Annotated in this window: 181 protein-coding genes, 8 tRNA genes, 2 pseudogenes and 1 riboswitch (2 of these 192 only partly in view); of the genes and pseudogenes, 86 read left to right on the top strand and 105 right to left on the bottom strand. The window is 67.4% G+C overall.

All coding sequences use genetic code 11. From position 1 onward, the window contains the following. The 9 genes from pafA to pyk form a co-directional block, all read left to right on the top strand. On the top strand, positions 1-800 hold the 3' portion of the coding sequence (gene pafA, locus RIV12_RS00250; protein ID WP_075417598.1) for a Pup--protein ligase. It extends 646 nt beyond the left edge of the window; 800 of the gene's 1446 nt are visible here — the last part of the coding sequence; its start codon lies beyond the left edge, outside the window; it ends in the stop codon at positions 798-800. A gap of 542 nt (positions 801-1342) precedes the next feature. Continuing rightward, positions 1343-2371: a hypothetical protein gene (locus tag RIV12_RS00255; RefSeq protein WP_309321508.1), complete on the top strand. Its 1029-nt coding sequence runs from the start codon at positions 1343-1345 to the stop codon at positions 2369-2371. Next, positions 2368-3138 carry an imidazole glycerol phosphate synthase subunit HisF gene (gene hisF / locus RIV12_RS00260; protein WP_075417596.1) on the top strand — a complete coding sequence of 257 codons (771 nt, stop codon included), beginning with the start codon at positions 2368-2370 and terminating at the stop codon, positions 3136-3138. Before RIV12_RS00255 ends, hisF begins: the two co-directional genes overlap by 4 nt. A 408-nt stretch (positions 3139-3546) precedes the next feature. Continuing rightward, positions 3547-4152 (top strand): DUF4190 domain-containing protein, encoded by a 606-nt coding sequence (locus RIV12_RS00265; protein WP_309321509.1) that lies wholly within the window; start codon positions 3547-3549, stop codon positions 4150-4152. Between the two features lie 91 nt (positions 4153-4243). Beyond that, on the top strand, positions 4244-4633 hold the full coding sequence (locus RIV12_RS00270) for a DUF2752 domain-containing protein (protein ID WP_075417594.1): 390 nt from the start codon (positions 4244-4246) through the stop codon (positions 4631-4633). Between the two features lie 27 nt (positions 4634-4660). Beyond that, positions 4661-5023, top strand: coding sequence for a phosphoribosyl-AMP cyclohydrolase (gene hisI / locus RIV12_RS00275; protein ID WP_309321634.1), 363 nt, complete (start codon positions 4661-4663; stop codon positions 5021-5023). A 115-nt stretch (positions 5024-5138) separates the two neighbouring features. Further along, on the top strand, positions 5139-5963 hold the full coding sequence (locus RIV12_RS00280) for an indole-3-glycerol phosphate synthase TrpC (RefSeq protein ID WP_075417592.1): 825 nt from the start codon (positions 5139-5141) through the stop codon (positions 5961-5963). 36 nt (positions 5964-5999) lie between these two features. After that, positions 6000-7001, top strand: coding sequence for a prolipoprotein diacylglyceryl transferase (gene lgt / locus RIV12_RS00285; protein WP_081380028.1), 1002 nt, complete (start codon positions 6000-6002; stop codon positions 6999-7001). A 125-nt stretch (positions 7002-7126) separates the two neighbouring features. Continuing rightward, positions 7127-8557, top strand: coding sequence for a pyruvate kinase (pyk, locus tag RIV12_RS00290; RefSeq protein ID WP_075417591.1), 1431 nt, complete (start codon positions 7127-7129; stop codon positions 8555-8557). A 58-nt stretch (positions 8558-8615) separates the two neighbouring features. On the opposite strand, the gene RIV12_RS00295 is transcribed toward pyk, so the two are convergent. Continuing rightward, positions 8616-8689: transfer RNA gene (locus RIV12_RS00295), tRNA-Leu, on the bottom strand. Positions 8690-8743: 54 nt separating this feature from the next. On the opposite strand from RIV12_RS00295, the gene RIV12_RS00300 reads away from it, so the two are divergent. Continuing rightward, on the top strand, positions 8744-9352 hold the full coding sequence (locus RIV12_RS00300) for an ANTAR domain-containing response regulator (protein WP_075417590.1): 609 nt from the start codon (positions 8744-8746) through the stop codon (positions 9350-9352). 22 nt (positions 9353-9374) lie between these two features. On the opposite strand, the gene RIV12_RS00305 is transcribed toward RIV12_RS00300, so the two are convergent. Next, entirely contained in the window at positions 9375-10013 is a 639-nt protein-coding gene (locus RIV12_RS00305; protein ID WP_256695469.1) for a PaaI family thioesterase, read from the bottom strand. A gap of 17 nt (positions 10014-10030) precedes the next feature. Between RIV12_RS00305 and polA the strand changes: the two genes are divergently transcribed. The 11 genes and pseudogenes from polA to RIV12_RS00360 all read left to right on the top strand — a co-directional run bounded on the left by polA (position 10031) and on the right by RIV12_RS00360 (position 27500). Further along, positions 10031-12868, top strand: a complete 2838-nt coding sequence (polA, locus tag RIV12_RS00310; protein ID WP_075417589.1) for a DNA polymerase I — start codon at positions 10031-10033, stop codon at positions 12866-12868. 311 nt (positions 12869-13179) lie between these two features. Further along, positions 13180-14634, top strand: coding sequence for a 30S ribosomal protein S1 (gene rpsA, locus RIV12_RS00315; RefSeq protein ID WP_004564961.1), 1455 nt, complete (start codon positions 13180-13182; stop codon positions 14632-14634). Between the two features lie 200 nt (positions 14635-14834). Beyond that, a complete protein-coding gene (locus tag RIV12_RS00320; protein ID WP_075417588.1) occupies positions 14835-16580 on the top strand; it encodes a hypothetical protein in 1746 nt (581 codons plus the stop codon). Between the two features lie 138 nt (positions 16581-16718). Continuing rightward, positions 16719-17312: a dephospho-CoA kinase gene (coaE, locus tag RIV12_RS00325; protein WP_075417587.1), complete on the top strand. Its 594-nt coding sequence runs from the start codon at positions 16719-16721 to the stop codon at positions 17310-17312. Between the two features lie 119 nt (positions 17313-17431). Continuing rightward, the gene (locus tag RIV12_RS00330) at positions 17432-18121 is read left to right on the top strand and encodes a transcriptional initiation protein Tat (protein WP_075417586.1); all 690 of its coding nucleotides are present in this window, start codon (positions 17432-17434) and stop codon (positions 18119-18121) included. A gap of 354 nt (positions 18122-18475) precedes the next feature. Beyond that, the gene (gene uvrB, locus RIV12_RS00335; RefSeq protein WP_309321512.1) at positions 18476-20572 is read left to right on the top strand and encodes an excinuclease ABC subunit UvrB; all 2097 of its coding nucleotides are present in this window, start codon (positions 18476-18478) and stop codon (positions 20570-20572) included. Between the two features lie 362 nt (positions 20573-20934). Next, positions 20935-21657, top strand: a pseudogene (locus RIV12_RS00340) (amino acid permease); the annotation flags it as partial. 37 nt (positions 21658-21694) lie between these two features. Continuing rightward, the gene (locus RIV12_RS00345) at positions 21695-22291 is read left to right on the top strand and encodes an amino acid permease (protein WP_256695467.1); all 597 of its coding nucleotides are present in this window, start codon (positions 21695-21697) and stop codon (positions 22289-22291) included. Positions 22292-22380: 89 nt separating this feature from the next. Next, a complete protein-coding gene (locus RIV12_RS00350) occupies positions 22381-23622 on the top strand; it encodes an arginine deiminase (protein ID WP_075417584.1) in 1242 nt (413 codons plus the stop codon). Between the two features lie 327 nt (positions 23623-23949). Beyond that, positions 23950-24954: a TerC family protein gene (locus RIV12_RS00355; protein ID WP_075417583.1), complete on the top strand. Its 1005-nt coding sequence runs from the start codon at positions 23950-23952 to the stop codon at positions 24952-24954. A 56-nt stretch (positions 24955-25010) separates the two neighbouring features. Beyond that, the gene (locus RIV12_RS00360; protein WP_075417582.1) at positions 25011-27500 is read left to right on the top strand and encodes an HAD-IC family P-type ATPase; all 2490 of its coding nucleotides are present in this window, start codon (positions 25011-25013) and stop codon (positions 27498-27500) included. Positions 27501-27508: 8 nt separating this feature from the next. Here RIV12_RS00360 and RIV12_RS00365 read toward each other — a convergent pair whose 3' ends face one another. Further along, positions 27509-28123, bottom strand: coding sequence for a class I SAM-dependent methyltransferase (locus RIV12_RS00365; RefSeq protein ID WP_075417581.1), 615 nt, complete (start codon positions 28121-28123; stop codon positions 27509-27511). A 69-nt stretch (positions 28124-28192) separates the two neighbouring features. Then, positions 28193-28477, bottom strand: a complete 285-nt coding sequence (locus tag RIV12_RS00370) for a YciI family protein (RefSeq protein ID WP_075417580.1) — start codon at positions 28475-28477, stop codon at positions 28193-28195. A 138-nt stretch (positions 28478-28615) separates the two neighbouring features. Here RIV12_RS00370 and uvrA point away from each other — a divergent pair, with 138 nt between their 5' ends. Then, positions 28616-31462 (top strand): excinuclease ABC subunit UvrA, encoded by a 2847-nt coding sequence (uvrA, locus tag RIV12_RS00375; protein WP_075417579.1) that lies wholly within the window; start codon positions 28616-28618, stop codon positions 31460-31462. A gap of 60 nt (positions 31463-31522) precedes the next feature. Here uvrA and RIV12_RS00380 read toward each other — a convergent pair whose 3' ends face one another. After that, positions 31523-34225, bottom strand: a complete 2703-nt coding sequence (locus RIV12_RS00380) for a DUF2339 domain-containing protein (RefSeq protein ID WP_309321517.1) — start codon at positions 34223-34225, stop codon at positions 31523-31525. Between the two features lie 208 nt (positions 34226-34433). On the opposite strand from RIV12_RS00380, the gene RIV12_RS00385 reads away from it, so the two are divergent. Then, on the top strand, positions 34434-35810 hold the full coding sequence (locus RIV12_RS00385; protein ID WP_309321520.1) for a UTP--glucose-1-phosphate uridylyltransferase: 1377 nt from the start codon (positions 34434-34436) through the stop codon (positions 35808-35810). Positions 35811-35828: 18 nt separating this feature from the next. Here RIV12_RS00385 and RIV12_RS00390 read toward each other — a convergent pair whose 3' ends face one another. The 3 genes from RIV12_RS00390 to RIV12_RS00400 form a co-directional block, all read right to left on the bottom strand. After that, entirely contained in the window at positions 35829-36725 is an 897-nt protein-coding gene (locus RIV12_RS00390; RefSeq protein ID WP_309321522.1) for a sigma-70 family RNA polymerase sigma factor, read from the bottom strand. Then, on the bottom strand, positions 36722-37816 hold the full coding sequence (locus tag RIV12_RS00395) for an NAD(P)/FAD-dependent oxidoreductase (protein ID WP_309321524.1): 1095 nt from the start codon (positions 37814-37816) through the stop codon (positions 36722-36724). The genes RIV12_RS00390 and RIV12_RS00395 overlap by 4 nt, the downstream gene beginning before the upstream one ends. Positions 37817-37989: 173 nt before the next feature. After that, a tRNA-Val gene (locus RIV12_RS00400) sits at positions 37990-38065 on the bottom strand. A 150-nt stretch (positions 38066-38215) separates the two neighbouring features. Here RIV12_RS00400 and RIV12_RS00405 point away from each other — a divergent pair. From RIV12_RS00405 to RIV12_RS00430, 6 genes are all read left to right on the top strand, one after another. Then, positions 38216-38288 (top strand) — tRNA-Gly (locus tag RIV12_RS00405). 36 nt (positions 38289-38324) lie between these two features. Beyond that, positions 38325-38395, top strand: a tRNA-Cys gene (locus RIV12_RS00410). A 1-nt stretch (position 38396) separates the two neighbouring features. Then, positions 38397-38471, top strand: a tRNA-Val gene (locus tag RIV12_RS00415). A gap of 128 nt (positions 38472-38599) precedes the next feature. Next, on the top strand, positions 38600-40756 hold the full coding sequence (uvrC, locus tag RIV12_RS00420) for an excinuclease ABC subunit UvrC (RefSeq protein ID WP_309321526.1): 2157 nt from the start codon (positions 38600-38602) through the stop codon (positions 40754-40756). A 50-nt stretch (positions 40757-40806) separates the two neighbouring features. Next, positions 40807-41019, top strand: a complete 213-nt coding sequence (locus RIV12_RS00425; protein WP_009393315.1) for a TOBE domain-containing protein — start codon at positions 40807-40809, stop codon at positions 41017-41019. Positions 41020-41141: 122 nt separating this feature from the next. Further along, on the top strand, positions 41142-42599 hold the full coding sequence (locus RIV12_RS00430) for a glycoside hydrolase family 1 protein (RefSeq protein WP_309321528.1): 1458 nt from the start codon (positions 41142-41144) through the stop codon (positions 42597-42599). Between the two features lie 31 nt (positions 42600-42630). On the opposite strand, the gene purT is transcribed toward RIV12_RS00430, so the two are convergent. Next, positions 42631-43917 carry a formate-dependent phosphoribosylglycinamide formyltransferase gene (gene purT, locus RIV12_RS00435; protein ID WP_309321530.1) on the bottom strand — a complete coding sequence of 429 codons (1287 nt, stop codon included), beginning with the start codon at positions 43915-43917 and terminating at the stop codon, positions 42631-42633. A 120-nt stretch (positions 43918-44037) separates the two neighbouring features. Between purT and rapZ the strand changes: the two genes are divergently transcribed. The 14 genes from rapZ (at position 44038) to der (ending at position 58990) form a co-directional block, all read left to right on the top strand. After that, on the top strand, positions 44038-45012 hold the full coding sequence (gene rapZ, locus RIV12_RS00440; RefSeq protein ID WP_075417572.1) for an RNase adapter RapZ: 975 nt from the start codon (positions 44038-44040) through the stop codon (positions 45010-45012). A gap of 3 nt (positions 45013-45015) precedes the next feature. Further along, positions 45016-46026, top strand: a complete 1011-nt coding sequence (locus RIV12_RS00445) for a gluconeogenesis factor YvcK family protein (RefSeq protein ID WP_075417571.1) — start codon at positions 45016-45018, stop codon at positions 46024-46026. Positions 46027-46302: 276 nt separating this feature from the next. Continuing rightward, positions 46303-47283, top strand: a complete 981-nt coding sequence (gene whiA, locus RIV12_RS00450) for a DNA-binding protein WhiA (RefSeq protein ID WP_075417570.1) — start codon at positions 46303-46305, stop codon at positions 47281-47283. A gap of 249 nt (positions 47284-47532) precedes the next feature. After that, positions 47533-48540 carry a type I glyceraldehyde-3-phosphate dehydrogenase gene (gene gap, locus RIV12_RS00455; protein WP_075417569.1) on the top strand — a complete coding sequence of 336 codons (1008 nt, stop codon included), beginning with the start codon at positions 47533-47535 and terminating at the stop codon, positions 48538-48540. 112 nt (positions 48541-48652) lie between these two features. Next, positions 48653-49846 (top strand): phosphoglycerate kinase, encoded by a 1194-nt coding sequence (locus tag RIV12_RS00460; RefSeq protein ID WP_075417568.1) that lies wholly within the window; start codon positions 48653-48655, stop codon positions 49844-49846. 15 nt (positions 49847-49861) lie between these two features. Next, a complete protein-coding gene (gene tpiA, locus RIV12_RS00465; protein ID WP_075417567.1) occupies positions 49862-50641 on the top strand; it encodes a triose-phosphate isomerase in 780 nt (259 codons plus the stop codon). 231 nt (positions 50642-50872) lie between these two features. After that, positions 50873-51115 (top strand): preprotein translocase subunit SecG, encoded by a 243-nt coding sequence (gene secG / locus RIV12_RS00470; protein WP_060957940.1) that lies wholly within the window; start codon positions 50873-50875, stop codon positions 51113-51115. A 79-nt stretch (positions 51116-51194) separates the two neighbouring features. Next, positions 51195-52130 (top strand): site-specific tyrosine recombinase XerD, encoded by a 936-nt coding sequence (locus RIV12_RS00475; RefSeq protein ID WP_081380026.1) that lies wholly within the window; start codon positions 51195-51197, stop codon positions 52128-52130. Positions 52131-52291: 161 nt separating this feature from the next. Next, entirely contained in the window at positions 52292-53164 is an 873-nt protein-coding gene (locus tag RIV12_RS00480) for a ParA family protein (protein ID WP_075417565.1), read from the top strand. Continuing rightward, the gene (locus RIV12_RS00485) at positions 53154-53975 is read left to right on the top strand and encodes a segregation and condensation protein A (RefSeq protein WP_075417564.1); all 822 of its coding nucleotides are present in this window, start codon (positions 53154-53156) and stop codon (positions 53973-53975) included. The genes RIV12_RS00480 and RIV12_RS00485 overlap by 11 nt, the downstream gene beginning before the upstream one ends. Continuing rightward, on the top strand, positions 53972-54571 hold the full coding sequence (gene scpB / locus RIV12_RS00490) for an SMC-Scp complex subunit ScpB (protein WP_075417563.1): 600 nt from the start codon (positions 53972-53974) through the stop codon (positions 54569-54571). Before RIV12_RS00485 ends, scpB begins: the two co-directional genes overlap by 4 nt. Beyond that, positions 54568-55542, top strand: coding sequence for a pseudouridine synthase (locus tag RIV12_RS00495; RefSeq protein ID WP_075417562.1), 975 nt, complete (start codon positions 54568-54570; stop codon positions 55540-55542). Before scpB ends, RIV12_RS00495 begins: the two co-directional genes overlap by 4 nt. Next, entirely contained in the window at positions 55539-56699 is a 1161-nt protein-coding gene (locus RIV12_RS00500; protein WP_075417561.1) for a prephenate dehydrogenase, read from the top strand. Before RIV12_RS00495 ends, RIV12_RS00500 begins: the two co-directional genes overlap by 4 nt. 131 nt (positions 56700-56830) lie before the next feature. After that, positions 56831-58990: a bifunctional cytidylate kinase/GTPase Der gene (gene der / locus RIV12_RS00505; protein WP_075417636.1), complete on the top strand. Its 2160-nt coding sequence runs from the start codon at positions 56831-56833 to the stop codon at positions 58988-58990. A gap of 13 nt (positions 58991-59003) precedes the next feature. On the opposite strand, the gene RIV12_RS00510 is transcribed toward der, so the two are convergent. Next, entirely contained in the window at positions 59004-59516 is a 513-nt protein-coding gene (locus RIV12_RS00510) for a VOC family protein (RefSeq protein WP_075417560.1), read from the bottom strand. A gap of 72 nt (positions 59517-59588) precedes the next feature. Here RIV12_RS00510 and RIV12_RS00515 point away from each other — a divergent pair, with 72 nt between their 5' ends. From RIV12_RS00515 to RIV12_RS00530, 4 genes are all read left to right on the top strand, one after another. Continuing rightward, positions 59589-60404 carry a helix-turn-helix domain-containing protein gene (locus tag RIV12_RS00515; RefSeq protein ID WP_010615181.1) on the top strand — a complete coding sequence of 272 codons (816 nt, stop codon included), beginning with the start codon at positions 59589-59591 and terminating at the stop codon, positions 60402-60404. A 120-nt stretch (positions 60405-60524) separates the two neighbouring features. Beyond that, the gene (pgi, locus tag RIV12_RS00520; RefSeq protein ID WP_075417559.1) at positions 60525-62180 is read left to right on the top strand and encodes a glucose-6-phosphate isomerase; all 1656 of its coding nucleotides are present in this window, start codon (positions 60525-60527) and stop codon (positions 62178-62180) included. 4 nt (positions 62181-62184) lie between these two features. After that, positions 62185-62724, top strand: coding sequence for a GNAT family N-acetyltransferase (locus RIV12_RS00525; RefSeq protein ID WP_075417558.1), 540 nt, complete (start codon positions 62185-62187; stop codon positions 62722-62724). Next, the gene (locus RIV12_RS00530; protein WP_256695465.1) at positions 62724-63020 is read left to right on the top strand and encodes a rhodanese-like domain-containing protein; all 297 of its coding nucleotides are present in this window, start codon (positions 62724-62726) and stop codon (positions 63018-63020) included. The genes RIV12_RS00525 and RIV12_RS00530 overlap by 1 nt, the downstream gene beginning before the upstream one ends. Positions 63021-63081: 61 nt before the next feature. On the opposite strand, the gene RIV12_RS00535 is transcribed toward RIV12_RS00530, so the two are convergent. The 8 genes from RIV12_RS00535 to zwf all read right to left on the bottom strand — a co-directional run bounded on the left by RIV12_RS00535 (position 63082) and on the right by zwf (position 70680). Then, entirely contained in the window at positions 63082-63951 is an 870-nt protein-coding gene (locus RIV12_RS00535) for an HAD family hydrolase (protein WP_075417556.1), read from the bottom strand. A 154-nt stretch (positions 63952-64105) separates the two neighbouring features. Continuing rightward, positions 64106-65080, bottom strand: coding sequence for a CAP domain-containing protein (locus RIV12_RS00540; protein WP_075417555.1), 975 nt, complete (start codon positions 65078-65080; stop codon positions 64106-64108). A gap of 474 nt (positions 65081-65554) precedes the next feature. Beyond that, positions 65555-65631: transfer RNA gene (locus RIV12_RS00545), tRNA-Pro, on the bottom strand. A gap of 100 nt (positions 65632-65731) precedes the next feature. Beyond that, the gene (locus RIV12_RS00550) at positions 65732-66169 is read right to left on the bottom strand and encodes an RNA-binding S4 domain-containing protein (RefSeq protein ID WP_075417554.1); all 438 of its coding nucleotides are present in this window, start codon (positions 66167-66169) and stop codon (positions 65732-65734) included. Between the two features lie 22 nt (positions 66170-66191). After that, positions 66192-67262 carry an HNH endonuclease family protein gene (locus RIV12_RS00555; RefSeq protein ID WP_075417553.1) on the bottom strand — a complete coding sequence of 357 codons (1071 nt, stop codon included), beginning with the start codon at positions 67260-67262 and terminating at the stop codon, positions 66192-66194. Between the two features lie 82 nt (positions 67263-67344). Next, positions 67345-68139, bottom strand: a complete 795-nt coding sequence (gene pgl, locus RIV12_RS00560) for a 6-phosphogluconolactonase (protein ID WP_075417552.1) — start codon at positions 68137-68139, stop codon at positions 67345-67347. Then, the gene (locus RIV12_RS00565) at positions 68132-69100 is read right to left on the bottom strand and encodes a glucose-6-phosphate dehydrogenase assembly protein OpcA (RefSeq protein WP_075417551.1); all 969 of its coding nucleotides are present in this window, start codon (positions 69098-69100) and stop codon (positions 68132-68134) included. Before RIV12_RS00565 ends, pgl begins: the two co-directional genes overlap by 8 nt. Continuing rightward, a complete protein-coding gene (gene zwf / locus RIV12_RS00570) occupies positions 69097-70680 on the bottom strand; it encodes a glucose-6-phosphate dehydrogenase (RefSeq protein WP_075417550.1) in 1584 nt (527 codons plus the stop codon). Before zwf ends, RIV12_RS00565 begins: the two co-directional genes overlap by 4 nt. A gap of 424 nt (positions 70681-71104) precedes the next feature. Here zwf and gndA point away from each other — a divergent pair, with 424 nt between their 5' ends. The 7 genes from gndA (at position 71105) to RIV12_RS00605 (ending at position 79382) form a co-directional block, all read left to right on the top strand. After that, on the top strand, positions 71105-72580 hold the full coding sequence (gene gndA / locus RIV12_RS00575; protein WP_075417549.1) for an NADP-dependent phosphogluconate dehydrogenase: 1476 nt from the start codon (positions 71105-71107) through the stop codon (positions 72578-72580). Between the two features lie 58 nt (positions 72581-72638). Further along, positions 72639-75338, top strand: a complete 2700-nt coding sequence (pepN, locus tag RIV12_RS00580; RefSeq protein ID WP_075417548.1) for an aminopeptidase N — start codon at positions 72639-72641, stop codon at positions 75336-75338. A 256-nt stretch (positions 75339-75594) separates the two neighbouring features. Further along, complete coding sequence (locus tag RIV12_RS00585) at positions 75595-76047, top strand: FHA domain-containing protein (protein ID WP_075417547.1); 453 nt, start codon at positions 75595-75597, stop codon at positions 76045-76047. After that, entirely contained in the window at positions 76044-76808 is a 765-nt protein-coding gene (gene ftsR, locus RIV12_RS00590) for a transcriptional regulator FtsR (protein WP_178388823.1), read from the top strand. The genes RIV12_RS00585 and ftsR overlap by 4 nt, the downstream gene beginning before the upstream one ends. Positions 76809-76940: 132 nt before the next feature. Then, positions 76941-77414 carry a DUF151 domain-containing protein gene (locus RIV12_RS00595; protein ID WP_075417546.1) on the top strand — a complete coding sequence of 158 codons (474 nt, stop codon included), beginning with the start codon at positions 76941-76943 and terminating at the stop codon, positions 77412-77414. 317 nt (positions 77415-77731) lie between these two features. Continuing rightward, positions 77732-78259 (top strand): MerR family transcriptional regulator, encoded by a 528-nt coding sequence (locus RIV12_RS00600; RefSeq protein ID WP_009397704.1) that lies wholly within the window; start codon positions 77732-77734, stop codon positions 78257-78259. 163 nt (positions 78260-78422) lie between these two features. Beyond that, positions 78423-79382, top strand: a complete 960-nt coding sequence (locus RIV12_RS00605) for an aldo/keto reductase (RefSeq protein ID WP_075417545.1) — start codon at positions 78423-78425, stop codon at positions 79380-79382. Positions 79383-79402: 20 nt separating this feature from the next. On the opposite strand, the gene RIV12_RS00610 is transcribed toward RIV12_RS00605, so the two are convergent. Continuing rightward, positions 79403-81004 (bottom strand): Hsp70 family protein, encoded by a 1602-nt coding sequence (locus RIV12_RS00610; protein WP_309321538.1) that lies wholly within the window; start codon positions 81002-81004, stop codon positions 79403-79405. Between the two features lie 308 nt (positions 81005-81312). On the opposite strand from RIV12_RS00610, the gene RIV12_RS00615 reads away from it, so the two are divergent. The 4 genes from RIV12_RS00615 to RIV12_RS00630 all read left to right on the top strand — a co-directional run bounded on the left by RIV12_RS00615 (position 81313) and on the right by RIV12_RS00630 (position 86716). Further along, a complete protein-coding gene (locus RIV12_RS00615; protein WP_075417543.1) occupies positions 81313-82551 on the top strand; it encodes an inorganic phosphate transporter in 1239 nt (412 codons plus the stop codon). After that, positions 82548-82793 (top strand): hypothetical protein, encoded by a 246-nt coding sequence (locus RIV12_RS00620; RefSeq protein WP_004564914.1) that lies wholly within the window; start codon positions 82548-82550, stop codon positions 82791-82793. Before RIV12_RS00615 ends, RIV12_RS00620 begins: the two co-directional genes overlap by 4 nt. 89 nt (positions 82794-82882) lie before the next feature. After that, positions 82883-84415: a glycoside hydrolase family 32 protein gene (locus RIV12_RS00625; RefSeq protein ID WP_075417542.1), complete on the top strand. Its 1533-nt coding sequence runs from the start codon at positions 82883-82885 to the stop codon at positions 84413-84415. A 231-nt stretch (positions 84416-84646) separates the two neighbouring features. Then, a complete protein-coding gene (locus tag RIV12_RS00630) occupies positions 84647-86716 on the top strand; it encodes a PTS sucrose transporter subunit IIABC (protein ID WP_178388822.1) in 2070 nt (689 codons plus the stop codon). 83 nt (positions 86717-86799) lie between these two features. Here the strand turns inward: RIV12_RS00630 and RIV12_RS00635 are convergent, their stop codons facing one another. The 4 genes from RIV12_RS00635 to RIV12_RS00650 all read right to left on the bottom strand — a co-directional run bounded on the left by RIV12_RS00635 (position 86800) and on the right by RIV12_RS00650 (position 90465). Continuing rightward, entirely contained in the window at positions 86800-87828 is a 1029-nt protein-coding gene (locus tag RIV12_RS00635; RefSeq protein ID WP_309321540.1) for a LacI family DNA-binding transcriptional regulator, read from the bottom strand. Between the two features lie 110 nt (positions 87829-87938). Further along, the gene (locus RIV12_RS00640; protein WP_309321542.1) at positions 87939-88562 is read right to left on the bottom strand and encodes an SGNH/GDSL hydrolase family protein; all 624 of its coding nucleotides are present in this window, start codon (positions 88560-88562) and stop codon (positions 87939-87941) included. 44 nt (positions 88563-88606) lie between these two features. Beyond that, positions 88607-89356 (bottom strand): ABC transporter ATP-binding protein, encoded by a 750-nt coding sequence (locus tag RIV12_RS00645; protein WP_309321544.1) that lies wholly within the window; start codon positions 89354-89356, stop codon positions 88607-88609. After that, positions 89353-90465 (bottom strand): ABC transporter permease, encoded by a 1113-nt coding sequence (locus RIV12_RS00650; RefSeq protein WP_309321545.1) that lies wholly within the window; start codon positions 90463-90465, stop codon positions 89353-89355. The genes RIV12_RS00645 and RIV12_RS00650 overlap by 4 nt, the downstream gene beginning before the upstream one ends. Before the next feature lie 310 nt (positions 90466-90775). Between RIV12_RS00650 and RIV12_RS00655 the strand changes: the two genes are divergently transcribed. Together RIV12_RS00655 and RIV12_RS00660 are read left to right on the top strand one after the other, a co-directional pair. Next, positions 90776-93190: an ATP-binding cassette domain-containing protein gene (locus tag RIV12_RS00655; RefSeq protein WP_309321547.1), complete on the top strand. Its 2415-nt coding sequence runs from the start codon at positions 90776-90778 to the stop codon at positions 93188-93190. After that, complete coding sequence (locus tag RIV12_RS00660) at positions 93174-94466, top strand: GNAT family N-acetyltransferase (RefSeq protein ID WP_309321549.1); 1293 nt, start codon at positions 93174-93176, stop codon at positions 94464-94466. The genes RIV12_RS00655 and RIV12_RS00660 overlap by 17 nt, the downstream gene beginning before the upstream one ends. 33 nt (positions 94467-94499) lie before the next feature. On the opposite strand, the gene RIV12_RS00665 is transcribed toward RIV12_RS00660, so the two are convergent. Then, on the bottom strand, positions 94500-95621 hold the full coding sequence (locus RIV12_RS00665) for a 6-phosphofructokinase (protein ID WP_309321638.1): 1122 nt from the start codon (positions 95619-95621) through the stop codon (positions 94500-94502). A gap of 281 nt (positions 95622-95902) precedes the next feature. Here RIV12_RS00665 and RIV12_RS00670 point away from each other — a divergent pair, with 281 nt between their 5' ends. Then, on the top strand, positions 95903-96262 hold the full coding sequence (locus tag RIV12_RS00670; RefSeq protein ID WP_034493112.1) for an RNA polymerase-binding protein RbpA: 360 nt from the start codon (positions 95903-95905) through the stop codon (positions 96260-96262). A gap of 7 nt (positions 96263-96269) precedes the next feature. Here RIV12_RS00670 and RIV12_RS00675 read toward each other — a convergent pair whose 3' ends face one another. From RIV12_RS00675 to RIV12_RS00715, 9 genes are all read right to left on the bottom strand, one after another. After that, positions 96270-97109 carry a polyprenol monophosphomannose synthase gene (locus RIV12_RS00675; RefSeq protein ID WP_075417535.1) on the bottom strand — a complete coding sequence of 280 codons (840 nt, stop codon included), beginning with the start codon at positions 97107-97109 and terminating at the stop codon, positions 96270-96272. A 35-nt stretch (positions 97110-97144) separates the two neighbouring features. Continuing rightward, positions 97145-98701, bottom strand: coding sequence for an apolipoprotein N-acyltransferase (lnt, locus tag RIV12_RS00680; protein ID WP_256695475.1), 1557 nt, complete (start codon positions 98699-98701; stop codon positions 97145-97147). Positions 98702-98820: 119 nt separating this feature from the next. Continuing rightward, entirely contained in the window at positions 98821-99738 is a 918-nt protein-coding gene (locus RIV12_RS00685) for a DUF808 domain-containing protein (protein WP_309321552.1), read from the bottom strand. A 58-nt stretch (positions 99739-99796) separates the two neighbouring features. After that, a complete protein-coding gene (locus tag RIV12_RS00690) occupies positions 99797-102784 on the bottom strand; it encodes a DEAD/DEAH box helicase (protein ID WP_309321554.1) in 2988 nt (995 codons plus the stop codon). A 22-nt stretch (positions 102785-102806) separates the two neighbouring features. After that, entirely contained in the window at positions 102807-103778 is a 972-nt protein-coding gene (locus RIV12_RS00695) for a diacylglycerol/lipid kinase family protein (protein ID WP_309321556.1), read from the bottom strand. A gap of 49 nt (positions 103779-103827) precedes the next feature. Then, complete coding sequence (tatC, locus tag RIV12_RS00700; RefSeq protein WP_075376836.1) at positions 103828-104649, bottom strand: twin-arginine translocase subunit TatC; 822 nt, start codon at positions 104647-104649, stop codon at positions 103828-103830. A gap of 45 nt (positions 104650-104694) precedes the next feature. Then, positions 104695-104955, bottom strand: a complete 261-nt coding sequence (gene tatA / locus RIV12_RS00705; RefSeq protein WP_075376835.1) for a Sec-independent protein translocase subunit TatA — start codon at positions 104953-104955, stop codon at positions 104695-104697. Between the two features lie 111 nt (positions 104956-105066). After that, on the bottom strand, positions 105067-106080 hold the full coding sequence (locus tag RIV12_RS00710) for a helix-turn-helix transcriptional regulator (RefSeq protein WP_309321559.1): 1014 nt from the start codon (positions 106078-106080) through the stop codon (positions 105067-105069). A gap of 2 nt (positions 106081-106082) precedes the next feature. Next, entirely contained in the window at positions 106083-107120 is a 1038-nt protein-coding gene (locus RIV12_RS00715) for a helix-turn-helix transcriptional regulator (RefSeq protein ID WP_309321561.1), read from the bottom strand. 68 nt (positions 107121-107188) lie between these two features. Between RIV12_RS00715 and RIV12_RS00720 the strand changes: the two genes are divergently transcribed. The 7 genes from RIV12_RS00720 to hisG all read left to right on the top strand — a co-directional run bounded on the left by RIV12_RS00720 (position 107189) and on the right by hisG (position 114383). Then, positions 107189-108361 (top strand): DUF3866 family protein, encoded by a 1173-nt coding sequence (locus RIV12_RS00720; RefSeq protein WP_309321563.1) that lies wholly within the window; start codon positions 107189-107191, stop codon positions 108359-108361. Further along, entirely contained in the window at positions 108354-109742 is a 1389-nt protein-coding gene (locus tag RIV12_RS00725) for a sensor histidine kinase (protein ID WP_309321565.1), read from the top strand. Before RIV12_RS00720 ends, RIV12_RS00725 begins: the two co-directional genes overlap by 8 nt. Beyond that, the gene (locus tag RIV12_RS00730; protein ID WP_309321566.1) at positions 109739-110494 is read left to right on the top strand and encodes a response regulator transcription factor; all 756 of its coding nucleotides are present in this window, start codon (positions 109739-109741) and stop codon (positions 110492-110494) included. The genes RIV12_RS00725 and RIV12_RS00730 overlap by 4 nt, the downstream gene beginning before the upstream one ends. A gap of 98 nt (positions 110495-110592) precedes the next feature. Further along, a complete protein-coding gene (locus tag RIV12_RS00735; protein WP_075417527.1) occupies positions 110593-111396 on the top strand; it encodes an ABC transporter ATP-binding protein in 804 nt (267 codons plus the stop codon). Then, positions 111393-113042, top strand: a complete 1650-nt coding sequence (locus RIV12_RS00740) for an ABC-2 family transporter permease (RefSeq protein WP_075417526.1) — start codon at positions 111393-111395, stop codon at positions 113040-113042. Before RIV12_RS00735 ends, RIV12_RS00740 begins: the two co-directional genes overlap by 4 nt. 176 nt (positions 113043-113218) lie before the next feature. After that, complete coding sequence (locus RIV12_RS00745) at positions 113219-113482, top strand: phosphoribosyl-ATP diphosphatase (protein ID WP_009232973.1); 264 nt, start codon at positions 113219-113221, stop codon at positions 113480-113482. A gap of 55 nt (positions 113483-113537) precedes the next feature. Then, positions 113538-114383: an ATP phosphoribosyltransferase gene (gene hisG / locus RIV12_RS00750; RefSeq protein WP_075417525.1), complete on the top strand. Its 846-nt coding sequence runs from the start codon at positions 113538-113540 to the stop codon at positions 114381-114383. Between the two features lie 222 nt (positions 114384-114605). Here the strand turns inward: hisG and RIV12_RS00755 are convergent, their stop codons facing one another. From RIV12_RS00755 to RIV12_RS00810, 12 genes are all read right to left on the bottom strand, one after another. Beyond that, positions 114606-115652: an ABC transporter substrate-binding protein gene (locus RIV12_RS00755; RefSeq protein ID WP_075417524.1), complete on the bottom strand. Its 1047-nt coding sequence runs from the start codon at positions 115650-115652 to the stop codon at positions 114606-114608. Between the two features lie 52 nt (positions 115653-115704). Continuing rightward, on the bottom strand, positions 115705-116700 hold the full coding sequence (locus RIV12_RS00760) for an ABC transporter permease (RefSeq protein WP_075417523.1): 996 nt from the start codon (positions 116698-116700) through the stop codon (positions 115705-115707). Between the two features lie 133 nt (positions 116701-116833). Beyond that, a riboswitch (FMN riboswitch) is annotated at positions 116834-116984 on the bottom strand. A gap of 83 nt (positions 116985-117067) precedes the next feature. Further along, entirely contained in the window at positions 117068-118213 is a 1146-nt protein-coding gene (locus RIV12_RS00765; RefSeq protein ID WP_075417522.1) for a glycerate kinase, read from the bottom strand. A 31-nt stretch (positions 118214-118244) separates the two neighbouring features. Then, positions 118245-119738 carry a sodium/proline symporter PutP gene (gene putP / locus RIV12_RS00770; protein WP_309321569.1) on the bottom strand — a complete coding sequence of 498 codons (1494 nt, stop codon included), beginning with the start codon at positions 119736-119738 and terminating at the stop codon, positions 118245-118247. 266 nt (positions 119739-120004) lie between these two features. After that, positions 120005-120511, bottom strand: a complete 507-nt coding sequence (gene acpS / locus RIV12_RS00775; RefSeq protein ID WP_309321571.1) for a holo-ACP synthase AcpS — start codon at positions 120509-120511, stop codon at positions 120005-120007. Positions 120512-120648: 137 nt separating this feature from the next. Next, positions 120649-130101, bottom strand: coding sequence for a polyketide synthase (locus tag RIV12_RS00780; protein WP_309321642.1), 9453 nt, complete (start codon positions 130099-130101; stop codon positions 120649-120651). A gap of 115 nt (positions 130102-130216) precedes the next feature. Then, entirely contained in the window at positions 130217-131785 is a 1569-nt protein-coding gene (locus RIV12_RS00785) for an acyl-CoA carboxylase subunit beta (RefSeq protein WP_178388796.1), read from the bottom strand. A 66-nt stretch (positions 131786-131851) separates the two neighbouring features. Then, positions 131852-133687, bottom strand: a complete 1836-nt coding sequence (locus RIV12_RS00790; protein WP_309321573.1) for an ATP-binding protein — start codon at positions 133685-133687, stop codon at positions 131852-131854. Positions 133688-134064: 377 nt separating this feature from the next. After that, complete coding sequence (rpe, locus tag RIV12_RS00795; protein WP_309321575.1) at positions 134065-134760, bottom strand: ribulose-phosphate 3-epimerase; 696 nt, start codon at positions 134758-134760, stop codon at positions 134065-134067. Positions 134761-134797: 37 nt separating this feature from the next. Continuing rightward, entirely contained in the window at positions 134798-136189 is a 1392-nt protein-coding gene (locus RIV12_RS00800) for an RsmB/NOP family class I SAM-dependent RNA methyltransferase (RefSeq protein ID WP_309321577.1), read from the bottom strand. Between the two features lie 218 nt (positions 136190-136407). After that, positions 136408-137382 carry a methionyl-tRNA formyltransferase gene (gene fmt / locus RIV12_RS00805; RefSeq protein ID WP_309321578.1) on the bottom strand — a complete coding sequence of 325 codons (975 nt, stop codon included), beginning with the start codon at positions 137380-137382 and terminating at the stop codon, positions 136408-136410. A gap of 39 nt (positions 137383-137421) precedes the next feature. Then, positions 137422-138102: an HAD family hydrolase gene (locus RIV12_RS00810; RefSeq protein ID WP_428978899.1), complete on the bottom strand. Its 681-nt coding sequence runs from the start codon at positions 138100-138102 to the stop codon at positions 137422-137424. Between the two features lie 345 nt (positions 138103-138447). On the opposite strand from RIV12_RS00810, the gene arcA reads away from it, so the two are divergent. The 7 genes from arcA to RIV12_RS00845 all read left to right on the top strand — a co-directional run bounded on the left by arcA (position 138448) and on the right by RIV12_RS00845 (position 146617). After that, a complete protein-coding gene (gene arcA, locus RIV12_RS00815; protein ID WP_075416953.1) occupies positions 138448-139671 on the top strand; it encodes an arginine deiminase in 1224 nt (407 codons plus the stop codon). A gap of 64 nt (positions 139672-139735) precedes the next feature. Then, entirely contained in the window at positions 139736-140743 is a 1008-nt protein-coding gene (argF, locus tag RIV12_RS00820) for an ornithine carbamoyltransferase (protein ID WP_075416954.1), read from the top strand. A gap of 3 nt (positions 140744-140746) precedes the next feature. After that, the gene (gene arcC / locus RIV12_RS00825) at positions 140747-141727 is read left to right on the top strand and encodes a carbamate kinase (RefSeq protein WP_075416955.1); all 981 of its coding nucleotides are present in this window, start codon (positions 140747-140749) and stop codon (positions 141725-141727) included. A gap of 210 nt (positions 141728-141937) precedes the next feature. Next, positions 141938-143065 carry a serine/threonine protein kinase gene (locus RIV12_RS00830; protein WP_075248172.1) on the top strand — a complete coding sequence of 376 codons (1128 nt, stop codon included), beginning with the start codon at positions 141938-141940 and terminating at the stop codon, positions 143063-143065. Positions 143066-143250: 185 nt separating this feature from the next. Then, complete coding sequence (locus RIV12_RS00835) at positions 143251-144264, top strand: DMT family transporter (RefSeq protein ID WP_075416956.1); 1014 nt, start codon at positions 143251-143253, stop codon at positions 144262-144264. A 129-nt stretch (positions 144265-144393) separates the two neighbouring features. Continuing rightward, complete coding sequence (locus RIV12_RS00840) at positions 144394-145752, top strand: MFS transporter (protein ID WP_075416957.1); 1359 nt, start codon at positions 144394-144396, stop codon at positions 145750-145752. A 118-nt stretch (positions 145753-145870) separates the two neighbouring features. Further along, the gene (locus RIV12_RS00845) at positions 145871-146617 is read left to right on the top strand and encodes a TetR/AcrR family transcriptional regulator (RefSeq protein WP_256695404.1); all 747 of its coding nucleotides are present in this window, start codon (positions 145871-145873) and stop codon (positions 146615-146617) included. 46 nt (positions 146618-146663) lie between these two features. On the opposite strand, the gene RIV12_RS00850 is transcribed toward RIV12_RS00845, so the two are convergent. From RIV12_RS00850 to pyrR, 12 genes are all read right to left on the bottom strand, one after another. Then, positions 146664-148811, bottom strand: coding sequence for a primosomal protein N' (locus RIV12_RS00850; protein ID WP_081379971.1), 2148 nt, complete (start codon positions 148809-148811; stop codon positions 146664-146666). A gap of 38 nt (positions 148812-148849) precedes the next feature. Further along, on the bottom strand, positions 148850-150055 hold the full coding sequence (gene metK, locus RIV12_RS00855; protein WP_075416958.1) for a methionine adenosyltransferase: 1206 nt from the start codon (positions 150053-150055) through the stop codon (positions 148850-148852). Between the two features lie 68 nt (positions 150056-150123). After that, entirely contained in the window at positions 150124-151461 is a 1338-nt protein-coding gene (gene coaBC, locus RIV12_RS00860) for a bifunctional phosphopantothenoylcysteine decarboxylase/phosphopantothenate--cysteine ligase CoaBC (protein ID WP_075416959.1), read from the bottom strand. Between the two features lie 12 nt (positions 151462-151473). Then, positions 151474-151872, bottom strand: coding sequence for a DNA-directed RNA polymerase subunit omega (gene rpoZ, locus RIV12_RS00865; RefSeq protein WP_075417015.1), 399 nt, complete (start codon positions 151870-151872; stop codon positions 151474-151476). A 45-nt stretch (positions 151873-151917) separates the two neighbouring features. Then, a complete protein-coding gene (gene gmk / locus RIV12_RS00870) occupies positions 151918-152511 on the bottom strand; it encodes a guanylate kinase (RefSeq protein WP_075416960.1) in 594 nt (197 codons plus the stop codon). 57 nt (positions 152512-152568) lie between these two features. Continuing rightward, positions 152569-152880, bottom strand: a complete 312-nt coding sequence (mihF, locus tag RIV12_RS00875; RefSeq protein WP_075416961.1) for an integration host factor, actinobacterial type — start codon at positions 152878-152880, stop codon at positions 152569-152571. A gap of 149 nt (positions 152881-153029) precedes the next feature. Next, positions 153030-153914, bottom strand: a complete 885-nt coding sequence (gene pyrF / locus RIV12_RS00880) for an orotidine-5'-phosphate decarboxylase (RefSeq protein WP_075416962.1) — start codon at positions 153912-153914, stop codon at positions 153030-153032. Then, positions 153911-157261, bottom strand: a complete 3351-nt coding sequence (gene carB, locus RIV12_RS00885; protein WP_075416963.1) for a carbamoyl-phosphate synthase large subunit — start codon at positions 157259-157261, stop codon at positions 153911-153913. The genes pyrF and carB overlap by 4 nt, the downstream gene beginning before the upstream one ends. Before the next feature lies 1 nt (position 157262). Then, positions 157263-158486 (bottom strand): glutamine-hydrolyzing carbamoyl-phosphate synthase small subunit, encoded by a 1224-nt coding sequence (carA, locus tag RIV12_RS00890; protein WP_075416964.1) that lies wholly within the window; start codon positions 158484-158486, stop codon positions 157263-157265. Then, positions 158479-159801 (bottom strand): dihydroorotase, encoded by a 1323-nt coding sequence (locus RIV12_RS00895; RefSeq protein WP_075416965.1) that lies wholly within the window; start codon positions 159799-159801, stop codon positions 158479-158481. Before RIV12_RS00895 ends, carA begins: the two co-directional genes overlap by 8 nt. Beyond that, complete coding sequence (locus RIV12_RS00900; protein ID WP_075416966.1) at positions 159798-160787, bottom strand: aspartate carbamoyltransferase catalytic subunit; 990 nt, start codon at positions 160785-160787, stop codon at positions 159798-159800. Before RIV12_RS00900 ends, RIV12_RS00895 begins: the two co-directional genes overlap by 4 nt. Further along, complete coding sequence (gene pyrR / locus RIV12_RS00905) at positions 160784-161452, bottom strand: bifunctional pyr operon transcriptional regulator/uracil phosphoribosyltransferase PyrR (RefSeq protein ID WP_075416967.1); 669 nt, start codon at positions 161450-161452, stop codon at positions 160784-160786. The genes RIV12_RS00900 and pyrR overlap by 4 nt, the downstream gene beginning before the upstream one ends. Positions 161453-161843: 391 nt before the next feature. Here pyrR and RIV12_RS00910 point away from each other — a divergent pair, with 391 nt between their 5' ends. Next, positions 161844-162707, top strand: a complete 864-nt coding sequence (locus RIV12_RS00910; protein ID WP_075416968.1) for a glycoside hydrolase family 16 protein — start codon at positions 161844-161846, stop codon at positions 162705-162707. 106 nt (positions 162708-162813) lie between these two features. Here the strand turns inward: RIV12_RS00910 and RIV12_RS00915 are convergent, their stop codons facing one another. From RIV12_RS00915 to RIV12_RS00980, 14 genes are all read right to left on the bottom strand, one after another. Further along, on the bottom strand, positions 162814-163452 hold the full coding sequence (locus tag RIV12_RS00915; protein WP_075416969.1) for a hypothetical protein: 639 nt from the start codon (positions 163450-163452) through the stop codon (positions 162814-162816). A 263-nt stretch (positions 163453-163715) separates the two neighbouring features. Continuing rightward, positions 163716-164207, bottom strand: a complete 492-nt coding sequence (gene nusB, locus RIV12_RS00920) for a transcription antitermination factor NusB (protein WP_075416970.1) — start codon at positions 164205-164207, stop codon at positions 163716-163718. Then, positions 164207-164770, bottom strand: a complete 564-nt coding sequence (gene efp, locus RIV12_RS00925) for an elongation factor P (protein WP_010615272.1) — start codon at positions 164768-164770, stop codon at positions 164207-164209. Before efp ends, nusB begins: the two co-directional genes overlap by 1 nt. Positions 164771-164860: 90 nt before the next feature. Further along, positions 164861-165427 (bottom strand): shikimate kinase, encoded by a 567-nt coding sequence (locus tag RIV12_RS00930; protein ID WP_075416971.1) that lies wholly within the window; start codon positions 165425-165427, stop codon positions 164861-164863. After that, positions 165424-167292 (bottom strand): 3-dehydroquinate synthase, encoded by a 1869-nt coding sequence (gene aroB, locus RIV12_RS00935; RefSeq protein WP_075416972.1) that lies wholly within the window; start codon positions 167290-167292, stop codon positions 165424-165426. The genes RIV12_RS00930 and aroB overlap by 4 nt, the downstream gene beginning before the upstream one ends. Positions 167293-167368: 76 nt before the next feature. Further along, the gene (gene aroC, locus RIV12_RS00940) at positions 167369-168601 is read right to left on the bottom strand and encodes a chorismate synthase (RefSeq protein WP_075416973.1); all 1233 of its coding nucleotides are present in this window, start codon (positions 168599-168601) and stop codon (positions 167369-167371) included. Positions 168602-168667: 66 nt separating this feature from the next. Then, positions 168668-169618 (bottom strand): shikimate dehydrogenase, encoded by a 951-nt coding sequence (locus RIV12_RS00945; RefSeq protein WP_075417017.1) that lies wholly within the window; start codon positions 169616-169618, stop codon positions 168668-168670. A 4-nt stretch (positions 169619-169622) separates the two neighbouring features. Continuing rightward, positions 169623-170834: an endolytic transglycosylase MltG gene (gene mltG / locus RIV12_RS00950; RefSeq protein ID WP_075416974.1), complete on the bottom strand. Its 1212-nt coding sequence runs from the start codon at positions 170832-170834 to the stop codon at positions 169623-169625. Then, a complete protein-coding gene (ruvX, locus tag RIV12_RS00955) occupies positions 170831-171346 on the bottom strand; it encodes a Holliday junction resolvase RuvX (RefSeq protein WP_075417016.1) in 516 nt (171 codons plus the stop codon). Before ruvX ends, mltG begins: the two co-directional genes overlap by 4 nt. Positions 171347-171386: 40 nt before the next feature. Further along, positions 171387-174098, bottom strand: a complete 2712-nt coding sequence (gene alaS, locus RIV12_RS00960) for an alanine--tRNA ligase (protein ID WP_075416975.1) — start codon at positions 174096-174098, stop codon at positions 171387-171389. 237 nt (positions 174099-174335) lie between these two features. Further along, on the bottom strand, positions 174336-174959 hold the full coding sequence (gene rpsD / locus RIV12_RS00965) for a 30S ribosomal protein S4 (protein WP_009747225.1): 624 nt from the start codon (positions 174957-174959) through the stop codon (positions 174336-174338). Between the two features lie 255 nt (positions 174960-175214). Then, the gene (locus tag RIV12_RS00970; RefSeq protein WP_075416976.1) at positions 175215-176615 is read right to left on the bottom strand and encodes a replication-associated recombination protein A; all 1401 of its coding nucleotides are present in this window, start codon (positions 176613-176615) and stop codon (positions 175215-175217) included. Between the two features lie 134 nt (positions 176616-176749). Then, a complete protein-coding gene (locus RIV12_RS00975; RefSeq protein WP_075416977.1) occupies positions 176750-177367 on the bottom strand; it encodes an L-threonylcarbamoyladenylate synthase in 618 nt (205 codons plus the stop codon). A 57-nt stretch (positions 177368-177424) separates the two neighbouring features. Next, on the bottom strand, positions 177425-178198 hold the full coding sequence (locus tag RIV12_RS00980) for a glycerophosphoryl diester phosphodiesterase (protein WP_075416978.1): 774 nt from the start codon (positions 178196-178198) through the stop codon (positions 177425-177427). Between the two features lie 84 nt (positions 178199-178282). On the opposite strand from RIV12_RS00980, the gene RIV12_RS00985 reads away from it, so the two are divergent. The 3 genes from RIV12_RS00985 to RIV12_RS00995 all read left to right on the top strand — a co-directional run bounded on the left by RIV12_RS00985 (position 178283) and on the right by RIV12_RS00995 (position 180697). Next, positions 178283-178612, top strand: coding sequence for an ArsR/SmtB family transcription factor (locus RIV12_RS00985; RefSeq protein WP_004564836.1), 330 nt, complete (start codon positions 178283-178285; stop codon positions 178610-178612). Then, positions 178596-178919, top strand: a complete 324-nt coding sequence (locus RIV12_RS00990; RefSeq protein WP_009405546.1) for a hypothetical protein — start codon at positions 178596-178598, stop codon at positions 178917-178919. Before RIV12_RS00985 ends, RIV12_RS00990 begins: the two co-directional genes overlap by 17 nt. Before the next feature lie 221 nt (positions 178920-179140). After that, a complete protein-coding gene (locus RIV12_RS00995; RefSeq protein ID WP_081379979.1) occupies positions 179141-180697 on the top strand; it encodes a serine/threonine-protein kinase in 1557 nt (518 codons plus the stop codon). Positions 180698-180956: 259 nt separating this feature from the next. Here RIV12_RS00995 and RIV12_RS01000 read toward each other — a convergent pair whose 3' ends face one another. From RIV12_RS01000 to RIV12_RS01020, 5 genes are all read right to left on the bottom strand, one after another. Then, positions 180957-181724, bottom strand: a complete 768-nt coding sequence (locus RIV12_RS01000) for an alpha/beta fold hydrolase (RefSeq protein ID WP_003779943.1) — start codon at positions 181722-181724, stop codon at positions 180957-180959. Positions 181725-181995: 271 nt separating this feature from the next. Continuing rightward, positions 181996-183768 carry an aspartate--tRNA ligase gene (gene aspS / locus RIV12_RS01005; RefSeq protein WP_075416979.1) on the bottom strand — a complete coding sequence of 591 codons (1773 nt, stop codon included), beginning with the start codon at positions 183766-183768 and terminating at the stop codon, positions 181996-181998. Positions 183769-183874: 106 nt separating this feature from the next. Next, on the bottom strand, positions 183875-184651 hold the full coding sequence (locus tag RIV12_RS01010) for a DNA-directed RNA polymerase II (protein WP_309321580.1): 777 nt from the start codon (positions 184649-184651) through the stop codon (positions 183875-183877). Between the two features lie 93 nt (positions 184652-184744). Continuing rightward, a complete protein-coding gene (locus RIV12_RS01015; protein WP_075416981.1) occupies positions 184745-187069 on the bottom strand; it encodes a hypothetical protein in 2325 nt (774 codons plus the stop codon). Positions 187070-187473: 404 nt separating this feature from the next. Then, positions 187474-188742 (bottom strand): enterochelin esterase domain-containing protein, encoded by a 1269-nt coding sequence (locus tag RIV12_RS01020; RefSeq protein ID WP_143224031.1) that lies wholly within the window; start codon positions 188740-188742, stop codon positions 187474-187476. Positions 188743-189397: 655 nt separating this feature from the next. On the opposite strand from RIV12_RS01020, the gene RIV12_RS01025 reads away from it, so the two are divergent. The 3 genes from RIV12_RS01025 (at position 189398) to RIV12_RS01035 (ending at position 193573) form a co-directional block, all read left to right on the top strand. Continuing rightward, a complete protein-coding gene (locus RIV12_RS01025; RefSeq protein ID WP_309321581.1) occupies positions 189398-191968 on the top strand; it encodes a DEAD/DEAH box helicase in 2571 nt (856 codons plus the stop codon). A gap of 123 nt (positions 191969-192091) precedes the next feature. Beyond that, a complete protein-coding gene (locus tag RIV12_RS01030) occupies positions 192092-192670 on the top strand; it encodes a PadR family transcriptional regulator (RefSeq protein WP_075416984.1) in 579 nt (192 codons plus the stop codon). A 60-nt stretch (positions 192671-192730) separates the two neighbouring features. Next, positions 192731-193573, top strand: coding sequence for a CPBP family intramembrane glutamic endopeptidase (locus RIV12_RS01035; RefSeq protein WP_309321583.1), 843 nt, complete (start codon positions 192731-192733; stop codon positions 193571-193573). Positions 193574-193592: 19 nt separating this feature from the next. On the opposite strand, the gene RIV12_RS01040 is transcribed toward RIV12_RS01035, so the two are convergent. The 5 genes from RIV12_RS01040 to RIV12_RS01060 form a co-directional block, all read right to left on the bottom strand. After that, a complete protein-coding gene (locus tag RIV12_RS01040) occupies positions 193593-195287 on the bottom strand; it encodes a GTPase family protein (protein ID WP_309321585.1) in 1695 nt (564 codons plus the stop codon). After that, the gene (locus RIV12_RS01045; protein WP_075416987.1) at positions 195284-197080 is read right to left on the bottom strand and encodes a dynamin family protein; all 1797 of its coding nucleotides are present in this window, start codon (positions 197078-197080) and stop codon (positions 195284-195286) included. Before RIV12_RS01045 ends, RIV12_RS01040 begins: the two co-directional genes overlap by 4 nt. Further along, positions 197077-198522 (bottom strand): histidine--tRNA ligase, encoded by a 1446-nt coding sequence (gene hisS / locus RIV12_RS01050; RefSeq protein ID WP_309321587.1) that lies wholly within the window; start codon positions 198520-198522, stop codon positions 197077-197079. The genes RIV12_RS01045 and hisS overlap by 4 nt, the downstream gene beginning before the upstream one ends. Before the next feature lie 35 nt (positions 198523-198557). Next, positions 198558-199373 (bottom strand): MBL fold metallo-hydrolase, encoded by an 816-nt coding sequence (locus tag RIV12_RS01055; protein WP_309321588.1) that lies wholly within the window; start codon positions 199371-199373, stop codon positions 198558-198560. 83 nt (positions 199374-199456) lie between these two features. After that, positions 199457-201070: an ATP-binding cassette domain-containing protein gene (locus RIV12_RS01060; RefSeq protein WP_428978898.1), complete on the bottom strand. Its 1614-nt coding sequence runs from the start codon at positions 201068-201070 to the stop codon at positions 199457-199459. 294 nt (positions 201071-201364) lie between these two features. Here RIV12_RS01060 and RIV12_RS01065 point away from each other — a divergent pair, with 294 nt between their 5' ends. After that, positions 201365-203050, top strand: coding sequence for a DUF349 domain-containing protein (locus RIV12_RS01065; RefSeq protein WP_309321591.1), 1686 nt, complete (start codon positions 201365-201367; stop codon positions 203048-203050). Between the two features lie 118 nt (positions 203051-203168). On the opposite strand, the pseudogene RIV12_RS01070 reads toward RIV12_RS01065, so the two are convergent. After that, a pseudogene (locus RIV12_RS01070) lies at positions 203169-204044 on the bottom strand (MerR family transcriptional regulator). Between the two features lie 169 nt (positions 204045-204213). Between RIV12_RS01070 and RIV12_RS01075 the strand changes: the two are divergent. Together RIV12_RS01075 and RIV12_RS01080 are read left to right on the top strand one after the other, a co-directional pair. Continuing rightward, entirely contained in the window at positions 204214-204807 is a 594-nt protein-coding gene (locus tag RIV12_RS01075) for a hypothetical protein (RefSeq protein ID WP_309321592.1), read from the top strand. Positions 204808-204929: 122 nt separating this feature from the next. Continuing rightward, positions 204930-205616 carry a hypothetical protein gene (locus RIV12_RS01080; protein ID WP_309321594.1) on the top strand — a complete coding sequence of 229 codons (687 nt, stop codon included), beginning with the start codon at positions 204930-204932 and terminating at the stop codon, positions 205614-205616. Between the two features lie 40 nt (positions 205617-205656). Here RIV12_RS01080 and RIV12_RS01085 read toward each other — a convergent pair whose 3' ends face one another. From RIV12_RS01085 to RIV12_RS01195, 23 genes are all read right to left on the bottom strand, one after another. After that, on the bottom strand, positions 205657-207981 hold the full coding sequence (locus tag RIV12_RS01085) for a RelA/SpoT family protein (protein ID WP_075416993.1): 2325 nt from the start codon (positions 207979-207981) through the stop codon (positions 205657-205659). Positions 207982-208129: 148 nt separating this feature from the next. Next, positions 208130-208687: an adenine phosphoribosyltransferase gene (locus RIV12_RS01090; protein ID WP_309321596.1), complete on the bottom strand. Its 558-nt coding sequence runs from the start codon at positions 208685-208687 to the stop codon at positions 208130-208132. Continuing rightward, positions 208684-209787 carry a protein translocase subunit SecF gene (gene secF / locus RIV12_RS01095; protein WP_309321597.1) on the bottom strand — a complete coding sequence of 368 codons (1104 nt, stop codon included), beginning with the start codon at positions 209785-209787 and terminating at the stop codon, positions 208684-208686. The genes RIV12_RS01090 and secF overlap by 4 nt, the downstream gene beginning before the upstream one ends. After that, positions 209784-211745 carry a protein translocase subunit SecD gene (secD, locus tag RIV12_RS01100; protein WP_309321599.1) on the bottom strand — a complete coding sequence of 654 codons (1962 nt, stop codon included), beginning with the start codon at positions 211743-211745 and terminating at the stop codon, positions 209784-209786. The genes secF and secD overlap by 4 nt, the downstream gene beginning before the upstream one ends. A 208-nt stretch (positions 211746-211953) precedes the next feature. Further along, positions 211954-212316 carry a preprotein translocase subunit YajC gene (yajC, locus tag RIV12_RS01105; protein WP_309321601.1) on the bottom strand — a complete coding sequence of 121 codons (363 nt, stop codon included), beginning with the start codon at positions 212314-212316 and terminating at the stop codon, positions 211954-211956. 174 nt (positions 212317-212490) lie between these two features. Continuing rightward, complete coding sequence (ruvB, locus tag RIV12_RS01110) at positions 212491-213531, bottom strand: Holliday junction branch migration DNA helicase RuvB (protein WP_075416997.1); 1041 nt, start codon at positions 213529-213531, stop codon at positions 212491-212493. Continuing rightward, positions 213524-214174, bottom strand: a complete 651-nt coding sequence (gene ruvA / locus RIV12_RS01115) for a Holliday junction branch migration protein RuvA (RefSeq protein WP_075416998.1) — start codon at positions 214172-214174, stop codon at positions 213524-213526. Before ruvA ends, ruvB begins: the two co-directional genes overlap by 8 nt. 114 nt (positions 214175-214288) lie before the next feature. After that, positions 214289-214894: a crossover junction endodeoxyribonuclease RuvC gene (locus RIV12_RS01120; protein WP_256277504.1), complete on the bottom strand. Its 606-nt coding sequence runs from the start codon at positions 214892-214894 to the stop codon at positions 214289-214291. 70 nt (positions 214895-214964) lie between these two features. Next, positions 214965-215729 (bottom strand): YebC/PmpR family DNA-binding transcriptional regulator, encoded by a 765-nt coding sequence (locus tag RIV12_RS01125; RefSeq protein WP_309321603.1) that lies wholly within the window; start codon positions 215727-215729, stop codon positions 214965-214967. Between the two features lie 44 nt (positions 215730-215773). Next, the gene (gene pdxT / locus RIV12_RS01130; RefSeq protein ID WP_218638017.1) at positions 215774-216472 is read right to left on the bottom strand and encodes a pyridoxal 5'-phosphate synthase glutaminase subunit PdxT; all 699 of its coding nucleotides are present in this window, start codon (positions 216470-216472) and stop codon (positions 215774-215776) included. A gap of 31 nt (positions 216473-216503) precedes the next feature. Then, on the bottom strand, positions 216504-217139 hold the full coding sequence (locus tag RIV12_RS01135) for an NUDIX hydrolase (RefSeq protein ID WP_309321651.1): 636 nt from the start codon (positions 217137-217139) through the stop codon (positions 216504-216506). A gap of 83 nt (positions 217140-217222) precedes the next feature. Then, on the bottom strand, positions 217223-218125 hold the full coding sequence (gene pdxS / locus RIV12_RS01140; protein WP_075417001.1) for a pyridoxal 5'-phosphate synthase lyase subunit PdxS: 903 nt from the start codon (positions 218123-218125) through the stop codon (positions 217223-217225). Positions 218126-218293: 168 nt separating this feature from the next. Then, the gene (locus RIV12_RS01145; protein ID WP_309321605.1) at positions 218294-219595 is read right to left on the bottom strand and encodes a PrsW family intramembrane metalloprotease; all 1302 of its coding nucleotides are present in this window, start codon (positions 219593-219595) and stop codon (positions 218294-218296) included. Between the two features lie 4 nt (positions 219596-219599). Beyond that, positions 219600-220364 (bottom strand): hypothetical protein, encoded by a 765-nt coding sequence (locus RIV12_RS01150; RefSeq protein ID WP_309321607.1) that lies wholly within the window; start codon positions 220362-220364, stop codon positions 219600-219602. 32 nt (positions 220365-220396) lie between these two features. Next, complete coding sequence (locus RIV12_RS01155) at positions 220397-221578, bottom strand: glycosyltransferase family 4 protein (protein ID WP_309321609.1); 1182 nt, start codon at positions 221576-221578, stop codon at positions 220397-220399. Continuing rightward, positions 221575-222573 (bottom strand): phosphatidylinositol mannoside acyltransferase, encoded by a 999-nt coding sequence (locus RIV12_RS01160; RefSeq protein WP_309321610.1) that lies wholly within the window; start codon positions 222571-222573, stop codon positions 221575-221577. Before RIV12_RS01160 ends, RIV12_RS01155 begins: the two co-directional genes overlap by 4 nt. Next, on the bottom strand, positions 222570-223202 hold the full coding sequence (pgsA, locus tag RIV12_RS01165; protein ID WP_075417005.1) for a phosphatidylinositol phosphate synthase: 633 nt from the start codon (positions 223200-223202) through the stop codon (positions 222570-222572). The genes RIV12_RS01160 and pgsA overlap by 4 nt, the downstream gene beginning before the upstream one ends. Before the next feature lie 117 nt (positions 223203-223319). Continuing rightward, positions 223320-223934, bottom strand: a complete 615-nt coding sequence (locus RIV12_RS01170) for an HIT family protein (RefSeq protein ID WP_309321611.1) — start codon at positions 223932-223934, stop codon at positions 223320-223322. Continuing rightward, the gene (gene thrS / locus RIV12_RS01175) at positions 223927-225978 is read right to left on the bottom strand and encodes a threonine--tRNA ligase (protein ID WP_309321612.1); all 2052 of its coding nucleotides are present in this window, start codon (positions 225976-225978) and stop codon (positions 223927-223929) included. Before thrS ends, RIV12_RS01170 begins: the two co-directional genes overlap by 8 nt. An 87-nt stretch (positions 225979-226065) precedes the next feature. Then, complete coding sequence (locus RIV12_RS01180; protein ID WP_309321614.1) at positions 226066-227349, bottom strand: lipid II:glycine glycyltransferase FemX; 1284 nt, start codon at positions 227347-227349, stop codon at positions 226066-226068. Next, positions 227350-228591 (bottom strand): carboxylate--amine ligase, encoded by a 1242-nt coding sequence (locus tag RIV12_RS01185; protein ID WP_309321615.1) that lies wholly within the window; start codon positions 228589-228591, stop codon positions 227350-227352. A 294-nt stretch (positions 228592-228885) separates the two neighbouring features. After that, a tRNA-Val gene (locus RIV12_RS01190) sits at positions 228886-228960 on the bottom strand. 1 nt (position 228961) lies between these two features. Next, positions 228962-229034, bottom strand: a tRNA-Gly gene (locus tag RIV12_RS01195). 217 nt (positions 229035-229251) lie between these two features. Here RIV12_RS01195 and glgX point away from each other — a divergent pair. Then, positions 229252-230686: the 5' portion of a glycogen debranching protein GlgX gene (glgX, locus tag RIV12_RS01200; RefSeq protein WP_309321616.1), read on the top strand. 773 nt of this gene lie beyond the right edge of the window; the window shows 1435 of its 2208 coding nt (coding positions 1-1435); its start codon is at positions 229252-229254; its stop codon lies off the right edge, out of view.

The raw sequence follows: 230686 nt of genomic DNA on the forward strand, positions 1-230686 counted from the left end.
ATGCCGAGCGCTACCGGCGCATGCATGTCATCGTCGGGGACTCCAATATCGCTCAGGGATCCACCCTGCTCAAGGTGGCAGCCATGGACCTGCTCCTGGACTACCTGGAGCACGGGGGAGACCTCGGTGACCTGGCCCTGGCCGACCCCATGAAGGCCATCCGCGACACCTGCCATGACATGAGTGCGGGCGTGCTCCTGGAACGAGCCGACGGACGGACCATCACACCGTTGGAGATGCAGGCCGAGCACCTCGGGCGTCTACGCGATCATGTCGCACGAGACATCGAGATCACTGCTCTCCACGAAGCCGCACTGGATCTGTGGGAACGGGGGCTCGAGGCCCTCCGCCTGCAGCAGCCCGAGCGCGTGGACACGGAGCTGGACTGGGCGGTCAAGCACCAGCTGCTGACTCGCTACTGCCGGCGGCACAACACCGATCTGGCCGACCCTCGGGCGACCCGGTTGGCCCTCGCCTACCACGACGTCTCTCCCGGCCAAGGACTGCGTCAACGGCTGGAGAGCGCCGGTCTCCTGCGCCGATTCGTTGACGATGAGACCTGCCGCCGGGCGGTGGACACCCCGCCCGCGACAACGCGTGCACGCCTGCGTGGCGCGGTCGTCGCCAAGGCCGAGGACCTGCGCTGCGACGTGAGTGTCGACTGGGTGGGCATTCGACTCGACGACGGAGTCTGCTCACCTGTTACCCTGAGTGATCCCTTCTGCGCCGTGGACGAGCGCATCGATGCACTCCTGGAGAGCATGGAGCGTTCGGCAACCGATCTTCCCATCGGGGTGTGAACGGTGAGGCTCACGGCACTGGCAGGGCGATTGACGGAAGACGCAACATGAGTACTACCTCCTCCCCGGATCCCGGAGCGGGCACGCCTCTGACACGGCGGCAGCGCCGTGCCCTCGAACGTGCTCAGCAGGCCCAGCAGGAGGCACTGACCCAGGACCTCCCGGCGCATTCCCAACCTGTTGCGCAGACACGACCCGCCGGTACTCCGTCCACCAGTGCCCACCCAGCCGGCACGCCGGCGCCTCATACCGAGGCGCAGCCGCAGTGGCAGCCGCAGTGGCAGCCGCAGGCAGCCGGCCGGGCGCCCGTGCCCACGCAGAACTCCTCCCATCGCGGGCGACCCGTGGCCAGCGCGCCTGCGTCAGCGGCACCGCGGGTCAGCAGCCATGATCTCCACAGCGCGTCCATGCCGCCTGCGCGAGCTGATCGACACGATCCGGCTGATGAGCCCGGGCACCCGCTGGATGAGGCGATCACCGGGACGCAGGAACCAGAACCGACGCAGCGGCGACGGACGACCCTGGGAGGCCCGCTGGGCCGCATGCCCAGGGGACCTCTGGCAGTCGGCCTGATCGGTGTCGTCGTCCTTGCCATGATCCTGGTGCCGCTGGCCGTCAACAAGCTCGTCTCCGGAAGGAACGGAGCGGGTACCAGCACCGCGGCCCAGTCGACCGTGCTGGACGGCAACGCCCCCCTCAGCCAGCTGCTGAAGGTCAACGGACGGGTCGGATCGGGGTCGGCTCCCTCCATCACCTTGAACGACGACGCCTCCCTGTCAGCCCCCAGCTCGGTACTGACCGACGTCGTCGAGACCGGGAAGGGGCGCGCGGTCTCCGAAGGGACGCCAGTGATCCTGCAGGTCTCGCAGTTCTCCGGTCTCGACGGGCGCAACACGACGGGTAATGAAGAGGGGTACAAGCTCTGGCAGGGCATGCTCGGTCCTGACGTGGGAGAATACATCAACGCGGCGGTCTCCGGCCAGCGCGAAGGCACCCGCGTCGTTCTTCGCGAACCGGCCGATGAGGAGGACGGCTCCAGGACGACGAAGATCACCGTCGTCGACCTCCTGCCCACCACGGCAACGGGGGAGGAGAAGCGGCCGGCGGCCGGCACCCCCTCCGTCAGTGAAGGAAAGGACGGCTCCATCACCGTCAGCAGCGCCGGACTTCCCGCACCAACTCGAGCATCCACGGAAATCCTCATCAAGGGCACCGGCCCTCAGATCGGTTCCCAGGACCGTCTCATCGCTCGTACCACAATGGTCAGCTGGGCCACGGGCCAGCCCCTCGAGAAATCGACCTTCGGTTACCAGGAACCGCCCAAGCAGCTCGACATGAGCAACGCGCTGGTGGGAGTCTCCCAGAACCTGGTTGATATCACGGTCGGCTCACGGGTGGTCCTCTCACTGCCTGCGGAACAGGCGCAGGGGAAGGAACCCGTCGTCGTGGTGATTGACGTCCTCGCCAAAGACCCTGCTCAGGCTCCCGGAGGGGCCGAGGGACATGCGGGTAGCGCTTCAAGCGCCACACCTCAGACCTCCACCGGCCCGACACCCAAGGACCTATCATGAGCGTTGCCATTCGCATCATTCCCTGCCTGGACGTCAAGGACGGTCGTGTCGTCAAAGGCGTCAACTTCCAGGGCCTCAAGGAAGCCGGAGACCCCGTGGAGCTGGCCTCCCGCTACGGCGCTCAGGGGGCTGATGAGATCACCTTCTTAGACGTCTCGGCCTCGCATGAGGGACGTTCCACCATGCTGGACGTGGTCTGCCGTACTGCCGAGCAGGTGTTCGTTCCGCTGACTGTCGGTGGTGGAGTACGTTCAGTCGACGATGTGGATCAGCTGCTGCGGGCGGGGGCGGACAAAGTCGGCATCAACACCGCGGCCATCAACCGTCCCGAGCTGTTGACGGAGGTGGCGCAGCGTTTCGGCAACCAGGTGGTCGTCCTGTCAGTGGATGCGCGTCGGTGTCCTTCCGGTGTCTCCACGGCCTCTGGCTTTGAGGTCACCACTCACGGAGGGCGGACCTCCACCGGGATCGACGCCGTCGCCTGGGCGGTTCGCGGTGCCGAGCTCGGCGCCGGGGAGATCCTCCTGAACTCCATGGACGCAGATGGGGTCACCCAAGGATTCGACACCGAGATGATCGACGCCGTTCGTCGACGGCTCCGGGTGCCGCTCATCGCCTCCGGTGGCGCCGGATGCCCGCAGGACTTCGTCACCGCGGCCAACCATGGTGCTGACGCCGTTCTGGCAGCCTCAGTGTTCCACTACGGAGTCATGACCATCGCCGAGGCCAAGAATGCTCTGCGAGACGCACACCATCCGGTGCGTTGAAAAGGTGGGAGACTGACTGTGGGTTGGTGGCGGTGTAGCCGGTGTAGCGGCACCACCTGATGTCCTGGTGACCGCCCATGTGGCCGAGTCCGAGGAGAGCTCGTGAGCCACGACTATGACAACGAGCCCAGCCACTCACGTGGCGGGAATCCTTGGAGGCATTCGGGCGGCGAGAAGAACTGCCTGGAGGGATGTGCCCTTGATCTGGCGGATGCCGGTGTTCTCCACTCCGGAATCATTTGCGTCATAGCAATATCAGCTGCTCGCGTGGTGGCGCGAAGGCCATGGAGGGTCATGAGCATCGAGGCTGGTGGGGCGTTGTCCCCATGGAGATGCGAAGTCATCCCTGGGGAGTGATATGCCTACTCATGTAGGCTACGTGCAGCACTTCATCCTCGGGGAGGAATAATGAGTGACTTGAATCCGTACCAAGCGGATCCTCATCGTCAAAGAACTGCCGGTTCTCAACCCTACTTTGCCGGATCTGACATGGCCTCCCATGTCGATTCCGGTGCGTCGTCGGCTCCGGGCGGCTACTACAGTACTGATTACCCCGGTGGGCAGTCGTACCCCTTCCCGGCGGTGTCGGGAAATCAGATGGCCCCTTATCCAGAGGCTGGCCGGCAGCCTGATAGTCAGGTTTACGGTCCGCCCTACCATCAGCAGTACCCCTATCCGTCATATCCGTCCGCTCCTTATGGACCGTACCCGCCATATGGTCCGGGTGCGTCCTGGGGGGCGTTCTACGATCCGCGTCGGCATGAGGCCAACACCCTGGGTGGATGGGCGCTCGGGCTCGGTATTGCGAGTATCTTCATGAACTGCTTGTATCTAGGCGCTGTCCCGGGTGTGCCGGCGATCATCGTGGGGATTAACGGGATGCGCGCGGCCGATGAGGGGCGTGCCTCCAATAAGGGACTTTCGATTGCCGGAGTGGTGATGGGGGCTATAGGCTCTGTTATCAGTGCCTGCTTCTTCATGCTGTTCGTGATGGTGATTTTCAATGATCTCTAGGTCTGAAGGCTGCTGTGAGAATGTATCGAAGACGAACCACCGCTCCGGTGGGAGCTCGAGACTCGGAAGGCAGATAGGACTGGGCCTTCTGATGGCTCTCCCCACCTTGCCGGGCGGCCTCATCGTGTTGCGCGCACTGACTCTGCCCCGCAGCTCCCCGGGGCTTCCCGACCTCTGCCCGTTTCACCGTGTCACGGGGCTGTGGTGCCCTCTGTGTGGAGGCACCAGGGCGACTCGGGAGCTCATTCACGGCGACCTGTGGGCAGCCATGGGCTACAACCCCTTTGCGCTCGTGCTGGAGGCGCTGGCGGTTCTTCTGGTGGTGCGCTGGTTGTTCGTATCTGCCCGAGGCCGTCGACGGCCGCTCGTCACCGGCGGGGAGGGCATTCTTCTGGGGGCAGCGCTGGTTGTCTTCGCATTCGTGCGCAACCTGCCCGGCATGTGGGTCTACCTCGGTCCGCTGCTCGGACCTCCGGGCTGAGGAGCACCTCGCGTGCATAATGCAGTCGTGGCTCTCGATTCTCAGATCTCTGCGCGTCTGAAGCGCAACGCCGACGGACTGGTCTGCGCCGTTGTCCAGCAGTACGACTCACGTGAGGTCCTCATGGTGGGGTGGATGGATGATGAAGCGCTTCGTCGCACCCTGGCAGAGGGGCGCGTGACATTCTGGTCACGGTCTCGCCGTGAGTACTGGCGCAAGGGGGACACGTCCGGACACGCGCAGTATGTCAAGTCCGTCCATCTGGACTGCGATGGCGACGCGCTCCTGATCGAGGTCGATCAGGTCGGAGTGGCCTGCCACACCGGTGAGCGCAGCTGTTTCCTCACCGGTGGTGATCTGGGGGCGCACGTGGGAGAGCGTCCCTGCTGACCGCTCCTCGGCCAGCAAGGTTTGGCGATTTGCAACAGACGGCCTCGGACCGTCACGATGGATACAGACAGGCGCCCTTCCGGAGCGCCGGCAGGCGAGATCGGGGAGGTGTGTGATGACCTCGTTCGAGGCGATGGTGGCCGAGGCCAAGGCGGCCGCCGACCGTCGCGCTTCTCTGGTTCCCCTGTCCAGCCTGCGAGAGGCCTCCCGCTTGGTCCCCGGTGCCATCAGTGCCCTGCCCAGCTTGCGCACCGATGACCGGGCGGTCACGGTGATTGCCGAGGTCAAGCGCTCAACGGCCACGTTCGCCGACCTCAGCGGCGTTGGGGATCCGGGGATGCTGGCCTGCTTCTACGCCGCCGGCGGTGCCGCCTGCGTCTCGGTGGTCACGGGGCCGAGCGCCACGCGAGGCTCTCTCAAGGACCTGGATGCCGTCAGGGCCTCGGTGGATCTTCCCGTCCTCGCCAACGACCTGGTGGTCACTCCCTACCAGGTGCACGAGGCCCGGGCTCACGGCGCCGATCTGCTCATGCTCGACGCCCGCCTCGAGACCCTGGTGCTCGAAGGGCTCATCGAGCGGGTCCACTCCCTGGGGATGGGTGCCGTCGTCGAGGCTCGCACCCGCCGTGAGGCGCTGACCGCTGTTGATGCAGGCGCCTGCATCGTCGCCATCGACACCCGGGATCCTGAGACCCTGGCCGTCGACTGCAGCATGTTCGATCAGGTCACTGACGTTCTACCGCCTCAGGTCGTGCGGATCGCAGCCGGAGGAGTCAGAGGGCCGCACGACGTCATGAGTTTCGCGCGCTGCGGCGCCGACGTCGTCCTCGTCGGTGAGGCCATCATCCGCTCCACCGACCCCCAGCAGTTCGTCGCCGAGCTGGTCGCCGCCGGCGCCCATCCGGCACTGATCCCCTCCGCCCATCGAGAGGTTCTCTGAGTGCCTGTCGCACCGCTTTCCGCCATGATGCCAACGATGTCAACAATGCTGACGATGCCGGTCGCGGCCGTGCTGCCCGCAGGCATACCGAGCCCGTCCTCGGCCGTCTGGTACCTCGGGCCCATCCCGGTCCGGGCCTACGCGTTGTGCATTCTCACCGGGGTCTTCGTGGCCGTGTGGTGGTCGGACCGACGCTACCGGGCCGGAGGAGGCAGGCCGGAGGTGGTCCTCGATGTCGCCATCGTGGCCGTCCCCGCTGGAATCGTGGGTGCTCGTCTTTACCACGTGATCTCCTCACCCGACGACTACTTCGGCCCCAACGGAGACCTGTCCCGTATCCCCCAGACATGGCAGGGGGGCCTGGGAATCTGGGGAGGCATCGCCGGTGGAGTCCTGGCCGGGGTACTCCTCCTGCGCCATCGTGGCCTGCGTGTGGCTCCGCTGGCCGACGCCGTCGCCCCGACGCTGCTGGTCGCTCAGGCGATCGGTCGACTGGGAAACTGGTTCAACCAGGAGCTCTACGGCGCCCCGACGACTCTGCCCTGGGGACTGCGGATCGACGACGCTCATCTTCCAGCAGGTTCCACCTACCCGCCCGGGACCCTGTTTCATCCGACCTTCCTCTATGAGGCCCTGTGGAACTTGGCCGGGGCCGTCCTTCTGGTGTGGATCGGGAGAAGGATGGTTGCCAGCAGCGGGGTCACGGGCGGGAGACTGCTGTGGATCTACCTCATGGTCTACACCGCCGGCCGGGTGTGGATCGAGATGCTGCGCATCGATGAGGCCGAGACGATCCTCGGTCTGCGACTGAACGTGTGGACCTCCATCGTCATCTTCCTCGTCGGCGCCATCGGGCTGGCCCTCACCTCCCGGCGTCCCCTCAGTGACGCCATCGACAGGCCGGGGCGCGGAGCGAGGAAGGGGCGCTCGGAGCGTGAGGAGGACGACTCCGCTGAGGACGACTCGCCTGAAGGCGTCTCGCCGTCAGAATCCGCGGCCGTGGCGTCGGCCGTTCCGGACCAGACGGATGTGTTGTAGGGACTGAATCATCGGGGACCGGCCCGTCACTGAGGCGGCGGAGAACCGGGTGAGGATGGTCGCAACCTGACGAGTGACGGGATTCGTCCTCGTGCACAGGGCCGGGAGTCCCGTATTCTGAACCCATGCGTAGAGCCAAGATCGTATGTACCCTCGGACCCGCTACTGACTCCCCCGAGCAGGTGCAAGCGCTCGTGGACGCCGGCATGAACGTGGCGCGCATCAACCGCTCCCACGGTCGCGCCGAGGACCAGGAGGAGGTCATTGCCCGCATCCGCGAGGCAGCCGCCGCCTCCGGTCGGGCCATCGCCATCCTGGTCGACCTCCAGGGCCCCAAGATCCGCCTGGGGCGTTTCGTCGATGACCAGAAGGTCATGCTCAACAAGGGCGACGAGTTCACGATCACCATCGACGACGTCCTCGGCACCGTCAAGCGCGCCTCCACCACCTTCAAGGGGCTTCCCGGCGACTGCCGCCCCGGCGACCGGCTCCTCATCGACGACGGCAACGTCGCGGTTCGCGTCGTGGCCGTCACCGACACCGACGTTGTCACCAAGGTCGAGGTGCCCGGCTACGTCTCCAACAACAAGGGCATCAACCTGCCCGGCGTCGCCGTCTCCGTCCCGGCCCTCAGCGAGAAGGACCGCGAGGACCTGCGCTGGGCCCTCAAGATCGGTGCCGATCTCATCGCCCTGTCCTTCGTGCGCGACGCCGACGACATCAAGGACGTCCACGAGATCATGGACGAGGTCGGTGTGCGTATTCCGGTCATCGCCAAGATCGAGAAGCCCCAGGCGGTGGAGAACCTCTTCGACATCGTCTCCACCTTTGACGGCATCATGGTGGCCCGCGGTGACCTCGGTGTGGAGATGCCCCTGGAGGCCGTTCCGCTGGTGCAGAAGCGTGCCATCGAGCTGGCTCGTCGCCAGGCCAAGCCGGTCATCGTGGCCACCCAGGTCCTGGAGTCCATGATTCAGAACCCGCGGCCGACTCGGGCTGAGGCCTCCGACTGCGCCAACGCGATTCTCGACGGCGCTGACGCCGTCATGCTCTCCGGTGAGACCTCCGTGGGTGCCTACCCCATCGAGGCCGTGCGCACCATGGCCAGCATTATCGAGAACGTCGAGGAGCACGGAGGGGAGCGCATCCCCGGCCTGGGCTCCTACCCGCAGACGCGCGGTGGGGCTCTGACCCGCGCTGCCGCCGAGATGGGTGAGCACCTCGATGTCACCTACCTGGTGACCTTCACCCAGTCCGGAGACACCGCCCGACGCCTGTCGCGTCTGCGCTCTCCGCTTCCGCTGCTGGCCTTCACCCCGCTGCATGAGACACGCAACCAGCTCGCCGTCTCCTGGGGCGTGCAGTGCTACGAGGTGCCCGAGGTCGAGCACACTGACGAGATGGTGGCCCAGGTCGATGAGATCCTTCAGGACAAGCACCTGGCCCAGCCCGGGGACACTGTCGTCATCGTGGCCGGCATGCCTCCGGGCACGCCTGGCTCGACCAACTCGATCCGCGTCCACACCGTCGGTGAGACGGGTGACTACAAGATCTGAGCATCACCGCTGAAAAGGGGGCTCCCACCAGATGGTGGGAGCCCCCTTCAGTCATGAGTACCTCCGGTGGGACTCGAACCCACAACACTCCGATTTTGAGTCGGATGCCTCTGCCAATTGGGCTACGGAGGCACGCCGCCGGCTCTGCGGGGGCGCTAACAGCGAGATCATACTAGGATCACAGCCGTGAGCAATGAGTCCAGCACCACCAAGTCCCGCCGGGTGCTCGTCGCTGAGGACGAGACCCTCATCCGCCTTGACATCGTCGAGACTCTCACCGACGCCGGGTACGAGATCCTCGCTGAGGCCGCAGACGGGGAGGAGGCTGTCCGTCTGGCTGACGAGCACACCCCTGACCTGTGCGTTCTCGACGTCAAGATGCCGGTGACCGACGGCATCACCGCAGCGGAGAGGATTCTTGAGAAGCACAACTGCGCCGTCGTCATGCTGACCGCCTTCTCCCAGACCGAGCTCGTCGAACGAGCCAGCGCCGCCGGCGCCATGGCCTACGTCGTCAAGCCCTTCACCCCGGCGGACCTCATTCCGGCACTTGAGATCGCCATGTCGCGACACGAGGAGATCCTGTCCCTCGAGAGTGAGATTTCTGACCTCACCGAGCGCTTCGAGACCCGTAAACGCGTCGACCGGGCCAAGGGGCTGCTCATGGAGCGCATGGGGCTGAGCGAGCCGGAGGCATTCCGGTGGCTGCAGAAGACCTCCATGAACCGGCGTCTGACCATGCGTGAGGTGGCCGACGCCGTCATCGAGCAGGTCGGTGCCGCCAAGAAGGACTGATCGTCTTCTGTCGCGCGGTGCGTCAGGTGAACAGACTGCGCAGCGTTCCGACGGCGATCGTCCGCTCGTCGTCATCAGTGACCGTGACCTGGTAGACCACGGTACGACGGCCGCGGTGCAGGGGAGTGGCGGTGGCCTTCACCCAGCCCTGGGACACGGATCGCAGGTGGCTGACCGTCAGTTCCGCCCCGACCGGGATGGCATCATCGGGCGCTGCCGCACGCGCTGCCACCGAGGCGGCCGTCTCGATGATCGCGGCAGTGGCACCGCCGTGCAGGATTCCGACGACCTGCCGTGCTCCATCGACCGGCATCCTGACTTCGGTCAGGTTCGCGTCGCGAGTCACCACCTCCATTCCGAGGGTGTCCATGAGTGTGCCCTCCTCACTGTCCTCCAGCACCGCGTGCAGTGCCGAGGAGGCGGAGACGGCGGAGCCCGCGGGACGAGGGTCGGGGTACGGGCGCCGGGAAGGGTCCGGGAAGGCCACGGCAGCGGCGCTCGCTCCCGAGTAGGAGGCTGCAGTGACGCGGCCCACGGGCCCCAGCGGCCCGACGACCGCCGGTGAGCCGGGGGAGTCGGCGGAGACAGGGGAGGCATGAGAGTCACAGGACTCTCCTACGCTGATGGGGGAGAGGGGCGAGTCGGACTGTGGATGGCTCATGGGCCTAGGCTGGCACGGTGAGCACCACTGCGACCAGCCCTGCGACGAGCCCAACACCTCAGCCCACCTCGGAACCGGTTCCCGAGAGGCTTCTTCTCATCGACGGACACTCGATGGCCTTCCGCGCCTTCTACGCGCTGCCCGTCGACAACTTCACGACGTCGACCGGTCAGTCGACCAACGCCGTCCACGGCTTCGTCTCCATGTTCCTCTCGCTGCTGGACAACGAGCAGCCGACGCACGTGGCGGTCGCCTTCGACCTGCCGGGAGGCACCTTCCGTACAGAGGAGTATGCCGAGTACAAGGGGACCCGCGATGAGACGCCGCAGCCCTTCCTCGGGCAGGTCGAGCTCATCCAGGAGGTCCTGGAGGCCATGGGCGTCAAGGCGATCACCGCACCGGGCTACGAGGCCGACGACATCCTGGCCACCCTGGCGACCTCGGCCCAGGCCGAGGGCATGGAGGTTCTCATCTGCTCCGGAGACCGCGACTCCTTCCAGATGGTCACTGAGCAGTGCACGGTGCTCTACCCGGTCAAGGGCGTCTCAACGCTGCGTCGCATGACGCCCCACGAAGTGGAGGAGCGTTACGGGGTGACGCCCGATCGCTACCCCCACCTCGCCGCCCTCGTGGGGGAGACCAGTGACAACCTTCCCGGAGTCCCGGGCGTGGGCCCCAAGACCGCCGCCAAGTGGCTCAACCTCTACGACGGGCTCGACGGCGTCATCGCTCATGCGGATCAGATCAAGGGCAAGGCCGGACAGGCCCTGCGCGATCACCTCGACGACGTCATGCGCAACCGCCGCCTCAACCACCTGCTCACCGACCTGGATCTCGGCGTCGTTCCCCGCACCGACCTGCGCCTCCCGGGCGCCGACCGCGCCGGCCTGGCACGCGTGTTCGAGACCCTGGAGTTCCGCACCCTGCACCAGCGGGCGCTGCGCATCCTGAGCTTCACCGACACCTCCGATCATGCCGAGCCGGGTGAGGGAGAGGGAACCGGCGCCCTGAGCGCGCTGAGCGATCTGGAGATCGTCTCGCTGGGGCATGATCTTGCCGCGGGTCACCTGTCACAGTGGTTGGAGGCCGGCCTGTCGTCGGCCGACGGAGACGGTTCCCGTCCCCTCGGTGTCGATGTTGTCGGCGTCCTCAGACCCGTCGAGGGTGATGCCGCGCTCGTCTCGTTGTCCGACGGCTCTCGGGCGGTCGTCATCGACCTCACCGAGATCCTGCCCGAGGACGAAGCGGCCCTGGCCCGGCTCCTGGCCGACGTGGACCGCCCCAAGCTGGTGGCCGATGCCAAGGGAAGCTGGCACGCACTGAACGCCCGGGGACTCACGCTGGACGGCGTCGTCGCCGATCCCTCCCTGGCCGGTTACCTGTGCCGTCCTGAGCAGCGCAGCTACGACGTCGATACTCTCACCCAGCGCTGGCTCGGCATCGATCTGGCCGCCGTCAATGAGGGCGGCGCCTCGGCCGACAGCGGTCCCGGTGACTCCCAGAGCGCCTTCGACCTCGAGGCCCTCGCCTCCGACGCCGTTCCCACGGCCCACCTGGCCAGTGCGCGTCGGGCCGCTGTCCTGCTCCCGCTCCAGGTCGTGCTCGATGAGCAGATGGCCGCTCGCGACGCCGTGGGACTGTTCACCGACCTGGAGATGCCCGTGGCCGCGACCCTGACCGTCATGGAGGACGCCGGCATCGCCGTCGACGACGCCGTGCTCGCAGCCCGCGAGACCGAGCTCGACGCCCGCGTGACCCACGCCGCCGAGGGTGCCTACGCCGCCGCAGGGCGAGAGCTCAACCTCTCCAGCCCCAAACAGCTCCAAGCCGTCCTGTTCGACGAGCTGAAGATGCCCAAGACCCGCAAGACCAAGACCGGCTACACCACCGACGCCGATGCCCTGGCCGGGCTGTACGCCAAGACCTCCCACCCCTTCCTGGAGCACCTTCTTGAGCACCGCGACGCCATCAAGCTGCGGCAGACGGTCGAGGGACTGCGCAAGGCGATCCAGGCCGACGGGCGCATCCACACCACCTTCCAGCAGACCATCGCCGCCACCGGGCGCCTGTCATCGACCGACCCCAACCTGCAGAACATCCCGGCCCGTCACGAGGAGGGGATGCGTATCCGTGAGGCCTTCGCCGTCGGTGAGGGCTACGAGTGCCTCATGACCGCCGACTACTCGCAGATCGAGATGCGCATCATGGCGCACCTGTCCGGAGACCAGGCGCTGATCGAGGCCTTCCGCAGCGGGGAGGACCTGCACCGCTACGTTGCCGCCCTGGTCCACGGCATCGAGGTCGAGGACGTGAGCGCCCAGCAGCGCAGCCACGTCAAGGCCATGAGCTATGGACTGGCCTACGGTCTGTCCACCTTCGGACTGGCTCGTCAGCTCGGTATCGACAACGCCGAGGCGGCGGACCTGAGGAACGCCTACTTCGCCAGGTTCGGAAAGGTTCACGACTACCTGGAGTCCGTGGTGGAGCAGGCGCGCCGGGACGGATACACCGAGACGATGTTCGGGCGCCGCCGCTACCTGCCCGATCTGACCAGCGACAACCGACAGCGCCGTGAGATGGCTGAGCGGGCCGCGCTCAATGCTCCTATTCAGGGCAGTGCCGCAGATATCGTCAAGAAGGCCATGATCGACGTCGACAGCGCGCTGACCGAGCGGGCACTGAGCAGTCGTATCCTCCTGCAGATCCACGACGAGCTCCTCATCGAGGTCGCGCCTGGAGAGGCCGAGACGGTCGAGAGCCTCCTCAAGGAGCAGATGGGCGGGGCGGCCGAACTCTCGGTCCCACTGGACGTCGCTGTCGGACGAGGGCGCACCTGGCGTGAGGCTGCCCACTAGAGACCCTCTCCAGGACCCTCGATCATCGCCCGAAGAAGCCGTTGATATGTGAATGAGATCGTCGCGTCATCCTTTCGACACCTAGTTGTCAGATGACGTGAGCGATTGCACGCACATACGGGATAATGCTTGAGCATCGTCTAGTTACGGATTCGTCACGTACTGCTAAGGTTCACTCGTGCGCTCCTGGGCGTCTCCTATGAGAGTAATCCAACCAGGATGATGAATTGGTCCGGGCTGATTCACGTCACTGGGGAGCGTGCGGTCCCTATCAACCCGATCCAACTATCCGCATTCGGAGCATCCACTCAATGACAACCACTACGCCCAGCCCCGCCCCGGTCGCCGTCAACGACATCGGTTCGACCGAGGAGATCCTCGCCGCTGTTGACGAGACCATCAAGTACTTCGATGACGGCGATATCGTCGAGGGCACTGTCGTCAAGGTCGACCGTGATGAGGTCCTCCTCGACATCGGCTACAAGACCGAAGGCGTCATCCTCGCTCGCGAGCTGTCCATCAAGCACGACGTCGACCCTGATGAGATCGTCTCCGTCGGTGATGAGATCGAGGCCCTCGTCCTGCAGAAGGAGGACAAGGAGGGGCGCCTGCTCCTGAGCAAGAAGCGTGCGCAGTACGAGCGCGCCTGGGGCACCATCGAGCGCATCAAGGAGGAGGACGGCGTCGTCACCGGCTCCGTCATCGAGGTCGTCAAGGGCGGTCTCATCCTGGACATCGGTCTGCGTGGATTCCTCCCCGCCTCCCTGGTGGAGATGCGCCGTGTTCGCGACCTCCAGCCCTACGTGGGCCGTGAGCTCGAGGCGAAGATCATTGAGCTGGACAAGAACCGCAACAACGTGGTCCTCTCCCGTCGCGCCTGGCTCGAGCAGACCCAGTCCGAGGTCCGCACCAACTTCCTGCAGACCCTGCAGAAGGGCCAGGTCCGCTCCGGTGTCGTGTCCTCCATCGTCAACTTCGGTGCCTTCGTGGACCTGGGTGGCGTCGACGGTCTGGTCCACGTCTCCGAGCTGTCCTGGAAGCACATCGACCACCCCTCCGAGGTCGTCGAGGTCGGCAACGAGGTCACGGTCGAGGTCCTGGACGTCGACTTCGACCGCGAGCGCGTCTCCCTGTCGCTCAAGGCGACCCAGGAGGACCCGTGGCAGGCCTTCGCCCGGACCCACGCCATCGGCCAGGTCGTTCCCGGCAAGGTCACCAAGCTGGTTCCCTTCGGCGCCTTCGTCCGCGTCGAGGACGGCATCGAGGGCCTGGTCCACATCTCCGAGCTGGCGCAGCGTCACGTCGAGGTTCCCGAGCAGGTGGCCAAGGTCGGCGACGAGGTCTTCGTCAAGGTCATCGACATCGACCTGGAGCGTCGTCGCATCTCCCTGTCGCTGAAGCAGGCCAACGAGGGTGTCGACCCCGCGTCGGAGGACTTCGACCCCAGCCTCTACGGAATGGCGGCCGAGTACGACGAGCAGGGCAACTACAAGTACCCCGAGGGCTTCGACCCGGAGACCAACGAGTGGCTCGAGGGCTACGACGCCCAGCGCGAGGCCTGGGAGGCCGAGTACGCGGCTGCTCACGCCCGCTGGGAGGCCCACAAGGCCCAGGTCGCCAAGGCCCTGGAGGAGGAGCAGGAGTCCGGTGCTCCGGCAGCCCCCGCGGGTGGCACCTCTTACTCCTCGGCTCCGTCGGAGGCATCTGGCACGTTGGCCTCCGATGAGGCCCTGGCTGCTCTGCGTGAGAAGCTCACCGGTAACTGAGCATCCGCACCTTTTCACTGGTCAGGACTGATTTCTGACATTATCTGAGGGTCTCTGCCTGTTCCGCAGGCAGAGACCCTCAGGTGTAGGTGCCTTCTCCCCATCGCCCGGGCACCTTGCCTGTGCGAGGCTGTGGCCGGGGCTGGCACTCCCCGCTTCCTAGGTGTAGGAACCTGTACGTGACGACCGTTGGAGACGATATGAGCTATTGGGGTGGCATTGCCCGTGCTCTGGAGGATGTCGACCCCGTCTGCCCCAGTCGTGTCGCTGCAGCGGCCCTGTGGAAGGCGATCGCCGCTGACGACGTCGAGGGGGCGGCTCCGGGGAACGCGCCCGACCAGGTGGTGCAGGCGGTCTGCGCCGTCGACCGGGCGTGGCTGGTTCAGCTGGGCCAGGACCCGGACATGAGCAAGGAGAGCCTCGACCAAGCGGTGGCCTTCTGCCAGGGGCTCCGGACGGCTCACGGCTGCTCGACGCTTCCACTGCGCTATGCCCAGGTGGAGCTCTCCGCCGTCCTCGGCCTCAGGGACGAGGCCCTCGAACAGTTCCGTGAGGCGAGACTCTTCTCCTTCGGCAAGACCGATACTGGCGCGGTCCTGGCCACCGCCCGCATGCATGACGACTACTCCGGCGTCATCAGTACCGCGACGGCGACTCCGAACCGTGCCGAGGTCGATCCCGTGGAGACCGCCCGGGGGCTGGGCGCAGTGCTGGTTCCCTACCTGGCTCACCAACGGCTCGTGGAGGCCGAGGACGCCTTCGCATCCTTGAGCCGGCTCCGGCTTCCGGACGTCGTTGAGCTCCAGTCCCTGGGGGACAGGTTCGAGTACCTGGGTCTGTCCTCCCAGTGGCAACGGGCCATCGCGCTCATGCGGCACAGTCCTATGAAGGCTGTGTCCGAGGCCTCGGCCTGGAAGCTGATGAACACCGCTATCGGACTGGCTCTCGTCATGAGGGAGGCCAACAGGGCCGACTACGGCAAGCATGCCTTGGGTGCCTCGCTGAGCTGGACAACGCCCTGGGGGGATCTGGAGCTCACGGCGTGGGACACCGTCGTGCGTGCCTATGACGTCATCACCGGCTTCGTGCGCGGCATCGCCCACCGCTTCGATGTCCGCAACGGCAACAACGGCGTGTCGTACCGGGTGGAGATGAGGATGGCCGCTGAGGCCGCTGGACTCGCCAGCCGGTCCTACGGCACGGTGACGAGCGCTATGCCGGCTGATCGTGCCCGGCTGCGTAACCAGGGGGCCCTGCTCAAGGAGGTCCGCGAGCTGCTCACGCTGTCTCGTGGCTATGGCATGGAGTCGGTGCGTCAGCGTGCCATGTCGACCGCTGAGACGGTCAGCGTTTCGCTGTCCGAGGTGGTGGACGACTCCGCTTTGGAGCTGGTCGTTGACCTCCGCCTGGCCTTCGGCCGGCTCCTGGCGGCACTGGGCGCCAATGAACGGGCGGAGAAGGAGCATCTCGACACGGCGGAGCTGAGCCTGAGCCAGGGATGGACGGAAACCGCCTGCGCCGCACTGGCCCTGGCCTCGCACGCCGCTCAGGCCCGTGGAGACCGCGCTGCCGGCGGCAGGGCATGGAGCCAGTGCCGGGAGTCGATGGAGTCCTGGCCGATGAACCGGCCGGGAGAACGCTGCGGGATGCTCGTCGACGCCGTCGGTGACCCTCTGGTTGCGGTGCAGGTTCTCTCCACACTGGCGGAGATCCTGGTTGAAGGGGTGGAGGAGGACCACTCTCGCGCGCCGATCGTCCGAGAGATCATCTCGCGGGCGTCGGAGCAGGCCTCCCGGTGCGTGAGTCCCCCGCAGAACGCGGTGGAGTCCCTGGCCCGGGTCGAGGAGCGCATCGCGCCTTACGGGCGGGGCCGGGGAGGAAGAAGACGACCCGGTTCGACCACCGCGATCACCACTGACGGTCAGGCGGCCTCAGGGAGCAACTGACAAGGCGCGGCCGCGCTCCCGTATCGCCCAGTATCGCCGGCACGCTGGCCCGGCTCGGGCCGGTCACGGCATGATGGGACCATGTGCCACACACCTGCAGCCCGTACCACTCGCCGCCCGACGGACCGAGCCCTACGCGTGGGGCTCACAGGTGGCATCGGAGCAGGTAAGTCAACGGTGGCCGCGCTGCTCGAGGAACGCGGCGCGGTCGTGACCAGCGCCGACGAGGTCGCTCGCGACGTCGTCAGCCCGGGCAGTGACGGTCTTGCGGCAGTAGTGGCCGAGTTCGGGGAGGAAGTCCTTGCCTCGGACGGCTCCCTGGACCGCAGCGCCCTGGGGCGGCTGGTCTTCTCCGACGACCTGCGTCGCGCGCGCCTGGAGGAGATCCTTCTGCCCCTCATCGCAGCAGAGGCGTGGGCCCGGATGGAGACGGTTCCGGCCGGGCAGGTGGCGGTCTACGACGTTCCTCTCCTCGTCGAGGGGCAGATGCAGGACATGTTCGATCTCGTTGTCGTCGTTGAGGCCGAGCTCGAACTGCGTCTGAAGCGGCTCGCCGAGCGGGGGATGAATCGCGATGAGGCGCTGGCCCGCATTGCCGTGCAGGCAACCGACGAGGAACGCCGCGGTGTCGCTGACGTCATCGTGTCCAACTCCGGGGCGCTGGAGGACCTGAGCGCCGAGGTCGACAGCCTCTGGAACACGCGGATCACGGAGCCGGGCACCGTCGCCTGACAACGGGGGAGTTCTTCCCATCGGCGGATGCCTCCTCCCGCTCCTACCGTGGGGTGAGGGGCCACGGTGCCTCGGACACCGTCCGGCCAGACCTATCAGTCGTACGAATAGGAACCGCCATGCCGCGATCTCCAATGGTCGCCTCCACTCGTCGAAGCCTTCTGCTGCTTGGGAGTCTCACGGGGCTGGGAATGCTGGCAGGCTGCGGGATGTGGCCGGAGGATCAGAAGGCCAAGAAACCAGTCCTGTATCTCTACCCCACGAGGACGATGCAGCTCTCGGTGTCGCTGGACTATGAGGGAAAGCTGACATACACCTATCCGACGCCGCAGACACAGGCGGAAGGCGGCGTCACATGGCATGTGACGGCATCTCCTGACGGGGACCTCACCGACGCCTCAGGGCGTCACTACCCGTCACTGTTCTGGGAGGGGGAGGGGACCATGGCTCTCACCCAGGACAAGGGCTTCGTCGTCGAGGCGGGTGCGGCTGCCGCCTTCCTGGAGGACAAGCTCTCCACCCTGGGGCTGAGTGAGCGCGAGGCGGCCGAGTTCATCACCTTCTGGGGGCCGCGGATCGCCGAGCGGGGCAGGGCCCTGGTCACCTTCGCCACCGATGAGTACGCTCGCAAGGCCGTCTACCGCTTGACTGACGTCTCCTCGGGTGCCGAGATCGTCCCGGAGACGTTCATTCGGGTCTACATCGTTATCGGGGACGTACCGCAGGCAGCGGTTCCCGAGCAGAAGCTGGTGCCTGCACCCGCACGGACCGGATTCACCGCCGTTGAATGGGGCGGAACCGAGAGGTAGAGCCGGTAGGCGGACTCAGCCCGAGCAGCTGCTGCGTCGAGAGTTTGTACGGGCAGGGCCGAGGGCGCCGACGATGGTCGCCGAGACAGCAACGATGAAGGCCATGGGAGATCCTTGAACTCGGAGGGTGAAGACAGGGTGCAGGGGAGGCCCCAATGAGCATCCACATGAATGTGGAACGGCACGATTCGGTGTCCTGCGGGGACCACCGTAATAGGTGAACTCGATCGGAAGGTTCCTTCTTGGATACAAAGACGTATCTGTGTGGTGACAGCCGGATCGCAGGATGATGAATGAGGCGACCGCGCGATCGGAGGTGTCAATGATGTCAGAGGGACCGCGTAGCCTGAGGGCATGCGTCCCGTCACCGAGCTCCAACGCGCAGCCAAGCCCTTCGAGGTCGTCAGTCCCTACTCGCCCAGCGGGGACCAGCCCGCGGCGATCGCCGAGCTGACCGAGCGTCTCAGGGCGGGGGAGAAGGACATCGTTCTGCTCGGTGCCACGGGAACCGGCAAGTCCGCGACGACCGCATGGCTCGTCGAGCAGGTCCAGCGCCCCACCCTCATCCTGGAGCCGAACAAGACCCTGGCCGCCCAGATGGCCGCCGAGTTCCGCGAGCTGCTCCCGAACAACGCGGTCGAGTACTTCGTCTCCTACTACGACTACTACCAGCCCGAGGCCTACGTCCCGCAGACGGACACCTTCATCGAGAAGGACTCCTCCATCAACGACGAGGTCGAGCGCCTGCGCCACAGCGCCACCAACTCCCTGCTCACCCGCCGGGACGTCGTCGTGGTCTCGTCCGTGTCCTGCATCTACGGACTGGGCACCCCTCAGGAGTACGTGGACCGGATGACGCCCCTGGAGGTGGGCCAGCAGATCGACAGGGACGATCTCCTGCGGCGCTTCGTGACGATGCAGTACACCCGTAACGACATCGACTTCACCCGCGGCACCTTCCGCGTTCGCGGCGACACGGTCGAGATCATCCCGATGTACGAGGAGCTCGCCATCCGCATCGAGTTCTTCGGTGACGAGATCGAGGCCCTGGCCACGCTGCACCCCGTGACCGGCGACGTCATCGACACCGTCGAGCAGGTCTTCGTCTTCCCCGCCTCCCACTACGTGGCCGGCCCCGAACGCATGCAGAAGGCCATTGAGGGCATTGAGGCCGAGCTCGCCGAGCGCCTGGCCCAGCTCGAGCACGACGGCCGGCTCCTGGAGGCCCAGCGCCTGCGCATGCGCACCACCTATGACCTGGAGATGCTGCAGCAGATCGGCATGTGCTCGGGCATCGAGAACTACTCCCTTCACATCGACGGACGTCAGACCGGCACTCCGCCCAACACTCTTCTGGACTACTTCCCCGAGGACTTCCTCCTCGTCATCGATGAGTCCCACGTGACCGTCCCCCAGATCGGCGCCATGCACGAAGGGGACGCCTCCCGCAAACGCACTCTGGTCGACCACGGGTTCCGCCTGCCCTCCGCGTTGGACAACCGCCCCCTGACCTTCGCCGAGTTCGAGGACCGTATCGGTCAGACCGTCTACCTGTCAGCCACGCCGGGCGACTACGAGACCCAGCGCTCCGACGGCGTCGTCGAGCAGATCATCCGGCCCACGGGACTGGTGGACCCCAAGGTCGTCGTCAAACCCACGGAGGGACAGATCGACGACCTGCTCGAGGAGGTGCGCATCCGTGTCCAGCGTCAGGAGCGGATCCTGGTGACCACCCTGACCAAGCGCATGGCCGAGGACCTGACCACCTATCTCGCCGAGAGAGGCGTGCGTGTGGAGTACCTCCACTCCGACGTCGATACGCTGCGGCGCGTCGAGCTCCTGCGAGAGCTGCGGCTGGGCCGCTTCGACGTCCTCGTGGGCATCAACCTGCTGCGCGAGGGGCTGGACCTGCCGGAGGTCTCGCTTGTCTCCATCCTGGACGCGGACAAGGAGGGCTTCCTGCGCTCGACCCGCTCCCTCGTGCAGACCATAGGGCGTGCCGCCCGCAACGTCTCCGGTGAGGTCCACATGTACGCCGACACCATCACTCCGGCCATGGCCGAGGCCATTGAGGAGACTGAGCGTCGCCGCACCAAGCAGCTGGCCTACAACACCGAGCACGGTATCGATCCGCAACCACTGCGCAAGAAGATCGCCGACGTCACCGACATGCTCGCCCGCGAGGACGTCGACACCGCCGACCTCCTGGCCGGCGGCTACAGGGGCCACGAAGAGTCCTCGGTGCGCAACCGGCGCAAGCACGCAGCCGAGGCCACGGTGCGCGAGAAGCTAGCCGGGGCGGCGCAGGGAGACCTCGTCGAGCTCATCAACGAGCTCACCCAGCAGATGCACGCCGCCGCCGAGGACCTCCATTTCGAGCTCGCAGCCCGGCTGCGTGACGAGATCCAGGACCTCAAGAAGGAGCTGCGCGCCATGCAAGCCGCCCAGTGACGGAGCGGGACACGCATAATTCGTGGTGCCGTTTCAGTGCTTTCGCCCCACAAGTGAAACCGGGGATCCTGCGATTTTCTCGGGCAAATGGCCAGTACTCACCTCAACGTCTTACGCGTCGACGCCGATCTGAGTGATTATGCAGGGTATTATGTACGCCGAAGAATTTCTATTGACATACAGTCGTCCTTGTCGCCTCCATTAAGTTACCGTATGGTAAGTACATGTTGTGCCAATGTGATTGCGAAGGGGCGTGAGTCGCTATGGCTGAACGTGACGTCGAGGTCGTTGAAGTGGGGGACCGGCAGGTCGCCTCCGGTAAGGTTTCATTGGCCGCACTGACGGCACTCGGGATCGGATCGATGATCGGAGGCGGGATCTTCGGTTTGCCGCAGCAGATGGCGAGTGCTGCAGCGCCTGGGCCGCTTATCATAGGGTGGCTCATTACAGGAGCCGGCATGCTCATGCTCGCCTTCGTCTATCAGCGGCTGGCTGTCAATCGGCCCGAGATCAACGCCGGTGTCTACGGTTACGCCCGCGCCGGCTTCGGTGACCTCGTCGGGTTCTCCTCCGCCTGGGGGTACTGGCTATCGGCCTGGATCGGCAATGTCGGTTACCTCGTGCTGCTCATGGCTTCGCTGGGGGTTTTCCTCCCCGGATTCGGCAGCGGCAATACTGCACTTGCCATCGGGGTCGCCTCGATTGTCATGTGGATGTACCACGTCCTGATCCTGCGCGGCATCCGCGAGGCCGCGATCATCAACTCGATTGTCACTGTCGGTAAGGTTCTACCGCTGGTCGTCTTCATTATCATCGGCCTGCTCGCTTTCAAGCTCGATGTCTTTACCCACGACTTCTGGGGGTCCGGTGCTGGTACGGGGATCAGTGGAGTGCTCTCCCAGGTCAAGAACATGATGCTGGTGACGGTGTGGGTGTTCATCGGCGTTGAAGGGGCGTCCGTGTTCTCCGAGCGGGCCAGGACGCGCGCCGATGTCGGCAGGGCGACGATCCTGGGGTTCCTCTCTGTTCTGGCCCTTCTGCTCGCCGTCAATGTCCTGTCCTACGGCATCGTTCCCCGCTCCGAGCTCGCCAGGCTGGGCGACCCATCCCTGGCCGGGGTGCTTGAGGCGGCGGTCGGTCCATGGGGGGGCGAAGTTCATTGCCCTGGGACTCGTCATCTCCCTGGTGGGGGCCCTCCTGTCCTGGTTCCTCATGCTGGCCGAGATCGTGCGCGTTCCCGCCCAGGAAGGTCTCATGCCCTCGTTCCTGGGCCGCGAGAACGCTCAAGCCGTGCCCGCCAACGCCCTGTGGCTGACCATGGGGCTGGTCCAGCTCTTCCTCATCTGGACCTACTTCAACGCCTCGACCTACACGCGTCTCATCAACCTGGCCTCAGCCCTCATCCTGCTGCCTTATCTCCTGTCCGCCCTGTTCCAGGTGCTCGTCGCCATCAAGGACGAAACCAAGGTGAAGGTATTCGATCTTGTCGTCGGCGTTCTGGGCTCGGTGTACGGACTATGGCTGCTCTATGCCGCAGGCTTGGTGTACCTCTTGTACACGGCCATCTTCTACCTGGTGGGCCTGCCCTTCTACATCTGGGCGCGGCGTGAGCAGAAGGTCAAGGTCTTCAATGGGGCCGAGTGGGGGCTCGTCGCGCTCTTCTCCGCCATGGCCGTCTATGCCATCTACGGGCTGGTCACTGGTGCACTGAGTCTTTGACCGCCGTTCTCAACCATCTTCCTGTCATCTACGACTGCACCGCTCTCGGCAGCACTTGATTGTGCTGTCACGACTTGGAATGAGGAACAATGACCGAACAGAAGCACGGAGTCTACTCCGAGGTCGGCAAGCTGCGCCGTGTCATGGTGTGCCGCCCCGGCCGCGCACACGATCGTCTCACGCCGTCCAACTGCCACGATCTGCTCTTCGACGATGTCCTGGACGTTCGCAAGGCTCAGCGCGACCACGACTTCTTCGTCGAACTCATGCGTGAGCGTGACATCGACGTCCTCGAACTGCGGGATCTGCTCGCCGATGTCCTGGACATCCCCGAGGCGCGCTCGTTCATCCTGGACCGACGCATCAACCACGCCACCATGGGCGTGGGCGTCGCTGAGGACCTGCTGGCTTGGTTGGAGGAGATGCCCTCGGCCGAGCTCGGTGAGCTCCTCATCGGCGGCCTCGTGTCCGACGAGGTGCCCACGGACGTGTTCGGCAGCTGCATCTCTCCTTACCACGTCAACAGCGACGACCCCGAGATGCTCATCGCCCCGCTGCCCAACACCTTGTTCACCCGTGACAACTCCGCCTGGATCTACGACGGCGTCGAGATGTCCCAGATGTTCTGGGGCGCCCGTCGACGTGAGGTCCTCCTGCTGACCGCCATCTACCGCTACCACCCGATGTTCGCGTACGACTACAACGTCTGGCTGGACACGGTCGACAAGGACATGGGGCACACCTTCATCGAAGGGGGCGACATCATGCCGATCGGCAAGGGCATCGTCCTGGTCGGCATGGGGGAGCGCTCCACCTTCCAAGCCGTCAGCCAGATCGCCAAGTCGCTGTTCGACGCGGGCTCGGCCGAGCGGGTCATCGCGGCCCGCATGCCCAAGGAGCGCGCCGCGATGCACCTGGACACCGTGTTCACGGTGTGCTCCGAGGACGTTGTCAACGTCTACGAGCCGGTTGTCCGGGCGATGGACACCTTCTCCCTGCGTCCTGACGAGACCGAGCGCGGCGGCATCAAGGTCACCTACGACGAGGGCTACTTCGTCGACGTCGTCTCCGAGGCCCTGGACGTCAAGCTCACCCCGGTCATGTCCACCGCAGGACGCTACGGGGCCGAGTGCGAGCAGTGGAACGACGGCAACAACGTCGTGGCGCTGTCGCCGGGAGTGGTCGTCGCCTACGACCGCAACTACTCGATCAACGCCAACCTGCGCGCCGCCGGCATCGAGGTTCTGGAGATCCCCTCCAGTGAGCTCGGGCGCGGCCGCGGAGGCGGACACTGCATGACCTGCCCGATCGATCGGGATCCGGTCTACTGACCGAACTCGCTTCAGGGCAGGGACGTTGCAGTCACGATGGTGATGTCGTTGCCGCCTCCGAGGATTCTCTGTGACGCGGCAACGTCATGCACCCCACACCTGCTCGACGGGACACTCCATGTGCCCACACCGGTGAGAACGTTAGACTCTCAGACGTTATACACGGAGGGGAGTACTCCCAACCAACGGCGACGTCGTCATCACGGTGGTGCGGGCACACACGATCCTGCGTTCCCGGCGTCGCGGCCAGAGTGGTATGCGCCTTGAGCGCCTGCACACGTGGCGGGAGGAGACCTCCGGTACCAGTTCCGTACCGGAGGAGAACACGTGGACGTCCACATCCTGGGGTGGATCGGCCTGGCGGCCATTATTCTGACCCTCATCGTGATCGACATCGTCGGTCACGTACGCACCCCCCACGAGCCCACCATGAAGGAGGCCGCCGTCTGGTCGGTGGCCTATATCGCCATGGCCCTGGTCTTCGGCGGCATCGTCTGGTTCGTGTGGGGCGGAGGCTTCGCCCAGGAGTACCTGGCCGGCTACATCACCGAGAAGGCGCTGAGCATCGACAACCTCTTCGTCTTCGTCATCATGATGTCCTCCTTCAAGGTACCTCGGAAGTACCAGCAGGAGGTCCTGCTCGCCGGCATCGTTATCGCCCTCATTCTGCGGCTCATCTTCATCCTCGCCGGTGCCGCGCTCATTGAGAACTTCTCCTGGGTGTTCTACTTCTTCGGGGCGTGGCTCCTGTGGACCGCCTTCTCCCAGGCGCGTGAGGGCGTCGAGGAGCCCGACGACGAGGATGAGGAGTACAAGCCCAGTGGCTTCGTCAAGCTCATCGCCCGCGTCATCCCCATGACTGACGGCTTCGTGGGCGGCAAGGTCATTCACCGCCATGCCGGGCGCACCATGATCACCCCCATGATGCTGTGCATCATCGCCATCGGCACCGCCGACGTCATGTTCGCCGTCGACTCCATCCCCGCGATCTACTCCCTGACCAGTGAGCCCTTCCTGGTGTTCTCCGCCAACGCCTTCTCCCTGCTGGGCCTGCGCCAGCTCTACTTCCTCATTGACGGGCTGCTCGACCGGCTCGTCTACCTCCACTACGGCCTGGCGGTCATCCTCGGCTTCATCGGCTTCAAGCTCATCGTTCACGCCCTGCACACCAACGAGGTGCCCTTCATCAACGGGGGCCAGGAGTGGCACGCCATCCCTGAGGCGTCGATCGGAGTGTCCCTGAGCGTCATCATCACCACTGTCCTGGTCACGGTCATCGCCTCAGTCCTCAAGTCGCGAGCAGATGCCCGGCGTGCCGAGGTCGCATCCTGATGTCTCGACCGCCAGGAGGAGGGGAACCCCTCGACCGATTCACTACTGTGTGACTCGTGAGCACCACGAATGCCTCTGAGTCCCCGGTGATCGGGCTCAGCGCCGCGCAGGTCGACGAGCGTGTCAGTGCCGGACGGATCAACGAGTACCGTGAGCGGACCTCCCGCAGCGCCGCACAGATCCTGCGGGCCAATGTCTTCACGATCTTCAACGGGATTCTCGGCGTCGCGCTGGCTCTCGTCCTGGCGTTAGGGCACTGGGCGGACGCACTGTTCGGATTCGTCCTGCTGCTCAACACCGCCACTGGCACCCTGGCGGAGATCCGCGCCAAGCGCGCCCTGGACCGTCTCGCTGTGCTGGAGACACCCCGCGCCGTCGTCCTGAGGGAGGGGGCCGAGACTGAGGTAGCGGTCGGAGAGGTCGTTATCGACGATGTCGTACGACTCCGGGCCGGCCAGCAGGTGCCTGCGGACGGGGACGTCCTGATCAGTGATGGCCTTGAGATCGATGAGTCGATCCTGACCGGTGAGTCCCGGCCCGTACGCCCTGTGAGCGGAGCGCAGGTCATGTCTGGGACCACGGTGACGGCCGGGACCGGACTGTTCCGCACCACAGCGGTCGGTGGGGACGCCTATGCCCACCGGTTGGCCCGGGAGGCCCGCAGGTACTCGCTCGTCGTCAGTGAGCTGCAGGCCGGAACCAACCGGGTGCTGCACTGGATCAGCTGGGTCATCGTGCCCGTGGCCCTGGTGCTGGTGTGGTCCCAGCTGCGGTTGAGCGGAAGCGTCGCCGAGGCCTGGAGCAGCGGAGCCTGGCGCCACGCGGTCGTCGCCGGCATCGCCGGCGTGGTCAGCATGGTGCCCCAGGGCCTGGTGCTCCTGACCTCCGTCAACTTCGCCACCGCCTCCCTGGCCCTGGCCAGGCGCAACGTCCTGGTTCAAGAGCTGCCGGCCGTCGAGGTCCTGGCCCGGGTCGACACCCTGTGCCTGGACAAGACCGGCACCATCACCACCGGCCGCATCCGCCTCGGGGAGATCCAGAACCCCGACGGCGAGCAGGCGTCCTCCGAGGTGCTCTCGGCGCTCGCCCTACTCAGTACGGTCGGGGAGGCCAACGCCACCGCCGACGCCATCAGGGAGGGGCTCAGCGATCTCAGAGGCCTTGGTGAGCAGGGCCTCGAGGAAGCCCGGGAACCCGGCAATACGGGCCCCTCGGCCGACGTGGAGTCGGTGCCGTTCTCCTCGCGCCGCAAGTGGTCCGCGGTTCGCGACCGGTCCGGCACCACCTGGGTGCTCGGCGCCCCAGAGATCGTCCTGGCGGGACACAGTGAGTCAGTGCTGGACCGTGCTCGTCAGATCGCCGCGCAGGGAGTACGCGTCGTGGCTCTGGCTCGATCAACCTCGCTCTGGAAGTCGGCTCGGGAAGAGGGCGACCCACGGCTTCCCGATCACCTTGAGGCCGCGGGGATCGTGATCCTCACCGAGGAGATACGCCCTGACGCTGCTGAGACCCTCGCCTACTTCCGCCTGCAGGGCGTCGATGCCAAGGTCATCTCCGGTGACAGCCCCGAGACGGTGGCCGCGGTCGCCCGCCAGGCCGGGGTCAGCGCCCCCGCCGGCGGAGAGCTCGTCGCTCTGGACGCACGTACGCTGCCTGCTGGTGCAGGTAGCGGGCATGAGGCGGATGAGGACTTGGAGCGCCTGGCCGACGCGGTTGAGGGCGCCAGCGTCCTGGGGCGCGTCACTCCCGAGCAGAAGCGGGCACTGGTGCGGGCACTGAAGTCCCGAGGGCACGTCGTCGCGATGACCGGGGACGGCGTCAATGACGCCCTGGCACTCAAAGACGCCGACCTCGGCATCGCCATGGGTAATGGAGCTCCGGCAACCAAGGCGGTGGCGCGTCTGGTGCTGCTCAAGGGAGAGTTCTCGGCCCTGCCCGGGGTCGTGGCTCAGGGACGCCGTGTCATGGCCAACACCGAGCGCATCGCCTCCCTGTTCCTGGCCAAGACCATCTACGCGTCCCTCATCGCCGTCGTCGTGTCGGCCATGGCGGTCGCCTACCCGTTCCTGCCTCGCCAGTTCACGGTCGTCTCCTCGCTGACGATCGGGATCCCCGCCTTCGTCCTGGCCCTGGCCCCCAGCAACCAGCGTTACCGGGAGGGTTTCCTCGGCCGGGTGCTCAGCCTGTGCGTGCCGGCGGGACTCATGGCGGGAACCGTGACCTTGTCCACGTACCTTTGGCTGACGCTCACCCATGCCCCGCGGGCCCAGGTGACGACGGCGACGACCCTGGTGCTCATTACCTGCGGGCTGTGGCTGCTCACGCTCACGGCCCGGCCTCTGACGAGTTGGCGTCTGGGGCTGGTTGTTCTCATGGGGATGATCGCAGTGCTCGGCGTCGTCGCCCCACCGGTACGCGCCTTCTTCCTGCTGGCCTGGCCCACGCCCGGCGTGTGGTGGGTCATTGCGCTCATGGCCGGCCTGGCCATTGGCGGAATCGAGCTGGTTCACCTGGTGCGGCGCCGGATCGTACGCGGTCGGGGATGAGTGCGCCTCTACTTCGCAGCGACGAGGCGCAGCCAGCCTTTGTGGGGATGGACGCTGACATCCACCATCAGGAAACCGGCCTCGTAGGCTGCGCCGGCTAGGGCTTCGCTGTCAGGGACGTGCATGTTCAGGCGATCCGCCCAGGCCCCCGCTGACGCCCGATCAGCGAACTCGTTTGCGATCACGAGCCTACCGCCGGGACTCAGGACGCGGCGGATCTCAGTAAGGCCGGCCTGCAGTTCCGGCCAGAAATAAGTGGTTTCGAAAGCCGTCACCACGTCGAAGAACCCGTCACGGAAGGGGAGGCTCTCCACTGAGCTCTCCACGATTCGCAGGCGTCCGGAGGAGACGGCGGCGCGGTTGACGCTCCGTGCGGTCTTGACCGCCTCAGGGGAGTGGTCAATGCCGGCCACCTCACGGCGCGTCTCCTCCAGGATCCGGGAGATGGCCTTGCCACCTCCGCAGCCGACGTCGAGTACCCTGTCAGTCAACTGGATACCCGCTGCCTTCAGGCCCCACTGGTGCAGGCGGCCGTGCCCGATGTTCATGCTGCGGAGCAGGATGCGGCCCATGAGCGAGGAAGGGCGGGAGAACTGGGACTCGGTCGGCGCAGAAGAAATCATGGGCCCATGCTCCCGGCCGGGTGGTGCGGGAGCAAGAGCCGTCAGCACATGAGACGGTGGGGAAGTAGTTCAGGCTAGGACCCCGATGACCGGGTTCCACTCGCGCGGGATGCGCTCAGAGATGAAACCGGCCTGCTGGAAGGGGTCGTCCTCAAGAAGGGACAGGGCTCCGGCCTCGTCCTCGGCGCGCACGACGATGAGGGCGTCGTGGGTGCCCACGTAGGGGCCGGCGGCCAGCAGCAGGCCCTCATCGGCCAGGCGACCGTTGAAGGCGCGGTGCGAGGGGCGAACGGCGGCCATCTCCTCGTCCTTGTCGGTGACGTAGCGGTACTCGACGGCGTAGATCTTGCTCATGGCCTCAGCATAGAGGCGAGGGCCCGGCCGTGGCCTGAACACAGGAGCGCTGGCATTCTTCCGGTGCCCTGGGTATGAGACGCGTCGAACACATGTGCGACGCGCAGGACGTGCAGTCAACCCTTAGACTCGAATCCCGTGAACGACTCTCTTATCATCCGTGGGGCCCGCGAGCACAATCTCAAGGGCGTGGACCTGGACCTGCCGCGCAACACGATGATTGTCTTCACCGGGCTGTCAGGATCGGGCAAGTCCTCTCTCGCCTTCGACACGATCTTCGCCGAGGGGCAGCGCCGCTACGTGGAGTCCCTGTCCTCCTACGCCCGTCAGTTCCTCGGCCAGATGGACAAGCCCGATGTCGAGCTCATCGAGGGCCTGAGCCCCGCCGTCTCCATCGACCAGAAGTCGACCTCGCGCAACCCCCGATCCACGGTGGGCACTGTGACGGAGATCTACGACTACCTGCGTCTGCTGTACTCACGGGCGGGTATCCAGCACTGCCCGGTCTGTGACGCCGTCATCTCCTCTCAGACCCCGCAGCAGATCGTCGACCAGGTCCGCGCCCTGCCCGAGGGCACTCGCTTCCAGGTTCTCGCCCCCGTGGTACGTGGACGCAAGGGCGAGTACTCCGAGCTCTTCGGCGAGCTGCGCGGTCGCGGCTTCAACCGTGTGCGCGTCGACGGCACCTCCGAGCGCCTCGACAACCCCCCGACACTCAACAAGCGTCTCAAGCACGACATCGAGGTCATCGTCGACCGGCTCGTTGTCCGCGAGGGCATCCGCCAGCGCCTCACCGACTCGGTGGAGACGGCGCTCGGCCTGGCAGAGGGCCTGGTCATCATCGAGCAGGTCGACCTGCCCGAGGACGACCCCGATCGGGAGCGGCGCTACTCCGAGAAGCGCGCCTGCCCCAACGAGCACCCCCTGGCCCTGGACGAGATGGAGCCGCGCACCTTCTCCTTCAACGCCCCCTACGGCGCCTGCCCCGCCTGCACCGGAATCGGTACCCGGCTCGAGGTGGACCCCGAGCTCGTCGTCCCCGACGAGGAGCTGACCTTGGCCGAGGGCGCCGTCGCCCCCTGGTCGAGCCACCAGAAGTACTTCACCCGCCAGCTCGAGGCCCTGGGCAAGGAGCTGTCCTTCGACGTCGATACCCCCTGGCGCGCCCTGCCGGCGCGTGCGAGGGAGGCGATCCTGCGCGGTAAGGACTACGAGGTCAAGGTCACCTACCGCAACCGTTGGGGGCGTGAGCGCATCTACTCCACCGGCTTCGAGGGGGTCCTCGACTACGTCATGCGCAAGCACGACGAGACCGAGTCCGACTGGTCCCGCGAGCGCTACCAGGCCTACATGCGTGAGATCCCCTGTCCCGTCTGTGCCGGGGCTCGGCTCAAGCCCGAGGTGCTGGCCGTGCGCGTGGGCGAGCTGTCCATCGCACAGCTGTGCGAGCTGCCGATCAGCGAGGCCCGAGACTTCCTGGCCGACCTCAACCTCAGCGGCCAGGCCGCCCAGATCGCCGGCAGCGTCCTGACCGAGATCAACGCGCGCCTGGGCTTCCTCGTGGACGTGGGTCTGGACTACCTCAGCCTGGCCCGTGGTGCGGCCACCCTCTCCGGAGGCGAGGCCCAGCGCATCCGCCTGGCCACACAGATCGGTTCTGGCCTGGTGGGTGTCCTCTACGTCCTGGACGAGCCCAGCATCGGTCTGCACCAGCGCGACAACACCCGACTCATCGAGACTCTTCAGCGGCTGCGGGACCTGGGCAACACACTCATCGTCGTCGAGCACGACGAGGACACCATCCGCTCGGCCGACTGGATCGTTGACATCGGTCCTGGAGCCGGCGAGCTGGGTGGTGAGGTCGTCTACTCCGGTGACATCGAGGGCCTGGCCGGAGCCGAGGGCTCGGTCACCGGCGACTACCTGGCCAGGCGCCGTCAGATCGAGATCCCCGTCACTCGGCGCAAGCGGGACAAGAGTCGTGAGGTCACCGTCGTCGGCGCCCGTGAGAACAACCTCAAGGACGTCACCGTCTCCTTCCCGCTCGGCGTGCTCACCGCTGTTACCGGCGTCTCCGGATCGGGAAAGTCCTCCTTGGTCAACTCCATCCTCTTCCAGGTGCTCGCCAACAGGCTCAACCGCGCCCGCGGCGTACCCGGCAGGCACAAGACGGTGCGGGGTGTGGAGCACCTGGACAAGGTGGTCCATGTCGACCAGTCGCCGATCGGGCGCACCCCCCGCTCCAATCCCGCCACCTACACCGGGGTGTGGGACCACATCCGCAAGATCTTCGCGGCCGTGCCCGAGTCGAAGGTGCGGGGCTATGGACCCGGGCGCTTCTCCTTCAACGTCAAGGGCGGACGCTGCGAGTCCTGCAAGGGTGACGGCACGCTCAAGATCGAGATGAACTTCCTACCTGACGTCTACGTGCCCTGCGAGGTCTGCCACGGCTCCCGCTACAACCGGGAAACCCTGGAGATCCGTTACAAGGACAAGACAGTCGCCGACGTCCTGGACATGACCATTCACCAGGCAGCCGAGTTCTTCTCCGCCTCCTCAGTCATCTCCCGTCACCTCAACACCCTGGTGGAGGTTGGGCTGGGTTATGTACGCCTGGGCCAGTCGGCCACCACGCTCTCCGGCGGTGAGGCCCAGCGCGTCAAGCTCGCCACCGAGCTTCAGCGCCGTTCCACCGGCCGGACCATCTACGTCCTGGATGAGCCGACCACTGGGCTGCACTTCGAGGACATCCGCAAGCTGCTCGGGGTGCTTCAGGGACTGGTGGACAAGGGCAACTCCGTGGTCGTCATCGAGCACAACCTCGACGTCATCGCCAACGCCGACTGGGTCATCGACATGGGGCCCGAGGGTGGCAAGGGCGGGGGAACCGTCGTTGTGGCCGGCACCCCGGAGAAGGTGGCGGCCACCGAGTCGTCCTACACCGGCCAGTTCCTGGCCCCGGTGCTGGAGGCCGCCCGCAGCTGACGCCTCTGCCCGCTCCGGTCCGGCTCTGCTGGATAGCTCGACGTCGGCTCCCCGCCGCACTCAAATGCTCCCAGGACCCATGGGGACCTGGTCGCTCTCGCGACGCTGGTCCTGCGCGAAGCGGTTGTAGAGCAGCGAGAGGACGAAGCAGACGACGCCTGCGGCCGCCAGCGAGATGACCCGAATGATCGAGTTCTGCGAGGCCACGTCCATAACGGCGAGCTTGAGCACGGACAGGAGCACCAGGGTCAGTCCGTAGTGGCGCAGGATCGTCAGACGCGCCCCGAACCCGAGGACGATGCAGGCTCCGCCCGTCAGCAGTACCAGTACTGACATGAGGACCGAACCCGGGCCGACGTCGGTGGCCACCATGACTGAGAGCCACATGAGCAGCGAGTTGCCGATCGCAAGGCTCAGGCACACCTCCGCAGACCGCCGCCAGGGAAGCAGGAGCCACGTGGCGCATGCCCCCACCCCCAGGGCGACGGCGACCAGCAGCAGCATCCAGATCGAAGAGGAGGCATCCTCGGCCCACGACAGCGTCAGCAGCGCCAGTACGGCCACTATCCCTGAGAGGATCCACGACGGTGCTGGTGCTCCTGACTGCTGTCCTGCTGGGTGGGGCAAGGCCTGACCGTGAGGACCCACCCGGTAGCGGGCGCCTCGGCACTGCCCAGTGAGCACTCGGAGAGGTGTGGCTCCGCTTGACAACGCCCCCAGAGCGATGAGTGCGATCGTCACCAGACCCGGAACCATGCGCAGGGCCGCCCAGGTGTTTTGGGAGTCCTCCACGAGGCCGGATCCCAGGAACGGGACGACGACGGCGATATTGAAGGCCATCGCCGCCAGTGCCGCCCGCAGGGCCAGCACCCGTGGCTGAACACGTGAAGCCGCGGGGTATGGGGTCGGGACCGGAGAGCTGTCTGCGACTCGGTCACCGAGACCCTCGGCCACGATCACCATGAGCGCAGAAAGCACCACGGAGATGATCAGCGACCAGGCGTCGCCGCGGGAGTAAACAGTGCCCGGGGGCGTGAGAATCGGTGCCGTCCCGAGGAGGGCCAGGATCGGGGGCGGCTCCACTCTTCCGTTCAAGACGGCAGGAAGGAGGCACAACATCGCGGCCACAATGACGAAGAGATAGGCCCTGGGGTCGCCAGTGATCGTCATCCCGACCAGTGCGAGGGGGAAGAATGCGACCTCGTGCCCGATCGCCATGGCGCGGCGCCAGCGAGCGGGGCAATAGACCGGGAGTATCGCGAGTGCCGCCGCGGCCAGCAGGAGGAGCTCGAGGAGGAAGGTGATGACGATGACGCTGTGCGCCAGGTGGAGACTCTTCTGCCCCATCAACAGGTTCCTGAACGCCAGCAGGAGGACCACCGCCGTTGGGCCCCAGTCCCAGCCGGAGGTCTCGACACCGATGCTCCACAGCCGTGTGCTGGCGTGCATCGTCTGACACACCAGTAGCAGGCACAGGATGAGAGTGATGCCGGTACCGCCGACGGTGGACAGCCGCAGCATTGGCTGCATCGGAGCGGCGATGAGGGCTGTCGCCGTCGCCACCATCGACGTCACCGGATACCACGCGGCCAGCCTCATCCGCCCTGTAGCGCGAGATAGGACGGTGCAGGTCAGTGCCAGCACCGTGACGTAGATAGTGATCATCAGCCACGTGATGAGCGCGGCCTGTGGCTGGCGCACCACGTGGCTGACTGCGAACCCGATGGTCACCAGGGCTCCGAGGGTGGAGATGACGGCGGTGAACAGCACTCGTGTCATGTGGGACACGGCCAGAAGCACGAGCCCCCAGCAGGCCATGAGTACCAGGGCGGGCTCCGGATTGAGCATTCCGTCGAGAAGAACGGCTCCCACGACGGCAACAAAGCCGAGTCCCCCACCGGTGCCCGTGATCGTGGCCGCGGCGACACGGTGACGGGGACGACTGATCCCCAGCCGGGCGCCGGCCGCTGTCATCGTGACAGCGATCAGTGCCAGCGCCAGGATCTTGATCGGGTTGGGAATGGAATCCCAGACGAGGGCCAGAAGACTGACCCCGGCAGACAGGACGAGTACTGCTGCGGCGCCGGAGAGCAGATAGCGTCCGAGGTTGCCCTCCCGCATTGCCCGCTGGGTCCAGCTGGGGACTTTCTCGGCCCCGGCGCTGCGTGTCTGGCCGGTCCCGGCCGGTCCCGCCTGATTGGTTCCCTGCATATGAGGGGCGTTGCCTGCGACGGGTGCATGACGCATCGGGTCCGGACTGGTCCAAGGAGCCGAGGCTGGCGCGGGCTCCATGGGGGTCGGCTCCGGATGACGCTGGACCGGCGGCGCCTCGTCCCGGGATGCTCGTGGGGTGTCCGAAGCCGTGGCCGTCGTGGGGTGGGCGGTCTGGTCATCGAGGAGGGCCCCGTTGACGGGGGTCTGAGCGATGGGATCGTTGAGGTGCTGCAGGGGGAGGTCGGTGGTCCGGCTCGCCTCCGGGGTGCTCGCGGGCGGTGTCGTCTCGGCCTGGAGCGGAGTGCGCGTGGGCGGGACTCCTGCACGGTGGTCCTCAGTGGTGTCGGTGGCCACAGTCTCCTTCGACGTGGCAACGGGGCTGCTGCTCCTCGCTGTGGCGGGAGAGCCGCTGCTGCCTTGCATCGGAGCGGCGGAGGAGTAAGTCAGCCAGGTGACGCGTTCTGCGAGCCAGTCGATCTTCCTCTCGATGAGGTCCAGTCGCTGCAGGACCACGGCGATATTCGGGCCGACAGGGGGCGGTACGGACATGACGGTTCTCCTCGTCACTCGGTGCTCGGCGGTAAGCACGTGTCACTCAACCGATTCTTCTGAGAGTAAGGGGGAGTCGTCGATGTCGTGAAGGGGGTACAAGTACCCTGTGGACAACTTGGGAACGAGGAGAAGACTGGTTGCGCGAGAACGAACAGAGTCGAACAAAGTTCCACAAGAACGGTCAGGCTGGGATAGGCTGCGCGTCATGAGCGAGAACGGACTCACTGCAGCCCAGCACAAGATGCGCGACGCCGGTGTCGCCGAGCAGGCCATCACGGTTTTCACCCACTACTACCAGTCCCTGGAGGCGGGAGCCACAGGTCTCATCCCCGAGGAGACTATCGAGCCCCTGACGCAGATCGACTCCCTTGCTGACGTCGAGGTCAGTGAGGAGGAGGCTCGCGAGGCGCTGAGTAAGACGGTCCTCATCCGGCTCAACGGGGGCCTGGGCACCTCGATGGGCCTGGATCGCGCCAAGTCCCTTCTGCCGGTACGTGACGGCAAGAACTTCCTGGACCTGTTGGTCGATCAGGTTCTGGCAGCGCGTCGGCGCTACGGTGTGAGCCTGCCGCTGATCCTCATGAACTCCTTCCGCACCCGCGAGGACTCCCTCGAGGTGCTGGCCGGGCACCCCGAGATCCAGGTTGACGGCCTGCCCCTGGACTTCCTGCAGAACCGCGAGCCCAAGCTCCGCGCTGATGATCTGACTCCCGTGGAGTGGGAGGCCGACCCCGAGCTCGAGTGGTGTCCTCCGGGGCACGGCGACATCTACACCGCCCTGCTCGCCTCCGGTCTGCTGGACGCCCTCCTGGAGCAGGGGTATCGGTACGCCATGACCGCCAACTCCGACAACCTCGGCGCGGCGCCCTCGGCCAGGATCGCCGGTTGGTTCGCCGCCTCCGGTGCTCCTTATGCCCCGGAGATGTGCCGCCGTACGCCGGCCGACGTCAAGGGCGGCCACTTGGCCGTGCGTAAGAGCGACGGACGCATCATCCTGCGCGACACGGCGCAGACGCCCGATGACCAGATGCACTACTTCACCGACCAGTTCCGCCACCCCTTCTTCCACACGAATAACCTCTGGTTCGACCTCAAGGTGCTACGCGACACCCTGGTCGAACGGGGAGGGATCCTCGGGCTGCCGCTCATCAAGAACAGCAAGACGGTGGACCCCGCCGACTCCTCCTCGACACCGGTCGTTCAGCTCGAGACCGCCATGGGGGCCGCCGTGGAGGCCTTCGAGGGGGCGACCGCCATCGAGGTACCACGTTCCCGGTTCCTGCCGGTCAAGACCACCAACGATCTGCTGCTGGTGCGCTCGGACGTCTACGAGCTGGACGACGACGGCCTGCTGCAGATGGTCCCGGAGCAGGCCTGTACCGTGAATCTCGACCCGCGGTTCTACAAGAAGATCCAGGACTTCGAGGCCCGGTTCCCCGAGGGCGTCCCCTCCATCAAGGATGCGCGGTCGTTGACCGTGGATGGCGACTGGACCTTCGGTTCCGGCGTCGTCGCCACCGGTGAGGCGCACGTGGAAGCGGAGGGCTCGCCCGGAAGGATCGCCGACGGCGTCCATATCTGACGACGGATCGTGCCGAGGTCAGCGGGACAGTCTCACAGGCTTGTCGATGCGCATGAGCTTATCGGGGTTGCGGACGATGAGAACCTGCTGAACACCAGTCTCCGAAGCAACCAGGAAGACCACGAACTCTACGTTCCTGGAACTGCTGACCACGGCTGCGAGCTCCCCGTTGAGCCGCGCCGGCGCCACATCGAACTGTGGCGTCTTCGCGGCGATGCCGATAAGGAAGCGGGCCACGGACTCTGCGCCTCGGACGGCACGGCGTGCCGCTGAGGCCCGGCCTCCACCGTCGGACACGAGTACCGCCTCAGGAGCCAGCAGGCGTATGGTGGCCGCCAAGTCTCCCGAGCGAATGGCGCTGGTCAGCTCGGTCCACAGCTCGGGAGAGGGGGTGGCGCGTCGGTGTGTTCGTCCTTCTTGCAGCCGGGTGCGTGCACGGTGCACCAGCTGGCGCACGGCGGTGTCGGATGCATCGATGATGCGACCGGTCTCCGCCGATGACAGGGAGAAGATCTCTACCAGGAGGAATGCTGCGCGTTCGGCGGGGGAGAGGGTCTCCAGTACCGTCAGCGTCGCCTCAGAGACCGTCTCCGCCAGGATCAGGTCGTCGGCCAGTTCTGCCTCGGTGGCGACCGGCTCGGGAAGCCACGGTCCCAGGTAGGACTCCTTCCGGTTGGCCTCGGAGCGCAGCGCGTTGAGTGCTAAGCGTGTGGCGATACGGCACAGCAGCGCGCGCTCCTGCCGGACCGGTTCTCTGACGCGTTGGCGGCGCAGCCATGTCTCCTGCACGATGTCCTCGGCCTCCGCCGCGCTACCGAGCATGCTGTAGGCGAGAGTAAACAGAACGGCGCGATGTTCCTCGAAATCCTGACCGGACCTGTCGTCCATATCTGTGGGTTGGTCGGAAGCAGTCATTGAGCTGGGCCTCTCACGATGCGGTATGAGCCGGAGCGCTGAGCCTCTTCGATCAACCACTGAGTAGTGCGGTCCATGACCCAGTCCTTGACTCGCCGGGCCATTCTCCCCGTCAGGACGGGACCGTTGGGAACGTCGTCCGGACTTACGTGCTCGACGAGGCCGTGGTCGCGTCCCAGCGAGACGCAGCGCATGACATAACCGACCCCCGTGTTGGACGGCGGTGGGGTCTTCAGTACGTCGGAGATGAGAATGTCAGCGGCTACGGCTCCCAGAGACAGGGCTGAGGCGCAGCTAGGGCGTAGATGCGGGGCCGGAGGCGCAGCGCAATCGCCGATCGCGGTAATCCTGGGGTCGTCGGGGGAGCGTAGGAACCTGTTGACCACGATGCGCCCGTCGGAAGAGGTCGACACTGGTGGATCGCATGGAACAGTGACCGGTGCAAAACCTGCGGTCCATATGGTGACCATACCGGGCTCGGGCTGGCACATCTGGTCGTCGGTCACCGTGCAGCCCAGCCGACGCAGTTGGCGAGAGGCATGCTTGCGGGCTCGTACGCCGAGGTGGGAGCCGACGGTACCGGAGTCGACGATCTCAACATCGAATCCTTGCTCAGCAAGTTCCGCGGCGGTCTCGATCCCGGTGAGACCACCTCCGACGACGCGAATGCGCGTGTGTGAAGAGCCGACGAGTTCATCTCGAAGCGGCTGCAGATCGGCGATTCCGGAGATCGGCAGTGCTCCAGCAGGTGCCCGGCTGGTGCTGCCGGTCGCCAAGACGACCTGGTTGAAGGGGACGGGGGCGCCGTCGGACAGATGGACGACACCCCGTTTGCGATCGATGCTCGTCGCGCGGTCGATGACGACGTCGATGGCTGGGTTGAGCAGCTCGGACAAGGGCCGTACCGGGTCTTCTTCAGCACGAAGAGCCTCGTGCAGACGAATACGCTCGACAAGGTGTGCCGAGGCACTGATGAGGCGAACACGTGTGAGGGCGGTGGCCATTGGGTGAGAAGCAATCCGGTTGGCTGCCATGATCCCGGCGTACCCGGCGCCGATGATGACGATGGTGGTGCGATGCGTTGGACTCATACCCATCAGACACATCGGCGCGTCGAATCGTGACAGTCGAGCGGAGACTGTGACGGTATCCATAGTGGGAGGCTGATTCTGAGCTCGCCTTTGCTCGTCTGCTTGCAGAGCGGGGTGATGTAAAAGTACCCGCCCTTGGGGGCGGGTACTGTCAACTTGGTGTCAGGGTGCTGTGGTGGGCGATACTGGAATCGAACCAGTGACCTCCTCGGTGTGAACGAGGCGCTCTAACCCCTGAGCCAATCGCCCGGTGCGGCGCTAACCATAGTCAGGCCTGCGTCCCCGGAGCAAATGGCTGCCCGGTGAGGTGAATCACCGCGATGCTGTTTGCCTGTCACTGTGATCGTGATGCTATGGTTTTCCAGCACCGAGCGGTTCGGCCGGACCGTGAGGAATCATGCGGATGTGGCTCAGTTGGTAGAGCATCACCTTGCCAAGGTGAGGGTCGCGGGTTCGAGTCCCGTCATCCGCTCCGAGGAGCCGGGAGCGCCCAGCCCCAGCATCTCATGGTGGGTTGGCCGAGAGGCTAGGCACCGGCCTGCAAAGCCGTTTACACCGGTTCGAATCCGGTACCCACCTCGGGCGATTGGCGCAGCGGGAGCGCGCTTCCCTGACACGGAAGAGGTCACTGGTTCGATCCCAGTATCGCCCACCACCATGATGGAGGCCCGAGCCGGCACGGCTCGGGCCTCCCGTTGTTCCGGGGTCCCTCTGGGACTGGCGGCGACCGGCTGCTGGGCCATGTGTCGTGGACGAGGATGATTGGCGTCTACCCTAACGGGCATGGCCGACCCCTCGACGTACCGTCCTGCCCCGGGCGAGATTCCCACATCCCCGGGGGTCTACCGGTTCCTGGACGGGCAGGGACGCGTCATCTACGTCGGCAAGGCCAAGAACCTGCGTCAGCGTCTGTCCAGCTACTTCCAGGACCTTGCCGCCCTGCATCCGCGCACCCAGAAGATGGTCACCACCGCATGTGCCGTGGAATGGACGGTCGTGTCCACCGAGGTGGAGTCCCTGGCCCTGGAGTACTCCTGGATCAAGGAGTTCAACCCCCGTTTCAACGTCATGTACAAGGACGACAAGTCCTATCCCTACCTGGCGGTGACGATGGGGGAGACCCACCCCCGCGTCCAGGTGGTCCGCGGGGCCCGCAAACCGGGAACCCGCTACTTCGGTCCCTTCGTCCAGGCTTGGTCCATCCGTGAGACCGTCGACCAGCTGCTGCGAGTCTTCCCGGTGCGCTCCTGCTCCGCCGGTGTCTTCCGCCGTGCCCAGGCCTCGGGGCGTCCCTGTCTGCTGGGGTACATCGATAAGTGCTCAGCCCCCTGCGTGGGCCGTATCAGCCCGCAGGACCATCGGGCGCTGGCCGAGGACTTCTGCGCCTTCATGGCCGGCCGCACCGGCCCCTACCTGCGTCAGGTCGAGGCTGAGATGAAAGCCGCAGCCGCCGCCCTCGACTTCGAGAAGGCCGCTCGTCTGCGTGACGACGCCACCGCCCTGCGCAAGGTCATCGAGGGCAACGCCGTCGTCCTGCCCGACGCCACCGATGCCGACGTCTTCGCCCTGGTCCGCGACGAGCTCGAGGCCGCCGTCCAGGTCTTCCACGTCCGTGGCGGCCGGGTGCGCGGGCAGCGCGGCTGGGTCGTCGATCTCATCGACGACGCCGGGGACGCCGAGCTCATCGAACGCCTTCTCGAGCAGGTCTACGCCTCCCTCGTCGATCCCGCCGACGCCGGTGCCGTCCACCAGAGGGGCGCTCCCGCCTCCTCGGGCACCACCACCTCCGTCGGGGTGGGTGAGCGCGCCCCCTCCAGCCCCCAGCCCCGCAGCGGTCCCAACGGTTCCAGCAGCGAGGCCCCCAGGCGCAACGGCGAGTCGGCGGCCACGAGCGTCGACGACGTCGCCCACACGGCCACCACCGCGGTGCCCCGGGAGATCCTGGTTCCCGAGATGCCCAGCAACGCCGCCACCGTGCGGGCCTGGTTGGCCGGCCTGCGCGGCGCGAAGGTAGACCTGCGCGTTCCGCAGCGCGGCGACAAGGCCGCCCTCATGGACACGGTGCGCAAGAACGCAGAGGAGGCTCTGCGGCTGCACAAGACCCGGCGGGCGGGGGATCTCACCCAACGTACCCTCGCCCTTGATGAGCTCGCCGAGGCCCTCGACCTGGCCGAGGCGCCCCTGCGCATCGAGTGCTACGACATCTCCCACACCCAGGGCACCTATCAGGTCGGCTCCATGGTCGTCTTCGAGGACGGTGCGCCGCGCAAGTCCGACTACCGCCGCTTCACCGTGCGCGGCCAGGACGGAAACGGTGCCACTGATGACACCGCAGCCATGCACGAGGTCCTCACCCGGAGGTTCAAACGGCTCATCGCTGAGCAGGGACAGGGCGAGGCGGCCGCCCGCGCTGCCGAGGAGATCGAGGACGCCGAGGGTATCGCCGTTGCCTCCGGTCCTATCGACCCTGAGACCGGCAAGGCCCGGCGCTTCTCCTACGCGCCCGGACTCGTCGTCGTCGACGGCGGTCTGCCGCAGGTCAACGCCGCGCGTGCCGTGCTCGACGAGCTCGGCATCGACGTCCCGCTCATCGGCCTGGCCAAGCGTCTGGAGGAGTTATGGGTGCCGGGGGAGGAGTTCCCCGTCATCCTGCCACGCACGTCGCCCGCCCTCTACCTACTCCAGCACCTCCGGGACGAGTCCCACCGCTTCGCCATCACCCACCACCGCAAGAAGCGCTCGGCCGGCATGACCCGCTCCGTGCTGGACGGGATCCCCGGCCTGGGACCGGCTCGTCAGGCCGCCCTGCTGCGTGAGTTCGGCTCGGTCAAACGCATTCGGCAGGCCGACGTGGACGACATCACCCGTGTCAAGGGCATCGGACCGGCTCTGGCAGGTACTATCTTGGCTCACCTCAACAGTCCAGATACTCAACAGTAGTGTGATTTCACGATGTGCTGGACTGACGTCAACTCGAAAGGAAACCCCGTATGAGGATCTCTGCCCGCAACCAGCTGCCCGGTACTGTCGTCTCCATTGAGAAGGGTGCCGTCAACGGCGTCGTCAAGATCGAGGTCGCCCCCGGCGTCATCATCACCTCCTCCATCACCAACACGGCCATCGAGGAGCTCGAGCTGGCAGAGGGTAAGAAGGCAGTCGCCGTCGTCAAGGCCTCCTCCGTCATGGTGGGCCTTCAGGACTGAGGCCAGACGCTGCCGTGAGGCGCGGATCGGCACAGCCGTCAGTGCGATCATGGTAGGGGCGGTCACGGACCCGGAGCCTTCTGAACTTGCCACCTGGCAGAAGACACAGAGGATGAGGAGCTATGACTGTGCCATCGCCTGACCCCGACCTGCGCTTCCCCGCCGGCTTCCTGTGGGGCGGGGCCACCGCCGCCAATCAGATCGAGGGCGCTTACAACGAGGACGGCAAGGGTCTGTCCGTCCAGGACGTCATGCCCCGGGGCATCATGGCCCCGCCCACCCAGGCCCCCACGCCGGACAACCTCAAGCTCGAGGCCATCGACTTCTATCACCGCTACGTCGAGGACATCGCCCTGCTGGCGGAGATGGGAATCAAGGTCTTCCGCTTCTCCATCGCCTGGAGCCGCATCTTCCCGCTCGGCGATGAGACTGAGCCCAACGAGGAGGGGCTTGCCTTCTACGACCGGGTCCTCGATGAGCTCGAGAAGCACGGCATCGAGCCGCTGGTCACCATCAGCCACTACGAGACCCCGCTCCACCTGGCGCGCACCTATAACGGCTGGACCGACCGGCGCCTCATCGGCTTCTTCGAGCGCTACGCCCGTACCCTGTTCGAGCGCTACGGCAAACGGGTCACGTACTGGCTGACCTTCAACGAGATCAACTCCGTCCTCCACGAGCCCTTCCTGTCCGGCGGCATCGCCACGCCGAAGGGCAGGCTCAGCGAGCAGGACCTCTACCAGGCCATCCACCACGAGCTCGTTGCCTCCGCGGCCGCAACCAGGATCGCCCACGAGACCAACCCCGATATCCGGATCGGCTGCATGATCCTGGCCGTGCCCACCTACCCGCTCACCCCCGATCCCCGGGACGTGTGGGCGGCCAAGCAGGCCGAGCGCGCCAACTACGCCTTCGGGGACCTGCACGTGCGCGGTGAGTACCCCGGTTACCTGTGGCGGACCCTGCGGGACAAGGGCATCGAGCTGGAGATCACCGAGGAGGACCGTGCGCTGCTGCGGGAGCACACCGTCGACTTCGTCTCCTTCTCCTACTACATGTCCGTGTGCGAGACCGTCACCCAGTCGGCCGAGGCCGGCCGGGGCAACCTCATGGGCGGCGTGACCAACCCCACCCTCGAAGCCTCCGAGTGGGGATGGCAGATCGACCCGGCGGGCCTGCGCACCATCCTGAACGACTACTGGGACCGCTGGGGCAAGCCCCTGTTCATCGTCGAGAACGGTTTGGGGGCCAAGGACGTCCTGGTTGCCGGTCCTGACGGCGCCACGGTCGAGGACGACTACCGCATCGCCTACATGAACGATCACCTGGTCCAGGTCGCCGAGGCCATCGCCGACGGCGTCGAGGTCCTGGGCTATACCTCCTGGGGCTGCATCGACCTGGTCTCGGCCTCCACCGCCCAGATGTCCAAGCGCTACGGGTTCATCTACGTCGACCGCGACGACGACGGCAACGGCACCCTGGCCCGCTACCGCAAGAAGTCCTTCGGCTGGTACCGCGACGTCATCGCCTCCAACGGCGCCTCCCTCGTGCCCCCGACGCAGGAACCGCCGCAGGAGTAGTCACTGAGATTCCGCAGCCCGGGCGACTGGCTCAGACGCTGGGACGGATCGCCCGGGCCGCGGCCTGGGCCCGGTCTCTAGCGGCCTGGACGTCATCGGCGTAGGCCACCACGACCCCCAGACGACGCCCCTCGTGGGCCACGGGTTTGCCGAAGAGCCTCAGATCCACGCCCTCCTGAGCGAGCGCCTCATCAAGACCCGAGAAGCTCACGCCCTCACCAGGGACGGACTCGCCCGTCGCCTTAATGGTCGCCGAGGCTCCGGGGGAGCGCAGCGAGGTGTCCACGGGCAGCCCCAGCAGGGCACGGGCGTGCAGCTCGAACTCGCTCAGGCGCTGGCTCGCCAGCGTCACCAGACCGGTGTCGTGCGGGCGCGGAGAGACCTCGGAGAAGAGAACCTCCTCCCCGCAGATGAACAGCTCCACCCCGAACAGGCCCCAACCGCCCAGTGCCGTGGTCACGTTCTCAGCCAGCTGCTGAGCCCGCTCCAGGGCAACCGGGCTCAGGTGCTGCGGCTGCCAGGACTCCACGTAGTCCCCATCGACCTGCCGGTGCCCGATCGGCTCGCAGAAGCCCGTCACCGTCTCCCCGGTGGCTGGATGACGCCAGCGCACTGTGAGCAGGGTGATCTCGGTATCGAAACGCACGAAGCCCTCGACAATGACCCGGCCCCTGTCGACCCGTCCGTCGGCCGCCGCATAGCGCCAGGCCGCCTCCAGGTCCTCAGGTCCGCGCACCACCGACTGGCCGTGACCCGACGAGGACATGACCGGCTTGACCACGCACGGAAAGCCCACACGCTGAGCCCCCGCCCGCAGCTCGTCCAAGGACGAGGCGAAGGCGTAGGGACTGGTTGCCAGTCCCAGTTCCTCAGCCGCCAGACGGCGGATTCCCTCACGATTCATCGTCAGCTGCACCGCACGGGCGGTCGGCACCACCCGCACCTCGCCGGTGCTCTCCAGCGCCGCCAGGGCATCGGTGGCCAGCGCCTCGATCTCGGGGACGACGATGGCGGCGCCGCTGGCGCGGATAGCGGCCGTCAGCGCCTCGGGGTCACTCATGTCAACCGTCAGGGCGTTGTGCGCCACCTGCTGCGCTGGAGCCCCCTCGTAGCGGTCGATCGCCGTGACCTCCACCCCCAGGCGGCTGAGTGCGATCGTCACCTCCTTGCCGATCTCGCCGGCGCCCAGGAGCGCCACCTTCGTCGCGCTGCTGGTCCAGGGTGTGCCCAGGACCGGAGCTGTGGGCTGCCGCATCGCGGTCTCCTGGGACTCGCACGGGAGCGAGTGCGCCTGGTCGGCAATGGGGGAGGGGCTCATGGGGCCTCCTGGTGTCGGGCGCCGGGAACCGGCGGCAGTGAGTACTGGCGATGATGAAACGCTACCGGCAAACCGGCGTCGGCGACGGGTGGACCGACCTGGACGTGCGATGCTTGGGGCATGCATGACGAGCGTCGCCCTCAGCCCTCCTCCGTCAAGCGCAAGCGGCTTCAGGACACGGTTCCCATCGAGATCCCCGCACTCGATGAGGCGACCCCTCCGGTTCCGCCGGCAGAACGTCCCGAGCTGATCATTGTCACAGGCATGTCCGGGGCGGGACGCTCGCGCGCGGCCAACGCGCTGGAGGACCTCGACTGGTACGTCGTGGACAACCTGCCGCCCCAGCTGCTGCCCGCCCTGTCCGGAATGATGACGACGGTCGGCGCCGGTGTGCACCGTCTGGCCGCAGTCGTCGACGTGCGCAGTCGCGAGTTCTTCTCCCACTTCATGGACTATCTGCGCAAGGTCCGTAACAACGGCACCGACGTCAGGCTCATCTTCCTGGACGCCTCCGACGCCGTCCTGGTCAGACGCTTCGAGTCCTCCCGCAGACCCCACCCGCTGCAGGGCAACGGCTCCGTCCTCGACGGGATCGAGCATGAACGCACTCTCCTGGGCGGCTTGAGGGGCGTGGCCGACAGCGTCATCGACACCTCCAACTACTCCGTCCACGACCTCGCCCGCCGGGTACGTGAGCTCGTGGCGCACGAGTCCGATCTGGCCCTGCGCATCAATGTCATGTCCTTCGGGTTCAAGTACGGCATCCCCCTGGATGCCGACCACGTCCTGGACGTGCGCTTCATCCCCAACCCCTACTGGGTCTCCGAGCTGCGACACCTCACCGGACGTGACGCACCAGTGGCCGACTACGTCTTCGCACAGAAGGGGGCGGCGGCCTTCGTCGACGGGTACGCCGACCTGCTCATCCCTGCGCTTCCGCAGTACATTGATGAGCTCAAGCCTCACGTTACTCTGGCTGTGGGCTGCACCGGCGGCAAGCACCGCTCCGTGGCCTCGGCGGAGAGGCTCGGGGCCAGGTTGAGGCGCGGAGGCTTCGAGGTCGTTGTTCAGCACCGTGACCTGGGACGGGAGTAGGCAGTGGGAACAACGATCGATGTGGCGGGCTGGCCCCGCCGCGGTGAGGAGGGACCGGCCATCGTCGCGTTGGGGGGCGGGCACGGTCTGTCCGCCACACTCCGCGCGCTGCGTCACGTCACCCACCGGCTCACCGCCGTCGTCACGGTCGCCGACGACGGCGGCTCGTCAGGACGCCTGCGCCGGGAGTTCGACTGCCTGCCGCCAGGAGACCTGAGAATGGCGCTGGCGTCGCTCTGCGAGGACTCCGAGTGGGGCCTCACCTGGCGAGACGTGCTCCAACACCGTTTCGAGGGACAGGGCGAGCTCGACAACCACGCTCTGGGGAACCTGCTCATCCTGGCGCTGTGGCAGCTGCTGGGGGACGAGGTCGCAGGGCTCGACTGGGTGGGGCGCCTGCTGACGATCCACGGTCGCGTCGTGCCCATGTCCTCCTCACCCCTGGTCATCGAGGCCGACATCGTCTCCGGAGGGAACCGGCGCCGGGTCAGTGGGCAGGTGGCGGTGGCCTCGGCCCGCGGACGTCTGGAGAACGTGGTGATGGTTCCCGAGGACGCCGACGCCCACCCAGAGGCGCTGCGCGCCATCGATGAGGCGGAATGGGTGGTCCTGGGGCCCGGCTCCTGGTACACCTCAGTGCTGCCGCACCTCATCCTGCCGTCCATGCGTCGTGCGCTGGTGAACACCTCGGCCCGCAAGGTCGTGGTCCTCAACCTCTCCGCTCAGCAGGGCGAGACCGACGGGATGACCATCGCCGATCACCTACGGGTCCTGCGCCAGTACGCGCCCGACCTGCGCCTGGACGTGGTGCTGGCCGACCCCTCCACCGTTGAGGACGTCGCTGATCTTGAAGCGGTGGCCACAGCCATGGGGGCCACCGTCGTCCTGCGCCAGGTGCGCACCGGCGAGGCCCTGTGCCACCACGACCCGCTGCGCCTGGCAGCCGCCTTCCGGGACGCCTTCGAAGGAGCGCTGGGGGACGTCACCGATCGCGGCGAGCATGATGAAACGTGACGCTCGACTCATTAAGGAGTTCTGCTGCTCACAATCGTTCATAATTCTCCGCGGCCGCGTCCAGCCGGCTGCCGGGTGCTGCGGCTAAGAATTCTCCATTGATACGCCTCGGGCGCCGTAAGACATCGCTCTGTCATCTCAGCCGTTTCGCCCGCTGCCTGGTCCGCGTCCGTTCGAGCAGCGAGTCGCCAGCACCTGGGATGCCCCGGCAACGGCCGCAGCGTCAACCATTCCACCCATACTGAATCACGAACCCCGACCACGAGGAGCCCGCCCATGTCGCTGACGGTCACCGTCAAGGATGAGCTTGCGCTCGTCGCTACTGAGAACGCCGCCCAACGACGGGCGGAGGTCTCCGCGATGCTGCGCTTCGCCGGAGGGCTCCATATCGTCTCCGGGCGCATCGTTGTCGAGGCCGAGCTCGACCACGGAGGAGCCGTGCGCCGACTGCACCAGCACCTCAAGGAGCTCTACGGGATGGAGCCCGAGGTCATGGTGGTCCAGGGCGGATCCCTGCACAGAGGATCCCGCTACGTGCTGCGAGTGACGCAGCGGGGCAAGGACCTGGCCCGGCTGTCTGGGCTGGTCGACGACCGAGGCCGACCAGTGCGAGGCATGCCGGTGGCCGTCATCCAGGGCGGGCGCAACGCCGCCGCTGCCGCCTGGCGCGGAGCCTTCCTGGCCCGCGGTTCCCTGACCGAGCCCGGCCGGTCCTCCTCCTTGGAGGTCACCTGCCCCGGTTCGGAGGCAGCACTGGCCCTTGTCGGGGCTGCGCGGCGCTTCGACATCTCCGCCAAGGCCCGAGAGGTACGTGGGGCCGACCGCGTCGTCGTTCGTGACGGCGAGGCCATTGGTGTCCTCCTGGAGCGGATGGGGGCGCCGGAGGCCTTCAAGGTGTGGGCCGAGCGTCGATCCCGGCGCGAGTCGCGGGGGACCGCCAACCGTCTGGCCAACTTCGACGACGCCAACCTGCGTCGTTCCGCCCGTGCCGCTGTGGCCTCGGGGGCCCGGGTCGAACGCGCCTTCGAGATCCTCGGGGACGATGTCCCCGCCCACCTGCTTCAGGCCGGCCGCTTGCGCATCGCACACAAGCAGGCGTCCCTGGAGGAGCTCGGGCAGCTCTCCGACCCGCAGCTGACCAAGGACGCCGTCGCCGGGCGTATCCGCCGGCTCCTCGCCATGGCGGACAAGCAGGCTCATGAGCTGGGCATCCCCGACACTGAGTCGGTTCTCACCCAGGAGATGCTCGAACCCTGAGCCAAGATGGGACCTCTGTCCTTGCCTCAGGGGTGGCCGATGGTCATTGGTCCCCGTGTGGGCTGGCTTGTGCATCACAGTGTTCGCCCGTGGCGTGGTCGGCGACTCCCAGCGCCTGCCCAGTGTGACTAGACTCGGCCGTGCCGGAGCTGAATCGGATCTGAGCTGAAGAAGTTCCGGAGCACACGCCATGTGTGAGAAGAGCCCAGCAACCGTGCGCCGCCAACCGGCGCACTAGGAGGACACAAAGTGACCACCCGCGTTGGTATTAACGGCTTCGGCCGGATCGGCCGCAACTTCTTCCGTGCCGCCCTCGAGCAGGGCGCTGACATCGAGGTTGTCGCCGTCAACGACCTGACGGACAACAAGACCCTGGCCCACCTGCTCAAGTACGACTCGATCCTCGGTCGTTTCAACGGCGAGGTCTCCTACGACGAGGATGGCATCACCGTCAACGGCAAGCACATCAAGGTGCTCGCTCAGCGCAACCCCGCCGACCTGCCCTGGGGCGACCTGGGCGTCGAGGTCGTCGTGGAGTCCACCGGCTTCTTCACCGACGGCGAGAAGGCCAAGGCCCACCTCGACGGTGGCGCCAAGAAGGTCGTCATCTCCGCTCCCGCCAAGAACGTCGACGGCACCTTTGTCATGGGTGTCAACGAGGGCGACTACGACAACGCCACGATGAACATCGTGTCCAACGCCTCGTGCACCACCAACTGCCTCGCCCCCCTGGCCAAGGTTCTCCACGAGAACTTCGGCATCGAGCGCGGCATCATGACCACCATCCACTCCTACACGGGTGACCAGCGCGTCCTCGACGCCCCGCACAGCGACCTGCGCCGTGCCCGCGCCGCCGCGCTGAACATGATCCCCACCAAGACCGGTGCCGCTCAGGCCGTGGCCCTCGTCCTTCCCGCACTCAAGGGCAAGTTCGACGGTCTGGCCGTGCGCGTCCCCACCCCGACCGGCTCGCTGACCGACCTGACCTTCATCGCCGAGAAGGAGGTCTCCGTCGAGGCCGTCAAGGCCGCCGTCAAGGCCGCCGCCGAGGGTGAGCTCAAGGGCGTTCTCGAGTACACCGAGGACCCGATCGTCTCCACCGACATCGTGGGCAACCCGCACACCTCGATCTTCGACGCCACCGAGACCAAGGTCATCGGCAACCTCGTCAAGGTCCTCTCCTGGTACGACAACGAGTGGGGCTACTCCAACGCCCTGGTCCGCCTGACCGCTCTGGTCGGCTCCAAGCTCGCCTGAGACCAGACCGAGAGCATGACTCTCTAGAAGACGGCGCCCGCGCCACGCTATGCGTGCGCGGGCGCCGTCCTTCCCACACCCACACCATCACCCACAACCGATGAGAGGCTTCATGAAGACCATCGAGTCCCTGGGCGACCTCAAGGGCAAGCGAGTCCTGGTCCGCTCCGACTTCAACGTGCCGCTGGACGCCGACAAGAACATCACCGACGACGGCCGTATCCAGGCCGCTCTGCCCACCCTGCGCACCCTGCTCGACGCCGGCGCCAAGGTGATCATCACCGCCCACCTGGGACGCCCCAAGGGGCAGGTCAACCCCGACTACTCCCTGGCTCCCGTCGCCAAGCGTCTCGCCGAGGTCACCGGCGTCAAGGTGACCCTCGCCGAGGACACCGTGGGCGAGTCCGCCAAGGCCGCCGTCGCAGCAGCCGGTGACGGTGAGATCGTCCTGCTGGAGAACGTGCGGTTCAACGCCGCCGAGACCTCCAAGGACGACACCGAGCGCGAGGCCTTCGCCGCCGAGCTCGCCGCTCTGGCCGACGTCTTCGTCTCCGACGGCTTCGGCGTCGTGCACCGCAAGCAGGCCTCCGTCTACGACGTCGCCAAGTTGTTGCCCTCCGCCGCCGGTCTGCTCGTCGTCAAGGAGATCGAGTCCCTGGGACGCGCCGTCAACAACCCCGAGCGCCCCTACACCGTGGTGCTCGGTGGCTCCAAGGTCTCCGACAAGCTCGGCGTCATCTCCAACCTGCTGGGCAAGGCCGACCGCCTCCTCATCGGCGGCGGCATGGCCTACACCTTCCTGGCCGCCCAGGGCCACGAGGTGGGCACCTCCCTGCTGGAGAAGGACCAGATCGACACCGTCAAGGGCTACCTGGAGATCGCCAAGGCCAACGGCGTCGAGCTGCTGCTGCCCGTTGACACCGTCGTGGCCCCCGCCTTCGCCTCGGACGCCCCGGCCACTGTGGTGCCCGCCGACGGGCTGCCCGCCGACCAGATGGGTCTGGACATCGGCCCTGAGACGCGACAGCTCTTCGCTGACGCCATCGCCACCTCCAAGACCGTGGTGTGGAACGGCCCCATGGGCGTCTTCGAGTTCCCGGCCTTCGCTGAGGGCACCAAGGCAGTGGCCAAGGCGATCTCCGAGTCCGACGCCTTCTCCGTCATCGGCGGTGGCGACTCCGCCGCCGCCGTGCGCACGCTCGGCTTCGATGAGGCCACGTTCTCCCACATCTCCACCGGTGGAGGCGCCTCCCTCGAGCTCCTCGAGGGCAAGACCCTGCCCGGTATCGCAGTGCTCAACGACTGAAGGAAGGCAACCCAGATGAGTAACCGCACCCCGCTCATGGCGGGCAACTGGAAGATGAACCTCGACCACCTCGAGGCCAACCATCTCGTCCAGGGCCTGGCCATGGAGCTCAAGGACCGCGATCACGACTACACCAAGTGCGAGGTCCTTGTGATCCCGCCCTTCACGGACATCCGCACCGTGCAGACCATCGTCGAGGCCGACTCCCTGAGCATCAAGTACGGCGCCCAGGACGTCTCCATCCACGACAACGGCGCCTACACCGGTGAGATCTCCACCGAGATGCTCACCAAGCTCGGCGTCAGCTACGTGGTCATGGGCCACTCCGAGCGCCGTGAGTACCACGGCGAGTCCGACGCCCTCGTGGGCGCTAAGGCCCGCAAAGTGCTCGACGCCGGTATGACCCCCATCCTGTGCTGCGGCGAGGCCCTCGAGATCCGCAAGGCGGGTACCCACGTCGACTTCGTCCTGGGGCAAATCCGCGCCGCCCTTGAAGGATGGAGCGGAGAGGACGTTGCCAAGATCGTCATCGCCTACGAGCCCATCTGGGCCATCGGCACCGGCGAGACCGCCACCGCCGAGGACGCCCAAGAGGTGTGCGGAGCGATCCGCGAGGCCCTGCGCGCCGACTACGGTGACGCCACCGCTGACGCCACCCGCATCCTCTACGGCGGTTCCGCCAAGCCCGACAACATCAAGGAGCTCATGGCCCAGCCCGACGTCGACGGCGCGCTCGTCGGCGGAGCCTCCCTCAAGGCGGACTCCTTCGCCGCCATGGCGAACTTCTACGCCTGAGCGGCCCGAGCCGCGACGGAGGAGGCGAGCGATCACGTCCCCGTAGCGTCTCACCGCTCACCGTCCGGGTCCCGGACACCTCACATCGCGAGGTGTCCGGGACCCTGCACGTTGCAGGTAGACTGCCAGGCGGACAGGTGGGGGCGCGGACCCTGTCGGGAGTCGCGCCGGACCCAGCCGGAGCGTGAGGCCCCCGCAGCAAGACGGAACCAACAACGAAGGGAACGTGACGTGAACGTAGTGCGTATCGTCCTTCAGGTGCTGCTCGTCCTCTCGAGCTTCTTCCTCATCATGTCGATCCTCCTGCACAAGGGTAAGGGCGGCGGTCTGTCGGATATGTTCGGAGGCGGTATCTCCTCCTCGGCCGGGTCCTCCGGCGTGGCCGAGCGCAACCTCGACCGCATCACGGTGGCCGTGGCCGTCATCTGGACGATCACGATCGTCGGGCTCGGCCTGGTCGCCAAGCTCGGCTGAGCGTCGGCGGATTCTGACGAGCACTGCGCACACGACGGATCCAGCCGTCGACACCACCCCCGATCCGCGTGGCGACGTCCTGGACCGGGGGCTACGCGGCTACCTCGCCCACCTGCGTGTCGAACGCGGGCTGAGCCCCCACACCCTGAGTGCCTACGAGCGCGACCTCGGCCGTTACCTGCGTTACCTGAGAAGCGCCGGCATCTCAGCCCCGCAGGAGGTGAGCCGCAATGACGTGGCTGGTTTCCTCGAGGTCCTGCGCACCGGATCCGACGGCGCCCGCCCGCTGGCGTCGTCGTCGGCATCCAGAACCGTGACCGCAGTGCGCGGCTGGCACAAGTTCCTCATGGCCGAGGGCACCACCTCCCAGGATCCCTCGGCCACCGTGCGCCCTCCCCAACCCGGAAGACGCCTGCCCAAGGCCCTGGGCATTGAGGAGGTCCGTCTCCTCCTGGAGGCCGCAGGCGTCGATGACTCTCCGGTGAGTCTGCGCGATCGGGCCCTGCTCGAGGTCCTCTATGCCACTGGCGCCCGCATCTCCGAGGCGGTGGGTCTCGTCGTCGACGACCTCGACACCGACTCCCGGCTGCTGCGGCTGTTCGGCAAAGGACGCAAGGAACGCGTGGTTCCCATGGGGGCCTACGCCTGGGAGGCGCTGGACGCCTACCTGGTGCGAGGCCGACCGGTCCTGGCCGAGAAGGGCAGGGGAGTGCCGCAGGTCTTCCTCAACACCCTGGGCAGGCCCCTGAGCCGGCAGAGTGCCTGGGCCGTCCTGCGGCAGGCCGCTGAACGGGCCGGGCTCATCGGGGTGGACTCCGCCGACGAGCGGCGCATCTCCCCCCACACCCTGCGCCACTCCTTCGCCACGCATCTGCTGGCAGGAGGGGCCGACGTCCGTGTCGTCCAGGAGATGCTCGGACACGCCTCGGTCACCACCACCCAGATCTACACGAAGGTCACCGTTGACCACCTGCGGGAGGTCTACGCCACCAGTCACCCGCGGGCGCTGGCCTGATCAACGAGCGCATCACCGCAGGTCGTGCTCCCGGTTCTCAGTGTGGGAAGCCTGGGTGCGCACCGGGCTACGCCTGAAAGCAGGGACCTGCCTGGGCTGTTCTCTGGCGTGTCCTGTCTGAACTGGGCGATGTCGGTCGGCTTTCGACTAGGCTGGATGACGTGAATGACTCCATCCAGCCAGGCCTGATCGACAACCCCGGCACCGAAGAGAGCGAGGAGAAGGACTTCCCCGTTCCCGCGCCGCTGGAGTCGCACGGACCCGCTCGGGTCATCTCCATGTGCAACCAGAAGGGCGGCGTCGGAAAGACCACGACGACGATCAACCTCGGAGCGGCTCTGGCCGAGCTGGGGCGCAGGGTCCTTATCGTCGACTTCGACCCCCAGGGAGCGGCATCGGCCGGCCTGGGCATCAACGCCCATGAGCTCGACTCCACCATCTATGACCTGCTCGTCGCCAGTCGTCCGGACATTCGCACGGTCATCCACGAGACCACGGTGGAGGGTCTGGACATCGTCCCGGCCAACATCGACCTGTCCGCCGCAGAGGTCCAGCTCGTCAACGAGGTCGCCCGCGAGCAGGCCCTCAAGCGGGTGCTGCGTCCAGTGCTCGACGAGTACGACGTGATCCTCGTGGACTGCCAGCCCTCGCTCGGGCTGCTGACCATCAACGCCCTGACGGCCTCCCACGGCGTCATCATCCCGCTGGAGACCGAGTTCTTCGCCCTGCGCGGGGTGGCGCTCCTGGTGGAGACCGTCGAGCGGGTCAAGGACCGTCTCAACGCCACCCTGGAGATCGACGGCATCCTCGCCACCATGGTGGACTCCCGTACCCTGCACTCACGAGAGGTGCTCGAGCGCCTGGAGCAGGCCTTCGGTGAGCAGCTCTTCGACACGCGCATCCGGCGCACGATCAAGTTCCCGGACGCCTCCGTGGCCAATGAGCCGATCACCAGCTACGCGCCCTCCCACCCCGGCGCGGACGCCTACCGCCGGCTTGCCCGCGAGGTCATCGCCCGCGGCGATGTCGCCTGAGCCGGAGGAGCAGGGGCCGCCCCGGCTGCCCGGATTCAGTGTCACGCTGCCCCAGTTCGAGGGGCCCTTCGACCTGCTTCTGAGCCTCATCGCCCGCAAAAGGCTGGACGTCACCGAGCTGGCGCTGGCCGAGGTGACCGATGACTTCATCGCCCACATGCGCTCGGACTGGGACCTGGGGCGCGCATCGGAGTTCATCGTCGTGGCCTCCACCCTCCTGGCTCTCAAGGCACACCGCCTTCTGCCTCATGACGAGGATGAGGAGGAGCCCGACCTCGAGCTGCTCGAGGCCCGTGACCTGCTCTTCGCCCGGCTCCTGCAGTACCGGGCCTTCAAAGAGGCCGCAGCGGCCTTCCGTCACCGGGCGGAGACCTCCGCACGCAGCCACCCTCGCATCGTCGCCCTGGAACCGCATCTGGCGGCGTTACTGCCCAGGCTCGTGGCCACCATCACTCCAGAGGAGCTGACGCGGCTGGCGGTCGGAGCCTTCACCCGTCCCACGGATCCAGGTGTCCAGACCGTCCACCTTCACGAGCGGGTACCGGTCGGGGAACAGCTGAACCTCATCGCCCTCAGGCTGCGCCGTCACGGAACCCTGACCTTCGCCCAGATCATTGAGGACGCCGAGCGTACCGCCGTCGTGGTGGCTCGGTTCCTGGCTCTGCTCATTCTCCACCGGCAGGGCAGCGCTGAGCTGGACCAGCCCGAGGCCATGGGCGAGATCACCGTGACCTGGTGCGGCGGCCAGGACGATCTGACCGGCATGATGACCTCCAAGAACCTCACTGAGCTCGAGGAGGAATTCGCATGAGCGAGGCCGCAGAGCCTCAGCTGCGCAGCGCCGCTGAGGCCATCCTCATTGTTGCCGATGAACCGGTGACCACCACTGCGATCGCCGAGGCCCTCGGCGTCGAGGAGAGCGTCTGCGAGGAGCTGCTCGAGGGCCTGGCTGCCGAGTACCGGGGAGAGGCGCCCGGCACCCGGCCTCACGGATTCCTTCTGCGACGTGCGGCGGGCGGGTGGCGCTTCGCCTCCGTGCCCGAGCACGCCGACCTCGTCGAGCAGTTCATCATCGGTGGCGCCACCGCACGGTTGAGCCAGGCCGCTCTGGAGACACTGGCCGTCGTCGCCTACCGGCAGCCGGTCACTCGGGGGCGCGTCGCGGAGATCCGTGGTGTCAATGTCGACGGTGTCATGCGCACCCTGCACGCCCGCGGCCTCATCGAGGAGGCCGGCGCCGAGACCTCCGGTGCGATCCTGTACCGGACCACGGGAGAGTTCCTGGAGTACCTGGGAATCGACTCCCTGGACGAGCTGCCACCCTTGGCTCCCTACCTTCCCCGTGCTGAGGCACTGGGGGAGATCGTCGAACAGGCCGATGAGATGGCCGGTAGGAGGACCCCATGACCCCGAGGAACCGCCACGCCCGAACCGAGTCCGTACCCCACAGCGACTTCGGGGCGCAGGAGTTCTACGACGAGGACGATCTCGAGGAACTGGACGAGAAGACCGACGCCGCCGACCTGGCCGCCTTCGACGCCGAGGCCATCGACGAGGACGAGGAGTCCCATCTGCTCGCCATGCGTGAGCGCGCCACCAAGGGCGGCCAGGACGACCCGCACGTCGCCTCCGGACAGCGGCTGCAGAAGGTCCTCGCCCACGCAGGAGTCGCCTCACGCCGCGCCTGCGAGCAGCTCATCGCCAACGGCCGCGTCAGCATCGACGGCATCACCGTCACCGAGGTTGGCGTCAGGGTGAACCCGCTGACACAGGAGATCCGTGTCGACGGCAGCCGGATCCTTACCAACCCCGAGCTCATCACTCTCATGCTCCACAAGCCGGCCGGGGTCGTCACCACTATGGAGGACCCCGAGGGCCGTCCGACCGTGGCCCAGTACGGACGCGACTACCTGGCCGAGCACCCCGAGCTTCCCGACTCACTGCGCCTGGTTCACGTCGGCCGCCTCGACACCGAGACCGAGGGGCTGCTTCTGCTGTCCAACGACGGCGAGCTCTCCCACAGGCTCATGCACCCCAGCTTCGAGATCGCCAAGACCTATGTTGCCATCGTCGAGGGACAGGTCGAGCCCTGGGTCCCACGCAAGCTGCGGCGGGGCATCGAGCTGGAGGACGGTGAGGCCAAGGCGGACCGAGTCACCGTCAAGGACTCCGGACCACGTGGCTCCATCGTCGAGATCACTCTCCACTCCGGCAAGAACCGTATCGTGCGGCGCATGCTGGACGCCGTTGGCCACCCTGTGACGCGTCTGGCGCGCACCAGGCTGGGACCTCTGCGGCTGGGTAACCTGCGCCCCGGTGAGACCCGCACCCTCACCGGCGAGGAGATCGCCGCGCTGCAGCAGGAGGTCGGTCTGTGAACACTCCCGAGCCGCTGACGTCGGTGTCCACGCGTGGGCCGGTACTCATCGTTGGTACAGGACTGCTGGGAACCTCGCTCGCCCTGGCGCTGCGGGCGGCGGGTGTCGAGGTGCAGCTCTCCGACACCTCACCCACGTCCCTGGCCCTGGCCCGAGACATGGGGGCGGGAACGCTCCACGGGAAGGACAGTTCCGAGCCGCGGGTCATCGTCGTGGCCACGCCCCCCGACGTGACCGCCGACGTCGTCGTCGCGCAGCTGAGTGCCCACCCGAATGCGGTGGTCACTGACGTCGCCTCGGTCAAGGAACGGGTCGTCGCCGAGGTTCGGGCCCGTGCGGGAGCGCAGGCGCGCAGGTACGTCGGCTCCCACCCGATGGCGGGTCGGGAGCGCTCGGGTGCCGGCGCCGCTGACTCCGACCTCTTCGCCGGGCGCCCCTGGGTGGTGGTTGGTCAGGACTCGGATCCGCAGGCGGAGCTGGTCATCAGGAATCTGGCGGTCGATGTGGGCGCCAGCCCGGTGCGCATGGGTGCGGTGGAGCACGATGCCGCCGTCGCCGCCGTGTCCCACATGCCCCAGCTCGTCTCCTCGCTCGTGGCCGCTCGCCTGGAGGAGCTGGGGGAGGGGGCCCTGGCCCTGTCGGGGCAAGGACTTCGTGACGTCACGCGGATCGCTGCCTCGGACCCCAGGTTGTGGTCCGCCATCATCGTGGGTAATGCGGGGCCCGTGACCGACCTGCTGCGCCGGATCAGTGATGATCTCAGTGCTCTGATCACGGGGATCGAGGCGGCCACCCGCGATCCGGACGGCCCGGAGCACACAGGCCCGGGAGCGGCGCGTGTTGCCGCTCCCGGGGCCGTCGGTGCGGTCACCGACCTCATGACCCGGGGAAACGTCGGCCGAGCGCGGATCCCCGGTAAGCACGGTGGGGCGCCGCGCCGCTACACCGAGGTCCAGGTGCTGGTACCCGACGCCGCCGGCGAGCTGGGCAGGCTCTTGTCCGACGTTGGAGCCGCCGGTGTCAACATCGAGGACTTCTCCCTGGAGCACTCGGCCGGGCAGAGCGCCGGCATCGCCCTCATCTCCGTCCTGCCGGCGGTCGCTCAACGGCTGGAGGAGGCGCTGGACACCCAGGGCTGGCGCGTCGTCGCTGGCTGAAGCCGGTTAATCCGTTGGTGGTGAGGCCTGCCTGTGTCAGTACTCATGGGGGTCTGATCCGCAGTATCGCGCTGGAGTGTGGGACGCTTGGCCCAGTTCATCACCGGAATCGGACCCTGATGGAGGGCACCATGGGAATCGTCGTTGCGATCGACGGACCAAGCGGATCGGGCAAGTCCACCGTCTCCCGGCGCGTCGCCGCCGAGCTGGGACTGGCCTACCTGGACACCGGTGCCATGTACCGGGCCGCCGCCTGGTGGTGCGAGCACGAGGGCGTCGACCTGGACGATGGGGCCGCCGCCGCCGAGGCCGTCGCCGCGATGCCGCTGCACATGGGTCTGGATCCCGAGCACCCCACCTTCACCGTGGACGGAACGGATGTATCGACCGCGATCCGCGACCCGCACATCGCCACAGTCGTCTCCAAGGTCGCCACCAACCTCGAGGTGCGCGCCGAGCTGGCGCGCCGCCAGCGCGAGATCATCCGCTTCGAGGCGACCGGGCACACTGGGGCCTTCTCCGAGGGCGCCGGCATCGTGGCCGAGGGGCGGGACATCACCACCGTCATAGCGCCGGACGCCGATGCCCGTCTGCTGGTGACCGCCTCGGAGGAGGCCCGTCTGGCACGCCGCGCCGGGGACCTGGAGGCCGCAGGCGAGCAGATCGACGCCGCAGCCCTGCGCGACCAGGTGGTGCGCCGCGACCGTGATGACGCCACGGTCTCCCAGTTCCTCACCGCACCCGAGGGCGTCACCCTGGTGGACACCTCGGAGATGACCCTGGAGCAGTCCGTCGAACGGGTCCTGGACCTGGTGGAGGAGGCCGCTGACGCCGCTGCCCAGCGGGACGCCGAGGAGGACCTGCGGGCCCAGGCCATGCGCGCCGGACTGGCCGACTACGAGCTCGATGAGGAGGACCTCGCCCTCCTGGAGGCCGACGGGGGCCTGCCCACCGGTGACAGCGTCGAGCCCGGACTGCCGGTCCTGGCCGTCGTCGGCCGGCCCAACGTGGGCAAGTCGACGCTGGTCAACCGGGTCCTGGGGCGTCGCGAGGCCGTCGTCCAGGACACCCCCGGTGTCACCCGCGACCGGGTCTCCTACCCGGCGGAGTGGGCCGGGCGCCGCTTCACCATCGTCGACACCGGCGGCTGGGAGGTGGACGTGGCCGGCCTCGACGCCGCCGTGGCCACCCAGGCCGAGGTCGCCGTCGAGATGGCCGACGCCGTCCTGCTCGTCGTCGACGCCCAGGTCGGCATCACCGAGACCGACGCCCGCGTGGTGCGGATGCTGCGTCGCAGCGGCAAGCCGGTGGTCCTGGCCGCCAACAAGGTCGACTCCCCGGCGCAGGAGGGGGACGCCGCTGCTCTGTGGAACCTGGGGTTGGGCGAGCCCTTCCCGGTCTCGGCCCTGCACGGCCGGGGTAGCGGCGAAGTCCTCGACGCCGTCATGGAGATCCTCCCGGAGGTCTCCGCCGTGGCCTCTGCGGCGCCGGAGGGGGACCTGCACCGCATCGCCCTCGTGGGGCGGCCCAATGTCGGCAAGTCCTCGCTGCTGAACTCCATCGCGGGAAGGGAACGCGTCGTCGTCAACGAGATCGCGGGCACCACCCGTGACCCGGTCGACGAGATCATTGAGCTCGACGGGCGTCAGTGGGTCTTCGTCGACACCGCAGGGATCCGCCGGCGCGTCAAGCAGTCACGGGGCGCCGACTACTACGCGGTGCTGCGCACGCAGGGCGCCATCGACAAGGCCGAGGTCGCCGTCGTCCTCCTGGACGCCTCCGAGCCGATCAGTGAGCAGGACGTACGCGTCGTCCAGCAGGCCGTCGACGCCGGCCGCGCCCTGGTGCTGGTCAACAACAAGTGGGACCTGGTGGACGAGGAGCGTCAGAAGATGCTTCTGTGGGAGGTCGAGCACGACCTGGCCCACGTCTCCTGGGCCCCCCACATCAACCTGGCCGCCCGGACCGGATGGCACACCAACCGGCTCGTGCGCGCCCTCGACGCCGCCCTGGAGGGCTGGACCACACGTGTGCCCACGGGCCGGCTCAACGGATTCCTGGGCCAGCTGCAGTCGGCCACCCCGCACCCGGTGCGCGGCGGCAAGCAGCCCCGCATCCTCTTCGCCACCCAGGTTCAGGTGGCCCCGCCCCGGATCGTCATCTTCACTACCGGTTTCCTCGACGCCGGATACCGGCGCTTCATCGAGCGCCGCCTGCGCGAGGAGTTCGGCTTCACAGGCACCCCCATCCAGATCGGGGTGCGCGTACGCGAGAAGCGTCAACGGCGCTGAGCCCCAGAGGCGTTCAGTCGCCGGCAGCGGTCTGCTCCTTGGCCCACGCGGTAACACGGGCGGCGCTCTCCTCCTCGGACAGGTCCTCGACCCGGGTCATGATCGACCACCGCACGCCGAAGGGATCGCGAATGGAGGCGAACCTGTCCCCGGACACGAAGGTGTCGGGCGACTCCAGCAAGGTCGCTCCGGCGGCAGTGGCTCGCTCAACGGCGGTGTCGACATCCGGGCAGTACAGGCCGATCGAGTAGCTGACCGGCTCCTCCGGCGGAGTCGCAACCAGGCCGGACAAGGCAGATGGTTCACCGATCTGGAGCCTCCCGTGACCGAAGTCGAGCTCCGCGTGGACGATCGACCCCTCCATCTCCACACTGTCCACGATGCGCGCCCCGAGGACGTCACGGTAGAACCGAAGCGCCCGGTCGGCGCCGTCAATGGCTAGAAACGGCGTGATGCTGGTGAATCCGTGCGGAGTCCCGTCAGTCGTGTACTGTCCAGTGGCCCCGGAAACGTTGTGTGTAGTCATGCCAACGACTGTAGGAACGATGGAGGTGCCTCCGCTTGAAGATCCGCGACAGTTCCGGAAAGGTGAGGAGCCGTGCCCGAGACGACCGCTGATCAACGGGGGATCCTCTACCCCTCCAGGCTTCCGACCTTTCATCGCGAGCCTGTCTCCGAGGCACTGGCCGACCGCGTCCGCTGGATCTGGATTCCGCGTTGGAACCTGCCTGCAGGACAACGAGATCGGCAGGAAGTGCTCCCGTTCCCCGCCTGTAATCTCGTTGTCGAGCCGGATGGGATCACCTTGCACGGCCCGACGACGAGTATCTCCTATCGCGAGCTGGAAGGTCGGGGCTGGGCCGTCGGGGCCCTTCTCAGGCCGGCGGGGGCGGGTGCACTGTGCTCGCCGTCCCTGATTCGGAACTCCCATCGCTTGCTGGAGGACCCTGACCTGAGCGCCGCGGTCGCCGGTGCTATGGCAGATATGAACACGACGACGGGCGGACAACGTGCCGCCAGTGCGCTGGCGGCCTGGGTTGCGCAGCATGCTGGGCCGCCACAAGCGACGGCGCTCATAGCCAACAAGATGGAGGATGTCGTCGCCTCCGACAGAAGCGTTCTGCGTGTCGATCAGCTGGCGAGACGTCTCGATCTTTCCATCCGAAGTCTGCAACGCCTGTGTGAGAAGTACATCGGCCTGCCCCCACTCGCCGTGATCAGACGCTATCGGCTTCAGGAGGCGGCGCAGCGGCTCCGGGAGGATCCGTCCGTCACCGTTGCACAGGTGGCCGCCGAGCTCGACTACGCGGACCACGCCCACCTGACCGCCGACTTCCGACGCGTTCTGGGCTTCTCACCGAGCCAGTACCGACAGCAGACCATGAGCGATCGTCAGGTACTCAGTGACCGGTAGCGGGCTCGAGCCTCGGGGGAGCTCTGCTTGATGGCGTCATGCCGTATCAGGACTCCATGAGGACGGGAACGGTTGGCGCCCGACAGTGGCGCGCGGCTGTGACACCCATAGACTGTAGCCATGCTGAATCCGGTTGATCCCACCACCACGCCCGCCTGGAAGCGCCTCACCGAGCTCCACGACACCATGACCCCGGACCTGCGCGCCTGGTTCGCCGACGATCCCGAGCGCGCCGAGCGCTTCTCCTACGAGCTGGGAGACCTCTACGTCGACCTGTCCAAGAACCTGCTGACCGACGACGTTCGCGACGCCCTGGCCGAGCTGGCCGAGCAGGTGGACGTCCCGGGCCGCCGCGGCGCCATGTACGCCGGCGAGCACATCAACATCACCGAGGACCGCGCCGTTCTCCACACGGCCCTGCGCCGACCGGCCACCGACTCCCTGACCGTGGACGGGCAGGACGTCGTCGCCGACGTCCACGAGGTCCTGGAGAAGATCTACGCCTTCGCCCGCCGGGTGCGCTCGGGGGAGTGGACCGGCATCACCGGCAAGCCCATCAAGACGGTGGTCAACATCGGCATCGGCGGCTCCGACCTCGGCCCTGTCATGGTCTACGAGGCCCTCAAGCCCTACGTGCAGAAGGGCCTTAAGTGCCGATTCATCTCCAACATCGACCCCACCGACTGCGCCGAGAAGGTCGCGGACCTCGATCCGGAGACGACCCTGTTCATCATCGCCTCCAAGACCTTCACCACCCTGGAGACCCTCACCAACGCCCGCATGGCCCGCGACTGGTTCCTGGCCGCCCTCCAGGCCAAGGGCATCGAGACCGATGGCGCCATCGCCAAGCACTTCGTGGCCGTGTCCACCGCCCTGGACAAGGTCGCCGAGTTCGGCATCGACCCGGCCAACGCCTTCGGGTTCTGGAACTGGGTGGGCGGGCGCTACTCGGTGGACTCGGCCGTCGGCACAGTGCTGGCGGTGGCCATCGGCCCGGAGAACTTCGCCGACTTCCTCTCCGGATTCCACACCGTCGACGAGCACTTCGCCACCAAGGCTCCGGCCGAGAACGTCCCCATGCTCATGGGCCTGCTCAACGTCTGGTACGTCAACTTCTTCAAGGCCGGCTCCCATGCCGTTTTGCCCTACGCCCAGTACCTGCACCGTTTCCCCGCCTACCTCCAGCAGCTCACCATGGAGTCCAACGGCAAGTCCGTGCGCTGGGACGGCAGCCCCGTGACCACTGAGACCGGCGAGGTCTTCTGGGGCGAGCCGGGCACCAACGGCCAGCACGCCTTCTATCAGCTCATTCACCAGGGCACCCAGCTCATCCCCGCGGACTTCATCGCCGTGGCCAACCCCGCTCACCCCACCAAGGACGGGGGAGTGGACGTCCACGAGCTGTTCCTGTCCAACTACCTGGCCCAGACCGCAGCGCTCGCCTTCGGCAAGACCGCCGACGAGGTACGTGCCGAGGGCACCGCCGAGGAGATCGTCCCGGCCCGCGTCTTCGCCGGCAACAAGCCGACCACCTCGATCCTCGCCCCGGCGCTGACGCCCGCGGTCGTCGGAGAGCTCATCGCCCTCTACGAGCACATCACCTTCACCCAGGGCATCGTGTGGGGCATCGACTCCTTCGACCAGTGGGGGGTCGAGCTCGGCAAGAAGCTGGCCCTCGAGATCGCCCCCGCCGTCCAGGGGGACGAGGAGGCCCTTTCAGGACAGGACGCCTCCACCCGCGGCCTCATCACCCGCTACCGCAGCCTGCGTCGCTAGCCCGATGCGTCACCGCAGCCACTCAGCGGCGGAGCCGTATGCAGAAGAACCGCACGTCCACGTGCGTACGGCAGGCACAGCGGATGCGCCATGCATCGGAAGGCTCCTGTTCGACTTCAACACCGAGTTCGACGCTCCGACTCCCTCCGTGCAGGAGCTCACCAGCAGGTTCCAGACGATGCTGACTCGTCAGGATGTTCTGGTCCTCCTGGCCGAGGACAGCAGTGCTGACCAGCCACGAGCAGTGGGCTTCGCGTACCTGACACTGCGTCCAACCCCATACAGCGATGGGCCGGTCGCCGAGTTGGAGGACCTCTATGTGCAGCCCGAATGCCGCAGCCGCGGCATCGGTTCCCGGCTGCTGGGGCAGGCACGCGAGCAGGTGCGACTGTGCTCCGCGCTCGAGATGCGTCTCGGCGTCGACGAGGCCGACACCGATGCCCGTCGCTTCTATGAGCGGCACGGTTTTCGGAACGTGGAGCCCGGCGAGGCCAGCCGAATGCTCTGTTATGTCAGCGATCCACAACCTTTGAGGAGGACATGATGAAGGAAGTCAGCGTCGATGAGCTGCGTCGTCGGCTTGATGCGGGGGAGGACTTGGTGGTCCTTGACGTACGTGAGCCCGACGAGGTCGCGCGCACGGCGATCCCCGGTTCAGTCAACATCCCGCTGGGGCAGGTGGTCGACCGGATGGGAGAGCTCGATGCGGCCCGGCCCACCGCGGTGATCTGCGCCGGTGGAGTGCGCTCCGCCAAGGCGGTCGAGGCCCTGATTGCTGCCGGCTACGCCGGCGAACTGGTCAACGTCAGTGGCGGCATGAAGGCGTGGCTGGGCCAGTAACCCGGTGGACGACCTCCCGGAACGGCCTCGGACTCACCGGTTCGGGGCCGTCCCGCATGTTTCAGCCTTGCCTCCGTGAACGCCTGAGCAGCTCTGCGACCGTGCGCAGGACACCGTCGTCGGTATTGGAGGGTGCCGTGTAGGCCGCTGCGGCATGGATGCCGGGGTGGGCGTTGCGCATGGCGAAGCCCAGGTCCGCGTGCTCGTAGAGATCCAGGTCGTTGAGGTAGTCGCCGAAGACGGCCGTCTGCTCCGGAAGGATCCCGAGCCTGACCTGAAGCGCCGCCAGGGCGCGCCCTTTCGAGGCCCGAGCCGACATCATGTCCGTCCAGTGCATCCCGGAGACGACGGTCTGCACGTGCGGGACCGCTGCGGTCAGTGCCTGGGAACTACCGTTCTCGACGTCGTCGAAGTCGAAGACCGCGACCTTGAGCACCTCGTCCAGCGGGATGGAGGAGAGGTCTTCGACGATCTCCAGTGCCTCGTAGTACAACCTGGTCTGTTCCAGGAAGGCCGCATCGGAGCGCTCGATGTAGGCGCAGTGCTTGCAGGCCACAACAGCGCCGACGTCGTAACCGGAGCTGGCCAGGTGACGGGTCGTGGTGATGGCGGCCTCGGCATCCCGGGCACTGATGGTGTTGGAATGAATCTCCTCACTGCCATGGACGACGAAGGAGCCGTTCTCAGCGATGAGTGGTGAGTCGTCAACAGCGGCTCCCAGGACTGCACGCAGGTTGGCCAGCTGCCTGCCCGAGGCGGGGGCGAAGACGACGCCGGCGTCTCGCATGTCCGCCACTGCCTCGATCAGCCCGGTGGGAACGCGCCCCTGACCATCAATGAGGGTTCCATCCATGTCGGTGACGACGAGGCGTAGATCGATCTCCGCGGGCAGCGGCGCGAGGAGCTCTGGCTCAAGGGGAAGACGCTTCACGGTCTCATCCTCTCAAGGATGACGCCTCGTTGGGGGTAACGGCGGTAGAGCAGTACCGAAGTAAAGACGGGCGCTTGCTGGTCCACACCGATCAGTGGACCAACAGGCGCCCGTCAGAGAAACGGCTCGCGTTCTCTCGGAGCCTTCAGCTCAGTCAGCTGGCCTGGCGGCGACGCATGACGAGGAAGGCACCGGTGCCGAGCAGGCCGGCGGCGGCGACTGCGACGGCGATGCTCGGACCAGTCGTGGCCAGCGCGGACTTCGTCGGGGTGGTGCGAGGAGCCGCGACCGCGGGAGTCGAGGACGGCTTGGCCGGGGTGCCGGTGGCCGTGACGGTCTTAGTGGTGGCCTTGGTGGTCGTGGTGGCCGGAGCGGACGGCGTCGGGGTGGCCGCGGGGGCGGTGGTCTCGGTCGCCGGAGGAGCGACCGGAGCCGCAGGAGTCGTCTCAGTGGTCGGCGTCGACGACGTGGTCTCCGGGGTCGGCTGCGGGGCCGGGGTGTCCGACGGAGGGGTGTCGTTCGTCGTCGTCGTCGTGGTGTTAGTGGTCGTCGTGGTGGTGTTGCTGGTTGTGCTGGTCGTCTGGGTCAGCGTCGTGTTGCTGACGTTGTAGGCGGCGAAGTTCTGAGTGGCGTACCACTTGCCGTCCGAGGTCTGGGCGAATCCGATGCCGATGGAGTTGACGTTCGGGTCCGTCATGTTCTTGTAGTGGCCGGGGGAGTTGAGCCACTGGTCGAAGATCAGCGCGCCGGTGTCGCCACCCGCGGTACGCCAGGCCACGTTCTCAGAGCCGGTGGTCCAACCCGCCGGGTAGGCCGACGTGAAGTCGGGGCGGTGACTCATGTTGTTGGCGGCCGCCTGCTGCTCGGACCAGTCCTGTGCGACGGAGTCCAGCTCCTGGTACCGGGTCACGGGCTGAAGGCCCAGGCTGCTGCGCAGCTCGTTGACCTTGTTCAGGACGGTGTTGGCGTACTGGGACCCTTCCGTGGTCACCTGGGCGGAAACCGCGGCGGCAGCGGCCGGCGCCCCCTGAGGAGCGGCCGGAGCGGCCGGAGCGGCCAGTGCGGCAGAGGAGGCGGTCAGCGGCACGACGGTGAGCGCAGCTGCGGCGATGACGCGCTTGATGTTCATGTGTCGTTCTCTCTGATCGGGAATGTGAGAACACAGTCTGATTTGCGCAAACGGTTATGAGTCGATGCGCAGGATGCTGTGAGACACCCTTGATGTCGGTGTTCACTCAACCACAGTCGCGCCAGCCATGCATGTTATTAGGCTGTGACTTTTCTGACCGAATTCATCGTGCGGCTGAATCGGGTGGTCAACCATGAGGGGTAGTTCTTTCGTCTTCAGATACCGATGAAAAGTGGGGACAGGTAGTGGATGGGAGGTGTGAGTGGCGTCATTGCAACGTTTACTTGATCGTGATTAAGGGTGGTGGATTCTCATGAAGGGTCGGAAATCTAAATAGACCTCATGGTTGTTATAGAGGGTGCAAATGTGAATGGTGTTGATAAGGTTAATGTCGGAAGAATGTGGGAGCGCTGCTGTCAACGCACTATCACCGAAAAAATCCGCACCCTCTTGGGAGGGTGCGGATCTTCATGCTGGTCGGGCTGGCGGGATTTGAACCCACGACCCCTTGACCCCCAGTCAAGTGCGCTACCAAACTGCGCCACAGCCCGTTGGCTCGCGGCAGAGGGCCGCTTGCAACGAGCAGAACCTTAACCCATCGGACCGCTCCTTCAGAAATCTGCTGGCGGTGAGGCCGCTCACCCCAGCGCATCAGAAGCGGTCGTCCTGATGGCGCCCTCCTCCCATGAGGGCGTCGAGCTGACGTCGCTCCTTCTTCGTGGGCCGTCCCGCACCGCGATCTCGGATGACGGCGGCCGGCGCATCCAGAGGGGACGGGCGAGGGGGAGAGGAGTCGATGTACGCGGTGCGGGCGATGGGCGCCCCCACCCTTTTGGTGAGGATCCGAGTGACGGTCAGCAGCCGGTCGAACCCATCGACGCGGTAGCGGACCTCGTCTCCCACCGAGACGTGCTGGGCGGGCTTGGCGGTCTCTCCGTTGACACGCACGTGCCCTGCCTTGCAAGCGCTCGTCGCGGCCGAGCGGGACTTGATCTGCCGCACGCTCCACAGCCAGACGTCGATGCGAGCCGACGCCGGGGCGCTTGGGGCGCTGTCGCCGCCGGGCATGGAACCAGGATGAGCTGCCATGACGGCATCCTAGGCAAGAGGCTCAGTAGCGGGACATGGAACGGCTTCGACGCCGTGAAGCTCTACGCCCTCGGCGACGGCCTCGAAGGATGAGCCCCCACCCCAGCACCAGGGCGCCGAAGGCCGTGAGCGCGGAGTAGCCAGGGCTGCGCCAGACAACGGAGCCGATCTCCTTGGCGGTGCGAGTGGCCTGCTCCGGGAGGGACACGGTTCCGTCCCCACCAGCGAGACAGTCGTCCAGGGTGGAACGCAATGCGTCCTTGTCGGTCTGGGGCAGGCCGAGCCGGTAGGCGGCGGCCACTGAGACGAACCGACGTGCGTAGATACAACGGTAGGAGGCATTGGCCGGCCACCAGCCACCCGGGCCGGTAGAACGCCAGCTCCCGGTCTCTGTGGAACCAACGGGACAGCTCGCCGGGCCGCAGGCGCCCTTGGCCTGGTTGGCCTCACCCTCAACGGCGACGAGATTCAGCGGGTCGTTGGCCGCCAGCAGCCGGGTTCGTTCATCCCACTGCCAGGCCCCGTGGGCGTAAAGGTAGTTCAGCGGCACCACATGGTCGATCTGAACAGCCGCTGAGGTCTCCTGGCCACGTGTGAAGGTAATCCTTCTGCCGGTGTAGGGATCCTGAAGCGCACCTGCCCAGACGGTGGCGTCCGGGCACACGCCCGCACCCTGGCCACGTCCTTCCTCACGAGGCTGTACGCCGTCGGCACGCGAGAAGTCGGCGTCTGTCAGGTCCCGGGCCAGGATCTCGTTACGAGTGTCGCATCCGTCACCGTCGACATCGGTCCACGCCTCGCCGAACCAGCCGGTGCGGGAGCCTCCCTCCGCCCAGGACCGGGCGGCCGGAGCGTCCTCAGGCAGTTCCGAAAGCGCCTCAAGAGAGGCGCTCGGAGACAGGATGAAGTCTCCTCTGCGGTCCCAGGGCGCCTCGTGGAGGGCGGCGAGCTCGGCGGTCGTGGACGTCGTGGACTTTGGGGAGGGGGCCGGCGAGGTCTCGTCAGCGTGGACGGGAAGAGCAGCCGTCATCCCCGACATACTGAGCGCGCCGAGCACCGAGAGGTGCGCCAGGATCCGGCCGGAAGCGTTCATGGGGCTACGGTAGCCTCACCCACCGACGGGAATTCCAGGTGTCGTCTGCCCGGGAAGCGTCAGCAGCTCGACCGAATCGGACTCAAGCAGCCATCAGGGCGTTGGCCGACTCATCCAGGTACCAGGTGGTCTGCTCTCCCCGGCAGCACGAGGCTGGCGCCTTGAGTACATCGGGGGTACCCAGCCCCAGGCGTACCGCCTCGGCCTTGCCCTCACCGCCGGCCACGACCATGACTCGGCCTGCGCGCTGCAGCGCCTCGAAGGTCAGGGAGTAACGCTCGGGAGGCGGCTTGGGCGAGTTACGCACTGCCACAGCAGGGACTCCTACTGCAAGTGCGGCCGGGTGCCCGGGAAACAGCGAGCAGACGTGGGCGTCAGGTCCCAGCCCCACGTGGACGACATCGAATCCGCCGTGAGGCAGTCCCGCCGACTCGAGCTCATGGACCATGCGAGCCGTCGCCTCATCCAGGCCGCCGACCTCGTTCGGAGCGGCCAGCCGGTGAGTCTGAGACTCTCGCATGCCTGCGGCAATGAGCGGCGCAGCCAGCAGATCGTTACGCTCCGGGGCGCCCACGGGTACGAAGCGCTCGTCACCGAACCACAGGTGGATGGCGCGACGCACCGGTTCGGGCTGGGCGACGATGAGCGGCGCGAGGGCCTCAGCCAGTGCCATCCCGCCGGAACCGCCTGTCAGTACCAGATGGGCGACTCCCCGGGCCGCCACCGCCCTGGCCAGGATCCGCATGGTGTCCTCGCAGGCCCTTCGAGCGGCGTCACCCAGTGTTGGAACCACGACGACAGCTGGTGTCGCAGCCGCAGCCGCGGCCGACTGGATCTCAGCGATGACCTGGGCGTCGGGTGTGCGGTTGTCAGCCATTCACGGGCTCCTCGAGCAGTGTGGCCAAGACCTCCTGGTAGACGAGATCGGGGGTGAGCCGGCGCAGTTCCTCATTGAGAGTGCTGATCGGTTCTCGTCGCGCCATCGTCACCACCTGGGGCTCGGGGGATCCGGGGCGCGTGATCGTGACCCGCTCCAGATCATGGCGAGCGATGATGATCTCACCGTCGTCGGTTCTGGCGGTGATGGAGGAGATGCCCTTGAAGTCCTCCTCATCGACTCGCATGACCGGCACGTCCAGCCGCAGCCGCAGCCAGGCGATCATGAGTGAGAGCGAGGAGTTTCTCGGCTCTCCGGCCACCACTACCTCCCGCAGGCTGCCTGCGCGCAGTAGCGGGTCCAGGGTGGAGGCCACCATGGCGCGCCACAGAGTGATCCTGGTCCAGGCCAGGTCGATGTCACCTCGCACGCTCACCGGTGCCAGCTCCCGCAACGCCCTGGCCGGGAAGTCCTGCGCGGGAGTGTTGGTGATGCGCGTGGAGCCCAGGCGGCCCAAGGGGTCCTGCGAGGGGACCTCGGGGACAGTCGTCGGCCACCACACGACCACTGGGGCGTCCGGCAGGAGGAAGGGGACCACCAGTGTGTCGGTGTGCAGAGCGGCCTCGTCCCAAGGCCGCAGGACCAGTGTCTCGCCGGCGCCGGCGTCGTGACCGACACGGATCTCGGCGTCCAGGTGTCCTCCTGCCTGGGCCGAGACATGACCGTCGCGGCTGCGTGGAGTCACTCGACCAGTGTCCTCCTCAGGTGGCTTGACGACGGCGATGATTCGGCTGGGATGGTCCCGGCTGGCGCCGTGCGCGGCGCACAGCGCATCCTCCAGACCCTTCTCGTCCGTGGAGATCACGAGCGTCAGCACCCGGGAGGAGCCCGAGGTCCCCTCGTGCTCCACCAGTCGGGAGACGATCCGGGAGGTGGTCGTCGCGGTCAGTGTGGTGATCATGAGCGCCTCCAGGTGCGGCCGTCGCGGGCAAGGAGATCATGGGCACTGGCCGGTCCCCAGGAGCCGGGGCGATAGCCCTCAGGGCTCCCACCAGCGCTCCAGTGCTCGATGACGGGATCCAGGATGCGCCAGGACAGGTCGACCTCGCGCTGGTGGGGGAACAGTGGGGCGTCGCCCAGGAGCGCATCGAGGATGAGACGCTCGTAGGCCTCCGGCGACTCCTCGTTGAAGGTGGCTCCGTAGCCGAAGTCCATGGAGACGTCGCGCAGCTCCATCTGGGTTCCGGGAACCTTGGACGCCAGCCGTAGCGTAATGCCCTCATCAGGCTGGATGCGCAGCACGATCGTATTGGCCCCCACGGCCGTGGTGGCAGCCGACTCGAACGGCAGGAACGGCGGCTGCTTGAAAACGACGGCGACCTCAGTGACCCGGCGGGCCAGGCGCTTACCGGCGCGCAGGTAGAACGGCACGCCGGCCCAGCGGCGGTTGGCGATCTCCAGACGCAGGGCGGCGAAGGTCTCGGTGCGTGAGTCGGCGGCGACTCCGTCCTCCTCCAGGTAGCCCCGCACCGGCAGCCCTCCCTGGAAGCCGGCGTCGTAACGGCCCCGGGCAGTGGTGAGGTCCAGGTCCAGGACTCCGTCGCGCTCCAGGCGCACGCAGTTGAGCACCTTCTCCTTCTCCAGGCGCACCGCGGCCGCCTCCATACTGGTGGGCTCCTCCATGGCCGTCAGTGCCAGGAGCTGGAGCAGGTGGTTCTGGATGACGTCGCGAGCAGAGCCGATGGTGTCGTAGTAGCCGGCCCTGGTGCCGATACCGATGTCCTCGGCCATGGTGATCTGGACGTGGTCGACGTAGCGCTGGTTCCACAGCGGCTCGAACATCGTATTGGCGAATCTCAACGCCAGGATGTTCTGCACCGTCTCCTTGCCCAGGTAGTGGTCGACCCGGAAGACGTCGTCGGGACGCACGATGCGTCCCACGAGGGCGTCGAGCTCTCGGGCGCTGGAGCGGTTGTGCCCGAAGGGCTTCTCGATGACGACGCGGCGCCAGGAGTCGGCGGACTCCTCTACGAGCCCGGAGCGGGCGATGCGCTCGGTCACCGCTGGGAACCATCCCGGGGGGATCGACAGATAGAAGGCGCGGTTGCCGCGCGTGCCCCGGGTGGCGTCAAGGTCATCCACCACCCGAGTGAGCTGGTCGTAGGCGTCGTCGTCCTCGAAGGAGCTGAACTCCACGAAGCGCATGCCCGCTGCCAGCTGCTCCCAGATGGCGGGACGCCACGGGGTGCGGGCACCCGCCCGAGCCGATTCCTCCACGTAGCCGCGCAGGTCGTCGTCGGACCAGGGGCGTCGTCCGACACCCACCAGCGAGAAGCTGGGGGAGAGCAGGCCGCGGTTGGCCAGGTCGTAGATGGCGGGCAGGAGCTTGTGGCGGGCCAAGTCACCGGTGATGCCGAACATCACCAGAACGCAGGGGTCAGCGATACGCGGAAGGCGAAGGTCGCGGGCGTCGAGAAGCGGGTTGGCCGCCCGCGTGGGCCTCGACGACGGAAACGGAGTCGCAGAGTCGGAGCTGGACACGTCAGCCTTTCTGAGATTCGACGAACGGCGGACCAGACGTCACCAGCGGGCCGTCGGCGCACTGCGGCGATCTGACAGAGACGGTGAGGTGTCTGGTCAGGGCCGCCGTACCGGCTCGAGGAACCGTGCTGGCCGCACTCGTCACTCTAGCGCCCTCGCAAGTGGCTGACCCGGCAGGGACAGGCCTGCCGTGAGCCGTTACACGTCATTCGGGGCACGTCTGAACCACGGACGCTCCTCGTGCATGAGGACTGGACGCGGTAGGGTCATCGAGGTTGACAGGTACCGGTGGGTACTCGTCGGTGTCGTGAACCGGACTGTCGACACCCCCTTGTCGTCTCCCGGAGCGCAACCAATATCGTCCGCCACCAAGGCTTGGAACCGCAGCGCCGTCACAGGGGCTGCGGCACAGGAAAGGACTTCCATGAGCAGCTTCATCCCCGCACCGGCCACAGCCGACCTCGGTGTCTTCGGACTGGGGGTGATGGGGGCGAACCTGGCCCGCAACCTGGCTCGTCATGGTCACGCGGTCGCCGTCTTCAACCGCACGCTGGCACGCACCGAGAGGCTCATCGAACGCTACGGCTCCGAGGGCGACTTCGTGCCCGCGGCCGACCTGAAGGACTTCGTGGCGTCGCTGCGTACCCCCCGCGTGGCCATCATCATGGTCCAGGCCGGAGCGGCCACCGAGGCGGTCATCGAGGAGCTCGCCGCCCTCATGGAGCCCGGTGACATCATCGTCGACGCCGGCAACACGCTCTACACCGACACCCGGCGCCGTGAGGTCTCTCTGCGTGAGCGCGGCCTGCACTTCGTGGGCATGGGTGTCTCCGGCGGCGAGGAGGGGGCGTTGAACGGTCCGTCGATCATGCCCGGCGGTACTGCTGAGTCCTACGACCGCCTGGGGCCGATGCTGGAGTCCATCTCGGCCCACGTCGACGGTACGCCATGCTGCACCCACGTCGGCCCCGACGGCGCCGGCCACTTCGTCAAGATGGTCCACAACGGCATCGAGTACGCCGACATGCAGCTCATCGCCGAGGCCTACGACCTGCTGCGCCACGTCGGCGGGTTCACCGTGGAGGAGATCGCCGAGGTCTTCCGCTCCTGGAAGGATTCCGAGCTCGACTCCTACCTCATCGACATCACCACCGAGGTCCTGTCCCACACCGATGCGGCCACCGGTGAGGCCTTCGTCGACGTCGTCGTCGACGCGGCCGGCCAGAAGGGCACCGGTGTGTGGACCACCCAGACGGCCCTCGAGCTGGGCGTGGCGGTGCCCGCCATCGCCGAGGCCACCTTCGCGCGCGCGGTCTCCTCCTCCGCTGAGGCGCGGGCCGCTGTCCAGGCCTCCGACATCGCTCCGGGGACCACGCAGGCGACCCTGACCGATCCCGAGGAGCGACGCGCCTTCGTCGACGCCGTCAAGCAGGCCCTCTACGGCTCCAAGATCGCCGCCTACGCCCAGGGCTTCGATGAGATCGCCACCGCCTCCAAGCAGTTCGACTGGAACATCGACCTGGGCGCCATGGCCCGCATCTGGCGAGGCGGATGCATCATCCGTGCCCGCTTCCTGGATGACATCACCCGCGCCTACGACGAGAACCCGGCTCTGGCCAGTCTGCTCACGGCGCCGGTCTTCGCCTCCTCCCTGGCGAGCGTGCTGCCCGCCTGGCGCCAGGTCGTGGCCACCTCCGCCACCACCGGTGTCCCCGCCCCGGCCTTCGCCTCCTCCCTGGCCTACGTCGACCAGCTGCGCTCACGGCGCCTGCCGGCCGCCCTCATCCAGGGACAGCGTGACTTCTTCGGCTCGCACACCTACCACCGCACCGACGACGTCGAGGGCGTCTACCACACCCTGTGGGCCACGCCTGAGCGTACCGAGGAGAAGTGGGACTGAGACCGACGAGGTCTTGTGCAGGCATCGACCGCGATCATATGACGCTAGATTCTGGCGCATGACGACCACTGCGCCCGCCCGCTCAGACAGCCCCACGAACCTGCGTCACGAGGAGGCCTCCTGGCGATCGTCGGTGTGCCAGGTGCCCTCCAGTCACGTGGCCGTCGACGTCTCCGAGGCCACCGCACGTCACGAGGCCGCCTTCAGCGTGCGTTGCCTGATGCGGCTGGACATCAGGCAACGCGCCGAAGGCCTCTGGGTGGACTTCGTGGGGCAGGCGGTCGACTCGCTCAGCGTCGATGGGCAACCGATCCCGGTGGCCTGGGACGGGGCCCGCATCGACCTGCCCGTCCTCGACCCGGGTGAGCACACGGTGGAGATCACGGCGCGCGGCCTCTACTCCAACTCGGGTCAGGGGCTGCACCGCTTCCACGATCCCGTCGACGGCGCCACCTACCTCTACACCCACTTCGAGCCCTCCGACGCGCGCAGGGCCTGGCCGGTCATGGAGCAGCCGGACATCAAGACCCGCTTCTCGCTGGAGGTCACCCACCCGCACGGCTGGACGATCATGTCCAATACTCGTCCGGAAGCAGGAGGATCGAGCCCCCAGACCCCGACAGGCACCGACTCCGCCTGTGAGGTGACATCCTTCGCCGCCTCCAGGCCCCTGCCCAGCTACCTCACCGCACTGGCCGCAGGCCCCTGGCACCGAGTGACCGGGCAATGGGCGTCTCCGAGCCGTCCGGGTCTGACGATCCCCTTGTCCTGGTCCTGCCGAGAGAGCCTGGCCGAGCACCTCGACGCCACCGAGCTCCTCGACCTGACCCGCGCCGGTCTGGACCTCTACGACCGCGCCTACGACTACGGCTTCCCCTGGGACTCGTACGACAGCGTGCTCGTCCCGGAGTACAACCTCGGAGCCATGGAGAACCCGGGCTGCGTCACCTTCAACGAGGACCTCTACCTCTTCCGGGGGCCGGTCACCCGCTCCCAGAGGGCCGGACGCGCCAACACGATCCTCCACGAGATGTGTCACATGTGGTTCGGCGATCTCGTGACCCCCACGTGGTGGGAGGACACCTGGCTCAAGGAGTCCTTCGCCGATCACCAGGGCACCTGGGCCGAGGCCGAGGCGGCCGGCTACACCGAGGCCTGGGTGAGCTTCGCCTCCACCCGTAAGGCATGGGCCTACCTGGAGGACTCCCGGCCGGCCACCACCCACCCCATCGTCGCGCAGGTCGACGACGTCGAAGCCGCCCGGCAGGCCTTCGACGGCATCACCTACGCCAAGGGCGCCGCCGTCCTCAAGCAGCTCGTCGCCCACGTCGGCCAGGAAGCCTTCCTCAATGCCTCGGGGCTCCTCTTCGAGTGCAGAGCCTACGGCAACGCCTCCCTGGACGACTTCCTGCACGTGCTTTCCCAGATCTCAGGCCACGATATGCACGACTGGGCCCGCGCCTGGCTCCACACCGCAGGCCCCTCGGTCATCACCGACGAGCTGGTCGTTCACGAGGGGCGGATCGCCTCCTTGACCCTGAGGCAAGAAGGAACCGACCCGGTGACCGGACAGTCCGTGCTGCGTCCGCACACGCTCGTCGTCGGCCTGTACTCCTTCGACGGGGACGGTGCGCTGGTGCGCACCCACAGGCTCCCGGTCTCCCTGGAGACCGGGAGCCTCGACGTCGCCGAGGCCGTGGGCCTGCCCGCTCCCGATCTCGTTGTCGTCAACGACGAGGACCTCACCTATGCCATTGTGAGGCCTGACGATGCCTCGCTGTCCTGTCTGATCACCTCCCTCGGCTCCCTGCGCGATCCCATGGCGCGTTCCCTGGCCTGGTCGATGCTGCACAACCTCGTGCGTGACGCGGTCATCGATGCAGCACTGTTCGTCCAGGCCGTCCTGGCGCACGCCGACGATGACACCGAGCCGAGCACCTTGACCATTCTGCTGAACCAGGCACTACGAGTCGCCAGCAGGTATGCCGGCCCGCATACGCGTCGCGCACTCCTGGAACGCCTCCTGGCCGATGACTCGACGGAGCCCCCGGGACAGAAGGATCCGGTCGTCCTGCACGGAGGGTGGGGCAGGCTCCGTGCCGCTGCGCCGGGCTCCGACGCGCAGATCGTGCGCGCCCGGGCCTGGCTGGATGCCGCCGGGCAGGCGGGGCTGCTCGGTGAGGGGAGGAGCGTCCAGGTGTCCGCACGTGTCCGCGGGATTCTGGAGGGCGCTCTGCCCGGCCTGGAGCTGGATGCCGACATGCGGTGGCGTGCCCTGACCGCCCTGGCGCAGCTGGACGCCGTTCGTGCCGGCGAGCTCGAGGCGCAGCAGAAGGCGGACCCGACGGCCAGTGGCATCACCCATCACCTGAGGGCCTCCAGCTCGATACCCCGCCAGGACCTCAAGGCCGAGGTCTTCGACCGGCTTCTGAACGACACCTCGCTGAGCAACGACCACATCGACGCCCTGGTGGCGGGCTTCGCCGTCGATGCTCATCGGGATCTGACCGCGGCATTCACTTCCCGCTACCTTCACGAGCTTCAAGGACTGTGGGCCGGGCGTGGTCAGGAGATCGCCACTCGGTTGGTCGTAGGGCTCTTCCCCGCCAGCGGGGACGAGGCGGATGCTCAGGCGGTCGAGGACTGGCTCGCGAAGCACCCCGAGGCGCCGTCGGCACTGCGCCGGCTCATCCTCAAGAGCGTTGACGACCTGAGACGTGCTCTGACCGCCCGACGTACTGGTTCAGCAGATCTGTGAGGGCCAGATCATCTCCGCCTCTGTGAGACCTTTGTCCTAGCCTGACCAACATCAATGACGGACCGTGATCCGTTTGAGACCTTTATTCGGCGCTCCCGGCCACCTCGAGGGCCTTGTCGGGCGCGTGCAGCGGGTAGGCTGCTCGTCAAACATGGAGAGCCGTGTCGTGGTGTTGACTCGACGGCGGTGCAACGAACGGTATGGTGGTCCCTGAGGCGGCGCACCGGGCGCCGCAACGAACCGAGGGGCAGGAATAATGTCGAGCAGTCCGATCGAGCAGGATCCCTCCTCCACACAGACCTTTGGGGTCGTCGACGTCGCCAACTCAGTTGACTCCCCGGTGGTGGGGCTGAGCCAGCAGGACGCCGCCGCGATCGCTGCCCTGCCGTCGGGAACGGCGCTTCTCCTCGTCCACCACGGCCCGACCACTGGTGCGCGGTTCCTCCTGGATGCTGAGGAGACGACCGTGGGACGCCACCCGCGTGCCGACATCTTCCTTGACGACGTCACCGTCTCCAGGAAGCACGCGGTCTTCTCGTCTCTGCCCGATGGTGGGTACGGGGTTCGTGACTCCGGTTCGCTCAATGGAACGTATGTCAACCGCACGCGAGTGGAGCAGGTGGCTCTTCGCTCCGGCGATGAGGTCCAGATCGGCAAGTACCGGATGACCTACCACCCCGGCCCCCAGGGCGGAGCCGCGTCTCGGTGAGCGCCGCAACCGCACGAAGCAAGAAGCGAGATGCCCCCTCCTCCTTGCTCGAGGCCTCTGAGCGCCCGGCAGGCGAGACCTGGCCCCGCGGCATCTCTCGAGAGCCTGTGATGAAGATCGGGCAGGTGGTGGATCTCCTCAAGGTGGAGTTCCCGGCCCTGTCGATCTCCAAGGTTCGTTATCTCGAGGGCGAGGGGCTCATCAGTCCTCACCGTGTCGGCAACGGTTACCGTCGCTATTCGCAGGCGGACTTGGAGCGTCTGCGCTATGCCTTGGCTGTGCAGCGGGACGAGTACCTCCCGTTGCACGTCATCCGTGACCGTCTGGCGCTCCTGGACGCCGACGTCGAGGCCCCCGCACCACAGCCCGTTGCCCGGGTGGTCGCCCGGGATGGTCAGATCGTCGACGACGGCCCCATGGACCTGGAGGCTCTCCTGGCCCACTCCGGCGCCAGTGAGTCTCAGATCGAGGAGCTCGTCGCCGTTGGGCTCATCAGCCCCGATGTCCGTGGGCGTTACAGCCAGCAGAATCTGAGGACCGTGCGCCTGGCCATGGAGATCACCCGCAAGGGAGTGCCTCTGCGCAACCTGCGTGCGGTGCGAGCCTCGGCTGAGCGGGAGGCGGACACGATCGACCAGGCAGTGGCCCCGCGCCGGTCGCGGTCGCGTAGCGCCGGTGAGGAGACGGCTCGGGAGCTGGCCGAGCTCGTCGCGGACCTGCACACGATTCTGCTGCGTCGCGCCGTGGATGCGCTGGGCTGAGGGCGAGTGCACGCACGCCCGGTAGGCGGTCGCCTGGCCGGGCTGTTTTGTATCGACAAAGGTCAGCGTGCATCGTGTGCGTGTTCCTAGGACAGGGATGACCGCCTCCCGTAGGGTTGGAACGTGCCATTGATGCAGTTGGTGGGTGTCAGATCCACCGATCCTGATGACGGCTTGGTCGCCGTCCTCGTGGAGGACGGAGGGCCGGCGATGCTGGCCATCCCGGTGACGGCGCACGAGGGGCTGGTTCTGCAGGCTCACGGCTCACACAGATCGCCGTCGTGGCCCAGGCTTCTCGATGACGTCGTCGAGGCATTGGGTGGTCGCATCGGGCGTACTGAGCTCGACGTCGACGATGACGCGCGCATCGTCGCCCGGCTCGTCGTTGAGACTCCTGCCTGTGCGAACCAGGTGATGACGGTTGCCTGTACTCCGGGGGAGGGGCTGCTTCTGAGTGGTTACCATCGGTTTCCGGTGCATGCCAGCAGGTCGCTGACGCGCCTGAGAGCTGTTGATCTCAGCGACGACCATGGCGCCGAGCGGCTTGCGCAGTGGCAGCGAACGCTGTCGGAGACCGATGACCTGGCCGACGACACGCGGGACTGATGTGACTCGTGTGACTGATGTTGTGATCTATGGCACGTGTTGTCAGTGTTGTGTTACCGGTGATCTGGCTCCATCGCAAGGAATTGTCGACACGTGCGTGCAGACCGTTGACCTCAGCTGGAGATTCATGCCTGACGGCACAACGAGTTGGGGCGTGCCCTTCGTTGAGCATCGCCTCAACTGGCCCTATCGTGGAGCCGTGGCCGCACGAGGCGGGCCGCCGCGCCAGTTTCAGGTGCGTGTTCTTCCGGTGACAGGAGCAGGTCGTGAGCATGAATGAAGCCAGTGCGATAGCAAGGCCTCAGCGTACTCAGGGCATGCTGTTCGGCGACCCGTTGCCGCAACTCGATGCGGACTCGGGCTACCGAGGGCCGGTGGCCTGCCGTGCCGCCGGTATCACGTACCGCCAGCTCGACTACTGGGCGCGCACCGGACTGGTCGAGCCGTCGATTCGGAGCGCCAAGGGATCGGGCTCTCAGCGGCTCTACTCCTTCCGCGACATCCTGGTCCTCAAGGTCGTCAAGCGCCTCCTGGACACCGGGGTCTCGCTGCAGCAGATCCGCACGGCCGTCAGTGCCCTCCACTCCCGCGGCGTCGAGGACCTGGCCTCCATCACCCTCATGAGCGACGGCGCCTCGGTCTACGAGTGCACCTCGGCCGATGAGGTCGTTGACCTGGTCGCCGGCGGCCAGGGCGTCTTCGGTATCGCTGTGGGGCGGGTATGGCACGAGGTCGAAGGAGCGCTGGCGGATCTTCCCGTCGATCACGCCCAGGCGCTCGGGACGCCGCTGGTCGAGGATGAGCTGGCCAAGCGTCGCGCCGCCAAGCGGCAGCAGGCCATCTGAGCGCCGCGAGACGCGCACCATTCAACTGCTTGTTCGCCGAGGCTGGAACCCGTCGTGACGGTTCCAGCCTCGAACGTATTCTGGCTTCGTCAATTCGACTCATGACAGGGTGGATGCCGCCGCGGTGCGGCTTTCCGGTGTCGCTCTCAAACCAGGAGGCAAGATGACTGGAGCTCCAAACCGTACCCTGGCCGACCTGCGGATCAGCCCCATTGGCCTGGGAGGCAACGTTTTCGGCTGGACGGCTGATGAGGCGACCTCCTTCGATGTACTGGACGCTTACGTGGATGGCGGTGGGAACCTCATCGACACTGCCGACGGATACTCCTACTGGGCCCCGGGGAACTCAGGAGGGGAGTCGGAGACCGTGATCGGAGCGTGGCTCGCCTCGCGCGCTGTCCGTGAGCGCGTGGTTCTGGCCACGAAGGTCTCCACCAAGCCCGACCGTCCAGGTCTGAGCGCGGACAACGTCCGCCGGGCGCTGGAGGAGTCGCTATCGCGTCTGCGCACCGACGTCATTGATATCTACTACGCCCACTTCGACGATGAATCCACTCCGCTGGAGGAGACAGTCTCCGCCTTCGAGGAGGCCCGCCTCGCCGGCAGGATCCGGCATGTGGGACTGTCCAACTACACGCCCGAGCGCATCCGGCAATGGTTCTCCATAGCCGACTCCCAGGGGGTCGCTCGGCCCATCGTCCTTCAACCCCACTACAACCTTCTCCACCGAGACGATGTTGAAGGCCCGGGCGCCAGGGGAGAGGTGGCGGCCGAGCTCGGCATGGGTCTCATGCCCTACTTCGCCCTGGCTGCCGGTTTCCTCACAGGAAAGTACCGCAGAGATGAGCCGATGAGTGGCGACCGAGCTGGAATGGTCGCTGATTACCAGCGGCCGGAGTGCTATGACGTCGTTGAAACCGTCGCCAGAGTGGCGGCGGATCACGGAGTGGAGCCCGCAGCCGTAGCACTGGCCTGGCTGCGTGATCGTCCCGGTGTCACTGCTCCGCTGGCCTCAGCACGCGATCTGAGTCAGCTGCGGCCGATCATGGACGCTCTGACTCTCGAGATCAGTGACGAGGAGACCCAGGCGCTCACCCGGGTCTCCGACGCCGCTCGCTCCTGACCCGCTGCGGGGGCCGGCGTCTACTGGGCGCGCCTGCCCAGAACGTAACGGCGGCTGTATCCGTCGGTGAGGTCGGTGATGGTGACGCGAACCAGACCGGCCTCATCGACGCGGTAGTGCTCCTGAATCCGCGGACCGTGATCGCGTCGCTCCACCGAGTAGTTCCTCAGCTCCTGGTCGTCGACGTCCCGCAGCGAGACCTCGAAGGGGAAGACGATGTCCTGATAGGGAGCGATCTCGCCGCGAGGCTCACCGCCCTCGTCGACACCGGCGCACTCCACGAAGCGGTACCAGCCGATGTTGTGCGCTGCATCGTACTCGCGGGTCAGCACCGTTCCCTCCCGGCCACCGGGTGAGGCCTGGACGGACTCGGGACTGAGGATCGCGTCGAAGGTGAGACGGTGCCCGCCGTCGGCCTCGCGGAAGACGCCGAAGCCCCGGGAGAGCCGGTCAGTGAGGTCGTAGTCGCTGGTGCGGTCCGCCGCGATCGCCAGGCCGATGGCGGTGGAGGCCCCAGGGTAGGGGGAGCGGTGAACCCGACGACCGAAGCGCTCCCGCAGGAGCCTGGGCACCAGAGGGAGACCGGAGGCGCCGCCGACCAGGTAGACGCCGGCGATGTCAGTCAGGTCCGGGCTCCCATCGTCCAGCCTGCCCACCAGTGGCGCCATCGTGCCCAAAGAGCGCTCAATGAGCGGTGTGCAGGTCTGGTACAGGTCGGCCACGGGCAGGACGACGTCCTGACCCCTCAGGACGATGAGCACTCGACGGCTCTGAGGAGTGAGGTGCTCCTTGGCGTCCCGGCACTGGTCCAGCAGGTCGTCGAGCTCGGTGGGGGAGAGGTCCTCCTCGGTGATACCCGCTGCGCTCAGGGCCATCGTGGCCATGAGCAGGTCGACGTCGTCACCGCCCAGGTCTCCCAGGCCGTGAGAAGCCAGCACCTCGTGAGAAGTGCCGACGACGTCGACCAGGGAGGTGTCGAAGGTGCCGCCACCCAGGTCATAGACCAGAACCCGGGTGCGTCTGGAGGAGACGGTGGTCGCCTTGCGATGCGTGTACTCGAATCCGGCTGCACTGGGCTCGTTGAGCATGGCGGCGACACGGAAGCCGGCCTGCTGGAAGGCCTCAAGAGTCAGGAGGCGTTGGGCCCCGTAGGCGTGGGCAGGAACCGCGACAACCACTCGAGTGCGTGCGATGTCGACGCCCCGTTCAGCGAGCTCTGCTTCAAGGTGACGCAGGTAGCTGGTGAGAACCTCCAAAACGGAGAAGGTCTGGTCTCCCAGCCGCACCGGTGTCGAGGCCGTCAACGTGGGGGAGGCCAGGACCCGTTTGAGGCTGCGCAGCAACGGAGCCCCGTGATGGGCGGCCCGCCTGGCAGCGAAACCATGGACGAGCACACCTTCGTGCAGTGCTGTCAGTGAGGGGATGAAGTCGTGCTCGTCGCCGTGCTCGTCGGTGAAGCTGATAACGGGGTAGTTCCCCCGATCAGCGCGTGCGACGACGGTGCGTGTCGTCCCCAGGTCGATGCCCAGATCGATGTCTGTCGCCGACTCGGAGTCGATCCCCTGGTCGGGGAGGGTGCCGCTGCTAATGCTGTCCAGGCTCTTCGTGGTGTCCGCTGCCATGCGGTGACCCTATCGTGACGGACCCCTCCTTCTGGGCTAAGCCACCACGTCAAGGGGTACTTGAGGAACGTGACAATTGGCTCAGCGGCTTTGCCCCCGAGATGGGACGAAAGACCGTGTTGCTGGGTACTGGACATGACGGGCTTATGGGATGCCGGGAACCGGTGAGAAGCTCGTATGCGATTGGTTAGGCAGCAGGGGGGTCGGCGGGTAACAATACTGGTGGGTTGCGCTCACGCGACCCGGGCCTCCGCAGCCGCCTGCCAGGGCGGTCGAGAGGGTCACCCAAATCTCCCATCGGGAACGGTATGAGCACCATTCTCTTCCTCGTGATCGTTGTCGTCGTGACGGCCCTCGTCTTCGACTTCACGAACGGTTTCCACGACTCGTCCAATGCGATGGCGACGTCGGTGGCGACAGGCGCCTTCACACCCAGAAGAGCGGTTCTGGTCGCCGCCGTGCTCAATGTGATCGGCGCCTGCCTGTCGACAGAGGTCTCCAAGACGATCTCTCATGGGATGTTCGATGACACGGTGATCGAGGCGGCGCCGGCCATGATCTTCGCTGGTCTGGCCGGCGCCATCCTGTGGAACCTGGCGACCTGGTTGTTCGGACTGCCGTCGTCGTCGTCCCACGCGTTGTTCGGGGGACTCATCGGAGCGGTGGTGGTGGCCGCCGGGGTCCAGGGAGTCCATTGGGGGACGGTGATCTCTAAGATCATTCTGCCTGCCGTCATCGCTCCGGTTGTGGCCGGGGTGGCGGCAGCGCTGGCCACCGCACTGGCTTACCGCATCGCGCATCCGACCAACCCATACTCCGAGAGGCTCTTCCGCAACAGTCAGCGGGTCACCGCATCGCTGGTGGCCCTGTCCCACGGCACGTCTGACGGGCAGAAGACCATGGGGGTCATCACGCTGGTGCTCGTGGCCGGCGGCTACCAGGAGGCCGGTACCGGCCCCCACTGGTGGGTCATCGCCGCAGCGGGCCTCGCCATCGGGCTGGGCACCTACTCGGGCGGGTGGCGCATCATGCGCACCATGGGGCGTGGTCTGGTGCATGTTGAGGCGCCGCAGGGCTTCGCGTCCGAGACCGCCTCGACCGTGGCGATCCTGGCCTCCTCCCACCTGGGCTTCGCCCTGTCCACCACCCACATCTGCACCGGTTCGATCCTGGGCTCAGGGATCGGCCGGGGCACCGAGGTGTCCTGGAGGACTGCCGGCAAGATGGGGATCGCCTGGTTGGTGACGCTTCCGTGCTCAGGCCTGGTGGGGGCCGCCACGTCCTATGTCGCAGTCAAGGGCGGGGTGCCGGGGACGATCGTCGTCATCTGTCTGCTCATTCTCGGAGCCCTGGCCATCATCCGGCAGGCGGGGCACAACCGGGTGGATTTCTCCAACGTCAATGACGCCTCCGAGGTCGTCGTCGTCAAGCAGGATCCAGAGCTGGGACGTGCTCCGCTGACGCTGGACGAGGTGCGTTCCGAGATCGTCAACGGCGCGACGGACCAGGACAGTACGCATCGGATGACGACAGGATCCATGGCATGACCGGTATGGCGATCGACTGGGGCTCGCTGGGGCTGGTGGCGTCAGTGACGGTACTGGGCACCGCCTTCATCCTCACCATCTGCTCGCTGGCGGCTCGCATGCTGGCCACTGTGCACGCCAAGCACGAGGCCGGCGAGGTCGAAGGGGTGCGCCTGGCTCAGGTTCTGGCAGGCGTCTTCATCGCCATTGCCGCCGTGATCGCGCTGTTCGGTCTGTGGCTCATCGTCCCGTACTTCCACTGAGCACCCGCTCATTCACACTGCCCTTTCGCGGCGGGGCATCCACTGAGAATCGCCCCAGTACACGATAGTGGTCCTGCTAACATCACATCGTGACTGAGGACCTCAAGGACCTGGCCCTGGATGCGATTGCTGCGTCTGTAGCGGCTGATGACCCGGACTACCCGCGCTTCCACGTCGTCCCACCGGTGGGGCGACTCAACGACCCTAATGGGCTGCTGGTCGACGGCGACACCTACCACGCCTTCTACCAGTTCAGTCCCTTCCACCCTCACCGCAAGCTGGTCTACTGGGGGCACTCGTCCTCGACAGATCTCCTGCACTGGCGTCACCATGAGCCCGCCATCATCCCGGACTCGTCCTACGACCGCTCCGGTGCATACTCCGGCAACGCGATCGTGTTGGAAGGGGCTGAGCTCGACGGCGCAGCCGCTCAGGCCCCCTACCACCTCTTCTACACCGGGAACCTCAAGGACCCCGTCACCGATGAGCGCACCGCCAGCCAGTGCCTGGTGACCAGCGGCGACCTGACCGACTTCACCAAGTGGCCCGGCAACCCCCTCATTCCCACCCACGCCGAGGGCTACACGGCCCACTACCGTGACCCGCAGGTCTTCAGGGATCCTGACCGGCCGGGGGAGTACCGAATGCTCATCGGGGTCCAGCGCGTCAACGAGACCGGTGCCGCAGTGCTGTACCGTTCCCGGGACCTGGTCTCCTGGGAGCTCGAGGGAGAGCTGAGCTTCCCCGGGGCGGGAGGCACCTTCGACTCCTTCGGGTACATGTGGGAGTGCCCCGGCCTGGTGCGGCTGAAGGACGAGGACACAGGCGAGGACTGGGACGTTCTCATCTGGTGCCCACAGGGCATCAAGCCCGGCCGGGAGGGCTTTGAGAACATCTTCCCCTGCGTCTACACGGTGGGTCGTCTCGTGGGTACAGAGCTGCGAGAGACCGGCGGGGTCTTCCACGAGGTCGACCGGGGCTTCGAGTTCTACGCCCCTCAGATCTTCGCCCGGTGCCCCTCCGAATCGGGGCCGGTGCTGCTGACCGGGTGGGCGGGCAACGCCTCCGAGGACGATCAGCCCTCCATCGAGACCGGGCAGTGGGTCCACGCCCTGAGCATTCCTCGGATGCTGAGTCTCAAGGCGGGTCGGCTCATCCAGCGCCCTGCTGCCTCGCTCCCGTATGACGCCGGCGAACCGGCACTCGTGGGTGAGCGCCTGAAGGATGGCCGCTATGAGGTCGACAACCTGAGTGGGCACCGCAGCTGGCAGCTTCGCCTGGAGGCCGACACTGAGCGGACCACGGGGCCGTGGGGACTGCGGGTCGGATCGGATGACTCGCACGTGGACATCACCCTGGACGGGCAGGTGCTCCGGGTGGATCGCTCCACCTCCCGCTATACCCAGCACGGTTCCATGCGTGCAGTGACACTTCCTGAAGGATGTGAGCCGGTGCTGGAGATCATTCACGACCGCTCGCTGACCGAGGTCTTCGTTGGCGACGGGGCGCTGGTCCTCACACTGCGCAGCTTCGTCGACATCAACAGCTCGGGAACGCGGCTGATGGTGGAGGGGAGTCTCGCGCTGACAACCGGCAGCACGAGGACTTTCATGCCGTCCTGAATTCTTCTCAACCTCGCGCCATGACAGGAGAAAAAGGCTCCTGAGCAGGGCGAGGACAGGAAATTGACCAGGCCCCTCTCTCCGGTTGCAGGGTGCTCTAACTCACTGTAATGTGACGATCGATTGACACAGGTGTGGCCGCAGGGAGTCAGCGATGTTCCCGACCGTTGGGTTTCCCCGCCCTCCCAGCTGCTGCGGTCCCATCACGAGAAAGGAAACCCTCGGGTGGCAATGGATCACGCCCGCGTGGCGAAGGATGTCCTGACGTATGTCGGTGGCGCCAACAACATCAACGCAGCGGCGCACTGCGCAACGCGCTTGCGTCTCGTCCTCAATGACATGGACAAGGTCGACCAGAAGGCTCTTGACAAGGACCCCGATCTCAAGGGCACCTTCATCGCAGGCGGTATGTTCCAGATCATCGTGGGACCGGGAGACGTCGACCTCGTCTTCTCCGAGATGATCCAAACCGGAGGGGTCAAGGAGGTCTCCAAGGACGAGGCCAAGGAACAGGCGGCCAAGAGCGGCAACCCGCTCTCCCGCTTCATCAAGGCAATTGCGGACATCTTCGTCCCGCTGCTTCCGGCCCTGGTCGCCGGTGGTCTCATGATGGCGATTCACAACGTCCTCACGGCCGATTTCTTCACCGCGTCCTCCTTCGTCACTTCGGACAACCCCACTGGCGCCTACGGGCTCGTCGACAGGTTCTCGTGGCTCGCCGACTACGACGACGTCATCAACCTCGTCTCCTCGGCAGCCTTCGCCTTCCTGCCGGTGCTCGTCGGCTTCTCCGCAGTCAAGCGCTTCGGTGGCAACGTCTACTTGGGCGCGGCCATGGGCGCCGCCATGGTCTCCACCCAGCTGACCAGCGCCTACGAGATCGAGACGGCTCGGCAGGCCGGCACCATTGAGGTATGGCACCTCTTCGGCCTGACCGTGGACAAGATCGGCTATCAGGCCATGGTCATCCCCGTCCTATGCGTCTCATGGCTACTGGCATACATCGAGAAATGGCTCCACAAGCGCCTGTCCGGGACTGCTGACTTCCTGCTGACCCCGCTCATCACTCTGTTGGTGACCGGCTTCCTCACCTTCGTTGTCGTCGGTCCTCTCGCGCGCGAGCTCTCCGACGGCATCACCAACGGCCTGAGCTGGCTGTACACGACCGCTGGACCGGTGGGCGGTTTCCTCTTCGGCATGGTCTACTCCCCAATCGTGGTCACCGGTCTGCACCAGTCCTTCCCCGCGGTGGAGCTGCCCCTCATCGCGCAGATGAGCAGCGGCGGTCCCGGCTCCTTCATCTTCCCGATCGCCTCCATGGCCAATGTCGCCCAGGGGGCCGTGACCCTGGCGGTCTTCTTCCTGACCAAGGACTCCAAGATGAAGGGTCTGGCCGGTGCTGGTGGTGTTTCCGCGATCGTCGGTATCACCGAGCCCGCCATCTTCGGTGTCAACTTGCGTCTGCGCTGGCCCTTCTTCATCGGGATGGGCGTGGCCTCCCTCGGGGGTGCGGCAGTCGCCCTGCTCGACATCCATAACCAGGCTCTGGGTGCCGCCGGATTCGTTGGTTTCGTCTCGATCGTTCCCGACGACATCGTCAAGTACCTCATCCTCGAGGTGATCGTCTTCATCGCTGCCTTTGGCGCCGCCTTCGCCTACGGCACCACCCGTGGAAAGGCATCCCTGGCCGGTGACGACGTCGGTGAGGGGGATGAGGCAGCCCTGGAGGCCGAGGCCATGGCCGAGCACGCCGAGACCGTCGAGCTGCCCGCTGAGGCCGCCGAGGACTTCACCGTCACCGCACCGATCCAGGGGCGCGCGATCCCGCTGTCCGAGGTGGAGGACCAGACCTTCGCCTCCGGCATGCTCGGCCCGGGCATGGCCATTGCTCCCGCCGAGGGGCCGGTCGTCTCACCGGTCGACGGCGAGGTGCTTGTGGCCTTCCCGACTGGGCACGCCTATGGCCTGCGGGCCGCCAGCGGAGTCGAGCTGCTCATCCACGTCGGCATGGACACCGTCCAGCTCGAGGGCAAGCACTTCAGCCCGAAGGTCAAGGCCGGTGACAAGGTTCTGCGCGGCATGCCGCTGGTGGACGTCGACTGGGCCGCCGTCGGTGCCGCCGGCTACCAGACCGTCACCCCGATCGTCGTCTCCAACGCCCAGGGCTACGAGGGTATTGAGCAGCACGGTGCTGGGACGATCCACCGGGGCGAGGCCCTCTTCGACGTCCTGCGCAAGACCGACGACTCCGATGACGACAAGGAGAGCGCTCAGGCCGATGCCGCCCAGTCCAATGCCTGATCTATTCAACGACGGTTTGTGACGCAGATAGTCGTGGGCCCCGACCATCAAGGTCGGGGCCCACGACTATCGTCAACGGCTCACTAGGTGGTACGGCCGGACAGCAGCCTCACCGGCATGGGGGAGGGGAGTCGCTGCTCCTTCCACGGCTCGCTCGGCTGCTTGTTCTCCGAGGAGACAGCGGTGGCCGACTCGATCCGGTTCAGGAGCAGGTCGACAGCTGCTCGTGCCAGCTTGGCGATGGGCTGCTGGATCGTGGTCAGTGCCGGCAGGGCGTGCTGCATGGCGATCGTGCCGTCAAAGCCGATCACCTTGAAGTCGTCCGGAATCCTCAGGCCGCGCTCGGCCGCCCACTCCATCACTTGTGCGGCAGCGAGATCGTCGGTTGCGAAGACCGCGTCGATGTCGTCGGCGACGAGGTCGAGCCGCTCACGGATGAGACCGGGGCGCTCGCTATTGGGCGTGTTGAAGTCGACGGTCAGGACCACCGGCTCGATACCTGCCTGCTGGAGCACCTGGCGGTACCCCTTCTCCCGCAGGTTGTGGATTCCGGTGCGAGACGTCAGCAGGGCCGGGCGGCGCGCCCCGCGCTTGAGCAGGTGCTCGGCGGCGAGTCGGCCGCCGGCCTCGTTGTCGCAGCGGACGTTGGGAACGATGGGGGAGAGGTCACGATCAACACTGACCAGGGGCAGGTGAATCGAGCCGTAGTCGGCCATGCCGTCGTTGTGGGCGCTGGAGATGATGCCATCGACCCGGTGGGAGACGAGCAGGTCGAGATACTCACGCTCCCGATCCGCCTTGCCCATGGAGTTGCAGACGAATGTCCTGTAACCATGGTCTGCGAGGAAGTCCTCGACATGTTCGGTCAGCTCACCGAAGAAGGGCAGAGCGACGGTGGGGACGATCAGCCCGATCGAATGCGTCGACTTGCCGTGCAGTGCTCTGGCGATCTGATTGGGACGATAGTTGAGCTGCGCGATCGCCTCGGCCACCCGCTCCCGTGTCTCTTGGGAGAGGTAGCCGCGGTTGTTGAGTACGCGGGAGACTGTAGTCAGCGAGACGCCTGCAGCCTGGGCAACATCAGCCAGTGTGGGTTCGCGGTGTGACTCCACGAGTGGGTCCTCGAGCTCCTTAGTCGGTCACGGTGAGTGCGATCTGCTGTCAAGCATATGCCTCGAGGGGGTCATTGCCCAACTGACCTGCGTAAACATGGGTGGAAGTGTTACGTGTCGGGCAGGATCTCGGCATAGAAGGAGATCATGGCGCGGGCCATCTGGGCGTGTCCGGCGTCGTCGGGGTGGATCTGGTCGATGGCCAGTCGGTTCTCGTCACCGTTGATGGCTGTGCTCAAGGCGTCGGTCGAGGTCAGGCCCAAGGATGTCGCCTTCTCATGAACGAGGCGGTGGATGGCCTGGAAACGTGGACCGACCTCCAGAGAGGGGAAGTAGGGTGCGATGATGACCGGCGCACCCCGCAGACGTGAGGAGATGAAGCTGAGGTCGTGGTCGATCGCCTGCTCGACCAGCTCACGCTGAGAGGGGAGGAAGGCGGCGTCGTTCAATCCCAGGCTGATCGTGACGACGTCGGGCTCGCAACGCAGAACCGCTTCCAACCAGGTGGTGTCACGGCACGACGGCGAGCGCTGCCCGCCGGGCAGATGGCCCCCGCGTCGCGCGAAGAACCCCAGGCCGTCCGTCGCCAGGTTCACCTCCCGCCACCGCTGATGCTCGCACACCAGGGAGGTCCAGCGATTGCGGGGATGGCTCAGGGCTCGCCACCCGGTGGTGACGGAATCGCCGAGGAAGACGGCAGTGGGGAAGTCACTGGAGTTCGGGATCGTGGACACGGCTACCGACTGTAGTTCTCCATGCTGGGAGGAACCAGCGCGGCTCAGCGGTCATCATCCAAGCCGCCTTGTCCGAGGTCGTCCTTGGTCGTGTCCTGCTCCGTCAGGACACCGTCGTGCATGACCAGCACCCGATCACATACGGGAAGCAGCCGCTCGTCATGAGTGACCATCACCGTTGCCTTGCCCAGCTCATGGGTCTGCTCCGCGAGGAGATGGGCGACGTCCTGGGCCCGCCGGGTGTCCAGTGCGGCGGTGGGTTCGTCCGCCAGAATGATGTCTGGGTCGTGGTAGAGCGCCACCGCGATGGCTGCGCGCTGACGCTCACCTCCGGAGAGCTCGGAGGGGTAGGCGTGGGCGCGCTTCATGATGCCGAGCGAGCCCAGAAGGTGGTCCCGTCTGTCGGTGTCGCCCTTCGTTCGTGCCGCTCGGTCGTGCAGGCAGAACTGGTCGTTGAGCCTCAGGAAGGGAACCAGTCCCGAGGCTTGGAGAACGAAGCCGATGCGCTCAAGTCGAAGCCTGGCCCGTTGCTTCTCCGGCAGGTTGGAGAAGGGCTGCCCAGAGATCGTGACGGTGCCGCTGGAGGGAGTACGCAGGCCGCCCATGATGGTCAGGAGCGTGGACTTTCCTGAGCCGGAGGGGCCCAGGATCCCCACCAGCTCACCGGTGCGCAGCGTGAGGTCGGTGCTGCGCACCGCGTGAACAGTCTCATCGCCCTGACGGTAGTCCCGGGTCACCGACTCCAGGGACATGACGGTGGCTGCCGCTTCGTCCGCTGTTCTTGACGGGGTCATGAGATGGCCTCCACGGGGTCGATGCGGGAGATGACCCGTACTGAGATGAAGCCGCCGATGACCGAGACGGCGATGAAGGCCGTGACGATGAGAAGGTCCAGAAGGACGGAAATCCTGAAGGGCACGGCACGGGGGAGGACCAGGGACGTCGCTATCGTCAGAAGCAGGCCGATGCCGATGCCGGCGATCGACAGCACGAGGGTCTGGGCGCAGCCGGAGCGGATGAGGTAGCTCGTGGGCACGCCGCGTGCTTTGAGGATGCCCAGCACTGGCCTTTTCTGCAGTGTCAGCACATAGATGAAGATGCCCAGCACTGTGGAGGCGATGATGATGAGCGAGCCGATCATGAGGCTGAAGGTGAGTACCTGGGCCGAGTAGCCGGGGAGCGTGCGAACGAGCTCCTCGGTGGTGAGGATCTTCAGTCCCGCGTCCTCAGCGGACTGCATGGCCTTGTTGTCCGTGGTCAGGTCGGAGGTGAATACGACGGCGGAAACGGCGGGGGACAGGCTGGCGGGGCCGTACCGGCTCAAGGCCCGGCTGTCCAGGGTCACGATAGGAGCCGCCTGGAAGGTGGTGTCATGGGTGAATCCGACAATGGTCCAGTCGTGATCGGATCCCAGCAGTCGAATCGTGTCGCCGACTGTGAGCCCCTTGGCCTTCAGGGAGTCGTCGATGAGGGCCTCGCTATCGGGGTCGGAAATCGCTCGTCCGTCGGCCACAGATGGACTGAGCCGCCCGTCCAGATCGATTCCAAAGGCGAAGACGTCTTCTCGCAGGGATTGGCCATCCTCGTCTGTGACGTCTGGCGCCTGAGCGACAGCGGCGGTGCTCATCAGGGAAGACGCCACGGTTCCGTTGTCCTTGGCCAGGTTCTTGGCTGCGCTCAGCTGCTTGTCGCTCAGGCGTGAGGCGGAGAGGTTCTCGTTGGAGGCGTCGGTGACGGCGACGCTGGCGGTGTTCCAGCCGTCGATACCGGCGCGGTAACGGTGAGCAAGACCCACAGCCAACGAAGCCAGGAAGAATGTGAGATAAGCCACCAGCGTGATGACGGAGATGATGAGCGTGAAGCGCACGGGTTCGTGGCGAATCTCGCGCAGCGCTAGGAACAATGGGGCTCCCTGAGGAAAAGTCGGCAGCGGGCCGGCCGACGCACTCCGTGAAGGCTACATCGCGCTCGAGGTTTGTGTGGCGCGAGAGCTCATGGGTGGTTGGGTGGAGAGAGTGCTGTGCGAACGGCTGTCGTCGAGGAGCGGGCGGTCGGGCGGAGGTGACGTCCGGATTCTGTGGTGCGCCTCGGGTGAGTGGCGCTCCACTGAGAATGACATAATGTGCATTATCGGCATTAGGTGAGTTGGGCTTGCTCTGCCGAGCAGGCTGTTGCGGCACCGTTCTTCGACGACGTCCGGCACAATCGTCTGTGTGACTACTACTGGTGGAAGGACTGCTCAGCCCCCTGCTGACGAGCACGACGTCATCCGCGTCGTCGGGGCTCGCGAGAACAACCTGCGCGGTATCGACGTCGTCATCCCTAAGCGCAGACTGACGGTGTTCACCGGCGTGTCGGGCTCAGGCAAGAGCTCACTCGTCTTCGCCACGATCGCTGCCGAGTCGCGCCGCCTGGTCAATGAGACCTACCCGGCCTTCGTTCAGGGATTCATGGATGCCAGTGCACGTCCCGCCGTCGACCGCCTGGAGGGGCTGACGGCGGCGATCACCGTGGACCAGGAACGTCTGGGGGCCAACCCGCGCTCAACCCTCGGCACCGTCAGCGACGTCGGAGCACTGCTGAGGGTCCTGTACTCGACGCACGGCGCGCCGCATATCGGCTCACCTCAGGCCTTCGCCTTCAACGTCCCGTCCGTCACCGGTGGCGGTGCGGTCACCACGCAGCGCGGCGGCCGCAAGATCGTCGAGCGCAAGACATTCACCGTTCAGGGCGGGATGTGCCCGCGCTGCGAAGGCATGGGCAGGGTCTCCGATATCGATCTGACGCAGGTGCTCGATGAAACGCTCTCCCTGAAGGACGGTGCAATCACCGTCCCCGGATATGTTGCCGGTGGCTGGCAGGTGCGCAGTTTCACCGAATCCGGCCTCTTTCCGGCAGATGTGCCGGTGGTCTCCTTCACGCCCCAGCAGAGAGACGACCTGCTCTACAAGGAGCCCACGAAGATCAAGGTCGGAGGCATCAACACCACCTACGAAGGGCTTGTTCCCAGGATCCGCAAGTCGATGCTCGCCAAGGAACCAGAGGCACTGCAGCCTCATATTCGCGCCTTTGTGGAACGGGCCGCTGTCTTCGGGACCTGCCCGCAGTGTCATGGGACCCGCTTGTCCGAACCGGCCCGCACCTGCTTGATCGATGGGAAGTCGATTGCCGATGCCTGCACCATGCAGATCTCCGATCTGCTGCAGTGGGTTACTCGTCTTCAGGGAATTCTGACCGGTGCTGCTCCCCTGCTGGAGAACCTGAAGGAAATGCTGGACGCCTTCGTGCTCATCGGGCTGGGCTATCTGTCACTGGACCGCCCGGCCTCGACGCTCTCGGGCGGTGAGGCCCAGCGCGCCAAACTCGTGCGCCACCTGAGCTCGGCTCTCACCGACGTCACCTACGTCTTCGATGAGCCCAGTATCGGCCTGCACCCGCACGACCTCCACCAAATGAACGAGCTGCTGCTGTCACTGCGGGACAAAGGAAACACCGTGCTCGTCATCGAGCACAAGCCCGAGACGATCTCGATCGCAGATCACGTGGTGGATCTGGGGCCGGGAGCCGGAAGCCGAGGAGGTCGAATCTGCTTAGAGGGAACGGTCGAGCAGCTGCACCGCTCCGACACTCTCACTGGACGCCACATGGCCGACCGGGTGCGGCTCAAGAGCAGTCACCGCTCCCCCACGGACATGATGAGAATTCGTCACGCCAAGACGAACAATCTTCGTGACGTCGACGTTGATATTCCCGTCGGAGTTCTTACTGTCATCACAGGAGTGGCCGGATCCGGGAAAACGAGCCTCATTCATGGCCACCTCTCCCCCATGGACGGCGTGGTGACGATCGATCAGACACCGATCAAGGGCTCACGGCGATCGAATGCTGCCACCTACACCGGACTGCTCGACCCTGTTCGCAAGGCCTTTGCCAAGGCGAATGAGGACAAGGGTGCGAAACCCGCGCACTTCTCGGCCAACTCAGAAGGAGCCTGCCCGGTGTGCGGCGGAACGGGCATCATTGAGACACAGCTGGGTTTCATGGAGACCGTGGAGTCCCGTTGCGTGGCCTGTGAGGGGCGCCGTTTCAAGGACGAGGTGCTCGCCTACCGCCTCTGCGGACGCAGCATCGCCGATGTCTTGGACATGAGTGCCGACGAGGCACTGACCTTCTTCTCCCAGGGTGAGGCTCGCCTTCCCGCTGCGACCAGGATCCTGTCACGGCTGAAGGACGTGGGCCTCGGCTACCTCCACCTCGGCCAGGCGCTCACCACCTTGTCCGGTGGTGAGCGCCAGCGGCTCAAGCTTGCCGTCTACCTGAGCCAGGAAGGCCGTGTCATCGTTCTCGATGAGCCGACCGTCGGACTGCACCCGGCCGACATCGAGGCCATGCTCGCACTCCTGGACCACCTTGTGGACTGCGGTCGCAGCGTTGTCGTGATCGAGCACCATCAGGCCGTGATGGCGCACGCAGACTGGATCATCGACCTCGGCCCCGGAGCCGGCCACGACGGCGGTCACGTCGTGTTCACCGGAACGCCGACGCGGATGGTGGCGGAGCGAACGACTCTGACGGGGCGATACCTCGCCCGGTACGTCGAGGAGGGGAACGATGACGCCCCCGAGTGAGACTAAGGGCTATGGACACGCCGATGCGGTACAGACCTACCAGCTCCGCCCGGCGACCATGGAGGACTCCCCCGCTATCCGCCAGATCCGCAACGCCGCCGTGCGGGAGTCCCTGGCCATCTGGACCAGCATCGAGCAGGACCCTGCCAGGGCCGAGACCTGGCTGGCCCCCATGGTGCAGCGAGGAACGGCTCTCGTTGCTCACGTCAGTGGCAAGCCGCATGATGTCGTCGGGTTTGCGGTGGCCGGTCCCTGGCACTCCTACGAGGGCTACGCCCGCACAGTCGAGGACTCGATCTACCTCAGCCCGACGGCTCAAGGCAAAGGGCTTGGTGCCAGGCTCCTCGCCGCCCTCATCGAGGCCTCACGGCAGGCCGGGGACCGCACTATGATCGCCCTGATCGAGGCGAGTAACGCGACTTCGGCGCACCTGCACGAGCGCTATGGTTTCACCACTGTCGGCACTGTCCCGCAGGCCGGCGAGAAGCATGGTCAGATCCTCGACCTGACCCTCATGAGCCGTTGCCTGAAAGGACCCACTATGTGCGGCAAGCAGAACAACCCCGCCGACAGCGACAGTCTCCGATGGGTCAAGGGTGACCAGTCCGTCGAGCTGCAGCCCGAAGAACCCGCCGTCACTCAGTGGCAGGTCAGCGGTACCGATGAGGTCGTTGCGCATCTGCTGAGCCTTGTCGCAGCCCCGGAGGGACGGCCGGCGATCATCGCCGTCGACGGACGAGGCGGATCCGGCAAGACAACGCTCACCACGGCGCTGACCGCGGCCGTCCCCGGCGCGCAGGCCTTCCACCTTGACGACCTCATCTGGAACGAGCCGCTCTACGACTGGGATCAGCTGTACGTCGACACCCTGACCCGGTTGCACGAGGCCGGCTGCCTCGACCTCGTCCCGGACAAGTGGCGGGAGCACGGCCGCGAGGGCTCCATCCGCGTCCCGGCCGGCTCTCCCCTGGTCGTCGTCGAGGGGACCGGAGCCGGTCTGCGCGCGGTCAGCAACCTCATTGACGCGCACGTGTGGGTTCAGACCGGAGACGACGTGGCCGAGCGCCGCGGCATCAAGCGGGACATCGCTGAGGGCGTCAACGGCGACGCCGAGGAGTCGGTGCGTTTCTGGCACTGGTGGATGGCCGGTGAGCGCCTCTTCTTCGCCAAGGACCGTCCATGGCAGCGTGCCGACGTCATCGTCTCCGGTGACGCCCCCACCGGTGTGGGAGCTGGAGAGATCGCCTGGACTCCCGGACCGCTCCTCCTTCGCTGAGGCCCGACTCTCCTCCGCTCAGGGCCGGGGTCCTCAGTCCCCCAGCGCGGTCCCCACGGCGCGAGCGGCCTGGATCCACTCGTGATCGGCCGGAACGAACTTGGTGTGGCCGGCCACGTCCTTGAGTGGCACCAGCTCCGTGCCATGACCGCGGTCAGCCACCATGACACCGTAGCGGCCCTCGGCGATCGCGTTGGCTCCGGCCACACCCAGACGCGTGCCCAGAAGACGATCCACGCCGCAGGGCGAACCGCCGCGCTGGACGTATCCCAGGATGGACACGCGCGCCTCCAGCCCCGTCAGGTTCTCCAGCTGCTCGGCCAGGCTGAAGGTGTTGGCGCGGTGGGATGCCTCCAGGCGTTTGACGCCCCGCTTGGCCATCGCCTTGCGCTCAGGACTGGAGGCGTCCTTGACCAGGGCGCGGGCGTGCTCCAGCTCGGCGTGATCCGTCACCGACAGTGCCCCCTCGGCCACGGCCACCACTGAGAAGGACGACCCGTGGGAGCGGCGTCGCTCGATCTTGTCCGCGATCGCGTCCACCGAGTACGGAATCTCGGGCAGTAGAATGACGTCCGCCCCGCCCGCGATGCCGGCGCCCAGGGCCAACCAGCCGGCCCGGTGCCCCATGATCTCGGTGAGGATGATGCGGTGGTGGGAGTGCGCCGTCGAGTGCAACCGGTCCACGGCCTCCGTGGCAATCTCCAGGGCCGTGGCGAAGCCGAAGGAGGAGTCGGTGTGAACGATGTCGTTGTCAATGGTCTTGGGCAGGTGGATGACGTTGAGACCCGCATCCATAAGGCGTTTGGCGTTCTTCGCGGTCCCGCCCCCACCGAGGCAGACGAGGGCGTCAATCCCGTCCTTCTCGCAGTTCTCCACAATGGTGGGCACCATGTCACGGGGCTCGCCATCGATCATCATGCGATGCACCTTGTCCCGGCTGGTCCCCAGCATGGTTCCACCCGTGGTGAGGATCCCGGACAGGGCAGCTGAGTCGAGCTCGGTGAAGCGGTTCTCGGCCAGGCCTCGCATGCCGTCCCGGAAACCGATGAGCTCCCAGCCGTGCTGCTGGATCGCCGCCTTTCCAAAGCCTCGGATCGCCGCGTTGAGTCCTGGGGCGTCGCCGCCCGCCGTGAGAATGCCGATGCGCTGAGCCATGGAGCCAAGTATGCCGTTCCCTGGCGTCCCGTACAGGGCGTAGACGTCTGTTCCGGCGATGTCGACCGCAGCGACGTCGCCGATCCGGACCGACGACGTCGCGTTAGACGCCAACCGGTATCATCATTACCCTGATCGCGTCGAGACCGGAGGAACCCGGTGGGAACACTGTGCCCTCCTTCGGTGTTGACGCACCGGTGCCCTTGAGGCTGTGCGTGAGCCGTACGCTCCGCCAGAGGACCGGGACACCACGAGAGACGAGCCACAAGGAGACCAGAAGCATGGCAGACCGCGCACTGCGAGGCATGACCATCGGTGCGAAGTCGATGGAGTCGGAGGACGGCGTCGAGTTCGCTGAGCGGATGATCGTCAGCTACGAGTGCCCGATGGCGCACGTCACCAGGATCCCGATGTCCACCGAGGCCGAGGTGCCTCCCACCTGGGAGTGCCCCGAGTGCGGCCAGATCGCCGCCCGACGCGGTGAGGACGAGCCCGAGCCCGACGAGCCCAAGAAGACCCCGCGCACCCACTGGGACATGCTCCTGGAGCGCCGCAAGGTCGATGAGCTCGAGGTTCTCCTCAATGAGCGCCTCGAGGCACTGCGCAGTGGCGAGGTCTACCGCGAGCGGGTCAGCGGCTGAAGGCCCGCTAGGAGCGCTTCTGACGGGATGAGGCCGACGGGCGCTGCTGCTGGTAGCCAGCAGCAGCCCGACGGCGCTTGTCGCGGGCGGCGCGAAGCCTGCTACCGGCGACCTTGGCCGCATCGAGCAGCTGGCTGGAGCGCTTGGCCACTCCCCAACGGGTCACAAGGGACAGCTCCTCGGTGAAGATTCCCCCGGAGAGCTTGGACTGGCCGGCCTCCCGCTCCAGGAAGGTGATAGGCATCTCCACGATGCGGCCGCCGATCTCGTCAACCAGCTTGGTCATATTGACCTGGAACCCGTAACCGAGGGCCTCGACCTTACCGAGGTCCATGCGGCGCAGGATCGAGGCACGGAAGACCCGGAAGCCCGCGGTGGCGTCCTTGACGCGCAGACCCAGCATGGCGTTGATGTAGAGGTTCCCGGCCTTGGACAGGGCCACGCGCTTGGCGTCCCAGCCCTCGGTGGCGCCGCCGGAGACCCACCGTGAGCCGATGACGAGGTCTGGCTCGTCGGCCATCTCGGCGCGTTGAATGAGCAGGGCCAGGTCCTCGGCGCGGTGGGAGCCGTCGGCATCCATCTCCACGATGAGCTCATAGCCGGCGGCCAGTGCCCAGGAGAACCCGGCGAGGTAAGCCGGACCCAGCCCGTTCTTCTCCGAGCGGTGCAGGACATGGACGTGGGAGTCCTCGTCCGCGCGGGTATCGGCGTAGTCACCGGTACCGTCGGGGGAACCGTCGTCGACGACGAGAATGTCCGCCTCGGGAGCGTGCTCGCGGACCCGGTCCAGTGCCACGGGCAGGGACTCGATCTCGTTGTAGGTGGGGATGACGACGAGTGTCTTCACTTCTCTCTCCATGGTTGAGTAGCGTGGCGTCGAGGCTAGTGGCTGCGCCTTGGGCGCACTTGGCTCAGGATACCGGCTCCGACCAGCGCGCCTGCACCGACGAGGAGGATGATGCCGGGGGCGGCACCGAGCCGGTCGGCAACAGTCTGGGAGCTGCGCAGCGCGACGTCGGCCACGAGACTCGCCTGAGTGTATGGCTGGGTGACCTGCTCGACCTCACCGCGGGGGTTGATGATCGCGGTGTAACCGACGGTGGAGGCCTGGATGACACTGCGTCCATGGACCACGGCCTGGACGCGCCCCTGGGCGAGCTGCTGGGCGGCCTCGCCTGAGTCGAGGAAGGAGGCGTTGTTCGTCGGGATGATGATCGCCTGCCCGCCCTGTTTGACGCCGGTGCGCAGGGCGTCGTCATAGGCGACCTCAAAGCAGATGCCCATGGCGAAGGTGACGTCTCGGCCCTGAGTGATGGCCGGAACCGTCAGCGTGCTGGGACCGGTGCCGGGCAGCATGTCGATACCGACCCGGTCGACCTGGGTGGTCAGGCGCCGTACCAGAGAACGGGAGGGGATGTACTCCGCGAAGGGCACGGGGCGGTGCTTGCGGTAGTAGGAATGAGATGTGTTCCCGGAGACGTCGCCGGGATTCCAGATGAGGACGTCGTTGTAGCGGATGTCGTCGACGAAAGGAACCGCGCCCACGAGAACCGGAGCCCGGACCGCTTGGGCGGCCTCATCAACGATGGCCGCAGAAGCCGGGTAGTCGCGCGGGTCGAGGTCCGCGGAGTTCTCCGGCCAGACGACCATATCGAGGCTACCGGGGCCGACGTCGGCGGCCAGCTTCCTCGTGGCCTCAGCGTGGTTGCCGGTCACCTCCAGGGCCCGGTTGAAGGCGTCCTCGAAGTCGGTGGCCACGTTGCCCTGGACGGCTCCGACACGGACGGTGCCGTTCTCAGCTCGCGTATCCAGTGGCAGCGTCCGCGGCGCAACGAGCAGAGCCGCTGCGAGTGCTGCGCTGAGGAGGACCGGCAGGGCACGGCGCTCATAGACGGATCGAGCCGCGTGAGCGATGCATGCCGCGGCCAGTGATACCAGCAGTCCCACCCCGGCGCTGCCGACATAGGCGGCGGCCGGCAGGATGGGGGCGTCAGACATGGCGAAGGCCAGGCGCCCGAAGGGGAAACCACCCAGCGGCCACACTGAGCGCAGCTCCTCGACCCCGGACCACAGCACAGCGAAGAAGAGCACGCTGGCTGCACCGGCCGGCACACGCCGCGTGAACCGCCCTCGGGGGGCAGCTCCCTGGAGCAGCGGCAGGCGACTCACCAGGGACCAGGCCCCACCGAGTCCAGCCAGGTAGAGCGACTCGAAGAGCGTCAGCGCGATCCAGCCGATCGGGTTGCCCATACCCACCATCGTGAAGTGCAGCAGAGGCGTGAACAGGCCGAAGCCGTAGAGCAGTCCCAGACCGGTGCCCGCCCAGAAGCCGCGGCCGCGGATGAGGAGCATGAATGCTCCGACCCCGATGAGGGCCGACCACCACAGGTTCACCGGGGGGAAGGCGGCGTAGGTGGCCAGGCCCGCCAGCAGCGCCACCGCTGCGGGCGCTGATCGGCGAAGCCGGCGGGGAGACTGAGAAAGCAGCCGGGTACGCAGCCAGGAGGGCAACCGGGAAGGCTCTGTCACGCGGTGAAGCATACGGGTAAGTTTGATGGTTAACCTTTGTGACGGCGGGCCACAGCGTGGTGCACGGGCTGCCAGGCCAGGGCCAGCAGGGTGCCGATGACTGCGCCGATGAGGCAGGACATGGCTGTTCCGGTGAGCCAGGACAAGACCGGGTTGTGGGTGAGCTCCTCGGCCCACTCAATGGCGTGGTGCAGGGGGTGGAAGCCGACCTTGGCGAGGTTGGTCGCCAGGATGTGTCCGCCGACCCACAGCATCGCCACGGTCCCGACGATCCCGATGCCGCGGAAGAGCGCCGGCGCCAAGGTCACAATCGCACGCCCGAAGGACCGGATGATGCCGGTACGGCCCTGCCCGGCCAGGTGCGCCCCGGCGTCGTCGAGCTTGATGAGGGCCGCCACCAGGCCGTAGACGGCGAAGGTGATGAGCAGGGCGATGAGGACCAGGACGATGATGCGCCGCATGGAGGACTCCCCCTCGACCTCGGCCAGGGCAAGCAGCATGATCTCGGTGGACAGGACGAAGTCCGTCGTGATGGCCTGACGGATGATCTGGGCCTCGTCGACCGGGCCGGTTTTCTCCGTGGCGTGGGCAACGCCGCCGAAGCGCTCCAGGATCTTCTCCCCACCCTCGAAGCACAGGTAGGCGCCGCCGATGATGAGTGCCACCGGCAGGAGCCACGGTGCCACGGCTGTCAGCAGCAGGCCGATCGGCAGGATGATGAGGAGCTTGTTGCGCAGCGAGCCCAGCGTGATCTTCTTGATGATCGGCAGCTCACGATCCGGGGTGATACCGGTGACGTACTGGGGCGTGGTGGCGACGTCGTCGACGGCAGCCGCCGACACCTTCGCGGAGGTCTTGACGGCCATGGAGGCCGTGTCGTCAACGGTGGACAGCGTCAGCTTGGCGAGCGTGGCGATGTCGTCGAGGAGGGCGAAGAAGCCTGACATTGGGGCATGAGTCCTGTCGTCCGGAGTATCGGCTGGAACGAGAGTACTAGCCGCAGCGTCACACGGCGGACCAGCTCACCACTCCCCTATTGAGATCCAGGGACGCCTCGGCGGCGCGCATCGACAGGCTGGTGACAGCTCTGGCCTGCTCGGGGCTGGCGTCCGGTGGTGGTGAGAGGCTCGCGATCTGGCCGACGACGTCGAGCAGCTGCTTGCACCAGCGCACGAAGTCTCCGGCCGTCAGCTCAGTGGCATCCAGGATGTCCGCCAGCTGCGCGCCATCGCACCAGGCCTGGACGGACCCGGCCAACGCCGGCTCTGCTCCTGAGGATGCCTCGATGCGGGCCAGGGACTCCAGGTCGTGGATCCGGTGGGAGACCCCCAGCTGTGCGCGCAGGCACTGGCCGAGCCTCGACCCGGGCGCCACTGGCAGCCCGATCGACTGGGCGCTCAGTCGTGGCTCGTAGACGCAGGCGCTCAGCGCCCCGGCCAGCTCTGAGGCGCTGAGGTCCTCGAAGACTCCCGTGCGCAGGCACTCGGCGATGAGCAGGTCCCGCTCAGCATAGATCCGGGCCAGCACCTTGCCGGCACCCGTGACTCGCAGCTCGCGCTCCGGGTGCCCCCGGTCCACCGGGCGCAGATAGCCCAGCTCGAGCAGCACCTGGCAGACGGCGTCGAAGAGGCGGGCGATGGTGCCGGTGCGGGTCTCGATGCGTCGCTGGAGGCGTTCGGCATCGGCCTTGGCCCGCGACCACTTGCGGCCCACCCGCGCGTGCTCCTCCCGGTCGGGGCACCCGTGGCAGGGGTGGGAGCGCATCTCGTGGCGCAGGCGCTCGAGGTTCTCGATCGCGCTGTCTCGGCGGGCCTGTGCGCGGCTGGAGCGGGTGCGTGTGCGCTTCGTGCCCCCTTCCAGGTCCCCTGAGCGCAGCGCGTCGACCAGACGCTGAACGAGCCGGTCCCGATCCCGGGGCCGGTGCGGGTCCACCGAGTCCGCCACCCGCAGCGCGCCCACACGCATGACTCCGTCCGGCGCTGTGTCCGGGGTCAGGCTGGCCACTCGCGAGTCCTCCCCCAGCACCGTGATGGTGGGGGTCCCGGTCCGGTCGGCACCGACCTCCAGGACGATGCCGTGGCGACGGCGTCGCCCCTTGCGGAAGACGACGACGTCACCGCGTCCCAGTGAGCTCATGGTCCGTCCCGTCTCGCTGCGGCGCGCCGCGGCCTTGTCCCGCGACAGGTCCGCCTCGGCGTCGGCGATGGCCTGGCGCAGGGAGGCGTACTCGCGGAAGTCACCCAGGCGACAGGTCATGTCCTTCTCCAGGCCCTCCAGGCGGTGGCGCTTGCGGCGGGCCTGAGCGGCCAGCTCGACGACGCCGCGGTCGGCCTGGAACTGGGCGAAGGACTGCTCGAGCACCTCACGCACCCGCGTCCGGGGCATGCGCTCGAGCAGGTTGACGGCCATGTTGTAGGTCGGCCGGAAAGCGGAGACCAGCGGGTAGGTGCGCCGGGAGGCCAGTGAGGAGACCGTGGCCGGCTCGACGTCGTCAGCCGCCAGCACGACGGCGTGACCCTCGATGTCGATGCCGCGGCGCCCGGCCCGTCCCGTCAGCTGGGTGTACTCCCCCGGGCTGAGGGTGACATGGGCCGAGCCGTTCCACTTGCGCAGTGACTCCAGGACCACGGTGCGGGCGGGCATGTTGATCCCCAGTGCCAGGGTCTCGGTGGCGTAGACGACCTTGACCAGACCCGCGCTGAAGAGCTCCTCCACCGTCTCCTTGAACACCGGCAGCAGTCCCGCATGATGGGCCGCAACACCACGCTCCAGGGCGTGGGCCCAGAAGTGGAAGCCAAGGACCCCCAGGTCGCCGGCGGGGATGTCGGCGGTGCGCCGCTCGATGACGTCCCGGATCCGGGCCGCCTCGGCCTCGGTGGTCAGGTCCACCCCGGCGCTCACCACCTGGTGGACGGCCTGCTCGCAACCTGCCCGGGAGAAGACGAAGACGATCGCGGGCAGAAGGCGCGCCCCCTCCAAAGCCGTCACGACCTGCAGTCGCGAGGGCGGCTTCAACCTGGCCGTGCGGGCTCCCCCCTCGCCGCGGCGAGGTGCCCGTCCGCCTCGTGCGGAGCGCTTCCAGGGCTGCGGCCTCCGGGCGGAACCGCCACTGCGGCCGTGGTGGCCGTTCTTGGAGCCGCCTCCGGAGGCGGCGGCACGCCGGGCCTGCTTGACGGCCTTGAGCAGTTCGGGGTTGAGCGGAGGCTGCCCCGTCCGCTCCTTCTGCTCGGACTGCTCTGGCTGTTCTGCCCGCTCCGAATCCGCCGTGGCAGCAGCCGTGTCGGTGGCTGTCTTGGGCTCAGCCGGATCCGCGGGGTGGGAGTACAACGGCAGCAGCCGGCGACCGACCATCATGTGTTGAGTCAGCGGGACGGGACGCTCCTCTGAGACGACCACGGCAGTCCTGCCGCGCACCTGGCCGAGCCAGTCGCCGAACTCCTCGGCGTTGGAGACCGTGGCGGACAGGGAGATCACCTGGACCTCGGCGGGCAGGTGGATGATGACCTCCTCCCACACCGGCCCGCGGAAGCGGTCGGCTAGGTAGTGGACCTCGTCCATGACCACGAATCCCAGCCGATCCAGGTCATGCGAGCCCGAGTAGAGCATGTTGCGCAGCACCTCGGTGGTCATGACCACCACGTCCGCATGGGGGTTGACGGAGGTGTCACCGGTCAGCAGCCCCACCCGCTCCTGACCGTGCCGGGCCACGAGGTCCAGGTACTTCTGGTTGCTCAGTGCCTTGATGGGGGCGGTGTAGAAGGTCTTGAGCCCCCGGACCAGGCCCAGGTGGACCGCGAACTCCCCCACCACGGTCTTGCCCGCGCCCGTCGGGGCGGCAACCAGGACGCCCTCTCCCCTCTCGACGGCGCCGCAGGCCTCCTCCTGGAAGGCGTCGAGGGGGAAGTCGTAGCCCTGGGCGAACCGGGCGAGCTCACTGCTGGAGGCGGCCTGTCGACGTCGAGATGCGGCATAGCGCTCTGCTGGTGAGCTCATGGCAACAACCCTACGGGCCGGATCAACCCTGAGCCGGTAGGAGCAGCCGGACGGCGTCGGGGACCGCCTCGAGGCGCAGGGGCAGCTCGGCCAATGGTTCTCCGTCTGCGAAGGGATGAGGAGGCGGACGCATCCCCCGGTCGTGGCCGGTTCTCTCAGCGAGCGCCTCAATGGTGACGCTGCGGCTGCGCTCCACGTGGACGGCCGGGTCAGTCAGGTGCGTGCCGCGGAAGAGCCGGCGGAAGAGGGTGAGTAGGTGGGCGCGGCCCACGGGGTCCAGGCGCAGCACCTCCAGCAGGCCATCGGCGGGGTCCGCCTGGGGTGCCAGGTCCATGCCACCGCCGACGTAACGGGTGTTGGCCACCGCCAGCAGGAGCGCCGGCCCCTCCCAGGTGCTCTCGTCGGTGGTGATCCGGTATCCGTAGGGCGCCAGCGTTGCGAGTTCGGCCGTGAAGGCGCGCACGTAGCGTCCCTCGCGGGCCGGCCAGGAAAGGGTGTTGGCGCGGGCGTTGACGGCGGCGTCCACCCCGGCGCTGACCACGGCCAGTGACCAGCGACGCTGCGGGGCCAGCAAGGAGCCGTCGGGGCGGGAGGCGTAGATCGCGTCCACCGCCGTGATTGCCCCCTCGCCGGACAGCGCCCGGTTGATGAGGCGGGCTGAGGCCGCCGCATCCCGGCTGGGCAGACCGAAGTGCCGGGCGATGTCGTTACCGGTGCCGGTGGCCACGATGCCCAGAGGCACGCCCGTCGTGGCCACGATGTCCACCCCCAGGTGGACCATGCCGTCCCCGCCGACGACGACCAGTGCCTCGACGTTCCGGTGCGGCCCGTCGCCCAGGAGGGCCCGCCCCGCGCGACGCGCCTGCTCGTAGGAGCTGCCACGGACGTGGAGAACCTCGTGGCCGGCCTCGCTCAGGACTTGGCGGGCGACGTCGTCGGCGGCCGCATGACGGCCGCGTCCGGAGGAGGGATTGGACAGCAGAGCGATACGCATCAAAGGAACAGGTGTGATAAGTCAGGCAGGAACCGGTTGATAGTCCCGGCTACTCGGCCAGGGCGGCCTCGAGCTCGGCGTCGAGCTCAGCGCGTTTCCTCTCCACCCGTTTGTCATGCGTGATGGAGATGAAGCAGGCCAGGAAGTACAGGCCGGCGATGGGTACGGACATGAAGACCATGGACCAGGGATCCGGCAGCGGATTGGCAATCGCCATGAAGGTGACGATGCCCACAATGGCCCAGCGCCACCCTTTGAGCATGGTCTTTCCCTGCATGAGCCCAAGCATATTGAGGGCGACGAGCAGCTCGGGCAGGAGGAAGGCGATGCCGAAGACGAGGACCAGCCTCATGACGAAGGAGAGATAGAGGTTTGCCCCGATTACTCCGGCAGTGGGGCCGTCAGGGATGAAGCTGGTGAGAATGGAAACCGCATGAGGCATCACCCAGATCCCCAGAGCCGCACCGGCCAGGAACAGAAACAGACCGGCTGCGCCATAGGCCCAGGTGTAGGCCTTCTCTTTACGGGTCATTCCCGGTCCCACAAAGGCCCAGAACTCGTACATCCACAAAGGTGAGGACAGCAGGACGCCCAGCCAGATCGACACCTCGAGCTTCATGTCGAAGGAGGCCAGGATCGTGTCGAAGTTCAGGGTGAGATTCGCGCCCTTGGCATTGGCCTGCTCAATGGGGCGGGTGATGAGGGCGAAGGCGCGTTCGTAGAGCATATAGCCCACGACCGTCATCACCATGACGCCTACTGCGGAGACGAAGAGACGCTGGCGCAGCTCGCGCAGGTGGTCCCCGATGGACATGCGCGCCTCGGGGTTGTCCCTGCGCCTCGATCGCTTGATCTGAGGGAGCTTGGGCACCGCGGCCTCCTTCGTCTGCAGGTCACCGGCTCTCGCCGGATGACATCATTTCTGGGATGAACCCTCGGCGCTCTGAGCGGTCTGACCGTCCTGGGTGGGCTCGGTGTAGTAGGTGCCCTCCTGCGGCTGCTGGATCTGAGCCTGGGAGTCCTTGGAGTCGTCGTCGCGCAGCTCCTTGACCTCCTTCTTGAAGACCTTCATGGACTGGCCCACGCTGCGGGCGATGTCAGGCAGCTTCCTGTAGCCGAACAGCAGAATGACGACGATGAGCAGGAAGATGATGTGCGACGGCTTAAAGAGGTTCACGGCGCTGCTCCTTGTGGTAGGGGCTATCGATACGGGCTGAGTGTAGCCTCCCGGGCCGGCGCCTCAGAACGGCGGCCCTGGCGGTTCTCCCCAAGGCGGACGGGGCAGGGCTCAGCAGTTATATGAGGCCAGAGCCTGTTTGGCTGCTGCGGCGGCCTCCTGGGCGAGATCCGGGGGCTCCACCGTCACAAGATGACGACCCGCTGAGAGAACCAGGCCGATGAGCCAGGCGCGGTCGCGTCCCTCAACGACAACCCTGAGGCTGCCGTCTGCGGTCTCCTCCTGGGAGACGCACGGGATCTGCTCCGCCAGCCAGCGGCCCGTCGGATGCAGGACCAGCGTGGCGCGAGGTCTGTCCCCCGCGGAGTGATCGGCCGCAGTCTGCTTCGTTCTACGTGAGGCGCGATGCCGCACGGAAGGGGTGTCGAGCACTGTGATCGATGTGATCCGGTCCAGGCGGAAGCTGCGCTCGGCCTTCGCGCTGAGGCACCAGCCCACCAGCCTCATATGTGATCCATCACTTTCCAGTGTGATGGGATCGACGTCTCGCTCCGAGGGGGTGTCGGTGGCGGAGACATAGGCCAGGTGGAGACGGCACCTGTCCCGCAGAGCGGAGCGCACGGCGGCCAGGATCTGTGCCGTGCGACCGGAACGGTCGGCATGCTCGGAGACCGGACTGGTTGACGGGCCGCCCTGCACATCGGCCTGCATGTCTGCGTCGTCGGCAACACCTGCGGTGAGCAGGGCGGTGACGGCCTCCTGGGTGGAGGCGATCACGGGCGTGGAGGCGTCATCGTCGGCCAGGAGGTCGGCGAGCACCCTGAGCGCCATGAGCAGAGAGATCGCCTCCTGCCGGGTGAGGCGAACCGGGCGGTCCAGCCCCAGTGGTTCGGACAGGCGCAGGCGCCCGGCCTCGAAGTCCGCGGCGTCGAAGTCAACGAGGTCGCCGTGCATGCCACCGGGCAAGCCGGAGACCCACAGTGTGTTGACGTCGCGCTCAATGACGGCTGGGGTGACGCCGAAGTGCTCGGCGGCCTCCGTGACGGTCACGCCGGGGTGGTCCGCGACCCAGGCGGGCAGGGCGAGCAGTCGCGTGAGCTGGTCGGAGGCGGATACGCGAGCCATGGTCACTCCCCTTCCGGTGCCGTCAGTCCGGCCGCGCCTCGCAGGTGGGACAGGACCGCCCGGCGCAAGGAGTCGGGGGCGAGGACGACGACTGCGTCGCCAAGAGCGGCCACGGTCCCGGCGAAGGAGAAGGAATCCTCATACTCCACGGCGATGAGATCGCGGCCCTCCAGGTGCGTGGGCAGGTCTGCCGGTGGGTCCTGAGCCGGGTCGAGGTGAGCCCCTGCCAGACGCAGTCCCAGGGCCCGCCCTGGCAGGGCGGCGAGCAGCGCGCGCCGGCGGCTGGGTGCCTTGGTGGGAAGCCGGGTGAAGGCTCCGGGGCGCTCATGGACGGTGACTGTCCCGGTGATACGGGCCAGGCGGAAGGTCAGCAGCCTGCCGGCGGTTCCTGCCGGTTCCTCTGGTGTCTTGCTGTCGTTCAGACTGTGGGGACCGGCGGGTTCGACGGCGTCGAGGTACCAGGCGCCCTCAGCCAGGCGCAGGTGATGCGGCTCGACGGTCCGGGCCCGGGTGCTGCCCGAGCGGGCGGAGACGTAGTCGAAGGTGACCAGGCGGCGCTCGTCGACCGCGGTGATGAGCTCCTCGGGAATCTCCTCACCGGACAGGTCCGCGGTGAGAACCGGTAGGCCGGTGGAGCTGCCCCCGGTCGGCCCCTCGCTCACGGCGCGCAGCTTGGTCAGGGCCCTCCTGGCCGTGGCGGGAAGACCACCGTCGCGCCAGGCGGAGGCGGCCAGGCTCAGACAGGCGGTCTGCTCGGCGCTCAGATGCAGCGCGGGCAGGGTGTAGTCCTCCTCGACGATCCGGTACCGGGGCTCCTCGGAGTGTCCTGTGGTGGTCACCTCGATACCGAGCTCGCGCAGCGTGTCCTTGTCCCGCTCGAACTTGCGGCGCGCCGAGAGCGGATTGGTGGACGGGTCCGCCAAGGCGTATCCCGGCACGCCGGCCACGAGCTCCTCGGCACTGAGGCCGGTGGTGGTGTTGCGCAAGGTGAGCAGAAGGCTCACCAGGCGTTCCTCGGTGCTACGGGTCTGCTGGCTCACGGTCCCCCAGCCTAGGAGAGTCCGGTGGCCTGCGGCTGGTGACGCGCGTGCCCGGATAGTCTGCCGCCATGATGTGGCGTGACGGCGTAGTGACCGGGACCAGGACGGCATGGGGACCGGCGGGGCGCTCCTGCGCAGAGCTGGACGTGGAGATCGTCGGGGCTCCCAGCGGTGCGGACAGTCTGCTGCCCGGCCAGCGGGTCCGCGCGGTCGCCTACGAGACCCTCACCGGGCTGCCCGCCGCCGAGGAACGGGTGAGGCTGGAGGTCTCGGCCCTCGACCGTGCCCTGGGCACGGGTGGGCACGCCATGGTCAGCTCTCGCCTGGACGTCCTGCCCACCGATCCACCGCGCGAGGGACACCTCGTCAAGGCCCGCTACATGCCGGATCAGGTCATGGTCACCGGCGTTGACGAGCAGGGCACCGCCCACCACGGCCTGCTGTCCCAGCCGATCGGCAGCCTCGACCTGGAGGGGATGCCAGTGGTGGTGGCCGACCTGCACTCGAGCCTGCCGGCGGTGCTCGCCGGGCTGCGCTCCCCCGACGGCCAGGACCAGCCGCGCGTCGTCTACATCATGACCGACGGCGGGGCCCTGCCCCTGGCCTACTCGCGCGTCGTTGCCGCGCTGAGCCGGGCCGGGTGGCTGAGCGGGACCATCACGGCCGGACAGGCCTGGGGCGGCGACATCGAGGCGGTCAGCATCCACAACGCGCTCCTGGCAGCCCGGCACGTCCTGCACGCCGACGCCGCCGTCGTCATCCAGGGGCCCGGGAACCTGGGTACCGAGACGCCCTGGGGCTTCTCCGGGGTGGCCTGCGGGGACGCCATCAACGCCATCGCCACGCTGGGCGGGCGCCCGGTGGCCTGCCTGCGTGTCTCCCAGGCCGATGCCCGCACCCGCCACCGGGGCGTGTCCCACCACTCGATGACGGCCTACGGGCGGGTCGCACTGGCAGGGGCCGACGTCGTCGTCCCCGACCTGGAGGATCCTTTGGGAGCGCAGGTGCGTCAGGAGGCTAAGGCCCTGTGCGCCCCGCGACCTGGTGCCGAGCAGCACCGGCTGGTCGAGGTTCCGGCCGATGGGCTCCTGGAGCTGCTGCGGGCGGCCGAGGTGGAGACCGGGGTGAGGCTGTCCACCATGCGGCGGGGTTTGGATGAGGACACGGCAGCCTTCATCACCGCGGCTGCGGCCGGCCGCCACGCGCGCCGGCTCCTGACCGCGGGGACGGCGCATGGCTGATCGAGAGGGACGACTGGGTGCAACGGCCCACGGCGCGGCGCTGCCGTTGACAGCGAGTCTGTCAGCGGCCTACGACTGGCGGGCCCGTCACCGCACGGTGCCGGGGCGAGGAGGTCGCTGGTCACGGTACTCGGTCCCGGTCGTGGATCTCGCCCTGGGGACCGTCTTCCTCGCCTTCGCTCTGGAGTCGGTCACCTTCGTCCTGCGCTTCGGCGGCTACGCCGTCTATGTTGCGGACTTCGCCCTGTGCCTGGCGCTGGCGCTGGTGCAGTTCGGCAGGCTGCGTTTCCTGCGTGCCTCCTTCATCGCGACCTACGCCCTGCTCGCGGCCTATGCGGTCCTCGTGGCCCTCTCCCCCGTCAACCTCGGCCTCAACCCGATCATCGCCACGGCGGTCACCAGTCTCTACACCATCACCCGCTGGGAGTCCGATCGGCGCTGGGGTACGGCGGCGCTCCTGCTGGCTCTGGCCGGTGCCCTGGTCAACCCCGTCACCTTGGCCTCTTACACCCGGCCCTACGAATCAGGTGGCGACCAGACGACAAGCGGCGGCTGGAACGAAGCCATCCTGGTCGTCCGCACGCTCACCAGCCTGGTCTTCGTCGGTGCCGTGGTGCTCACCTACCTGTTGGCCTCCTCCCGGCGCCGGATCGCCGAGAACCAGGCCCTCGACGTCGGCATCGCTGCGGCCCAGGCGGTTGCGGCCGAGCGCCTCAGCCTGGCCCGAGAGCTCCACGACCTCGTGGGGCACAGCCTCACCACGATCAAGGTGCAGGCCGCCACCGGACTCGCCCTGGGCGGTGAGGAACGGCTGCGCCGCACCCTGGCCACGGTGCGCGACACGGCCGATGCCTCCCTGGCCTCCGTGCGCCAGCTCGTCTCCGTCCTGCGCTCCGACGCCGGTGAGATCACTCCCTTGGCGGACCTGCGGACCATCCCGGCCCTTATCGCGACCACTCGCAGCTCGGGGAGCCGGATCAGCGCCGCGCTTCCGGAACCGGAGGTCCTGGACCGCTGCAACTCGGCGTGGTCGGCGATACAACGTCTCACCCTCGTGCGTCTAGTAGGAGAGACTCTCACCAACGCCGTCAGGCACGGAACCGGCCAGATCGAGCTGATCCTGACACTCTCGCAGGAGTCCTGCCACCTTCACGTCGCCAACCCGGTGCCGGACGTCGCAGAGCACTCCCCCTTCGGCGGCAGCGGGCTCGTCGGCCTCGAGGAGCGACTCAGGCTCGTGGGCGGAACCATGACCCACGGCGTCCACAACGACGGGGACCACAGCTTCTTCACCATTGATGTCGACTTCCCGGTGGCGCCGCTCGAGCTGCCCGCGAGCGCCATGACGGCCGACGAGACAGGATCAGGAGACTGCAGATGACGACCAGGACGACCGGTGTTATCAGGGTGGCTGTTGTCGACGATCAGCCGCTGCTGGTCAGTGCCTTCAGTGCTCTTGTGGCCGCGCAGCCCGATATGGAGGTCGTGCTGGAGGCCGTCAACGGGCGCCAGGCCATCGAGGGTTTGACCGCTCGGGCCATCGGTCCCCACGGAGGGGCCGACCTGGTGCTCATGGATCTGCGGATGCCGGTCCTGGACGGGATCAGTGCCATTCGCGAGCTGCGTGCCGCACCGGCCACTGCCTCGTTGCGGGTTCTGGTCCTAACCACCTTCGACGATGAGGATCTCGTCCTGGCGGCCCTGGGTGCCGGCGCCCACGGATTCCTCCTCAAGGACGCCGAGCCGACGACGCTGCTGGAGGCGATCCGTGTCGTCGCCCACGGCGGGTCCTGGCTGGATCCGGCCGTCACCGGAACCGTTCTGGCGCACCTTGACGCAGGTACCGGACCTGATGCCCCGCAGTCGCCCGCTCCACTGTCGGGGCCGGCTGACGGGGCCGTGCCCGTCGTCGGGGCGCCGTCGGGACCTTACGAGGCTCTCACCGGTCGGGAGGACGCCGTGCTCGCCCTGGTGTGCCAGGGGCTGAGCAACGCCCGGATCGGTGAGCGGCTCCATGTTGCCGAGTCGACGGTCAAGTCTCATGTCAAGACGATCCTGGGCAAGACCGGCTGCCGCAACCGGGTCGAGCTCGTCATCTATGCGCTGACCACCGGGCTCGTCCAGCCGCGGTAGTCCTCCTCCCCAGGGAGGAGACGGGGCCGCGGTGGCGGGCACGGGCTGTATCCCTGGTGGGGATCCGCCGAGGTACCAGTGCGCACGAGCATAGGGCCATGACATCTCCCCACACAGCCACCACTACGGCATCACCTCTCTTCTCCCCCGCCCGCGCCACCGACCTCGCCGCCGGGTTGAGGCTCGCCGGGGTCTCGAAGTCCTTCGGTCGCCAGCAGGTGCTCAACGGCCTCGACCTGTCGGCCTATCCCGGCCGTGTCTACGGGTTGCTCGGCCTCAACGGCGCCGGTAAGTCGACCGCCTTCAACATCGCTCTGGGACTGCTCGAGCCCGACGCCGGCCGTGTGGAGATCCAGGGCGCTCCGTTCTCCCGTCACAGCCTGGCCCGGGTGGGGGCATCCATTAACGGCCCCGCCCTTTTCCCCCAGCTGTCCGCGCGACGCAATCTGCTCGTCCACTGCCGCCTGACCGGCACCTCCCCGGCGACGATCACCCCGCTCCTGGAGCGTGTGGGGCTGGCCGGGATCGGTAGGAAGCGCGCCGGCTCCTTCTCCACGGGTATGAAGGTACGCCTGTCCCTGGCCATGGCGCTTCTGGCCGATCCGGAGGTCCTCATCCTCGATGAGCCCCAGAACGGACTGGATCCTCAGGGCATCATCGAGCTGCGCGATCTCGTGCGGAACCTGGCTGACGAGGGACGCACTGTCGTTGTCTCCAGCCACCAGCTCGGGGAGATCGCCCGCATGAGTGACGACATCGGGGTTCTGGCAACCGGGCGCCTCGTCTACGAGGGTCCGCTGGCCGACTTCGCCGACGCCGACGACGAACGGGCCATGGAGGCGGCCTTCCTGGCCGCCGTCACTGCTGGTGGGCGCCGCACTGAGGTGGAGGCGCAGGCATGAGCGCCTCCGGCACCGCCGCGTACGTGAGCCTGTGGGACCTGGTGCGCGCCGAGGTCACCCGCAGTCGGCGCACCTTCACCTGGGGCGTGATCGGGGCGACTCTCATCTTCACCGTTCACACCATCATCCTGGCGAACGCCTCGATCTCCTCAGGTGTGGTCGCGGAGCTCCAGTGGAACGGCAATGCTCTGGCGTGGATGCATATGTATGCCGGGGGCTTCGCTGTGCCTCTGGGGCTGCTGACCGGGGCGATGGCTCAGTGGCGTGAGCAGCGGTGGCGTCAGGGTGGGACGGCGTGGCGCGCCGTCGCGCCGCGCCGGGTGGCGGGTGCCCGCATCGTGGTCCTGAGCCTGTCCGCGCTGGCCTGCCAGGTGGCGCTGGTCGCCCCGGTGGTGGTTCACGCCCTCATCGTCGGCAGCGGCTGGGGTCCTTGGGACCGGTACCTGCTGTTCGCCACCTACATGTGGATCGTCGTCACCGGGGCCTGCGCCTGGGGCATGGCAGCCTTCCGCGTGCTGCGAGTCATCGCCGTCGGGATCGCGCCTGTCCTGGGCTTCGTCTGGTCCGTGATGGGCGTGGTCCAGGCCGAGCGGAGCGACTGGTGGATGCTCCCGTGGGCCTGGACGGCCAGGGTCCCATTGCCCCTGCTGGGGGTTCACGGCAGCAGCGTGCTGCTCGAGGCGGACTCGCCGGTGTGGGGCTACCCGCTCCTGCCCGGGTTCCTGCTGACGGCCGCCCTGACCCTGGCCGGTACCGGCCTGGCCGTTCTTGGCGGCACATCTGGGGGTATTGAGTCCTCGGCGTGGTTCGTCGTCGGGCTCAGACGCCTGCTTCCCGGCGGACAGGCCACCGACGCTCAGCCGGAGAATGTCTCGGAGCAGGCCCCGGTGGAGGCTCCGACGTCGCTGCCCCGGAGTACCCCGCAGCTCCGTGCTGCGCCTGCCACCCGCATGGCCCGTATTCCCGGGCCGCGAAGCGCCGTCCTGGCGATGGCCGGCGTCCTGCCCTGGATCGTGTGGGTGGTCCTGGCGACCTTGCTGCTCGCCTTTCTGGGTGTCCTCCACACCGTGTATCCACCCGGGTACGGGCAGAGCTTCCTCGAGCTCATGGGAGTGCCGGTTGCCGCGGCCCTCGTCGGCATCACCGTGTGGGGACGCCTCCAGCCCGCCTGGCGCACCCTCATCACTCGCCAGGGATCCTGTGGGATCCTGACCTCAGCCGCGGTCCTCAGCGCCCTCTTCCTCATCCCGGTCCTGGTCGTCTCCTGGATCGTGACCGTCGTCGGCGACACTCTGACCCGCACGGACCCGAACCTGCCGGCGGTGACCGGCCCGGTCTACGGGCTCCTCGTGATGCCGGCCGTGGCCTTCATGATCGCGGCCGTCAGCCTGGCGGTGGCTCTGAGCACCCGGATCGTCGTGGCGATCGTCCTCAACGTCATCCTGGTCATCATGGGGCTGCTCATCGGCGGCAACGACGTTATGGCGGCCACCTGGCTGTGGCGCCTGGCACCCTGGGGCTGGATGGCTGTCGCCCACCAGTTCCCCGAACGCTGGCTGGAGATCGGCCTCCTGAGCCTGCTCATCGGCTCGGTGGCGATGGGGGCAGCGGTCCTGGGAGCCAGGCGCGCCGCCACCCGGGAGTGAGCCGATCCGGGGCAGCCGGTCAAGTCCTACCGTCGCCTCGGGTCGGCGCACCGTTCTCGGACGGATGATTCCACCCGTGGCGACGGTGGTGAGCACCGAGGGGCTGCTCGGGTCTCACCCAGGTCATAGGCCAACGGTCGGTCAGTGGCCCACCGGCTTTCCGATAGCCTAGGCCCATGAAGACCTTTGAGGACCTTTTCAGCGAGCTGCAGCACAAGGCGGCCACCCGCCCTGAGGGCTCCGGGACGGTGGAGGAGCTGGACCGCGGGGTCCACTTCATCGGCAAGAAGCTTGTCGAGGAGGCCGCCGAGGCCTGGATGGCCTGCGAGCACGAGTCCGACGAGGCCGCATGTGAGGAGATCAGCCAGCTGCTCTACCACGCCCAGGTCATGATGGTCGCAAAGGGCTACAGCCTCCAGGACGTCTACCGCTACCTGTAGGTCCCGAGGCCCCATGCCTCCTACCCGACTCCCCCACCACAGATCAGGAACCGCCGTGCTGCGTATCGCCGTCCCGAACAAGGGATCCCTGTCCGATCCCGCCATCACCATGCTCTCCGAGGCGGGCTACCGCACCCGCCGCACGGGCCGTGAGCTCGTGCTCGTCGACGAGGCCAACGACGTCGAGCTGTTCTTCCTGCGTCCGCGCGACATCGCCGTCTACGTCGGTCAGGGCACCGTGCACGCCGGCATCACCGGCCGCGACCTGCTCCTGGACTCCGGGGTCGACGCCGTCGAGCACCTGCCCCTGGGCTTCGCCCGCTCCACCTTCCGCTTCGCCGCCCCCAAGGGCACGATGAGCTCCCTGGCCGACGTCGCCGGGCGCCGTGTGGCCACCTCCTACGACGTCCTGGTGCGCAGCTACCTGGCCTCCCGGGGCGTGGAGGCCCAGACCGTTCACCTCGACGGTGCCGTGGAGTCCTCCGTCCAGCTGGGCGTGGCCGACCTCATCGCAGACGTCGTCGAGACCGGCACAACGCTGCGGGCGGCCGGACTGGAGACCTTCGGGGACCCGATACTCGTCAGCGAGGCCGTACTCATCACCACCGAGCAGTTCCGCGGAGAGCCCGGTCTGGCCACGCTCGTGCGGCGTCTGGAGGGGGTGCTGCGCGCCCGTGCCTACGTGCTCGTGGACTACGACATCCCCATGAACAAGCTGCACCTGGCAGCGGCACTCACTCCCGGCATCGAGTCCCCCACCGTCTCCCCGCTGCAGAATCCCGACTGGGTGGCGGTGCGCGCCATGGTCCCACGGGCGGACATGAACCGGGTCATGGACGAGCTCTACGAGGTCGGGGCGCGCGCCATCCTCGTCTCCTCACTGCTGGCCTGCCGGCTGTAGATAGCCGCGAGGCATGGCAATGACAAGTGCTGTGGCCGCTACCAGCAAAACCGTGCAGGCGCCCAGCGCTGGGACGAGTCCGGCGGTGAATCTCTCACCAGGGGCGTAAGCGCCGAAGGCGGTGAAAAGGGCGGTGCACAGCGCGATGCCTGTGGCCGTCCCCAGCTGACGAGCCGTTTGATTGACTCCTGAGACGACGGCGCGCCCCTGACACCCGTGTACTTACTGCCCCAGGGGAACGCACACCTCAGCGGCCTTGGGCGTCTTCTTGTCGCCCAGGAGCTTGTGGGAGGTGAGGAACTCGATCATGGCGGCGACGTCGTCGACCCGCACCGAACCAATGGGGTGGCTGCCGTCGCCGCTGACCAGCTTGCCGGTGGCCACGGCGACCTCGCGGGCGCGCTTCGCCTGCGTCTGATCCACCTTGAGGTCGTCCATGTGGTCCTTGGTGGCCTCGACCGCCGCGTCGGGGTCCTTGACGAAGGCGGTCATGCCCTTGATCGAGGCCTTGACGACGCTCTCGAGGTCCTGGTGACGGGAGTCCAGCAGGGATCGGGTCGTCACCAGCGAGACGCCCACGAGGGGGATCCGGTCGGCGACCTGGATGGTACGCACGGGGGTTCCGGCCTGGCGGATCTGGATCGCGTCGTTGTTGGAGAAGCCGACGACGGCGTCGACCTTGCCGCCGACGAGCGCCGCCTGCTGGGTGTAGCCGATGTCCTGGATCGTCAGGTCGGACTCGGTCAGGGAGGCCGCGGACATGGCCAGCTGGAGGGCGTACCAGGTCTCCCCCTTGCGGCCTGGAGTGCCGACGGTCTTGCCCTTGAGGTCCGCGGGGGCCTTGATCGAGGAGCTCTCCGGGACGATGAGGCAGGCCGGGTAGGACTGGTAGCAGCCACCCACGATGACGAGGTCGGAGCCGTTGGAGGTGGCCACCACCGCCTCGTCGGCGCCGGCGACGACGAGCTGCTCCTGGCCGCTCTGGAGGGCGTCGAAGAGGCCGTCCTGCGCCCCGTGGTGGTGCAGCGTCACGTTCGCGGCGTATGTCCCGTCCTTCTTAGCCATGTAGAAGGGGGCGAACTGGATGTTCGGCGTGTAGGTCAGGCCGATGGTCAGTGCGCCTCCGGCCGCCGAGGCCGACGCCGCGCGGCTGGCGGTCCCCGAGGAGCAGGCGGCGAGTGCTCCGGCGCCGGTGAGCGCCAGGCCCCCTGCCAACAGCCGGCGACGCGAGAGGAATGACTGGGAGACGATGTGGTGAGAGATAGCCATGATGAGGAGTTTCCTTGTGTCGGAGGGGTGGGAAGCGGGCGCCGCGCAGGGCTCAGGTGGCGCGTCGGCCTCGTAGGGCGTCCACAGTGCGGCTGCGTCGCTCGAGCTCGTGGAGCACCCAGTGGATGGATGTGGCCAGCACGCACAGGAGCGTGATGGTGGCGAATACGCCGGTGGTGTCGCCCCGGCTCTGCTGCGTGGAGAGCACGGTCCCCAGGCCCTCGCCGCCCATGATGAGCTCGCCGACGACCGCACCGGTCACTGACAGGGTGAAACCGGTACGCAACCCGGTGTAGATGGCCGGCAGGGCCATCGGAAGCTCCATGTGGATGAGCATGCTCAGGCCATGAGCGCCGTCGAGCCGGGCGGCGTCCATGACGTCGGCGTCCAGACTGCGCAGCCCCAGGAGCACCGTGATGGTGATGGGGAAGAAGACCATGAAGGCGCACAGGACCACGATGGGAAGAGCTCCGTAACCGATCCACAGAACCATGAGGGGCGCGACGGCGATGCCGGGAACCGCCTGACTCGCAGCGACATAGGGCAGGACGGTTCGGGAGAACAGCCGCCAGCGGTACAGGGCCCAGGCCAGGGGCAGAGCGAATACGGCGGCCAGGAGACAGCCGAGGAGGGCCTCACGCAGCGTGATCCAGGCTCTCCACCCCAGCCCGGCCTGAGTGAGGTTCAGCCACAGGCGGGTGACGACCGCCCAGGGGCTGGGTAGGAAGATCTCGGGGACGGCGCCCGATCCGGCGACGAGCTGCCAGATGATGAGCAGTGCCGTTCCCAGGACGACAGCGGGCAATGGCCCGCTCCGCTCAGCAGCGCGGATGCGGCGCCGACGACGAGCCGAAGGTCTGGGCAGCGACTCTGAGAATGACTCTGACGGGGAGGTCATCGACGAGGCCGAGGACGTCGACGGCTCCGGAACGTCACTGGGCGGCTCGGCGGGGGAAGCGTGGAAGCGCGAGGCCTTGCCGACGGGGCTGGGGCTGTACACGACGGTGTCCTCCCGGGTCCTTCCGGGAACGAGCGCTCCCGGCTGCACCGGGGTCCGCCTGCACGCCGTCGGTCGGCGCACACACGTGCTGGGCGCTCGTCAAGTCCAAGATCCGGTGAGCCCACGGCCGTCCGTGAGATCGGTACGTTGTCTCGAACTGCGGGTCTCCCCGCCGGGCGCCACGCGCATCCTCCCATCCGGACTCTCACCGTCGGTGCCGGAGTTCCACCGGCTCAACCGCTGGTCCCCGGGCTGCTTGACGCTGCCATGGCACGAGCGGGTCGCGGACTGTTACCGCCGGTTCGGACTTTCACCGACCCCGGAGCACGTTGCTGCCGGTAAGGATACAACGCAATCGTCCCATGACGATACTTGGAGCTTCTCAATGGCTGTGCGTGCGCTCACAGGACGTCATTCAGAGTGTGTCGAGCCGGTCACCACCAGCAGAACAGTGACGCACGGTGTCCGCAACCGCCCGGCGCAGATGATCCGGGCCCTTCCTGAGAGAGGTCTCCAATGCCTCTGAAGGATCGGAGATCTGGATGATGCCCTGGGCTCCCAGATCACTCAGACGCCGCAGAGCCTCGGCATCGACCCTGACCCGTCCGGCGAAGACGATGGATGGCACCCCGCACTCGCAGGCCAGGCGGAGCACTCCGCTGACCGCCTTGCCGTCCAGGGACTGCCCATCGACGGCCCCCTCCCCCGTCAGCAGCAGGTCAGCCTCCTCCAGCCGCTCACGTAGCCCGACGACGCGAGCCAGATGATCGATGCCGGTGGCAAGCTCCGCCCCGAGAACAGCAGCCAGTGCGAAGGCGGTGCCACCTGCCGCCCCGGTGCCCGGGCGGCAGGTCCAGTGACTCAGGCCGAGGACTGCGGCCAGGCGCGTCATCTCGCCGTCGACCCATGTGATCGCAGGCCCGGCCAGTCCCTTCTGCGGGCCGAAGACGACTGCCGCGCCGTGGGGACCCGTGAGTGGATTCGTCACGTCACCGGCCACTGTGATGCCCACACCCTCAAGGCGACGGCGAGCCGGCTCGGCCTCGATCCGCCGGATGCGAGAGAACTCGGCGGGTACCGGCTCCACCTCGCCTCCCCGTTCGTCCAGGCAACGGGCGCCCAGCGCGACAAGCATCCCCAGGCCCATGTCGTTGGAGGCCGACCCGCCCAGTCCGATGAGCAGTGAGCGGGCACCGGCGTCTACTGCGGCCGCGATGACATGTCCCAGCCCAATGGTCGAGGAGCGCATGACGTCCCGTTCTCCCGGAACGATGTGCTCCAGTCCGACACTGGACGCCAGGTCGATGACGGCCCGGTCGCTGTCGCGTCCGAAGCCCGCCGTCCGTGGCCGGCCCAGGGCGTCAACCGTGGTCACCTCCTGCCATGAGGCGTCCCAGGCGGCGGTGACGGCCTCGGCGAAGCCCTCTCCGCCGTCGGAGACGGGAACCTGATCGACCAGGCACGTGGGCAGGGCATCCCGCACCCCGACCGCCATGGCCCGAGCGGCCTGCACGGCGGTCATGGACTCCTTGAAGGAGTCGGGTGCAACGACGATCCTCATGCCTGCAGCACTGTCCAGCTACCCTGCCCGGCTACGCGCGTGAGGCGGTGACGGCGGCGTCGAACTCCTCGGAGATCTCCTTGGAGGGCTGACTCGTGCGAGACACGGCCCAGGCCACAGCCAGGTTGCCCAGGAATCCGGGCACGATCTCGTAGAGGTCGAAGATGCCGCCCGGGCCGCCGGAGACGTTTCCCCAGATCATGACGACGACGGCCCCGGTGATCATTCCGGCGAAGGCTCCCATGGCGCTCAAGCGCTTCCAGTACAGCGACAGCAGAATGGTCGGTCCGAAGGAGGCCCCGAAACCGGCCCAGGCGAAGGCCACGAGGTCGAGGATTGTTTTACTGGGGTTCCAGGCCATGACTGCCGCGACCAGGGCGATGGCGAAAACCGCCATGCGCGAGTAGAGCACCATGCGGTTGCCACTGATTTTATCCGTACGGGTTCGGGCGAAAGAGCCGTACAGGTCCTCGATGAGCGCTGAGGAGGTGACGAGCAGCTGGGAGGAGATCGTCGACATGATGGCGGCGAGAATGGCTGCCAGCATGAATCCGGCGACCAATGGGTGGAAGAGCAGCTTGCCCAGCGTGATGAAGACGGTCTCCGGGTCGGCCAGCTGCTTCTTGTCGTGCTGGTACGTGGCCACGCCGACAATGGCGGTACCGGCTGCGCCGAGCACCGCGAAGAGCATCCAGCCGATCCCGATGGTGCCGCCGGCCACAGCCTCCTTGGGACTGCGGATGGCCATGAACCGGACGATGATGTGCGGCTGACCGAAGTACCCCAGGCCCCAGGCCAGTGCCGAGACAAGGCCGAGCAGCGTTGACGTCGGGCCCCAGATGGCCCAGTAGTGAGGGTCGACCTCGGAGACGGCCTTGGTCAGGTTGGTCAGTCCCCCGAGCCGAATGACCCCTGCGACGGGCACCATGACCAGGGCGGTCACCATCATGACTCCCTGGACGAAGTCGGTGTAGGACACGGCCAGGAACCCGCCGATGAGCGTGTAGACCACGGTGATCGCGGCGACGATGACCATGCCGAGACGGTAGTCCATATCGAAGGACGACTCGAAGAAACGGCCACCGGCGACCATCCCGGAGGAGACGTAGAAGGTGAAGTAGACCAGAATGATGAGACCACTGGAGCACCGCAGCAACCGGTGCGTGTCGTGGAGACGGTTGTCCAGGAAGCTGGGGACCGTGATGGAGTTGTTGGCGACCTCGGTGTAAGCACGCAGTCGAGGAGCCACCAGCAGCCAGTTCGCCAGGGCCCCGATCGTCAGCCCGACGGCGATCCACCCCTCGACCAGGCCGCTGGCGTACAGGGTTCCCGGCAGCCCCATCAGCAGCCACCCCGACATGTCCGAGGCTCCCGCCGACAGCGCCGCCACCCAGGGATTGAGGTCGCGGTCGGCGAGCATGTAGTCGTCGAAATTGTCTGTTCGTAGATAGGCCCAGCCCCCGATGGCGAGCATCGCCACGAAATAGACGATCATCGCGATGGCTTGATAGGTAGTGGCAGTCATCAATATGTCCTCACGTCAGTCAGAGGGGAGACATACCGCTGCTGCCACTGGAGAAAGGACTCGTGGGGTCTCTTGAATGATCCAGGTCGGCAGTACGCGGTATATCGCGGCTCGTCGTTGATGTTCCTGATGGCGTGACCATGAGTGACAGACAAGCACCGCGGATGACTCGGAAATCCGTACGTGGCATGACATGACGGGCAGCAGTGACCGCTCATAGCATCATGGTCGAGGTTTCTTCATCGTTCCTTCTGTGTGGGCACGACTCAACGCACGTGAAGGACGATGGCCATGGCGTAGTCACCGTCATGGCTCAAGGAAACCGGCCAACACCCTGGGGTCGATACCTCCTCTCCGAGGCTGCGCTCAACAGCGTGGGCAACGGTGCCGCTCAGACGTAAAGAAGGACGGCCCCACCGATCGGTGACAACCTCGATCTCACGCCAGTCGACGTCCTCGGCCAGGATAACCGGAGAAGTACTCGTCCCGCGACTTTTTGCGCAAAGAACGTGTGCCTGGCTCCAGGCCTTGATGAAAGACTCCTTGGCCGCCCACCGAGCAGCCAGGTGCTGGGCCGGGATCGATCCCCTCTCCTGCGAGCGACGCTGAGCCTCGCGGAGCTCGCGCGCAGTGAAGACGCGTTGTGCAAAGACTGTGCCGGGCTGATCGAGCTGGGTGGAGAAACCAGGAACGTGCACCAGGTCTGTGCCCACCGTCAGAACGGTTGAACCGGGGAATGTCTTCGGCACGTCCGGAAACTGCGGCTCCGTCATGATGGAATCCTCATGAAGTAAAACTTACGAATCAATTACGCAATTCCTTTGATAATTCCATGTGAGCCAAACAGGGCCGGTTCTACAGACGGTATCCATCGTCTGTAGAACCGGCCCTGCCTGCTATCGTGATGAGCTCACTCGCCGGCGTGGTAGGCGCCGTCGGAGCCCAGGCGAGCCTCGGGGTCGAGCAGCATGGCGGCCTCGACCTCATGCGGGTCGCGCTGCTTGGACTCCTCCCCCAGGCGCCGACCCTGGACCTGCTCGAACAGCGGGGCCCGGCCGATCATGCCGGCACGACGGCGTCGGGTACCGGCGGCCAGGCGGGCGTTGGCGGAGGCCAGCCAGGCGTCAACCGCCTTCTGCCCCTCGGCCTGACGCAGTGCGGCCTCGAAGGCACCGGGGTGGACGATCGCGATGAGACCGGAGACGTGTCCGAAGCCCAGCGAGGTCAGCAGACCGGCTCGCACCGGGCCGGCACCGGGGACACGCCCGTCCTTGCCGCCACGGCCGGCCAGACGGATGGGCCTGCGTGGCCACACCCAGAAGGCGTCCTTGGCCAGTGGGGCGTCGACGACGTCCAGGGAGGCGTTACCGGGAGCCACGCCGGAGGCGAGAATCTCGGTCAGACCCGCGACCTGGAAGACGGCGGCACCGCCCTTGGCGTGACCGGTGATGGTCTTCTGCGAGACCGCCACCAGCGAGTTGCCCTCGGAGCGTCCCAGTGCGCGCGCCAGACGCGTGTGCAGCTCGGACTCGTTGGGGTCGTTGGCACCGGTGGAGGTGTCGTGCTTGGAGACCAGCGCGATGTCGTCGGCCTCCACACCCAGGGCCGCCAGGGCCTTGGCCAGGCGCGAGCTGCGCCCGCCGCGGCCGGCGCCTAGGGCGCCCAGTCCAGGTGCCGGGATCGAGGTGTGGGCGCCGTCGGCGTAGGAGGAGACGAAACCGACCACGCCGGCCACCGGCAGGCCCATCCGGGCCGCCACTGAGCCACGGGCCAGGATCACCGTGCCGCCTCCCTCGGCCTCCACGAATCCGCCGCGACGGCGGTCGTTGGCACGGGAGAAGTGACGGTCGGAGATGCCCTTGGCGCGCATGGCCGCGGCCTCCGCCGTGGCGTTCATGTTGCCGAAGCCGACGACGGACTCGATCGAGATGTCGTCGATGGCGCCGGCCACGACGACGTCGGCCTTGCCCAGGGCGATCTTGTCCCAGCCCTCCTCGATGGAGACCGCCGCGGTGGCGCAGGCGCTCACCGGTTGGACCATGGCGCCGTAGCCGCCGATGTAGGACTGCATGACGTGGGCGGCCACGACATTGGGCAGGGCCTCCTGGAGGATGTCGCTGGGACGCTCCTCCCCCAGGAACCGGCCGACGAACATCTTGCGCATCGACTCCATGCCGCCGAACCCGGTGCCCTGCGTGGAGGCCACGTCGGAGGGGTGGACGGCCTTGAGGAGCTCGGCCGGGGTGAAGCCGGCCGACAGGAAGGCGTCGACGGCGGTGACCAGGTTCCAGGAGGCGATCGGATCCATGCCCTGGGTCATCGAGGCGGGGATGCCCCAGCGCTCCGGGTCGAAGTCGCGCGGGAACTGGCCGCCGACCGTGCGGGACAGTGCGGCGCGGCGCGGCACCCGGGCCAGTGAGCCGGCCAGGCGGGTGACGGTCCACTCTCCGGTCTCGGCGTCGGGAACCACGAGCGTGTGCTCGGGGTCGGAGGACTCAATGGTGCGGGCCGTGGCCTCATCGGGAACCGACAGGGTGATGTCGCGGTCGAGGTAGACGGTGACCTCCTCGTCGGCGATCGGCGCGATGACGCCGTCGTCGACAAACTCGCGGATACCGCAGCGGGCCACGACCTCGTCGCGGTAGCGGTCCAGGATGTCGGACTCCTCGACCATCTCCCCGTCGGCGTCGTACCAGCCGGCCTTGGGGCTGTCCTGCCAGGTGAGCAGCCCCATGCCCCAGGCGAGCTCGAGGACGCCGGCGGCGGTCAGGTCGACGTCCTCCCCGCCGCTCATGCCCAGCTCGGCCTCGCGGCGCGTACGGCCCGATCCCCAGGTGGAGACCTCTCCGGTGGAGATGATGACGACCAGGTCGTCGAGGTCGGCGCTCACCTCGCCCCACTGGGGGGCGGTGGGCTGAGTCGGGACCACCGGGGTGGGCAGGGCCTTGATGACGGCCGGGGCCTCGGTCTCCTCGGTGGGCGCGGCGGCCTGTGCAGCGGCGTTCTCACGCAGCGCCACCAGGTCGATGTCGTCGCCCAGTCCCCCGGTGAGGTCGGCGTTCACCGGGGCCTGGGCCGCCTGGGTGCGCACCGCGGTGGTGCACAGGTCGGTGAGCTCGGAGGCGATCTCCTCCGTGGTCCAGGTGCGCACCCCGGCTGCCTCGACGGCGGCGACGAGCGGGTCGTTACCGCCCATGAGGCCGGTGCCCTTGACCCAGCCGATACGGGGGTGGGCCAGAGTGACGCGCTGGGCCCAGGCCCGCTCCGACGACCAGCGGTTGACGATCGCGTCCAGGGCGGACTTGACCTCGCCGTAGGCGCCGTCACCGCCGAAGGTGCCCCGGTTCGGGGAGCCGGGCAGGACCACGTGCAGGCGGTGGTCGACGTGGGTGTCGGTGCCGATGGCGCTCAGGGCGGCAATGGTGCGCTCCACCGACCACAGCAGCAGGCGGGTCTGGGACTCGGCCGTGGGGCCGGCGTCAGCCAGTGTGCCCGAGACGCGCGGTGCGGCGAAGGGGAACAGGAGGGTGGGAACCAGGGCCTCCTTGACGACCTTGGTGGAGCCTCCGGAGGTGACCACCTGGTCGTTGCCGATCCACTCGGCCAGGGCGTCGACATCCCGGTAGGAGGACAGGTTCGCGGGAACCATCCACAGCTTGGCGCCGGCTGCGGCGTGCTCGCGGTACAGGGTGGTGGCGAACTCGAGGCGCTCGTGGGTCAGGCGCGAGCTGGTGGCCACCACGGTGGCGCCACCGGCCAGAAGCTCTCCGACGACGGCCGCCGCGATGGAGCCGGGGGCCACACCGGTGACGACGGCGACGTCCTCGGACCAGCGCACCGTGGGGTCGCCGGCCTGGGGGGCCTTCGGCGCGGCCTGGGCGATCTCGGTCAGGACGGCGGCGCGCTCGGCGCCGTCGGCCAGATCGGATGCCTTGACCTGCTTGGCCCACCAGGTGGCGTGATCGGCCACCGCCTGTCCCAGGCCCACGAAGCGCTCGGGGGCCAGGAGCCGGCGGAAGGCGTCCAGGTCGGTCTCGCCGGAGCCGAGGCGGGCGACGTCCTCGCGGGCAGTGGCCCAGCGGTCGTCGATGAGGACGGTGCGCTCGGGGGCGAAGGCCGGGGTGACGGACTTGACCCATCCGGCGCCGAGCTCGGCGTCCAGGGCAGCCATGGCGGCCCTGGCACGGGAGGCGTCATCGTCGGCATCAGCCGGGACAGTGGCCTTCTCGGCCAGGCCCAGGGCGTCCAGGAGGGTGCGGGCCGTGGTGGCCAGGACGCCCTCATCGCCGGTGACGCTCTGGGCGAAGGCATCCAGGGCCGCGGAGTCGACCACGGCGCCCCCGGCGCCGCCGGCACTCGGCTTGGCGACGGTCACGCCATGGTCTGCGGCGACGGCCTGGACGGCGGAGTCGATGAGGGCGTCCACGGCGCTCGCGCTGGTCAGCGGGGCCGAGGACCCCAGGGAGGCCAGGTCCTCGCCGCGCATCGAGGCGCCCTCCCGGGTGCCCAGGAACAGCGCGGCGGTCACGTGGGAGACCCACCCCTGCCCCAGGCCCCAGGTGCCGGTGACGCGGTCGGCGATACGGGAGGCGCGCACGCCGGAGGGGCCCAGAAGGCGACCCAGCCCCACTCGGATGGCCTCGGTGAGGACAGGACCGAAGGCCTTGTAACCGGGGGCGCCCTTGGCGACCGTGGCGGCCAGGGCCGTCATGTCGGCGTCAGCGGCGCCATCGATGGAGGCGAGCTCGAGCTCGGTGCCCAGGTCCATGAGGAGCTGGTTACGACGCGAGGAGACTCCGTTGGTGAGTGTCTCGGTGGTGTCAGTGGCGCCGATCTGCTCAGGACGGATGCGCGAGGCGTGGGCCAGGAGCACCGTCAGGGCGTCGGTCGCACCGAAGGGGAGGTCGTCCACCGGTCCGCCGGCGGCCGGAGCAGCCGGAGCGGGCGCGGCCTCAGCCGAAGGAGCAGGGGCCTGCTCGGCCGCGGCGGTCTGCGCGGGAGCAGCGGCCTCAGCAGCCGCCTCCTCGGCGGCCGGAACATCGAAGTCCGGCTCGGTGAGCTCGACGGCCGGGTCGGTGTCGGTGGCCAGGACCCGGGCCTCGTCGCGACGAGCGTTGTGCACGGTGACGTGGCGCCCGGCGTGCTGGGGCAGACGCAGGGTGTTGGTGGCCAGGTTCGCCAGGGTGGGCGAATTGGCCAGGCCCACCTCGACGATGTGCTCGATCCCCAGACCGCCCTCACTCGGGGAGGACAGCAGGACCTCCTGGGTCTCGATCCAGCGCACCGGGGAGGCGAACTGCCAGGCCAGGAGCTCGACGAGCAGAATGCGGGCCAGCTCCGTGGGGCGCTTCACCCAGGAGTCCCAGTCGGCCAGGATCTCCTCGACGGGCTCGGAGGGCACGACCTCGAGGATCGAGCGGGCGAAGTCCTGGGTCAGGGCGAAGGGTCTGGCCACGAGGTTGGGCACGTAGTGGCCCACGAGGCGTGCGACGTCCAGGTCGTCGGGGACGAGCTCGAGCAGGCGGCCACGGAACTCCGGCACGCCGGGGCGCAGCACCTCGGAGTGGAAGGGCACGTCAATGCCGGGCACGAACATGAAGGGGTTCTTGCCCCCGCGGGCCTTGGCCTTGGCACGGGCGTCGGCGGCCAGGGCGTCCAGGCCCTTGATCGTGCCGGCCACGGCGTACTGGACGCCGGCCAGGTTGTGGTTGACGATCTGGAGGAACTCGCCGGTCTCCTGGGAGATCGACTGCACGTAGTCCTCGACCTCGTCGGCCTTGATCCCCGCCTGGTTGGGGCGCAGGGCGCCCATACGGTAGTTCGAGGCGCCGTCGGCGTCACGGGGCACCAGCGAGTGCATGGTGGAGCCGCGCTGGAAGACGATCGAGATGGTCGTCTCCACGGGCATGACGCGCCCGTAGGCGCTCAGCGCCGTGTACTCGCCCAGGGAGTGGCCGGCGAAGGCGGCGCCGTCCACGAGGGCACCGGCCTCGGCCAGGCGCGCAGTGGTCGCCATGGCCACGGTGGCCAGGGCCACCTGGGTGAACTGGGTGAGGTTGAGCAGGCCCTCGGGGTGACGGTAGGTGACACCGCGGGCGGTCATCTCAGTGGGGTTGTCGCGCACCAGGTTGATGACGGAGAAGCCCAGCTCGGCGCGGGTGTGGGAGTCGGCGCGCTCCCAGATCTCCCGCGCGGCCTTGGAGGAGTTCATCTCGTCCAGACCCATGCCGGGGGCCTGGATGCCCTGGCCGGGGTAGACGTAGGCGGTGGGCTCGGGCGTCGTCACGGCGGTGCCGCGGGAGACGACCTCGCCGTTGATGCGGCAGACGACCTCCAGGACGTAGCCGCCGCCGACCACCAGGCCGGTGCGCTCCACGGTGATCTCGACGTCGTCGCTCAGCTCCACCGGACCGGTCATGACGTAGGTCCATCCGGCCAGGACGTGGCGCGAGCCGTCGGCCGCGGTGGAGGCCGCCACCTGCTGGGCGGTGGCCGACAGCCACATGCCGTGAACGAGAGGGGCCTCCATACCGGCCACGTGAGCGGCGTTGTAGGAGGTGTGGATCGGGTTGAAGTCACCGGTGACCCGGGCGAAGGCCGTCATGTCCGCAGGCGCGGTAACGGTGGTTCGGCGCAGGATGCGACGTGCGGCCGGGGCCGTCTCGCGGCCGGTGCCGCCGGCCAGCTCAGGGGCGCTGGGCACGGCGTTGCCGGAGGCGCGACCGCGGATGGCGAAGCGCTCGCGCATGAGTGCCACGATGGTGCCGTCGCCGGCGTCGGTCAGCTCCAGGCGCACGTCGACGACGCGACCGGCACTGGACTCCTCCAGCGCCGCGACCCAGCCGGTGACGTTGATCGTGGGGCTGGTCGTGGCCGCGGCCTCCTGCAGCTGGTGGAGGGTGAGGTGCAGGTCGATGGTGTGGTCCAGGTGGACGGCGCCGAGCAGGCCCTCGATGAGCGGCATGCCGTCCTCGACGACGCTGCCCAGGGCGGCGTAGACCACCGGCCAGCAGGGGCCGAGCAGGGCGTCGGGCACGAAGGGAGCGGCAGACAGGTCCGCAGGCAGGGCATCGGCCGTCACTGAGGCGTGGTCGTGGCCCAGGGTGCTCGCCAGAGTGAAGGAGCCGTGGATGGTGCCGAAGGGCTGGGTGGTGGGACGCCCCAGGACGTCCGTGGCACCGGGCCGTGCGGCACGGACCTCAGGCAGGTGGTCGACCTCGTCGCCCGTGATGGACACGGCACCCACGCCGGCGGTGGCGCGCAGCAGGTCGTTCATCGTCTCGCTGATGCGCTCGGGGTCGACCAGTGGGGCGGCGCCGTCCCAGGCGCGGGCCAGTCGCAGCGGCACCACGAGGCGGCGCACGGCGTGGATCTTGTCTCCGCCGGGAGTGTCGTCCCAGTGGGTGTCGAGGCGGATGTCGAGGTCGTAGGCGTCCTCGGCGACGTCCGGGCGGGCGACGACGTTGTAGGCGTCGTCGGCCAGGACGGTGGCGGGATTGACCGTCAGGTGGCCGTTCCACAGGACGTGGGGGGCCACCTGGACGAGCTCCTTGGCATCGGCCACGGGGGCCGCCAGGACACCGTCGGCCACGGCGGGGGCGGCGCCCAGACGGCCGGCGGCCTCCTGCTCGTCCGTGCCGGACTCCTGAAGGGCCTCGACGGCGGCGGTCTCGAAGCGGCCCAGCAGCTCGCCGACCGGCTCGTTGATGGTGGTGATGCCGGCCACGGCGACGGGACCGGGGATGATGCGCACCTGGTCAGCGGTGTAGCGCGGGTCCTGGGACTGCCACAGGGAGTCGGTTCCCCACCAGCGCAGGATGTCGGCGTCGACCACGGGCACGAAGGGCACGGGCTTGGGGTGCTTGCGGCACAGGTCGACGAACCAGGCGGCGTCGACTGGCTCCACGAGGGTGGAGGCGGCCGACGGGTAGCGCTCGGCCAGGGCGGCCAGGGCGGCGTCGGAGTCGATGACGGCGTCGTAGTCGGCGAAGAGCGTGGGGATCTCGCCGTGGTCAGCCTGGCTCAGACGGGCCTCGATGCGGTGCAGCAGGTCGATGAAGCGGTCGTACCAGCCCTCGTCGGCCCAGTCGGCGCGGGTCGCGGAGCGACCCTCGTGGGGGGCGACGCACAGCTCGGCGTAGCGGGTGGCCCACTCAAGGTAGGTCATCTCCTCGACGTCACCGAAGTAGGGCTTGGCGGTCTTGGCCAGGGCGTCGATCATCTCCTGGCGACGTGCGGCCATGGCGGCCTCGTCCCCGGCGAGCTCCTGGATGAGGCGGGAGGCCCGGGCCGAGGAGTTGTCGATCTCGTAGAGGTCGGCACGCAGGTGGGACAGCCCGGAGGTCATGCCGCCGATGGACTCCCCGGAGGCCACCCAGCCGCCCTCGACCCCGGAGTCCTCGGGGATCCCGGGGGTGTCGACGAGGAGCTGCTTGACGTCGTCGTTGGTCTTGGCCTCCAGGCAGGTCATGGCGGCGGTGCCGATCATGACGCCGTCGACGGGCGCGGCGGCCGTGCCGTAGGCCTCGGCCCAGCGGCCGGTGAGGTAGTCGGCCGCGCGGGTGGGCGTGCCGATGCCGCCGCCGACGACAAGGACCACGTTGCTCACGGCGCGGATGGCGTCGTAGGTGGCCAGGAGCATGGTGTCCAGGTCCTCCCACGAGTGATGGCCACCGGCGTGCCCGTCCTCGATCTGGATGATGACGGGGCTGTCGGGCACGGCGCGAGCAATGGCCAGGACCTGACGGATCTGGTCCACGGTGCCGGGCTTGAAGGCGATGTAGGGGAAGCCCTCGGCGTGCAGGCGCTCGAGCAGGGCGGTGGCCTCCTCGAGCTCGGGGATCCCGGCGGAGATGGTGATGCCGTCGATGGGGGCGCCCCCGGCGCGGGCCTTGGACAGCAGGCGCTGGGTCCCCAGGTGCAGGTTCCACAGGTAGCGGTCCATGAACATGGCGTTGAAGGCCGCGGTGCGCCCCGGTTCGAGCGCCTTCTCCAGGCCCTCGAGGTTCTCGGTCAGGACGGCAGGGGTGGTCTGACCCCCACCGGCGAGCTCGGCCCAGTAGCCGGCGTTGGCGGCGGCCGCCACGATGGCGGGATCCACGGTGGTGGGGGTCATTCCCGCCAGAAGCACCGCGCTGCGTCCGGTCAAGCGGGTGAAGGCGGTGTCCAGGGTGAGGCGGCCGTCGGGCAGGCGGGTGATGCGCGGGGCGAAGCGGGAGCGGTCGACGCCGGGCCGGGGGGCCGCGCCGGCGCGGTCGAGGTCGTCAATGGCCTTGGCGGTCCCCGCGGGCACGACGGTGGTACCGGTACCGGCCACGACGCCCTCGGTGAGACGGACCAGGACGTTGCCCGGTCCCAGGTCCAGGACGGTGCGCACCGGGTCGGCCGATCCGGTCCCGAGGGCGCCGGTGACCAGGCCGGGCCAGTCGACCGGGTCGATGAGCACGGCGGTGGCCAGCTCACGGGCGAGCTTCTCGTTCAGGCCGCAGGCAGCTGCCCAGGCGGCGACGTCGTCGACGGCACCGGCGAGCAGCGGGGTGTGGAAGGGGACCGAGGTGGTGAGGAACTCGGTGACCGGGGCCAGCACGGCGCCACCGCGACGACGGTCCTTGCGGGCCTTGGCGCTGCGGGCGGCAGCGGCCTCCAGAGCGGTGACGACGCCTTCGAGGTCGGCTGGGCGCCCCGAGAGGATGTGCGCCTGACGGCCGTTGGTCACGCCCACGGAGATCCTCTCGGCGCCGGGGACCCGGGCCAGGACCGCGTCGAGCACGCTGCGGGTCACACCACGGACTGAGAGCATGGGAGTGGACTCCCCCACCGTGCCCAGGTCGAGGCGACGGGTGGTGCGGGTGGCCGCTGCGCCGATGAGGCGGGCGATGGCGTGAACCTCGATGACGCTCTCGCGGTCACCGGTCTGCACGGCCTGGAGCAGGCTGACACCCAGGACACCCTGGGAGTGGCCGATGGCGCCCACCGGGGTGTGGGCGGTCGGGTCGATACCGGCGCCGGGCAGGGAGGCCAGGGCCGCGTGCTGGGCCATGAGGATGCCGGGAACGGAGACGTCGGCGCCGTCGGCGGCGGTGCGGTGCTGGGGCGCGACCGGGGCGGCCTCGTCGTCCAGGAGTCGCGAGCCGCGCGGGGTCACGGTGAGCAGATCGGTGGATACAGGGGCCAGGCGCTCGGCCACGGCCCGGTCGACCGCCACGACGTCATCGGCCAGGGCGTGGTCCAGGGAGACCAGGTCGGCCAGCGTCTGGCGCCAGGGGGTGGCCTGGCCTCCGAAGGTGATGATGTAGGGCTCGCCTCCACTCAGGCGCTCTGCGATGGTGGTCGCGGGGCTGGGGGCTTGCGAGTTCGTGTGCACGGTAGTGGTGTCCTTCGGTGTTGCGACGGCGTGGTCGGTGGTCTCGGAACGGTTACCAGAACTGAGGTCGGGTGAAGACGGGGAACGTGGCGGCGAGTAGGACTCGGAGCCGGGGTCAGAGGGGGATGTTGTCATGCTTCTTGGGCGACTCGGGGCGGGCGTCGTTCTTGGCTCGCAGCGCGGCCAGCGAGTCGACGATGACGTTGCGGGTGTCCTCGGGGGCGATGACGGCGTCGATCTCACCGATGGCCACGGCCTTGTCGGGGTTGATGACGGCGTCGGTGTACTCGGCAACGAGCCGCTCGTGCTCGGCGGCGGCGGCCTCCTCACCCTGCTCGTCACGGACCTTGGCCAGGTCTCGACGGTGGATGATGCCGACGGCGCCGGCAGCGCCCAGGACGGCGATCTCGGCTCCCGGCCAGCAGAAGTTGAGGTCGGCGCCGATGGCCTTGGAGCCCATGACGATGTAGGCGCCGCCGTAGGCCTTGCGCAGGACGATCGTCACCAGCGGCACGGTGGCGGTAGCGTAGGCGTTGATGACCTTGGCGCCGCGACGGATGATGCCGGCGTGCTCCTGCTCGGCTCCAGGACGGTAGCCGGGGACGTCGACGAAGGTGACCACCGGCAGGCCGAAGGCGTCGCAGAAGCGCACGAAGCGGGCGAGCTTCTCGGAGGCGTCGACGTCCAGGGTGCCGGCGTCCACCAGCGGCTGGTTGGCGACGATCCCCACCGGGTGGCCCTCGAAGCAGGCGAAGCCGACCACGACATTGGGGGCGAACTCCTCCTGGACCTGGACGAGCTCGCCGTGGTCGACGACGGCCGAGACCACTTCGACGACGTCGTAGGCCTGCCGGGTGGAGGCCGGGACGATCTCGCCGACGCTGCGGGCGGCCTCGGCGTCGGCCTGGGCGTCGGTGTCGTCGTAGGCGTACATGGGAGCATCGAGCTCGGCCGAGGAGGGCAGGTAGGCCAGGAAGGTGCGGACCTGCCCCAGGGCGTCCTCCTCATCGTCGGCCACGTAGTGGACGACGCCGGAGACCGAGCCGTGGATCTGTGCGCCGCCTAGGTCCTCGGCGCTGATCTGCTCGCCGGTTGTGGCGCGTACGACGTCGGGGCCGGTGACGAACATGTGGGAGGCCTGGCGGGTGGCGATGACGAAGTCGGTCAGGGCCGGGCTGTAGACGGCGCCGCCGGCGCAGGGTCCCAGGATGACGCTGATCTGCGGGACCAGTCCGGAGGCGGCGCAGGTGCGGTTGAAGATGCGCCCGTACTGGCGCAGGGCCCCCACGCCCTCCTGGATCTTGGCGCCGCCGGAGTCGATGAGTCCGATGACGGGGATGCGCAGGCGCAGGGCGTCGTCCAGAAGGCGGACGATCTTGTCCCCCTCGATGGTGCCCAGGGCGCCGCCGGAGACGGAGAAGTCCTGGGAGTAGACGGCCACCTGGCGGCCGTCGATCTGGCCGAAGCCGGTGACGACGCCCGAGGGGCGGGCCTTGTCGCCGGCGCCCGAACCGGAGTAGCGGCCGATCTCCAGGAAGGTGGAGTCGTCGAGCAGGTCGTTGATGCGCTCGCGGGCGGTGCGCTTGCCCTTGGCATGCTGGCGGGCGGCGGCGCGCTCCTCGGCCTCCCGGTCGATGCGGGCGATGCGCTGGCGGAAGGCAGTGGTGGCGACCGAGTCGGCCATGGTGGTTCCCTGGGCCGGTGCGTCGGCAGGTGCTCCGGGGCCGGTGATGGGATCGGTGGTCACGGTTCAGGCCTCCTCGGAGTCGTTCTCGGGGGTGTGCATGCGCACCAGGACATCACCGGCCGAGACGGTGCGTCCGGCGCTGACGGGGATCTCCGAGATGGTGCCGTCATTGGGCGCGTGGACGTAGTTCTCCATCTTCATGGACTCCAGGACCACGAGCAGATCACCCTGACAGACCTGCTGTCCGGGCTCCACACAGATACGGGTGACGATGGCCTGCATGGGGGCGGCGATGGCACCGGGCTCACCACCGACGGCCCCGTTGTCGCCGGAGGCGGCGCCTCGAGGCGAGCGGGCCCCGCCGGAACGGCCGCGCAGCGGCTGAGCCCGGTTGCTGCGGGGGCTGAAGCCTCGCGCCGGGTTGGAGGGGGCGAGGATCCCGTCGGGCAGGGTGAGCTGCATGCGGCGGCCGTTGAGCTCGATGATGTAGCTGGAGCGGGTACGCGGGTTGGCGACCGTCTCCGGGGATCCGTCGGCCTCCGACGCCGCCGCGGTGTCGTCGAGATCCGGCAGCACCTCCTTCTCGATCCACCGCGTGGTCACGGCCAGCCGCCCGGCCTTGTCGGGTGCGGTGAAGTCGGGTCGTGTCAGGACCTCGGCGTGCAGGGCGGTGCATACGGTGACGCCCTCGACAACCGTCTCTCGCAGGGCGCGCCGGGCTCGGGCGATGGCCTGCTGCCGGCTGGCGCCGGTGACGATGATCTTGGCGAGCATCGGGTCGAACAGGGGGGTGACGACATCGCCCTCGGTGACCCCGGACTCGATGCGGATACCGGGGCCGGCAGGCCAGCGCAGGCGGGTGATGGCGCCGGTGGAGGGGGCCAGGCCACGGGAGGGGTCCTCGCAGGTGATGCGCAGCTCGAGGCTGTGACCGCGGGGCGCGTTGATCTCACCGAGGTGACCGCCCTCGGCGATGCGCAGCTGGACCTCGACCAGGTCGGTGCCGGTCACCTCCTCGGTGACGCAGTGCTCCACCTGGAGACGGGGGTTGACCTCCAGGAACCACACATCGCCCTCGGGGGTCAGGAGGAACTCGCAGGTGGCCACTCCGACGTAGTCGACTGTCTCCAGGAGGCGACGGGATGCCTCGACGAGACGGTCGTGAACGCCCTCGGGCAGGAAGGGCGCGGGAGCCTCCTCAAGGAGCTTCTGGTTGCGTCGCTGCAGGGAGCAGTCGCGGGTGGAGACCACGGCGAATTCGCCGTGGGAGTCACGGGCGCACTGGGTCTCGACGTGGCGCGCGGCCGTGACGAATCGCTCCAGGATGAGGGTGCCGCCTCCCTGTGCCGCGGACTCGAAGGCCGGGGTGGTCCTGACCTCCTCATCGTTGTGCAGGACGGTGATGCCCCGTCCACCGCCGCCGTCAGTGCGCTTCAGAGCGACCGGGTAGCCGTGGGCGGCGGCGAAGGCGATCACGGTGTCGGCGTCGGTGACCGAGTCGGTGATACCCGGTACCGGGGCGACCTGGGCACGCTCGGCGGTGGCCCGGGCGCTCATCTTGTCCCCGAGGGCATCCATGGCCTCGGGCGAAGGACCGACCCAGGTGATGCCGGCCTCGATGATGGAGCGGGCGAAGCCTGCGTCCTCGGACAGGAACCCGTAGCCGGGGTGGATGGCGTCGGCGCTGGTGGTGCGGGCCAGCTCGAGGAGCGCTGCCGCATCGGTGTAGGACGACCCCTCGGGTAGGGCGTAGGCCTCGTCGGCGAGCTCTGCCGCGGGACTCATCAGGTCCTCGGGCGTGTACGGAAGGATCGACGTCGCCCCGAGATCGCGAGCAGTTCGCACGATGCGCAGTGCGATCTCGCCGCGGTTGGCGATGAGGATGCGGGAGAGGGTCACCAAGAGTCTCCTTACCTGGACGGCGCCGGGCTGGCAGCGGGCCCTCCTTGGGCCGGCGGGGCGGATCCGTGCCTTCCCTACAATCGCTGAAGGGCAGATCCACTGGACAACGACGTTACGTGGTCAGGGCACCACATTCCATTTGTGGAAACCTCACAAAGACCAAGAGTTGCGTTGGTGTAACAGTCGAGACCCCAGTAATGGGGCGGCATAACGGGGGCCTCGCAAAGGTGCTTCCTGCTCCGAGAGCGCCTTTGAGGTTTCCCACAAGGCCGATGAGGTGGAGGGTCTCTGCGCATCGGCTGTCACACCTGCATCATGAGCACCTCCTCTGACAAGGGGCTCCTGCGACCACGGTCATAGCCCTCTCTGTGTCGTCAGTGGCCACGGCGAGTGCCATGGAGGTGTAAGGAGGCCGCCTCACGCAGCTCGGAGATGGCGACCAAGGCATCGTCGGCCCGGTAGATCGCCGACCCGGCGACGAAGACGTCGGCACCTGCCTCGGCGGCGCGCTCGATCGTCTGGGCGGTGATGCCGCCATCGACCTGTACTCGCAGGCCGAGCCCTCTGGTGCCGACCAGCTCTCGAGCACGATGGATCTTGGGCAGCATCGACTCGATGAAGGACTGCCCGCCGAAGCCCGGCTCCACGGTCATGAGCAGGAGGAGGTCGAACTCCCCCAGCACATCGGCGACCGCTTCCAGGGGGGTGGCGGGTCTCAGGGCGATGCCCGCGCCGGCGCCGAGTCGGTGGAGTTCACGCGCCAGACGCACGGGTGCTGTCGTGGCCTCGGCGTGGGGGGTGACGATCTGGCAGCCGGCCTCGGCGTAGGCCGGCGCCCAGCGGTCGGCGTCACAGATCATGAGGTGGGCATCCACGGGCAGCGAGGAATGTGCGAGCACCGCCTCGACCACCGGCAGCCCCCAGGACAGGTTGGGCACGAAGTGGTTATCCATGACGTCGACGTGGATCCCGTCGGCACCTGGGGCGCCATCGTCTCCCGTGACCCGGCCGAGCTCGTCGGCCAGGTGGGCGATGTCGCAGTTGAGGATCGAGGGGTGGATGGCCGTCATCGCGGTGCTCCTCATGATGCGCTGGTGTGGTTGTCAGTCAGCCGATGCGGCGCAGCAAGGCGCAGAACATGGCGTCGGTGCCGTCGAGGTGGGGCCAGAGCTGAAGCGTCTCCCGGTCGGATCCGGCCGGTGGCTGAGGGGCCAGACGGGTGGCGACGTCCCCGGCGTGCAGGAGCTCAGTGCGCAGGCCCTCCCGCTCCAGAAGTCGCGTCACGTCCCGCACCACGAGGCTCGTCTCAAGGGCGTGCGGTGAGCAGGTCACGTAGGTCACCACTCCCCCGCGGCGCACGGCGCGCAGGGCGCTGGCAAGCAGCTCGCGCTGAAGCTCGGCCAAAACGGTGACGTCCCCCGGTGCACGGCGCCAACGGGCCTCCGGGCGACGGCGCAGTGAACCGAGTCCTGTGCAAGGGGCGTCGACCAGGACGCGGTCGTAGGCGCCGGGCTCATCGCGCCCGAGATCACGCCCGTCGCCGCATCGCACCCGGGCAACCTCCCGCGGGATCGCGCGCAGCGAGGAACGCACCAGATCGGCCCGGTGGGGGCTGACCTCATTGGCCAGCAGCTGAGCGCCCGTCTGAGCGGCCCTCGCAGCGAGCAGGGCGGCCTTGCCGCCGGGCCCGGCGCACAGGTCGAGCCAGCGCTCGTCACGGCCCTCGAGAGGAGCATGTGCCGCAATGAGCGCCACCAGCTGGCTACCCTCGTCCTCAACCCCGGCCCGGGAGTCGCGGATCGCCTCGATCCTGCCCGGGTCTCCTCCGACCATGACGACAGCAAGAGGGCTGACCCTGCCGGGACGCGGCTCAACATCGTGGGCCCGGTCGGCCTTGCGGGCGACCTTGGCCAGCGCTTCCGGTGCGATGAGGCCGGGCCTGGCGCACAGGGCCACTTCGGGGTCGGCGTTGTCCGCGACCAGGAGCGCCTCCAGCTCGTCGCCGCTGCGGCCGTGGGTGACCAGGGCCTGGCGCAGCGCCTTGACGATCCACTCCGGGTGCGACTGGGTGCGGGCCAGGGCGGTCGTCTCATCAGGCGCGTCCTGGCGCAGCTCAGCCATCCAGGAGTCGAGATCCTTCCCACTGAGCCGACGCATGACAGCGTTGACGAAGGTGGCTGCGCCGCGTCCGCAGGAGGTGGTGGCCAGGTCCACGGTGGTACTCACGGCGGCGTGCTGGGCCACCCTCATGCCCAGGAGCTGGTGTGCCCCCAGGCGCAGGACGTCGAGCACGGCCGGGTCGATGCGCTCCAGGGGGCGGTCTGTGCAGGCGTTGATCATCGCGTCATAGCGCCCCTGGAGCCGCAGGGTCCCGTAGGTCAAAGCGGTGGCGAAGCCGGCGTCACGTCGGTCCAGGTCGGCGGAGTCCAGCAGCTCTGGCAGGAGGAGGTTGGCGAAGGCATCGTCACGGCGCACGCGGGTGAGCACCTCCAGAGCCACCTGACGCGCCGGGTCTGATCGGCGTTGGGCAGAGCGCCGTGACGTGTCTGCAGATGGGCCGCCCTGCCTGAGGGGCCGCCGCCCCTGACCTCGTCCGCCCTCATGGCGACCGCCGCGCTCACTGCGTCTTCTGGGCTTGCCGTGCCGCCCGCCGCCCCCGCCTCGCCGGCGCTCGTCGTTGCCGCCTGACGTGTTCCGGCGCGCCGATCGCTCCCCCATCAGCTCATTCCCTCAGCATCGTCGTTCTTGGGAGACGACGCCCCTAGGACGGCGCCCACTTCCGGGCGAGCCCCCCGGGCCCAGGCATCGGCGGACATCCAGTTGCGCCCGGCAGGCGCCACCTGCCCCAGACGGACGGCGCAGCCCCCGGTTCCCACGAGAACCTCATGCTTGGTGGCACGCAGCTGACCGGGCAGGAGGTCGGTGACCTCCGGGACCGGGGTGACCGGCCCCAGGCGGAACCTGGCCCCCTGGTAAGTGGTATGGGCGCCCGGTGCCGGACTGACGCCCCGGACCCGGCGATCAATGATCAGTGCCGGATCGTCCCAGTGGACCTCGCCGTCGGCGGCGGAGAGCATGGGGGCGAGCGTGGCCAGCGCGTCATCCTGCGGCTCCGGGCGAACGCTCCCGTCCGCAACGGAGCGCAGCACATCGAGGACCAGGGGCGCCCCGGCCCGCGCCAGCCGCTCCAGAAGGTCCCCACTGGTGTCCCGGCCACTGATGGCCTCGGTGAGTCTGCCGTAGACAGGACCGGTGTCGAGCCCCTCCTCGAGTCGGAACACACAGGCCCCGGTGACGTCATCTCCGGCAATGACCGCTCGCTGGACCGGAGCGGCTCCGCGCCAAGCGGGAAGCAACGAGAAGTGGAGGTTCAACCAGCCGTGCTCAGGGACGTCCAGCAGATCGGCCGGAACCAGGCGGCCGTAGGCGACCACGACCGCGACGTCGACCCTGAGGTCGCGCAGCCAGTCGCGCACGTCGTCGGCCTCCTCACCCTTGAGGGTGGCCGGAGTACGTACGTCGAGTCCCGCGTCACGGGCCATGGCCGCCACCGGTGAGGGATGCAGTGTCCGGCCGCGTCCTCGGCGGGCGTCCGCACGGGTAAGCACCCCGACGACATCGTGCTCACTGGCCATCAGGGCCTCCAAGGTGGGCAGGGCTGCCTCAGGGGTTCCGGCGAAAAGCACACGCATGCGGCCGAGTCTAAGGCTCCGGATCGCCCAGTGCGGGGTTCAGCGCCGGCCCGGCGTGGGGAGCAGGCCCAGGGCGATGAGTTCGGCCCGCAGCCGTCCTACGCCGGTGAAGCGGTGGGTGCGTAGCCCCAGCCGACGGGCCGCATCGATGTTGACCGCCGAGTCATCGATGAAAAGAGTGCTGGAGGCCTGGAGGCGGTAACGACCCAGGAGCAGATCGAAGACGGCGGCATCGGGCTTGGTCAGGTGCTCCCGCCCGGAGACCACGATGCCGACGAAGCGCTCGAGCTGGGGAACCAGGAGTCTGGCCCGTTCGAAGGGGGCGGCGTCAAAGTTGGTCAGCCCGTACAGCGCTACGCCCGCCTCAAGGAGGTCATCGAGCAGATCCGCCATACCGGGAACGGGGCCGGTCAATGAGGCGGCGAAGCGCTGGCGGTACAAGGAGAGGATCTCCGCCCAGTCAGGGCGATCCGGGTGGGCTCGGGTGTAGTCGGAGAGCACCTGCTCGAAGGGCTCCCCCAGGTCCAGCCGCTCGTTCCAGGTCAGGAACCCGCCGTCGACGACGAACTCCTCCCAGGCGTCGGCCGAGACGTATCCGGCGACGGCCGCTATGGGCTCCCAGGCGTACAGGACGTTGCCGTAGTCGAGAACGACGGCACTCACGGAGTCGGAGGGCGCGATGGTCTTGAGGGCCGGGATCGTCGCGTTCACATCCGGGATTGTCCCACACCTGCACTGTCAGGGCCTCAGGTGAGTCCGGCTGGGACGGAGCGCCCGCGACGTTTGTAAGTCATCTACTGGTGCTGGGCCACCTCACCTGTGGGTGAGAGGCGTTGGAAAGCACCTCCGGAAGTGGTGAAGCGCCCGGTGGGAGCAACATCACGCATCGGTGAAAGATGCTCGATCGACGCGCTCTGAACTTCTCTCTACCTGGGGCTTTCCAACCCTCAGAGACTCTGGTACGCTCGTACCAATTCGGTACGGGCGTACCATTTCAATAGTCAGAGCGCGTGATCCGCGTCATGATCCACGTCAACGACACAGTGCTGTGTCAGAGAGGGAGTCATGGATTTTTCCGTAGATTCCGAAATCGGGAAGCTTCGCCAGGTCATCCTGCACAGACCCGGCAACGAGATGCTCCGACTCACTCCGCAGAACAAGGACCACCTCCTGTTCGACGACGTCCTGTGGCTTGACCGGGCGCAGGAGGAGCACGACCAGTTCGCGCGAGTTCTGACCGACCGCGATATCGAGGTGCTCTACCTCAGCGATCTGCTGGCCCAGACCTTGGAGGTTCCCGAGGCCAGGAAGTACGTCCTGGACCGGGTCGTCAACGAGAACACCAGCGGCCCCAGCGCCGCCGAGCCGCTGCGTGCCCTGGCAGACGGGATGTCCGGTGCTGAGCTGGCCGAGGTGCTCATCGCCGGGATCACGAAGGCCGAGCTGCTTGAGCGCACCTCCTGCCCGGACTCGCTCGTGCTGGCCTCCATGGACGACGACGACCTGCTTCTGTCGCCGTTGCCCAACCACCTCTTCACTCGCGACACGTCCTGCTGGGTCTACAACGGGGTGTCCATCAACTCGATGATGATGCCGGCCCGGCAGCGCGAGACCATCAACTACGAGGCGATCTACCGCTGGCACCCCCGATTCGCGGGCTCCGAGTTCCCGGTATGGTCCGAGGGCACGCAGGCCGGCCCCGCCACCGTCGAGGGTGGCGACGTCCAGATCATCGGCAATGGCGCCGTTCTGGTCGGAGTCTCCGAGCGCACCACCGCGCAGGGCATCGAGAGGCTCGCAAGCCGGCTCTTCGCCGGAGGCAAGGTGAACCAGATCGTCGCCGTTGAGATGAACCGGACGCGCGCCCAGATGCACCTGGACACGGTGATGACCATGGTCGACGTCGGCACGTTCACTGTCTACGGTGGTCTGGGGAAGCTGCCGACGCTCACGCTGCGCCCGGACGGCGACAAGCAGATCAGCGTCACGCGCAACGCCCCCGAGGACATGTACCGCGTCATCGCCCAGGCTCTGGGTGTTGACGAGCTCAACGTCCTCATCACGCCCCAGGACTCGATGGCCGCCGCCCGCGAGCAGTGGGACGACGGCTCCAACACCCTGGCCATCGCCCCCGGCGTCATCGTCACCTACGAACGCAACATCAACACCAACGAGTACCTTACTTCTCACGGCATCGAGGTCCTGACCATTCCCGGCTCGGAGGTCGGTCGTGGTCGCGGTGGCCCGCACTGCATGAGCTGCCCGACCCTGCGGGACCCGGTTGCCTGAGCCGGCCCCGGCCGGCACGTATGAAGAACTGTCAGCACACCACACACAGGACGAAGGAATCCTCATGACCCACCCCCTGCACAACCGCCACTTCCTCAAGGAGCTCGACTTCACGGCCGAGGAGTGGGGCTCTCTGCTCGAGCTCGCTGCCCAGCTCAAGAAGGACAAGAAGGCCGGCCGCGAGGTGAAGCGACTGACCGGCAAGAACATCGCCCTCATCTTCGAGAAGACCTCGACGCGCACCCGTTGCTCCTTCGAGGTGGCTGCCTATGACCAGGGCGCACAGGTCACCTACCTCGACCCCTCCGGCTCCCAGATGGGGCACAAGGAGTCCGTGGCGGACACCGCCCGGGTCCTGGGCCGCTTCTACGACGGCATCGAGTTCCGCGGCAAGAAGCAGGAGCACGTCGAGGCCCTGGCCGAGCTCTCCGGTGTGCCGGTGTGGAACGGACTGACTGACGAGTGGCACCCCACTCAGATGCTCGCCGACCAGCTGACCATGCTGGAGCACGCCGACAAGCCGATCGAGAAGATCTCCTTCGCCTACCTCGGGGACGCCCGCAACAACGTCGCCAACTCGCTGCTCATCGCGGCAGCCCTCATGGGGATGGACGTGCGGATGGTGGCCCCCAAGGAGCTGCAGACCCCTCCCGAGGTGGTGGCTCAGGCCGAGAAGCTGGCCAAGGAGAGCGGTGCCCGCATCCTCATCACCGACGACGCCGCCCAGGGCGTCAAGGGCGTCGACTTCCTCTACACCGACGTGTGGGTCTCCATGGGTGAGCCCAAGGAGGTCTGGGACCAGCGCATCGCCCTGCTCAAGCCCTACCAGGTCAACGCCAAGCTGGTGGAGGCCACCGGCAACCCGGACGTGAAGTTCCTCCACTGCCTGCCGGCCTTCCACGACCGCAACACCACGGTGGGCGAGGACATCTTCGCCAAGACCGGCATGAACGGCCTTGAGGTGACCGACGACGTCTTCGAGACCGAGCGCAACGTCGCCTTCGACCAGGCCGAGAACCGCATGCACACCATCAAGGCCGTGATGGTCGCGACCCTCGGAGAGTGGGACTGAATCGTGAGAATCGTTGTTGCCCTCGGAGGAAATGCCCTGCTGCGCCGGGGGGAGAAGCCCGACGCCAGCACCCAGATCCGCAATGTCGAGATCGCGGCCCGCGAGCTGGCCAAGCTGGCGGAGAAGCACGAGCTGGTCCTGACTCACGGAAACGGCCCCCAGGTGGGTGTCCTGGCCCTGCAGTCCGCCAATGACGAGCGCCTCTCCGAGCCCTACCCCTTTGACACCCTCGGCGCCCAGACCCAGGGCATGATCGGCTACTGGCTGCTGCAGGCCATGCAGAACGCCCTGCCGGGGCGCCACGTGGCCGCCATGGTCAACCAGACCCTGGTCATGGCCGGTGACCCGGCCTTCTCCAATCCGACCAAGTTCGTCGGTGAGGTGTATACCAAGGAGGAGGCCGAGAAGCTGGCCGAGGAGCGGGGCTGGGTGGTCAAGCCCGACGGCGAGTACTATCGCCGCGTCGTCGGCTCCCCCATGCCGCAGCGCGTCATTGAGACCCGCCTGGTGCGCTCACTCCTGGAGGCCGGTGCGATCGTCGTCTGCTCCGGTGGTGGCGGCGTGCCCGTCGTCCGCAGCGAGGAGGGCAAGATCAAGGGCATCGAGGCCGTCATCGACAAGGACCTCACCGCGTCCGTCATGGCTGAGGCCCTGGAGGCCGATGCGCTTCTCATCCTCACGGACGTTGATGGAGTGTTTAAGGACTTCGGAACCGAGAACCAGACACAGGTTCCGAGGGCGACGCCGGCAGAACTGCGGGCCCTGGGACTTCCCAGTGGTTCCATGGGACCAAAGGTCGAGGCGGTGTGCCGATTTGTTGAGCTGACTGGTGACATGGCGGCAATCGGACGTCTTGAGGACGCCGTTTCCATCATTGAGGGCCAGGCAGGGACCATCGTGACTCCCGGAGGCAACTACGGGGGCCCCGACGATATCCATCCCCCCATTCCCGAGCAGATCGACACGCGCATCCGTAGGGCCTGACCGGCGCAACGGCATCGGTCCTTCAAGGAGGTGGTGAACACCCTCAACCAGCAATGACCGTGCCACGGTTCAGCGATCATTCTTTATTTCCAGATACTCCTACGACCACTTTTTCGGTTCCTTCAGAGTAGAATGACAGCGTTGAACCATAGACACATCACCTGTCTTAATTCACGCACCACACACCGAGCACAAAGGAGTGACTTACTCATGACGAAGATCGTCAATTCTTGGAACGACTTCGACCCTCTCAAGCGCGTGATCGTTGGACGCGCCGACTTCTCGGTTATTCCTCCCGAGGAGCCCGCCACGTCTGAGAAGGTGCCGATCGACTCCGAGATGCGCGGCATGTGGGGCCCCCGCCCCACCGCGACCGTCGAGGCCGCCAATGAGCAGCTCGACAACTACGTCAAGATCCTCGAGGGGCTGGGCGTCCAGGTGGACCGCCCCACACCGCTGCAGTGGAACCAGGCCATCCAGACGCCTGACTTCCGCACGGAGTCTGGCTTCACCCAGATGCCCCCGCGTGACATCCTGCTGACCATCGGTGACGAGATCATGGCGTCGGCCAACTCGTTCCGCTGCCGGTACTTCGAGTACCTCGCCTACTGGCCCCTCATGAACCAGTACTTCGAGGAGGACCCGGAGTTCAAGTGGACCCAGGCCCCTCGTCCTCGGCTGACGGACAAGTCCTACAAGCACAACTACTACGACGAGCGGATCTCACTGGAGGAGCGCCTTGAGCGCACCGCCGCCAAGGACTTCGTGACCACCGAGTTCGAGCCGATGTGGGACGCCGCGGACGTCATGCGTGTGGGTAAGGACCTGTTCATCCAGCACGGTCTGACCACCAACCGCAAGGCGATGGAGTGGTTCAAGCGCTACTACCCGGACCTGCGGGTGCACGCGGTGAACTTCCCCGGCGACCCCTACCCGATTCACATCGACGCCACCTTCGTGCCGCTGCGGCCCGGGCTGATCATCAACAACCCGCACCGCCGCCTGCCCGAGGAGCAGCGCAAGATCTTCGAGGCCAATGACTGGCAGATCGTCGACGCAGCTCCCCCGGCCCACGAGGTGCCGCCGCCGCTGTGCTACTCCTCCGTCTGGCTGTCCATGAACTGCCTCGTCATCGATCACAAGACCGTGTGTGTCGAGGCCAGCGAGGTCCACCAGATGGAGCAGATGGACAAGCTGGGCATGAACGTCATCCCGGTTCCCTTCCGCGACGCCTACGCCTTCGGTGGTGGTCTCCACTGCGCGACGGCGGACGTCTACCGCGAGGGCGGCTGCGAGGACTACTTCCCCAACCAGGTCGCTGACCCGACTCTGGTCTGATCTCAGGGGTGCGGGGCGGTGGCTCATGGATCGGGCTGCCGCCCCGCACCGTTCCCGGCTCTGCTCTTCGTAACGCGGTCAGCGGACACTCCGTTGAACTGGCTGCGGCCGAACTGACCGCGTGAGATCCGGCAATGATGCCGATCTGCTGTGCATGCCGGGGGAACTCAGGAGACAAAACTGCCATGTCACAGACTTCGTCCGCTGAATCCTCTGTCACAGAGTACGTGATGAACAAGAAGCTTGGCGCCATTGCCATGCTTCTCTCCGCCACCGGGATGGGGCTCGTCGGCACCATCAGCCGTGGCACGACCGCCGGCCTCGCTGACGCCGACAAGTCCGTCATCGGATCGTTCCTCGCCTTCGGGCGTATGACCGTTGGGCTGCTCGGCTTCATTCTTATCCTGGTTATCACTAAGAAGACCGGCTTGTTCCGGCGCACCCGCCTGAGCCCCACCGTGATCCTGGGAGGAGTGGCGATCGGCCTGTCCCTGGGCTGTTATATCTCTTCGACGCTGATGACGTCGATCGCCAACGCCGTCTTCCTCATCTACACAGGACCTCTGTTCTGTGCGCTGCTCGCACGCATCTTCCGCAAGGAAAAGATCAGCGTGCTCTCTGGAATTTTCCTGTTTCTGGTATTCGTCGGCATGCTGCTGACCATCGGAATCATCGACTTCAAGAACGGAAGTCTCACTTTCGGGCTGGATCTGTCGGCCTCGTCTCCTGAGTTCCCTCAGAAGAAACTGGGAGACCTTCTTGGCCTGCTGTCAGGAGTCTTCTACGGCCTGGCGATGTTCTTCTACGGCTATCGCAAGGACGTGGACTCGGTTGTACGCGGTGTCTGGAACTTCTTCTGGGCCGCCTCTGCTACGCTTGCGATGTCGGTCATCCTGAAGCCCTGGCACGGCGTTGCGTCCTTCAAGGCCACCAACTGGATGTGGGCCGTGGCCCTCTTCCTCGTCTGCGGACTCTTCGCGCTGGGATTCTTGGTTGTTGCAGGGCGCAACCTACCTGCCGTGGAATACTCGACGATCTCCTACTGGGAGTGCCCTGTCGCCATTCTGTGTGGTATCATCGTCTGGGCGGAGAAGCTCACTCCTGTGGGAATGGTCGGGGGGCTGCTCATTGTTGGAGGAGGACTGGCCCCGATCATCGTGGATGCGGTCTCCCGAAAGTCACGTGCCTCTGAGGCCTGATCGTTGTGTGATCCTGTCTGCCTGCGTTAACTTCCTGCAGGCAGACAGGATCACATGTATAATCTTCAACGTCTCTCCATGAGGCCTATTTCGTCAACGTCGACATTCACCGAGCCGGAGCCATAGGCTATGCATACCGTCCACTCAGGAAGCACGAACGACCATCACCTGGACTCAGAACGAAGTCTCGCACTGAGACGTGCAGCGAAAGCGAGCTTCATTGGCAACTTCATTGAGTGGTTCGACTACGCCTCGTACGGATACCTGGTCACCGTCATTGGTCACGCTTTCTTCCCGGCGGCAGACAAATCTGTCCAGCTGCTTTCGACATACGCAGTATTTGCGATGTCCTTCATTTTGCGCCCCATCGGAGCTGTTGTGTGGGGGGCGTGGGGGGACCGCTGGGGGCGCCGGTGGGCACTGTCATGGTCGATTCTCATTATGTCCGGGTCGACGTTCTTCATCGGACTTCTTCCTACATACTCGGTCATCGGGATGGTGAGCGCCATCGGCCTGCTCGTCCTTCGAATGATTCAGGGATTCTCCGCGTCAGGCGAGTATGCAGGCGCTGGAACCTTCCTGGCCGAGTATGCGCCCCCAGCGCGCCGTGGGATATACACTTCCCTGGTTCCCGCCTCCACCGCCTGCGGCCTGCTTGCCGGCTCTCTCATGGTCACAGGGATGTTCTCGGTTCTCAGCGATGACGCCATGAACACCTGGGGGTGGCGAGTTCCCTTCCTGCTGGCCGGCCCGTTGGGGCTCATCGGCCGCTACATCCGAGTGCACCTGGAGGACTCCCCCGCCTACCAGGAGATGCGTGCGGAGATGCCACAGGAGAAGAAGGCAACCAGCTGGTCCGAACCGTTGCGCCTGCTGCTGCGAGACCACCTGCACGAGACGCTCATCACCTTCGGAGTCTCCTGTCTCAACGCCGTTGCCTTCTACATGCTCCTCACATATATGCCGACTTACGTCCACGAAGAGCTCGGGTTCTCTCAGGACACCTCCACTCTGGCGACCTCCGTGATGCTGGTGGTGTATATCGCCGCAATCTTCCTCATGGGGCACCTGTCTGACTCCTTCGGGCGTCGTCGGATGCTCATCGCCGCTTGCGTTGCATTCATCGTCCTCACCATCCCGTTGTTTGTCGTGATGACGAAGGCCGCGAGCATGCTTGTGGTGGTCATCCTTTGTGAGATCGTCTTCGCCATAGCGCTGACCGCTAATGATGGAACTCTCGCCACCTTCTTGGCGGAGTCTTTTCCAACCAACGTTCGCTACTCCGGATTTGCCTTGTCCTTCAACGGGGCCAACGCACTTCTCGGTGGAACAACGCCGTTCATTGTCACATGGCTCATCAAGATCACTGGCTCCCCTCTGGCGCCGGCGGTCTATCTTACGGTGATCGCACTGATCGCCATGGTGGCGATCTTCCAGTCCCGCACTATTCATGGGTCGGAACTGACCGGGGAGCATACTCAACCCTGAGCCCGAGCAACTCACTCAGAGCAATTGCTGACAGGTCGAATATAGACTGCCTCTTTACGAGGTCATTATCACCGTCTTGTTACGGACATGAACCTCTTGTCGTCGTAAGATGATGAGCATGGCTAGTATCGATGCAGACGCCGCTGGAGATGCAGCGAGTAGCGACGCTTCCGCACCTGCAGGTCCTCGCGCGGAATCCCGAGTCACACCGCGAGGCGAGGACCGCCGTCAGGCCATCATTGATGCCGCCGCAGCCATCATCCGCGAGTCAGGTCCTTCCGCGATCAGCCACCGCAGTGTCGCCAAACGCGCCGGGTGCTCCTTGTCGGCGACAACCTACTACTTCGATGGCTTGGAGGATCTCCTCCATCAGGCCGGGCTGGTCAACATCGGACTGTGGGCCTCCCGTGCGGAAGATGTCGCCGACCGGGTTGAGGCATTCAAGGGCGTCCCAGACCTCCCCCAACGGGTACGGTTCATTCTCCAGGCTACTCTTCCCGCACACGGCGCCTACTTCGGGCACTATCTTCAACTCATCTCCGCCAGCCAGGCATCCCCGGTCAAGCACGCCTACCGCCAGGGACGCCAACGCCTCAATGCTGCATTGCGTCGTGTGCTGCGCCAGCTCGACAGCCCGCTCGAACCGGAGATGGTCATCGCCATCGTCGATGGTGCGGCCGTGACCGCCCTCAGTGAAGGGTGGAACGTCAAGTCCACCGCAGCGGGACTATTGACTGATCTCATTTCCTTGGCCCACGGCATGCCGCCCTTCCAGGCGCCAGGTGCCACGGTGGGCGCCGCTTCGGCTCCTGCCGCTCATGCGACACGGCCCGCCACGGTCAAGTCCAGTAGCTCCGCCAGTTAGGGCCTGCCCCGTTGGTCTCGTTCCTCGTTTGTTCTTCCAAGCATCCTCACCACAAACGGGTGGGATCGAGCTCAACCCGCATCGGCTCCTCACGCCGGGCCGAGCGGTCTCGCAGTCTTACCCCAAGCATGGTTGCAAGCGCTTTGCCCTGTGACAGCGGAGCGCGCACCAGGGCCCTGGCCACGCCGGGGGGAACCTGACCGCGAACGGGTGGCGGGGCCACCGGGCCCAGCACCTCAAAACCATCAGCGTCGGCCTGAGCCAGGAGTGACTCCACGCCACGCACCGGGCCGTCCAGACGTGCCACACGCCATGCGGGCGGTAGATGCAGCTCAGCTCGCTCCAGAAGGTCCCTGCGGGCGAAGCCCGCCTGATCCCATCTCACAAGGGCTTGTGCCGCCACCGGATCCGGGCCGCCCAGGAGAATAACGCGAGCCGAACGCTCCGCCAGCGCCACGGCATTCGACCACTGGCGCAGCGCTTCACCCGCTGCCCCCAGATCGGGACGCGAGGACAGGGCCCCGCCGTCGAGAAGCAAGACGGCCCGGTATCCACCCTTGGCCACCGGCTCAGCCCCGGGCGTGGCCACGACAAGGCGTGGCGCGTCGTCAACCTCATCCACGACGCCATGGGCCTCCCGCGCTCCCGACACCACCACAGGGATACCGGGAAACGCCCTCCCGAGCTCCTCCCCCGTACGCGTGGAACCAACCGTCGCCATCCTCACGTCATGGCCGCCGCACTCGGGGCAGTCCCACTGCCCCACAGTACGAGCGCACCAACGGCAGGAGGTGCGACCCTGACGATCCATGGCCAGTGGGCCACCGCAGAAGGTGCACCGGGCGGCCGAGCGGCACCGGGCGCAGGCAACCAACGGCGCGTACCCGGCGCGCGGCACCTGGACCAGCACCGGACCATTCTGCAGGGCGCGCCGCAGTGCTCGATGGGCGAGCGATGGGACCCGGGCCGCACCGGAAGCGCCCTCCCGGTCCAACTCAGCCGGGCCAGGAACCTCCACTCGAGGCACCACACCGCGCACGATGTGACGAGAAGCCCTGAGGTTCTGGCACCACCCCTGCTCGACGAGTGACTGCGCCTCCACGGACCGGCTGAACCCGCCGATGAGCAGGCCGGCGCCCTCCAACGTGGAGCGCAGGGCGAGTACTGTGCGCGTATGACTGTAAGGGGCGTGAGGCTCCTCCAACCGGTTGTCCCCGTCATCCCAGACGGCCGCCAGTCCGAGCCGATGCACCGGGGCGAAGGCCGCCGCCCGAGTGCCGACGACAACCCGCGCACGCCCCATCAACACAGCCAGAAAGGCCCGGTAACGGCGCGCCGGCCCGTGCTCGGCCGAGAGCACCACAATCGGTTCTCCCTCCAGCTCGCGGCCCAGCCGGGCGGCCAGGGCCTCAGCCTGTTGAGTCGTCGCCACAACGATGACCGCACTGCGGGAGCTCACCAACGTAGCCTGGACAGCCCGTGCCAGGCACACCTCCCACGGCTCAACCACCGGGACGCACTGACCATCGCTGCCGGACAACGATGCCTGGTGCGGCCGCGGCTGCGCCGGTAGGGCGGACCAGACTACTCGTGGAGCCTCGCCATCGGCCAACCGTCTCAGGAACTCCTCACCACCGTCGTAAGGGTGCCAGCAGTGCGCGTTTGAGGAGGGGCGCTCCCAGGTGGGAAGGTCAAGGGGGGCCTTGGCCCTCTCCGCCTTCTCAGTAGTGGCGTGCCTGGTGGGAACCGCAAGACGGATAACGTCGGAGCGCGTCCCACAGCTGCGGGAGGCGACGGCCCCGATGAGGCGGCGTGAGCTCTCCGGCAGGACCTGGAGGTCGGAAACCACCCGGCGCAGAGCAGAGAGTCGGCCGATATGCGTCGTTGTCGCCCCCCGCTCCCAGATCCAACCCCGCATCTCCTGCTCGCCGAAGCGAACCATCACCCGGGTGCCGGGCAGGGCCTGCTGGGCCAGTGCCGCAGGAACCAGGTAGTCGAAGGTGCGGTCAAGGTGCGGTATCGGCGAGTCCAGGAGGACCCTGGCCACGGGCTCGTGGACCCCGGCCACCGTCACCGTGCGCTGTCCGGGCTCCGGCAGCTCCAGCAGCTCACCCTGCCGGCTCACGCCAAGACCATACGCAGGTCCATCCGGCTCACCGGAAGCAGAAGCAGCGTCGTCGTAACCGGTTGCCATACAAGCCTTCAGAGGTCTCCCGCCCGAGTGCGCGGGACTCAGACGGCCTGGCGCAGAGCCTCAACGCGGTCGGTGGCCTCCCAGCTGAAGCCGGGACGCCCGAAGTGCCCGTAGGAGCTGGTGGCTCGGTAGATGGGACGCAACAGGTCGAGGTCCCGCACGATCGCGGCCGGACGGAGGTCGAAGACCTCGTTGACGGCTTTCATGATGCGATCCTCGGGAACGCTCGCCGTCCCGAATGTCTCCACGTAAACGCCCACCGGGTGGGCTGAGCCGATGGCGTAAGCCACCTGAATCTCACATCTTCTGGCCAGCCCTGCCGCTACGACATTCTTAGCGACCCAGCGCATAGCGTAGCTGGCGGAGCGGTCCACCTTCGAGGGGTCCTTGCCGGAGAAGGCGCCCCCGCCGTGGCGGGCCATCCCACCGTAGGTGTCCACGATGATCTTGCGTCCGGTCAACCCGGCATCACCTGCCGGACCTCCAATGACGAACTGTCCTGAAGGATTGATGAGGACCTCGGTGCCGGCGGTGTCGAGCTCGGTGCCGGCCTGGGCCTCGGCGGCCAGTACCGGCTCAATGACTTCCGTCTGCAGAGCGTCGGTGAGCCAGGCACGAGTGCGGTCCGCATCGTGCTGCGTGGAGATGACCAGGTTGTGCAAGCTCACCGGCCTGTGGCCGTCGTAGCCGATCGTCACCTGGGTCTTGCCGTCGGGGCGCAGGCCCGGGAGGATTCCCTGCTTGCGCACGACGGCCAGGCGCTCCGCCAGACGATGCGCCAGATGGATGGGCAGCGGCATGAGGGCCGCGGTGTCGTCGCAGGCGTAGCCGAACATGAGCCCCTGGTCGCCGGCACCCTGAAGGTCGAGAGGATCGATGTCCGTGTCATCCCTACGAGCCTCGAGGGACTTGTCCACTCCGGCCGCGATGTCCGCGGACTGCTGCCCGATCGATACCGAGACACCGCAGGAGCGGGCGTCGAAGCAGACATCCGAGGAGGTGTAGCCGATGGCGGAGATCTCCTGGCGCACGATCTCAGGGATCTCGACGTAGGCCCTCTCTGTGGTCACTTCGCCGGCCACGTGTACCAGACCGGTCGTCACCATGGTCTCAACCGCAACGCGCGCGGTGGGGTCCTGCTCGAGGATGGCGTCGAGAATCGCATCAGAGACACGGTCGCAGATCTTGTCCGGATGTCCTTCAGTGACCGACTCGGAAGTGAACAGACGCAAGGAGGAACTCACCCGCCCATCGTAGTCACCACCAGCACTGATCCGTCGTGGCGTTACCCACGAAAACGCGGAGCCGGGAGTCAGACTGCGTCCACCAGGTCGGCGGTCAGGGAGATGAGAAGACGGGCGACGTCCATCTTGCTCCCTTGTCCCCGCGCTACTTCCGTACCGTGAGCATCCAGTACGACGACGGCGTTGGGGACGTCTCCGAAGCCGAGTTCCTCCCCCACCGCGTTGACCGCCAGAAGGTGAGCCCCTTTACGGCGGGCCTTGGCCCTGCCGTGGAAGAGCACGTCGCCGTCCTCGTCACCGGTCTCTGCGGCGAATCCGACGACGATCTGACCGGGCCGAGGCGGATCACTCACCAGCCCGGCCAGGATGTCCGGGTTGGTGGTGAGCTCAATGGACATGGCCGGTTCTCCGGGACGATCCGCTCCGGCGGGCGCCTGCTTCTTGAGCTTGGTGGTGGCTACGGTGACGGGTCGGTAGTCGGCAACAGCTGCTGCCATGATGACAGCATCGGCGTCGCGGGCGCCGTCACGCACGGCACGGAGCATGTCTGAAGCGGTACCAGCCGCGACAACAGTCACCTCCGCAGGCAGGGCGTTGAGCAGATCGGAGGCCACGTGCGCCTGGACCAGGGTGACGCGGGCTCCCTGTTCGGCGGCGGCCGCCGCCAGTGCGCAGCCCTGACGCCCTGAGGAGCGGTTGCCGAGATACCGCACCGGATCGAGGGGCTCACGTGTACCGCCGGCCGAGATAACGACGTGCCGACCTTCCAGGCGTCCGTCACCCTCAGCCGAAACGTCCTCCGCTTCCGCAGCCACGGCGGCGGGTCGTCTCAGAACAGTCAGGGCCTGCGACACGATCTGCTCGGGCTCAGGCATCCGTCCCACTCCGGAATCCTTGCCGGTCAGACGGCCGGAGTCGGGCTCGATGACAGTCAGGCCGCGCTCACGCAGCACCGCCACGTTGTCTTGGGTGGCGGGATTGAGCCACATCTGGGTGTGCATGGCCGGAGCCAGGACGACGGGGGCCTGGCAGGTCAGTATCGTTGCGGTGAGCATGTCATCGGCCCGTCCTGCCCGCACCCGCGCCAGCAGGTCCGCCGAGGCCGGAGCGACCAGGACGAGCTCGGCCCACTCCGCCACGGCCACGTGCTCGACCGCGGCCGGGTCGTCGAAGACACCGGTGGATACGGTCTGGCCGCTGACCGCTGCCAGCGCCGGAGCACCAATGAACTTCAGTGCCGACTCAGTGGCCACCACCTTGACCTCGTGCCCGGACTGACGCAGCAGTCGAATGACGAAGGGGGCCTTGTAGGCGGCAATCGACCCGGACACGCCGACGACGACGCGCCGCGGCCCCTCGAATGCGGTCGCGGCGCGCTCACTCACAGCAGTGTGCGGCTCGTCCATGGCGAGCCCGGCTCAGAACTGGATGTCGTCAAGGCTGGTGGGAGTCTCGCCCCCCTCGAGGGAGACCGGAGCGTCCAGCGAGATGTCGCTGAACATATCGGCCTCGGCAGCCCGACGGGCTTCCTCGGCCTCGGCACGGCGGGCGCGGGCCACGTCCCCGGGAATGACCTCGAGCTTGTCCTCGGCGATCTCACGCAGAGCGATGCCCAGAGACTTCTCGCCGACCTCGGAGTCGACCAGCGGGCCGAAGAACTCGAACTGGTTGTCCTCGAGCTGCTGGGTGTAGGTGTTGATCTGGCGGGAGCGCTTGGCGGCCTCCACCACGAGCCCGTACTTGGAGTCGACCTTCTTCAGAAGGTCGTCAATCGGCGGGTTGGTGATGCCCTCGGGCTGGGGAGAGGTTCCGAGCATGTGCATGCCTCCGGTTCAATCTCGATAGTTCAGATCCACGTTATTCTAACTGCCGAGCCCCATGAGTCTCTCCAGCTCCGCGGTGGCGCTCGCCACGGTGTCATTGATGACGACGTGGTCGAACTCGTTGGCCGCCTCCAGCTCGGTGCGCGCTGTGGCCAGGCGCCGTTCCTGCTCCTCGGCGTCCTCCGTACCACGCCCGGCCAGCCTGCGAACGAGTTCGTCCCAACTCGGTGGGGCGAGGAAGACGAGCCGGGCCTCAGGCATCGCCTCACGAACCTGGCGGGCGCCGGCCAGGTCGATCTCCAGCAGTGCCGGACATCCGGCGTCGAGCCGGTCCTGGACCGGGCCACGGGGAGTGCCATACCGATACGCGCCATGAACCAAGGCCCACTCGAGCATCTGGCCTCCGGCGACGAGCGAGTCGAAGTCTTCGTCACTGACGAAGTGGTAGTGCACACCGTCAGCCTCACCGGGACGAGGCTGACGGGTGGTGGCCGAGACCGAGACGAACAGGTCTGGATGGCGTCTGCGCAGCTCTGTGACGACGGTGCCCTTGCCCACCGCTGTGGGGCCGGCCAGAACGGTGAGGCGGGCGAGCGCGGGAGCGGATGGGTCTGCGGCAGCAACGTCGGTCATGGTCACATCATGACCTACCGGGCGCTGTCGGCACGAGCCCGCATCCGAGCAGTTGTCCTAGCCGAAGCGCTCCACCAGCGCCGCCCTCTGATTCGCTCCCAGTCCACGAACACGACGGGACTCGGCGATATGCACGTCAGCGAGGATCGCATCAGCTGTTGTGGTTCCCACACGCGGGAGGGAGATGAGCAGTGCTCTGACCTTCATCTTGCCCAGGACATCATCGGTCTCCGAGGCGGTAAAGAATTCGGAGAGCTTGAGCTCCCCGCTCTTGAGCTCGGACTTGATGCGTGCGCGCTGCGATCGTGCAGCGGCCGCCTTTTCCAGTGCCTGAGCCCTTTGCTCAGGTGTCAGTGTAGGAAGCGTCATGGTGTGTCTCCTCCCGGTCCAATGCCAGTGACCCGCACCACAAGCATAAGTCGGGTCCAGTGCACTCGCATTCGCAGGGGCCCATATTCCACAACCGACTTCGTGTTTCCGCACACACCCTCGCCGAAGTGGGCGACAGCGCACGAGGCTCAGCGAAGAGCCGTCACGGCCTCATGGGCAGACGCCAGTGCGGCTTTTCGCAACTCCTCAATGGAGGGACCGGCCCGGAGAACCCCGCGCGAGGTGGAGGCCAGGACCTGACGGCGCGCCGCCCCGAAAACGGTCTCCAGCTCGGCCGGCCCTGCTCCCTGGGCGCCAATCCCGGGCGCCAGCAAGGGGCCGTTGGCACGCTGCAGGTCGATTCCCAGATGAGAGACCGCTCCTCCGACGGTGGCACCGATGACCAGCCCGATGCAGCCGAGTCTGCCTTCGCCACTGGCCTGGGCGTTGGAGGCGGTCACTCCCTCCACGATGCCTGCGGCCACGGCCCGGTCCCCGTTGACAGCGTGCTGAACGGCGGCTCCTTCAGGATTAGAGGTCAGGGCCAGGACGAAGACGCCCCGTCCGTTGGTCTCCGCGAGATTGAGCACGGGAGTCAGGGAGCCGTAGCCCAGGTACGGTGACACGGTGATGGAGTCCGCGGCCAGAGGAGCATCGTCTGACAGGTAGGCCTGGGCGTAGCCGGCCATCGTGGAACCGATGTCCCCGCGCTTGACGTCGAGAACGGACAGGGTGCCGACGTCGCGCAGGGCCGCCAGGGTCTCCTCGAGGACCGCGATGCCGGCGCTGCCGTGACGCTCGAAGAAGGCGGACTGCGGCTTGACGGCGGCCACGTGCCCTCCGACGGCTTCGACGGTCCGCAGAGCGAAGTCTCGCAGCCCCGCGGCCGAGTCGGCCAGTCCCCAGGCCTCGAGCAGGTTCGGGTGGGGGTCGATGCCGACACACAGGGGTCCGTGATCATCCATGGCATCAGCCAGGCGCGCGCCAAAGGAGCGACGGGAGTGATTGTGCTGATTGGGGACGGTGGGGGTCATCGAGTCTCCTTGTCGGCAACGTAGTGGGGCTCGGGCGCTGAGCATCGCCGGGATCGGCGGGCGGCAATGTGCTCCTGGAGGCTGCGAACCCGGAAGGGTCCGCGCAACTGGGCCTCGAGGGCCTGGACCGCCGCCTGGAGCTGTTGAACTGTGGTGATGATGGGGCGGTCGGCGCCGGTTGTAGCCGCGCGGATGGAGTACCCGTCGGCGCGGGCTCCCTGGCCTTTGGGAGTGTTGACGACCATGTCGACGGCGCCGGACTCAATCAGCCCGGCGATCGTCTGCTCACCGTGCGCGCCGACGCCCTGGCTGATCTTGCGCACGGCCATGGCGTCGATCCCGTTGCGGCGCAGTACCTGTGCGGTCCCGGTGGTGGCCAGGACGGTGAAGCCGAGCTCGGCCAATCGAGCCACCGGCAGGATGATGGCGCGCTTGTCCCGGTCCGCCACGGATACGAACAGTGTGCCCTCTTCTGGCAGACCGCCGTAGGCGCCGGCCTGGGACTTGGCGAAGGCGCGGGGGAAGTCCACGTCGTAGCCCATGACCTCACCGGTGGAACGCATCTCCGGTCCCAGGATCGTATCGACGACACGCCCCTCGGCGGTGCGGAACCGTTTGAATGGCAGGACCGCCTCCTTGACGGCGATCGGGTCATCGGGATCGGTGATGGCGGCGTCGGCCTCGGGCAGGTGGCCGGAGGACCTGAGCGAGGCGATCGTCTCCCCTGCCATGATGAGGGCCGCCGCCTTGGCGAGCTGCACGCCGGAGGCCTTCGAGACGAAGGGGACCGTGCGTGAGGCCCTTGGGTTGGCCTCAATGACATAGAGGACGTCGGAGACCAGGGCGAACTGGATGTTGAGCAGCCCGCGCACCCCCACCCCGACGGCGATCGCCTCAGTGGAGCGCCGGATGCGCGCGATCTCCGTGTCGGAGAGGGTCATGGGTGGCATGACGCAGGCCGAGTCGCCGGAGTGGATCCCCGCCTCCTCGATGTGCTCCATGACTCCGCCGAGGAACAGCTCGCTTCCATCGTAAAGGGCGTCAACGTCGATCTCGATGGCGTCATCGAGGAACCGGTCGATGAGCAGCGGCCCGGTCCCGTAGACGCCACCGGGCTCGCGGCCGGCTCGCTGGAGATAGTCGTCCAGGCCGCCGGCGTCGTAGACGATCTCCATACCTCGCCCACCGAGCACATAGCTCGGGCGCACCAGGACCGGGTAGCCGATGTCCTGAGCGACCGAGCGGGCCTGCTCATCGCTCAATGCGGTGCCGTGCGCCGGTGCGGGCAGCCCGGCGCGCTGGAGGACGACGCCGAAGGCCTCGCGGTCCTCGGCAGCGTCGATGGCCTCGGGGCTTGTGCCCAGGATCGGCACCCCGGCCTCGGACAGCCTGGAGGCCAGGGACAGCGGCGTCTGCCCGCCGAGCTGGACGATGACACCGGTCACCGGACCTGCCGCGCGCTCGGCCTCATAGACCTCGATGACGTCCTCGAAGGTCAGAGGCTCGAAGTAGAGCCGGTCGGAGACGTCGTAGTCAGTGGATACGGTTTCCGGGTTGCAGTTGACCATGACGGTCTCGTAGCGCTCGGACAGCGCCATGGAGGCGTGGACGCAGGAGTAGTCGAACTCGATGCCCTGCCCGATGCGGTTGGGGCCCGAGCCCAGGATGATGACGGCCTCGCGCTCGCGGGGCGCAACCTCGGTCTCCAGGTCGTAGCTGGAGTAGAGGTAGGGGGTACGTGAGGCGAACTCGGCTGCGCAGGTGTCCACGGTCTTGTAGACCGGGCGCAGCCCGAAGGCGTGACGGACCTCGCGCACCGTGTCCTCGCCGATGCCTCGCAGAGCGGCGATCTGGACGTCGGAGAAGCCGTGGCGCTTGGCCAGGGCCAGGACCTCGGGGGTGAGGACCTCGGCGTCCTCGACCTCCTGAGCCACCTCTTGGAGGAGCAGCATCTGGTCCAGGAACCAGGGGTCGATGCGTGTGGCCTCGTGGAGCTGAGAGATCGTGGCGCCTCCGCGCACTGCCTGCTGGAGGTCGACTAGCCGGTGCTCACTGGGGGTGGCGATGGACTCCAGCAGCTCGGAGGTCTGCTGTGCGGTGGGAGCAGGTCCGTCCCAGTGGAAGACAGTGCCCTTCTTGTCCAGGGATCGCATGGCCTTCTGAAGCGCCTCGGTGTAGGAACGGCCGATGGCCATGGCCTCTCCCACCGACTTCATGGTGGTGGTGAGCCGGGGATCGGCGCCCCGGAACTTCTCGAAGGCGAAGCGCGGAACCTTGACGACCACGTAGTCCAGGGTCGGTTCGAAGGAGGCCGGTGTGGAGGCGGTGATGTCGTTGGGGATCTCGTCGAGTGTGTAGCCCACGGCGAGGCGGGCGGCGATCTTGGCGATCGGGAAGCCGGTGGCCTTGGATGCCAGGGCGGAGGACCGCGAGACGCGCGGATTCATCTCAATGACAATGATCCTGCCGGTGGCAGGGTCGACTGCGAACTGGATGTTGCAGCCGCCGGTGTCGACCCCGACCTCGCGGATGACGGCGATACCGATGTCCCGCAGCTGCTGGAGCTCGCGGTCGGTCAGGGTCAGGGCCGGGGCGACCGTGACGGAGTCGCCGGTGTGCACGCCCACGGGGTCGATGTTCTCGATGGAGCACACGACCACCACGTTGTCGGCGGCGTCACGCATGAGTTCGAGCTCGTACTCCTTCCAGCCCAGGATTGACTCTTCCAGGAGGACCTCGGTGGTGCGTGAGGCGGCCAGACCGGCACCGGCAATACGGCGCAGATCGGCGTCATTGAAGGCGACGCCGCTGCCCAGACCCCCCATCGTGAAGGAGGGGCGCACGACGACGGGGTAGCCGCCCAGCGCATCCACTCCGGCTCGGCACTCGTCCATGCTGTGGGCGATGACGCTACGGGCGACCTCGGCGCCGCAGCGCTCGACGACGTCCTTGAACTCGTCGCGGTCCTCCCCGGCGTTGATGGCCGCGGCGGAGGCGCCGATAAGCTCGACGTCATACTCCTCGAGCACACCCCGCTCGACCAGGCTCATGGCGGCGTTGAGGGCCGTCTGCCCGCCCAGGGTGGGCAGGAGGGCATCGGGGCGCTCCTTGGCGATGATGGTGGTCAGGACCTCGGGGGTGATTGGCTCGATGTAGGTGGCATCGGCGACGTCCGGGTCGGTCATGATCGTGGCCGGGTTGGAGTTGACCAGGACGACGCGGATTCCCTCGCTGCGCAGGACTCGGCAGGCCTGGGTGCCGGAGTAGTCGAACTCGCAGGCCTGCCCGATGACGATGGGGCCCGATCCGATGACCAGGACGGAGGTGATGTCAGGGCGAGCAGGCATGTCAGTTCTTGTCCTCGCGGTCCTGGCCCTGGCGGTGCTCCCGCATGAGGCGGATGAATCGGTCGAAGAGGTGCTCGGCGTCGTGGGGGCCGGCAGCGGCCTCGGGGTGGTACTGCACCGAGAAGGCCGGCAGATCGAGAGCCCGCAGTCCCTCGACGACGCCGTCATTGAGCCCTAGGTGAGAGACCTCCACCCGGCCGTAGCGACCATTGTCGAAGGGCGCCACGGAGGGCTCGTCAACGGGCGCGTCGACGGCGAAGCCGTGGTTATGGGCTGTGATCTCCACCTTCCCGGTGGTGCGGTCCAGGACAGGCTGGTTGACGCCGCGGTGCCCGTAGGTGAGCTTGTACGTGCCGTACCCCAGGGCCCGCCCCAGGAGCTGGTTGCCCAGGCAGATGCCGAAGAAGGGGATGCGCGCGTCGAGCACGCCGCGCAGAAGCTCGATCTCGACGTCCGCGGTCCCGGGGTCTCCGGGGCCGTTGGAGAACAGGACGCCGTCAGGCCTGAGTGCAAGGATCTCGGAGAGGGTGGTAGACTGGGGCAGGACGTGTACGCGTACGCCGCGCTCGGCGAGCTGCCACGGGGTACGCGACTTGATGCCCAGATCGATGGCGACCAGGACCGCGACCGGCTCCTGACCCTCGGCCGGTCCGGTGGGCTCGACGACGTAGCCGGAGGGAGTGGTCACCTCGGCGGCCAGGGCGCGACCGCTCATAGGTGGCTCGCTGCGCACAGTCTCCAGGCAGATGTCGACACAGGCCTGGCTGGGACCACCGGGGTCGGTGCCTCCGGCAGGCAGGGAGTCCCCGGAGAAGATGCCGCCGCGCATCGCGCCCGCCTCGCGTAGGTGGCGGGTCAGCGCCCGGGTATCGACCTCGCATATCCCGACGATGCCGGAGGCCCGCAGGTCGTCCTCCAACTCCCGGCGGGAGCGCCAGCTGGAGGCTCGTCGGGCCGGTTCGCGCACGACGTAGCCGGCCACCCAGATACGGTCGGACTCGGCGTCTTCGTCGTTGACCCCGGTGTTACCGATGTGTGGTGCCGTCTGAACCACGATCTGGCGGTGGTAGGAGGGGTCGGTCAGTGTCTCCTGATACCCGGTCATCCCGGTGGAGAAGACGATCTCCCCGATGGCGCGTCCTGGAGCCCCATAGCTGCGGCCCCGCAGGGCCCAGCCGTCCTCCAGGACGAGGAGGGCGGCTGGGCGGTGGGTCGACTCAGACATGAGCCGAGTCAGCAGGGGCCTCGACAGGAGCCCCGTCCAGGACGGTGGGCCGGCCGTGGAGGAAGGTGGCCATGACCTGACCCGGGAGCTCCATGCCCGCGTAGGGGGTGTTGGTGGAGCTGGTCCATTGAGCGGAGCCGTCGACGGTGCGGCGCACCTCAGGGTCGACCACCGTGATGTTGGCCGGAGCCCCGATCTCCAGCTCACATCCCTGGTCGCTCAGGCGACCGATACGGGCAGGGGTCGAGGACATGGCCCGGGCGATGTCGCGCCAGGTCATGCGTCCGGTGCTGACCATTGTCTCGATCAGGACACTCAGAGCCGTTTCCAGTCCCGTCATGCCGAAGGCTCCGGCCTGCCACTCGCAGTCCTTGTCCTCCACCGGGTGCGGGGCGTGGTCAGTACCGACGACGTCGATGGTGCCATCGGCCAGGGCCTCGCGAACCGCCTCCACGTCCTCGGCCGTGCGCAGCGGAGGGTTGACCTTGTACAGCGGCGAGTAGGTACGGGCCATCTCGTCGGTCAGCAGGAGGTGGTGCGGCGTGACCTCGGCGGTGACATTGATACCGCGGGACTTGGCCCACCGGATGATGCCGACGCTGCCGGCGGTGGACAGGTGGCACACGTGCAGACGCGAGCCCACGTGCTCGGCCAGCAGGACGTCGCGGGCGATGATCGACTCCTCCGCCACCGCGGGCCAGCCGCGCAGTCCCAGCTCTGCGGAGACAACGCCCTCGTGCATCTGGGAGCCCTCGGTGAGGCGGGGATCCTGAGCGTGCTGGGCGATGACGCCGTCGAAGGACTTGACGTACTCCAGTGCCCGGCGCATGAGGACGGGGTCGGAGACGCACTTGCCGTCGTCGGAGAAGACGCGCACGCGGGCGGCGGAGGTCGCCATGGCGCCCATGTCGGACAGGTGCTCACCGGCCAGTCCTGCCGACACGGCCCCCACCGGGTGGACGTCCACCCAGCCGGCCTCACGACCCAGCCGCAGCACCTGCTCAACGACACCGGCGTTGTCCTGGACGGGCGTGGTGTTGGCCATCGCGAAGACGGCGGTGTAACCGCCAACGGCCGCCGCGCGGGTACCGGAGTAGATGGTCTCGGCGGACTCCCCTCCGGGCTCGCGCAGGTGAGTGTGGATGTCGACGAGCCCGGGCAGGGCGATGAGCCCGTCAAGGTCATGGCGCTGGGCGTCGGCGGGGGCCTTCGCTGCGGCGTCAGGGCCGATGGCGGTAATAGTGCCATCGGTGATGAGAATGTCAGTGGGGTCCTCGCCGTAGGGGCGGACACCGGTCAGGAGGTGGGAGGTCACAGCTGGTTCCCTTCGTCAGCGAGGAGGAGGTAGAGGGCGGCCATACGGACAGAGACTCCGTTGCCGACCTGCTCGATGATGCGTGAGCGGGGGTCGTCGGCGGCCTCGGCGGTGATCTCGAGGCCGCGGTTCATGGGGCCGGGGTGCATGACGATGGCATGCTCCGGCATGGCCCGGCGCCGGGCTGAGGTGAGGCCGTAGACGCTGGAGTACTCGGAAGGACTCGGGAAGAAGCCACCGCCGGCGGCACTCATGCGCTCGCGCTGGACGCGCAGCATCATGACGGCGTCGGGCTGGATGTCCTCGATCGCCTCATCAAGGTTGTAGGAGACCTCGCAGGGCCAGTCGTCCATGCCGACGGGCAGCAGCGTCGGGGGCGCCACGAGGGTGACCTTGGCTCCGAGTGCCGTCATGAGGTCCACGTTGGAGCGGGCCACCCGGGAGTGCAGGACGTCTCCGACGATGATGAGGCGGGCGCCTTCCAGGTCGCGCCCCTGCGGGGCGGGACTGCCGTCCGCTGTCGCGCCGGCACCGGGGACGTACCAGCGGCGCAGCGTCATGGCGTCCAGAAGCGCCTGGGTGGGGTGCTGGTGGGTGCCGTCGCCCGCGTTGAGGACCGGCACGTTGATCCAGCCGGCGTGGGCCAGCAGGTGCGCGGCGCCGCAGGCGGAGTGGCGCACGACGACGGCATCCGCGCCCATGGCCATGATCGTCTGGGCGGTGTCCTTGAGGGACTCCCCCTTGGACAGTGAAGAGCCCTTGGCCGAGAAGTTGATGACGTCGGCGCTCAGGCGCTTGGCGGCGGCCTCGAAGGAGAGCCTGGTGCGAGTGGAGTCCTCGAAGAAGAGGTTGACCACGGTCTTGCCGCGCAGCGTTGGGAGCTTCTTGACCGCCTGGCTCTGCGTGGCGGCCATCGCCTCAGCGGTGTCCAGGATCATGACCGCCTCGTCGTGGGTCAGGTCCTTGGCGGAGAGCAGGTGCTTCATCGGGTGGCCTCCTGGTCGGCGCGCTCGCTCGAACGCTCAGTAGGGACGTCTGCGGGAACAATGGTGACGGCGTCGGTGGAGGCGCCGAGCTCGGTCAGGGAGACCACGACCTTCTCGGTGCGGGAGGTCGGCAGATTCTTACCCACGTAGTCAGCGCGGATGGGCAGCTCCCGGTGGCCCCGGTCGACAAGGGTGGCGAGCTGTACGGCCCGGGGGCGGCCGACGGCACCCAGGGCATCGAGGGCGGCACGGATGGTGCGTCCGGAGTAGAGGACGTCATCGACGAGGATGACGACCTTGCCGTCAATGCCTCCCTGGGGGATCTCAGTGGGACGGGGCACGCGGATGGGATGGCGCCCCAGGTCGTCGCGGTACATGGTGATGTCCAGGGTGCCGACCGGGACCCTGGCGGCAGCCTGAACCTGCCCCGCCTGCTTGGACCACTGCGTTCCTTCGCTCGAAGCGACGGCGAGCGCCTCGACGAGTCTGTGTGCAAGTGGCGCTCCCCCGCTGGGGATCCCTAGGACGACGACGTCCTGAGTCCCGTGGTTGCGTTCCAGGATCTCGTGCGCGATACGGAACAGGGAGCGGGCTATATCGGGAGGTCCGAGGATCTCCTTGCCCTGGATCGATGCGCCAGAGGCGCCTGACAAACGTTCGGCCATTTCAGGCCTCCTTCCCCGCCTCTCTGGACGGACTTAAAGGATGTTGGTCGCCAGCGAGTTTACGCCACCCGCAGCGGCTTGCGCTCGCCCACGCAGAACGGGCTTCAGAGACGAAGGTCACGTCGATGTCAGTGAATCGGCTCTACACCTGGTACCAGTCGCGGCAGGGCGTGTTTTGCGTCTACAAATCGTCCGTGACAATGTTTAGTCTTAGCCCAATGCTCGGGCGTCACCAGACGCTGACTGCGAGATCGTCACAACATGTCGAGAGCTTGAGAAGTGAGTGCCGGATCCATCTGAGCCCGATTGAGAGCTGAACGATGTCGCGGGGCAGACAAGGTCCGGTGTTGCTGCCGCTTCAGCGACTTCTTCTCAAGCAAGGAATGCCCTCATGACACTCCCTACTCGACGTTCGATCATCACCGGCCTCGGCGCCGGGGCGGGGCTGGCCGCCGCTGGTCTGGTGTCCCCCTCGCCGACCGCTGCAGCCAAGCCGACCTACGATTTCGGCAGTCTTATCTTCAATGAGCAGTTCTCCAGCGGGACGGACTTCTCTCCGTCGCGTTGGCGCGACAACCGCTCGGAGCCCGAGTCCTGCACCAGTTATGACTGGGGGGTGTTCACGCATGACTCCCACAGCATCAGCAACGGTGTCGGGCATCTCCTGTGGCGCAAGCGCGCCACTCCCCTCAAGGGCTTCCAGAACCGCTTCGACAAGGAGCCGACCCTTCGCTACGTCGACCAGGCATTTGTCACCACGCAGGGACTGTTCTCCTTTGTCTACGGCTCCTTGGAGACCAGGGCGCGCTTCCCGCAGTCAGCCGAGGGCCTGTTCGCCGGGATCTGGTTGCGAGCGGACGACGATGACAACGGAGGCGAGATCGATGTCGTTGAGACCTATGGTGGCGGCAGCGCCACCGGTATCGCCGAGTCGACTGTGCATTTCGGCCAGGCGGGGGGCACAGGAAGCAACCTGGGGGTCTCGCCGCGGCCCGATCTCACCCAGTGGCACACCTACGGGATGGAGAAGACCCCCGAGAGCATTCTTTTCCTTTTCGACGGTCAGCCCTACCACGAGGTCTCGCGTTCAACATCGGAGAAGGAGTTCGATGAGTGCTTCGGTGACGACGCCGCCTACCACATCTGCTTAACCACGCACAGCGGAAGTATTCACCGAGGCCGGCTGAACCATGAGGGCTTCACCCAGGCACAGGTGGATATTGACTATATCGTCGTACGGGCCATGGACGAGTAGCTGATGCGGCGCCCTCAGCCTGCACTCCGGCCGGTTCGCCAGGACGCGTTGGCGCGGGCTGAGGGACTGTGCCGGCACCCGAGTTCTCCTCGGTGCCGGCAACAGATCATGCGAACTGCGTTCCCGGAGCCTGAGGCGCTCTGACCGATGGGTCCAGTGCCCTGCTCATGCGGAGGAGAAAGCCGAACCCCACTGCGATCAGAGCCTGCACCAGGTCGCAGGTGATAAGCACTGATTCCATGAAGTAGTCAGTGCCCCCAGCAGAGGAGCCGGACGATCCCTCCAAGAACAAAGTGACATAGCTGATGACGGCGGGAAGCCCCGCGACGATACTCGCGGCCAGCAGTGCCGACGTTGGCATCTTGGCCTCGTCCCATCCGTCGGGCTGGACTCTGGGCGTCCTGGAATGCGCCTTGATGCAGGCGATGAGAGCAAGGATGAAAGTAGCGATCCACCCGAGGCCAACGATGAACGGGGTGAAGATCATCGCGAGAAGGCCAATGAAATCAAGGAATGTGAACTCCAGGGACGGATCCTTTGGGACGACGGAAGTAACGAATAAGGTGGTGGAGGTGATCATCTGAACGCTCATGGTGATGATCCCGGCGACGCCACTCGAGAGAGACACCTTGCGGGTTGCGGAGCGCTTGCGCTGAACCGTCGTCAGGACCGGGTCGTTCCAGCCGAAGCCAGGAACAGGAGTCTGCCCCATCGAGGGGTAGTAGCGGCCGTAAGGAACTGTCATGTGTCCGTTCCACGGGTAGCCGGCGTTGTCGGGACCGGACGGTAACGATGCTGGACTCTCGGGGCCATACGTCCCCTCCTTGAGCGACGAACTGCCCTTGATGTAGGGGTAGTCGTTGGGATTCTGGGGAGGTAGGTGACTCACGGGGGTGCTCCAGCATCGGCAGAGGGGATGGCCTCAGCCTAGGCCGACGGTGTCGGATGGGAGCACCTCACGGCATAGGGAGTGCACCCCATGCCGTGAGCCCCTTCGCTCCATATGACTCAGCGCAACGTGTCCGCGAGGTCGCCGATACGCCCTAGAAGCCCTCCCAGGTACCTGGGTGACTCATCGGTGGAGAGCATCCGGCTCAGCGTCATGGCCTCGTCCACGGCAACAGGAGCATCGACGTCGTCGTTGTAGACGATCTCCCAGGTGGCGACACGGGCAATGGCGCGGTCGACGGCCGGCATGCGCCCCAGGGTCCATCCCTGGGCGTAGGTCTGGATCGTCTCATCAACGTCGCCCAGATGGTCGCACACACCGTTGAGGATATCCCGCGTGTAGGCAGGGGCCTCGGTGTGGTTGGCCGAGCTGACGGCGCGCAGCTGCGCGAAGGAGCGCAGCTCCTCAGTGTCCTCGGAGCTCAGCATCCCGCGCTGATCGGCCTCGAAGAGGATCTCGATGGCACGCCGGCGAGCCTTGGTGCGGGCGGTGACCGGGTGCCGCGACGCGGGGCTCGAGTGGGTCGAGCCCTCCTCGGGATGCTCGGTCATCAGTCGTTGACGCGGGAGATGTAGGAGCCGGAGCGGGTGTCCACCTTGACCTTGTCACCGGTATTGAGGAACAGGGGGACCTGGATCTCGGCACCGGTCTCGACGGTGGCCGGCTTGGTGCCCGCGCTGGAACGGTCGCCCTGGAGGCCCGGCTCGGTGTGGGAGATCGTCAGGACCACGGAGGCCGGCAGCTCGACGAACAGGACCGAGTCCTCGTGGAAGGCCACGATGACCTCCTGGTTCTCCAGCATGAAGGTGGCGGCGTCGCCAACGGTGGCCGAGGGGACGTAGGTCTGCTCGTAGGACTTGACGTCCATGAAGACGTAGTCGTCGCCGTCCTTGTAGAGGTACTGCATGTCGCGCCGGTCAACGGTGGCGGTCTCGACCTTGAGGCCGGCGTTGAAGGTCTTGTCGACGGTCTTGCCGGACAGGACGTTCTTGATCTTGGTGCGCACGAAGGCGGGGCCCTTGCCGGGCTTGACGTGCTGGAACTCCACTACCTGCCACAGCTGGCCCTCGAGGTTGAGCACCATGCCGTTCTTCAGGTCGTTCGTCGTGGCCACGAGGGTTTCCTCACTGTTGCATTGCATCTGGGACGCGCTGATCCTACCGCGACCTGCCGCGCTCACCCCGTGACGGGCGTGTCGCACCGATCACGAGTGGCGGGACAAATCGGCTGCGACGGCGCTCATCACCTTCTCGCCGGCCTCGTCGGGGGTGGTTGTGGTGGTGTCGATGACGACGTCGGCCAGATCCCGGCACTGGGCCTGACGTTCGTGGAGCATCTGGACGAACTGGTGGTGGATGGTTCCCAGGGCCACGGACCGGGGTGCGTCGAGACCGTTACGGGTGGCCAGGGCCCGGGTGGCGCAGATCAGGGCCACGACGCGGTGACTCTGACGGTTGGCGAGCCTAAGACGCTCAAGGCCCTGGCGTACTCCAGCAGCCTCCAAACAGCCCGATCCCAGGGCGACGACGACGCTCCCGGTCTGGGCACGCTCCAGGAGCCTCACAGCGGTGTCGGCCTCGACGCGGCGGTACTCGGTCTCCGGCACCGCAACGAGCGCCAGGTCCGGGCGGGTTCCCAGCTCGTCGGCAACGAGCCGCCCCAGATCGAGCACGGGCAGGCCCTGGGCACTCCCGACGGCACGGGCCACGCTCGAGCAGCCGGCACCCGGCGGGCCGGTGAGGATGAGTGAGCCCGGTGCCGTGGCACTCAACCGCGGTGCCCTTCTGTTTGGTGGGCCCCACCGGTGACAGCCTCATGAGCCGACAGGAGAATACTCTCCGCCGGCGCCTGAACCCGCACGGGCCTGGCGATGTCATCGAGCAGGACGAGACGTAGTCGGCCGCCGCGCACCTTCTTGTCGCTCATCATGGCCTCCTTGAGCTCCTCCCAGCGTCCCTCCCCTTCGGGGAAGCGGGTCGGCAGGCCGACCGCCTCGAGGCTCTGCCGGTGCAGGGCGAGTGCGTCACTGCTCAGATTGCCGTTGCGGTGGGCGATCTCGGCGGCGAAGACGCAGCCGACGGCCACCGCCTCTCCGTGACGCCAGGAGTACCCGGTGACCTTCTCGATCGCGTGGGCGTAGGTGTGGCCGTAGTTGAGGACCTCCCGTAGGCCGGCCTCAGTGAGATCCTCCCCCACGACGGCTGCCTTGACCGCTACCGAACGGGCAACCAGGTCGGCCAGTACTGGCGAGTCCCAGGTCAGGCAGTCGGCGGGATCGGCCAGGACCCGGTCGAGAATGACGGAATCGGCGATCAGGCCGCACTTGACGACCTCGCCGAGTCCGGCCCGCAGCTCGGAGGCCGGCAGCGTGGAGAGCGTCTCCAGGTCGGCGATGACAGCGGCCGGCGGGTGGAAGGCACCCACCAGGTTCTTGCCGGCGGGCGTGTCGATCCCCGTCTTGCCGCCCACGGCGGCGTCCACCATGGCCAGCAGCGTGGTGGGCACCTGCACCACGGGAACACCCCGCAACCAGGTGGCGGCGGCGAAACCGGCCAGGTCCGTCGTCGCCCCACCACCGAGACCGACCACGAGCCCGTCGCGCCCCAGGCGGAAGGAGCCAAGCCGATCCCACAGGTGCTCCAGGACGCGCGCCTTCTTGGCCGCCTCTCCGTCGGGAACCTCGAGACGCAGGACGCGCAGGCCCTCGGAGGTCAGTGCCGCCTCGGCCGCGGCGGCGCGGTCGGCCAGCGCCTTGGCGTGAACGACGGCGACACCTCCCGCACCCGCCCCCGGAACGTCCTGCACGAGGCGGGGCAGCTCGGCCACGATCCCGTGGCCGATGAGCACGTCGTAGGGGCTCTCTCCGGCAACGCTGACCCGTCGTGCCCCACTGCAGACCTCGGTGGTGGCAACGGGCCGGACACGGACGCGCCGAGGCGAGTCACCGGGCCCGTCCGGGGCAGTGGCGGAGTCCGCCTGCGTCTCGGCCATGGGCGCCAGGACACTGACCGCCTGAGCGGTCTGGACCCCCAGGGCCACGAGGATGAGAGCGGCGATCTGCTGGGGGCTGAGCCCATCGGTGGGCACGGTGAGAGTGGCGACCTCGGAGTACAGCGGTGAGCGCTGAGCGTGGAGCGCCTCCATCCGCGCCAGGACGCCCGCGTGCTCGCCGTGCTCCTCACAGCGCTGCTGAGCGGCACGGGCCTGGTCGGAGTCCGCGTCAGGAGCCATGACAGGGCGCCCCGACCCGTCGCCCACGTGCTTGGCGGCGGTGCTCGGGGAGGCGGACAGGTAGATGACGGTATGACCGCGCAGCAGGTCTCGGTTCTCGGAACGCAGAACCGCTCCCCCACCCAGGGCGATGACGCCCTGAGCGGCTGCCGGGGAGTCCAGGACCGCCCGCATGGCCCGGTGCTCGCGGTCGCGGAAGCACTCCTCCCCCTCGGAAGCGAAGATCTCGGGGATCGTCATGCGGGCGCGCCGGCGGATCTCGGCGTCGGTGTCGGTGACCTGGACCCCCAGGGCCTGGGCCAGGAGCCTGGCCTGAGTGGTCTTGCCCGCGCCGGGCAGCCCCACCAGCACCAGGGGCAGCTGGTCGTCGCGCAGAGCGATGGTCGGAACACGCTTCCAGGTCATGATCGTGTCTGCCTCTCCGTTGAGATCGCTGTGGGTGGTACCAGTATCGCCCGAGCAGAGCGAGTTGCCACGAGATTCACCGCTCGGTTCGCCACTGTGTCCGTTCTGCGATGCGGGCCTGGTAGGAACGGAGGTTGCGTCGGGCCTCATCGACCGAGTCGCCTCCGGTCTTGTCCAGCAGAAGATCGGCCAGAACCAGGGCGGTCATGGCCTGAGCGATCACCGCTCCGGGGACGACGGCGCACACGTCGGAGCGCTGGTGCAGCCCGGTGGCGGCCTCACCCGTGGCCAGGTCGACGGTGCGCAGGGCCCTGGGCACCGTGGAGATCGGTTTGAATGCGGCCCTCACCCGCACATCGGAGCCGTTGGAGATGCCGCCCTCGATGCCGCCGGCACGGTTGGTGGGCCTGGTGAGCGTTCCTGAGGTCACTGAGACGATCTCGTCATGGGCGGCTGAGCCCCGCCGGGCCGCCTCGGCGAAGCCGTCGCCGATCTCCACACCCTTAACGGCCTGGATCCCCATGAGCGCGGATGCCAGGCGCGCGTCGAGGCGGCGGTCGGCGCTGACATGGGTGCCCAGTCCCACTGGGACACCGGTGGCGATGACCTCGACGACGCCCCCGAGCGTGTCACCCTCCTTCTTGGTGCCATCGATCTCAGCGACCATGGCGGCACTGGTGGCAGGATCCGTGCAGCGCACCGGGTCTGCGTCCAGGCGCCCGGTGTCCTCAACACTCGGTGGGGGCGCGTCCTCGGGCAGGGCGACCGAGCCGATCCGCACGACGTGGCTGACCAGTCTGATGCCGGCGACCTGTGCCAGAAGGGCCTCGGCCAAGGCCCCCAGCGCCACCCGGGCGGCGGTCTCACGGGCTGATGCCCGCTCCAGGACCGGACGAGCCTCATCCAGGTCGTACTTAAGCATCCCTGGCAGGTCCGCGTGCCCGGGCCTCGGGCGGGTCAGCGGTCGGTTGCGGGCGATCTCACGCTCATCGCCGGTCCCGGCGTCGATGAGCAGCTCATGGGGATCCACGGGGTCGGCACTCATGACCGTGGACCACTTGGGCCATTCGGAGTTGCCGATCTGTAGGGCGACGGGGCTACCGATAGTGCTCCCGTGGCGGATGCCGCCCAGGACCCGCAGCTCATCGCGCTCGAAGGCCTGGCGAGCACCGCGCCCGTGCCCCAGACGACGCCGGGCCAATGCTGCCCGAATGTCCTCACTGGTGATCCGCACGCCTGCGGGCATGCCCTCCAGCACCGCGGTCAGGGCCTCGCCGTGGGACTCCCCGGCCGTCATCCATCGAAGCATGAGGCAGATACTCTCACACGCCGATGTCGCCTCCGGCGTCCCACGTCGAGATTCCCTGCGCGCGGATCAGCCGTCGGTGCCGGCCAAGGTCGAGGTCAGTGCCGCGCGCATGCACTCGATGTCCGGCTGCTGCCCGGTCATGAGCTGTACCTGGGGCACTGCCTGGTGCAGGAGCATGAGCCAGCCCGGCGCGACGGCTCCGCCGGCACGACCCCAGGCCTGAGTGAGAGCAGTGGGCCAGGGGGCGTAGACGACGTCGAGCATGACCGCCGTCGGACGACTCCGACCCGAGCGGTCCGCAAGCGCATCCAACGGACCGGCCAGAGGATCCGCTGCCCCGGCGGGCAGAGTCGAGATGACGACGTCTGCTGCGGCCAGGCGCCGGGACGCCTCGATGTTGGAGGCTGCGTCGGTGGGCTTCCAGGTGAGGGTCTCAATACTCAGCCCCATGCGGTGGGCGGCGCTGAGCGCGCGACCGGGGCCGGCGTGCCTTCGTGCCACAACGGTGATCCGGCCGGCCCGGAGCTCTCCGAGCGCCGCAAGGGCCGAGCAGGCGGTGGCGCCCGAGCCGAGGACGACGGCCTGCTCGACCCGGAGGTACTCATCCGGCGAGCCCGATGTCTGTCTGCCGGCGGTCTCCCGCAGTGCGCCCACGATACCTGCGACGTCGGTGTTGAAGCCGGCCAGGAGCGCGCCTCCTGCGCCGCTGCGCTGCGCCACCACGGTGTTGACGGCACCGACGGCCTCGGCGAGGGGGTCGATGACGTCAAGGTGCGCCAGGAGCGTCTGCTTGTGGGGCATGGTGACGCTCAGGCCCGCCCAGGCCGGCCCGGCCTGAACCGGAGCGGCCAGTTCGGCGAGCAGCCCGGGCAGCTCTGGAGGCGCTGTCTCGAGCCGCTCGTAGGACCAGTCGTCCAGCCCCAGTCCGGCGTAAGCGGCTCGATGCAGCACGGGAGACAGCGAGTGGTTCACCGGGCTGCCGATGACGGCTGCGCGGTGGCGGATCACTGCCGCCATCGGGTCAGCCACTCTTCTTCTCGCCGTTGCAGATCTCCTTGTTCTTGTTGCAGTAGTCGTTGAGCTTCTTGGTGTTGGCCTTCTGCTCGTCATTGGTGGAGGCGAACAGGGTCTCGCCGGTCTCGAGGTTGACCGTGACGAAGTAGAGCCAGCTTCCGGCCGGTGGGTTGATCACCGCCTTGATGGCCGCCTCACCGGGACTGCCGATCGGCCCTGGTGGGAGCCCCTTGTGGACGTAGGTGTTGTAGGCGTTGTTGGCGTCCTGAGTCTCCGCCTCGGAGGGGATGCCGCCATAACGCCCCAGGCCGTACTGCACTGTCGAGTCCATCTGGAGCAGGCCGTGGGTCTCTCCATCGGTCTGCGCCAGACGGTTCTCAATGACCCGTGCTGCCTGCCCGTAGTAGCGTTCGCTGTTGACCTCACGCTCAACGATGGAGGCCTTGGTCAAAACCTTCTGGTAGTCCTCCTTGGGCACCTTGAGCTCTTTGAGCTGGGTGACGGTCTTGGAGACCATCTTCTTGATCAGGTCCTTGGGAGTGGCGTTCTCGGCGACGTCGTAGGTGCCCGGGGCGAGCCAGCCCTCCACGTTGCCGCCGGCCTCCGCGGGCAGACCGATCCCAGCAGTATCGGCGTAGGCCGCCTCGATCTGCTCATCGGTGAAGTTGCCGACCTTCTTGAGCCGGTCCTTGACGATCTGCTTGGTGACACCTGCGGGGATGGTCAGTGTGTGATCGCCCTTGCTCTCAGGGTCGAGCAGCGCCTGGAGCGCGGAGCTCGCCGACATCTTCTTCTTGAGCTTGTAGGTGCCCGGCTGGATCGTATTGCCCTTCGGGTTGTTCTTCGCCGCATTGGTGAAGGCCTTGCCGGAGGCGACGACGCCCTTGCTCTGGAGGATGTCACCAATGTCGACTCCGGAGGCTCCCTCCGGGATCGTCACGGTGACCTCGCCCTCGCCTTCACCCTTGTAGTCCTCGGCATGGGTCGCCTGGGCAGAGGCGTCACGCATGATCCCGATGGCCTTGTAGCCCAGGACGCCGACAGCCGCGAGGGTGACGACAATGACAAGGCTCGTCAGCCAGTGCCGGCGCCGCTTTCGCTGACGGCGCTCAACCTTCTCCATGCGCCGCTGTCTGCGGCTCTTGGGTTTGTCCTTGGCGTCGCCAGCGTCCTCATCGCGCTGGATGCCGAGCTCGGCGAAGAAATCGTCGTGGCTCACGCTCTGCCTCTCTTGATCGGGTGGACTCGCTCACCGGCCGGGACCCCGGACATCCGCTCAGTTGTGATGGCCTGTTCAAGGATGACGACCGCTGCCGCTTGGTCGACGATACCGCGAAAGCTCCTCTCCTTCAGGCCAGCCGCGTGCAGATCCCGGTGAGCAGTGACGGTGGTGAGTCGTTCATCGACCAGCCGGACGCACACCCGCTGCGGCAGGCGGCTCGCCAGGTCGCGCGCCCATGCGCGGGCGTCCCTGGTTGAGCTCGAGCTGCCTCCGCCCATGTGCTTGGGCAGACCAACGATCACCTCGAAGGCACCGTACTCCTCGACGAGGTCAACGGCCTCGTCGAGGTCTGCACCATAACGGTCCCGCCTGAGAGTTACCACAGGAAACGACAGAATCGCGTCCTGATCGCAACGAGCGACACCGATACGTGCCTTGCCGACGTCGAAGGCGATGCGTACGCCGGGACGGAAACCCGTCGGGGCAGGCTGAGCCGATGAGTCTGTCACGTGATCTGCCACGGAGTGCGGGGCGAGCCGGCTCGCCGGGTCAGGCCTGGATCTGCTCGGCGACGGCGCGCAGCGCCTCGTCCAGAGCCTCTGGGTTCTGACCACCGCCCTGAGCCAGGTCGTCCTTGCCGCCACCGCCGCCACCCAGTACCTGAGCGGCGGTGCGCACCAGGGCACCGGCTCGGATGCCCTTGTCACGGGCACCGGCATTGGTGGCCACCACCACCACCGGACGCGAGCCCAGGACCGCACCGACAGCGACGACGGCGGGCTCGGCGTCACCGAGCCGGCTGCGGGCGTCGAGGGCCAACGAGCGTACGGCGTCGGCGGAGCCGACGGGCCCGAGGTCTGCTGACGCGAGACGGACCTCACCCAGCCGGACGGCGTCTGAGACGATGCCGGCCGTGCGCGCGGACAGCGCCGCCTGCTCGGCCACGGCCAGGCGCTTCTCGGCATCCTTCAGGCGCGTCATGAGACTCTCGACGCGCTCGGGCAGGTCCTCGGGACGGCCCCCGACCATGGTGGAGAGCTGGGAGACCAGGGCGTGCTCCTTGGCCTGGTAGCCGTAGGCGCCCTCACCGACGAGGGCGTCGATGCGGCGTACCCCCGAACCGATCGACGACTCGCCCAGCACCGCGATACGGCCGATGTGCCCAGTGCTGGGAACGTGGGTACCGGCGCACAGCTCCTTGGACCAGTCACCGCCGATGGAGACGACGCGCACCTCCTTGCCGTACTTCTCCCCGAACAGCGCCATGGCTCCTGCGGCGCGGGCGGCGTCGATGTCCATGACCTCATCGGTGACGGCCAGGTCCTCCGACAGCCTGGCGTTGACCCGCTCCTCAATGCCGGAGATCTGGTCTGCAGCCAGGGCGGAGCCGTGACGGAAGTCGAAACGCATGCGGGAGGGGGAGTTCTCACTGCCGGCCTGGGTGGCGTTGTCGGAGACGATCTCGTGAAGCGCCTTGTGCACCATGTGGGTGGAGGTGTGGGCACGTGCGATCGCCAGGCGGCGAGCCGAGTCAATCTGGGCGAAGGCCTTCTCCCCCACTGCGATCGTGCCCTCGGTCAGGGTGCCGCGGTGGACGTGCAGCCCTTTGACGGGGGCCTGGACGTCATCGACCTCGACGGTGCCGCCGTCAGCCAGTCGGATCGTACCCCGATCGGCGAGCTGACCACCCATCTCAGCGTAGAAGGGGGTGCGGTCCAGGATGACCTCGACCTCGGCCGGGGCGGTCACGACGCTCTGCGGGACGCCGTCGACGAGGACCCCGGCGACGGTGGCCTCGGCGGAGGACTCGGTGTAGCCCAGGAAGGTCGAGCCACCACCCATCTCCTTCTCCAGCTCGCGGAAGACTCGGATGTCGGCGTGCCCGGTCTTCTTGGCGCGAGCGTCGGCCCGAGCACGCTCCTTCTGCTCGTTCATGAGACTGCGGAACGCGCTCTCATCGACATCGACCCCCTGCTCGGCCGCCATCTCCAGGGTGAGGTCGATGGGGAACCCATAGGTGTCGTGCAGCTCGAAGGCGCTCTTGCCGGACACCAGCGGGCGCCCGGTGCGGCCGGCCTCCTTCTTGGCCGAGGCCACCGCGGTGTCCAGGATCGTGGTGCCGGCGGCCAGGGTGCGGCGGAAGGCGTCCTCCTCGCCGTAGGCCACCTCGGAGATGGTGCTCCAGCCGGTCTCCAGCTCGGGGTAGGAGGCCTTCATGGCGTCCTTCGAGACGGTCAGCAGAGTGGGCATGGCGGCCTCGTCGACGCCGAGCAGACGCATGGAGCGCACGGCCCTGCGAATGAGTCGGCGCAGGACGTAGCCGCGACCGTCGTTGCCGGGGCGCACGCCGTCGGAGATGAGCATGAGGGCGGAGCGCACGTGGTCGGCGACTACCCGCATGCGCACGTCATCGTGGTAGGCCTCGCCCGCCTCGGGGCCGGCGGAGCCGCGGCCGTATACCTTTCCGGAGAGCTCCTCGGCGGCCTTGATGACGGGGAAGACCTCGTCGATCTCATACATGTTGGGCTTGTCCTGCATGATGAAGGCCAGACGCTCCAGACCGGCTCCGGTATCGATGGCCGTCTGGTCGAGCTTGCCCAGGAGCTCGAAGTCGTGCCCCTTGCCCTCTCCACGCAGGAACTCGTCGAAGACAAGGTTCCAGATCTCCAGGAAGCGGTCGCCCTGGGTGTCGACGGCGGGACCACCGTCGGGCCCGTAAGCGGGGCCGCGGTCGTAGTGGATCTCGCAGCAGGAGCCGGCGGGGCCGGGCTGCCCTGTCGACCAGGAGATGTCCTTGAAGGGAAGCAGCTGGATCCGCTCGGCGGGAACCCCGATCTCACGGGTCCAGTAGTCGAAGGAGACCTGGTCCTCCTCCCAGATCGTCATCCACAGCCGGTCCCCGTCCAGACCGTAGCCGCCCTCCTCCCGGCTGCCTGTCAGCAGACCCCAGGCGTAGGAGATGGCCCCCTCCTTGAAGTAGTCGCCGAAGGAGAAGTTGCCGTTCATCTGGAAGAACGTGCCGTGGCGCGTCGTGATACCGACGTTGTCGATGTCATTGGTGCGGATGCACTTCTGCACCGAGGCCGCCCGGGGCCAGGGGGCCTCCTCAGTACCCAGGATGTAGGGGATGAAGGGCACCATGCCCGCCACAGTGAACAGGATGGAGGGCTCGGGAGACACCAGGGAGACCGAGGGCCGGATCTCGTGCTCGTTCGCGGCGAAGTAGTCCAGCCAGCGGCTGCGGATCTCGGATGTGCGCATGGGGTCCTCATCCTGTTCGAGGTGTGCCCGGGCACTGCGGCCCTCGGGCCGGGTGCTGGGCGTGTGGACGGTGTGGTGTGGTCGACCGGCCGGCCCGGTACACAGTGCAAACGGTGGAACCAATCGCCTGTGGGCTCGGAGCCGGTCGGGTTGCTCCATGGTGAGCGTACTCCCACGCCGGGGCGCCCCGAACCTCTCAAGGGTCCGGGGCGCCCCGGCGTCAGGTGAGTGTGAGGGTCAGCGCGAGTAGTACTCGACGACCATCTGGACGTCACAGGTCACGGGGACCTCGTCGCGCTTGGGGCGGCGCACCAGCGTCGCGGAGAGCTTCTCGAGGTCCACGTTGAGGTACTCCGGGACGGGGGGCAGCACGTCGCGGTGCGCGCCGGCGGCGGCGACCTGGAAGGGCACCATCACCTGGGAGCGGGGACGGACCTGGATGGTCTGGCCGGGCTTGACGCGGTAGGAGGGGCGGTCCACGACCTTACCGTCGACGAGGATGTGGCGGTGGACCACGTCCTGGCGGGCCTGGGCGATGGTGCGGGCGATCCCGGAGCGCAGGACGAGAGCGTCCAGGCGCATCTCAAGCAGCTCGACGAGGGACTCACCGGTCAGGCCCTGACCGCGACGGGCCTCCTCGAAGACGCGCTGGAGCTGGGCCTCGCGGATGCCGTACTGGGCGCGCAGGCGCTGCTTCTCCTTGAGACGGACGGCGTAGTCGGACTCGGTGCGACGACGGGCGCGGCCGTGCTCGCCGGGGCCGTAGGGGCGGCGCTCGAAGTAGCGCACGGCCTTGGGGGTCAGCGGGATGCCGAGGGCGCGAGAGAGGCGCACCTGACGGCGGGAGCGTGAAGAGCTCATGTGTTTCATTCCTGTCGGATCGGTGGTCGCACGCCGTGGCTGGTGCCGACGGCGCGGGGTCAAGCCTCGGTTCGGGCCGGGACCCCAGGAGGTCCGCATCGCCATCGGCCGGTGGCGCCAGCAGGAGCCATCAGCCGTCCTCGATGTGGACAACTCGAGAACTCTAGCGTGCTCACCGGCAAAAACCTATGTCGGAACCGCTCGGTGTGAGACGGTCCTCAACCTCTGCCCGGCTCGGCCGTTCAAGGGAGTGCGCTACCGCTCATCGAGGATGCGTCGGACCGCCTCGAGACGGGAGGCGAGCTGCTTCTCGAAGCCGTTGCCGGTGGGCCGGTAGTACCGACTGTCCTCGAGCCCGTCGGGCAGATACTGCTGACCGACGACGGCGTGGGGGAAGTCGTGAGGGTAGCGGTAGCCCTTGCCGTGCCCGAGTCCCTCGGCCCCGGCGTAGTGGGCATCGCGCAGGTGAACGGGCACGGCCGAGGCCTTGCCGGCCCTCACATCGGCCAGCGACTCGTTGAGCGCCACGGTGACGGCGTTGGACTTGGGGGCGGTGGCCACGGCGAGCGCGGCCTGGGCCAGGATGAGGCCGGACTCCGGCATTCCGATCATGGCGACCGCCTGCTGCGCGGCCACGGCGGTGGACAGCACCGTGGGGTCGGCGAGCCCGACATCCTCAGCGGCGTGGATGACGATGCGGCGGGCGATGTAACGAGGATCCTCCCCTGCGGCGATCATGCGCGCCAGGTAGTGCATCGTGGCGTCGGGATCCGAGCCGCGCATCGACTTGATGAAAGCGCTGATGACGTCGTAGTGCTGGTCTCCGGCCCGGTCGTAACGCACCGCAGCCACGTCGGCGGCCCGCTCGATGTCGGCGACCTCAATGACGGGCTCCTCCCCCGTATCGCGCGCCAGGACCGTGCCTGCGGCGGCCTCCAGCACTGTGAGCGCCTTGCGGGCGTCGGAACCGGCCATGCGCACGATCTGCGCGCGCGCCCCCTCACTGATGCGTACTGTTCCGGCCAGGCCCCGCTCGTCATCCAGGGCACGATCGACAAGTCGCCCGATGTCATCGGCTTGCAGAGGATGGAGCGTCAGGAGCAGGGAACGGGACAGGAGCGGCGAGACGACGCTGAAGGACGGGTTCTCCGTGGTGGCTGCGATGAGCGTCACCCACCGGTTCTCCACACTGGGAAGCAGGGCGTCCTGCTGAGAGCGGGAGAAGCGGTGCACCTCGTCGATGAACAGCACCGTCTCCTCCCCCGCCGCCAGACGGCGCCTGGCATCCGAGACGACGGCCCGTACGTCCTTGACGCCTGCCGTCACCGCCGACAGCTCCACGAATCTGCGGCCGCTGCCTCGTGCCACCAGGTAGGCCAGCGTTGTCTTACCGGTTCCGGGCGGGCCCCACAGGATGACCGAGGACAGGGACGATCCGGAGGGCCGTGCGGCGCCACCGCCCTGCTCGCCCACGGGGAGGTGCCTGTCCGCCCCAGCCGGTTCCACGAGTCGTCGTAAGGGCGATCCAGGAGTGAGCAGGTGCGCCTGCCCCTCGAGCTCATCGAGTGTGCGCGGACGCATCCGTACTGCCAGCGGTGCGTGGGAGTCCACGGGGATCCCGGCGTCATCCGTGCCGGCCGACTCGAACAGGTCCATGGGCCGACCCTATCCTCCCCCGCTCCCGACTCCACTGGAACCACTGGTCGCCCAGGTGGCTACGACGACTCCTCTCCGGGTCCGACGCCAATCGGACCCGGCGAGCACCGTGAGCACGGCGGCGGCCGAGTCGGTCACAGGAGGCTGACGTCTCCGGCGCCCTCGCGCAGCACCTCGGGGACGTCGTCGGTCAGGTCGATGACGCTGGTGGGCTCCCCCTGTCCGACCGGCCCCTCGATGACGACGTCGATGAGGTGCCCCAGCGAATCCTGGATCTCCCATCCGTTGGTCTCGGGCTCCTCCTGGCCGGGGCGGATGAAGGTGGAGGACAGGATGGGAGCGCCGAACTCGGCGACGAGGGACTGGGTGATGGCGTGGTCGGGGATGCGCACGCCCAGCGTGTGCTTCTTGGGGTTGAGCGTCATCCGGGGCACGTCCTTGGTGCCCTTGAGGATGAAGGTCCACGGCCCCGGGGTAAGCCGCTTGATGAGCCGGAAGGCGTTGTTGCCCACGATGGCCAGCGGCCCGACCTGGGCGAAGTCGGCGCACACGAAGGTGAAGTTGTGCTTGCCGTCGAGCTGGCGGATGGTGCGGATCCGGTCCAGCCCCTCCTTGTTGCCCGGCGCACAGGCCAGGGCGTATCCGGAGTCGGTGGGGTAGGCGACCAGGCCGCCGTCGCGCAACGTGTCGACGACCTTCTCAACCAGACGCACCTGCGGGTTGACGGGGTGGAGCTCGATGTAACGTGCCATGCCCCCACCCTACCGCGAGTGACAGGTCTCACACAGCATTCCGAAGGCAGGAGAACGTCAGCCGCGAGGGATCTGGTGAGGGACGTCGGAGAAGACACCGGTCACGCCCCAGTTGAAGAGCTCGTTGGCTCGGCTCGGCGAGTTGACGGTCCAGACGTTGACGCCGTAGCCCTCGGCCCGAAACTCCTGAACCTGCTGCCGGGTCAGTCCGGAGTCCTCGGGGTGGATGTAGTCGGCACCCACGATCTCGAGCGTGCTCCTCCAGTCACCCGACAGCGCACGACTCTCATAGAGGCACCCCACGGGCACCTCCGGGGCGCGCTGCTTGAACAGGTGGAGCAGGAGGTGGCTGAAGGAGGAGACGATGACCTTGACGTCCGGACGCAGGCGCTCGAACTGTGTGATGACGCCGTCGATGAGGCGCAGAGTCGCCTCCTTGCCGGTCTCATTGGGCTTGATCTCGATATTGGCGTTGAGACCGGTGTCATTCATGAGGTCGATGAGCTCCCTCAGGGTGGGCAGCGGCTCACCCACAAACCGAGGGGAGAACCAGCCTCCGGCGTCGATCCCCTCCAGGTCGTCCACCGTCAGGTCGTCGTACCGACCGGTGCGATTCGTGGTCCGATCCAGGGTCGAGTCATGGCAGATGATGACTGTTCCGTCCGCAATGATGTCGACGTCGGCCTCCACCCACGCCACCTGATGATCCATCGCACAACGGAAAGCGGCCATGGTGTTCTCCGGGGCCAGCGAGCTCAGGCCCCGGTGCCCGAAGATCATGCGCTCGTCTCCGCGTACGCACCCACCACTGTCTGAGGTCACCGATGACATGGCCGGAATGCTACATGAGCCGCACGAACGCACTCCGCGGAAGAACGCTTTGACATCAAGGCGAGTTGATATAAAATCCCTTGTATGCGAAAGGTCGCCACACCACCGGAGGCCCCCCTTGGGGAGGACTCGGCCGTGGTGCAGCTGTTCAAGGCGCTGGCTCACCCCATGAGGGCGAGCATCGTCTACCGCCTCATCAGCTCACCGGCTGACGTCACCGAGCTGGTGACGTTCCTCGGCGTCTCCCAGCCCCTGGTCTCGCACCACCTGCGGGTCCTGCGCAACGCCCACCTGGTCGAGTCGGTCCGCGACGGCAAGCGCCAGAGCTACTCCCTCATTGACGACCATGTCGCATCCATCTTCATCGACACCCTCGAGCACACGAAGGAGCACGATCATGACTGCCACCACTGAGCACCGCCCCGCTGAGGCCCACCAGCACACCCACGGCCCCGACTGCGGGCACCTGGCCGTCATCCACGGAGACCACGTGGACTACATTCACAACGGCCACGCCCACCACGAGGACAACGGCCACTACGACGAGTGCGACACCTGCTCGTGCGAGCACTGCTCGGACCCCTGCGCCGTGTGCGAGTGCGAGGACTGCACCTGCCCCACCTGCAACCACAACACCTGCTCGTGCGAGCACTGCTCGGACTCCTGCTCCTCGTGCACCTGCGAGGACTGCACCTGCCCGACCTGCACGCACGCCGCCTGAGCGACTCAGTCAGTCACCCCTGGACGGGCTCCGCCTTCAGGAGGTGCGCCCCTGTGAGGGCCTTTTGCCGAATGACGTATGTCGGCAGGAGGCCCTCACGGTTTGCGGCAACGCTGTAGCCGACGGCGCCCGACGCAGACGGTCAGCGGGAGGCCCCTGGACGATGAGGCTCAGGGAATGGCGAGTTTGCACCGATGCGCACGCGCAACGATCATGTGCCCATGAGCAGTCCCCTGCCTGTTTCCGGTGCTTCTGGGCACGTCGCACCGCCTGTGCCCGGTGTCCGTCTGGGACAGGTGCTGGGTCAGGGAGGATTCGCCACCGTCTACGCCGGGGAGCAGGTCTCGTTGGGGCGCCCAGTGGCTGTCAAGATCGACTCCAGGCCGCTGCACGACGAGCGCAACCGCCGACGTTTCATGCGGGAGATGGCGGCCGCCAGCCGGATCAGCGGGCACCCGAACGCGGTCTCGCTGATCGACTCCGGAGTGCTTCCCGACGGACGTCCCTACCTGGTCATGGAACGCTGTGACGGAGGCTCCTTGGCCCAGGTCCTCGAGCGCTGCGAGCTCAGTGCCGCCCAGGCCGTCAGCATCGTCACGGCCGTCTCCGCCGCGCTGGGAGCCGCTCACGAAGCCGGGGTCCTCCACCGCGATATCAAGCCCGGAAACATCCTCATTGACGCCTACGGAAGCCCGCGTCTGAGCGACTTCGGCCTTGCCGCCATCCAGCGCGAGGGCATCGAGTCCTCCGTCACCCTGGAGACGATGACACCGGACTTCGCTCCGCCGGAGGCCTTCACCCTGGCTGAGCCCTCACCCAGCGGCGACGTGTGGTCGATGGGGGCCGTTCTGTTCACGCTCCTGACCGGCCGAGGTCCTCGTCGCACCGCAGACGGCACGGCCCGAAGCCTACCGGAGATCATCAACCACCTGTCCGTACCCGTGGACACCTCGGACACACGTATCCCCGAGGCGTTACGTCCGCTGCTCGACCGGGCGCTGCACCCCGACCCCGCTCAGCGGTACCGCGACGGCAACGAGCTGACCGAAGCACTGACTCGGGCCGGCGGGCTCTCGAACGGCGCGTTCAGCACCCCTCACTCGGCGCTACGGGATTCCCACCCCCTGCCTGCGGCGATCTCGACGCCCACAGCCGGATCGCGCCGCTCGAGCAGGGCACTGATGCTCCTGGCACTGGGGGTGACAGCGGGCGTCGTCATCTCCGCCGCTGTGCTGGGCGCCGTCAGGCTCATCGACTCGGTGCCGTCAGCGAACCGGGCAGCCCAGCGGGCCTCTGCCTCACCCGTCCTACATGCGGGGGCCCGAGCGGAGCAGGGCGCCGGCAGCCGCCCCTCGGCTACGGCCCGGGCAACCGTCCCCGGCTCCCGGAAGGCCTCGCCCTCCCCGACAGCCGCCCCGACTCCCGCGCAGGTCAACGCCCAGGGCATCCCCTACTCCGACGACATGCCGTGGCCTCTGGGGACCTGCCTGAGCCGGACGACCTCGGTCGTGGGCGGCACGAGTGTCAGCCAGGTCGACTGCTCCCAGGCCGACTGGATCGTCTTCGCCGGCGGAACCTTCGACCCGGCCACGACCGCTTCCAGCGCCTCCGAGGCGCTAACGGATGACCCGCAGGTCAAGGTCACCTGCACCAGCACCTACGCGGAGCGCTACGGACTCGACCTGTCCACCAGCTACTCGATCAATACGCTCGGTCCCAGTGATCAGGAGTGGGAAGCGGGCAATCGCGGTTTCGCCTGCGTTCTGGGCCGGCTGTAGGTCTGCAGCGGTCTCACGCGCCCCGCCGTGCACGGGGCCCGCACCGACAAGGACCCGGTTCCGCATCTCTTGGCGGGGTAGTCACTACGCGTTCATCGTCGAGGGCAATCAGAAGACCCTGCACCGAACTCTGAAGGATCTGCCGTGGAAGAACGTCCCGCCCATCTCCTCGGTTGACACTGGCCACGGGCGGTGGGCGCGACGCACCAGTACCACCACGAACCGCAAGACTCTGAAACAGGCCAGGCCCAGGGGCGGGTCACCGGCCGGTGCTGGCGAAGACTTCCTCGATGAAGGGATCGACGAGCCGGTGGTAGGCCTCCGGGGCGTCCCGCCGCACGCAGTGGCCGACGCCGTCGAGCAGCACCAGGCGCACGAGCGGATTGGTCACTTCAGTGGGGTCAGGAGCCATGTCGCCGCGGCGGGGTGCCAGGTAGAGCGTCGGCGTCCTCAGCCGGTTGATGGCGCTGACGAGGTCGGCCTCGCCGAGATAGGTGCCCTCGCGGATGTAACGGCGGTCGACCCGTTTCTTGCACGCGGCCCAGCCCTCGATCTCGGATTCGCTCCATGAGGTCTCGCGCCTCATGCGTTCCCGCTCGGCCGCGCCGCCGTCGGCGAAGGCGTCCAGGAACCGTTCCTGATGCTCCACGAACCAGGGGGCAGGGGCCCAGTGCCCGGTGGGACGTGCGACGTCCTCCAGGACCAGTGCCCGAACCAGCTCGGGCCAGGCGACGCTCACCCGCAGCGACATGAGCCCTCCCAGACTGTGGGCCACGACGACCGGCGGCTCCGAGAACAGGGCCAACGTCTTCTCAAGGTCCTTTTGCATGGTCTGCGGCGCCCGGGCCAGGGTCTCGTCATCCCACCGCGGGGAAGCCCCGTGCCCCCGCTGATCGATCGCGAGGACGTGATACCGGGAGGACCAGCGGGCCACGGCGTCGGGCCAGGCGGTAGCCGATTCGGTCAGGCCGTGGACCAAGAGCAGCGGCGGATCCGCCGGGGCGCCCCACTCGTGCAGCGCAAGCATCGTCACCTCGTCGAGTGTAGGCGAAGAGCGCGCACGAGCTCCGTGCTCGCATCGGCCCCGGCTGAGCTCATCGATTCCGATGAGGGCAGGTCTTCCAGGGCCTGTGGCGAAAGTCGTCGAGTTCGGTGCTCCCCGGGGGCCGAGGCCCCCGGGTGTATCCGCGACACCGGGATCGGCACCCCATCCGCAAGTCTTAGCCTGACGACGCGACCTTCGAACTCAGCTCTGCTTCATCCCGTCCTCTTTGCCCTGCGCCGCAGAGCCGGACTCGTCACTCGTCGTCCGGGACGGCGTCGACCCCGGCCTCCTTGCGCTGCTCGGGCGTGATCGGAGCAGGCGCCTCGGTCAGCGGGTCGAAGCCGCCACCGGACTTCGGGAAGGCGATGACGTCACGGATGGAGTCGGCCTTGGTCAGCAAGGAGACGATGCGGTCCCAGCCGAAGGCGATACCGCCATGCGGTGGGGCGCCGAAGGTGAAGGCGTCCAGAAGGAAGCCGAACTTCTCCTGAGCCTCCTGCTCACCGATCCCCATAACGTTGAAGACGCGCTCCTGAACGTCGCTGCGGTGGATACGGATGGAGCCACCGCCGATCTCGTTGCCGTTGCAGACGATGTCGTAGGCGTAGGCCAGGGCGTTGCCCGGGTCGGTGTCGAAGGTCTCCAGGCACTCGGGCTTGGGCGAGGTGAAGGCGTGGTGGACCGCGGTCCAGGCGGACTTGCCCAGGGCCACGTCGCCGTCGGCCTTGGCGTCGGCGGAAGGCTTGAACAAGGGGGCGTCCACGATCCAGACGAAGGACCACTCGTCGTCGTTGATGAGGCCGCAGCGCTTGCCGATCTCCAGGCGGGCGGCGCCCAGCAGGGCGCGGGAGGAGTCCACGGGACCCGCGGCGAAGAAGATGCAGTCTCCGGGCTCGGCACCGGCGGCCTGGGCCAGGCCCTCGCGCTCGGCGTCGGTGATGTTCTTGGCGACGGGGCCACCGAGGGTCCCGTCGTCGGCGACGGTGACGTAGGCCAGGCCCTTGGCACCGCGCTGCTTGGCCCACTCCTGCCAGGCGTCGAAGGTGCGTCGGGACTGGGAGGCCCCGCCGGGCATGACGACGGCACCCACGTAGGGGTTCTGGAAGACCCGGAAGGTGGTGTCCTTGAAGTAGTCGGTCAGGTCCACCAGCTCGCAGCCGAAACGCAGGTCGGGCTTGTCCGAGCCGTATTTCTCCATGGCGTCGCGGTAGGTCATGCGGGCAATGGGCGTGGGCAGGTCGTAGTCGATGAGGGCCCATACCTCGCGCAGCACGTCCTCGGCGACGGCGATGACGTCGTCCTGCTCGACGAAGCTCATCTCCACATCGAGCTGGGTGAACTCGGGCTGGCGGTCGGCGCGGAAGTCCTCATCCCGGTAGCAGCGGGCGATCTGGTAGTAGCGCTCCATACCGGCAACCATGAGCAGCTGCTTGAACAGCTGCGGGCTCTGCGGCAGGGCGTACCAGGAGCCCGGTGCCAGACGAGCCGGGACCAGGAAGTCGCGGGCTCCCTCCGGGGTGGAGCGGGTCAGGGTGGGGGTCTCGATCTCCACGAAGTCATGGGAGTCCAGGACCCTGCGAGCGGCCTGGCTGACCTTGGCACGCAGGCGGATGGCGTGTTGCATGGCACTGCGCCGCAGGTCGAGGTAGCGGTAACGCAGCCGGGACTCCTCGCCGACCTGTCCGGCGTCCTCGGCGTGGTCGGAGACCTGGAAGGGCAGCGGGGCGGAGGCATTGAGGATCTCGACGTCGGAGACGACGACCTCGATCTCGCCGGTGGGCAGGTTCGGGTTGGCGTTGCCCTCAGGGCGGGCGCTCACCTCACCGGTGACGGCCAGGACGTACTCGGCGCGCAGGTCGTGGGCGATCTCCTCCCGGATGACGACCTGGGCGATACCCGAGGCGTCCCGCAAGTCGATGAAGGCCACGCCTCCGTGGTCACGCCGTCGGTCCACCCATCCGGTGAGGGTCACGACCTGGCCGATGTCTGAGGCGCGCAGGGAGCCTGCGGTGCGAGTTCGCAGCACGGTGCTGAGTTCCTTCCGTGTGGGGCACTGAGCCGGTGCCCGTCGGGGCGCACCACGAGACGGGTGGGCGCCGGCGGCAGTTTACAAGGAGCTCGGCACTCGGGCGTCAGGCCATGGCCCGACGGCGTTGGTAGGCCGCCATCCTGCGACGGTTGATCGCCACGAGCACCGACAGCACGACCAGGATCACGCTGAGCACGAGGATGGAGGCACCGATGATCGGAAAACCGGTTGACCCGCCATCTGGACCAGCGGCCTGGATGCCGGAGGCTCCGGCACCATTGGGCCGCCCCACGGCCGCGACCTGACGGGGTGGTGGCGTCGGAGCGGGCGGAACGGTGGGAGGGGTGGACCCTCCGATGACCGTGACGCCCGAAACAGTGAAGTAGGGGCTCTTGTTGGTGTAGTCCGCCGCGTTGCTCTCCTGGCCGCTCTCCCCCTGAGCCCCGGAGACCCGGAATCGCAGCCAGTGGTTTCCCTGCTCGACGTACTCGGGAAGCTCGAAGGAGCCCGCAGCGGTGCCGTCCTTCTTGACGGTGATCGTGGCGACCACCTCGGACTCCGTGGGGTGAGAGGCGACCAGCGCGCCGTCGTCGACGAGGACCTGGACCGTCACGCCACTGGGAAATCCCGAGAGCGTGTACATGATCGTTCCTCCGACGGCGACTGTCGAGGGGCTCACCGTTGAGGCGGTTCCTGTGGTGGAGGGACCGGTCTTGGTGTCCGCCCTGGCAGCGGGGCTCGTGGAGACCAGGGCTGCCAGGGATGCGAGGAGGACGGAGCAGACGACGATGAGCACGCGCGTCGAGCCCTGGAGGCAGCGGAAGCCGGTCCGATGCCAAGCCGGTGCAGGACGCCGATCTCGACGTATGCGCTCTGTCATCCGGGACGTCCGGATCATCTGCTCCCACCTCCTTTCCACGGCCGCGTGTTCCGGCCCCGTGACGATGTCATTGACGATCTCTACCGCACCGTCTCAGCGCCTGCGCGGCATCCGCAGTTGCGGGGCGGACCGGGGTGCGCCGAGCGGCATGCCGGAGAACGCAGCGACCAGCAGGCTCACGGCACCGACGACCAGCAGTCCTCCAGCGCTGCCCAGGAGCATGTCGTTGGCACTGAGTCCCTTCGTGGACGCAGCCGCTTTGTCCGGGAGGGGCAGGAGCTGAGCCTGTGCCGGATTGCGAGGATCGAAGGACGCGGAGGAGATCTCCAGCTTCGCCCATCCCAGCAGGCTGTTGTCACGATCGGCTACCGCCAACTCGTAGGAGCCGGACTCGAATGTCGAGATGTCGATGGAGACGCTGTTGGCGTCGTCGACCTGCACCCAGCCCTTGGTGGTGGCTCCGGGGAAGACGAACACCGACACCCACTCGCCCGCCTGCACCTTGGACTTGGGCAGGACGAGGTTGACGATGTTGCCCTGGCGGGAGCCGGACAAGGAGCCGGCATTGTCCGCGCTCAGGTGCGCGGCGCTGGCCACCGGGGGCACCGGGCTCCGGTCAGGACGGACAGTGCGCTGAGAGGACGTGTCGGGCTCGGGCGAGCCCTGCGTCGAAGCCGCGGAGTCCTCCGGGGCCTGTGCGCGTACGTCTCCTGAGCCGCCGGCGCTCGGGGCGGGAGCAGCTCCTGCGTTTGCCTGCTGAGGGGCGGAGCCGTCCTGCGAGGCCGAGGAGCGTGAGTCCGATCCGGTGCCGGGTGCCTGAGGTGCGGAGGAGTCGCCCTGGACACCTGCACCGGCGTCTGTGCCGGCTCCTGCACCTGTACCGGAACCCGTGTCGCCCGGGTTGATGCCTGGGGCGCCATCCGTTCCGGGGCGCCCGCCGTCATCCGGATTCGGCTTCTGAGCGTTCTGATTGGGTTCGGCCGAGAGGGTGGGAGCAGGGCCGGAGGGTGAACCAGTCGGCTCCGGCGCGGGTTCCCTGGTGGGCGCCCCGGTGGCCGAGGGCTCAGCGCTCGGAGTGGGGGCCTGGCTCGGCGCGGGGGCCGGATCCGGCTTGGGTTGTGGAGCAACGGCCTTGCTGAGGGTGAAGATGTTGGTGCCGGCCGTCAGCCCGGCACCAATGGACGAGACCTGGACGTAGTAGCGTCCTTTATCGGCGTTGCCTGCGGTGTAGAGCGCCGACAGGTTGAGCTGGGCGTCGAAGGACCCGTGGTGGAAGGTGACGGGGACCGAGAGCGTCCCCGGAATCACGTACCCACCGTAGGCCGCGACCTTGATCTCGACCGACTTCTCGCCATCGAGCATCGTCCCTTGGGAGCACCAACCCGAACCCCGGACTCTGACAGCGTTCTCTGGGTCGTAGGCGGGTTCGCCCCCCTGAGGGTCGGAGCCGTCGGAGCTGAGCACCTGGACGGTGGGCTTGGCCTGGCACGTCTCAACAGCGGCGCTCGGGGATGCGCTCGGCTGAGCGGACGCAGTCGGCTCAGGCAGAGGCGCCCCTGTAGGCGAGGGCGATGAGCTGGGTGAGGCAGTCATGGAAGGACTGGCAGACGCGCTGGGTGCTGCGGAGGGAGTCGGTGTGGGGGGTGCCGGTGAGCTGGGGGCCGCTGAGGAAGTCGGTGTGGGAGTCGGCGTAGGAGACACGGAGGGGTCCGGCACTGGTTCAGGAGTCGGCTCCGGCGTGGGCTCAGCGCTCGGCTCCGCGGTGGGTGCGGCGGACGGCTCGGAAGTCGGTTCAGCAGTCGGCTCCGGTGTTGGTTCGGGGGCCGGAGGGTTGATGACATTCGGGTCCTGCTTGACGAAGGAGAACAGGCCTGTTGTCGCACTCACTGTTCCGCTGGTGTAGGTAAGGCTGAAGACCCTTGTGCCGACGTCCCAGCCGCTGTCCCCGGTGACCTGACGCATACCCTTGACGAGATAGTCGGTCGGGATGAACACGTCCTGCTCGCCGTTGGCGGGAGCCGGTCGCTCGAGCTCGGCATTGAGACCAGGAAGCAGGTACGGAGTGACGGTCCTTCCCTCGACGACGTTGAGCGTGATGGCGGGGTCCTCCAGGACTTCTCCTGCGGTACTGCACCAGTCCGACAGGATTGACTCAACTCCCACGCCGAATCCAGTCTCGTAGACCGGAACCACATACTCGGGTTCCGACTGGCCCTCGGGGTAGACCATTCTGGCTGCGGGGTGGCAGGCCGAGCCGTTCTCGGAATCCTCAGCGGCTTTGCCTTCGTTCAGGAGGGGCATGGCGGCCACACCGGCGGTGGCCAGAACAATGCCAAAGGCTGTCAGAACAGCAAGAATTGCGCGCACACCGACCCTGGTCGCAGGGAGGGCCGCAAGCAGCCGCTGAGCGTATTGCATGACGTGGTCTCGTTCATGGGCGGGGGCAGATGGACTTACTCGTACAGCAAATGGCTGACAACCGAGATGCACGAGGAAAGGACGCACCGCGAAGCAGGCGCGGCCGCCTTTCGCGAACGATGATAGACGGACGCCCCCTTTCTAAGAATCCGCTATCACCAGAAAACATCGTCCGCGTCGTCGATTCCTGGTTAAGTATACACACGGATAACCCTACGACCGGTCGGGATGAGATCATTCAGAACCGGAATTCTTAGGGAAACTCAAGCGTTGGTAACGCTAAATCAGTATACGTGATCCCGTTGTGGCCAAGATTTCTTTTGAGTCACGGTTTTATTCGTGCAGCAGATCGGGGCCCCGCCCCGCGCCCCTCTCTTCTCCGACGGCCACCCGTGAAAGCGCGCTCAGGTGCCCGGCTGCTGGAGTCCCAGGTCCTGCTCGTGAGCATCGAGTCCCCGCGACAGACCATGACGCCACCAGGCGTAGTCATGGCCACCGCGCTCCTCCCGGTACTCGACGAGAGCCCCCTCCTGCTCGAGGAACACCGCCGCTGTTCGAGCGGCGCGTTGCAGGCCGCCTTCATGGACCCCGCACTGCACCACCAGGCGAGCCTCCAGACCGCCACCGCTGCGGGCATCCAGCTCCTCCTGCCCCCACGATCCGATGGAGTCGCTGCGAGTCTCAGCACGGCGGCGCAGCCAGGTCAGCAGCTCCCCCTCGCCCTCACCACGACACTCCGAGCCAAGCCAGAAGGAGCCGGACTGGACAACCGCGCGGGTGGCCAGCTCGGGATGGTGCAGAACGAAGTCGGCTGCTGCGACCCCTCCCAAGGACTGCCCGGCCACCACGATCCGATGCGGAGACCATGGGTGCACACCAACACCGTCAGAAGGTGAGTCGGTCGCGCGCCCATGGTCGCCGGCCGCCCGTCGTGCCGCCTGCAGGCAACGGTGGAGCAGCTCTCTGCTGCGTCGTGGATCCGCCAGGTCGCGTGAGCGCATCGCCAGGCCGCCGGAGTCGATGAGCAGCAGATCCCAGCGGCTGGATCTGGCGGCCAGGTGATCGACGGCGTCGTTACCGCGCCAGATGTTTCCGTCGAGCAGGACCAGCAGGCCGCGCTCGTACCGCCCACCGGAGGATTCCGGGACACGGCACCCGCGCCACAGCGTGACTCGGCGCCTGGGATCGTGCGGCTCATCAAAGTCCCTCAACGCCTCGTCCTCCAGGTCGAACCTGATGTCGTACCCGTCGCGCTCATCATGGGGACGGTTCAGCGCCTGGTCCGCCAGAGCCCCCGAACCGGTCCTCCAGTCCGGGTGCAGCAGGGCCTTGGGCCCCAGCCACATCGAGGAGACCAGGCCGAAGCCGTCATGCAGTCGGTCGGGGTTGAGAGGATCCGGCCGCCCCAGCGCGTGAACACGCTTCCAGCACTCGCGCCGGGCCCCGGCGTCGTCAGGCAGCGGGGCTTGAGTCACGACGATTCGGTAACCCAGGAGCGCATCCTGCGGCAGCAGGACATGAAGCGCCCACCAGCCGGTTCCGGGAACCCGGACGGCGAGCGCCGGCGCGATGTGGGTGCGATGGTTGTCGGTCAGGGTGTTGAGATGGATGAGAACACTCGGACTGGCGCCGTGCTGCTGGTCATCGCGCCACAGGAAGGTCGTCTCCACCATCTCGACCCCGTCGACGACACGGCTCTCCCCCAGGAGAGGACAGCCACCGGCCGCAGCGGCGGCCAAGGCTGAATCGTCGGGAGCCTGAGGCCACCACGCCGGAGTCATCCGAACAGGGCCCCCGTCCGGCGCCAACGGGGTGGGGACCAGCTCTCGCCACCGAGCCCGCGGTGCGGATGGCTCGCGGCTACGCGCCTCACTCACCCCGCCGACTCTACAGCGGCGCCGCACTGGCCTGGCAACGGTGCAGCGAAGGTCAGCTCCTGACGCGGTGCCGGCCGTGGTCGACTCCTCCGTGAGGCGAGTAGCCGGATGATGACGTTGCGGGGCTCGATCCGTAGGGCTGCTGACATGGCCACGAGACCGACCTCACCTGTGATCCAGACCGTGGAGCACAGAATGCCGCCGATTCTCCCGTAGCCTGGGCTCAGGAGCGATCCGTGCCCTGTTGACCCCGTTCGGGTCCTGCCGCATCCGGTGTGCGGCATGAGCATCCCGTGAGTCTGTGCGTGTTAGCCCATGAGTCACCCGGCCAGTCCGGGTGCGGGGCGAGTGTGGTGGGCCAGGTACGGCAAAGAGCGGAGGACAAAAGGTCCTCCCCCACACTCCGCCGCGGTCCCCGACATCTTCATGGGGACAGATATGGGAAAACTTCATGACTACCTCCTCCAGCAGCACTGTGCCCGGTGCCTCCGACGACGCCCGGAGCTCCGACAGCAACGGCCCCCTGAGTCTCGACGCGCTCTTCTCCGCCGAGCTCTCCGGCGGCCGGCCGACCAAGACCGACGACGACGTTGCCGCGCCGCACCACTCCGACGACGCCACCTCCTCCCCTGAGGACTTCGCGACTCCCGCCTCCTCCGACTCCCCTGAGGACCCTGAGGACGTCGACCACGAGGACGAAGCGGACGACGTCGACCGGAACCTCCCCGAGGCCGACCCGGAGGACGGGGTCGACGACCCCGATGAGGACGACGGTGTCGACATCGATGAGGACGAGGTCGACGGCCACACTCCTTTCATCGACACCGACACTGATTCCGATGGCCACCGGCACGCCGACGAGCACGCCACGTCCCCGCGCAACCGGGACGAGGACGAGGTGAAGGCGGGTCGCGAGGACGACGAGATCACCTTCGCCGACCTGGGTCTTCCCGGGGACCTGCTCAAGGCCATCACCGACATGGGCTTCGTGACCCCGACCGCAATCCAGAAGGAGGCGATCCCGGTCCTGCTGGCCGGCCGCGACGTCGTCGGCGTCGCCCAGACCGGAACCGGCAAGACGGCGGCCTTCGGACTGCCGCTGCTCGACGCCGTCGACTCCCGTGACAGCGTGGTTCAGGCACTCGTCCTGGCCCCCACCCGCGAGCTCGCGCTCCAGAGCGCCGAGGCCATCACCGATATGGCCGCCCGCTCCCGCGGCCTCGACGTGGTGGCCGTCTACGGCGGCGCTCCCTATGGTCCCCAGATCGGCGCTCTCAAGGGCGGCGCCCAGGTCGTCGTCGGCACTCCCGGACGCGTCATCGACCTCATTGACAAGGGCGCTCTCCAGCTCGACGACGTGCGCTACTTCGTCCTGGACGAGGCCGATGAGATGCTGCGCATGGGCTTCGCAGAGGACGTCGAGACGATTGCTCAGTCCCTTCCCACCGATCGGCGCACCGCCCTGTTCTCCGCGACGATGCCTCCGGCCATCCAGGCCGTGGCGCGCCAGCACCTTCACGAGCCCGTTCAGGTCGAGGTCTCCAGGCCGGCCTCCACCGTCGCCACCGTTCACCAGACCTACGCGGTGGTTCCCTTCCGCCACAAGATCGGGGCCGTCTCCCGGGTCCTGGCCGTCACTGACGCCGAGGCCGCCATCGTCTTCGTGCGGACCAAGTCCACGGCCGAGGACGTCGCCATCGAGCTGGCGGGCCGGGGCATCCAGGCCGCTGCCATCTCCGGTGACGTGCCTCAGCGCGAGCGCGAGCGCCTCGTGGAGCGACTGCGCGCCGGGACCCTCGACGTGCTGGTGGCCACCGACGTTGCCGCCCGCGGACTGGACGTGGACCGCATCGGCCTGGTCGTCAACTTCGACGTGCCCCGTGAGGCCGAGGCCTATGTGCACCGTATCGGTCGCACGGGCCGCGCCGGCCGCCACGGGGAGGCCGTCACCTTCCTGACCCCCAAGGAGAAGGGCAAGCTCCGCCAGATCGAGCGCCTCACCGGAAGCCGTCTGGAGGAGATCACCTTGCCGTCTCCCGCGGACGTCTCCGAGCACCGTGCCCGCAAGCTCCTGTCCAAGGCCGCCGCCCGCCACGAGCGCGGCCGTCTGGACATGTACCTGCCGCTGGTGGCCGACTCCGCCCGGGAGTTGGACATCGACGTCGAGGAGCTGGCGGCCACGCTGCTGGCCCTGGCCGTGGGAGACGAGGGACCGCGCAGGCGCGAGGACCGTGGCGGTGAGCGTGCCCAGCGCGCGCGCCGTGAGGAGAACCTCGACTCCGAGGGGACCTTCCTGTCGGCCTCCTTCGAAGGCGGGCGCGAGAAGAACCGTCGCGGCGAACGGGGCGAGGGCCGCCGCTCGGCCACGCGGTCCGGCCGCCGCGAGCACGAGGGCCCCGGCACCGTCTACCGCGTTGAGGTAGGGCACCGAGACCGGGTCCTTCCCGGCGCGATCGTCGGCGCTCTGGCCAATGAGGGCGGGATCGAGGGCTCCGATATCGGCAAGATCGACATCCTTCAGTCCTTCTCCCTGGTCACGATCTACGCCGATCTCAGCCCCGAGCAGCTGAGCGTCATGGGGCGGGCGACCTTTGCCGGCCGCGAGCTGCGGATCCGCCCCGACGAGGGTCCGGGTCACGGCTGGTCCGGCCCCAACGGCGCAGAGCGCCGTCCCAAGCGGCGCGACTGGGACGACCGCAAGGACCGCGGTGAGCGCGGCGAACGGCCGGAGCGCGGATTCCGCCCCCGCCGTGATGACGGCGAGCGCGGCTGGAAGGACCGTGACGGACGCGGCGGTAGGGGCGGTTACGACCGCTCGGAGCGCGGGGACCGCCGCGACAACCGCCGGTGGGACGAGCGCCGTGGCGAACGGGACGGCTTCCGCGGTCGACGCGAGGACCGGGACGGTCGCGGCTACAACCGCGACGGCTACCGGGATGACCGCCGTGGCTACGGTGAGCGCAACCAGAACCGCTTCGGCGGCAACCGGGGCGGCTTCCGCGGACGACGCGGCGACCGCTGAGTCCCCGGCGGCTCACTGACACGATGGGTGGGGCGGCAACACACGTTGCCGCCCCACCCATCATCGCAGCCGGTCATGTGAGGCGATCGGCGCTGCGGGATCCTCTTCGCATACTGTGTGCGCATGAGACTCAGACACGCCATCCTCGGGCTGCTGTCCCATCAACCACAGAGCGGCTATGACCTCAATCGAGCATTCACCAGCTCAGTCGTTTACTTCTGGCACGCCGACCAGTCCCAGATCTATCGCACTCTTGACCGCCTTGAAGCCGATGGCGCCATTTCGACGCAGGTCATTCCTCAGAGCGGTCGGCCGGATCGGCGGCTACACAGCCTGACGGAGTCGGGTCGCGCCGAGCTCGATGCCTGGCTGATGAGCCCACTGGAACCCAATACGGTGAAGGATCCCCTGCTGGCACGCGTCTTCTTCGCGGCCCGTCTGGGTCACGAGAGAGTGGATGCACTCCTGTCCGAGGCCGAGGAGCGGTTCCGCCGGGAGCTGGAGGAACTGGAGGCGATCGATATCGACGTGGTGGATCTCGACACCGCCATGAAGGCCGCAGTCCTTCGTGCTGGGATTGACGGCACAAAGAGTCAACTGGAGTGGCTCGCCCAGACCCGGCGCACTATCGCCGCGGACGCCAGCAGTACGCGGTCGGGAGCCGCCGAGGGAGCCAAGACCGCTGATGAGGACGGTCGCTGAGGAGACGCGTCGACGTCTATATACTTGCATCATCCAATACTCGTATTGCATAGTATGAGTATGGATGAAGCATCTCCCTCCACCGGTGCAGCTGCCGAAAGCTCCTTGACCCGTCTCGTCGTTTTCAGCGTCATCACCCTGGGCTCCGGCTGGGTCGGACTCCTCGTCGATAATGCACTCGGCAACCCCCACTCCATGGAGGCACCGGGTACCCTCATCTGGATCATGACGCCACTCCTGACCGGTGCTGTCATGGCTCTGAGCGATCCGTCACTGCGCCGTTCCTACGCCGCTTCGTGGCTACCGGGCAGGCTGCGAACCTATGGCGTGGCGCTCACCGTCTTCCCACTGTCCTTCGCCATCCCCATTGCCATCGGCTGGGCCGTGGGATGGCTGACCCCCGCCGGGCTGGGAGCATTCGGAGGCGTCGTGGCTGCAGGCGTGCTGGGGACCGTGCTCAAGAACGTCGCCGAGGAGGGCGCCTGGCGTGGATACCTGGCACCTGCACTCTTCGGCCGAAAGCTGTCCGACCCCTGGGTCTGGTTCATTTCCGGGATGATCTGGAGCCTGTGGCACATCCCTTACTACGCGTGGTTCATGGACGAGGCGCTCCTCCGCGCGGTCTACGACGTCCCTCCGATCGTCTACGCCCTTATGACAGTTCCCATCATGATCTGCTGGGCGCCCTTGTTCACCGAGCTTCGGATCCTCAGCGGCAGCATCTGGCCGGGTCTCGTCGCGCACTCGATCGCGAACCTCAGCCAGATCCCCCTCAGCAAGGGTGGACTGCCGATCACGCCGGGTTGGGAGCTGTTGGTCTCCCCACTGGTGGGCGTCATTCCGAACGCCTTCATCCTGGCGGTGGGCCTGGGGCTGTGGGCGCGGCGCACCGGCCGGTTCTGACAGCGCGCCTCGAGCCGTTTCAGGTGATTCGCTCCAGAATCCGCGCGAGCTCCCCCCATCCGTGCGTCTCGGTCCTGAGCGGCTCGATGAGCTCGGCGTCGATGACCTCGTCGGTGGCCCGGCGCAAGTGGTCACTGATCCGCCTGCTGTGACGCCTGGCCTGAAGTCGGGCCAGGAACGTACCCACCCACGCAAGGACCAGTCCGATCAGCAGACCTCCGAGCAGGAGGATGGTGGGCCAGGGGACTCTCCCCCAGCGAGGAACGTCGATGCTGATGATCAGGAGGTAGTCCTCCAGAACGTGAATGGCTGCCAGCCACAGCCCACCGATGAGCGCCGTCAGTGCGGTCACCCACTGCAGCACGTTCGCGACGCTCCACCAGGCCGGGCGCTTCCACGCCCCGTAGTCCACCTGGGCCACAGCCAGATCCAGAGGCTCGGCAAGCTTCTCAGCGCGCTCGTCACTGCGCAGAACGGCCTGGGCCGCCAGATCACCGGGCAACCCGGAGCAGGCCGCTACGGCGTAGACGTGAGCACTGCTGCGCAGCCTGCCCGTTGCCGCAGGTCCTGCGGGGGGCAGGGAGCTGAGGTCGATGACACCGGCCCCTGTGGCGCCGTCGGATCGTTCAGCGTCTCCGGCCTCTGGTGCCGGTGGGCGCCTGGTTCCCAGGTGGAGGGCTCGCAGCGGGTCGCGTCGCAGGTGTGCGATCCACCGCAGCCAGAACCAGCCGACTCGAGTGTGTGCCCGGTGACGGTCCGATCCTTCGACCGCCTGCGAGACGACGTCGACTCCGGCGAGGCTCGCGGCCGCCTGCCTGAGCGCCTTCAGGGACTGACTAACCTGCGGGGCCTGCTGAGCGGCCGGATCCGGCGCACCGGCGAGTGAAGCGGATGGGGCAATGAGCCCCGTCCGCTCTCCCATGTCGCTGGCTGCGCGCCTGGCGTGGGCGACAAGGCTTCGGGCACTGGCCAGCCTGTTCGAGGCGACCGAGGCCACGGCGTGCGCCAGGGTCTCAACGCCCTCTCCGGTCAGGGCACTGACGGGCACCACCGAGACGGTTCCAAGACCCTCGCGGTCCAGGATCCTCCTCAGGTCGGTGAGTACTGCGTCCCGGCTCTCAGAGTCGAGCCGATCCACCTGGTTGAGGGCGACGACCATGACGTCGGCGTGTGCCGCCATGGGAATGAGGAAGTCGCGATGAACGACGCCGTCGGCGTACTTCTCCGGGTCGAGGACCCAGACCAGGACGTCGACCTTGCCCGCCATGCGCTGGGCGATGGCCCGGTGCGCGGGTTCGTCGGAGTCGATGTCGGGCAGATCAACCAGTACCGTGGTCTCGCCCAGGGCCCAGCCGCCATCGACGCGCACCCTGTGGCTGATGGCCAGCCAGTCCAACAGCTCCGTGGCCTCGACGGCCGTATCCGGGACGACGGCGAGGGGCTGGGTGGTCGTCGGACGGGTGCGGGCGGTACGGGACACCTCGGAGCCGGTCAGGGCGTTGGTGAGGCTGGACTTGCCCGACCCTGTCGCCCCGAGAAGGGCCGCCACCGTCGTCTCCGGCGCCAGACGCCGACGGTGGGAGGCCTGTGCGAGGACATCCCTGGCCTGAGTGAGCTCTTCACGCAGACCGAGCTGCTCACCCAGGTTGACGGCCCTCTCCAGGCCCTCGAGAACCAGTGCCAGGTCCAGTGCGCCGGAGCGATCAGTGGTCACCTGACCCTCCTCCCTGCCGTCCGGCGACTGCGGGCGGCAGGCAGGGCGCGCAACGACGTGGCCGCCTCCTGGCAGGCCCGAAGTTGTTCTCGCAGCGTCTCTGCGCTGGGGGTGGGGACCGGAAGAGCATCAGTGAAGCACTTCGCCTGGTTGGCGAACAGACCGGTGGCACGCCTACTGAGGTCCTCCCGGGCCGTCTTGGTCATGCCGCGCATCGCCTGGTCTCCGAAGACGGCCTCCAGGACCCGCTGGGCGAGGACGGCGGTCCCGCCCGCAATCCCCACCTCTCCCCCGGTCAGTCCACCGGTGTGAGCGAAGACGAGGATCATGAGGACGACTCCGGCTCCGTTGACCCCCAGGGACAACAGGCGGGCGGTGAGCCGCTTGTCAGAGCCCTCGGCTCGAACGAGGGTGAGAACCTGACGCTGCCAGTCGTGGACGAGGGCCGCGGCAATGACCTCAAGGCCGGTCTGGGTGGGCACCTCCGCCAGCGCCCGGTTCAGGGCCTGCTGGGAGGTGCCGGCCCGCCTCCAGGAGCGTTCCGTGGCCAGGCAGGCCCGTTGGGACTCGGCGACCAGGAGCTCGACCAGGGAGGAGCCGATCGCCTGCTCAACGCGCTTGGCCGGGGCCGGACGCCCCCGCAGAAGCGACGTGATACGGTCGCGGACCCGCCCCACCTGCACCTCCAAGGACCGGAACAGATCCCCGGTACCCACGAACTCCTGCCAGCGGGTCAGCACCTCGCCGTGCAGCATGGAACCGTCCTCAGTGGCCTCGATGACGCGCTCAAGAGCGTCGTCGTGCTCAGAGGTGGCTGCTCGGCGCAGCTCGGCGTGCTCGGCCTCCTGGGAGTCCAGCTCGACGGCGAGCAACTCGCTCTGCGCCAGTACGGCACCGATGGCCCCGGTCAGGCTGCGGTGCGCGACGTCCTGGCGAGCGGCGGCGTCTGAGGCCAGTGCTCCCAGCCACTGGCGCAGCGGCGAGACGCAGGACTCGGGCAGAAAACCGTCGTCGTCCAGAGTGGTTTCAGGAATCGTGAAGACGGGAGCCTCGGCCAGGTTAGCCTCCGCGAGCCGGCGACGCAGATCGGCCTCCACCTCTGCCTGTGCACCGTCCGGTACCCGGTCCAGGACGATGGCAGCCGTGATGTGCCGCTCGGCCGCGGCCCGCAGGTGCTCCCAGGGGACGGCATCGGCGTAGCGCGCTGCCGTGGTGACGAAGATCCACAGGTCCGCACCGGCAAGGAGCGTCGCGGCCAGGTCCCGGTTGTCCTCGACCACGGAGTCGACATCGGGTGCGTCCACGATCGCCAGCCCCTCGGGGAGTCCCTCACAGGATCGCAGCTCGAGCTCTCTGGGCGTGTGGTCGGTGGCCGGGCTCGCCGGAGCATCGGGGGCCACGCGCAGTCGTGACAGGGAGCCCAGGACCCGGTCGGTGTCGAACCAGGCGGCGTCGGTCGGTGCGTGCAGCAGCAGGGGACGGCGCGTGGTGGGGCGGATCGCGGAGGCCCTGGCCACGTGTCGGCGAACGAGTGAGGACACGAGGGTCGATTTGCCCGCCCCGGTCGAGCCGCCGACCACGGCCAGCAGCGGAGCGTCCAGGCTGGCCAGGCGAGGAAGGATGTAGTCGCCGAGCTGGTCACGGATGAGCGTGGCCTTGTCCGAGGCGGCGGCGGTTCCTTGAAGGACGTAGGGCATGGACAAGGTCGTCAGGCTGTCCCGGAGGGCGGACAGCGCCCTCGTCGCCTGCTGGACGTTGTGCGTGCTGCTGGACTCGCTCCGGCTCATGGTCATGAGGCTGAGTCGACCTCGCAGCCGTCCTCGCCACCGGTCTGCGAGCAGGCCGCAACCCGGCTGATGGTGATCCGTGGAGCGGCATCGTCGGTGGGCGGCTGCCAGGTGGCGGCGTCGGCCTCGACCTGCTCACCGGAGCGGATGTCCTTGACCGAGTCAGGGGCGCCATCGGCACCGGGGAACCACACGAAGGGGATGGAGCGCTTGTCCGCGGCCTTGATCTGCTTGCCGAACTTGGCGGCACTGGGAGCCACGTCGGCGCTGATGCCGCGGGCGCGCAGCGCATCGGCGATCGCGTCGGAGGCGGAGCGGTGGGCCTCGTCAGTCACGGCCACGAGCACCGCCGTGGGCACGGAGCGGCTGACCTCCACGAGCCCCTCTCCGATGACACGGGCCAGGAGCCGGGACAGACCGATGGAGATGCCCACACCGGGGAAGGTGCGCTTGCCGTTGGTGGCCAGGGAGTCGTAGCGGCCTCCGGAGCACACTGAGCCGAGATCCTCGTGGCCGGCCATGAAGGACTCGTAGACCGTGCCGGTGTAGTAGTCCAGCCCGCGAGCGATCTTGAGGTCGGCGATGACGGCACCGGGGCGACGTCGTCCGGCGGCCTCGAGCAGTGCGGTCAGCTCGGCCAGGCCCTCGTTGAGAAGCTCGCTGGGCTCGGCGCCCGCCAGTGCCCGCAGGACCTGCCCGGAGACGTCCTGGCCCTCGGTTCCGGTGATGGTGGCGAGCCTGAGGGCCTGCGCCGCCTGCTGCGCACTGACACCGACGCTCTGGGTCAGCTCGGCGGCCACCTTCTCGGGGCCGATCTTGTCGAGCTTGTCGACCACGCGCAGGACCTCGATGAGCCGGTCCGTGTCGATGCCGATGGACTGGTAGAAGCCCTGGGCGACCTTGCGGTTGGACACGTGGATGATGACCGCGGGCACCGGCAGGGAGCTGAGCGCCTCGTGCATGATGAGGGGGACCTCGACATCGTGGTGGAGCGGCAGGGCGCCATCGCCGACGATGTCGATATCGGCCTGGATGAACTCGCGGAACCTTCCCTCCTGAGGCCGCTCCCCGCGCCAGACCTTCTGAATCTGGTAGCGCTTGAACGGGAAGGTCAGCAGCCCGGCATTGTCGACGACGTAGCGGGCGAAGGGGACGGTCAGGTCGAAGTGGAGCCCCAGCTGCTTGCGCGGATCCGTCTCGGACTCGGACTCGGCAGGATCCGCCTGCAGGCGGTTGAGCAGGTAGACCTCCTTGGAGGTCTCCCCCTTCTTCGTCAGCTCGCTCAGCGGCTCGACGGCGCGGGTCTGGATGCCGCTGAAGCCGTGGAGCTCGAAGGTGCGGCGCAGGATGTCGACGAAGTGCTGCTCGACGATGTGGCCCGCGGGGAGCCACTCGGGGAAGCCGGACAGTGAGGAGAGGGCTTGTCGTACCTGTGCCATGGTCCGCATTGTGTCATGACGGGCAGCGAGCCCGCGCACCGCCGTCAGGCCTTGAGGTCTCCTCCACGGATCTTGGCCTCGGCGAGGTATGGGTTGCCGTGGTGCTCGTGCTCCATGGTGGTCACTGCACCGTGCCCGGGCAGAAGAATGGTGGCCGGGTCGACGGCGCTGGCCAGGAACCGCAGGGTACCGAGCATCTGCACCTGGTCTCCGCCGGGAAGATCGGTGCGTCCCACGGATCCCTTGAAGATGACGTCGCCGTCGAGCGCCATGAGGTAGGTGCGCTCCTCGTCGGCGGCAGAGGGGTCGCCCTCAATGACCTCGGCCTCGTACAGCAAGGCGTTGTCCGCCAGGCGGGCCTCGAAGAAGAACAGTGAGGACCCCTCCGAGTGGCCCGGAGCGGGGACTGCGCGTAGAGCGATGCCGGGGACCAACTCGACGGCCTGGGAGAAGCCGTCTCCCGGGAAGAGACGGATGTCGGTGGGCTGCTTCCACTCAGTACCGGCCATGTCGGTGAAGCTCATGCCGTTGGCGCTGATGCCGGTGGTGATGTCGGGCTCCTCGAGCCGGTACCGGTCTCGCTCGGGGATGTAGACCGGCACGTCGACGGCGTCATCACTGGTGAGCAGGCCCTCACCGTGGGCAGCCTCGATGAGCGCCTGGCTGTCCCACACGTGGTCGGCGTGACCGTGGGTGAGCAGGATGGCGCTCAGGGTGAGCTGGTTGGACCGAAGGAGGGCCATGGCGCAGCGAACGGAGCCGGCTCCGGGGTCGACGACGAGGGCGGGCTCACCCGGGCCTGCGGCCAGGACATAGCAGTTGGCTGCGAACACGGGTGCGATGGTGCGCTCCAAGATCATGCCTCCCACCCTAACTTGGATCACCTGGTACCTGGTGCGAATACGTTTCCAAGCGCCGCTCAGGTCCACAGGACCCAGCTGGCTCACCGAAGGTGAAGCCGTCGCCCCCACCAGTGCTCACTGAGCCGGCGGTCGTGGCTGGCGACGATGAGCGTGCCCGTCCATGTCCTCAAAGCGGCCTCGAGCATCTCGAGGGCGTCCAGGTCCAGGTAGTTCGTGGGCTCGTCGATGACAAGCACCTCAGGCCCGGCAGCAGCGGCCAGGGCCAGCTGGGCGCGGCGCTGGTTGCCGTCGGAGAGCTCGCTGAGGGGACGGTTCCACAGGCGCGGGTGCAGAGCGCCCCGGCCACGGTCCCCGATCCCCTCGACCCACACGTCCTCATCCACCCCAGGGTCGCCGAGACGCGGCAGGTGCTGGGGTATCCAGAACACCGAGCCGGATACCGTGAGGCTGCCGCTGGAGTCCTCCGTGGGCGCCGACCGCCTACCCAACCAGGCCAGAAGCGTGGACTTCCCGCTCCCATTGACGCCGGTGACCAGCAGGTGCTCGCCTGTCATGACGTCGACCGTGACCGGTGCAAGGCGCCCGTGTACGGCGGCCGACCGGGCCGAGACCGCTATTCCTCTTCGCGGTGCCGGTTCAGTCAGGCGCAGCCGCAGCTCGTAGGAGCGTGGCCTGCGCACCTCGGTACTAGCGAGCGCCTCCAGCCGGCGGTCGTCCTGCGTCTGGCGCCGGGTGGAGACGCGCTGGGCGCGGTCGGCGTAGAACTTGCGGGCTATGCGGGCCTCGGTCCGGGGCGCTGCCCCGCTGTGCCCAACGATCTCGGAGTCGCGACGGTGACGCGCGAGCTTGCGCCGCTGCTCCTGCTGACGCTGGTGAAGGCTGCGGTGGGATGACCTGGCGTACGCCTTCTCCACGAGGTAGTCGCTGTATCGCCCCGCGCACCGGTAGGCACCCATGGGGCCGCTGTCCCCGGAGGCGGTGGCGAGTGCCTGCCACGGCGCTGTGTCGAGGTCGACGACGGCGGTGGCCACCTCGTCGATGAAGGCACGATCGTGGGTGGTGAACAGGACCGGTCCGGGCCATGACACCATCATCTGGCTCAGGTAGTCGCTGCTACCGGCATCCAGGTGGTTGGTGGGTTCGTCGAGCACCAGAGCCTGACCAGAGACCAGGAGCAGGGCGGCAAGCTCCAGCCTTCCCCGTTGCCCCGGTGACAGGGAGGAGACAAGGCGGCCTGTGTCCACCTGCCCCAGTCCCAGCCCGGCGAGCGCCTCAGCCCGTCGAGCCGGCAGGTTCCAGGCGTCGAGCGACTCAAGCCGGGTCAGCAACGAGTCGTATTCCTCGGCGAGGGAGCCGGTTTCAGCTCCGGCCTGGGCAATGGCCTCGCCCATGCGCTCGAAACGATCAAGCGCGTCCAGGGTCTCAGCGCAGACGGCGTCGAGGTAGCCCTCGATCGACGTGGCAGTCGACTCCGCCGAGTCGGCCGCCGGCGGGCCATGATGCTCGGGAATGCTGACAGTCCCGTGGTCAGGCGACAGCTCGCCGGTGGCCAGGCGCAGGAGCGTGGACTTCCCCGATCCGTTGGGGCCGACGACGCAGACGCGTTCGTCGTCGGAGACCGTAAGGTTGATGCTCTCCAGCAAGGGGGCGGAGGTGTAGGAGAAGCTGACATGGGAGAAACTGATCGCAGGCATGACTCGTCCTTGGCATGAGGCGGTGGGGGCACGGGGGCGAGTCACGCGAGCATGGTCACATGCTAACAGCGCCAGGCGTCGACGAGGTTTGGGGAGCCGACACCGGCCCGCTCGTCAGGGGCATCGGCGCTCAACGAATCAACTGAAATCGGTGGGGCGAAGGATGGTGAATGCTGCCGGCAGGAACGTAGACTCTCGGCACTGCCGTCCTCCGACGGCACGTCACCACCACCCGGCTTGAGAGCCGGGCGCGAACGGAACGGAGCGGTCACGCCGCTCCCTCCCCGTCAACCCATGAAGGAGCATCCCGTGACTGAGCGGAACCAGCCCGACACTGAGCAGACCATCCAGCCGACCGTCCTCGAGGAGTCGGCAGCGCCCACCCCGACGGAGCAGGCGCCTGAAGCCGCCACCTCCCCCGTTCCGGAGGCCGAGTCCACCTCGCCCGCGGCGACCGACAGCACCTCGGAGACGTCGTCGGCTCCCGCCCCGATGGAGTCGGGAACCGATGAGCCCTCCGGCGATTCCACTGAGGAACCAACTGAGGAGCGCGCCGAGCCGGTCTCCGCCGACTCCGGGTCGAAGGAGACCCCCCAGGACGAGCGGCCGGCCGAGTCGGCTGAGAATCCTGAGCCCACGGAGACCACGCAGGAGGGGAACACACCGACCCCGGCCGACGTTCCCGCCCCGGCGGCGGCCTCCACGGCGCCCGCCGAACCGGCCGTTGACCCGCAGGAGGCCATGGACGCCGCCAAGTGGGGGCGCGTCGACGGTGAGGGCCGGGTCTACGTCCAGGACGGTGGCGCCGAGCGCGAGGTCGGCCAGTTCCCCGATGCTCCCATCGCCGAGGCCATGGCCTTCTACGTGCGCCGCTATCTGGATCTCAAGGCGACCATCGACCTGTTCGCCACCCGCCTGCCCCAGCTCAGCGTCCGCGAGATCGACTCGACCCTGTCCTCGATCTCCGAGTCCCTGACCGAGCCGGCCGCCGTCGGCGATCTGGAGGGACTGCGGGCCCGCTTCGCCGCGCTCAAGACGGTGGCCGCCGAGCGACGCGAGGCCGTGTCCGCTGAGCGTGCGGCCGCCAAGGAGCAGGCCCTCAAGGAGCGCACGGCGATCGTCGAGCGCGCTGAGGCCATCGCCGAGCAGGACCCGGCCCGCACGCAGTGGAAGAACTCCGGCGCCGAGCTGCGTGAGCTGCTCGAGTCCTGGAAGGCCGCGCAGCGGCGCGGGCCGCGCCTGGACCGTCCCACCGAGGACGGGCTGTGGAAGCGCTTCTCCCACGCGCGCACCACCTTCGACCGTCACCGCCGCCAGTTCTTCAGCGAGCTGGACGCCAAGCAAGCGCAGGTGCGGGCCGCCAAGGAGGCGCTCATCAAGCGCGCCGAGGAGATGCAGAACTCCACCGACTGGGCCGGCACCTCCGCGAAGTACCGCGACCTGCTGGCCGAGTGGAAGAAGGCCGGACGCGCCTCCCGCAAGGAGGACGACGCCCTGTGGGCCCGCTTCCGGGCTGCCCAGCAGGTCTTCTACGACGCCCGCCGCGCCAAGGACGAGGCCGTCGACGCCGAGTTCGCCGAGAACCTCAAGGTCAAGGAGGCGCTGGTGGCCAAGGCCGAGGCGCTCCTGCCCATCAAGGACATCAAGGCCGCCAAGAAGGCCCTGCGCCCCATCCAGGACGCGTGGGAGGAGGCCGGGCGGGTCCCCCGCGGAGCCGTGCGCCGCATCGAGGGCCGCATGCGCGCCGTCGAGGACGCCATCCGCGAGGCCGAGAACGCCGAGTGGCGCCGCACCGACCCGGAGACCAAGGCCCGCGCCGAAGGCCTGGCCGGTCAGCTCCAGGATGCGATTGCCGGCCTGGAGAAGGACCTGGCTGCCGCCCAGGCTGCCGGCGATGCCAAGAAGATCGCCGAGGCCGAGGCCGCTCTGACGGCTCGCCGGGCCTGGCTCGAGCAGGTGCTGCGCTCGGCCAAGGCCTGACCCGAGCACGTTCCGCACAGCTCTGAGACTCAAGGAGCGCCTGAGGCGGGGACGACACCACCCACTGGTGTCGGCCCCGCCTCTTGTCTCGTCCTGGCGTCCGTCGTCGGGAGAACTGCTACTCCCAGGCGGCGGTCGCGGGGTCCAGTCCCTCAGACCTGGCGCAGGCGTCGATGACGTCCTTGAGCCAGGACGCCAGCCCTGGCGCGCGCTTGTCGTAGTACCGGGCGTAGCGCTCGTCCGCCACTTAGCCGCGGGCGATGATGACCTGCTTGGAGGCGGAGACCTCGAACCACCGGTTGAAGTCCTTGCGGTGCCACCGCGCCAGGGCATTGGCCTCGGGGCTGCCCGGCTCGACGCCACTGCGCATCGCCTCGGCCAGCGCAGTCTCCAGGGCGACAGTCTCCTCGTGCGCCCGCTCCCAGTCGGCGCGAGACATCCGGGCCTTGCGCCGATAGGACTCGGCCCACTCCTCAGTGTCACCCCACCGAGCGTGGGCCTCCTCGATATAGACGGGGTCCCAGTCGGTCCCCCAGATCTCCGCCATCTCAGCCACGGAGATCCTCGCTCCCGACTGCTGTATATCCATCACCATGTCAATCGAGCTGAGCATCTGCTGCAGGTGGGAGATCTGTCCTTGCACCAGCTCACGCTGACGGCGCAGGTGCGTGACCGCGTCAGCGCACGGCTCATCAAGGACTGTCTTGATGTCGGCCAGGCTCATGCCGGTCTGCCGGTAGACGAGGACCTGCTGGATGCGCATGATGTCCGTCTCGCAGTAGAGCCGGTACCCGGCGTCACTGCGTCGAGACGGATGCACCAGACCGGACTCGTCCCAGTGGTGCAGCGCCCGGACACTGACGCCCAGGAACGTTGAGACCTCACCGACCGTCATGGCGATGTCCGCGTCGTTGGACGCGGCGTTGTCCACGGTGTCGGCTGCTGTGTCACGTCTCCCAACTCCGTCGTTGTGACGCCGTTCGGAATCCTTCACCGTGTCTCCTTCCTCAGCGCCTGCTCCGGCTGGTTGGTGTCCTAGTGCATCCAGTCCACCGTGACGCCTCCCGCCGCGTGAGGGTCAACTCCTCGCACACACGACAAGGTTATCCACAGGCGGCCGGTTCGCTGTGGCGCCGGCAACCGGGAGAAGTCCACGATGGCCTATGCCTCGTTTCGTCCCGGTTCCCGGTCACGCCGCCGTGGCCCACCTGTCCGCCCGCCCGCTCTCCCCCGTTCTGGGCACGCTTCCGACCCAGGACATGCAGGTGCTCAGGTGCGCCGGACTTGACGCCCGACTGCTGGTCAACATCCTGGGCAACCTGCAACCGGCCGATACCCTGCGTTCGGCGGAGGGACGTATGCGGGCCGTTGCCGCCGCCCTGCCCTGCCGGGGCGTCCTTCTGGCCGGCACCGCCCTGTGGGTGCACGTCGGTGGCACTCCGCCCGACACGCTGGAGGTGTGTCTACCCGGAGGTCGTCGAAGCCGGCTGCCCTACCTGGTGACCAGACGAGGCAGACTGCCCCACTGCGACACGACCGTGATCGGTGGCATCACCTGCGCCACGATCGCCCGAGCCGCCGTCGACATCGCCCGCCTGGGGCCACCGGTGCAGGCCGTGCAAGCCGTCATGACCGCCCGCGACCACGGAGTGAGTCGAGTCCGTCTCCTGCTGACGCTCAACCACTGTCGTGGGGCAGCCAGCAGAGGCTGCCCGCGGGCGCGGCACATCATCGAGTCCGTCGTATTCCACCAGTAAACAGCGACACATTTTCGAAGAAAATTGATTCGAGTCACCACCGCGGGCACCAGTCATAGCCTTCATTACGCCTTCAGTGAAGCCGTTCACAACTCCCTGCAGAAGAAACTAACGTTGTCAACGTGAAGAATATTCCATTCCCTCTTGGTCTTGCTATGATACTCGGCATCATCATCAGGCTGGGATTGGACCACTTCGACCGAGTGACCGGCTCCGCCATGACAGAAGATGGCGTTGCACGATCAAAACCGCCACAATATCAGTTGCTCGGCGGCGGAGGAGTGTTATTTATCGGCCTAGTCGCCCTCTGGCTCGGCTGCAGGCGATGGATCAACCCTTCATTTTCTGACGACGACACCGGCGTCGCCACCATATGGCTCGTGATCGCCATCATACTCATCACTTTAGGAGGTGGAGTATTCCTCCAAACAAGCATTAATTACATCGAGGTCGGACCAGGATACATCGAGAAGCATTCCTTCCTTGACGGGACAACCCGAATCGACTTCGAAGACATCGAGTCGTACTTATACTCACATGAATACTTATACTCACATAATTATTCAAGCAATCTATGGCGGGCCGACAGCCTTGTCATACTTTCTTCCGATCGACGCAGGATTAAGTTTTCTCCCGAAGGCTTCAAAGGGGAGCATGTAACATCCGTCATCGCCTTTCGCCTTCGCAAGAATCGTTGGCCGTCCTTACTGGATGAATTCGACCAGCTTGCCGTTATGGAGGCAGCTGCCGATGGCTCTGGCAAGTCCTATTTACGAAGAGTCAGTGGTGCCAGGCTAGATGCCGCGTAACGATCCGTCGTCAAGTGGCACCACTCGTCCTCAGTCCTTTTCATCGACGGCGCGTCGTGGACAGGCTTCTGCGCGCCTCGAAGACGCCGTCGATGCGTCGCAGCGCCGCCAGCGTATGGTCCAGGTGCCCGACCTCGGCCAGCTCGACGACGAACCGTCCGGTGACGACCCGGTCCCGGCTCGTGGCGATGCTGGCGCTCGCAAGGTTGACGTGACTGTCTGCCAGCGCCCGGGTGATGTCGGCCAGCAGGCCCCCGCGGTCCAGGGCCTCGACCTCCACCTGGACCAGGTAGGCGGACTGGGCGTGATCCGCCCAGGAGACGGTGATGAGACGCTCGGGCTCGCGCTGGAGCTGATCGACGTTCTGGCAGTCGGCCCGGTGCACTGAGACACCCGAGCCCCGGGTGATGAAGCCGACGATGGGATCTCCCGGCATGGGGGTGCAGCAGCGCGCCAGCTTGACGTAGACGTCGCCCTCATCCATGCCGGCAACGACGACTCCGGCATCGGCTGTTCGTGGACGCCGGTGCGCTGTCGCCCGAGTGGGCAGGATCCCCTCCGCAAGAGTCTCCTCGGCACCGTCCTCCCCACCCATGGTGGCCACCAGGGTGTCAACGACATGTTGAGCGGATACGTGCCCCTCACCCACTGCCGCGTACAGGCCGTCAATGTCGACCTTGTCGAGGGTCTTGGCCACGTTCATGAGAGTCTCGTGGCTCATGAGGCGCTGAAGGGGAAGGTTCTGCTTGCGCAGGGTTCGGGCAATGGCGCCCTTGCCCTCCTCAATGGCCTCCTCGCGGCGCTCCTTGGAGAACCAGGAACGGATCTTGTTGCGGGCCCGGGTCGAGGCGACGAAGGTGAGCCAGTCACGCGAGGGACCGGCGTTGATGGCCTTGGAGGTGAAGACCTCCACCGTGTCACCGTTCTCCAGGCGCGTGTCCAGGGGCACCAGCCGGCTGTTGACGCGCGCCCCCACGGTGCGGTGGCCGACCTCGGTGTGGACGGCATAGGCGAAGTCCACCGGAGTGGCTCCAGCGGGCAGGGCCAGGACATCACCCCTGGGGGTGAAGACGTAGACCTGGTCCCCGGCCATCTCGTAGCGCAGGGCGTCGAGGAACTCGGAGGGGTCCTGAGTCTCCTTCTGCCAGTCGACGAGCTGGCGCAGCCAGCCCATGTCGCCCTGGTCGGAGTCCCCGGGTCTGCCTCCCAGGGCGCTGGGGCCCGAGGCGTTGGGATCCTCCTTGTAACGCCAGTGCGCGGCCACGCCGTACTCGGCCATGCGGTGCATCTCGTGGGTACGGATCTGGATCTCCACCGGCTTACCCCCCGGCCCCACGACAGTCGTGTGCAGCGACTGGTAGAGGTTGAACTTGGGGACGGCGATGTAGTCCTTGAACCGCCCACTCATGGGGGTCCAGCGCGAGTGCAGGGAACCGAGCACCGCGTAGCAGTCCTGGACGGTGTCGACAATGACCCGGACCGCGACCAGGTCGTAGATGTCGTCGAAGTCCTTCCCCCGCACGATCATCTTCTGATAGATCGAGTAGTAGTGCTTGGGTCGCCCGGTCACGGCGCCCTTGATCTTGTTGACCCTCAGATCCTCCTCGATCTGAAGGCGGACCTGGCGCAGGTACTCCTCGCGAGCCGGGGCCCGCTCGGCCACCATGTGCTCGATCTCCTCGTACACGCCCGGGTAGAGGGCCTTGAAGGAACGATCCTCCAGCTCCCACTTGATCGTGTTCATTCCCAGGCGGTGGGCCAGGGGCGCATAGATCTCCAGGGTCTCCTTGGCCTTGCGCGCGGCGTTCTCCGCGGAGACGTACTTCCAGGTACGGGCGTTGTGAAGACGGTCGCCGAGCTTGATGACCAGGACCCGGATGTCCTTGGACATCGCGATGATCATCTTGCGCACCGTCTCGGCCTGGGCGGCCTCCCCGTACTGGAGCTTGTCGAGCTTGGTGACGCCGTCAACGAGCAGGCTGATCTCGTCACCGAAGTCGGCGCGCAGGCGCTCAAGGGTGTAGTCGGTGTCCTCCACGGTGTCGTGCAGGACGGCCGCCGCCAGGGTCTGGGCCGTCATCCCCAGCTCGGCGAGGATGGTCGCCACTGCCACCGGGTGGGTGATGTAGGGCTCCCCGGACTTGCGTCGTTGGCCGGAGTGAGCCTTCTCAGCCACCTCGTAGGCGCGCACGATGAGGCTCGTGTCCGCCTTGGGGTGGTTGGCGCGCACCGCTCGCAGCAGCGGCTCGATGGCCGCTGGTGTGGAGTGTCCCCGGGAGCCGAACCACGCCAGACGGCTGCGCACGCGCGAGCCGGGGACAACACTGTCGCCTGACGTGTCCGGGGTGCTCTTCGTCTCCGTCATTGACGCATCATATAGCGGCCGGCACACCGAGGCGTGCCGGCACTGCTGCCGACCGTGTGGTGTCGCGCGGCAGGGCGACGCGACACCACACAGGAATCAGCCGTGGGTGTGGGGAAGCAGGAAGCGGATGAGCCGCTCGATTCGTGTCTCAGAAGATGACGACCGAGTCGACCTGACGCCCCTGGAGCTGTCGGCGACCGCCGAGATCTGCCAGCTCCAGAAGCATGCAGATGGCCTCCACCGAGGCGCCGGCCTGCTCAATGAGGGAGATGGACGCGGCGGCCGTCCCACCTGTGGCCAGAACATCGTCGATGACCAGAACGCGTGCGCCCCGGGTGACGGTCTCGGGCCGCAGCTCCATCCGGGCGGTGCCGTACTCCAGGGAGTAGTCCACGCCGATGACCGGTCCGGGCAGCTTGCCGCCCTTGCGCACCGTGATCATCCCGATCCCGAGCCGAACCGCCAAGGGCGCCGCCAGGATGAAGCCGCGCGACTCGAGTCCCGCGATCGCATCGATCCGACCGCGATAGTGATCGGCAAGGCCGTCGACGAGACCGGCGAAGGCAGGTCCGTCGGCCAGGAGCGGAGTGATGTCCCGGAAGAGGACCCCCGGCTCGGGAAAATCGGGAATCTCACGCAGGTGGCTCATGACCAGCCTGGTCAGAGACTCGGGAACCGTCTCGGAATGGGCCACGGGAGCGGTCATCCGCGCTTCTTCTTCCTTTTTGGCTGAGCCGCCACGCCGAGGTGGTGGCCGGGGGTGACGGGTGAGGCGGCCGGAGCCGCGTCAATCTTAGCCAGTTCCTCGACGTCGTCGCCGGCCTCCTCCCGACGGTGCTGGCGTGCTGCGGCGACCTTGGCGGCCTGGTCCTTGATGCGCTTCTCGCGTGAGCGCAGGTCCACGAGGAGAGGCGTGGCCAGGAAGATCGAGGACAGGGTGCCGGCGATCATGCCGATGAACAGCGTCAGAGCGATGTCGCGCAGCGTTCCTGCGCCCAGGATGAAGGCGCCGACGAACAGAAGCGAGGCCACCGGGAGCACACCGACCACGGAGGTGTTGATCGAACGGATGAAGGTCTGGTTGACCGCCAGGTTCGCGAGCTCGGCGTAAGTGGATCGGCTCTGGGACTCGAAGCCCTCGGTGTTCTCGCGGATCTTGTCGAAGACCACGACAGTGTCATAGAGGGAGTATCCCAGGATCGTCAGCACACCGATGATCGTGGCCGGGGTGACCTCGAATCCGGACAGGGCGTAGATGCCCACGGTGACGACGATGTCGTGGCACAGGGCGAGCAGGGCCGCCGCCGCCATCTTCCAGGTGCGGAAGTATGCCCAGATGAGCAGTCCGACGAAGATGAAGAACAGGACCAGTCCTCGAATCGCCTTCTTGGTGACGTCGGAGGACCAGGTCGGCCCCACGGTCGTCGCTGAGACGTTGGAGGCGTCGGTCTTGTAGGCGGTGGCGAGCTCACCGGCCAGCGAGTCAAGGCGCTGCTTGCTCAGCTGGTTGGTCTGCACCCGTACCGATGTCGACCCCATGGTGGTCACCGAGGAGCTGGCCGCCAGGTCGCTCTTGGAGAGGACCTCGTTGGCGGGACGCTCGGAAGGAGTGGACAGTCCCGTGACTGTGATCTCCGATCCGCCCTTGAAGTCGATTCCCGGGGTGAGTCCTACGGTAGCCAGGAGCGTGGCCGAGCCGAGGATGATGACGACGGCGATGAAGTACCAGATCCGTCGTTTGCCGACGAAGGCGATGGACGTCTTGGCCGAGTAGAGCTCGTTACCGAGCGTGGCGAGAGACTTCACTTCGTCTCACCGTCCTTTCCCTTGTCGGCCGTGGCATCGACCGCGTCGGCCTCCTGCTGCTCGACCTCATCATCGACGGTCTCGCCGTCGGCCTCATCAGCGGCACCGTCGGGGCTCTCGGCGCTCCTGCGGGCCTCGGCCTTGCGGCGCGCCAGCGACCCGGCCATGCGGTCGGCGACGGCCTCGCGCCCCTTGCCGTAGGTCGAGGACGTCGCCCCGAGGTGCTCGGGGTCAAGACCGGAGAGCCGGTGCCCCTCACCGAAGAAGCGGAAGCGGATGATCCACTCCATCAACGGGTGGGTGAAGAGGATGATGATGGCCAGGTCCACGCACGTGGTCACTCCCAGGGTGAAGGCGAATCCCTGCACCCCGCCGACGGCGAGGAAGTACAGGACGATCGCGGCCACGAGGTTGACGGCGTCGGAGACGAGGATCGTGCGCCTGGCGTGCTTCCACCCCTCATCGATCGCGGTCCTCAGAGTCCGTCCCTGACGCACCTCGTCACGGACTCGCTCGAAGTAGATGATGAAGGAGTCGACCGTAATGCCGATGGAGATGATGAGTCCGGCCACTCCCGCCAGGGACAGGCGGTAGCCCATGGTCGCGCTCAGTGCCGCGATGACCAGGTAGGTGCCGGCTGCGGCCACCACCAGAGAGGCTACGGCCACCACCGCCAGGCCGCGGTACTGCCAGGCCAGATAGAGGATGATGAGAGCGAAGCCGATGAGCCCGGCGATCAGGCCGTTGCGCAGCTGCTCAGTTCCTAACGTGGCGGAGATCTGCTGCTCGGACTGAACCGTGAAGCTCAGCGGCAGCGAGCCGAAGGACAGCTGGTTGGCCAGCGTGTTGGCCTGATTCTGGTTGAAGTTGCCGGTGATCTGGACCCGGCCGTCGGTGATCGGCGAGTGGACGGACTCATTGAAACCGGAGGCCATGACGGTCAGGCCATCCAGGACGATGGCGAACTGGGCCTTGTCCCCGATGTGCTGGGCCTGTGGGTTCTGAGCGCCCTGCGCACCGGCGGCACTCGCCTGGTCGCGGTAGGTCAGCAGCCGCTTGGACAGCTCGGAGAACTTCTTGGTGCCGTCAGCGTTGAAGGCCAACGAGACGACCCACTGGTTGGTGGCCTGACCGCGGGAGTCGGTCTCCAGACCCGAGTTGGCGCTCTTGAGCTCGGTTCCGCTGATCTCAGCCGGGCCGAGGATGTAGGCGCCGCGGTGCTGGGAACCGGCCTCCTTGGAGCAGGAGATGACGGCGACCTTGGGATCCTGCGTCTGCCCCGTGAGATTCTTCGGGTCGGTGCAGTCGGTCATGTAGCCGTCGTAGAGCAGCTTCTCGGTGATCCAGGAATCCGATGAGTTCGTCTTGTCCTGGGCGGGGAGCGGGTCAGAGGAGATGACACCGTCCTGGTTGACGTCCGCCAGCTGCTTGGCGATCTCCTCGGGGGTCCTGGGCTGCGCCGTGGGCTGCGCCGTGGACTGGGCCGTGGGCTGTGCGGTGGGGGCCGGGGTTGGCGCGCCGGAGGGGTTCTGGCTGGCGATGTTCTTGGCAGCCTGCTGGGCGCTGCCCTCCAGGACGCGCAGGACCGGGCGGAAGTACATGACGGCAGAGGTCCGCACCAGTTCCAGGGTGGTCTGGCTGGGCTTTCCGGGCAGCGAGACCACGATGTTCTGACCGCCTTGGCGGGAGATCTGGGCCTCGGAGACGCCGGAGGCGTCCACGCGCTGGCGGATCACCTCGATGGCCTGCTCAACATCGCTGTCACTGATCGCCGAGCCGTCGGAGGTCGTGGGCGTCAGAATGAGCTGGGTACCGCCCTCGAGATCGAGGGCGAGTCCGGGGGTGAGTGAGGCCTTGTGCCTCATGTTTCCCACCACCAGAGCGCCGAAACCGATGACGAGGACGAGGATGAACATCAGGAGGCGGCGCCCTGGGCGCGTTCGCTGCTTACTGGACACGTGGTCCCTTCCTGGGGTGGAGTGAACTCGAGCGCATGGCCCGAAGGCTGAGGTGGGTGTGGGGCTGGGATGCTTGGCGGACACCGCCGAGAGGCGCACCGAGTCCGGCGGACTCAGCGAGACGGGTCACCAAGCGCAGGCGGAGTCTGTAGGGCGCCGCTAAGCGCTGTCACGCCGACGTCGTGGGAGTGTGGTCGGTTCGCCGATATCAGGACTGCGGCTCGGCCGCGTCCTGCTCGGATTCACGGATGTCGTCACCGGCCTGCGCGACGTCGGAGCCGGGCTCCTCGTGGGCGGAGGCGGAGCCGAAGGGAGGCTCCTCGATGGCGGCGATCGCCCGCTTGCTCCAGAGGGTCTCGTCACCCAGCGGCGTGGCCAGGGTGACCACGTCACCGTCGACCTCGACGACCGTCCCGTAGAAGCCGCCGATGGTGCGAACCCAGTTGCCGGGAACCAGACCCTTCTCAGTGCGGCGCTTCTGCTCCTCCTGCATCGCGCGCTGCCTGCGGCTGACGAACCACATCATCAGGAGCATCCCGATGAGCATGATCCAGATGAAATACGACGACATGGAGGCCTCTCCGTTTCGACTAGGCAGTCTCGGCTGATGCAGACCTACGACTGTCACAGGCCGGCGGTGGCGAGTCTATGGCACGCGGGCCAGACGCTTACCTACCGTCGGCGAGTGGTCGGGCACAACTGGGTACCAACCGGTTACAAAATCATCACATTACCCGGTTGTCGCTCAGGAGAACAATGATCCGTCGGCTGGGGGCTCAAGTCCCAGGTGGCTGTAGGCCGCCGGCGTGGCCGCCCGCCCCCGTGGGGTACGAACCACCAGCCCCTCACGCACGAGGTACGGCTCGGCCACGGTCTCCACCGTCTCGGGCTCCTCCCCCACGCTGACCGCCAGCGTCGTCAACCCCACCGGGCCACCGCCGAACCGGGTGCACAGGGCCTCGAGCACCTGCCGGTCCAAGCGGTCCAGCCCGAGGGCATCGACCTCGAAGACGTCCAGGGCGCCGCGGGCCGCCACCAGGTCGAGTCGGCCGGGCTGTCCGTGAACCTCCGCCCAGTCCTGGACGCGCCGCAGCAGCCGGTTGGCGATACGAGGCGTGCCACGTGAGCGAGAGGCCAGCTCCTTGGCGGCGTCCGCCTCCAGGCTCACGCCCAGCAGCCCCGCACTGCGCGTGAGGATCCGGGTGAGCTCACCCGGCCCATAGTAGTCGAGGTGGCCGGTGAAGCCGAAGCGGTCTCGCAGCGGCGCGGGCAGCAGACCTGCCCTCGTGGTGGCTCCGACGACGGTGAAGGGGGGCAGGGACAGGGGGATGGAGGTGGCGCCGGGTCCTTTTCCCACGACGATGTCGACACGGAAGTCCTCCATCGCCAGGTAGAGCATCTCCTCGGCGGTCCGCGCCAGGCGGTGGATCTCATCGATGAACAGCACGTCGCCCTCCTCCAGGGAGGACAGGATGGCCGCGAGGTCTCCGGCGTGCTGAATGGCCGGCCCCGAGGTCAGGCGCAGGGAGCCGTCCACCTCGGCGGCGATGATCATGGCCAGCGTGGTCTTGCCCAGCCCGGGCGGCCCCGACAGGAGAACGTGGTCAGCCGTCACCCCGCGGGCCAGGGCGGAGCGCAGCACCACCGAGAGCTGGCCGCGCACCACCTCCTGCCCGGTGAAGTCCTCCAGACGCTTGGGCCGCAGGGCCGCCTCGGCGGCACGCTCGGTGGCATCGGCACCACCACCGACCAGGCGCTGCCGGTCGAGCTCATCCGGCTCAGCCACGGTGCCCGCCTCCCAACCATCTCAGGGAGGCCCGTAGCACTGCCGCCGTGTCCGGCTCCTGGTCGGCCGCGGCATCGGAGGTCACGGAGGTGACGGCCTGGCGCGCGCTGGCCTCGTTCCAGCCGAGCTGCACCAGGGCGGCGACGACGTCGGCGTGGGGCTCCGGACCTCCGTCGGTCGCGCTCTCCTGCCCTCCAGCAGTCTCCGAAGCCGCACGGGCGGCGCCGAGATCATCCCCGGTGACGGGGCCCAGCTTGTCGGCCACGTCCAGGATGACGCGTTGAGCGCCCTTGGGGCCGAGGCCGGGCACCCGGGTGAGGGCGGCGACGTCCTGGGAGGCGATGGCCCGCCTGAGAGCATTGGGGGTGTGGACGGCCAGCATCGCCAGCGCCAGCTTGGCTCCGACCCCCTTGGCGCTCATCAGGGTGCGGAAGCTGTCCCTCTCATCGGTGTCGGCGAAGCCGAAGAGCGTCAGCGAGTCCTCACGGACGACCAGCTCGGTGTGAACGAGGGCCTCCTCACCGGCCCTGAGGCCGGACAGCGTGGTGGGTGTGGCCTGGATGCTCATGCCGACACCGCCGGTCTCAATGACGGCACCGGTCAGGCCGACACTGAGGACAGTGCCACGCAGGGAGGCGATCATGGGCAGCTTCTCCTGGATGTTCTCAGCGGGTCGAGCGGTCTTGTGCCGATTCGGCGGACGAGGACGGACTCGAACAGACGTTCGGATCCTAGCAGCCCGGGTCCGGCAGAGTCCTCAGCGCCGCACCCGTCGCGGGTCGACGGCGCCGGTGCGCCGGGCCGCCGCCTGGGCGGCGGCCCACTGACGCTGAGCCGGCGTGCGGGCCGAGACGCGCACCGCTCCCCCGGCGGAGACCATCTCGGTGGCATCATCCGTTCCCGTCCCGCCTCCGCGCCAACCGTGGCAGATCGCCTGGGCCAGGGCGTCTGCGGCATCTGCCGGCCGGGGCGGCGCATCAAGGCCGAGAATGCGGGTGACCATGGCCTGGACCTGGGTCTTGTCCGCAGTCCCCGAGCCGGTGACGGCGGCCTTGGCCTCGCTGGGCGTGTGCTGGGCGACCTCCAGCCCTGCGCGCGCCGCAGTGGCCATCGCGGTGCCCATCACCTGGGCGACCCCGATGACGGAGCGCAGGTTGTCCTGCGCGAAGACCCGCTCAATGGACACCACGGAGGGACCCAGACGGGCGATCCAGTCCTCAATGGCCTCCGTGATGGTCAGGAGCCTCAGCTCGGGGCTCTGAGACGGCGGAGTCCGAACCACGCCGACCTCCACCAGACGGACCTGACGGCGAGGGTCGACGTCCACGCATCCCAGACCGCAGCGGGTCAGCCCGGGATCGATTCCCAGGACCCGCTGCTGGGCGACGACGGCGCGAGCCGAACGCGGCCGAGAGCCGGCGACGTCCAGGGGCTCAGTCCTCGCCGCCTGCGAACTTGGCGGCCACCTCTGGGCTGAGGTCCACCGAGGTGTAGACGTTCTGGACGTCGTCGGAGTCCTCCAGGGCGTCGATGAGGCGGAAGACCTTGCGTGCGCCTTCGACGTCGACCTCCACCTTGGTTCCGGCGACGAACTGGACCTCGGCGGAGTCGTAGTCCATCCCCGCATCCGTCAGAGCGGTACGCACGGCGACGATGTCGCTGGGCTCGGAGTAGATCTCGAAGGACTCGCCCATGTCCTCGACCTCCTCGGCGCCGGCGTCCAGGACGGCCATGAGGATGGAGTCCTCGTCCACTCCGTCGGCCTTGGCGACCTCGACGACGCCCTTACGGGTGAAGTTGTAGGCCACCGAGCCCGGGTCGGCCAGGTTCCCGCCATTGCGGGAGAAGGCGACGCGCACGTCGGAGGCGGCCCGGTTGCGGTTGTCGGTGAGGCACTCGACGAGGAAGGCGACCCCGCCGGGGCCGTAGCCCTCGTACATGATGGTCTGCCAGTCGGCGCCACCGGCCTCCTCACCGCTGCCGCGCTTGACGGCGCGGGTGATGTTGTCCGCCGGCACGGAGTTCTTCTTGGCCTTCTGAATGGCGTCGAACAGGGTGGGGTTACCGGTGGGATCACCACCGCCGGTACGGGCGGCGACCTCGATGTTCTTGATGAGGCGTGCGAAGAGCTTGCCGCGCTTGGCGTCAATGGCGGCCTTCTTGTGCTTGGTGGTGGCCCACTTGGAGTGACCCGACATAAGTGCTCCTTGGGAGTCGATGATGAGGGCGCGGCCGAACGTACTCAGGCCCGGCGCGTCACCATGGAGACGAAGACGTCGTGAACCCGGTGGTCACCTCCGACCTCCGGGTGGAAGGACGTGGCGAGCAGGGCCCCTTGACGAACCGCGACGATCCTACCGCCGTCGGCCCCACCGACCCCAGCCGCACGTCCTGCGCGGGTCGTGGCGAGGATCTCGACGTCCGGCCCCACCTCCTCCACCCAGGGCGCCCGAATGAAGACGGCCCGCAACGGTCGGTCCTGCCCCGCGCCCAGTGCTGGAGCGGTGAGGTCCTCCTCGTAGGAGTCCACCTGACGGCCGAAGGCGTTGCGGCGCACGGTCATGTCGATGCCGCCCAGGAACGCCTGTCCCTTCTGCGCCCCCTCGACGCGGTCGGCCAGCATGATCATCCCGGCGCACGACCCGTAGGCGGGCAGGCCCGCGCCGATCAGCTCGCGCAGGGGCTCAAGCATGCCGAAGGCGACCAGCAGCGTGCTCATGGTGGTCGACTCCCCGCCGGGGATCACCAGGGCGTCGATCCTGTCTCCCGGGCTCCGCCCCAGATCGGTGGCGCGGCGTACGACGACGGGGCGCGCTCCAGACGCCTCGAGGGCCAAGGAGTGCTCGCGTACGTCTCCCTGAAGGGCCAGGACCCCGATGGTGGGACGGGAGTCGGGCGGCACGAGTGCGGGGAAGAGCGCCCGAGGGTGGCGGGCATCCATCGTGTGAGTCGGGTGGTGGGAGTGATTCGGGTTAGTCATCTGACTCCTCGGTGGTGGGGTCGCAGTGACGGTCCGGGGTGCTCGCCAGCTCGGCCAGGACCTCGCAGTCCACCGGATCCGTGAGATCGAAGCGCCGGCCGTTCCAGCCGGAGGCGAGTTCCTCCACGATCTCGGGCAGGCGCACCGGGTAGATCTCCTGTCCCCGCTCCTGGGCGGCCTGCAGCTGCTCCACGTTCCACCACGAGATGGAGTCGACGACGTCTCGCTCCAGGGAGGTCCAGCCGTCCTTCCTGATCGGGCGCGTGGTCGGCAGGTGCAGGAGGAAGAAGAGCTCGTCCTGGCGGCATGTGACGGAGGCGAAGCGGAAGACCGCCTCCCGGTGGGCGATGGGCCCTTCCAGGTCGGCGGGGGCGACCTCGATCCCGGACTCCTCGACCAGCTCACGCACGGCTCCGGCACGGGGGTCCTCGCCGCTGCGGAGTCCTCCTCCCGGGGTGAAGACCCAGCTGTGGCTCGGGTCCGCGGCGTCATGCCCCACCAGCAGCAGTACCTCGCCGTCCTGGGTCACGGCCAGAACCCGGGCAGCCGTTCTGAAGGGCAGGCCGTCGTCGCCCAGGCTCCACTCGGCGCTGTCGAGGTGCTGGTCCCAGTCCTCGGGGACCAGCACCGGGTGACGTCCGTCGACCAGGCCGCCGGCGGAGCCGCAGTCCGCGTCATCGGCGGGGTGTCCGGCGCCCTGCGGGGAGCCGGTCACCAGCCGCGTTCCGCCAGGCGGTGGGGCTCGGGGATCTCGTCGACGTTGATCCCCACCATCGCCTCTCCCAGTCCGCGTGAGACCTCGGCGATGACGTCGGGGGCGTCGAACTGCGCGGTGGCGCGCACGATGGCGGCGGCCCGCTTGGCGGGGTCGCCGGACTTGAAGATGCCCGAGCCCACGAAGACGCCCTCGGCCCCCATCTGCATCATCATGGCGGCGTCGGCCGGAGTGGCGATACCGCCGGCGGTGAACAGCACGACGGGCAGGTGCCCGGTGCGGGCGACCTCGGCGACGAGCTCATAAGGGGCGGCGAGCTCCTTGGCGGCCACGTAGAGCTCGTCCTCGGGCAGCGAGGTCAGGCGGCGGATCTCGTCGCGGATCGTACGCATGTGGGTCACTGCGTTGGAGACGTCCCCAGTGCCGGCCTCACCCTTGGACCGGATCATGGCCGCGCCCTCAGTGATGCGGCGCAGCGCCTCACCCAGGTTGGTGGCTCCGCAGACGAAAGGAACGGTGAAGGACTGCTTGTCGATGTGGTGGGTGTAGTCGGCAGGGGTGAGGACCTCGGACTCGTCGATGTAGTCCACACCGAGGCTCTGGAGGACCTGCGCTTCCACGAAGTGGCCGATACGGGCCTTGGCCATCACCGGGATGGAGACAGCCTCGATGATGCCTGTGATGAGGTCGGGGTCGCTCATGCGGGCAACGCCGCCCTGGGCTCGAATGTCGGCGGGGACGCGCTCGAGGGCCATGACGGCAACGGCTCCCGCGTCCTGGGCGATACGGGCCTGCTCGGGCGTGACGACGTCCATGATGACGCCGCCCTTGAGCATGTCCGCCATGCCGCGCTTCACGGTGAGGGTTCCGGTGCTGGGGGTGGTCTGCTCTGTACTCAATCGTGGTCCTCCGGCCGTGAGCCGTCGCCTCCGCACCGGGGCGGCAGCGACGTCTCCGTGAAAAGATACTGATGCCACGCATGCTACCCCGTGCCTCCCGAACGCCCCCAGGTGCTCACGCAGTGAGACCCGAACCGTCTCAAGACATCCGTTGGCTCCTGCCGCCTTCTACCCGGCTCCGAGGAAGGTTCGTCGCGCTGAGCTGATCCGGTCGAGCAGCTCGGTCTCCTTGACGGAGAGCTCACCTCGATCATGACTGTCCACGGCCTGCTGGCGCAGCTGAGCGAGCTCCGCGGCACCCTTCTGGAAGGTGTTCATGGCCGCTGAGGCCCGTGGCCCCCTGGTGGCGGCCCACCGTCTACCCGCCCGACGCCCTGCACCGGTGGCGAGCATCTGAACCTCGGCCGGGGAAAACCAGCCGGCGCGGGCGTAGTCCTCTATCCCACGGCGCATGGACCGACGCTCACTCCAGCGCAGGCACGAGACCAGTCCGGCACACAGAGCGTAGAACGGGAACTGAAGCAGCAGATACACCCCGAAGTTCACCGCGACGAACCCGTTCCAGGTCGCGTGAAGCAGAATCGCACCGACCAGGCCCACGGGAGCCATCCACGCCCACGCGTACTGAGACCGGCGGCGAGAGGAAACGCCGATGGCTACCCCCGTGCAGGCAGTGAACGTCAGGTGAGCGAACGGGGACAAGACTCCCCGCATGACGAAGATGCTCCCCACGTACTCCCATCCCTGAACGAAGTAGAGAATATTCTCAACGAAGGCGAACCCTGCGGCAGTGAAGGCCGCGTACACGACCCCATCGATCGTGCCGTTGATCGTCCGGCGCCAGATGAGGAAGACGAACAGGACGCCCAGCCCCTTGGTCATCTCCTCGACCAGAGGTGCTGAAATCACCCCGGCCGCACCCGGATCCCCCATGGCCTCTGTAATGACCTGAGCCACCCAGACGTTGACCACCAACGAGCAGAGCGTGGAGACACTCGTCCCCCACAGGAATGCCACCATGAGAGTGACCGCCGTGAACAGACCGGGGGGCCTGGGCTCCCAGCGGACGTACCAGAACACTCCCGCTAGAAGCATCGTGGCCACAAGCACCCCGGCTAACGGGATGAGAGCCAGCTGGAACGATGGGAGCACGACCGGGCCGAAGTCCCTGCGGAGCCCTGCGAAGACATACAGGGTGCACAGGGAGAAGACAATGATCGCGGCAATCATGACAATCGCCCCGACGATCGCCGGGATGCCGGATGGAATGAGAGAGGCCACCTGCTCGGACTGTTGCCGGCCGTCCTCAGGAGCCGAGGAACGTGAACGATCCGCATCACGACTCTCACGATGAACCTGGTAACGCTGCCCGGATCCGGAAAGGGAGCCGGAGTCGGCCGGGGTCTGCGGTAGGGCGCTGGAGCGCCGGTAACCGGGGCGGGGGGCCCAGGGACTGGGAGGCATGCTCATCGATTCACCTCACTTGCACCTCGTCGTCGTGGTCCGGCTGCATCTCAGGGGTGGTGTCGTCGTCGGCATCGAAGGTCTGGGGCATGGGGGCGTGCCCAGCCAGGTGACACATCCGAACAAGTAGGCGCGCCCTGAGCACCTGGGCCTCGCTGACGTGGGTGTTGTGGAACCTGCGGGCCAGGACCAGGCGTGAGCAGGCCCGGTCCAGACGGTTGAGTGCCGACACGCTCAGCGGGTCAGCGGACAGGTCGCGACGCGCGGACTCGGACACCACTGTCCGCAGGACCCGGCTGAGGTCGGACTCGATGAGGGCTCGACTGCGGGTGGTCGGCGCAGGGAGCGCCTCGCCGCCGGAAGCAGGATGAGGATGGGGGGTGCTCTCGAGCGGCGCGGAGCTGTCCAGACCGTCGTCGACGATAGGCCCCTCGGCATCCAGCGCCTCGCGAGCGGCCCTGCTGAGCAGCAGTCCGGAGGCCGGATCCAGCGCCGGGACGGTGGCCAGCTCCGCCGCGGCCTCGGCCCGGTGAACGAGCTGAGCCTCAAGCGTGGCCCGGGAGCCCAGTACCTGCCGGTGCAGCCGGTCCACCCGCACCGCCCTGGCGTAGAGCGCCCACCCAATGGCCACGGCCAGCCCGACCAGCAGCACGACAATGCTCCATATCGGAGCCGTCATCGCGCCGGCCCCCGTGGAGGAAGGCGCCGGCATTGCCGTCGTTGCACCGGCGGGGATATCGATGGCCTGTGTCATGGCCGTCGTCATGGTTGCCATGGTCGGTTCCTCATCACTCCTGAGATCAGCTTCTAGTCGTCCAGGGCATCGCGCAGACGACCCAGCATGGTGCGCGAACCGGGGGCGGGCTCCACCCGGGTGTGAGCGGTGGACAGGGCCATGTCGTAGACATCGAGGACCTCGTCGGTGACCGCGGACCAGTCATAGCGCCCGACCACCTGGGAGGCCGCCTGGGTGCGGGCCTGGGCTGCCGTCACGTCCTGCAGGGTGTTGATGATGACCCGGGCCAGGTCATCGCCGTCCTCGTTGCGGAACAGCGCCCCGTAACGGCCCTCGCCGAGCACGTCGGAGAAGGCTTTGAGGTCGGAGGCGATGACCCGGGTACCTGCGGCCATGGCCTCCACCAGGACGATGCCGAAGGACTCCCCTCCGGTCTGCGGAGCCACGTAGCAGCTGGCCGACGCCAGCATGGCGGCCTTGTCCTCATCACTGACTCCTCCCAGGAAGACCACGGACTCACCGAAGTGGGCCAGCTCGTCGCGGATCTCCTGGGCCTGCCCACGACCTGCGATGAGGAAGCGCGCACCCGGCACCGACTCCAGCACCGCCGGGATGGCATCGGCCAGGACTCGCAGTCCCTTGCGGGGCTCGTCGAGGCGCCCCAGGAAGGAGATGGTGGGGATCTCATCCGTACCCCGGAATCGGGGGTCGTCCTTGGGAGCGTCGGCGAAGGGCTTCACGTTGACGCCGTTGGGAATGACGACGGCGTCGCCACCGTGGTACTGGATGAGGGTGCGGCGGGCCTCCTCCGAGACGGCGATACGGGCCGAGAGCTTCTCCATGAGCGGCACCGTCGCCGGGCTCAGCAGCTCACGGGCGAGTGAGCGGTCCATGGCGGCGTGAAAGGTGCCCACGACCGGTCCGGTGGCGGCTTGGAGGGCCAGCATCCCCACGCTGGGGGTGATGGGCTCGTGGATGTGAAGGATGTCGAAGTCCCCGGCCTCCAGCCAGCGTCGGGCCCGCCTGGCCACGAGAGCGCCGAAGTTCAGTCGCGCCACCGAGCCGTTGTAGGGAATGGCGATGGAGTCACCGGCGCTGGTGACCCAGTCCGGCAGGTCGGTGTCCTGGGAGGCCGGTGCAAGGACCTGGACCTCGTGGCCGCGCCGGAAGAGCTCACCGGCCAGGTCCATGACGTGAACCTGGACTCCTCCGTGAGCGTCGAAGGAGTAGGGGCAGACGATACCGATCCTCATGCGTCCTCCTCGTGGACGGCCTGTTGCTCACGGGCGTGGCTGCGAGCGAGGCGTTCCTGATCCAGGTCGGCGTCGAAGACGGGCTGGAGCATGTGCCAGTCCTCGGCGTGCTCGGCGATCAAGGGGTCCAGCTCGGCGACCCAGGCGCGAGTGTGCGCCGCGACCTGCTCGCGTCCCTCCAGATTCTGCGGCGCCGGAACCCTGCGGGCGGTCAGCACGAGTCCCCAGGGCGATCCCGCGCGACGGCGCCGCTCACCGATCAGTGGCTCGTAGTGGATCGAGGCGGCGTACAGGGGACGCCCCAGGCGTTGGGCGATCGCCGCGGGACCGGCGGCCACCCGTGCGGTGGCACCGCCCAGCTGCGCTGTGATGCCGGCCGAGGACAGATCTCGATCGGCCAGGAGCGCGACGACGTAGTGTCCCTGGCTCGCCGTCTCCAGGAGACGGTCGAAGACCTTCTCCCCGTGGGCCTGACCGATGATGCGCATGCCCAGTGACTGACGGAAGGAGACGAACTGCTCGAAGAGATCCTCGGGCTCCAGACGTTCGGCGACGGTCAGAACGGTGGCGAGCTCGCGGCATGCCCAGGCTCCGATGAGGTCCCAGTTGCCCATGTGCGGCAGCGCCATGACGATGCTGCCCTCGCGCACGTCCTCATGCAGCCGGGGGTCGACGTCGGTGCGTACACGCGCAAGGACCTGCTCCGGCGTGATTCCGGGTAGGGCGAAGGCCTCGTAGAAGTAGCGCATGTAGGAGCGCATTCCTGCTCGTGTGGCCCGGCGCAGGGCACGTGGCGGCGTCCCCGCAGGGAGGATGCGCGACAGGTTGCGCTCGAGCTGTCCCACCCCGGTGGTGCTGCGCCTCAGGCGCTGCCAGACCCACAGCGCGTCGGCAACGGTGTGCGCCAGGCCGTAGCCCACCGGCGCAGGCAGGTGTCGAGTACCTCGCCAGGCCAGGCGGTAGGCGCCGGAGACGGCGGACAGGCGCAGCCTCATGCCGGATCACCCGCCTGCCGGGACTGCTGGTGGACGGTGCGCACGCGTTGGATCACGGTGATGAAGGAGGCGACCGCCACGTAGAGGAGCCCGATGGTGAGCACCCACTGGGGGGCCCCGAGCCCCACGATGAAGGTGGCGCCGAGCGCTACGAGGAGCCGGTCGGTGCGCTCGGCGATCCCCACGGAGGCGGTGGCGCCGATGGACTCGGCCCGCGCTCGGGCATAGGGGACAGTGGCCGCGGTGACGACGGCGGCCAGGGCCGCCACGACAGTCACGGTGCGCAGCACGCCGGCCGGCATGGACAGTGCCGCCCAGGCCGCCAGGGAGCCCAGGACGGCGCCGTCGGCCAGGCGGTCCATGGTGGAGTCCAGGAAGGCTCCGAAGACCGAGCTCTTCCCGGTGGCTCGGGCCAGAATGCCGTCGAAGGAGTCGGCCACCAGCACCACGAGCAGGACGAGGGGTCCGGCCACGAAGTGCCCCTGCGGCAGCAGGGTGACCGCTGCCGTCACGGACAGGGCCGTTCCGGTGACGGTGAGCATGTTGGGCGTCACCCCGAGCCGCCCGAGCGCGAGGGCGGGGCGGGTGAACAGGGCCTTGGTCAGGCCGCGGCCATGGTTGCCGAGCATGAGGTCCTTAGGTCTCGGGTGAGTAGTCGGAGAGACGAGCCGTGATGGAGCGGGCGGGACTGAGACGGACGGGGTTGCCCTCAGCCTGACGGACTTCACCGAGGAGGGCCAGGGGGATCAGTCCCCGGGCTGCCCGGTACGGGCGGGCCAGGCGGCGGCGAGCATGTCCCGCTGCTCGCCGAGCAGCTGGGGCACGGGCTTGGTCCGACCGATGATGGGCATGAAGTTCGCGTCTCCCTTCCAGCGCGGCACGATGTGCTGGTGGAGATGAGCGGCGATCCCCGCACCGGCGACCTCGCCCTGGTTCATACCCAGGTTGAATCCGTGGGGGCGGCTCACCGAGCGCACGACACTCATGGCGGTGGCGGTCAGCTCACCGATCTCCTGACGCTCGGCCGCGGTGGCCTCGGTCCAGTCGGAGATGTGCCGATAGGGGCATACCAGCAGGTGGCCGGTGTTGTACGGGTAGAGGTTCATGATGACGTAGCTGGTCTCGCCCCGGTGGACGATGAGAGCCTCGTCGTCACGGCGATCCGGCCCCGTGCAGAACGGGCACTGTTCGGGGGTGTCGTCCGAGGGTTTGTTCTGCCCCCCGATGTAGACCATGCGGTGAGGGGTCCACAGACGCTGAAAGGCCTGCGGAGCGCCCTCGTGGTAGAAGGGCGCCTCCATCTCAACGTCGTCGCCGACTCCGGGGGCGCTGATCGTATCTCCAGTCGCTTCCTCAGTCACTGTGCAGCTTCTCCCCCGCCGGGTCGTTGATACGGGCGTCGATGACACGGACGATGTGGGCCACGGCCTCCTTCACGGGCACGCCGTTGGTCTGCTGGCCGTCACGGAACCGGAAGGAGACGGCGCCGGCCTCGGCGTCCTCTCCCCCGGCGATGAGGGTGAAGGGGATCTTGTCCTTGGAGGCATTGCGGATCTTCTTGCCGAAGCGGTCATCGGAGTGGTCCACCTCGACTCGCACTCCCTGGGCGCGCAGCTGGGCGGCGACGTCGTCGACGTAGGCGTCGAAGGCCTCGGCCACGGGAATGAGACGGACCTGCACCGGGGAGAGCCAGGCGGGGAAGGCGCCCGCGTAGTGCTCGGTGAGCACTCCGATGAAGCGCTCCACACTGCCCAGCTTGGCCGAGTGGATCATGATGGGGCGCTGGTGGGTGCCGTCGGCGGCCGTGTACTCCAGGTTGAAGCGCTCGGGCTGGTTGAAGTCGTACTGGATGGTGGACATCTGCCAGGTCCGTCCGATGGCGTCCTTGACCTGCACCGAGACCTTGGGGCCGTAGAAGGCGGCGCCGCCCGGGTCGGGGACGACCTCCAGCCCGGAGGCGTCGCAGGCGTTCTGGAGGGCCTGCGTGGCGGCGGCCCAGTCGGCGTCGGAGCCGATGAACTTGTCCTTCTTGGCGCCGTCCTCGTCTCGGGTGGACAGCTCGAGGTAGAAGTCGGTCAGCCCGAAGGCCTTGAGGATCGACAGGAAGAAGTCGATCTGGGCGCGGATCTCCTCACCGGCCTGCTCCGGGGTGCAGTAGGTGTGGGAGTCGTCCTGGGTGAAGCCGCGCATGCGGGTGAGCCCGTGGACGACGCCGGACTTCTCGTAGCGGTAGTCGTGGCCCATCTCGAAGAAGCGCAGCGGCAGCTCGCGGTAGGAGCGTCCTCGGGAGCGGAAGATGAGGTTGTGCATCGGGCAGTTCATGGCCTTGAGGTAGTACTCCTGGCCGGCCTTGGTGATATTGCCCTCGGCGTCACGCTCCTCGTCGGCGAGCATGGGGGGGAACATGGTGTCGGCGTAGTACGGCAGGTGGCCCGAGGTGTGGAAGAGCCCGCCCTTGGAGATCTCGGGGGTGTGGACGAAGTCGAAGCCGTAGTCCAGGTGGCGGTCGACGACGTACTGCTCGATCTGGTGGCGCAGCATGGCGCCCTTGGGGTGGAAGACCACCAGGCCGGGGCCGATCTCCTCGGGGAAGGAGTAGAGGTCGAGCTCGGCGCCGAGCCTGCGGTGGTCACGCTTGGCGGCCTCGGCCAGGCGGGTCTGGTACGCCTTGAGCTCGTCCTTGCTGGCCCAGGCGGTGCCGTAGATCCGCTGGAGGGAGTCGCCGGACTGGTCACCCTTCCAGTAGGCGGACGAGGACTTGGTCAGCGCGAAGCCCTGCCCGATGAGGCGGGTCGAGGGCAGGTGGGGGCCGCGGCACAGGTCGGTCCAGGCGACGCTGCCGTCGCGTCGGACGTTGTCGTACATGGTGAGCCCGCCGGCGCCGACCTCGACCGAGGCGCCCTCGGCGCCCGCGCCCTTGGTGGTGATGAGCTCGAGCTTGTAGGGCTGGTCGGCCAGCTCCTCACGCCCCTGGGCCTCGGTGATGTCGCGGCGCACGAAGCGCTGCCCCTCCTTGACGATCCGCTTCATGCGCTTCTCGATCTCGCGCAGCATCTCGGGGGTGACGGCGTCGATGGCGCCGAAGTCGTAGTAGAAGCCGTCAGTAATGAAGGGGCCGATACCGAGGTTCACGTCGGGGAACATCTCCTGGACGGCCTGCGCCATGACGTGGGTGGCGCTGTGGCGCAGGATTTTCAGGCCGTCCTCGCTGGACAGGGTGATGGGCTCGACGACGGCGCCGGCAGGCACCTGGCGCTCCAGGTCCCAGGGCTCGCCGTTGACGCGCATCGCGACGACGCCGTCCTTCTTGACGGCGTCCTGCAGGAGGAGCGCCCCCGTGCTGCCCGCCTCAATGGTGCGGGGCGCGCCGTCGAGGGTGATCTCAATCATGGGCTGGTCTGACACGGGCTCGTCTCCTCTGCTGCATTGGTGCGGGGCGCTGTACTGGTGCACCCCGGTTCGGCCGCGAGTCTACGTCGTGGACGAGTAGGCTCAGTCCTCCCGTGAGCCACGCCGCGCGCGCAGTGCGTCACGCAGGCGCTTGGCGGTGCACATCCCGGAGTAGATGACCCGGGAGACCGGGACGTCCCAGGCTCCATCCACCTCGGTGACGTGCTGGGCGTAGCGCTTCTTGTACTGCCCCACCGTGTAGAGCGAGGGGACGCGGGTGGAGCCGGCGCCCATGAGGTCCAGGCCGCGGTAGCCCTCCTGGGCCAGGGTGCAGGCGGCCCACCAGTCCAGGGCCTCGGCTCCGCGGAAGGTGCGCGACTCGTTGGAGGAGGCGCCGTAGTAGGCCACGGAGTCCTTGCCCGAGGTGAGGATGAGGTCCCAGGCATGGGGGACGCCGTCCTTACGCAGCACGAACAAGCGGGCGTTCTTCTCCCCCAGGGACGTCAGCATGGTCCAGTAGACCTCGGCGTCGTGGGGCTTGAAGCCGTCTCGCTCGGCGGTCTCACGCAGGACCTCGTAGACCTTGTCGAACTCGTCGCGGCTCAGACCGGTCTCGTCACTGATGGTGCAGCCGGCCTCCCGGGCCACGCGCTCGGCGCGCTTGACCGCACGGCGGCCGTCCTTAGGCATGATCGCGGCGATCTTCTCCGGCGTCTTGGGCGTCAGGTCGATGACGTAGGTGCGGTCGTAGGTGATGGTGGACAGCAGCTCTCGCAGGTCGGTGTCGCGGTAACGGACGTGCATGCGGATGAAGCGCACGGAGCGATCGCGCTCCTTGACCACGGAGCGCAGCAGCCGGCGCAGGTGCGCCTCGCGCTCGGGCGACTGCTCCTTGAGCCAGACCGGACCGTGCTTGGCCCACAGGAAGGTCTGGCCGCCCATCTCATAGCGGTACAGGGCGATGGCGGCCACAGGCTTGCCCTCGTCCTCATAGAGGTAGCGGCCCCACAGGGGACGGCCCATGGCCACCTCGAAGCGCTCCCAGGCCTCGGTCTGCTCAACCGGGAAGGGACTGTTGCCCACGGCCAGGCGCATCTCGCGCCCGTCGACCCGCCGCAGGGTCTCGGAGCGGTCCGGGGTGGAGTGCACCGGTTCGGGGTGCGTGGGCCGAGAGGCCTTGGGCTTGTCAGCCTTGTCAGTCTTGGCAGGCTTGTCGGTCGTGTCGACCTTCTGCTCGGGTTGCTCGGACTGGCGGCTGTCCTTCTGCCCCTTCTCGTTCGGTTGAGCCGTCTGAGCCTTCTCGGGGGTTGGTGCGGCAGTCTCGGCCGTGGCGTCAGTCGTGGCGTCGGGAGTGGTGCTGTCGGGCATGTTCTCGTTCTCGGGCATTCAGCGGGACCTGTCGACTCGTTGCGGATAGTTGCGGGCGAACTTGCGGTAGTGGTTGAGGCGCTGGAGCTCGATCGTCGCGCGCCGGCGAAGCGAGCGCTCGGCCGGGTCGCGCAGCGGGTCGACGCCCCGCCCCAGGCTCTTGGCCTTGCGGCGCAGCGCCTCATCGGACACGTAACGTGCGATGACGCCATCGGGAACCAGGGAGTAGAGGACCTGCCGGGTGACCTCGACGGGCTCATCGCGCTGGTCCAGGACCAGGTCCTTGAGCATGACGGCCATGGGGTTGGCACCGGCGGCGGTCAGGTAGAAGGAGTTTCGGCCGATACGGGGGTTGACCTCGAAGAAGAGCTCTCGCCCGTCGCGGGGGTCCACCTTGATGTCGAGGTTGGCGAATCCGCGGTAGCCGGCGTGACGCAGCAGGCGGCTCGTGGCGTCCCACAGGTCGGGGAATGCCTCGGTGATCATGGCGACAGGGTTGCCGATCATGGTGGGCGCGTGGTCCTGCAGGAGGACGCGCGCCGAGCCGATGAGGCGCAGCTCGCCGGTGGAGTCCATGTAGGCGGTCACCGAGCGCATGGCGGTGTCGTCACCGGGGATGCACTCCTGAACCAGGAAGGTCGAGCGGTAGCCGGCGTCCTTCAGGCTCCGCCACATGCCGGCCAGCTCGGCCGCGTCGTCGATGAACCAGATCTTGCGCTTGCCGGGGAAGGAGATGCGGTCGTAGTCGGCGCCGATGGCGGCCTTGGCCACGAGCGGGAACTCCAGGCCGAGCTCGGAGGCACTGGTCGGAGGCTCGCAGTCGGGGTCGGCCAGGTCGACGACGACCTCCCGGGGCGTGAGCACCCCCACCTCGGCGCACAGACGGGAGAAGGATGCCTTGTCGCTGACGGCGTCGAGCACGTCGATGTCCGGGAAGGGCAGGACATAGGTGGGCTCGAGCTCGCTGCGGTGAGCGGAGATCATGGCGGCCGCGGCATCAGTGTTGGCCATGAGCACGGCACTGCGGGGCCCTCTGCCCTGGGCCAGCTTCCGCAGCAGCGCGATGGTCCGCTCCGGCGGGGCGCCGGCCTCCTGGTGGACAACGGTGATGTAGACCGACTCGGAGATCGCCACGATCGGATCCGAGGCCACGACCGTCACCGACGTGCCGGTGACCTCGTGAAGCTGCCGTGCCAGGGCGTAAGCGCCGATGTCTCCACCGAGGACCACGGGCAGCAGGTGCCTGAAGCGTTCCGTCATACCCATCCGTTTCTTGCCGCAGGGACCAACTCCTCCCCCAGATGGTAGAGCACACCGGGACGCCCCGTTCCCGACCATCATGGGGACATCACGATCCGGACACGCGGTCGACGTTGACCGCTACCGGCCCACATGTGGAATCCGGCAGGATTCCGGGCGATTGTCCTGAACTCGGCGACGAAATCGCGGCTTCTCGGTGACACATGCCACCCGGCGCACTGGGTGCGGCCACCTGTTCCGACGACGACAAGAGCCCGGAGCGCTGGGCTCCGGGCTCGGTCCGACCATCGAATCTGGTGGGCGATACTGGGATCGAACCAGTGACCTCTTCCGTGTCAGGGAAGCGCGCTCCCGCTGCGCCAATCGCCCGAGCGGATGACGGGACTCGAACCCGCGACCCTCACCTTGGCAAGGTGATGCTCTACCAACTGAGCCACATCCGCGTGACACCCTTGTGGGGTGCGGGAAGAAAGTTAGCAGAGGTATCCCTCGGAGGCAAAACTCACCCGAGCCCGTTTCCTCATGAGGTGTCTCACGCCCCGCCGGCCCCCGCCTCGATCTCCGGACAGCACCCGAGGACGTCTCGGAAGGCGGTACGACGTGACATGTCTTTCTCCCACTCTCCTGCCTTCGCACCTCAGTCATGGCAGGGTAGTCCCCATGACCACGCCGACGACACCGACGCCTCAGGCCGCACAGGAACCTCAGGAAGCCCCCCAGCGCCAGATCTGGCCGGGCCACCCCTACCCGCTCGGGGCGACCTACGACGGCTCGGGAACGAACTTCGCCCTCTACTCCTCGGCCGCCAGCGGTGTCGACCTGTGCCTGTTCGATGACGAGGGCCATGAGGAGCGGTTGGCGCTCAAGGAGGTCGACGGCGACGTCTGGCACGCCTACCTCCCAGGGATCTCGCCGGGCCAGAAGTACGGCTATCGGGTGGCGGGCCCCTACGACCCGGCGTCCGGTCACCGCTGCGACCCCTCCAAGCTGCTGCTGGACCCCTACGCCAAGGCGATCTCCGGCGAGGTGACCCCGTCCCAGACGCTGTACTCCTACTCCTTCGACAACCCGGAGGTGCGCAACGAGGAGGACTCGGCGGGACACACGATGCGCTCGGTGGTCATCAACCCCTACTTCGACTGGGGCCACGACCGCCCCCCGGGCCACGAGTACCACGAGACGATCATCTACGAGGCCCACGTCAAGGGCATGACCCAGCTGCACCCGATGGTTCCCGAGAGCCTGCGGGGCACCTACGCCGGCCTGGCTCAGCCCGCCGTCATCGACCACCTCAAGAACCTGGGTGTCACGGCCATCGAGCTCATGCCGGTCCACCAGTTCGTCAACGACACCCACCTGCAGGAGAAGGGTCTGTCGAACTACTGGGGCTACAACACGATCGGATTCTTCGCGCCGCACAACACCTACGCCGCCTACGGCACCGAGGGCGAGCAGGTTCAGGAGTTCAAGTCCATGGTCAAGGCCTTCCACGAGGCCGGCATCGAGGTCATCCTGGACGTCGTCTACAACCACACGGCCGAGGGCAACCACCTGGGCCCCACCCTGTCCTTCCGCGGCATCGACAACAGCTCCTACTACCGGCTCGTCGACGGCTCGCCGACCCACTACTTCGACACCACCGGCACCGGCAACTCGCTGCTCATGCGCTCGCCGGCAGTCCTCCAGCTCATCATGGACTCGCTGCGCTACTGGGTCACTGAGATGCACGTCGACGGGTTCCGCTTCGATCTGGCCTCCACCCTGGCCCGCCAGTTCCATGAGGTGGACAAGCTCAGCGCCTTCTTCGACATCATCCACCAGGACCCGGTGCTCTCCCAGGTCAAGCTCATCGCCGAGCCCTGGGACGTGGGCGACGGCGGCTACAACGTGGGCGGCTTCCCGGCCCTGTGGAGCGAGTGGAACGGCAAGTACCGCGACACCGTGCGAGACTTCTGGCGAGGGGAGCCCTCCACCCTGGGCGAGTTCGCCTCCCGTATCACCGGCTCCTCCGACCTCTACCAGCACGCCGGACGCACCCCGGTGGCCAGCATCAACTTCGTCACCGCCCACGACGGCTTCACGTTGCACGACCTGG

Origin of the sequence: Actinomyces stomatis (assembly GCF_031292835.1) — a bacterium.
In the GTDB taxonomy this organism is placed as follows: domain Bacteria; phylum Actinomycetota; class Actinomycetes; order Actinomycetales; family Actinomycetaceae; genus Actinomyces; species Actinomyces stomatis.

Coding starts and splice junctions, on each gene's coding strand:
- pyk (WP_075417591.1), top strand. CDS start 7,127: ATGCGTAGAGCCAAGATCGTATGTACCCTCGGACCCGCTACTGACTCC.
- rapZ (WP_075417572.1), top strand. CDS start 44,038: ATGCATGACGAGCGTCGCCCTCAGCCCTCCTCCGTCAAGCGCAAGCGG.
- RIV12_RS01150 (WP_309321607.1), bottom strand. CDS start 220,364: ATGGCAACCATGACGACGGCCATGACACAGGCCATCGATATCCCCGCC.
- RIV12_RS01125 (WP_309321603.1), bottom strand. CDS start 215,729: ATGTCGGGTCACTCCAAGTGGGCCACCACCAAGCACAAGAAGGCCGCC.
- RIV12_RS00735 (WP_075417527.1), top strand. CDS start 110,593: ATGACATCTCCCCACACAGCCACCACTACGGCATCACCTCTCTTCTCC.
- pdxT (WP_218638017.1), bottom strand. CDS start 216,472: ATGGATGCCCGCCACCCTCGGGCGCTCTTCCCCGCACTCGTGCCGCCC.
- RIV12_RS00945 (WP_075417017.1), bottom strand. CDS start 169,618: ATGGCGGCAGTGATCCGCCACCGCGCAGCCGTCATCGGCAGCCCGGTG.
- RIV12_RS00830 (WP_075248172.1), top strand. CDS start 141,938: ATGACGAAGATCGTCAATTCTTGGAACGACTTCGACCCTCTCAAGCGC.
- RIV12_RS00685 (WP_309321552.1), bottom strand. CDS start 99,738: ATGTCAGGCTTCTTCGCCCTCCTCGACGACATCGCCACGCTCGCCAAG.
- RIV12_RS00910 (WP_075416968.1), top strand. CDS start 161,844: ATGACACTCCCTACTCGACGTTCGATCATCACCGGCCTCGGCGCCGGG.
- pepN (WP_075417548.1), top strand. CDS start 72,639: ATGACGACCACTGCGCCCGCCCGCTCAGACAGCCCCACGAACCTGCGT.
- RIV12_RS01025 (WP_309321581.1), top strand. CDS start 189,398: ATGACTACCTCCTCCAGCAGCACTGTGCCCGGTGCCTCCGACGACGCC.
- RIV12_RS00630 (WP_178388822.1), top strand. CDS start 84,647: ATGGATCACGCCCGCGTGGCGAAGGATGTCCTGACGTATGTCGGTGGC.
- rpe (WP_309321575.1), bottom strand. CDS start 134,760: ATGACGGCCATCCACCCCTCGATCCTCAACTGCGACATCGCCCACCTG.
- RIV12_RS00980 (WP_075416978.1), bottom strand. CDS start 178,198: ATGTCATCGGTGACCTCAGACAGTGGTGGGTGCGTACGCGGAGACGAG.
- RIV12_RS00550 (WP_075417554.1), bottom strand. CDS start 66,169: ATGGCAGCTCATCCTGGTTCCATGCCCGGCGGCGACAGCGCCCCAAGC.
- RIV12_RS00725 (WP_309321565.1), top strand. CDS start 108,354: ATGGCTGATCGAGAGGGACGACTGGGTGCAACGGCCCACGGCGCGGCG.
- RIV12_RS00365 (WP_075417581.1), bottom strand. CDS start 28,123: ATGATTTCTTCTGCGCCGACCGAGTCCCAGTTCTCCCGCCCTTCCTCG.
- RIV12_RS01180 (WP_309321614.1), bottom strand. CDS start 227,349: ATGCCCGAGAACGAGAACATGCCCGACAGCACCACTCCCGACGCCACG.
- RIV12_RS01060 (WP_428978898.1), bottom strand. CDS start 201,070: ATGCCTGCGATCAGTTTCTCCCATGTCAGCTTCTCCTACACCTCCGCC.
- RIV12_RS01085 (WP_075416993.1), bottom strand. CDS start 207,981: ATGACGGAGACGAAGAGCACCCCGGACACGTCAGGCGACAGTGTTGTC.
- RIV12_RS00985 (WP_004564836.1), top strand. CDS start 178,283: ATGCGAAAGGTCGCCACACCACCGGAGGCCCCCCTTGGGGAGGACTCG.
- RIV12_RS01090 (WP_309321596.1), bottom strand. CDS start 208,687: ATGACCGCTCCCGTGGCCCATTCCGAGACGGTTCCCGAGTCTCTGACC.
- RIV12_RS00585 (WP_075417547.1), top strand. CDS start 75,595: ATGTCGAGCAGTCCGATCGAGCAGGATCCCTCCTCCACACAGACCTTT.
- der (WP_075417636.1), top strand. CDS start 56,831: ATGGGAATCGTCGTTGCGATCGACGGACCAAGCGGATCGGGCAAGTCC.
- RIV12_RS00320 (WP_075417588.1), top strand. CDS start 14,835: ATGAGCTATTGGGGTGGCATTGCCCGTGCTCTGGAGGATGTCGACCCC.
- tpiA (WP_075417567.1), top strand. CDS start 49,862: ATGAGTAACCGCACCCCGCTCATGGCGGGCAACTGGAAGATGAACCTC.
- RIV12_RS00765 (WP_075417522.1), bottom strand. CDS start 118,213: ATGAGGATCGTCGTTGCACCCGACTCCTTCAAGGAGTCCATGACCGCC.
- hisF (WP_075417596.1), top strand. CDS start 2,368: ATGAGCGTTGCCATTCGCATCATTCCCTGCCTGGACGTCAAGGACGGT.
- aroB (WP_075416972.1), bottom strand. CDS start 167,292: ATGACCTGGAAGCGTGTTCCGACCATCGCTCTGCGCGACGACCAGCTG.
- RIV12_RS00610 (WP_309321538.1), bottom strand. CDS start 81,004: ATGGCAGCGGACACCACGAAGAGCCTGGACAGCATTAGCAGCGGCACC.
- purT (WP_309321530.1), bottom strand. CDS start 43,917: ATGAGCCCCTCCCCCATTGCCGACCAGGCGCACTCGCTCCCGTGCGAG.
- RIV12_RS01015 (WP_075416981.1), bottom strand. CDS start 187,069: ATGCAATACGCTCAGCGGCTGCTTGCGGCCCTCCCTGCGACCAGGGTC.
- RIV12_RS00525 (WP_075417558.1), top strand. CDS start 62,185: ATGCGTCACCGCAGCCACTCAGCGGCGGAGCCGTATGCAGAAGAACCG.
- fmt (WP_309321578.1), bottom strand. CDS start 137,382: ATGCGTGTGCTTTTCGCCGGAACCCCTGAGGCAGCCCTGCCCACCTTG.
- RIV12_RS00510 (WP_075417560.1), bottom strand. CDS start 59,516: ATGACTACACACAACGTTTCCGGGGCCACTGGACAGTACACGACTGAC.
- RIV12_RS01065 (WP_309321591.1), top strand. CDS start 201,365: ATGAAGGAGCATCCCGTGACTGAGCGGAACCAGCCCGACACTGAGCAG.
- putP (WP_309321569.1), bottom strand. CDS start 119,738: ATGACTGCCACTACCTATCAAGCCATCGCGATGATCGTCTATTTCGTG.
- RIV12_RS00990 (WP_009405546.1), top strand. CDS start 178,596: ATGACTGCCACCACTGAGCACCGCCCCGCTGAGGCCCACCAGCACACC.
- RIV12_RS00485 (WP_075417564.1), top strand. CDS start 53,154: ATGTCGCCTGAGCCGGAGGAGCAGGGGCCGCCCCGGCTGCCCGGATTC.
- RIV12_RS00620 (WP_004564914.1), top strand. CDS start 82,548: ATGACCGGTATGGCGATCGACTGGGGCTCGCTGGGGCTGGTGGCGTCA.
- RIV12_RS00730 (WP_309321566.1), top strand. CDS start 109,739: ATGACGACCAGGACGACCGGTGTTATCAGGGTGGCTGTTGTCGACGAT.
- carB (WP_075416963.1), bottom strand. CDS start 157,261: ATGCCTGCTCGCCCTGACATCACCTCCGTCCTGGTCATCGGATCGGGC.
- uvrB (WP_309321512.1), top strand. CDS start 18,476: ATGCGTCCCGTCACCGAGCTCCAACGCGCAGCCAAGCCCTTCGAGGTC.
- RIV12_RS00370 (WP_075417580.1), bottom strand. CDS start 28,477: ATGAGCAAGATCTACGCCGTCGAGTACCGCTACGTCACCGACAAGGAC.
- RIV12_RS00745 (WP_009232973.1), top strand. CDS start 113,219: ATGAAGACCTTTGAGGACCTTTTCAGCGAGCTGCAGCACAAGGCGGCC.
- lgt (WP_081380028.1), top strand. CDS start 6,000: ATGTCAACAATGCTGACGATGCCGGTCGCGGCCGTGCTGCCCGCAGGC.
- scpB (WP_075417563.1), top strand. CDS start 53,972: ATGAGCGAGGCCGCAGAGCCTCAGCTGCGCAGCGCCGCTGAGGCCATC.
- RIV12_RS00785 (WP_178388796.1), bottom strand. CDS start 131,785: ATGGCCGACTCGGTCGCCACCACTGCCTTCCGCCAGCGCATCGCCCGC.
- arcA (WP_075416953.1), top strand. CDS start 138,448: ATGGATTTTTCCGTAGATTCCGAAATCGGGAAGCTTCGCCAGGTCATC.
- RIV12_RS01055 (WP_309321588.1), bottom strand. CDS start 199,373: ATGATCTTGGAGCGCACCATCGCACCCGTGTTCGCAGCCAACTGCTAT.
- RIV12_RS00495 (WP_075417562.1), top strand. CDS start 54,568: ATGACCCCGAGGAACCGCCACGCCCGAACCGAGTCCGTACCCCACAGC.
- RIV12_RS01185 (WP_309321615.1), bottom strand. CDS start 228,591: ATGACGGAACGCTTCAGGCACCTGCTGCCCGTGGTCCTCGGTGGAGAC.
- RIV12_RS00270 (WP_075417594.1), top strand. CDS start 4,244: ATGGCTCTCCCCACCTTGCCGGGCGGCCTCATCGTGTTGCGCGCACTG.
- RIV12_RS00690 (WP_309321554.1), bottom strand. CDS start 102,784: ATGAGCTCACCAGCAGAGCGCTATGCCGCATCTCGACGTCGACAGGCC.
- whiA (WP_075417570.1), top strand. CDS start 46,303: ATGTCGCTGACGGTCACCGTCAAGGATGAGCTTGCGCTCGTCGCTACT.
- RIV12_RS00530 (WP_256695465.1), top strand. CDS start 62,724: ATGAAGGAAGTCAGCGTCGATGAGCTGCGTCGTCGGCTTGATGCGGGG.
- pyrR (WP_075416967.1), bottom strand. CDS start 161,452: ATGGCCGAACGTTTGTCAGGCGCCTCTGGCGCATCGATCCAGGGCAAG.
- pgi (WP_075417559.1), top strand. CDS start 60,525: ATGCTGAATCCGGTTGATCCCACCACCACGCCCGCCTGGAAGCGCCTC.
- RIV12_RS00615 (WP_075417543.1), top strand. CDS start 81,313: ATGAGCACCATTCTCTTCCTCGTGATCGTTGTCGTCGTGACGGCCCTC.
- RIV12_RS00645 (WP_309321544.1), bottom strand. CDS start 89,356: ATGACCCCGTCAAGAACAGCGGACGAAGCGGCAGCCACCGTCATGTCC.
- rpoZ (WP_075417015.1), bottom strand. CDS start 151,872: ATGCTCGGAACCTCTCCCCAGCCCGAGGGCATCACCAACCCGCCGATT.
- acpS (WP_309321571.1), bottom strand. CDS start 120,511: ATGACGGAGCCGCAGTTTCCGGACGTGCCGAAGACATTCCCCGGTTCA.
- gmk (WP_075416960.1), bottom strand. CDS start 152,511: ATGACCGACGTTGCTGCCGCAGACCCATCCGCTCCCGCGCTCGCCCGC.
- RIV12_RS00995 (WP_081379979.1), top strand. CDS start 179,141: ATGAGCAGTCCCCTGCCTGTTTCCGGTGCTTCTGGGCACGTCGCACCG.
- RIV12_RS00720 (WP_309321563.1), top strand. CDS start 107,189: ATGATGTGGCGTGACGGCGTAGTGACCGGGACCAGGACGGCATGGGGA.
- RIV12_RS00740 (WP_075417526.1), top strand. CDS start 111,393: ATGAGCGCCTCCGGCACCGCCGCGTACGTGAGCCTGTGGGACCTGGTG.
- RIV12_RS00390 (WP_309321522.1), bottom strand. CDS start 36,725: ATGACTGCTTCCGACCAACCCACAGATATGGACGACAGGTCCGGTCAG.
- rpsA (WP_004564961.1), top strand. CDS start 13,180: ATGACAACCACTACGCCCAGCCCCGCCCCGGTCGCCGTCAACGACATC.
- RIV12_RS00975 (WP_075416977.1), bottom strand. CDS start 177,367: ATGGCACGTTACATCGAGCTCCACCCCGTCAACCCGCAGGTGCGTCTG.
- RIV12_RS01155 (WP_309321609.1), bottom strand. CDS start 221,578: ATGAGGATCGGTATCGTCTGCCCCTACTCCTTCGACGCTCACGGAGGA.
- RIV12_RS00695 (WP_309321556.1), bottom strand. CDS start 103,778: ATGCGTATCGCTCTGCTGTCCAATCCCTCCTCCGGACGCGGCCGTCAT.
- RIV12_RS00595 (WP_075417546.1), top strand. CDS start 76,941: ATGCAGTTGGTGGGTGTCAGATCCACCGATCCTGATGACGGCTTGGTC.
- RIV12_RS00915 (WP_075416969.1), bottom strand. CDS start 163,452: ATGACAGTTCCTTACGGCCGCTACTACCCCTCGATGGGGCAGACTCCT.
- RIV12_RS00305 (WP_256695469.1), bottom strand. CDS start 10,013: ATGAGCCATCCACAGTCCGACTCGCCCCTCTCCCCCATCAGCGTAGGA.
- RIV12_RS00380 (WP_309321517.1), bottom strand. CDS start 34,225: ATGTCCGTACCGCCCCCTGTCGGCCCGAATATCGCCGTGGTCCTGCAG.
- RIV12_RS01030 (WP_075416984.1), top strand. CDS start 192,092: ATGAGACTCAGACACGCCATCCTCGGGCTGCTGTCCCATCAACCACAG.
- pgsA (WP_075417005.1), bottom strand. CDS start 223,202: ATGCTCGGCAACCATGGCCGCGGCCTGACCAAGGCCCTGTTCACCCGC.
- RIV12_RS00970 (WP_075416976.1), bottom strand. CDS start 176,615: ATGGACCTGTTCGAGTCGGCCGGCACGGATGACGCCGGGATCCCCGTG.
- RIV12_RS00425 (WP_009393315.1), top strand. CDS start 40,807: ATGAGGATCTCTGCCCGCAACCAGCTGCCCGGTACTGTCGTCTCCATT.
- RIV12_RS00835 (WP_075416956.1), top strand. CDS start 143,251: ATGTCACAGACTTCGTCCGCTGAATCCTCTGTCACAGAGTACGTGATG.
- hisS (WP_309321587.1), bottom strand. CDS start 198,522: ATGCGGACCATGGCACAGGTACGACAAGCCCTCTCCTCACTGTCCGGC.
- yajC (WP_309321601.1), bottom strand. CDS start 212,316: ATGTCGTCGTATTTCATCTGGATCATGCTCATCGGGATGCTCCTGATG.
- RIV12_RS01020 (WP_143224031.1), bottom strand. CDS start 188,742: ATGGTGGAGACGACCTTCCTGTGGCGCGATGACCAGCAGCACGGCGCC.
- RIV12_RS01045 (WP_075416987.1), bottom strand. CDS start 197,080: ATGACCATGAGCCGGAGCGAGTCCAGCAGCACGCACAACGTCCAGCAG.
- aroC (WP_075416973.1), bottom strand. CDS start 168,601: ATGCTTCGATGGATGACGGCCGGGGAGTCCCACGGCGAGGCCCTGACC.
- RIV12_RS00540 (WP_075417555.1), bottom strand. CDS start 65,080: ATGAACATCAAGCGCGTCATCGCCGCAGCTGCGCTCACCGTCGTGCCG.
- RIV12_RS00460 (WP_075417568.1), top strand. CDS start 48,653: ATGAAGACCATCGAGTCCCTGGGCGACCTCAAGGGCAAGCGAGTCCTG.
- RIV12_RS01160 (WP_309321610.1), bottom strand. CDS start 222,573: ATGAGGCTGCGCCTGTCCGCCGTCTCCGGCGCCTACCGCCTGGCCTGG.
- gndA (WP_075417549.1), top strand. CDS start 71,105: ATGAGCAGCTTCATCCCCGCACCGGCCACAGCCGACCTCGGTGTCTTC.
- uvrC (WP_309321526.1), top strand. CDS start 38,600: ATGGCCGACCCCTCGACGTACCGTCCTGCCCCGGGCGAGATTCCCACA.
- coaBC (WP_075416959.1), bottom strand. CDS start 151,461: ATGGACGAGCCGCACACTGCTGTGAGTGAGCGCGCCGCGACCGCATTC.
- RIV12_RS00605 (WP_075417545.1), top strand. CDS start 78,423: ATGACTGGAGCTCCAAACCGTACCCTGGCCGACCTGCGGATCAGCCCC.
- RIV12_RS01145 (WP_309321605.1), bottom strand. CDS start 219,595: ATGAGCATGCCTCCCAGTCCCTGGGCCCCCCGCCCCGGTTACCGGCGC.
- RIV12_RS00840 (WP_075416957.1), top strand. CDS start 144,394: ATGCATACCGTCCACTCAGGAAGCACGAACGACCATCACCTGGACTCA.
- RIV12_RS00565 (WP_075417551.1), bottom strand. CDS start 69,100: ATGATCACCACACTGACCGCGACGACCACCTCCCGGATCGTCTCCCGA.
- RIV12_RS00280 (WP_075417592.1), top strand. CDS start 5,139: ATGACCTCGTTCGAGGCGATGGTGGCCGAGGCCAAGGCGGCCGCCGAC.
- mihF (WP_075416961.1), bottom strand. CDS start 152,880: ATGACGCTTCCTACACTGACACCTGAGCAAAGGGCTCAGGCACTGGAA.
- RIV12_RS00665 (WP_309321638.1), bottom strand. CDS start 95,621: ATGGCTCAGCGCATCGGCATTCTCACGGCGGGCGGCGACGCCCCAGGA.
- RIV12_RS00430 (WP_309321528.1), top strand. CDS start 41,142: ATGACTGTGCCATCGCCTGACCCCGACCTGCGCTTCCCCGCCGGCTTC.
- ruvA (WP_075416998.1), bottom strand. CDS start 214,174: ATGATCGCCTCCCTGCGTGGCACTGTCCTCAGTGTCGGCCTGACCGGT.
- nusB (WP_075416970.1), bottom strand. CDS start 164,207: ATGACCGAGCATCCCGAGGAGGGCTCGACCCACTCGAGCCCCGCGTCG.
- RIV12_RS00900 (WP_075416966.1), bottom strand. CDS start 160,787: ATGAAGCACCTGCTCTCCGCCAAGGACCTGACCCACGACGAGGCGGTC.
- pgl (WP_075417552.1), bottom strand. CDS start 68,139: ATGGCTGACAACCGCACACCCGACGCCCAGGTCATCGCTGAGATCCAG.
- RIV12_RS00850 (WP_081379971.1), bottom strand. CDS start 148,811: ATGGCAACCGGTTACGACGACGCTGCTTCTGCTTCCGGTGAGCCGGAT.
- RIV12_RS00350 (WP_075417584.1), top strand. CDS start 22,381: ATGACCGAACAGAAGCACGGAGTCTACTCCGAGGTCGGCAAGCTGCGC.
- carA (WP_075416964.1), bottom strand. CDS start 158,486: ATGTCTGAGTCGACCCACCGCCCAGCCGCCCTCCTCGTCCTGGAGGAC.
- RIV12_RS01010 (WP_309321580.1), bottom strand. CDS start 184,651: ATGACAGAGCGCATACGTCGAGATCGGCGTCCTGCACCGGCTTGGCAT.
- RIV12_RS01075 (WP_309321592.1), top strand. CDS start 204,214: ATGCCTCGTTTCGTCCCGGTTCCCGGTCACGCCGCCGTGGCCCACCTG.
- RIV12_RS00385 (WP_309321520.1), top strand. CDS start 34,434: ATGAGCGAGAACGGACTCACTGCAGCCCAGCACAAGATGCGCGACGCC.
- pyrF (WP_075416962.1), bottom strand. CDS start 153,914: ATGACCCCCACCGTCCCCAATCAGCACAATCACTCCCGTCGCTCCTTT.
- RIV12_RS00395 (WP_309321524.1), bottom strand. CDS start 37,816: ATGAGTCCAACGCATCGCACCACCATCGTCATCATCGGCGCCGGGTAC.
- rpsD (WP_009747225.1), bottom strand. CDS start 174,959: ATGAGCTCTTCACGCTCCCGCCGTCAGGTGCGCCTCTCTCGCGCCCTC.
- RIV12_RS00660 (WP_309321549.1), top strand. CDS start 93,174: ATGACGCCCCCGAGTGAGACTAAGGGCTATGGACACGCCGATGCGGTA.
- RIV12_RS00710 (WP_309321559.1), bottom strand. CDS start 106,080: ATGGCTCGCGTATCCGCCTCCGACCAGCTCACGCGACTGCTCGCCCTG.
- RIV12_RS00330 (WP_075417586.1), top strand. CDS start 17,432: ATGCCGCGATCTCCAATGGTCGCCTCCACTCGTCGAAGCCTTCTGCTG.
- RIV12_RS00755 (WP_075417524.1), bottom strand. CDS start 115,652: ATGGCTATCTCTCACCACATCGTCTCCCAGTCATTCCTCTCGCGTCGC.
- RIV12_RS00600 (WP_009397704.1), top strand. CDS start 77,732: ATGCTGTTCGGCGACCCGTTGCCGCAACTCGATGCGGACTCGGGCTAC.
- RIV12_RS00670 (WP_034493112.1), top strand. CDS start 95,903: ATGGCAGACCGCGCACTGCGAGGCATGACCATCGGTGCGAAGTCGATG.
- RIV12_RS00255 (WP_309321508.1), top strand. CDS start 1,343: ATGCCCAGGGGACCTCTGGCAGTCGGCCTGATCGGTGTCGTCGTCCTT.
- RIV12_RS01035 (WP_309321583.1), top strand. CDS start 192,731: ATGGATGAAGCATCTCCCTCCACCGGTGCAGCTGCCGAAAGCTCCTTG.
- alaS (WP_075416975.1), bottom strand. CDS start 174,098: ATGCGCACATCCGAGATCCGCAGCCGCTGGCTGGACTACTTCGCCGCG.
- RIV12_RS01000 (WP_003779943.1), bottom strand. CDS start 181,724: ATGCTTGCGCTGCACGAGTGGGGCGCCCCGGCGGATCCGCCGCTGCTC.
- RIV12_RS00265 (WP_309321509.1), top strand. CDS start 3,547: ATGAGTGACTTGAATCCGTACCAAGCGGATCCTCATCGTCAAAGAACT.
- RIV12_RS00845 (WP_256695404.1), top strand. CDS start 145,871: ATGGCTAGTATCGATGCAGACGCCGCTGGAGATGCAGCGAGTAGCGAC.
- argF (WP_075416954.1), top strand. CDS start 139,736: ATGACCCACCCCCTGCACAACCGCCACTTCCTCAAGGAGCTCGACTTC.
- RIV12_RS00555 (WP_075417553.1), bottom strand. CDS start 67,262: ATGAACGCTTCCGGCCGGATCCTGGCGCACCTCTCGGTGCTCGGCGCG.